This window comes from Streptomyces cyaneofuscatus, assembly GCF_033109485.1.
GTDB lineage: Bacteria > Actinomycetota > Actinomycetes > Streptomycetales > Streptomycetaceae > Streptomyces > Streptomyces cyaneofuscatus.
The window spans coordinates 5,310,089-5,540,774 of sequence record NZ_CP137002.1; the positions used below are offsets into that span (position 1 = coordinate 5,310,089).

Sequence of the window (230,686 nt, forward strand, 5' to 3'; positions counted from 1 at the left end):
CCCCGTACGACGGTTCATGTGAATGCCTCCTGGCCTGCAAGATCATTCGTCTTGCGGCCCGTGCATCCTCACACCGCCTGCCGGAAGAGGGGGAGCTCGAAGATGAGCGCCGTGCGGCTCGAAAGATCACTCTCCGCTAGGAGATTGACCATAAGTCAAAAATCATTTGAGGCTTTTACGACTGCAAGACTCTCACTCAAAGTGATCGCATCGCAGTCAATGTGGACCTGATGCATGGAGTGTGTGTATTCGGTGATGATATTCGATCGTTACGGAAGGCCGGAGAAAGCTCAGATCTTCCTCAAGCGCCGATGCCCTGGAACGTTCATCAAGCAGCCAGGACGCGATCGGTGCCCCGCTCTCTTCAGAACGGGGCACCGATCGCGCGTGAGCGTCAGACAGTGGGCGAGGCGGAGAAGTTGTAGCTGATGCGCCCCTTGCCGTCGTTCCTCCAGTCGATCTGCATGACGCTGTCGCCGAGGTAGCGGCTACCGGCGGCAGGCTTGTGCTTCACGGTCGGGCTCGTGTAGCTCGTGTTGCCGTAGGTGTCGAGGTTGTTCAGCTTGGAGCCCAGGCCGGTCCCGTACGCGTACTTGGACACGGGGTCGGTCCCGGAAACGGAGCGCTTGACCTGGATCAGTGCGCGTGCGTCGTTGACGGCGGACTGGCCGGCGTAGTTCCAGGGGCCGTCGACGGACACGTACGCCTTGGTGTAGATGTAGCCCCCTTCGCGCTTGGCGCAGGTCTTGACCGTGAAGTTGAAGTTGTCGTTGATCGTGCTGCCGGGGTGGTCGATGGACTTCTTCGAGGTCGTGCACTTGTAGCTGGCAGCGGACGCGGTGCCGGTGCCGACGACCGTAACCCCCGCGACCAGTGCCGCCGTCGCGGCGATAGCGGTCAGGCTGCGCGCCATTCTCATCAGCTCTCCTTGAGGTCGTGTTCAGCAGGATCATCACGCCCGGTGCGGTGTGCGGGGGCTCTCGGGCCCGAGGTGCAAAGGCACCCGGGGCGGCTCACGACTCAGCGCGTGCGCGAGGCAGCTGCGCGAGGACGATGTCCACCGCGTGTCTGAACATGGCAATTGCAACGCTCGACCATCCGGATCGCCCCCCTGGATGCAATGATCGTGCGGCCACCCTACGCAACACCCCTTTGCAGTCCGCAACCGGGTTACGTAGACCGCGTATCGGCGACATGAGGGACAGGGAGCGGCCGACCACTCGGCCGGCCCTGGCGCGTCAGGCCCCCGCCCTGGCGCGTCAGGCCCCCGCCCCGGTGCGTCAGGCCCCCGCCCCGGTGCGTCAGGCCCCCGCCCCGGCGCGTCAGGCCCCCGCCCCGGCGCGGCGGGCACCGCCCACCACGACGAGCGCCAGGAGCGTCAGTCCGGCGCCGATCCACAGCACGCTCGTGGTGCCGATGCCGTCGACGGCGAACCCGCCGAAGAGGGCCCCGAGCGCGATGGACAGGTTGAAGGCGGAGACGTACAGCGAGGTGGCCGCTTCGGTGGCGTCCGGTGCCGCGTCGAGGATCCAGGTCTGGAAGGTGACCGGCACGGCGCCGTAACCGAGCCCCCACAGCACGAGCAGGGCGCCCGCGGAGAGGACACCGGTGTCGACGACCGCGAGCAGGACCATGCCCGAGGTGAGGACCACGGAGATCCCCGTGACGCAGTGCCGGAGCCGCCGGGCGACCAGGGCTCCGGCGATGAAGTTGCCGCAGATGCCCGCGATTCCGAACGTCAGCAGCAGCACGCCGATCGAGCGGTCGCCGACCCCGTCGCCCTGGAGGACCGGCCGGACGAACGTGTAGGCCAGGAAGTGGCCGGTGATGACCAGGAAGGTGAGGGCGATCCCGATCCGGACACCCGCGTTGCGTACGAAGACCTTCGGCAAGGCCGAGAACGTGAGGGACTGCCCGGCCGGGATCTTCGGCATGAGGAAGAGCATGCAGGCCAGGGAGACGAGGCCGAGGACGCCCACGGCGCCGAACGCCGTACGCCAGCCGCTGAGATCGCCGAGGAACGTTCCGGTGGGCACGCCCAGGACGGACGCGGTCTCCACCCCGCCGAAGATGACGGCGGTGGCCCGGGCGACATGCCTGGCCGGCACCAGCCGCAGGGCGATGCCGCCGGCGATGGACCAGAAGCCGCCGACACTGACCCCGATCAGGAACCGCGCGACGAGCACGACGGTGAAGCTGGTGGCGAAGGCGGAGGCCAGATTGGCCGCGCCCATCAGGCCGATCAGGACCACCAGGACGATGCGGCGGTCGATGCGCCCGGTGGCCACGGTGACCACGGGCGCGGAGACGGCGGCGACCAGGCCGGGCACCGTCACCATGAGCCCCGCGGTGCCCTCGGAGACGTCGAGGGCGGTACCGACCGGGGTGAGCAGGCCCACGGGCAGCAGCTCGGAGGTCATCAGGGAGAAGATGCCCAGGGTCACCGCCATGACGGCGAGCCAGCCCTTGACGGGGGAGGGGCCGGGGGCGGCCGTGGTCGCCCCGGTCTCGACGGTGGTCACGGGGTACCGGGCGTCTTGCGCGTGGTGACGTTCATCCGGTTCCACGCGTTGGTGGTGAAGATGAGCGCGATGAGCTGAGCGAGCTCCTTCTCCTCGAAATGGAACGCGGCCTCCTCGTACACCGCGTCCGACACCCCCTCGGGCAGGAGGGTGACGGCCTCGGTCAGAGCCAGCGCGGCCCGCTCCTTCCCGGTGAACAGACTCGACTCCTTCCACGCGGCCAGCTGGTGGATCCGCTCCTCCGACTCCCCGGCCTTGCGGGCGTCGGAGACGTGGTAATCGATGCAGTACGCACAGCGGTTGACCTGCGAGGCGCGGATCTGCACCAGCTCCAGCAGGACAGGGTCGAGCCCTTCGCGGGCGGCGGCGTCGAGGGCGAGGACGGCCTTGAACACCTTGGGGGAGACGGCGGAGAAGTTCATGCGCTGAGGTACCTGGAACGTGGTCATGCAAGGACCGTAGGCGCGGAAGCGACCCGGGGTGGGGTGCATTTGTACGGGAGAAACGTGGGTCAATCGGCGGGCCTGCCGACCGTGCCCCGACCGGCCGGTGTCCCTCATGAAGGCCCCCCTCGCGGCGCGGCCGGCCGTCCCACCCATGCCGCGCCTGACCGAACGTCAGCTCCCGCACAGCGGGATCGACTTAATCCAAGCCGAAAGAAAAGTCGTGTCAGGATTCTTGACCGTGACCGATGCGGCGGGCAAGGTTCCGGGAGAGCGCTCTCCCATCGTAGTTCCATTTCGAGGAGCACCCGCATGCCCGCAGTCGGCATATCCCCAGCGGTCCCGGTGTCCCACGGCACCGGCCGCCGTACCCCCAGACCGAGACCGGTGACCCGCGGCATCGTCGCCGCGATGGCCACCGCTCTGGCCGCCACTCTTCTCGCCTTCGTCCCCGCCACGAAGGCCGAGGCCGCACCCGTACTGCTCTCCCAGGGCAAGCCGGTCACCGCGTCCAGCGAGGAGAACTACGGCACCCCGGCCACCGCGGCCGTCGACGGCAACGCCAACACCCGTTGGTCCAGCGCCGCTTCGGACCCGCAGTGGATCCGCGTCGACCTCGGCGCGACCACGCGGCTCAGCCAGGTGGTCCTGGACTGGGAGACGGCGTACGGCAAGGGCTACCGCATCGAGCTCTCGACCAACGGCTCCACCTGGTCGACCGCCTACCAGACCAGCACCGGCGACGGTGGCAGGGACACCCTGGACATCAGCGGTGAGGCCCGCTACGTCCGGGTGTACGGCACCGCGCGCGGCACCGGATACGGCTTCTCCCTCTGGGAGTTCAAGGTGTACGGCGAGTCCGGCGGCACCGGCGGCCCGCAGCTGCCCGGCGGCGGCGACCTCGGCCCGAACGTGCACGTCTTCGACCCCTCCACGCCCAACATCCAGGCCAAGCTGGACGAGGTGTTCGACCAGCAGGAGGCGTCGCACTTCGGCAACGGGCGGCACCAGTTCCTCTTCAAGCCCGGCACCTACAACAACCTCAACGCCGAGATCGGCTTCTACACCTCGATCTCCGGCCTCGGCCTCAAGCCCGACGACACCACCATCAACGGTGACGTGACCGTCGACGCCGGCTGGTTCAACGGCAACGCGACGCAGAACTTCTGGCGTTCGGCCGAGAACCTGGCCATCAACCCGGTCAGCGGCACCAACCGCTGGGCCGTCTCGCAGGCCGCCTCCTTCCGCCGCATGCACGTCAAGGGCGGCCTCAACCTGGCCCCGAACGGCTACGGTTGGGCCAGCGGCGGCTACATCGCCGACTCCAAGATCGACGGTCAGGTCGGCAACTACTCGCAGCAGCAGTGGTACACCCGCGAGAGCTCGATCGGCGGCTGGTCCAACTCCGTCTGGAACCAGACCTTCTCGGGCGTCGAGGGCGCACCCGCCACCTCGTTCCCGGAGCCCCGCTACACCACGCTCCAGACCACGCCGATCTCGCGCGAGAAGCCGTTCCTCTACCTGGACGGCAACACGTACAAGGTCTTCGTCCCGGCCAAGCGCACCGACGCGCGCGGCGTCTCCTGGAACGGCACTCCGCAGGGCACGTCGATCGACCTGAACCAGTTCTACGTCGTCAAGCCCGGCGCCACCGCCGCCACGATCAACCAGGCGCTGGCCCAGGGCCTCAACCTCCTCTTCACGCCCGGCATTTACCACGTCGACCAGACCATCAACGTGAACCGCGCGGACACGGTCGTCCTCGGCCTCGGCCTCGCGACGATCATCCCGGACAACGGCGTGACCGCGATGAAGGTCGCCGACGTCGACGGCGTCAAGCTCGCCGGCTTCCTGATCGACGCCGGTACGGTCAACTCCCCGACGCTGCTGGAGCTCGGCCCGCAGAACTCCTCGGCCGACCACTCCGCCAACCCCACCTCCATCCAGGACGTCTACGTCCGCATCGGCGGCGCGGGCGCGGGCAAGGCCACCACCTCCATCGTCGTCAACAGCGACGACGTGATCATCGACCACACGTGGGTGTGGCGCGCGGACCACGGTGAGGGCGTCGGCTGGGAGACCAACCGGGCCGACTACGGGGTCCGGGTCTACGGCGACGACGTGCTCGCCACCGGCCTCTTCGTGGAGCACTTCAACAAGTACGACGTCGAGTGGTACGGCGAGCGCGGCCGGACGATCTTCTACCAGAACGAGAAGGCGTACGACGCACCCAACCAGGCCGCCATCCAGAACGGCGACACGAAGGGCTTCGCCGCCTACCGGGTCGACGACTCGGTCGACGTCCACGAGGGCTGGGGGATGGGCAGCTACTGCAACTACAACGTCGATCCCACCATCCGCCAGGACCACGGCTTCAAGGCCCCGGTGAAGCCGGGCGTGAAGTTCCACAGCCTGCTGGTGGTGTCGCTCGGCGGAATGGGCCACTACAACCACGTCATCAACAACACCGGAGCCTCCACGGTCCCGGCCGGCACCTCCACCGTGCCGTCCACCCTGGTCTCCTTCCCCTGATCCGTCCCCCGCGGTGAACCACTGACCTGCGGTGAACCACTGACCCGCGGTGAACCACTGACCCGCGGGGGAGGACTCCCCGGGCCGGGCCGGGGAGTCGGCCCAGGAGGACACCCCGGGCCGGGCCTGACCCCGGCCCGGGGGCAGCTCCCCGCTCACTCCTCCCGGCTCTCTCTCCCACGGACGGCCGCCGTCCTCCCCGACGGCGGCCGTCCGCGTTCCCGCACCAGCCCACCCCTCTCATCACCCTCCACCGCTCTCACCCCCTTCAGGAGCCGCAATGCCTGCCCTGCCCCACCTCCGCAGACCCGCCCTGGCCTCCCTCCGCAGACCCTCCCTCCGCAGACCCGCGCTCACCCTGACCCTCGCCGCCCTGCTCGCCTCCTCCCTCACCGTCATCGCCGCGCCCACCGAGGCACGGGCCGCCGACCCCCTGATCTCGCAGGGCAAGCCCGCCACCGCCTCCTCGCAGGAGGGCGACGGCCTCTCCGCCGCACAGGCCGTCGACGGCGATCTGACCGGCACCCGCTGGGCCAGCCAGTGGTCCGACCCGCAGTGGATCCGGATCGACCTGGGCAAGCGGTCCGACCTGAGCCGGGCCGTCCTCACCTGGGAGGGCGCGTACGGCAAGGCGTACGAGATCCAGGTCAGCGACAACGGCACCGACTGGACCACGATCCGCCGGGTCACCGACGGCGACGGCGGCACCGACGACCTCGCCCTCACCGGCTCCGGCCGCTATGTCCGGATGCTCGGCACCGCCCGCCCCGGCGGTTACGGCTACTCCCTCTGGGAGTTCCAGGTGTACGGCACCCAGGGCGACACCCCGCCCCCGGCCGGCGGCGCCGTCAAGGTCACCGGCAGCCAGGGCGCGTGGCAGCTCACCGTCGGCGGCCAGCCATACACCGTCAAGGGCCTGACCTGGGGCCCGTCCATGGCGGACGCCCCGCGCTACATGCCCGACCTGAAGTCGATGGGCGTCAACACCGTCCGCACCTGGGGCACGGACGCCAGCACCAAGCCGCTCCTCGATGCGGCGGCCGCGAACGGCCTGCGCGTCATGAACGGCTTCTGGCTCCAGCCCGGCGGCGGCCCCGGCAGCGGCGGCTGCGTCAACTACGTCACCGACGCCGCGTACAAGTCGACGATGCTCACCGAGATCGCCAAGTGGGTCGAGACGTACAAGAACCACCCCGCGACCCTCATGTGGAACGTCGGCAACGAGTCGGTCCTCGGCCTCCAGAACTGCTACAGCGGCGCCGAGTTGGAGGCCCAGCGCAACGCGTACACGAGCTTCGTCAACGATGCCGCCAAGAGGATCCACGCCATCGACGCGGACCATCCGGTGACCTCGACCGACGCGTGGACGGGCGCCTGGCCGTACTACAAGCGCAACGCCCCGGACCTGGACCTGTACTCGATGAACGCGTACGGCGACATCTGCGGCGTCCGCCAGGACTGGGTGGAGGGCGGCTACACCAAGCCCTACATCATCACGGAGACCGGCCCGGCGGGTGAGTGGGAGGTGCCGGACGATGCCAACGGCGTACCCGACGAGCCCACCGACGTACAGAAGCGCGACGGCTACACCAAGGCCTGGGACTGCACCATCGGCCACCGGGGCGTGGCGCTGGGCGCGACCCTCTTCCACTACGGCCTGGAGCACGACTTCGGCGGGGTGTGGTTCAACCTGCTCCCCAGCGGCCTGAAGCGGCTGTCGTACTACTCGGTGAAGAAGGCGTTCACGGGCTCCAACGCCGGTGACAACCTGCCGCCGGTCATCAGCAACATGACGGTGACACCGGCCGGATCGGCCCCGGCGGGCCGGGAGTTCACGGTCCGGGCGGACATCCGCGACCCCGAAAACGACCCGGTGACAAACAAGATCTTCCTCAGCGGCAACTACGCCAACGGCGACAAGGGGCTGATCCCGGCGCAGTTCAGGTCGACGGGCAACGGCACGTTCGCGGTCACCGCGCCCGAGAAGCTCGGTGTGTGGAAGGTCTACATCCAGTCGGAGGACGGTAAGGGCAACGCGGGCATCGAGACGAAGTCCGTCAAGGTCGTCGCCCCGCCGATGACCGGCACCAACGTGGCCCTCGGCAAGCGCACCACGGCGTCCAGCTCGCAGGCCTCGTACGGCGACTGCCCCTGCCCGCCGGAGCGCGCCACGGACGGCCGGCTCGACACCCGCTGGGCCAGCGACTGGAGCGACCCGCAGTGGATAGCGGTCGACCTGGGCGCACGCCTGCCCGTCCGCAACCTCCAGCTGGTGTGGGACCCGGCGTACGCCAAGTCGTACGAGGTCCAGGTCTCGGACGACGGCACGTCCTGGCGTACGGTCCACACCACGACGACCGGCAACGGTGACGTGGACACCATCGCCCTGACCGAAACGGCCCGCCACGTACGGCTCCAGCTGACGGCACGGGGCACGGGCTGGGGCTACTCGCTGCACGAGTTCGGCGTCTACAGCTGATCAGGTCGAGCCCCTGATCAGGCCCACCCCAAGGGGCCGTTCCCACGCGGAGCGGCCCCCACAGCGCGTCCGTACACGCTCGGCGGCGGCCCTACATCGGCAGCGCCCGTACCCGCCCGTCGTCGTCACCGGAGCGCCCGAACGCGGAGAACGCCCGCTCCTCTCGCTGAGCAGCGGCGATCCGCACGCTGCTCCAGTCCAGCACCTGCCGTGCCTCGTCATGGGTCCGGTGGGCGGCGGTACGGGCCTCGGCCAGGGCGTCCCCGCGCTCCTGGACGAGAAGGTCGTATATCGGCGTGGTCGTTGATATCGCTGAAGTACTCACGACAGACCCTCCTGCCCGCTCTTCGCCGTTTCACCGGCTCGTAGGTACGGGTACGACACCTGGGGCAAGAATGCGGAAGCGGCCCGGTCGGCACGGCCGAGGCCAGAACCGGCCAGGCGTTGGCGAGCGACGACGGCGGGCCGCGCACCCCCGACTTCGGGAAGCTGAAGAACTACGCGCTCCCGGCTCACCTCAACCAGGCGTCGGCGTAGACGGCCATCGCGTCCCGCTGGCAGGCCGCCAGCCCGTCCGCGATCCGGTCGCAGGTGAGCCGGAAGCGGGGGTCTTCGAGGTAGCTCTGCCCAAGTCCCTTGTAGGCGACGGCGTTCGGGGTCCAGAACCGGCAGATGCTCGCGTAGTGGATGTCCAGCTCGGCCTGGACCTCGGGGGCGTCCACCGGCATGCCGGCCGTCATGTATCCCGCGAAGCGGATCATCCGGGCGGTCATCTCGTGCTGCCACCACTCCTGGTCCTCGGCGGTCATGGCCGCCTTGGCTTCACGGCAGGCCTCCTCGACCCCCACGAAGAGATTCTCCGACCTGTTGATCTTCACGGTCCGGTTCTCACTCAAGGCATTGTCTCCCTCCATTCCCCCCCAGTCGCCCCGACTGTCCGGGCCGTGGCCGCGACCCTAGGGGTTGACGCAGCGACAACCTCAAGCGCGAGCGGCACGACACAGGGGTAGGCGCAGAGGTACGCGCCGAACGCATGTGCGCGTGGTGGCGGAGGGTTAGGTCGGGATAGCGTGACAACGTCATCACCCTAAGTGCGCACCCGCGTGCAGAGGGCGGCCCCCGGAGGTGCGACAACACCCACCGAGGGCCTTACACCCCCAGTGGAACGGACCCACCAGAAATGCTGCGTCATGCTATCGCGCCCCCTTCGGGCTGGACCAAGGCTCCGCACACCGTCGTACGCTCGCGCCGGATGAACAGCGACGCCAAGATCCTCCTCCTGTACGTCCAGGGCCTCCCGGATTCCGCCACCGACCACCCGCTCGGCGAACTGGCCCGGAAGCTCGACATGAAGGGCCGCTCGTACCAGCAGGCCAAGAAGCAGCTGACCGAGCACGGCTACCTCCACGAGTGGCGGTCCCAGGGCGACGGCGGCCGCTGGATGACGGAACAACTCCTCAGCAGTACGCCGCTGACGCGGGACGAGGCCGGGTCGGTACGCGCCAAGCTGTCGCCGGAGGCTGGGCAGTTGGAGCGCCCCGAACAGCCGCCCTGCCCCCGGCCTCCGAGTGCGCAGTCCCCGACGGTCGGTGAACCGACTACTTGGCCGGTCGGTGGCTATGAACCCGAGGAAGAACACGATGAGGAGAACTCTCCCCCCAACCCACCCTCCGAACCGAAGCCGAAGCGGAAGCCGACCCCGGAACCGGAGGCCGCTCCGGCTCCGGCTCCGGCTCCAGCTCCAGCTCCGGAATCGGACGGCGGCCCGGATCCGGAAGCGACTCCCACCCCCAGGAGCCTGGCCCGGGCGGAGCGGGTATTGCTCTCCCTGCGCCACTCCCGCCGAGAGCTGCTGCTGGGGGTGGGCGAGGCGCGCGCCCTGGCGGGAAAGGCGGCCAGGTGGCTGGAGCGCGGCGTGACGGAGTCGGACCTGCGGCACGCCCTCCTGGCCGAGCCCCCGAAGGAGGGCGTGCGCTCGGCGTTCGGCTTCCTGGGTCACCGCCTGACCCACAAGTGCCCGGTGCCCGCCGCCCCCGCAGCGCCCCCGGAGCCGCCGCCCCCGCCGGTCCGAGCCCTGATCGTGTGCACGGGTACGGGTACGGGTACGGACGCGGAGGAGCACCTCTTCCGGCCGCTGGGCGACGAGACGGAGTGCGCGGAGTGCCGCCGGGCGACGGCGTACGCGAGCTGGATGGTCGACACGGACACGTACGACTTCCCGGCGGACATGACCTGGCGCCAACGCGTCGTGGCGGTGGCGAAGGCCGACGCGCTACGGGGCAAGCCGGCCTGAGGGCGGGAGCGGGTCCAGGGTGACACGGGCAGCGACGGGCAGGTGGTCGCTGCCGGTGGCGGGCAGCGTACGGATATGGCTGACGCCGGCCGAACGGGCCAGGACCTGATCGATGCGGGCCACCGGAAGAGCGGCGGGATAGCTGAAGGCGAACCCGCGCTCGGCCACGTTCAACTGCGAGGTCAAGGGACGCAGCCCGCGATCGTCGACGGTGCTGTTCAGATCCCCCATGAGGATCACGGCGCGGACCTTCTCGCCCCGGACGATATCCCCCAGTATCCGGGCGCTCTCATCCCGAGGCGAGGAGGCGAGCCCGCGAACCCCGACCCGTACGGAGGGCAGGTGGGCGACGTACGCGGCGACGTCCCCGTACGGCGTCCGCACGACTGCCCGCAGCCCGCGACTCCACCCCGCCTCGAACGCACGAGGTCGGATGTCCACCAACTGCTCTTCCATGATCGGGTACTTGGACCAGAGCCCGACGGTGCCATGGACGACATGATGCGGATAGTCGTCCCCGAGGACGTCCTCGTACACGCCCAACGCGGGCCCCACCAACTCCTCCAACGCCACGAGATCACCCCCGGCCGCGAGAAGCGCCCGGGCGGTCCCGGCCGGATCGGGGTTCTCATCACTGACGTTGTGCTGCACGACGACCAGCTGCCGCGCGCCAACGCCGGGCGCGGGCAGGAGCAACTCCCCAAAGCCCTGCACCCACACACCCACCGGCAGTAGCAGAGCCACCAGGCCGACCCCGGACCGCCGCACGAGGGCGACGACGAACAACAGGACGAGAACGACCCCGCTCCACGGCAGAAACGACTCGACGAGACTCCCCACCCGCCCAGGCGAGTTGGGGATCACCCCATGAAGCCCCACCACCCCGGCCAGACCGACGGCGACCCCGGCAACCACCACCCCTCGTCGCCCCTCACCGACGACCGGGCGCCGCCGCTTCGCCGCCCTCGCCGTCACACCACCGTCTGCCCGCTCCGTCATGTCTTCCCGTCCCTTGGCCTTGCCTCACAGGACGAGTGGCCGGGGAGATCAGTTTCCGATCGCTGACCTTCTCGTACAGTCTTGAAAAGTCGTCGCCGGGATCCGGACCGGCGTGCAGCCCGCGTCACCGAACGTACGTGGAAGGCTCTTCGTGCCCCCGGCCACCTCCTGTCCTGCCCGGATCTGGGTTCAGGTGGTGTACTCCTTCTCCGAGACGGCGGCTCGGTGGAGGGCCTGAGCGAAGGCGTCGACGTCGAGACCGGCCAGGTGATCGACAAGGGCCTGTCTGACGTCCCGTACGTGCTGCGAAAGCCGATGTCCTCCGAGGTCACCGGGAAGGATGACTCGCCGGAAGCCGTCCTCCTCGATCACCTGGCCGACGAGCTTCTCCGCCACCCAGACCGGCGTGCGAGCTCACAGCCGCTTGAGCCCGACGTACTGGAGAGCCGCGAAGCCGCCGACCGTCAGGCTCTGCAGCACGATCCAGACCGCGCCGACGCCGGTCGGAGACAGCACGCCGGAGATCAGCACCACCAGGCTGAGCGCAACCCACAGCGCGTTCGCCACGATGACCGCCGTCAGGCCCGTGCGGTTGATCTCCTTTCGCGTCCCGATGGCGAGCACTCCCAGCGCGTAGAGAAGCAGGAACGCCCCGACCGGGTACTGGACTGCCGTCGTGACACCGAAGAGAGAGTCGAGGACCGTGGCGAGTGCCAGGTACGCGATGCCGTTGAGTCCGGTGGCGACCGCGTCCAGCTTGAGCGCCATCCTCGCGAAGCCGTCGGATCCCGTCGCTCTCGCGTGTGAGGTAACCCCGTCGTACTGCGTCGAAGCCATGGTCGTCTTCCTCTCGTGCACCGGGGAGTTGCCCGAATACGAAGGCGGCCCCGCCGCGGGGCCGCCGAACAGTGCTGAAGGTAGGCGGCCTCCTCGGAGGGCTCAATTACCTCCGAGGTAATCAGCCCGCCGCATTTCAGCGGCTCTCACGGCTGCGTCGACGGTAGGGAATGACGCTCTCCCGCACGGGAATCCACCACGTTCTCGGATCCTTGGCGTGCACGAGGTCGTTACCCGTGATCCTCCACCGATGCAACAAAGCCGGCCCAGGCTGCACGGCCGACGGATATGTGCGGGCCGTGCGGCCTTGTCGAGTCGCGTACGCCCACAGCTGCGGCCAGATCGGCGACTTCCACGCACTCCGTGCCGCTGCCCCCGCTGTACGAGGACTTGAACCAGTGGCCGATCCCGTGATCCATCAAAGCTCCCTGCTCACTTGTCTCAGGAGCGCGGCAGACCGCTCGATGTCCAGGGCCTGCGCACGCAGGTACTCGAACGCCAACTTATAACGTGCCAGTTCTGCGGGCTTCTCCATGAAAAGTCCGCCACCGATGATGTCGACGTAGACCACGTCGAGTTCGGGGGCCGGGCCGCCGAGGATGACGAAGCTCCCGACCGCGGCCGCGTGGGCGCCCGCTGCGAAGGGGAGCACCTGCACGGTGACGTGCGGCCGGTCCGCCTGGTCGAGGAGGTGGCTCAGCTGGTCACGCATGACCTGGCGGCCTCCCACGGCCCGTCGGACGACCGCCTCGTCGATCACGGCCCAGAGGTGGGGTGGCTGCGCTCGCTCCAGGAGTTCCTGGCGCTTCATGCGGATGTCCACCATGTGCTCGATCTCCTGTTCCGAGCACCGCATCTCCGAGGCGCGATGTACGGCTTCGGCGTAGGCGCGGGTCTGCAACAGGCCCGGCACGTACATGCAGGCGTAGTGGTCCTCGCTGACCGATTCGTCCTCCAGCGTCAGCATGAGGTTCATCGACTCGGGGACGGGGTCGGCGAGGGAGCGCCACCAGCCCTGGATCCGGGCTCCCTTGGCCAGGGCGACGAGTGCGGCGCGTTCGGCGTCCGTGGCCCCGTACTCGCGGCAGAGCGCGTCCACCGCGGGCCACTTGACCCCGCCTTCCTTCCGCTCGTAGCGACTCAAGGTCGCCTTCGAGATGCCGACCAGGGCGCCTGCCTCCTCCAACGTGAGGCCTGTGCGCTCACGGAGGCGGCGTAGATCGGCGCCGAGTTGGCGCCTACGGGTGGTGGGTCCGACTGCCATGACGGTGATTCCTCACGTTGATCCTTCAGAGGGTGCACGGCGATGTCTTCTCCGAGCAAGGCGGCGTACGCCGGGGGCGTGTGGTGATGGGCATGCTCCCGAAGCTCGAAGATGAGAGTTCCAAAATGAGAGTTTCAGTGTCAGTCTTCTCCGCAGAGTGGTTGCGATAGGTGACCACGCGTGTGGCGAGAGTGGTGATCGGCGTGGGTGGCTGCCGCTTCGGTGTGGTTCGCCGAGCCTGGGACGTCTCGTTTCCGGCGGAGCCCAAGGAGCTCGCCGGTCTCAGACGAGTGATCAGGTCGCACCTTGCCCTGTGGGGCCTGGCGGACACCGTGCGGGACGCCCAGCTCTGCGCGACGGAGCTCGTGACGAACGTCATGCGACACGTCGGCGTGGGGACGCCGACTCGTCTGGCCGTCTCGATGAGCGGCAGCCGGCTTCGCCTCGAAGTCGGCGACCCGGAGATCCGGGCGCTGCCCACTCCCGGCCCGGTGGCGGAGGGGCACGAGCGGGGACGGGGCCTGATGCTCGTGGAGGGTGTGGCCGAGCGGTGGGGCGTCGTCCTCAGAGGTGATTCCAAGGTCACCTGGTGCGAGCTTGCCACCGGGCTGCGATCGTCGATCGACCACGTCGAAGGACCACAAGTCGCCAGGGCCGAGGCATTGCTGGGCCTGGCGGGGCTCGCCTCCCGGACCGAAGGGGCCCCGCAGGGTCCGCTGAGCGTGGCCCAGGCGGAGGAGGCCGCCATCGACGTGATCGCGGACCTCCTCCACTGGCTCCGGGCCCACGGCTGCGATCCGGACAGTGCCCTGGACCGTGCGCAGATGAGCTTCGAGGCCGAGCTGCCCGAAGCCGTATGACCGTGTGCTCAGAGGCTCAGAACGTCGCTGAAGAATCCGATCGACGGGTCCTCCGGGGTTCCGATGAGAAGAGCACGGTCGAGCAACCCGTTGTTGTGTTCGCAACTCGTCTCCGGCAGGAGCACGCAGGCATGGCAGGCCGCGAGGTTGATGCCGCCGACGCCACTCCCCTCGGACTCGACGCAGAGAGGGTCGGAGGAGCACCAACGAGCCCTGTCGAGGGCCGAGTCCAGCGACTCCCGGAGTCGACTGGGCTCGCCCTGGGCGACCAGGCCGCCGAGGCTTCCCGCGGAGTCGCTCGTCGCCGTGCAGATGAGCATGCCCGCCATGGTCTCGCCCGCGTACAGCCGTTCCCGGAGGGAGGCCGCCGGATAGCCGCCGTCCAGACTCCACTCGTTGATCAGTGCGTGAGCGAGGGTATGGAGGAGGATCATGCGGGGGGTCGCCGGCGATTCGGGGACGGAATCCGGGTCCTGGGACCGTTCGCGCATCATGCGGGTGTGGTTGTTCCGTACGGCTTCGGCCCGCGCGGCCACCGCCACGCTCCGGGCCCACGTGTCCACCCGCTCCTCCTCGAGCCGGAGGAAGACTCCCTCGCCCTGCACTTCCATCGCGGGTAGCCAGTCCATGTCCTTGAGGGACAGGGCGGCTTCGTGGACGTCCGTACGGGTCTCGGGGGTGTCGACCCGGGAGAAGGCCTTGAGGGCGCGGACTTCCCGCAGTCGCTTCACCAGCATGGGGCCCGTGACTCCGTACGGCGTCAGCACGGTCGGGGAGGACCGGGGCGGCTCGCAGACGAACTGGTCCTCGTGATCCGAGTCGCTCTCCGCCTGTCCCTCGATCAGCCGCTCGTACTCCTGCTTCCGGAGGGCGACGAAGGCGCTGTCGGCGGTGGCCGGCTCTTCGGCGCCCGCGTCCTCCTGGTTCTCCGCTTCGAGCAGCGCGATGACCTTGGCGGCCGAGAAGTCGTACTTTTCCGTCAGCGCGAGGGCCTTGAGGTAGATCTCGATCCCGCCGTCGTTCCCGGTCGCGTACAGCTCGCGGAGTTGATCCATGTGGCCCTGAAGCCGGGTGAAGTGGCCGTCGCTCCACGGGGGGATCGACAACGCGGTCCGCACGATCGGCTGCCAGGCCACGGACGAACCGCGCTGCAGGGTGCGTGGCCTTTCCGAGCAGTGATCGGCCGGTGCGTCCTTGAGCCAGGGGCGTCTGCCGCTGCAGAAGACCTTGAGGTCGGACAAGGCCGTGCCGCTGAAGGCGCCCTCCATGGACACCTCGGGAACACCGCAGGTGCAGGAGACCAGGATCGAGCGGAGGGAGGCCGTCTTGCCACTCGTGCGCAGCCGCATCTCCCCGCCGCAGAAACCGGCCTCGCCCTCCTGCCGATTCTTGCGGTGCGCCCACTTCCAGTACGGGAAGTCGTCGATGTGGCCCTTGGCGCAGGCCATGACGAAGCGGGAAGGGACGAGGTCCTCCTCGCAGTCACCGCATTCGTTCTTCCCCGGCGGGGAGTTGAACTGCTTCACGTGCTGGAGGACGGTGCACTTCGGGCACGAGTGCCACAGGGGGAAGCGGCGCACGTGCACGCCGTCCTTGCTCGTGTCGTCCGATGCCGGGGGCAGGCGGAACGACTTCACACCGAGGACCCGGGCCAACCGGTGCTCGAAGATGGTCGGCGCGTCGCTGATGTTCCACGAGTCGATCCCGTTGACCATGAACGATTCGTTGTCCACGGCGACGAGCGAGCCGACGCCGTAGGTCGTGATCATCTGGGCACGGCGTACGGATCCGCGACGGGGATAGCTGCGCTCCGGCGCTCCGGGCCTGCGGCGTCGGGCAGGGGGAGGAGTCATCGGGTTGCCTCCATGAAAAGGGCGGACTCGGCGTCGACATCGCGCAGGCTCCACAGGGTGGGCCAGGCGTCCTCGCCGATGTCTTCGAAGCCGCACAACAGTGACGGTGTCCTTCGGCCGCGCTTCGGCTCGTAGAGCAGACCGCCGTTGCTCTCGGCCTTCTCCGCCCACCAGTCGACGAACTCGTCGAACGCGTCTGCCGTCGCGGCGTACTCGTCCGGATCGACAGCCTCGACCCGGGCCAACAGAGCCTTTCGGACCTTCTGATCCAGTTCGTCGCGGAACTCCTCGATCCGTCCGGCGCCGTCGTTCGGGCGAGCCGCCGGGATCAGGATGCGAGCCAGCGCGACCACGACGGCATGAAGGCCGCGGTCGCGGGAGCGGGAGGAGAACGGTGTCACGCTGGTCGACTCGACCTCCCGGTACAGCGCCGAGTGGTAGTGCTGGAAGCTCTCGTAGTGCGATCGGTCCCGGGAACGGTTCGCGTTGAGCATCACTGCCACCAGACCGGGGTGGCGGCGGCCCACACGGCTGGTCGCCTGGATGTACTCGGCCGTGGTCTGGGGCTGACCCATGACGGCCATCAGACCCAGACGGTCCACATCGACGCCGACCGAGATCATGTTCGTGGCCAGCAGGACGTCCACGACATCGGGGTGCGGCAACCGTCGCTCCACCTGCTTCAGCCGCTTCGGCACCTCGCTGGAGTTCGCACGACTGGTCAACTCGGTCTGCTCCAGGACCCTTCGCCGCTCCCCACCGTCCCGGTCCGCCAGAAAGCCGAGCTGGGCGTCGACGTCGTCGTGGACCTGCAACTCGGCGGCGGCCAGAAGCCGAAGGCTGTTGAAGTAGCCGACGAGCGTCCAGTACGCGTCGCGCACCTCGTCCGTGTCCTCGCCCTGCGCGGCCCGGTGCAGGAGGTTGGCGTAGGTACGGATGAGCAGGGTGGACTGGCTCGTGCTCGGCGTGAGCAGCCCGACGTACTGCCGACTCGCCTTACGCTCCTTGGGCGTCTCCACGGCGAACCACGAATCCCTGGCGTCGATGCCCGCCGGCGGGAACTGGGCCACATCACGGGCGAACAGCTTCTTGCCCTGCTGCGAGGCCCGACGGATCGTCGCCGTGGACGCGATGATCTTCGGTTCGTTCGCGAGCAGGTCCACAGCCGTCTCGTACAGACCGGTGAGAGTGCCCAGCGGTCCCGAGATGAGGTGGAGCTCGTCCTGGACGATCAACTCCGGAGGCGGAGTGCCGTCCTCGCGGTCCCGGTTGAACAGCGCGGCGGTCTGCTCCCGCCACGGCATGGCGGCGAACTTGTCGACCGTGGCGATCACCAGCGTGGGGCGCGCGTCGTAGACGGCTTCGTCGACCAGGTGGACCGGCAGGCCGCCGTGGAAATCGCACCACGTGTCGGGGCACCGGACGTACATCCGCTTCGCCGCCTCGTCGACCTCGTACTGGTACGCGTCGATACGAGTGCCGCACCAGGGGCACGCGTGCAGTTGGACGGGGTTCTTCTCCTGGAGCTCCTTCTCCTTCCGCAGCTCCACCAGGCTCTCCTCGGCGACCGACAGCTTGTTGGGTGTGGCCGACTGCCCCACCCACATGCCGATGGAGATGGTCTCCGTCCCCAGTGTCCGTTCGTCGCCGAGGCGAATACGTTCCATGGCGCAGATCAGCGACGCCGCGCGCTCGAACTGCTGCAGGGTGAGCAGCCTCAGCGTGTAGCGCATCAGGACCGTCACACCACCGCCGTGCTCCTTGAGCCGCATGCGTCGTAGGAAGGTCGTGAAGGCGATCAGGCCGAGGTAGGCCTCGGTCTTGCCACCACCTGTCGGGAACCACAGGAGGTCGGCGGTACGGCGGTCGTCGTGGTTCGGGTCCACGATCCCTTCCAGGCAGAGAAGCATGAAGGAGATCTGGAACGGGCGCCACCGGCCCGCGGCCGTGTCGGGCGAGCCCTCACGTCCCTTCTTCACCCACTCGCTGCGGGCCCGCTGCTGAGCCATCGCACGGTTGGCGAGACGGAAGGCCCGCATCGCCTCGCTGTCCGTGCCGAGAACTTTGATACCGCGACGCATGCGGGCCAGAGCCGCGCGGCAGTGCTCGATCTGCGCCCGGGCGGGAGCCTCGTGCGGGGTCCCCCGGAATGCCAAGGCCTCCGCCTCCTTGTGGTCGATCCACTCCCCGTACCCGGCCATCAGGTCGTTGAGTGCCGACAACACCTCGGTCTCGGGCCTGCTCGCCAGGTCCTCCATGCTGAGGGCCGAGTCGTCGATCTCGGGGTTGGAGTCGGTGAGCAGCACATCGTGTGTCGGCACGAACTCCGTGCGTACGGTGGTGATCGCCGCGCGCCCGACGTTCGGGGCGCCGATGGGGGGCGGGGTCCAGTCCCAGTCCGCCGAGCAGCCGTGACCGACGGCGAAGGTGGGGGCGTGCCGGTGCAACAGCCGTCCCGTCGCGATCTCGAGGTCGGTCACCCTGCGCTCGGACGGGCGGTCGACCACGCCCGGTGCGCCGGACGCGGTGGTCACGGTCAGGCGGGGCTGGTAGAGACAGAAAGCGTCCTGGAAGGCGTGCTTGCCCACCAGGTTCGTGTTGATCAGCGTCACGGTCACGGTGACCGTTCCGCTCGACGGGGCCTTCGGCCGGACGACCACGTCCAACTCCGCGCCCTCGTGGAGATCGTCCACCCGGTAGCGGCGGGGAACCGTCACATCGACGGTCACCGGGCGCAGGGACAGCTCGCGCCGACGCCAGCGCTCCTTCTGCTCCTGGACGGTCCGCGCCTCCGCGCGCTCCGCGGTCACACGACGCCCGTCCCGGTCGACCGGATCGTAGGCCGCGGCCTCCGTGCGGACGACGATATGGGCGGCGATCTCGGGGTCCACGGCGAACGTCAGCCCCATGGACGAGGGACGCCGGTCACCGACATGAGCCGTACCGAGGTCGGGCAGCGCGTCCTCGACGTCCCGCCCCCTTCGTACGAGCGGAGCGTCGTCCAGCCCGTCGTTCTCGGCGGCGTCCTCCGCCAGCACCCGCTCCGACTCGCGATCGGCCGCCCTGGGGAACAACACCCCTACCGGGTACGTGGTGATCGGCGGATCCTGGGTCAGGATCTCGTCGGCGGATCGGGGACCGAGAAGATCCTTGCGGAGCTGCTCGACGAGCCCTTCCCGGAGTGCGTAGTGAGCGGCGTGAACGCTCGTGTCGTCCGTCATCCGACGATGCCTTCCTGCGTGGAACCTCTGACCCGCCTGTAGCGCCCGAGCCCTGACATGCGGGGCACCGTCCAGATGCCGTGGTCACCGAGCCCGGCGCGGGCCCCTGAGGCGCCGCTGCCCGCGACGCTCTCCAGGCAGTCGACCCGGAATCCGTTGATCTCCACCGGCCAGTTGATCTCCCACGTCTTGTTGATCTTCAGGGACGTATGGAGATCCTTGCGGAACCGCTCCGAGACGACGGAGATCGGCCTGTTCCCGTGAAAGATCGTGTACGGAGGACTCTGGTCGGCGGCCATGGGCATCTCGTGCTGCGGCCGGAGAACCAGCTCGTCACCGGGGGAGACCGACGCGGCCAAGTAGTCCTGCAAGGACGGGGCGTCGTCGGTGAAGCCGTCCGTACCGGGCGGATGCTCCCGACCCACGTCCTGTCCGGAGGCCACGATGCCGTCGCGGATGTACGGCTTCCAACCGCCCAGGTACCAGCGCTCGGTGACCTTGTCACGGCGTACGAGCGCGGTGTCGGGCGCCGCGATGCGGAACAGGTCGTCCCGGGCGCGGGTCATCGCCACGTACAACGAACGCGCCTCGGCCGCCGGGTCGACATGGGTGTGCTGCTTGCGCAGTTCCGCTGTCGTGGCCGGTTCCACCACGATCACCCGATCGAATTCGAGTCCCTTGGCGCGGTGCACGGTCGACACCACCAGGTTCGCGGGCTCCACGGCCGCCAGGTCGTCCGGGAAGCGCCCCTCGGCGACCAGACGTCGCACCGCCGCCACATCCATCAGCCCTCTGGGGGCCCGGGCCGCGCCGCGCAGGGAACGCCAGATCCGTGCACGGTCCCCGACGGGAGCGGTCGGTCCGGCGGAGAGCAGCTCCTGGAAGCGCTCCTCGGTCAAGGTGGTGGTACCGGTGCCGCGGAGGACCGAGGTGACCCAGGCGGGGACGGGGCGGTCCTGGAGGGCGCGCTGGACCCGATGCCCCACTCCGAGGGAGAACAGGGCCTCGGACAGCACCAGAGCTTGGCGGTTGTCCCGGCAGAGAATGGCGCAGGTGCCCGGGTAGGCCCGGAGCGACTCGAGGGTGAACGGGTCGTCCAGAGGGCCGAAGTCGGGGCACGAGCGGAGCAGGTCGGTCAACCGACGGTGGAACTTCTCGCCTGCCGCGTCGGATTCGGCGGGCTCCGACGGCAGCCTCTTGAGCTCGGCGCCGAGCTCAAGAGCGGTACGGGCCTCCTCCGTACGGGCCCGGAAGTTGGTGGTGAGGTGCAGTTCGATCAGGTCGTCGGGGTAGGAGGCCCGGAGCCAGTCGAAGAAGTAGTTCGTCTCCGCGGCACGGGCGTCCTGGTCGGAGACCTGGAAGCCGAAGATGGCCTGGGCCCCGTCCCCCACCACGGTGAATCCGCAGCTGTCCTGGAAGCGGTCCAGCAGCGTCTCCACCATGTCCCGGCGGTCGCCCACCAGGTCCTGGACCTCGTCGATCACCACGTGGGCCGGGGGCCCCTGCTCGCTCTCCTCGACGGCCCCCCGCAGGATCGCCTCGGTCGTCTCCCTGATCCGCTCGTCGAAGCGCAGCGCGCCCCAGTCCCGGTCGGGCTGCTCGCCGCGCAGCACCGAGTAGGCCCAGGAGTCGAAGGTCTGCACCCGGACCCGACGGGCCTGACGGGCGTGCAACGCGATCCGCTCGCGCAGCTCACGGACCGCCGCGCGGGAGAAGCTCAGCACCAGGATCTCGCCGGCTTCGAGAGCCTCCTCCTCGTGACCCATGAGGGCGTCGAGGCGGCGGACCAGGGTGTGCGTCTTTCCCGCGCCCGCGCCGGCCGTGACCAACAACCGGGCGTCCCAGGGCTGCTCGACCACAGCCCGCTGTTCCTCGGTGAGGGGCGGGCTGTCGTGGTACGCGTCGGTCACTTGGCCCTCCACAGGTGCTCGAACTGCGTGAAGGCGAGCGCCTTGCCGTAATTGGTGATGTTGTCACGCACGTTGAGGATCAGGCAGGTCTCCTTGCCCCCGTTGCCGGGACCGCGCAGACCGCGACCGATCATCTGTTGGTAGACGTTGGGGCTGTAGGTGGGGCGGGCGACGACGACGGCCCGGGTGGCCGGGGCGTCGAACCCCTGTGTCAGGACACCGTAGTTCGTGAGCACGCGCACGCGACCGCGGCGGAAGTCCTCGATGCTCTTGCGGCGCTCGCCCGTGGAGGTCGCCGAGTCCACCGAAGCGGCGGTGATGCCACGGTCCTTGAGTTTCGCGGCGAGAAACTTGGCGTGCGCCACGGACGTGGCGAAGACCAGGACCGGCCAGTCGGAGGGCATCTCGACGATCTCCTCCAGGATGCGCTTGTTGCGGTCGTGGTCGTCGGCGAGGCGTTGCTCGGCCGCCTTCGACAGCAGGCTCATCTGGTCGGCCCGCTCCTTCTCGTCGTTGGTCAACTCGATGGTGCCGCCCATGAGGACCCGATGATCGACCTTCGCCAGCATGCCGAGCTTCTGCAGTTCCCCGTACGCGTCGTCGGAGGGGAAGATCCCGTCGTCGAGACGCTGTGCCCCGAAGCGCTGGACGAGGCGCTTCGTCTCCTCGTCGTTCGTGTTGCGGAAGGGGGTCGCGGTGAGCCCCAACAGATGGCGCCGCGTCTCACGAGCGGTCAGGCCGAGTTGTTCGAGAATCTTCGTGTACTGGGGAGAGATGGCGACATGGGCTTCGTCGACGATGACCAGACTCGCCTTTCGGAGCCATGCGTATCCGTCGGTGCCGAGGCAGTTGCGGAGTTTCGCGTCCGTGGCGATCACCAGGTGCGGTCGGTCGCTCACCGGCCCCGCCTCGTTGGTCGTCCACAGCCTGCTGATGGTGAGAGAGCTCTCGGCGCCGACCTTCGACCACACGAAGCTCCAGCTCTGGACGGCCTGCTCACAGAGTTCCTCGGTCTGGGCGATCCAGAGGATGGGTCCGTCCAACTCCCCGACGGACTTGACCCAGCGGATCACCGCTTCCGCCGCCACCCGGGTCTTGCCCGCGCCCGTGGGCAGGGACAGCATTCCGCGTTGGGGCGCGAACCGGTCGAGCATCGCGAACACCTTGGTGGCGAGACGCTCCTGGTAGTCGTGCAGCCGCGGGAACTCGGTGGGGCCGGGGACATCCACCCTCGGCGGTAGCGAAGGCGCCCTGGTTCCGGCGAAGGAGTCGGGGAAACCGAACTCGGAGACGAACTTCACGGCGGGAGAGGAGCCGGTGAAGCCCGATGGCGCGTGGCTCGGGTAGGCGGCCAGCAGGTCGCGGGTGTGCATGTGCAGTACGCCATCGCCATGGGCGTTGTACGCCATCCGTGCGATCCGGCGGGCCGACGGATCGACACCTCCGAGTTCGGCTCGCTCGCTCTCCAGCAGGCCGGGCGGCAGGCCTGCGCGGAGCGCGGCCTCGCCGATGAGCAGTTCCAGCTTCTCCTCGACGCTCTCCGCCTCGCGGACCTTGCGTAGGGCCGCCTGGAGCTGCTGGTCGGCCTCCTGCCGCTCCTGGGCGTCGAGAACCGCTCGGCATCCCGCTTCCTTCAGCCCCCAGCGCAGCTCACGGTCGACCGCCACGAGAGCGGCAAGCCGATCCTTGGGCTCCAGGACGAGCACAGTGTTGCCCTGGAGGGCGCTCTTGAGGGGCGCGGACCGGGTGCCTTGGGGGGTACGGGTCACCTCCTCCAACTCTGAGCACGGCAGCAGTCGGTAGTTGTTGACCGCATTGCCCATCCGCTGACGGAGGGTGGGGAACTCGTCGTGCAGGGCGGCCGGTTCACCGATACCCACATGGCGGGTCTCCCTGCTGACGACGTCGGCGTAGCGCAACATCCCCCACGTCTTGACGAGTAGAGCCGCGTCCTCGGTGCTCCCTGCCAGCAACGCCGGAACCTGCTCCGCACGCAGTGTGCGGTACTCCGCCTCGGACGCCGCGACGGCGATCTTGTCGTCCTCCTGTGCGGACCACTGCGACCCGATCCGGCAACGGGTGAGCTCCCCCTCGGGGAAGTCGACCTCGAGCCGGGTCAGCATCACGTACGTACGACCGACGAAGGTGTCGTCGTCGCTGGTGCGGAGCCGTTCCAGCAGGCGATCCCACTGTTTCACCGGAACGTCGTCCACGACGGTCGGCAGATGGAGCTTGCGGGCCTTCTCGGCGCTGATGTCCGCCACCGGCAGGACGTCCGCGTACGCGTGCAGCTGGGGGCCCACCGCGTCGGAGACCGGGACGACGCCCTGCGAGGTGGGGACCCGCCCGTGGCGGGCGAGCATCCAACGCAGCGGGGAGTGAATGGACTTGCGCGTGCCCACCTGGACGCCGAACTGCATGGTCCAGGTGTCGATGACGCTCGCTTCGGGCAGCGCCTTCACGAAGGCCGCCCGGCCCTCGTCCGACAGTCGCTCCAAGAGATGCAGCGGTCCGCCGATGGGGGAGCCCTCAAGCTTGAGCCTGGCGAAGGCCGGACGGGAAGCGTTGCTGCTCAAGGTCCGGCAGTAGCTGTCGTAGATCGCCGTTGCGTATTCGGAGAACCACGCTTCGTCCGACGAAGGGCGGTGACCGGCGGTGGGCGTCGCGCGCAGGCCGAACTCGTGGAAGACCATCCGGTCGTCGGAGTGGAAGTCCAGGTCCACGGCCACCGAGCGATCCCGGTCGCCGTCGGCGGGCACCACAGCTCCGGGGAGAAGGCAGTCCCGCATGCGGTGGAAGCGGCCGTCCACGGTGCGCACGTACAGGGTTGCCATCGGGTCGGCCACGCGGGCGATCACCTCGCCGCTCACCTGACTGCCGCCCGCGCTGTGGAACAACTCCCAAAAGCGGGCCCAATCCTGAGGGCCGTAACCGACGAAGCCCTGCTCCAGGACGCCGATGAAGCGGCCTCGGGAGTCCGCCTCCCGAATACCGATGGTGTTGAGGTCGCGGATGAGTGACTCGTCCTCGGACAGAACGGGGTCCACATACGTCGTGCCGTCCCGCAGACCGTCCTGGACGGCCCGGCGGAAGACCTTGCCCACCACGGCGGGCACCAGGCCGCTCTCCTCGGTCAGCACGATGCGCGCGGTCCGGGCCTCGTCCGCGAAGGGCGAGCCATCGCGGATCATCGCGGCGACGATGCGGATCGCGACGGCCGAAGCCTCGGCCGTACCGTCGCTGACGAGCGCTTCCAACCACTCGCGGACGGTCGCCCGGCCCTGTCTCGTCTGTTCGAGAACGTGTGCCACCTTGCCGGCGCGGAACTCACCGGCTTCCACGGAGGGGTGCACCCAGTTCGAGGGACGCCCGGGGTACGCGTTCCACATGCGGAGCCAGTCGACCTTGAGCGGGTTCTTGCCCGTCGGCGCCGGGTGTACGCGCAGCTCCCTGGGGGCTCGCAGGACGCCGTCCTGGTCGGGAAGGGACGGGAGCTGCGCCGTCAGCTTCCAGATCTGCTCGGTCAGGTACCTGTCGGCCCAGTTGAGGGTCTCCGACTCCCTGGTCCGACCGGGCAGCAGCGGAAGGTATGCCCCAGGGTCCTCGGCGGGAGCCAATCGAGGCAGCGATTCGACCACCAGCCTTGCGGCGACCTGGATGATCTCCTCGTTGAAGGGGCTGGAATCCAGGAGGTTCTGGCGGTCCTCGTTCGTCTTCCAGGCGCCGTTGAGGATGCCTGCCAACGTCATCGGATACTTGGTCGGGAAGAACGACCAGAACTCGCCGCGTCCCTTGGGAATGGTGAGGACGGTGTCACCGGTGTACTCGGGAACGGCCCACGAGATGTCGATCGTTCCCCGGTCGTGCATCTCGCCCGCACTGGCCCGCGCCCGTTCGGTGGGCCGGTGGGCGTGGGTGAAGACCTTCCAGGTGGCATGGGACTCCGGCTTGCCCGTGCGTACCTCGTGGATCGTGTGCACGATGTCCTCGTGCTCGACCGTGATCTCCCGCCGGATATGCGGCATGGTCCGACGGTTCTCCAGGACCACCGTCCCCACATGGTGGGAGAAGAGCTGGAAACGCGAAGGGAACTCCCGCTGGATCTGCTGCCCGGTGACCGTGTGGATGTCGTGTCCCAGACGATCGGCCGCACCGGGCAGAAGAGGAAGCCGGACCACGGTGGTGGCCCAACCGAGCAGCTCATCCAGAACGGGATCCGCCGCACGTTCCGTCTCCGCCTCCAAGGGGCGGGCCATGCGCAGGACGGGGGCCTCGAAATCGCCGTCGACCGCCTGGCCGCCGGCCTTACGGATCTCTTCGAGAGACCATGCCCGGTCGAATCCGAAGGCCCCGGACGTGCTGAAGAACTGAGGAGCGTCGGTGACGGCCAGGACCGATTTCACCCCGACCCCGAAGCGACCGATCTGCCCACCGCGCTTCTTCGACACACTCATCCGAAGGATGGTCTCGGCTCCTTCCGCCGTGACCTCCTTTCCTTCGTTCGCGCAGTACAGGTGCGTGTTGGTGAGGACGACGTGCACCTTCCCGCCGGGAGAATGCGCGATCTCGTCCGCGGCATTCTGGACGAGTTCGAACAACTGGCGATCCCCGTAACCGCCCTGGGTGATCCGACGCTCACCATTGGCGTGTTCCAGAATCAACCCCGGGTCGACGCGATACGTCTCCAGAACGCGCGCCGACTGCTCGATGATCGTCTGGATGACGGACGTCTCGCCCGAACTGTCCGTCACATTGGGGTGGTTCAAAGTATTCCCATTCCGTGGCTGTGAGCTGAACGCGGGGGGAGTCGGCGGGCGGCCGCTGCGGGGGATGCGGCCGGCCGCCGACTCCACGATAGGAGCTGGGAGTCCGGCGAGGTGCCGGGATGGTCGAGCCCGAAGACCATGACGACGATTTACGGGCGCTCACGGTTCCGGCGGCGCCGGTTCCTCCGACTGATGCCACCGGTGTTGTTCGGCGGACGGGTGGTGACATCAGGGGTGCGGGAACGATTCGGCAAGGGCAAGGGGGGGACGGGCCGCTGAGAACCCTTCCTGCCGTCCGCTTCCGGAGCCACTTCTTCCGGCTCCGGCTCCGGGGCCGCCGCGATGCTGCGGGCCGCGGCCCTGTCACGCAGGAGCCGCAGGTGGTTGATACGCGAACGCGTCGTTCCGACGGCGTCGAGGAACTCGGACCGCAAGTACGGGTCCTCGATGGAGTCGTACTGTTCGACGAGTCCGAACGCGGCATCGTCGGGGTCGGGCGGGCTGGTTTCCATGCGGGCCCCCTGGGTCCTTGTGAATGTGTACCGGGCGGGACGGAAAATGGCGCACGTGCAGAAGGGCGGAAAGGGCACGGCAGGGTGAGCCCATTCGCCAGGAGGAAGTTTTACTCGGATGGATGGGTGAGTGGGAGGGAATGCGAACCGAACGTGGAAGAAGCCAAGCGCATGAGGTCGGTCGATGGCAACCCGGTTGGGAATTTTCTTTCGAAGAATTTTTCCCGACCGTCGTGTGAGTAATTCCGGGCATGCAAAACAAGGCCCTCCCGAAGGTAGGGCCGGTTGCGCCTGGTGAGGCGTTTCCCGATTTCACGCTACCTGCTCGAAACGTGTCGCCGCAAGCCTCCAAGGGGGATGAGGCGGGAGCTTTTTCGCCGCTCCTGGCGGGCGCGTTCGGGGCGAATGGGGTAAAGGGCGCCCGGGGCTCAATCCGGACCATTTGGCCTTTCGGGTCATTCTCGGGCAATTACTCAATGGGGCGAGTGAAGCAATCAGGGCTCCGCGATGCCGTGTCAAACGTTGTTGTCGGACGGAGTGTCAGTGTCAAACGGCGGGTGTATCGTGCAGTACATGGGCGACGCAGCGGCTGAGGAGTGATGACGTTGGACACCGGCATGGACTTTGGTCCCTGGCTGGCCCGGCAGCTGAAGCAGTCGGGCATGAGCCAGGCCGATCTGGCCCAGCGGATCGGCCTGACGCGAGCCGCGGTCTCGGCCTGGATCACCGGCCGGGCGACTCCCCGCGAGGAGACGATCAACAAGATCGCCGAGGCGCTCGGCACCGATCTGGGGACGATCCACACCCGGACCGCCGACACCTTGGCCGGCTTGCCGATCTCCTGGTATCACCGCCCGGGCCACGCCGACGGCGGTCGCGAGTTCGGGAACGCGGCAGCTTTCGCCTTCGAGGCCGACGTCGAGGTCCTGGCCCGGGAAGCGACCCAGAACAGCCTTGACGAACGACTCGACCTCGCCCAGCCGGTCCGGGTCCGCTACACCTTGCACGAACTCTCGGGTGAGGCCTTGGCCCGGTTCCGCGACGAGATTCGCTGGGACGACCTGCTGCCCCACTACGAGGCTGCCGCAGAGCAGGACCAGAAGGTCGGGCGCATGATCGCGGCCGGTCTGAGCGATATGTACGACCGGGACCGGCTGGTACTCCTCCGCATCGACGACTACAACGCCTCCGGCCTCACCGGCGACGATTACGAGACCGGCCGTTTCGCCGCAGTCGTGCGTCGCCAGCTCGACAGCCAGAAGTCGACGAGCGCTGCCGGTGGGTCCTACGGCCTGGGCAAGGCGACGCTCTGGGCGACCAGCCGTCTCGGCCTGGTCCTCATGAACTCGACCCTGTCGGTGCCGCACGAGGGACGGACCGAGCGTCGGCTCGTCGGACGCCTCGACCTTCCCTGGCGCAGGGTGGGGGACAAGACGTGGGCCGGTCCCGCCTGGTTCGGTCGGCCGGATCCGGATGCCGAGGATGTCAACGTCGCCCGCTCGTGGTGGGCCGACGAGGAGAGCGTCGAACGCCTCCACCTCACGCGGGAGAGCGCCGAGCCAGGAACGTCCTTCCTCATTGTCGGCGCGCACGATGTCGCGAGCCTCGTCGAAGGAACCGACGGTAACGCCGACGTCGAGGACGACGACAGCGTGCACCGCATGCACCACCGCCTCAAGGAGGCACTCGGCCGGAACTTCTGGGCGGCCATGACCGGCGGAGGCAAGCAGCGGCCTCTGCTGGAGGCCTCCGTGAGGACGTTCCGCAACGGAGTGGAGATCATTCCGGAGACGCGGGTCGACCCTCGGGAGACCCAGCCCTCGCGTACGCGGGCGCTGCAGGCCTTTCTGGACGGTACGACCGTCGACAGGCTGACGGAGACCGGGCAGGTGGCCATGGCGACCGTCCCGCTGATGGTGCCGGGGCGTGCCGGTCGTGGAAAGGGTGGGGAGCACCGGGCAGTCGTGCTGGTCACGGAGGCCGAGGACGGAAAGGAGGGGAAGCCGAACAGGGTGACGACGATGCGGGGCAACCGCATGACGGTCAAGGTCGGCTGGGTCCCCGGCCTTCCCGTGGGGACCAACCCCTTCCAAGCCGTGCTGCTCGCAGGCCGGGCGGCGGGCGACGATGCTCCTTGCGCGGACGAGGCCGAGGCGTTCCTGCGCGCCGCCGAACCACCCGAGCACGACAAGTGGGGGCAGACGGAGGAGCTGCGCATGCTGTACTCGCCCTCCGCGTACCGACGGATCGGTGCGCTCACGTACGAGACGAACAAGGCTGTGCGCGATCTGGTCGCCCTGCCGAAGAAGGGGCGCAAGGCCGGCTCGGAGCGTCTGCGTAAGCGTCTGACCGTGGGGGGACGCAAGACCTCCCGACCCACGCCGGTGGCAGGCCCGCCGACGCTGGAAGAGCTCGATGCGCGGATCGACGACAGCGGTGCGTGGTGTGTCACGGCCGAGATGAAGATCCCCGCAGGCGGGGATTCCTGGCGCCCCACACCCGTGGCCAAGCTCGACGTGCGCTCCGGCCCCAGGCCGGTGCTGGCCTGGTCCGAACTCGTCGCTGTGCACAACTGCGAGATTGTCGACGGCGCCGTCCGCTTCGTCCCCGGTTCGCGCACCGCGACCTTCCGGGGAACCACGGACGTGTCCACCCACCCTGTACGCGCCCAGTTCAGCGGCCTTGTCGTGGAACTCCGCACCGACAAGGGGGCCCAGGCATGAGGGCATACCCATACCCGCGTCTTCCCGGTGTGGTCTCGCTCCGGGTCGACTCCGTCGAGCTGCGAGGCCCGGACGACATCAGGGACCCTCTCGACACCAGCGCCTTCTCCGTCGTCGAGCAGGTCGTCGCGCCCGGCGTGACGGGCCGGGACGACTGGGAGTGGCTCCGTATGAAGGTCTCGGCCACCGTGCCGGGCAGGGCGACTGCTCCCGACAGCCCGTGGACCGACCTGGCGGTCGTCGTCGTGCTGAGCGAAGGGGCCACGAACACGCGGATCACCACGGCCCTCACCCCTGGCGCGGAAGGCGGCCGACAGTGGGTAGGACAGCTCGACCTGTGGCGTGCGGACCATCTGGACCGGGCCACCATGTCCGTGCATGTCGTCGCCACGGTGGACGGCGTGGCGGGACGTGAGATCGCCACCTCGACCAAGGACTGGATCGTCGACCTCAAAGCCGAAGCCCCGCTGCGTGGAAGGGAACTCGACGTCGTCGAGGTCGGCTTCCGTGAGGGCCCCCAGTGGCTCCGCCGCTTCCATGAGATTCCCTGGGCCGTGGACACGTCCGGTGACCTTCCCGTCGTGCATCTCAATACGGATTTCGAGGGAGTCTCCGACCTGATCGGCGGCAACGGCACCTCGGTCGACAACATGGTGCGAGATCTGCTCCTCGCCCAGATGTGCACGGATGTGTGGACGGCCGTCTTCCATACCGCCATCGGAGATCTGGAGATCGAGGACGACGGAACTCCGCTGTTCCCTCGCGACTGGAGAGGCGAGGTGTTGCGCGAGATGCTGCCCGACGTCGTACCCGACCTCCCGGCCGAGGACGCGCTGGGGGAGGTCCACCGCCGACGGACCGGAACGTCCGGGTGGACCGACCTCCAGCCACGTATCCATTACGCCGCCACCCGTAGGGCGGACGTGCCCAAGGTGCTGAGCACGAGCATCCGTGGCCTGGAAAGCATTCACCGGGGGACCGACGCATGACCGACAAGCCGAACCACCTCCCGGAGCGCCTGGCGCTGCTCGCGGACCTCAACGCGGCGCAGTACCTCACCGACGGTCTGCTCGCGGGCAAGGAGGACGTACCCGCCATAGCGCTCAACAAGACCACCGAGCCGCTGCCGTACGACGATGAGAGCCGAGCGGAACTGGAACCGGTGCGTGCCCTCGTCGAGGACGCGATGTATCAGTTTCGGGAGGACAGGCCGACGGCTGCCGACGGCTGGCTGGCACCTCGCCTGCACGCGACGCTCAGGCTCACCCGCCGGGAGGCGGCCGACCGGCGGATCTGGAACTACCTGGCTCTGGGGGTGGCTCCGGATTACGTGGTGTGGCGCCACTTGGTGGCCAAGTCGGAAGGTGAACCGGCGAAGGTCGCCGCCCGGCGGTTCCGTGGGCCGGCGAACGTCCAGGCGTTCGCGCGGCTGTGGTGGGCTGCCGAATTGTTCCGTGACGGCCCCGACTACGGATCGGTGGTGACGGTGTGCTCCAACCAGGACATGCTGAACACCGCCCTGCGGGTCGGCGTGATCGACCACCGACCGACGGCGCAGGCGATGGTCCGTCTGCTGGAGCGGGGCACCGTGCGGACCGGCCGTGAGGTGAACGCACTGGTGGCAGCCGTCAACGCATCCGCCGCGACCCTCATGTACGACGTCGTCGCGCCCGATACCGACCGGGACGGCAAGCCGCTACGCGATTGGATCGAGGCGGCGGAATTGGCTCCGGCCGTCCCACGCAGGGACCTGCCCATCGGGCCGTACGAGGAGAAGACTCCGGAGCGATCGGTGGACGTACTCGTCGATCACTTTGCGGAACTCTTCGCCGGGGCTCCGGTAAGGGGGCGGCGGGACGCCGACGAAGGGACCGGTGGTGGCGAGGTCTGAGGCGGTGCCGACCGCAGAGCGGCCACCGGTCCCTTCGTCGGCGTCTCCGGTCGCCACTCCTTCAACAGCTCGAACCACTTCTCCTGCGGCGGTTTGCGGAGCAGAGCCATGCTCAGGATGTGCAGCGACAGGCGCGGCGGGATGGCGTTGCCGATCTGCTGCGCCACGTCGGTGGAGCGCCAGGGGTACTCGGCGGGAAAGGACTGGAGGAGCCCGGCCTCCTCGAAAGAGAGACGGGGCAGTTCGTCTTCCTTCTTGATCACCAGCTCCCCCGCCCTGTCCCTCTTCAGGGGGTAGAGGCGATTGCGCCGTACCTTGCCGGTGATTGTCGGGGCGGGCTCTTCCGACTCCCGGCGCCCACGGTTCTTGGGATCGCCGCCGGACCCGTAGTTGGAGACCATGACGAATTCCTTCGCCCGCGTGGCACTGAGCGCGTCCCCCATGGAAACCCAAGGTTCGACATCACCCCCGCTGCGCGAGGCACGGAACAGCGATCCGTCCCGATGATCGTGAACCGGAGGAAGTCGTTCCGCGCCCTTTCGGTACCGCTGGTGTGTTGCCTGCGGGAACAGGACCTTCCGCTCCACGTTCTCCGGGTCGAACTGCGCGACAAGGACCGCCCTGCGTCGCGTCTGGGGGACGCCGAAATCCTCGGTGTGCAGCATGTGGGCCTCGGCGGCGTACCCCGTCCTGCGGAGGATCTGCACGAAGTGCTGCCACACCGGCATCACCGTTTGAACTTGCTCCAGTACGACCACTTCGTAAGGCCTGCCGCGCTTGAGCTTGGCCTCCATGATCCAACGGAGGGGTTGTAGAACGAACCCGGTCCGATCGTCCGACATCGCATCCGTCTCCGACTTGACCTCTCTCCAGGCCGCGTCGAACGATGCCTCGTCCTCGTGATCCGCAAGCCGAGTGGCCAGGCGCAGTACGTCGTCCAGAGCCTGATGGCCCTTGCGGCTGCCCGCCACGGAGAACGACTGGCAGGGCGGCCCGCCGGTGAGCACGGTGGCCTCAACGACCGAGGGGTCGCACGGGCCGAGCGCCGCGACATCCTTCACATCGGTGGTCAGGAGGCCGGCCGCCGCACGCGTGGCACGCGTGGCGTCGTCCCACTCGACGCCGATGCTCTCGACACCCTCGTCCTTCATGATCGTGGCGGCGATGTCGAGACCGCCGGGCCCTGCGAAAAGATCGACGATCCCGTATTTCGCAGGGGGAAGTGAAGGGGCAGAGGGGTGGGTCATGGTGTGCAAGTGTAGCCGGCGATCAAGATCACTCCTGCCGGTCCCGGCAGAGGCTCCCTCCTACCGTGGATCAACTGTTCAGGGCGGCGGCGACGGCCAGTCCGAGCGCCGTTCCGACCGGCGGCGGAGAGGCGTGCCCGATCTGCCGATAGCGAGCGGTCTTCTTCCCGGCGAACTGCCAATCCTCGGGGAACGACTGCAGAAGAGCGGTCTGCGCGTCGGTGAGTTTGATCAACCCCGACACGGGGTCGCCGGGCCCCGGGACATCGTCGCCCAGCGCTCCGCCGTTGACCCTCATTCGTTCCCACGCCTTCTTCGACCCGGTCGGACCCAGGTCCGCACCACCCCGGTTGTCCGAGCCGCCCACCAACGTCGGAGCCACGCTGATGGCCTGCGCCGCCCAGGCGTCCGCCCCGGGCCAACCGCGGGCTGCCATGGACCGGCCCAGCACCGTCCCGACCGTCACATGCTGGGCGACCGTCGGAACCGGTGGTTCGAACGCGTCGAAGTACTGCTTCTTCAGCGCGACGAGCACGCCCTGCTTGCGATCCTGGGGCACGCCGAAGTCGGCTGCGTTCAGGATGAACCAGCGGAAGCGGTAGTCGAGATGTTCGAGCTCCTTGCGGATGAATTCCCGCACGCCCTCGAACTTGGGGGAGTCCACGAGCCCCGGAACGTTCTCGATGATCAGTGCACGGGGCTGGATGGACGGGGCGAGCAGCACCGCGGCCTCCAGCAGCCGCAGCTCCTCCTCCGTCTCGGCTCTCGCCACGGTCGCGCTGGACTTCACCCGGGGCAGACCGGCGGAGAGAAGGTCCACGTCGTACGTGTGCTGGTGCTCGGTGGGGTCGAAGTCCAGGAGGTCCGTCTCCAGGACGTTCCAGGCCGGTCGGTTCAGGCGCAGGGTCTCGCAGGCCACCTGCTTCCTGTCGAGCAGCAGCGCGGGCTCGAACCCCGCCGCTTCGAGCCCCAACGCGAGTCCCCCGGCGCCCGCGCACACATCGACGAACCGCAGCTTGTTCATAGGCCCCCGCCTTCGTTCCGTGCCCGCCGTCGTTCGACGGCCGCCGCGACCAGCTCGGCGGCGCCGTCCGGCGCCTCGTGCTCCCAGAATCGCAGTACGGTCCATCCTGCCGCAGCCAGGTGTTCCGTCGTCTCCCGGTCCCTGGCCATGTTGCGGTCCAACTTCTCCCGCCACCACTGGGCGTTCGCCTTCGGTTGCGTGGCGTGCTCGGGGCAGCCGTGCCAGAAGCAGCCGTCGATCATCACGGCGACCTTGGCGCGGGTGAAGGCGATGTCCATCGTCCGGCGGGGCATGTCCGGCACCCGCGCGTTGACCCGGAACCGGTAGCCGGCCGCGTGGAGGAGCTTGCGCACCGCGACCTCGGGTGCGGTGTCGCGCCTGGCCTGGCGGCTCATACGGGCGGACACGCTCGGGGATGAAGGCTTGGCCGTGCTCATTACTTCCAGTGTCCTATGAACTGCCTCGGTGCCATCGGTGATCGAGGGGTCTGCGTGACGGCCCGGCCCGGAGTCCTTGCGCGGATCGGTCGGGCCGTCACGCCGGAGGCTCACCCCCCGTGGCACCCCCCATAAGCCTCCCCCGACCCGCACCAGCAGGCGGCCGTGCGGGACGGGGGCCAGGGGGTGGCGCGGCCTCGGGCGGCGAGGGTGGTGGCGTATTGGGGGAGGAGGCCCGGGTCGGAGGGGGAGGCGGCTTCGGAGGCGGCGAAGGCCTCGTACGAGGGGACCGTGCCCGTGACGATGCCCAGGTTCGGGGTGCCCGTCGCGTGGAGGTCGCGCAGGGACGCCTCCAGGCGGGACAGGTGGGTCGCGCGGTCCACGTACTCCTCGGTCAACTCCGGGTACGTCGAGAGGAGTTCGCCGAGTTCCTGGTCGGGCCAGTGCAGCACCGCCACCGGGAACGGGCGCGACAGCGCCGTACGGTACGTGCCCAGCTCCGCGCGCAGGCGGGTGATCTCCGCCTTCAGCTCCACCGGGTCCGACGAGCCCAGCGACCACACCCGCTTCGGGTCGTGGAGCTCGTCCAGCGGGACCGGGGCCGTGTGCAGGGCGCCGGCCAGCTCGTCCCAGGCGTCGTGGTCCAGGCCCATCAGCCGGCGCACCCGGTGGCGGCCGGTCAGGAGGGACTGCGTCGCGTACGGGACCTCCTCGCCCGGGGCCAGCAGCAGCGTCAGCGCGGTCGAGAAGAAGTCGTGCGCCGACTCCAGCTCGTCGTGCGCCTCCAGGGTCTCGGCGGCGACCTGCCAGGGCGCCGCGTCCAGCGGGCCCGCGGCGCGGATGCCCTCGATGATCGCGCGGGCCTCGGCCTCGTGCCCGTACTCCCAGAGGTTCGACGCCTTCAGCGCCTTGATCAGGTGCGGGTTCTCGACGGTGGACTCGGGGGCGGCCAGCAGGTCGTCGTAGAGCGTGCTCGCGCGGGAACGGTCACCGGCGAGTTCCAGATGGGCCGCGGCCTGGAGGACCAGCGGTTCCTGGTCCTCGGGGTACTGCGCCGCGGTGCGCAGCAGGCGCTCGGCTTCGGTGGTGTGGTCGGCAGGCGTGTCGGGGCGCATGGATCACACGGTACTGCCGGACAGCGGCCGTCGGGAGGAGAGGTCGGAAGCCGGACACGGAGTGGGGGCGGCAGCGGGATCCGACGAGGGGGGCGTCCGCAGGGGGAGTGGAATCTGGTGGTGGGTATGGAGAGTTCCGTACGTTGGTCCTATCGTGCCCGCCGTGCGGAAACGGGGACGGACACCCTTACATGGTGCGGTACGTAGTGCGGTACGTGGTGCCGTGCCGAGCAGGCCGGGCTCGCGGGCCAGTCGTCGACGGCGGAACCTTCTCGCGCGTGGGCTCTGGGGCTCCGCCGAGATCGTCGTCACCCTTGGCGTTGTCCTCCTGCTCCTTGTCGTCCATCAGTTGTGGTGGACCAACCGGGAGGCCCGCCAGGAGGCCGGGCGTACCGTCCAGGCCCTTCAGCGGGAGTGGGGGCCGCCACCATCCGTCGTAACGAGCGGAGACCCCGGCGGCAGCCCGAGCGGTGACCCGGCCGGCGATCCCGTGGTGCCCGAGCCCCTGCCCTCCGCCGCCGGTCCCGGCACCACCCGCGGGTCCGACCCGCCGGCCGCCCCCACCACCCCCCGCTGGGACCAGGCCTACGCCGTCCTCCGCATCCCCCGCATCGGCCTCACCGCCCCCGTCGCCGAGGGCACCAGCAAGGGCGGCGTCCTCGACCGCGGGTACGTCGGGCACTACACCCGCACCGCCCAGGCCGGGCGGGCCGGGAACTTCGCGCTCGCCGGGCACCGCAACACCCACGGCGAGCCCTTCCGGCGCCTCGACCGGCTGCGGCGCGGGGACCGGATCACCGTCGAGACCCGGGACGCCGTATACACGTACACCGTCGACAAGAGCCTCGCCCGGACCGCGCCCTCCGACAGCGGGGTCATCGCCCCCGTGCCCCGCTCCAACATCACGACCTCCGTCGGATACAGCGAGCCCGGCTACTACCTGACCCTCACCACCTGCACCCCCGAGTTCAGCTCCCGCTACCGGCTCGTCGTCTGGGGGAAGCTCACCGCCATGCGTCCCCGGTGACCGGAGACCGATGGCCGGAGACCGATGGTCGGACGCAACCGGGGCCGGCCGATCATCGTGTATAACGAAAGGAGTGCCAGGACCCGCCTGTACGGAAAACGGAAGGAGACGCCCCATGCGTGACGCCCACCGGCTGCGCGGCGCCTTCGCCCGGTTCCTCCGGCCCGTCGGCCTCCTGGTCCTCCTCCTCACCGAGGTCCTCCTCGCCGAGGGCGGCAGTCTCTCCGCCGCCGTCGCGCTCGCCGCCACCGCCGCGGCCGGCTCCGCGCTCCTCGCCTGCTCCGTCATCAGCGCCCGCTGCGCGCCCCCGGTGCCCCGCACCCGGGTCCGTACGGCGATCAGGGACCGGGAGAAGCGCACCGCCTTCCTGCCCCAGCGCGACCCCGATGCCCGCGGCCGGACCAGGCCCCGAGCACCCGGGCACGCCCTCCTGACGGCCATCGCGTAGGGCGCTCCCGCACCGCAGTCCCGTAGCGCCCCCGCGTGGGTCGTCATGCCGAGTACCGAGCACCACGTACTTCTCCCGGCACGACGAGACCCCCGGAGGGCTCATCCATGTCCGCCTTCATGTCCGCTTTCGCGAACCTGGTCGGCTCCCTCGCCGATCTGCTCCAGCCCCTGTTCCACGGCGCGTCCACCGCCGCCGCGATCATCCTCTTCACGGCACTTGTGCGGCTCGCCGTCCATCCCCTCTCGCGGGCCGCCGCGCGCGGGCAGAAGGCCCGTACCCGGCTCCAGCCGCAGATCGCCGAGTTGCGGAAGAAGCACGGGAAGAACCCCGAGCGGATGCAGAAGGCGATCATGGAGCTGCACGCCGCCGAGAAGGTCTCGCCGCTCTCCGGCTGCCTGCCGAGCCTGCTCCAGATGCCCGCGTTCTTCCTGCTCTACCACCTGTTCTCCAGCGGCTCCATCGGCGGCGAGCCCAACGCCCTCCTCAGCCACGACCTCCTCGGCGCCCCGCTCGGCGGGCGCTGGCACGACGCCCTCGCGCACGGCGGGATGTTCGGCGGGCACGGCTGGGTCTACCTGGGGCTCTTCGCGCTCGTCGCCGCCGTGGCCACCTTCAGCTACGGACGGACCAAGCGGCAGATGGCCGCCAACCCGGTGGTCCCCGCCACCGGTCCCGACGGGCAGGCCGTGCCCGGTATGGGCGCGATGATGAAGATGATGCCGCTGCTCTCGTTCGCCACCCTGATCACCGTCGCCGTCGTCCCGCTCGCCGCCGCCCTGTACGTCGTCACCACGACCACCTGGACCGCCCTGGAGCGGGCCTGGCTCTACCGGGACGTGCCCGTGCCCGGCGACGCCATGGCCAAAGCGGCGTAGTCGGGGCCGGCGAATGCGCCGGTCCAGTGTGTGAACGAGGTCTTGCGGAGTGGTCGCGACTCTTGGAGGATCAGCCAAGCCCTTCGTCGGCCGCAACCCGCCGGAGGGCCCCACCTCGAACAAGAGGAGTTGGACCGTTGAAGCTGCTTCGAGTCGGTACGGCGGGCGCCGAGCGCCCCGCGCTTCTCGACCGCGACGGGACTCTGCGTGATCTGTCGGGAATCGTCCCCGACATCGACGGCGATCTGCTCGCCGATGCCTCCGCTCTTGCGCGGGTACGTACGGCCGCCGATGCCTCCGGCGTACTGCCCGCCCTCGATCCGGCGGGGCTGCGCGTCGGGCCGCCGCTGGGGCGCATCGGCAAGATCGTGTGCATCGGGCTGAACTACCACGACCACGCCGCCGAGACCGGGGCGGCGATCCCGGAGGAGCCGATCCTGTTCTTCAAGGCCCCCGACACCGTCGTCGGGCCCGAGGACACCGTGCTCGTGCCGCGCGGCAGCCGGAAGACGGACTGGGAGGTCGAGCTCGCCGTCGTCATCGGGCGCACCGCCCGCTACCTGTCCTCCGCCGAGGAGGGGCTCGCCCATGTCGCCGGGTACGCGACGGCGCACGACGTCTCGGAGCGCGAGTTCCAGATCGAGCGCGGCGGCACCTGGGACAAGGGCAAGAACTGCGAGACGTTCAACCCGCTGGGCCCCTGGCTCGTCACCGCCGACGAGGTGCCCGACCCGCAGGCCCTGCCGCTGCGGCTCTGGGTCAACGGCGAGCTGAAGCAGAACGGCACCACCGCCGAGCAGATCTTCCCGGTGGGGGAGGTCGTGCGCTACCTCAGCCACTTCATGACGCTCTACCCGGGCGACGTGATCAACACCGGTACGCCCGCCGGGGTCGCCATGGGGCAGCCCGAGCCGAAGCCGTACCTCAAGGCGGGGGACGTGGTGGAGCTGGAGGTGGAGGGGCTCGGCCGGCAGCGGCAGGAGCTGAAGGGGGCGTAAGCCGGAGCGTACGGGGCCCCGGGGAGCTTCGACCGCGCCCCCGGGGCCTCGTACGGAACCTCAGTTCCCCAGCGTCGCCGTGAACTGCTCCAGCGCCTCGACCACCATCGCGTGGTCCTCCGCCTGCGGCAGCCCCGAGACGGTGACCGTGCCGATCACGCCCGCGCCCTCCACCGCGATCGGGAACGAACCGCCGTGCGCCGCGTACGCGTCCGGGTCCAGCCGGGACGACTCCTCGAACGTGGTCCCCTTCGAGCGGAACCGGGTGCCGACCAGGTACGAGCTCTCCCCGTACCGCTCGACCACCGCGCGCTTACGGTCGATCCACGCGTCGTTGTCCGCACTCGAACCCGGCAGCGCCGCGTGGAACAACTGCTGCGCCCCGCGCCGGATGTCGATCGCGACGGGCGCGTGCCGCTCCCGGGCGAGGGCGACCAGCAGGCTGCCGAGCGCGAACGCGTCGTCGTAGGAGAAGTGCGGGAGCGTGAGCCGGCGCTCCTGGGCGATCAGCTCGGAGATGGTGGGGGAGGTGGTCGTCATGCGCGCCGCTCCTCTGCGTCGTGGTGAGCCTCGTCGTGGTGGGGGAGGAGGGTGACGGAGACGCCCTCGCGCGCCGAGCGGCGGGCGGCCTCCAGCACCTCCAGCGCGGCGGCGGCCTGGAGCGCGGTGACCGGGTTCTCACCGGCGCCGCGCACGGCGGCGGCGATGGCGGCGTAGTACGCGGGGTAGTCGCCGGGCAGCGTACGGACCGGGGTGCCGCCGCCGGTCAGCGGGGACTCGCCGGAACCGATCCGGCCCCACACCTCCTCGACCTCCTCGCCCCACGGCTCGCCGGCCGTCCCCGGGCGCCTGCCCTCACGCAGGGCCGCCTCCTGGGGGTCCAGGCCGTACTTCACATAGCCCGCCGTCGAGCCGAGCACACGGAAGCGCGGGCCGAGCTGGGCCGTGGTGGCGCTGACGTACAGGTGCGAGCGGACCCCGTTCGCGTGCGTGATCGCGATGAACGTGTCGTCGTCCACCGCCGCGCCCGGACGCCGTACGTCGGACTCGGCGTACACCTGCACCGCCGGCCCGAACAGCACCAGCGCCTGGTCGACGACATGGCTGCCCAGGTCGTACAGCAGGCCGCCGATCTCCTCCGGGTCGCCCGACTCGCGCCAGCCGCCCTTCGGCTGCGGGCGCCAGCGCTCGAACCGGGACTCGAAGCGCTGCACCTCGCCCAGCTCACCCTCCGCGATCAGCGCGGCGAGGGTGCGGAAGTCGTTGTCCCAGCGGCGGTTCTGGAAGACCGACAGCAGCAGCCCGCGCTCCTCGGCGAGCGCCGCCAGCTCGCGCGCCTCGGCGGCGGTCCCGGCGATCGGCTTGTCCACGACCACCGGCAGACCGGCCTTGAGCGCGGCCGTCGCGAGGGCGACGTGCGTCTTGTTCGGGGAGGCGATCACGACCAGGTCCAGCTCGTCCGCGCGCTCCCACAGCTCGTCCGGCGAGGCGGCGAACCGGAGGTCCGGATACGCGGCGCGGGCCTCGGCCCGGCGCTCCTCGTTCGACGTGACGACCGTGTCGAGGACCAGGCCCTCGGTCGCGGCGATCAGCGGGGCGTGGAAGACGGAGCCGGCCAGGCCGTAGCCGACGAGGGCGACGCGGAGAGGGGCGCCGGAGGCGGAGGCTTTGGGGGTCATGCATTCCACTTAAGCAACGCTGTTGCCAAAGTGCAAGCGACCGGCACAATGGGGTGGTGACGGGGTGGCGAAGGGGAGTGAACCGTTGAACGCGAGCCGCGGTGTGGCCTTGCCGGCCCGGACGAAGAGCCAGGCCGGGGTGAACCTGCCGGCCCTGCGCCACCACAACGCGGCGCTGGTCCTGGACCTGCTGCGGGCGGCCGGGGCCGAGGGCATCAGCCGGCTGGAGCTCGCCGAGCGCACCGGCCTCACCCCGCAGGCCGTCAGCAAGATCACCGCCCGGCTGCGGGCGGAGGGCCTGGCCGTCGGCGCGGGCCTGCGCCCCTCGACCGGCGGCAAGCCGCGTACGGTGCTCCGGCTCGTCCCCGATGCCCAGTTCGCCGTCGGCCTCCACCTGGACCGCGACGGGCTCACCGCCGTCCTGGTCGACCTCGCCGGGCGTCCGGTCGCCGTCACCACCGCCCCGCTCGACTTCGGCGCCCCGGCGGAACAGGTCCTCGCCGACGCGGCCGACGCCGTACGCGACCTGAGCGCGGCCGAGCCGCACAAGCCGGTGCTGGGGCTGGGCGTCGCCGTCCCCGGCCCGCTCGACCACCGGGACGGCGTCCTGCACCGGGTCACCGGCTTCCCGCAGTGGGACGGCTTCCCCCTGCGCGACGCGCTCGCCGAGCGCACCGGCCTGCCGGTCACCGTCGACAAGGACACCAACGCCGCCGCCCTCGCCCTTTCCCTGAGCGGGCTGCCCGGCGATTTCGCCTACCTCCACCTCGGTACGGGGCTCGGCGCCGGGCTCGTCCTGGGTGGCGCGGTGCACCGGGGCGCGCGGACGGGGGCGGGCGAGTTCGGCCACCAGACCCTTCAGCTGGACGGGCCCCTGTGCGGGTGCGGCGGGCGCGGCTGCATCGAGGCGCTGTGCCTGGCCGCCGAGGCCCGCGGCGACCGGGCGGAGGCGGCCCGGGTCCTGGGCGCGGGCGCCGCGAACCTCGTCGGGCTCCTCGACATCGACCGGGTCGTGCTGGGCGGCCGGACGGTGGCGGCCGACGAGGACGCGTACGTACGGGGCGTCCGAGCCGTGATCGAGGAGCGGGCCGCCCGGGGCGGCGGCGGGGGCGGCGGCTCGGTGACCGTCACGGTGGCGGGAGGCGGCGACCGGCCCGTCGCGGAGGGCGCGGCCCAACTGGTGCTCGCGCCGGTGTTCGGGCGGGTGGGGGAGCGGGGATAGGGGGCGGGGGCCGGTCAGTCAGGCTGCGGAGGTGTCCGGAGCCGCCGGTCGTACGTCGGTGGCAGGCGGCCGTACGTCGGTGGCGGCGGCGCCCACCAGGAGTGCGGCGAGCGCGAGGGGAGCCACCACCAGGTACGCGACCCCTATCTCGCCCCCGGCCGTGCCGCCCTGCCACGCCACCACCAGGGCGACGGCGCTCGCCACCGCCCAGCCGATGTCGTAGCCGATCATCAGCCGCAGGCAGGTGGCCATCGAGCGGCGGCGGACGTAGACGACCTCGATCCCGCCGCCGATCAGCAGGGCCGCGCCCGCGATGAGTACGAGCCAGGCCTCCACCCCGAACAGGTCGGCCAGCCAGGCGCTGCCGACCGCGAAGGCGGCGCCGAGCACCACCTTGAACGCGCCGTCGGCGATGGCTCCCGCAAGCATGCGTGACATGCGTGACATGACTGCTCCTCCTTGGGTCTCACTCCGTGTCTCCGTGTGCGCTTCCGTAATCTGGTTACTAGAATAATGGAATTATGCGAATGACGAGAGCCGAAACCAAGGAACGCAACCGCCGCGCCCTCCTGGACGCCGCGTTCCACGTCGTCTCCCGGGACGGGCACCGCGCCCGGCTCGACGAGATCGCCGAGCGGGCCGGGCTGACCACCGGGGCCGTCTACTCGCTGTTCGGCAGCAAGAGCGGTCTGCTGGGGGCGCTGGTCACCGACTATCTCCAGCCGCACTACGAGGAGATCGAGCAGGCGATCCCGGCGGACGCGGATCTTGTGGGGGCGGTTGACGCCTTCGCCCGGTACTACCGACGGACCTATGATGCCGCCGACGCGTCGGCCGACCAGTCGTTGCAGTTCACCCTGCTGGACATGGCCCTGCACGATGCCGAGGTGGGCCCTCGGCTGGCCGCGTCGGTGCGGGCGGAGGAGAGCCGGCTGATCGCCCTGTTCGCCGGGCGGCGGCATGAGGGGGCCATGGTGACGGAGGGGCAGGCGCACCGCCTGGCCACCGCGTTGAGGGCCGTCCTCATCGGCCTCAGCCAGGGCGTCCTGCTCGGTCTCGCCCCGGGCGCCGACGAGCAGTTCTTCGCCGACACCGCCCGCGCCCTGGTGTCCGGCGCGACTCTCCTCGAAGGCCCGGAGCCGGTGTCGGCAGTCCGAGGGTCCGACAGACCGACAGTCGGGTGATCCTATGAGCGGTGTCGGCATGTCGACTCTCTGCGTCCGCGCGCGCGTGTTTGCCTCGGAGGCCACAACCGGCGGCCCCCGCCCCGGTCGTTCGCGAGCAGCGAAGGGTGTCCCCATGTCCCCCACCTCCGGCGCGCGGCTGCGTGACGCCCGTGTGCTCGCCGCCCTCGGGCTGGCTGCCGGGATCGCGGTGCCCGCCGCGCTCCTCGGCGGCCCGCAGGCCGTCGCCCACCCCACCCCCGCCTCCTTAGCGGCCGGGACCGCGGCCGACGCGGCAGCCGACGAGCAGCCCACCTGCGGTGATCCGGGCGCCGAGGAGTTCCCCATCGAGGCCCGGATCCAGGAGGCCCCGACGACGTACGCCTCCGGTGGCGGCTACGGCATCTGGTTCCTCGACCTCACCAACACCACCGACACCGCCTGCCGCGCCCTGCACCCGGTGCTCGTGCTCAACGACGAGGACCGCAAGCTGACCACCGAGCAGATCCAGCTGAAGTTCTCCGAGCCCGGCCGCCCGGGCACCGAACACCGGATCACCTGGGAGACCACCGACCGCCACGAACAGATCGGCGTCTTCGACGGCGACCCCGGATCCACCGCTGCCGACGACTTCCTCGGGTTCACCGTCCCCGCCGGTGCCACCGTCAGCGTCCGGGTCCGGATGGCCTTCACCTCCGACACCGCACCCGGCCGGGTCACCGCCCACGCCGCGGTCGTCCAGCGCCACCACCAGGACAAGGCCAAGGGCGGCGGCCGTGAGGACGGCGACTGGGTGGGGGAGTCGGGGGCGTACCGGTTCGTGATCGTCGACGGAGTCACCGGCGAGTACCCGAGGCCGGAGCCCACCGACGAGGACCGCGACGGCCGTACGGACGTGCCCGCCGAGCCCCGACCCCGTACGGAACCGACCTCGGCCGCCCCCACGCCGACCCGCACCCACACGTCCGCCCCCACCCCCACCCCCACCTACACCGGCCCCGGCAAGGACCCCAGCCCCTCTCTCAGCGCGGAGAGTTCGGCACCTCCCCGAGTCGGCGACGCGGAGCGGCCCCCGCGCCCGCCGCACTACGCGACCGGCCGCCCGCTCCCCGAACTCGCCCGCACCGGACCCGAGCTGCTGCCCTGGGCCGGAGCGATCGCCGCCGCGCTCGTCCTCTGCGGCGGCGCCCTCATGATGAAGGGCCGCCGGATGCGCCGGACCATGGCTTTCGGGGAGTATCCGACCGGAAATCAGCGGTAGCGGGGCGAACGTGATCCTGGTGCGGGGCAGTGCGGTGGAGCCCGGTGCCTCGCGGCGGTCACAGCCGGTACCCGGCAAGCGTGTGCGCGCCGATCACGCCCTCACCCGGTAGGCGAAGCGCTTCAGGAGAACGTGTACCCGGCGAAGTCGGCGACGTGGACATACCCGAGGCGCTGGTACAGGGCGTTACTGGTGGGGTTGTCCGGGTCCGTGAAGAGGACGACGTCCGTCGCGCCCGAGGCCAGTGCTGCCCGGCTCGCCTCCACCGTCACGGCCCCCGCGTAGCCGCGGCCCCGGAGGTGGGCCGGGGTGTAGACGGGGTCGATCCGGACCATGCCGCCGATGACCGAGGTCGCGGCCGCCATCGAGACGGGGGTGCCGTCCGGGGTCTCCCAGAACGTGAAGTGCCGGTCACCGAAACGCGAGTCGCCCCAGGAACCGGCGTCGATCAAGTCGATGGAGGACTGCTCCCCGACATCGACGCAGAACTCACGGCACCAGCGCACGACGTGTTCACGGTCCCTCCCGCCCGTAAGGCGGCCCCGGCCCTCCGGGCGCGGCCGCGGCGGAGTGAGTGTTCCGAGGCGGTAGAGATGTGTCCGCCAGAAGAGTGCTGGTGCCGCGCCGGTGTGCCGCTGCCAGGAATCGGCGAACGCGGTGGCGGTGCCGTGGTCCGCGATGACGCGGCCGGGCGAGTGCCCGAGCACGGCAAGTCGGGCGGCGAGGGCGTCGGTCTGCTCGACGGAGAGGGGGGTGAGGCCCAGGCGGCCGCTCGACATGAGGTAGAAGACCGCGTGGACCTCGCCTCCGGACTCCAGGCCGCCGAAGACGGCGGTGGCGGGGGCGCGCGCGTCCGGCCTGCGTATCCGCAGTTTCTCGATGTCCGTCAGCGGCGTGTTGTGCAGGGCGGGGCGCGAGCGCAGGAAGTCCCCGGCTCGGGCGAGGAAGTCGTCGACGTCTTGGGTGATGTGCCACTCATCCGGAAGCATGATCCCTGGTCCCCTGGTCCCTGATCCTTGATCTCTTATCCCTGGTTCGGCGCTCTACAGGCTGCGTCGGTTGACGCGTCGTACGTCGGCTAGGTACCTGTGAGGTCCATGGCAGAGGATGATGCCCGACGTGAACGTGTCCGTACCGCTCGCCGTGCCATCACGGTCCGACCGCGACCACTACCGGGCCGTTCACCCGCGCATGCCACCATCGGGCGGTGGACTACCCGAACGACCAGGCACCTGGCGCACCCATCCGCTCCGGCATCCCGGAGCACGGCCGCATCCCGAAGTACTACGCGGTCAAGGCCCGGATCTCGCTGCTCCTCGACGAGTTGGGCGAGGGCGGGCTGCTGCCCACCGAACGGGATCTCGCGCTGCGCCACGAGGTGTCGCGCGAGACCGTACGGCAGGCGCTGCGCGAGCTGCTGCTGGAAGGGCGGCTGCGGCGGCAGGGGCGCGGGACCGTGGTCGCCGGGCCCAAGCTGGAGCAGCCGCTCTCGCTCGCCAGCTACACCGAAGGGGTCCGCCGCCAGGGCCGGCGCCCCGGCCGGCACCTCATCGGCCTGGAGCGCTTCCCCTGCCCCGAGGCCCTCGCCGCCGAGATCGGGGTGGGCCGGGGTGAGCCCGTCTGGCACCTGGAGCGCGTGCTGCTCGCCGACGACGAGCGGGTCGGGCTGGAGAGCACGTACGTCACCGTCGCCCGACTTCCTTCGCTGGACGTGGAGTTCGACCCGGACTCCTCCTTCTACGCCTATCTCCGTGACCGGCTCGGCATCGCCTTCGGGGACGCCGACGAACGCATCGAGACCGTGCTCGCCACCCCTCGCGAGGCCCTCCTCATCGGGACCCCGCCCGCCCTGCCGATGCTGCTCCTCCACCGCCTCTCCCGGGACACGGAGGGCCGGCCGCTGGAGCGGGTGCGCACGCTGTTCCGAGGGGACCGGTTCTCCTTCACCACGCACCTGGGGGATCCCGCTCGACGTGAAGAGCCCTAGCCGAGCATGCCTCCGCCGGACGGCTTTTTCCTACATTAGACGCCGCACGCTCAAGAGTTCGTCGAGCAGTTGATTGCCCGGCCGCACCCGTCCCAAGGGTGTGCCTTTTTGTGCCTGCGTGGAGCCCCGGCGCGCGGTGGGACAATAATGTGCGCTCCGCGTACGCTGGTAAAAGAAGGGGTGGGTAGGGTAAATCCCCTTACTTCCTTTCGAGCGTGCACACCTTCGAGTGCATCAAGGGTCGTGAATCGTCTGGTTCCGGCCACCTGGCTGAATGGGCGAATGTGTCCATCGAGTCAATTCGATCGGGTTGTGCTTCCTCAACGCGGCCTCCGATGAATGCAGTTGGTCAGTGAAATCATCGCGCTGCCGATCGCTCCCTCGCTTTCCCCTAGCGGATTTATCGCGTGAATGTCGAGGGGCCAAGCCGGTGATTGCGTGGCTTGCGCAGGAGTGAATAACTTCTCGGTGACGCCACTTCTGCGCGACGGCCCACGGGCCGGTTTATGTTCCGCGCCTGACTGCAGGTCGCAGAGGGCAGTGTGAGGAGCTTCGCAAAAGCATGCGAAGTGGCGACCCCCACGATCCGCGGTCCCGCGTCATGCCGGATCGCATTTCCCTCAGGAGTGGTCCACTGATGACCATCACAGAGCAGCCCTTTCACGGCTGGTCCCCCGAAGCCGTCGTCTTCGACTGCGACGGCACTCTCATGGACACCGAACAGCATTGGCAGGATGCCCGAGGCCGGGCCTTCCGGGACTTCGGTCTGCGACCGGCGCCGGGGTTCGCCGAACGTGCCAAGGGAGTCCACTACCTCGACTGCGGCCGCATGATGGCCGAGGAGGCCGATAAGCCCGACCTGGCACCGGAGCTCACCGAGTCGCTGCTCGCCCACTTCATGGAGCGCGTCGCCGATGACCCGGTGACCATGCCCGGAGCGGCCGAGTTCGTCCGGAACCTGTCCGGCCGCCTTCCCCTGGCGGTCGCGAGCAACTGTCCCCTCGCGGTGGTCGAGAGGAGTCTGGAGCAGGCCGGCCTGCTGCCGCACTTCGGTCACATCGTCGTCCCCGGCGACCCGGAATCGGCCGGTGCGGCCACCAGGAGCCCGGACACCGGGGAACTCATCAGGCCCAAGCCATGGCCGGACGTCTACGCCACCGCCGCACGGCTGTGCGGCGCTCGGAGCGAACGGACGCTGGCCGTTGAGGACTCGTTCACGGGCATCGAGTCGGCCCGCCGGGCGGGGCTACGCGTCGTGGGGGTCGGCAAGCCGCCCGGCGACGGCCGGGAAAGCACGGTCGATCTCTGGGTGCCCACGCTCCACGCCCCCGAGCTGCTGGACCTGGACTGGGTGCGGGCCGGGTAGCGGCGGGCGCGCGCTGACTCAGCCGGTGGCGCGTACGGCGTCCAGGCGTGCGCCGAGGTCAGGAGCCCCGGCCTGGGCGCAGGACAGCAGGAGGGCGACGCCCACGGCCCCCGGGTCGGGAATCCCCTCTGTGCGTCCACCGAGGTAACTGGAGCGCCCCATACGAGCCCGGAGCCTCGCGGTCGCGGCGACCCCGTCCCACGCGGACTCGGCCGCGATCGCGAGCGCGTCGGCCGCGGGGGTGTTCGGGGCGGTCGAGCGCAGCACATCGGTGGCGGGGGCCAAGGCGTCGACGAGCGTCTTGTCCCCTGGCCGGGCGTCTCCGACGCGTTGGATCGCGGCGAGGCCGCCGGCGAAGCCGTCGGCCAGCGCGGTGGTGGTGAGCCCGCCCTCGGCGATCGCCGAGGCCAACGACTGCAACAGGAGGCCGAAGAGGGGGCCGCTCGTACCGCCGACCTCGTCGAGAAAGGCCTCGGCCGTGGCCAGAAGCGGTGCGGAGGGATCGGAGCCCGGGTCCGGGAGCCGGTCCCAGCGGGCCCGGGCGGCGTCCACCCCGGCGGTGAGGTTGGTTCCGAAGTCTCCGTCGCCGACCTGCTGGTCCAGAGCAGTGAGCAGGGGCTCACCCCGGTGGGCCGCTTCCGCGAAACGCCGCATCCAGTCGGCGGTGAAGTGGGCGTTGCTGGCAGGCTCGGTCATGGGGATCCTCCCGGTGTCGGCTGCGGTGGAACGGGGCCGCTCTTCACCAGCGCAGGGCCGGGGTGTGGACCGGTGCGTCGTACAGGCTGAGGGTCTGAGGGTCGACGGCCATCAGGGTGATGGAGAACCCGTGCATGTCCAGGGAGGTGATGTAGTTGCCGACCAGGCTTCGGGCGAGTGGCATCCCGGCGCCCCGCAACTCGTGGACGAGCTGCCCGTGTGCCGCGTACAGCTCCAGCAGAGTGGTGGCGCCGAGGCCGTTGACCAGCGATATCACCGGGGTGTCGGCGGGCAGCGCACCGAGCAGTTCCGTCGTCATCCGTTCGACCAGGTCGGGCAGCGGCCGGCGGGGCGCGGTCGAACTGGCGCGTTCACCGTGAATGCCCACCCCGTACTCCAGCCGGCCCGCGTCCAAGGTGAAGGCGGGTTCCCCGGTGGCGGGAGACGTGTGTGCGGAGGTGGCGATGGCGAGTGAACGGCAACGTGCCACGAGTCGTTCGCCCAGACTCTGGAGTTCGGCGAGTCCCATGCCGGTGTCCGCCGCGGCGCCGAGGATCTTCTCCACCAGAACGGTGCCACCCGTTCCACGCCGCCCGGCGGCGATGTCCGCCGCGTCGGAGGCGAGGTCGTCGTCGATGAGGACGCGGGCGCACGGTATGCCCTGGTGGGCCAGGCGCTCGGCGGCGATGCCGAAATTGATGCGGTCGCCGGTGTAGTTCTTCACCAGGTGGAGAACCCCTCCCGGACGGGCGACCGCGAGAGACGCCTCGTACACCTGCCGATTGTGCGGAGAAGCGAACACCCTTCCGGGAACAGCGGCGTCGAGCATGCCCCGCCCGACATACCCGCAGTGCAGAGGCTCGTGACCTGATCCCCCGCCGGAGAGCAGGCCTACGGCGCGGGTCTCGGAGGTGTCGCGGGCCGTGAGGAAGCCGAACCCGGGGTGGGCCGAGACCAGTTCCCCGTGGACATCGGCGAAGGAGCGCAGCGCTTCGGCGGCGAGGTCACCGGTGGCGGTCTCGAAGTACGCGGACATCTCACTCCTCGGATATCCAGGCGCACCAGCGGACCGACGGGCCGCAGGGCGGACACGGTTTCACCAGGTTGCGATGGCGGCAGGTGCCGCGCAAGTCCGAAGAGATACCGCATGTGAGTTCGCATACCGATGTGTCAGTCCTTTCTCCCCCCGGTCGGCCGCAGCAGGACGGGACGCAGCCGCTTGTAGCCGCGTACGGATACGGGGCGCAGTCTTCTCAGGGTGTAGTCGGCCAGATGTGCCAGCTCCGCGGCCAGCTCGGTGTCCACGAGCGTCGTACCGGGACGGGCCAGAGCCGTGAGGCGGGCCGCTGTGTTGACCGTGCTTCCGTACACGTCACCGAACCGGTTGAGTACGGCACCGTGCGCCAGACCGGTACGTAGGCGGGGCAGTGCGGGGTCCGCCTCGGTGCGGGAGGCGATCTCCAGGGCGATACCGGCGGCGTCGTCGGCCGTATCGGCCACGAAGAGGACCTCGTCCCCGATAGTCTTTACGACCCGGCCCCGCCCCTCGGCGATCGCGCTCGTCGTCAGCTCCTCGAACCGGTCGATCATCCGGGCCAGCTCCGGACCGTCCAGTCCCCGGGTCATGCGCGTGTACCCCACCATGTCGGTGAATCCCACCGCCCGACGCAGTACGGGAAACTCGCCTGCGGGCTTCACCCGGGACGACCTGCTGTCCTCCCGGCCGCTGTCGGGCGAGGTCTTCTCCTGCGGGAGCGTCCGCGCGGCGTGCGCGGCCAGATGGCGGCGCCACACATGCCGCTGCAGCAGTTCCAGTTCCGGCAGCAGGGTCAGGGCCGACTCCTCGACCCGATCACCACCGTCGGCGGTGATCTGTGCCGCCAGCGTGTGCACCTGCCACTCGGCCAGCCGGGACAGGTGGTGGGCCAGGGCTCGGGCCATCATCGTCTCGCTCTCGCGGGTGATGACCCCTGCTCGGATGAGTCGCTCCCCGGCGCGCAACGCCTCCACATCGGCATCGGTGAACGCGGGATCCTCGTCGGCGACGGCCGGGAATCCCAGAGCGCGCCATATCCGCGCCGTGTGTTCGGTCCCGACGCCGGCCAGGCGGGCGACCTCGGACCGGGTCCACGTACGCGGTCCCAGCAGCAGCGATTCGACGAACTCGTTTCCCGCTCGTCCGTTGCTCCCCGGCTCTTCGGGCGAGGCCGGGTCGGTGGCCGCCCCGCCACCCGACGGCGTGCTCATGTGGTGTGCACGATGAGTACGTCCACGCCCGCCTTGCGTGCGACATCCGCAGGCACCGACCCCAGGAGGCGGCCGGCCAGGGACCGCAGGCCGCGGTTGCCCACCACCAGGAGGTCGGCCGAACACTCCCGGGCCACCCGCATGAGCACCGCGACGGGTTCACCCTCCTCCGCCCGCAACCGCACGCTTGCCGCTCCCTGGGCTTCGGCGCGCACGCGTGCGACCCGCAGGCTCTCCTCCGCGGGGGCGGAACCCACCACCTGGTAGGCCTCCTCGCCCAGCTCGTGCTGCGCCTTGGCCAACTCCGGCCCGGACAAGGGCTGATAGGCGCAGACGACCACCAGGTCGGCGCGAGTGCCCGCGGCCAAGCGCGCCGCACCCTCCACCGCTGTGAACGAGGACGGCGAGCCGTCCGTGCCGACGAGAACTGTCCGATAGAGGTGCACAGTCAACTCCCCACCCGTGAGGTTTACTTACTCCAAAGTAAGTAAGTGGGCGCGGTCTGTCGAGACGGCATCACGCCTGGGGTGCGTTTAGATAACGAAAAATAACGGGTCTAGTCCAAACTTGCGGGGTCGTTCACCATCCCGTTGTCGACCGGATGCGTCCGGGACACCCGACCCCAGGAGCGTGGCCGCCGTGAGAGTCATCGTCGTAGGAGCCGGCGTGGTGGGAACCATGCACGCCTGGCACGCAGTCAGCCGCGGCCACGAGGTCGTACAGATCGAGCGTGAGAGCGAGGCGCGCGGGGCATCGCTCCGCAATTTCGGACAGATCTGGGTCAGTGGCCGGGCCGGGGGCGAGGAGCTGGAAACCGCCCTGCGGGCACGGGAGTTGTGGGAGGGGATCGGGCGGCGGGTGCCGGGGCTCGGGTTCCGGGCCTGTGGCTCGCTCACCCCGCTGCGGACCGGGGCCGAGGCCGCCGTCGCCGAGGCGGCGCTCGCCAGGCCCGACGCGGCGGCGCGCGGCTACAAGCTGCTCACCGCCGAGGAGGCCCGCGCCCTCAACCCCGCCCTGCGCGGCACGTTCACCGCCGCCCTGTGGTGCGAGCGGGACGCGGCGGTCGAGCCGCGCACCGCCCAACTCGCCCTGAAGGCGGAGCTGCTGGCCTCCGGGCGGTACACCTTCCTCGGCGGCCGCGAGGTCCGCGACGTCATCGGCACCGCCTCCGTGCGCGACGACCACGGTGACGTCCACACCGGCGACGCCGTGATCCTGGCGACCGGCGCCTGGCTCGGCGGGCTCGTCCGCGAACTTGCCGGGCCCGAACTGCCCGTCCGCCGCGTCCGGCTCCAGATGATGCAGACCGACCCGCTCGGCGAACCCCTCACCACCTCGGTCGCCGACGCCGACAGCTTCCGCTACTACCCCGCCTACCGCAGCGAGGCGCTCGACGCCCTCAACGCCCACCAGCCCCAGGACCCGGTCGCCGCCGAACACCGCATGCAGCTCCTCATGGTGCAGCGCAGCGACGGCGGGCTGACCATCGGGGACACCCACGAGTACGAGCACCCCTTCGCCTTCGACACCGTCGAGGAGCCGTACGAGCACCTCACCCGGGTCGTCGAGGCCTTCCTCGGCCGGCCGCTGCCGCGCATCAGGCACCGCTGGGCGGGCGTCTACGCGCAGTGCACCGACACCTCACGCGTCGTCCACCGCCAGCAGGTGGGCGACGGGGTCTGGCTCATCACCGGGCCCGGCGGGCGCGGCATGACGTGCTCGCCCGCCATCGCCGAAACGACCGCAGACCAACTGGGCTGGTGAACCACATGACTTCAGCGACACCCACGACCGACAACCGCTTCGACCTCGTCGTCCTCGACATGGCCGGGACCACCGTCGCCGACGGCGGACTCGTCGAACAGGCCTTCTCTGCCGCCGCCGAACGCCTCGGTGTGCGGCCGGGATCGGCCGAGCACGAGCGCCAACTCGCCTACGTACGCGCCACCATGGGCGAGTCCAAGATCTCCGTCTTCCGGCACCTCTTCGGGGACGAGGAGAAGGCCCGGTACGCCAACACCGCCTTCGAGGAGGCGTACGGGGACCTCGTCGACGGCGGCCGCATCGCCCCGGTCCCCGGGGCGCGGGAGGCGATCGAGCGGCTCACCGGTGAGGGCCGCACCACCGTCCTGACCACCGGGTTCGCCCGCACCACCCAGGACGCCATCCTCGCCGCCCTCGGCTGGCAGGACCTCGTCCCCCTCACCCTCTGCCCCGCCGACGCGGGCGGCCGGGGGCGCCCCTACCCGGACATGGTGCTGGCCGCCTTCCTGCGCACGGGTGCGGTGGACGACGTGCGGCGGATCGTGGTGGCGGGGGACACCTCGTACGACATGCTCAGCGGCGTACGCTCCGGCGCCGGGCTCGTCGCGGGCGTCCTCACCGGCGCCCACGACGCCGGTCAGCTGGACCGGAACGGCGCCACCCACGTCCTCGGGTCGGTCGCCGAGCTGCCGGACCTCATCGCGCGGGCCGAGGCATGAACCCCCAAAACGTGGCCATCGCGCCCAGCGGCATCCGCTTCGACGGGGTCAGCGTCGCGTACGGGGAGAACACCGTCCTGGACCGGCTCGACCTCACCGTCGAACCCGGCGAGGTCATGGCCCTCCTCGGCCCCTCCGGCTCCGGCAAGACCACCGCCCTGCGCGCGGTCGCAGGGTTCGTCCGGCCCGCCTCCGGGCGCGTGTTCATCGGCGGGCGGGATGTGACCCAACTGCCGCCGCACCAGCGGGGGATCGGGATGGTGGTCCAGCAGTACGCCCTCTTCCCGCACCTCAAGGTCAAGGACAACGTGGCCTTCGGCCTGAAGGCCCACCGCACCCCCAAGGCCGAGATCGCCGGGCGGGTGACCGAGGCCCTCGAACTCGTCGGCATGGCCGCGTACGCCACCCGCCACCCCCGCGAACTCTCCGGCGGCCAGCAACAACGCGTCGCCATCGCCCGCGCGCTGGCCATCCGTCCCGGCGTACTCCTCCTCGACGAACCCCTCTCCGCACTCGACGCCCGGCTCCGCTCCGGCATGCTCGCCGAACTCGCCCGGCTGCACCGCGAGTTGCCCGACGTCTCCATCCTGTACGTCACCCACGACCAGGTCGAGGCGCTCACCCTGGCCGACCGGATCGCCGTCATGGACCGCGCCCGGCTCCAGGACTGCGGCACCCCCGAGGAGCTCTACCGCCGGCCCCGTACGGAGTTCACCGCCTCGTTCGTCGGTAACGCCAACCTCCTCCCGGTCACCGTCACCGGACCGGGGCGCGTGGAACTGGCGGGCGCCGCCCTCGACGTCCCCACCGAAACCGCCACCCCCGGGGCCGCCGCCACCCTCTGCGTCCGGCCGCACCTCGTCGGCCTCGGCCCCGGGCCCAACGCGCTCACCGGCACGGTCACCGAGGTCCAGTGGCGCGGCTCCACCCACCGCGTCCACGCCGACACCGCCGGCCACCGCCTCATGGCCGACCTCCGCGAACTGCGCGACCCCCCGGCCCTCGGCGACCCGGTCACCCTCCACTTCGCGGCGGAGGACGCGGTGCTGCTCCCGGCGGGCGCGGCACGTGAGCGGGAGGTGGCCGGTGGCTAGCGCCGCTGTGGCCGTCCGCCGGAAGTCCGCAGGCCTCACCAGGACACCCACCTGGGCCTGGGCCCTCCCGCCCGTCCTGATCCTCGCGCTCGGCTTCCTCTACCCCCTGGCCCTGGTCGTCCGGCAGTCCTTCACCCCCGAATCCCTGGGCGAAACGACCACCGGCGCCTCCCTCGCCCCCTACGCCGAGGTCTTCGCCTCCACCGCCTTCCGCGAGGCGCTCACCACCACCGTCTGGCTCGCGGTCGGCGCCACCGTCGGGTGCCTGGTCCTCGGCTTCGTCCTCGCCCTGGTCATCGCCTTCGTCCCGTTCCCCGGCGGCAAGGCGGTCGCCCGGTTCATCGACGTCTTTCTCTCCTTCCCGTCCTTCCTCATCACGCTCGCTCTCCTCTTCATCTACGGGTCGGTCGGCATGGCCAACGGGGCCTGGACGGGCGTCACGGGAGCGGCCGAGGGGCCCTTCCACTTCCTGACCACCCCATGGGGCGTCCTGCTGGCGGAGATCACGTACTTCACACCGTTCGTGATGCGCCCGCTCCTCGCCGCCTTCTCCCAACTCGACACCGCCCAGCTGGAGGTGGCCTCCTCACTCGGCGCCGGGCCGCTGCGGATCGTGCGGCAGGTGATCCTGCCCGAGGCGCTCCCCGCGCTCGCGGCGGGCGGCAGCCTGGTCCTGGTGCTCTGCCTCAACGAGTTCGGGATCGTCCTGTTCACCGGGGCGAAAGGGGTCACCACACTCCCGATGCTCGTCTACAGCAAGGCGATCCTGGAGTCGGACTACCCGGCCGCCTGTGTCGTCGCCGTCGTCAACATCGTTCTCTCCGTGGGCCTTTACAGCCTGTACCGGGTGGTGAGCCGTCGTGCTGGTGCATAGCCGTACGGGAAAGTGGGCCACCTGGTCCGCGTTCGCCGTCCTCTTCCTCCCCCTCTTCGCCGTCCCCCTCCTCGTCATCCTCGCCGCCTCTCTCTCCACCAACTGGTCCGGTGCCCTCCCCTCCGGCCCCACCGCCACCCGCTACGCCGCCGCGACCAGCGGCGACTCCCTCCAGGCGCTGACCACCAGCCTGGTGACCGCCCTCTGCGCCAGCGTGCTCGCCCTGGTCCTCGGCGGCTGGGCGGCGCTCGCCGCGAGCGCCCTCGGCCGGCGCGGAAAACGGTTCCTGGACGCGCTGTTCATGCTTCCGGTCGCCGTGCCGTCCGTGGTCGTCGGCCTCGCCGTCCTCGTCGCCTTCAGTCAGCCACCCGTCCTCCTCAACGGCACCCGCTGGATCGTGATCATCGCCCATACGGTCCTGGTCACCGCCTTCGCCTACCAGTCCGTCTCGGCCGCCGCCCGGCGCCTGGACCCGATGTACGAGCAGGCGGCGGCCAGCCTCGGGGCGAGCCCCGGCCGCGTCCTGTGGCGGGTCAGGCTGCCGCTCCTGCTGCCCTCGCTCACAGCGGCGGCCGGGCTCTGCTTCGCCCTGTCCATGGGGGAGTTGAGCGCCACGATGATGCTCTACCCGCCGGACTGGACCCCGCTCCCGGTGCAGATCTTCGCCGCCACCGACCGCGGCTCGCTCTTCACCGGCGCCGCACTCGCCGTGGTCCTGATGGGCACGACGCTGCTCGTCCTGACGGCCGTCTCCCGCATCCGGACCCGCGCGTCCTACCGCTGAACCCCGCACCCACCCCGTATCAACCGCTCCAGGAGAAGACATCCCATGCGCACCCATGCCCTCAACCGGCCCCTCGCCGTCCTCGGCGCCCTCTCCCTCGCCGCTCTCACCCTCACCGCCTGCGGCGGCACCTCCGCCGCCTCCGACGAGAAGGTCGTCACCGTCTACAGCGCCGACGGCCTCAAGGGCGAGATGGGCGACGGCTGGTACGACAAGGTCTTCAAGGAGTTCGAGAAGGAGACCGGCATCAAGGTGAAGTACGTGGAGGGCGGCTCCGGCGAGATGGTGCAGCGCACCGTCCGCGAGAAGTCCAACACCCAGGCCGACGTGCTCGTCACCCTCCCGCCCTTCATCCAGCAGGCCGACGCCAAGGGGCTGTTGGCGGCGTACGAGCCGAAGGGCGCCGACCAGGTCGACGCGGCGGACAAGGCGCCCGACGCCAAGTGGACCTCCGTCGTCAACAACTACTTCGGCTTCATCTACAACAAGCAGCGGCTCACCACCCCGCCCCGCACCTGGGAGGAGCTGCTGGACGCCTCGTACAAGGAGAAGGTCCAGTATTCGACCCCCGGCGTCGCGGGCGACGGCACCGCCGTCCTCATCAAGGCGATGCACGACTTCGGCGGCAAGGAGCCGGCGATGGAGTACCTCAAGCGGCTCCAGACCAACAACGTCGGCCCGTCCGCCTCCACCGGCAAGCTCGCGCCCAAGGTCGACAAGGGTGAACTCCTCGTCGCCAACGGGGATGTCCAGATGAACTACGCCCAGTCCAAGGACATGCCCAACCTCGCCATCTGGTTCCCGGCGAAGGGCGACGGGAAGCCCACCAGCTTCGCCCTCCCGTACGCGGCAGGGCTCCTCGCCAAGGCCCCGCACAGCGAGAACGGCAAGAAGCTGCTCGACTTCCTCCTCTCCGAGAAGGCCCAGCGCGATGTCAGCGCGGTCGGCGGCGGGTTCGCCGCCCGCAAGGACATCAAGGCCACCGACGCCAACGCCCGCGAGCTCAACGGGCTGTTGGAGGGCGTCGAGATCTTCGAGCCGGACTGGTCGGACATCGGCACCAACCTGGACACGTACATCGACGCCTGGAAGACGGCCACCGGAAGCTGACCGGCCACCTTTCGGCCACGGTCTCCTGCGAAGGTCTGTTCCCGCACAGCTCTGGGACCCGGCCCCATTGTCTCGTCAACATAACGGGTCTGGCCCAGAAGGCAGTTCACGAAGTCTCGCCCCGCCATCCACCCCGTGTCACCGTCCCCCTCCGGAGGATCACGTGTCCCGATCCGTCTCCCGACGCTCCGTGCTCGCCACCACCGCCGCAGCGGCCTCCGCCGCCGCGGTCGGCACCTTCGCCACCGCCACCACCGCCCACGCCGCCCCGCCCACGCTCCCGGACGGCACCAGCAAGGACAAGGTGCTCGTCGTCGGCATCGACGGGCTCCGCCACGACGTCATCGCCGCCGCGAGCGCCCCGCACCTCAAGGGGATGATGGCGAACGGCACGTACGGCACCTCCCTGCTGTACGCCAACCCGATGGCCGCCACCTCCTCCGGCCCCGGCTGGTCGACCATCTCCACCGGTGTCTGGCCCGACAAGCACGGCGTGAAGGACAACTCCTTCGCCGGCAAGAACTACACGCGCTACCCCGGCTTCCTCGCCCGCCTCGCCCAGGTCCGGCCCCAGCTCTCCACGTACGCCGCCGTCGACTGGAAGCCCCTGGACGCCCAGGGCACGGTCACCGCGGGCGCCGACGCCAAGCTCGTCCTGGACGGCGACCGCGACGGCTACACCGGCCACGACGCCACCATCGCCGCCGACACCGAGTCGATCCTGCGCCACCAGAACCCGGACGTCGTCTTCGCCTACCTCGGCCAGGTCGACATCGTCGGCCACAACCTCGGCGCGGCCCACGCCCAGTACCGCGCCGCGATCGACGTCATCGACGGCTACCTGGGCCGCCTCCTCGCCGCGATCAAGGCCCGTCCGACGTACGCCACCGAGCGGTGGACGGTCATCGTCGCCACCGACCACGGCCACACCGACGCCGGCGGCCACGGCGGCAGCACCATCGAGGAGCGCCGCACCTTCGTCCTCGCCCAGGGCCCCGGCATCGCCGCCGGCGCCACACCCCGCGACACCCGGCTCGTCGATGTCGCCGCCACCGTCTTCAAGCAGCTCGGCATCGCCCCCGACCCCGCCTGGGGCCTGGACGGCAAGCCGATCCAGGAGCGCTCCACCGACCCCTTCGAGGCCCTCTACCCGGCGCTCGCCGGACGCGTCGACGAGACGGGCATCCCGGCCGGCGTCCTCGGCTGGACCCACACCGCGCCGAGCGGCTGGTCGGTCATCAACTCCGCGATGGGCACCGGGGGCGTCGCCGAGTGGCGCGGCTGGTCCTTCGCCACCGACGAGTTCTGGAGCCGCTCCCAGCGCGACCAGTCCCGAGAGCTGAACGTCCGCTCGCGCGGGATCTTCGCGGTGGCCGACTCCGACGAGTGGGACGACAAGGCCTCCTCCGGCCCGTTCGACTCGACGCTGGTCACCCCGGCGTACGCGGTCGGCGGCAAGTCCACCGTGACGCTCGACTTCACCACCCTGTACCGGCAGGAGGGCAGCCAGAGCGCCCGCGTCCTCGCCTCCTGGAACGGTGGCACCCCGACCCTCGTCCGTTCCTACACCTCGGACGTGATCTCCCAGCCGCAGTCGCTCGGCCTGAGCGTCCCGGCCGGGGCGACCAGCGTGAGCTTCCGGTTCCACTACACCGGAGCCAACAACTGGTACTGGGTGATCGACGGGGTCAAGATCACAGCGAGCTAATTATGCTGGGGGTGCCGGGACGGCGTGGTCCGGGCACCCCCAGCACGCAGTACGTACGGCAGGAGTCCCCGCACATGGCAGACCGCAAGCCGATCACTTCCTGGCTCACCGACATGGACGGCGTCCTCATCCACGAGGGCATCCCGATTCCGGGCGCCGACGCCTTCATCAAGCGGCTGCGGGATTCCGGGCTCCCCTTCCTCGTCCTCACCAACAACTCCATCTACACCGCGCGCGACCTGCACGCCCGCCTCAGCCGCATGGGCCTGGACGTGCCCGTGGAGAACATCTGGACCTCCGCCCTCGCCACCGCCCAGTTCCTGGACGACCAGCGCCCCGGCGGCACGGCGTACGTCATCGGCGAGGCCGGGCTCACCACCGCGCTGCACGACATCGGGTACGTGCTGACCGACCACGCCCCGGACTACGTGGTGCTCGGCGAGACCCGTACGTACAGCTTCGAGGCGCTCACCAAGGCGATCCGGCTGATCAACGCGGGCGCCCGCTTCATCTGCACCAACCCGGACGAGACCGGGCCGTCCGCCGAGGGCCCGCTGCCCGCCACCGGTTCGGTCGCCGCCCTGATCACCAAGGCCACCGGCAAGGAGCCGTACTTCGCGGGCAAGCCCAACCCGCTGATGATGCGGACCGGGCTGAACGCCATCGGCGCCCACTCCGAGACCAGCGCCATGATCGGCGACCGGATGGACACCGACGTGCTGGCCGGTCTGGAGGCGGGCATGCAGACGTTCCTCGTCCTCACCGGCCTGACCGGCGTCTCGGACATCGACCGCTACCCGTTCCGGCCATCCCACGTCGTGGACTCCATCGCGGACCTGGTCGACCTCATCGACCTGCCGGACCAGGCGGACCGCCCGTAACCAGCGGCACCACCCCTGACCTGCACGGACCGTATCCGTAGCCCCTCGCGCGTCGCTCGAATGGAGGACTACGGATGCGGGCCCCGGGCCCAGGCGTGAACCTTCCCCTAGGAGGTTCACGATGCGTTCCACGCCCATCACGTTCTGTGCCGCAGCGGCGGCCGCGCTCATAGCCCTGCCGGGGTCCGCCGCCCAGGCATCCCCGGCCGCCCGGGCCGGTGACGACGACCGGAGAACCGGTACCGTCTCGGTCACCCCGTCCACGATCGCCCCGGGCGGTCAGGTCGAACTCTGGGTCGACATCTGCGGCAAGGGCCGCCAGGCCAAGGGCAACTCCGACGCCTTCGCCTCGGTCGCCCACTTCCGCCCCGCCGACGACAAGGGCCTCTACGCCGAGGCCACCATCCGCTCCGACGCCGAACCCCGCTCCTACGACGTCTGGGTCACCTGCGAGGACGGCAAGGGCAAGGCGACCGGCACCCTCACCGTCATCCACCACTCCCGCCCCTCGCCCGTGGCCCCCGTCAAGGCGGGCGGCGGAGGCACCGCCGTCCTCGCCGAGCGGGGAGCCGAGTCCGAGGGCCCCGGCACGCGGCACGCGGTGATCGGCCTCGTCCTCGCCGCCGTCGCCTCCGTGGCCTTCGCCCTGCGCACCTCGCGCCGCCGCCGCGACCCGGCCGCGGACTGACATGTCCGCCCCGGACCGCCCGGCAGGCACCGGGCGACTGCTGACCGGTGTGGCCTGGGCCGTGCTGCTGCTCGGCCTCTGGCTCTGGGGGCGCGACGCGTCCGGCGGGATGTCCGCCCCGACCACGGGGGACGTCGCCGCGGTCGGCCGCCCGCTCGGGGCCCCGCTGCCCCCGGCGCACGAACCGGTCGAGGGCGCCGCCCCGCGCAGTGTGGAGATCCCCTCCGTCGGGATCGACGCCCCGGTCGTCCGGCGCGGCCTCGACCAGGACGGGGCCATCGACCCACCGCCGTACGACCTGCCGCAGACGGCCGGCTGGTACGGCAAGGGCACCGAGCCCGGCGCCGAGGGGGCGGCCCTGCTCGTCGGCCATGTCGACACCGAGACCAAGCCCGCCGTCTTCTACGGGCTCAGCGCGGTCCGGCCCGGCGAGAAGGTGAAAGTGACCCGGGAGGACGGCAGCGTCGCCGAGTTCACCGTCGACGACGTCCAGGTCGTCACCCGCGAACGCTTCGACGCCGAGAAGGCGTACGGGCCCCGCGTGGACGGCCGGGCGGAGCTGCGGCTGATCACCTGCGGCGGGAAGTACGACCAGAAGTCCCGCTCGTACACGGCGAACGTCGTGGTCTCGGCCTACCTCACGGGGGTGCGGGGCGCGTAGACGGGCAGGCGGGCATGCGTGTGAAGGACATCCGGCCCGGCCGGCCCGCCCCGCGAGGGGCGTCCCGGCCGGGCCGGCCTCGACCGTGTGCACCGGGCCGCGGGAGTTGCCCGGCGCGGTACGGGAGGACCGTGCGGTACGGGGTCGATCTCTGCCGCCACTGTAGGGGGACGGGTACCCCGCAGGAGCCGGTTTCGAACAGGATGTCCGGAACCCGGTGCCTCTGAGGGACGGCCCCGGCCCCTGTGCCAGGATGACCGGGACCGGCAGCACAGAAGCGCGACCCGTGACAGCGGTGCAGGCGAAGCGCACCCAAGGGGGAGTGGATGTACGGCAGTTACACGGGCTGCACCGGCTACACCGGCCTCAGGTCGGCCGGTACGGCGGCGGTGCTCTGCGCCGCCCTCCTCCTGGCCGGCTGCTCCGGCGACAGCGGCGGCGATGGTGACGGGGGCACGGACGGCGGCCCCGCGGTCATCGGCCAGCAGCCCGAGGCGAAGGACCCGTACTGGGTGAACCCGGACGGCACGGCCGCGCGGCAGGTCGCCACGTACGAGAAGGACGGCGACCAGGAGAAGGCCGACCTGATCCGGAAGATCGCCGAGCAGCCGGCCGGCGAGTGGGTCGGCCCGGACGACCCGGAGGGCGAGGCGCGGCGGGTCACCGAGGCGGCCACGAAGGCGGACCGGTACGCGCTGCTGGTCCTCTACAACATCCCGTACCGCGACTGCGGCCAGTTCTCCAGGGGCGGCGCCGCCGACGGCAACGCCTACCGGGCCTGGGTGGACGGCGTCGCCCAGGGCATCGGGGACCGTCGGGCCACCGTGATCCTGGAGCCGGACGCCCTCCTCCACCTGGTCGACGGCTGCACGCCCCAGGAGCACCACGACGAGCGGTACGCCCTGATCGAGTCCGCCGTCGAGCGGCTGAAGCGGCAGCCCGCCACCCAGGTCTACGTGGACGCGGGCAACGCGGGCTGGCAGTCGCCCGAGGCCCTGCAAGAGCCGCTGCGGCGGGCGGGCATCGAGAAGGCCGACGGCTTCTCGCTCAATGTCTCCAACTTCCGGACGACGGCCGTCAGTACGGAGTTCGGCAGGAAGCTGTCGGCGAAGGTCGGGGACAAGCCCTTCGTCATCGACACCAGCCGCAACGGCAACGGCCCCTACGAGGGCGGCGACCCGGCCGAGACCTGGTGCAACCCGCCCGGCCGCGCGCTGGGCGAGCCCCCCACCACGGCGACCGGCGACGACCTGGTCGACGCGTACCTGTGGATCAAGCGCCCCGGCGAGTCCGACGGCGACTGCAAGGGCGGCCCGAAGGCGGGCGCGTGGTGGCCGGAGTACGCGCTCGGCCTGGCCCGCGCCACGAAGTAGGCGGCCTTCCGCCGTCACGTAACGTGCGCCCCCTTGCCGCCGGTCAGTGACGCTCCGCACTTCAACTGTCGCTGTGCGTTGAAGATGAACCGGTGTCGGTGGTCCTGGGGCGGGGAATGATCAAGGCCCCCTCACGCTCGGTGAGGGGGCCTTGATGGTGCGTGCGCCGTCAGGGACTCGAACCCCGGACCCGCTGATTAAGAGTCAGCTGCTCTAACCAACTGAGCTAACGGCGCCTGCTGACCTGGAGAACTCTACCCGACTCCGGCGGGTGCTCCGGACCATTTACCCGCCGCCACGCCCTGTCAGATGGTCGTTTTTTCTCATTGGTCCGTCAAAATGCCTTATGTCGGGAGAGTTAAGACACTGACGCCCGTCGCGTTGCGCCCAAAGATCTTGACGAGTGACCAGTGACGAGTGACGAGTGATGAGTGCGGAGGGGAATCGCATGACTGTGCCGGTCTTCGAGGAGTACGAGCCCGCCATCGACTGCACCTGTGCGGGGTGCGCCCAGCAGCGGCGGGCCGCCGCGCGCGCGGTCCCGGTGCGGTACGGGGGCCACCCCGCCGCCCACGGCGCACGCCGCGCCCTGGTCCTGGCCACCGCCGCCGGGGTGGTCCTCTCCTGCGGGGCCGCCGGAGCCGCGGCCGCCGCCGGCCGGACCGCCGGAGCTCCCCGGGCCGACCAGGACCCCGAGCCACTGCCGGACACCCCGCAGGGCGAGAAGGGCCCGCTGAAGGGGTCCGGCGCCTCCGGGCCGCCGTCGGACAGCGCGGTGCTGCGCAAGACCACCCGGGCCGAGATCATCAACCGGGCCAAGCAGTGGGTCGACGCGAAGGTCCCGTACAGCATGGAGAAGTACTGGTCCGACGGGTACCGCCAGGACTGCTCCGGCTATGTGTCGATGGCCTGGAACCTCGGCACCAACGAATGGACCGGCAGCCTCGCGAGCTACGGGACCCGGATCGCCCGCGCCGACCTCCAGCCCGGCGACATGCTCCTCTTCCACAACCCCGCCGACCCCTCCAAGGGCTCCCACGTCACCATCTTCGGCGGCTGGACCGACTACACGCGCACCCACTACATCGCCTACGAGCAGGCACGCCCGAAGACGCGGAAGCAGTCGACGCCCATGGCGTACTGGAGCAACTCCGACCGGTACGTCGCCTACCGCTACAAGGGCGTCAGCGGCGGCTCACCCGGCTCGGGCTCCGACACGGCCTTCCCCGGCGCCGGCCAGTTCGGCCCCGGCGCGAACAACGCCCACGTCACCCGGCTCGGCGAGATGCTGATCGCACGCGGCGCCAAGCGGCTCTACGCGGTCGGACCCGGGCCCGTGTGGGGCGAGGCCGACCGGCGCGCCACGCAGGCGTTCCAGCAGGCCCAGGGGTGGAAGGGCGCGGAGGCGGACGGCCTCCCCGGCCCGGATACCTGGCGCCTGCTGGCGACGGGCACCGGCCGCGACATCCCGGCCGCCGCAACGGGAGGCAGCCCGAACACCTCGGTGGCCTTCCCCGGGCGCGGCTATTTCCAGCCGGGTCGGTCCAACGGCCATGTCGACCGGCTCGGCCGGCAGTTGGTGAAGAAGGGATACGGCAAGCACTACGTGTCGGGCCCCGACCCCCGCTGGACCGAGGCGGACCGCCGCAACGTCGAGGCGTTCCAGCGGGCCCAGGGCTGGCGCGGCGGCGCGGCGGACGGATACCCGGGGCCGGAGACCTGGCGCCGGCTCTTCGCCTGACGGCCCTGACGGACTTGATCGACCTGACGGACGACGGATGACGGAAAGGAACCGGGAACCGGTGAGCCCAGACCAGAACCCCCACCCCCTGACGGACCACGACGGCCGCACCTCCGGCGGCGAGACCCCGATGCCCCTGGTGGACGACGTGGCCCTGCACCGACCGGCCCTCCCCACCCCACCGCCCCTGTTCCGCCCGAAGGAGGAGGCGCAGTCGGTGGGGGAGAACCCGCTGGTGGGGGAGGGCCCGCTGCCGGTGGAGGACCCGCTGCCGGGGGAGGCGAGCCCGGAGGTTCCGGATGACCTCGCGGCCCCGGCCCAGGACTCAGACCCGGCCCCGGCCCCGGCCCGGCACTCCGCCTTGGACCCGGACCCGGACTCGGCCCCGGCGCCGGACCCGGCCTCCGCTCCCACCCCGGCCTCCGCCCCGAGGCCCCCTCTCAAGCCGATCCGCCTGGTCCATCCCGGCCGCAGCCTCCACCTGGACCAGTTCAAGCCCGCCCCGGCACCCTCCCAGCCCGCCCGGCCGGAGAGCCCGGAGAACCTGGCGCACCCCAAGCCCGCCTCGGCGCCCTTCCAGCCCGCCCGGCCGGAGAGCCCGGAGAACCTCGCTCGCCCCGAGCCCGACCTGCCGCCCTTCCAGCCCGTCCGGCGTTTGAGGACGGAACCCTCGGCGGAGTGGACCCCGCTCCCCGCTTACGGCGAAGAGGCAGGGCCCCGCCCGGCCCCCGACGCGCAGACGGACAAGGACAAGGAGAAGGAGACACCCCCCGGCCTCGGCGTCAACGGCGCCACCGGCACAGACACCGCCACCGACCTAGACCTCGTCCTCGACCTGGCCAACGGCCCCCGCGCCACCTCCGCCACCGTCTCCGTATCCGTCCCCGCCCCCCACCCCCCGCCCCACCCCCGCCGCCACTCCGTGATCGCCGGGGAGTCCACCGCCTCCATCCCCGTCCACCTCCTCTTCCGCGACGACCCGGAGCAGCCCGAACCCGCCGCCCTCCCCACGACGGTGGCCCGCCCCACCACAGGCCCCGGAACCCCCGCCGACCGCACCCCCCCCCCCCCCCCCCCCCCCCCGCGTCGAGCCCCCCACCCGCCCCGCCCCCCTCGCCGACCCGCGCCTCGTCGAGCGGCCCGGTCCCGCCCTCCCCGGGTACGCCGCCCTGCTCACCGGGGCCGCCGGACTCCTCGGCGTACTGGCTCTCCTGTGGTGGCGCGGCGCCCTCCCCGCCGCCGCGCAGAGTGCCGTCGGCCTCGCCCCCCGCCCGTACGAGGGCATGGGTGCCGGCGTCTGGGCCGGCCTCGCGCTCCTGGTCACCGTGGTCGTCCTCGCACTCGGCGGCCTCGGCCGCGGCCGCGTCGGGTACGCCTGGGTGCTCACGCTCTTCGGCGACTACCGGGGGAGCGTCCGCCGGACCGGCCTGGTCTGGGTCTCGCCCCTGCTGCTGCGCCGCCGCGTCGACGTACGCCTGCGGCACTGGCGCAGCGAACCGCTCCCCGCCGTCGACGCCAACGGCACCGCGCTGCGCGTCGTCGTCCTGGTGGTCTGGCGGATCAAGGACACCGTGCGCGCCGCCCTCGGGATCGAGGACCACGAGGCGTACCTGAGCGCGCAGGTCGAGTCCGCCATGGCCCGGGTCCTCTCGCAGCTGCCCGCCGACGCGTTCCACGAGGACGCCCCCACGCTCCGTAACGCGGAGGCCGTCGGCGACGCCCTGACCCGGATGCTGAAGGCGGACTGCGAGCCGGTCGGCGTGGAGGTGTACTCGGCGCAGCCGACCGGGATCGAGTACGCCCCCGAGGTCGCGGCGGCTATGCAGCGGCGGCGGATCGCCGCCATCGACGCCAAGCACCGGGACAGCGTGCTGACTTCGGTGGTGGACGCGGTGGACGACACCGTCAACCGGCTCACCACGCGCGGCATCGTCGATCTCGACGACTACGAACGTAAAGCGCTGGTCAAGGACTTGACGGTTGCCTTCTACACCGGCCGGACCGGCGGAGGCGACAGCGCCTGACGGACGATCAGTGCCGCTTCAACGGCCGCAGGGGCCCGGAGACTTCACTCCGGGCCCCTTTCGCCGCTCCGGAAGTCGCTCCGGAATCCGATGCCGATTGGTCTGGACATGTTCACGCGGCGTCAATAATCTAAGACTTGGTCTAGACCGCAGTACCCACCCACCACGCACCAAGCGCGCAGCATGTCGAGCAATGCTCATGGAACCTCCCCCACGTTCTAGAGGAGCGACAGCAATGCGGAAAAAGGCAAGCGCGGCCGTGATCGGCCTGGCGATAGCGGGCGTCTCTGTGCTCGCGACCACCAGCGCCAGCAGCCACGGCTACACGGACTCCCCCATCAGCCGCCAGAAACTCTGTGCCAACGGCACGGTCACCGGCTGCGGCAACATCCAGTGGGAGCCCCAGAGTGTCGAGGGGCCCAAGGGCTTCCCGGCCTCGGGTCCCGCCGACGGCAAGCTCTGCTCCGGCGGCAACGGGCAGTTCGCCCAGCTCGACGACCCGCGCGGCGGCAACTGGCCCGCCACCCAGGTCTCCGGCGGGCAGGGCTACAACTTCCGCTGGCAGTTCACCGCTCGTCACCGCACGAGCGACTTCCGCTACTACATCACCAAGAACGGCTGGGACTCCACCAAGCCGCTCACCCGGGCCTCGCTCGAATCGCAGCCCTTCATGACCGTGCCGTACGGGGGCCAGCAGCCGCCGGCCACCCTGACCCACCAGGGCACGATCCCCACCCAGAAGAGCGGCAAGCACGTCATCCTCGCCGTCTGGGACGTCGCGGACACCACCAACGCGTTCTACGCGTGCTCGGACATCAAGTTCTGATGTCCCGCGGGTAGCCCGTAGGGCGCCTGTGTATTTCCGCTGTGGCTCGACACGGCGGCCCTGAGCCGGGGCCGCCGTTGCGGTGGGCGGCTGCTGAACCGGGCCGGGAACAGCACTGTGGGCGGTCTCCGCGAGGGAGACCGCCCACAGGCATTGTCGTGCGCCGTCAGGGACTCGAACCCCGGACCCGCTGATTAAGAGTCAGCTGCTCTAACCAACTGAGCTAACGGCGCCTGCTGACTCGAAAATAATACCTGGTCCCGAGGGGTGCTGATGACACCCGCCTGCCGAGGCCGCGCTACCCGCTCCGGCGGGAGCTCACCACGTCCGGGATCAGCGGGCCGATCCAGGCGGCGAACGGCTCCCACAGCTCGTCCCCGGCGGCTCGGACGATCTCGTTGGGATCCTCGGCTCCATGGAGGCCGAGGCTCTCCCGCAGCCAGGCGCGGAACGCCGGGTTCTCCGGGCAGGGATCCCACCCGTCGTCCTCGCCGGACGGGAGCAGCTCGAAGCCGGAGGCGTAGAAGTCGTCGACGCCGCCGTCGAACTCCCTGAGCCGCTCCAGCAGCGGTATCGGTGGATGCATGGCGGTGACGCTACCGGTGGGACCCCGCTACGGGCCCCCGGCTCCTACAGCGCCAGCGACAGCAGCACCGGGGCCGCGCGCCGGTTCAGCGTGTCCGCCGCCTCGCGGAGCCGGTGGGCGTCCTCGATCGGCAGCGACAGGGCCAGGCATCCGGCGGTGGCCCCGGCCGTCAGCGGTACCGCCGCGCAGACGGTGCCCACCGCGTACTCCTGGAGATCCAGCACCGGGACCGTGGCGGGCTGGGCGTCCAGCTTGGAGAGGAGGACCTTCTCGCTGGTGATCGTCCGCGAGGTGAGCCGGGCGATCTTGTGCCGGGAGAGGTGGTCGCGGCGCGCCTCGTGGTCGAGCTGGCCCAGCAGGCACTTGCCGACCGCGCTCGCGTGCGCGGAGGAGCGGAAGTCCACCCACTCGTTGACCGCCGGGGTGAGCGGGCCGTCGGCGACCTGGGTGACGCTGATCTCGCCGTCCACGTACCGGCTGAGGTAGACGGCGGCGCCGACCGAGTCGCGCAGCTGGTCGAGCGCCTGCTGGAGCCGGCCCTCCAGGGCCTGGCGGCGGGCCGCCCCGGTGCCGAGGAGCAGCAGCGAGGCTCCTATGACGTACGCCCCGTCGCTGACCTGCTCGACGTACCCCTCGCGGCGCAGCGTCAGGAGGAGGGAGGCGAGGTGGCCGGGCGGCAGGCCCGTCTCGCGGGAGATCTGCGCGTCGGTCACACCGTCGCCGTGCTGCGAGACCGATTCGAGCACGCGCAGGGCGTACTGCACCGAGTGGAACGGTGCGGTCGGCTCGGGCTTCAACGCCACGGCGTCCCCCCAACAAGGTTGTGACCGCAAGCTTCGGCCCCACGATAGCCGCCGGGCCCCGCTTTCGGGGTGGCAGTTGACGAGTCAGTAGGGGCGCCCCACCCCTGTCAACTGGGACGCACCCGTCTGGCATATGCCAGCGTCATGGGCGATGGCTCAACACCGAGGTCACAGCACCGCGTTGAGGAACTCGCGCGTACGTTCGTGCGACGGATCGGAGAAGATTTTCTCCGGCGTTCCGGACTCCACGACCCGGCCCGCGTCGAACATCAGCACCTTCTCCGAGACGTCCCGGGCGAAGTTCATCTCGTGGGTCACACAGAGCATGGTGATGTCGGTGGTGCGGGCGATGTCGCCGAGCAGCTCCAGCACCCCCGCCACCAGCTCCGGGTCGAGCGCCGAGGTGACCTCGTCCAGCAGCAGGATCTCCGGCTCCATCGCCAGCGCCCGGGCGATGGCCACCCGCTGCTGCTGGCCGCCGGAGAGCTGGGAGGGGTGCGCGTCGACCTTGTCGGCGAGCCCCACCAGGTCCAGCAGCTCCCGGGCCCGGCTCTCCGCCTCCTCGCGCTCCTTGCCCAGGACGCTGATCGGGGCCTCGGTGATGTTCTGGAGCACCTTCATGTTGGGGAAGAGGTTGAACTGCTGGAAGACCATGCCGATCTTCTTCCGGGACTCCCGCAGCTGCTTCTCGCCCGCGGGCTTCAGTTCTCCGCCCGGGGCGCGGACGTGCGACAGCGGGGAGCCGTCGACCCAGATCACCCCGTCGCTGACCTTCTCCAGCGTCATCAGCAGCCGCAGGATCGTGGTCTTGCCCGAGCCGCTGGGCCCGATCAGGGTGACGTGCTCACCGCGGTCGACCGTGAAGTCGAGCTGGTCCAGGACCACATGGTCGCCGTAGCGCTTGACCACCTTGTCGAAGCGGACCAGCGGCTCGCCCGTGCTCCCGGTGGCCGGGACGGCGTCCTGGGGAGCCGGGGCCGCCGTCTTCTGCAGGGGGAGGGGTTCAGTGGCCAAGGCGCTTCTCCAGCTTTCTCATCAACAGCGACGTGGGGTAGCTCGCGACCAGGAAGATCAGGCCGGCGAGGGTGAAGACCTCGGTGTACGCGAAGTGGTCGGCGCCGTACTTCCGGGCCTCGAAGACCATCTCCTGCACCGTGATCACGGCGAGGAACGGGGTCTCCTTGAACATCGAGATCGCGTAGTTCCCGAGGGCGGGCAGCACGTTGCGTACCGCCTGCGGCAGGATCACGGCCTGCCAGGTGCGCCGGGGCGGCAGCGACAGCGCGCGGCAGGCCTCCCACTGGCCCTTCGGTACGCCGTCGATCCCGGCCCGGTAGACCTCGGAGGTGTACGCCGCGTAGTGGACGCCCAGCACCGTGATGCCGATGTACAGCGGCTCCACCGTGTTGAACAGGGCCGCCGCGCCGACCAGTTGGACCAGCAGCGGGGTGGAGCGGACGAACTCCGTGACGACCCGCACCGGCACTGTCACGAACCTGCTGGGCGCGCGTCCGGCCACCGCGACGGCCAGCCCCAGCACGGCCGCCACCAGGGTGCCGAGCACGGTGGCCAGCAGGGTGACTTTGAACCCCTCCAGGAGGAGCGGCAGGGACTCCCTGACGGCGTCCCAGTCGAAGCCGTCGTTCATCGGGTACCTCCCACGGCGGCGGTGGACGCGCTGCGGCTCTTGAACAGGCTGCTCGCGCCGGTGGCCAGGCCGAGCCGCCGCTTGGCGCTCCGCTCCAGCAGGTTCATCAGCATCGTCAGCGCGTAGGCCAGCACGAAGTAGACGGCCAGCAGGGTCAGATAGGCGGTGACGGTCTCACCGGTACGGTCGCGCAGCGTCTGCACCACCGTCATGAGGTCGGCCGCCGAGAGCAGCCACAGCAGCGGGGTGCACTTCAGCAGCTGGATCAGCAGATTGGTGAAGGAGGGGATCATCTGCACCCAGGCCTGCGGCAGGATCACCTTCCACAGCCGCCTGGACGGCGACAGGTTGAGGGCGATCGCCGCCTCGTACTGCGCGCGCGGCACGGAGTTGATCGCGCCGCGTACCACCTCGGCGCCGTACGCACCGTAGTTGAGGCCGAACGCGACCACCCCGCAGGCCACCGGCGCCAGTTCGTAGCCGGTCACCAGCGGCATCGCGTAGTAGAGCCAGAACAGCTGGATGTAGAGGGAGGTGCCCCGGAAGAACTCCACGACCACCCGGGAGACCCCGCGGGCCAGGAGCAGCCGGCTGTTCGCCATCAGGCCGAGCGCGAAGGCCAGCACCCCGGCCAGCAGGGCGCCCAGGACCGTGGCCTGGAGCGTCACCCACAGGCCCGAGCGGACCTGGGGGAACTCCTCGACGAGGAGGGAGAAGAAGTCACTCATGCGTGCGCGTCCGCCCCGTCAGCCCTTGCACAGATCCGCGGTCTTCAGGTCGGCGGGCGGGATCTCCGACTCCCCGAACCCGTACTCCTTCAGCAGCCCCACATAGCGGGAGCGGTCCGACACGATCTTCTTCAGTTCGCGGTTGAAGGAGTCCCGCAGGTCCTCGTTGCCCTTGCGGAACACCGCGCCGCCGGGCGAGAACTGCGCGTTGCCGTCGATCTGCGGCACGAACGCCTCGGTGACCTCGGTCTCCGGGTTGGTCTTCGCCAGCCAGCGCAGCGAGATGCCGGTGAGCAGGAACGCGTCGACCCGGCCGCCCTTGACGGCGTCGGCCCCGTCCTGCGGCTTCTGCAGCGTCTTGATCTTGCCCTCGGCTATGCCCGCGCCCTTGGCGTAACTCCCTTCCACCGCACCCGACATGACGCCGATGGTGATCCCGGCCTCCTTGGCGGACTCCAGGTCGGTGACCTTCTTCGGGTTGCCCTTCTTCACCATCAGCGCGGTCGGCGAGATGAACTCCGGCTCGGAGAAGATCGCGTTGCCGCAGCGCTCCGGGGTGATGGCCATACCCGCGCTGACCACGTCGTACTTCCCCGCCTGGAGCCCCGGGATCAGCCCGTCCCACTCGGAGAGCGTCGGCTTCAGCTCCTTGACGCCCAGCGCCTGGAAGATCTCCCGGTGCAGGGTCGGCGCCTCACCCTTGAGCTCCTTGCCCTCCATGTACCCGTACGGCGCCTCGTTGGCGTACGCGACCCGTACGAAGCCCTGCTCGCGGAGCTTTTCGAGGGCTCCCGCTCCGGTGGCGGCACCCGAGTCGGTCTTGCTGCAGGCGGTCAGGAGGCCGGGAACGACCAGGAGGCCACCCACGGCCGCCGATCGATTGAGGAAGCCCCGGCGGGAAAGGTGAGGAAAGTCAGCCATGGTTCGCGGTCTCCTGGAGGTCGAACAGTCCGGACAGGGTGAGCGCCTGCCCGATCCCGTACGTCTATGCAGGAAGCGGGTCCATGTAACCGAACGGTGGCCGGAGGGTGACCTTCCCGTGGCCTGCCACGGGCAGAGGGTGACGGAGTCACTCCGGTGAGGCGCCTTCTTCCTCTGCGGAGTTGTCGGCGGACGGGACGTAACCGCGTTGTTTGTCCACCACGTTGGGCAACGGGCCGCCATCCGCCCATAGTTCGTACATCGTCACGAACTGCTCACCCAGCCGGTCGCGCCAGCCGACCGTGTCCCCGCTCAGATGCGGCGAGACCAGCAGGCCCGGCACGTCCCACAACGGGCTGTCCTCGCCCAGCGGTTCGGCGTCGAACACGTCCAGCGCCGCCCCCGCCAGCCAGCGCCGCTCCAGCGCCGACACCAGGTCCGCCTCCACCACGCTCGCCCCGCGCCCCACGTTGATGAACCGGGCCGAGGGCTGGAGCAGCCCGAAGAAGCGGGTGTCGAACATGCCGTACGTCGACGGGGTCAGCGGCACCGCGGAGATCACCCAGTCCGCCCGGGCGGCCAGCGGCCCCAGGTCCTCGATGCCGTGGATCGTGCGCCGGGCGGTCCGCCCCACCAGCGCCACCTGGACCCCCAGGCCGTGCAGCAGCCGGGTGATCTCCCGCCCGATCGGCCCCGCGCCGACGACCACCGCCCGCGAACCGGCGACCTGCTGCCCCTCCCGGTGCTGCCAGCGCCGTTCCCGCTGGAGGGCGAGGGTGGTGGGCAGATCCTTGGCGAAGGCCAGCACCAGCCCGGCCACGTACTCCGCGATCGGCCGCTCGAAGATGCCCCGCGCATTGGTCACCACGGTGTCCGAGGCCACCAGCTCCGGGCAGAGCAGCCGGTCCACCCCCGCGCTCGCCGTGTGCACCCAGCCCGGCCGCGCTCCCGGGCCGGGCCAGGCCTCCCGTACCGCGTCGGAGGTGAAGTCCCACACCAGCAGCACATCGGCGTCCGGCAGCCGGTCGGCGAGTCCCGCCGCGCCCGTGCGCAGGACGCGGGCCCGGCCGGTCAGCCGGCCGAGGCGGGGGGACGGATCGGCATCGAGGACGAGAACGACGGGTTCCGGCATCGGGGGCTCATCACTCCGCAACGTCGCAGGTCGGCGTAGGTACCGGCAGGGCCATGATCTCCGTACCGCCCACGCTCGCAGCCGTCCCCGCCGCCGTCAACACGGCCCCCGGCGCGCCCCGCCCACCCGCCCTCGCCGCCCCGTCGGGGGAATACTTGACAGGGGCAGGGGCACCAGTGGCTTTCCGCGTCCGACGCGAAGGAAGGGTGAACATGACCACGACCGTAGGACTTCTCTACCCGGGCCACGCCGCCGAGGACGACTTCCCGCGGATCGAGATCACGCTGGACACGGACATCCGGCTGCCGCTGTTCTCCACCGAGGCGGCCGAGGACTCCTACCGGCGGGGCGCTCTGCTGGAGTCCGGGGCGCCGGACCGGCTCGCCGAGGGCGTCGAGGAGCTGCGGCTCGCGGGCGCGGAGGCACTCGTCTGGGCGAGCCCCGGCGGCAGCTTCGCCTACGGCTGGGCGGGCGCCCACAACCAGATCGCCACGCTGGCCCGGAGCGCGGGCCTGCCCGCCTCCAGCACCGCCTTCGGCTTCGTCCACGCGGTACGGGAGCTGGGCGCCGGCCGGGTCGCGGTCGCCGCTGCCTGGCCCGAGGACATCACCGCGCTCTTCGCCGAGTTCCTGGAGGCGGGCGGCGTGGAGACGGTGGCCTCGCACAGTGCCGGTCTCGCCACGGCCGCCGAGGTCGCGGCGTGGGAGCCGGACCAGGTCAAGGAGCTCGCCGTCGCCGCGGACCACCCGGACGCCGAGGTGCTGCTCCTCCCGGACGCGGCCCTGCACACGGCCGCGTCCATCCCCGAACTGGAGGAGGCGCTCGGCAAGCCCGTCCTCACGGCGAACCAGGTGACGGTCTGGGAGGGCCTGCGGCTCACCGACCGCCGGATCTGGGCCCCGACGCTCGGCACCCTCTTCGCCACCCGCCCGCCGGCCCCGGGCACGGTGGAGCCGAAGGGCATCGAGGTGCGGGAGTAGCGCGGCCGGGCACCTGGCGCCCCTTCCGGAACGCCTTCCGGAATAAACGGAGACCCCCTCCTGTTGTACGCCTTCGGTACGCAGACGTATACGCAGCCGCAGGACGAGCAGCACCGGGAGAGGGCCGACACGTGGACGAGATCCGAGGCGGGAACACGGGCGACGGAACGGACGGCGACGGCATCAGGGCCACGACGGCGGGCACGGCCCCCGTACCGCTCTCCGTGCTCGACCTGGTGACCGTGGGGCAGGGCCGCACCGCGACCCAGGCCCTGCGCACCGGAGTCGAGATCGCGAAGCTCACCGAGAGCCGCGGCTTCCACCGCTACTGGGTCGCCGAGCACCACTCCATGCCCGGCGTCGCCTCGTCCTCCCCGGCCGTGATCCTCGCGCACATCGCCGCCCACACCGACCGCATCCGGCTCGGCTCCGGCGGCGTCATGCTGCCCAACCACGCCCCGCTGGTGATCGCCGAGCAGTTCGGCACCCTGGAGGCGATGGCCCCCGGCCGCGTCGACCTCGGCCTCGGCCGGGCCCCCGGCACCGACGGCGCGACGGCCGCCGCCCTGCGCCGCAGCGACCGGCTCAACGAGGGGGCGGACGATTTCCCCCAGCAGCTGATGGAACTCATCCGGTTCCTGGACAACGACTTCCCCGACGGGCACCCGTACGCCCGCATCCACGCCGTACCGGGCCCGGTCCAGGCGACCGCCCCCGGCGGGGTGCAGTCCGCGCACCGGCCGCCCGTCTGGCTGCTCGGCTCCTCCGGCTTCAGCGCCCGGCTGGCGGGGACGCTCGGCCTGCCGTTCGCGTTCGCCCACCACTTCTCGGCGCAGAACACGATCCCGGCGCTCGACCTGTACCGGGACTCCTTCCGGCCCTCCGCCGTGCTGGACGCCCCGTACGCCCTGATCGGCGTCTCCGCGCTGGCCGCCGACGACGAGCGCGAGGCCCGCCGCCAGGTGTTGACCGGCGCGCTGTCCATGGTCCGGCTGCGCACCGGGCGCCCGGGGCTGATCCCGAGCCCGGAGGAGGCGGCCGCGTACGACTTCTCCCCGATGGAGCGGGAGTTCGTCGACGGCTGGCTCTCCAACGTCATCCACGGCACCTCCGACGAGGTCCGCACAGGCCTGGACGACCTGGCCAAGCGCACCGGCGCCGACGAGCTGATGATCACCGCCAACGCGCACGGCGGCGACGCCCGGCTGCGCAGCTACGAGCTGATCGCGGACGCGTACGGACTGCCGCGCGACGCCTGAGCCGTAGGCCGTACGGGCTGCCGCCCTAGGGCCTGTCGTCAAACTGCCGCCTGCCGGGCGACGCCTGGCACGCCCTCCCCCAAGCTCTCGGCTTCGCTCGAGCAGGGAGGGACCCCCTCCGGCGTTGCCGCAATGCCCTGGTAGCTCCGCTACAAGACCATTCCGGCGCCTTGCGATCGCACGCACCAGACGCCGCCCGGCCGCCCTCCGGGCGACGACGGCAGTTTGACGACAGGCCCTAGCCCTCTCCGGCCGCCGGCCGGGCCGTGATCAGCGCCGCGATCAGCTCCGGCGCCACGGCCCGCGAGTACAGCCACCCCTGCCCCGTGTCGCAGCCGATCCGGCGCAGCCGCTCCGCCTGCCCGGCCGTCTCCACGCACTCCGCGGTGACGGTCAGGCCCAGGCGGTGCGCCAGCTGCACCATCGCCTCCACGATCGTCTCGTCGGCGGGGCTGGGGTGCGTACCGTCCTCGTACCGGAAGCCCTTCACGAACGCCCCGTCCAGCTTCAGGACGGAGACGGGCAGCCGGCTGAGGTAGGCGAGGTTGGAGTACCCCGTGCCGAAGTCGTCGATGGCGATCCGTACGCCCATGTCGCTCAGCGCCTGGAGCGCGCGCAGCGGACGGCCGCCGGAGCCCATCACCGCCGACTCGGTCAGCTCCAGCTGGAGCAGCCCGGGGGCGAGCCCGGTCTCGTTGAGGATCTGCGCCACGTCCGCGACCAGGTCGGAGTCCCAGACCTGGCGTACGGCGACATTGACGCTGATGAAGAGCGCGGGCTCGTCCGGGTGGTCCAGCTGCCAGCGGCGCGCCTGGCGGCACGCGGTGCGCAGGATCCACTGGCCGAGCTGGACGATCGAGCCGTCCTCCTCGGCGATCCCGACGAACCGGTTCGGCGAGAGCACGCCGAACTGCGGGTGGTTCCAGCGCACCAGCGCCTCCACCCCGCGCACCACGCCGTCCGCCATGCCGACGAGCGGCTGGTACTCCAGCGTGAACTCGCCGCGCTCCACGGCCGGCCGGAGCGTGGAGGAGAGCGCCTGGCGGGTCATGCGGTGGGCGTTGCGCTCGGGGTCGAAGAGGGTCCAGCGGGCCCGGCCGTCGGCCTTCGCCCAGTAGAGCGTGGTGTCGGCGGCCTGCATCAGACCGGTGGGCGAGGTGCCCGCCACCGGCCGCTCCACCACCCCGATCGAGGCGGAGACGGAGAGCCGCTGCCCGGCCAGGTCGAAGGGGTGCTGAAGGGCTGCCAGGACCGAGCGGGCCAGCTCGGTCAGGGCCTCCGTACCGCCCGAGTCCTCCACCAGGATCGCGAACTCGTCGCCGCCCATGCGTGCCACCAGCCGGCTGCCGCCCGGGTTGCGGTCGGCGTCGTTCTCGGCGCAGTCGGTGAGCCGGCCTGCGACGGCGGCCAGCAGCCGGTCGCCGATCCGGTGGCCGAGGGTGTCGTTGATGGCCTTGAAGCCGTCCAGGTCCAGATAGCAGAGCCCGATCCGGCCGTGCCGGGGGAGCATCGAGTCGTCCTGGTACGGCGGGGTCTCCAGGGCCACCGAGAGCCGCTCGAAGAACAGCGTCCGGTTGGGCAGCCGGGTCACCGGATCGTGCATCTGGAGGTGGCGCAACCGGTCCTGGAGCTCACGCCGGTCGCTGATGTCCGCCACCGTCAGCAGGACCCGTGCGGGCTCCGCGGCCGATGTGCCCGTCATCGGTACGACGGTGACCTCGGCCCACAGGGTGCGCCCGTCGGGGTGTTTGAGGCGGCGGGTGCAGCGGAACCGGGAGCGGCGGCCCTGGAGCACCTCGCGGTAGGCGTGCCAGGTGCGGTCGTCGGAGGCCAGGTCGACCAGCTCGCACGCCTGCCGCTCGGCCAGCGCCGCGGGCGTCGTGCCCAGGAGCCCGCCGAGGGCGGCGTTGGCCCGCACGACGTGACCCCGGCCGTCCACGACGGCCATCGGGAGGGTGGCGGCGTTGAAGGCGGCCCGGTGGTCGCGCAGCTCGGTGGCGGCGGCGTCCGCCGCGCTCCGGATCGCGGCGGCGACCCGGGCTGCCGGGCGGGTCGTGCGTTGTCCGGCGGGCCCTGTCGTATGACGCTCCGTGACCGGTGGGTCCACGGCGTCCGGGGATGTGCCTGCCGGGGCCCGGGGCCCTTCGGAGGTTCCGCTCACCGCTCGCTCCCGCTGTGAAGGTTGTCGTGAACAGGTGGGGTCGGACAGGGCACCGGGTGGTGAACCCGTGAAGGGCCCGATCCACGCGGGAAAGCGTGGTGAAGCATAGAGGGTGGCGCGTCGGGCGTTCCAGCTCGCATCCGGCCATGGCTCGACCGAACGGCCGGTCTGCGCCGTTCCGCTTTGCCCGCTCCTGATGGTTTCTGCGCGGTTCTGTTGTATCCGTCCGCCAGCCCGGTGCATCCGTCCGCCGATCCGGCCGATGGTGACGTTCCGTAAAGGTATGGGGTGGGGTGCTGTCGGCGCATCCGCCCTGCGATCCGTGGGGCGCATGTGACCCGTGTGGGGCAGCACAACAGGACGCATCGCCAGGAAACTGCACAGGGTGGACGAGACGTACCGCGTTCCCACCCGGAGGTCGATGTGCAGCGTGAGCCCGGACCCGGGGGAGCGGAGCGGCTGAAGCTGCGCAGTCTCGCGGCCGCCCTGACCTCCCTCCTGGCGCTCGCCGCCACCTCACTCGTTGCCGGCCCCGCCGCGGCCGCCGTACGCGACGCGACCCCGTGCGCGCTCCCCAGGACGTCCGCCCATCACTCGCTGGGCCTGGACAGCTGGAACGGGGCCTACCCCCAGCCCGACCGGCGCCTAGACGCGGTGATGATCTTCCTGTCGTTCCCGGACTCGAAGCCCGTGCTCACCCCCGAACTGCTGACCGCCGACCACTTCCCCTCGACCACCCGCTTCTTCGAGCGCGCCAGCTACGGCAGATTCACCCTCCGCCCGCACCCGCAGCGGAGCTGGACGCAGATGCCGCGCCCCTCCACCTGGTACGGCATAGAGCGCGACTGGGATGCCAGGAAGCGCACCGCCTATCTGCGCGACGCGATCGCCGCCGCCGACGGGGACATCGACTTCTCGGCGTACGACATCGTCTACCTGGTCGCCGACCCGGACGCCCCGGGCGTGGACTCCGACGCCACGAAGGTCGTCAACTTCGACCGGCCGCTGCGCGCGGACGGGACCGACATCCGGCGCGTCGTCACCGTCTTCGAGCAGCACCCGCCCGACCGCAACGTCCTCGCCCACGAGACCGGGCACGTCTTCGACCTGGCCGATCTCTACCACCGGCCCACCGACGGCAAGGGCGACTGGGACACCTACGTCGGGGACTGGGACGTCATGGGCAGCCAGTTCGGCCTGGCGCCCGACCTCTTCGGCTGGCACAAGTGGAAGCTCGGCTGGCTGGGCGGGGCGCAGGTCGTCTGCGTCCGCGGCTCGGCCGACCTCACCCTGGAGCCGGTCGCCGCCGCCCCCGTGCCCGGCGGGTCGATCGGGACCCGGCTCGCCGTCGTCCGGACCGGCGAGGACAGCGTCCTGGCCATCGAGGCCCGCGGCGCCACCGGCAACGACCGGGGGACCTGCACCGAGGGCATCCTGATCTACCGGGTCCGCAGCGGCACGGCCTCCGGCGGCGGCCCGGTCGAGGTGATCGACACCCACCCGGAGACCGGTTCCTGCTGGGACCGCTCGGTCTACCCGCCGCTCGCCGACGCCCCGCTCACCGAGGGCGAGACCTACACCGTGCCGGGCGAGCGCACCCGCGTGGAGGTGGCCGACCGTACGCCGTCCGGCTCCTGGACGGTCCGGATCACGACCGGCGTCTGAGCCGCGTACGCCACGGAACACGAAGAAGCCCCCCGCTTCCGCGAGGGGCTTCTTCCGTCGGTGCGCCGTCAGGGACTCGAACCCCGGACCCGCTGATTAAGAGTCAGCTGCTCTAACCAACTGAGCTAACGGCGCCTGCTGACGTCGTAGACATTAGCACCCTGATCCGCCCGAGGAAAAATCGAATGCCCGGACCCCTGGGACACCGCCGACCGGCTCACCCGGACGCAGGCCCAGAGCAGCACATCGGGCCCGGGCAGCCAGGGGTTGCGAGTGTCGGGCGCCACCAGCCAGCGCGGCCCGGAACCACCGGACGGGCAGGTCAGGGGCGGTACGGTGACGGCGTCGCCGGTGCCGTGACAGAGCAGCGGGGGCACCTCGCCGCGCTGCGGCCGGGACGCCTTGTCGCCGCCGGATCCCCACTCCTCCCAGGCCAGCAGCGAAGGCAGCCGCTGGGCCGTTCCGGGGGCGGCGAAGAGCAGCATCCGGCCCCGGTGCACGGCCACGGGACCGGTGCCCGGGCCCTCGGCCCAGAGCCGCTCCAGCATCCGCCGCCCGAACAGCGCGGGCACGTTGACGACGTCGAACTGGGAGCCGCAGGGGAGCACCCCGGGCGAGGCCGGGCGCTCCTCCCACTGCGCGAGCGTGGAGCGCGGGTAGGCCGAGGCCCCCGCCAGCCAGGCGGCACCGGCGGCGGTCACCTGGGCGGCCTGCGCCCCGGTCTGGTCCCGCAGCAGGGCGAAGATGTCGACGGCGTGGGGCGCGGCGGCTCCGCCGGCCTGCAGGGTCGTTTCGTCTTTCAGCCAAGCGCTCATGGAGAAAAGGTCTACCGGGAGTGACGGAGACGATTCCGAGAGTTGCCAAAAACCGGGACAGGGCGGGAGGGGAAGGAGTATCTTGCCCGCCCGGAATATGCCACGGGACCTGACCTCCGGCCTGAGAGCCCTCCTGGGAGCGCCCGTCCACCCGGGGCTCAGGCGTTGGACGCGTCCAGCAGGGACCGCCCGAACTCGATCATCTTCTTCGCGTAGTCCTCGGTCCACTCCGCGCGCTCCGCGACGTCCGCCGCCGTCAGCCGGTCGAACCGGCGCGGATCGGCGAGCTGCGCCGCCGCCATCGCCTGGAACTCCACCGACCGGTCCGTCGCCGCGCGGAAGGCCTGCGTCAGCTCGGTCGCCCGGGCCAGCAGCTCGCGGGGATCGTCCATCGACTCCAGGTCGAAGAAGTGCTCCGGATCGGCCACCGCCTCCGACGGCTCGAAGAGCAGCGGCGCGGGGCGCAGCCGCTGCCGTTCGTTCCGCTCGGACTGTGTCATGTGCTGTTCCTCCCTCTGGCGGCCCCGGACGGCCACCCTCCATTGTCCAACCCCGCGCAAGAGGGCCGGAGGCCTTGTGGTGCCTGAGGTTCCGCTACGGCTTCCAGCGCACCCGGGCCTCGCTACGGCTTCCACCGCACCCGGTGCTCGGCGAGGTGGGCCAGCACCGCGTGGTTGGCCTCCCAGCCGTCCGGGAACTTCACCGTGACGCCGAGCTGGACCGGCTCCGTGGACGGGTGCTCGTCCAGCAGCTCCGCCACCCCTTCCCGGCACACCACGATGCAGGCGTGCCGGTGGCGCGAGGCCAGCACGCACAGGCGGCCCGTCTCCAGGTGGAAGGCCGTGGCGTCGGGGCGGCCCGACAGCGGGTGCAGGACCACCGTGACGTCGAACTCGCGGCCCTGGAGGCGGTTGGCCGTGTCCACCGCCACCCCCGTGACGCCCAGCTCGGCGAGGGCCGCCCGCACCGCCGCCGCCTGGTCGCGGTGGGCCGTGCCGACCGCCACCCGGTCCGCCGTCACCGGAACGGGCTGCTCCGCCCGCTCGCTGGTGGCGACACCGCCCCGGTCCAGCAGCCGCCGGACCACCAGCGCCACCGCCCGTACCGCCTCGGGGTCCGTACGCGGGGTGTGCCGGGCCGGCAGCTCCAGCAGCCCCCACCCGGCCTCCGCCGCCTCGTCCAGCACCCGGTCCGGGCCCGACCCGTCCGACGCCACCCCGAACGAGAGCTTCCGGTCCCCGTGGTCCGTACCGCTGCGGAACGGCGTGTACGGGTAGAACGCGTCCGACACCAGCGGCGCCGCCGACGCCGGGAGCCGCCAGGAGACCGGCAGCCGGTGCTGCGGCAGCTCCGGATTGTGCGCGAGCAGCGTGGAGACCGCGCTCGCCGACGGGTCGTAGCTCAGCCCCGCCCACTGGTCCGCGCCCACGATCGAGAACGGGTCCAGCTGCCCCGGGTCCCCGACGAACAGCGCCCGCTCGAACAGCCCGGCCACGGCCAGCAGAGCATCGGAGCGCATCTGGTACGCCTCGTCGACGATGGCGTGCCCCCAGGGCTCCACGTTCTTCACGTGCGCCCACTTGGCGGCCGTCGAGATCACGATGTCCAGCCCGGCCAGATCGGCCGCCTTCGCCGACTTGCGTACGTTGTCCAGCCCGTCCAGCACCTTGTCGTACGGGTCGGAGTCGCTGCTGTGCAGCCGGCCCACCGGAAGCTCCGGGTCCTTCTCGGCGAGCCGCACCACCAGGTCGTCGACCTGGGCGTTGGTCTGCGCGATCACCATCAGCGGGTGCCCGGCGGCGGCCAGCTCCAGGGCGGCCCGGACCACCAGGGTCGACTTCCCGGCGCCGGGCGGGGAGTCCACGACGATGCCGCGGGCGGAGCCGCGCAGGGTGTCGTCGAGGATCGCCCCGGTCGCCCGCGCCGCCTCCGCACCGGGGTCGAATCCGGTCCTCACAGCAGGCCCTCCGAGGTGACGGGGATCGAGACGGGGGGGCGAGGTCACAGCAGGTCCTCCGGGGTCACGGGGTCGGGGTGCTCGGCGCGGGTGGCGGCGTCCGCGCCCGGCGGGCCGCCGTGGGTCCACGGGGTCTCCTCCGGATCGGGCAGCTTCGGCCCGCCGCGCTGGTCGTGCTCGAACAGCGTCCAGGCGATCCGCTCACCCGGCTCCGGCAGCGAACCGGGCGCGGGCTCCTTGCCCCGCCCCATCCGGTCCATGATCCGCAGGACCAGCAGGATCTCGCCGTCCCGGTCCGCGTCCTCCTCGGACCGTACGAACTCCGCCGTCTGCGGCTTGCCGTCCAGCGAGCGGTACACCTTGGTCCGCTCGCCCAGGTGCGGCCGCTCGTCCGTGCGGAGGGTGACCAGCGGGCGCGGGGAGGGCCGCTTGGACTCGGTGTACGCCATCTCGACGCCGGTCACGTCCGCCAGGAACGCCTCACCGGCCAGCCGCCGCCCCGCCAGCACCAGCGGATCGTCCAGCGCCTCCTGCGCCTCCAGCTGGGCCTGCGCGGTCTCCCGGGAGGCCAGCTTCTGCGCGGCCGTCACCGCGTCGTCGCGGCGCGGCTGCGGCGGCTCGCCGGAGGTCACCCGGTCCCGGTGGGCGGTGAACGACCAGCGGTCGCGGGTCCAGCGGTCCTCGGCCCTTGCCCCCTCGGGCAGCTCGCGCAGCAGGTCGAGCCCCTGCCACACCTTGTCCCAGGTCGGCAGCATCACCTTCGCGAGGAGGGAGCGGATCTCGCGCTCGGCCTTGCTCAGCTCGCCGAGCCGCTCGTCCGCCGCCAGCCCGTCCTCGGCCGACGCGAGCGCCTGACGGGCCCGGTCGTACGTCTCGATGGCGGGGGCGAGGAGCCGGTTGTCGAAGGCCGGGTCGGTGGCGGGTCCGGCGGGCGGGCAGAGGAGCTGCCCGTCCTGGTCGCGGCCCAGCTCGGCGGCGAGGGCGGCCTCCGCGCCGCTCGCGTCCCCCGGCGGGTCGATCCAGGCGAGCAGCGCCCCCAGGTGCTGGTCCTCCAGGCTGCTCTGGCCGGTCGCCCAGTGCCGGTTCAGCAGGTCCGTGGCGGCGAGGAGCAGCGAGGAGCCGGGGACCCGGGCCCGCTCCCCGTAGTGCGTGAGCCAGCGGCCGAGCAGCGGGACACGGGCCGGGGCCGGGTACGGCGTCTCCGGGTCGTCCTCGGCGGTCCGGCGGAACCGCATGGACCGGCCGAGGAGGCGCACGAACTCGATGCCCGCCCGGCTCGGCACGATCAGCTGCGGCGCGTCCGTGCAGAGCTCGACCTCGACCTTGGTCTTCTTGCCGGTCGCCGGATCGGTCTCGTTGCGCTCGGCGGGCTCGACCACGTCCGCGTACGCCTCGATGTGCGGAAGCACCGCCTCCGCCAGCTCGGCCAGGAACGCGAACCGCAGGTCCCGGTCGCGCGGCTGGGCGACGGCCAGGAGGCGAGGCTGCTCGCGGTCCGTGCCGACCAGGGCGCCGAGCGGAGCCCCGGCCTCCCCGGCGGTGGTCAGCGGCACGATCACCAGGGGCCGGTCGGTGAGGTGGCGGTGGCGGACGGTGGCCAGCGGCTGGGCGCGGCCCGAGTCGACCGCTTCCAGCCGGGCGAGGGTGGTGATCAGCGACATGCGGCGCCCGCCTCTGCCGGAGCCTGTCCGCCCACGGCGGCGGCGCTCTCCCCGGCCTCGGCGCGCAGGGCGGCGGCGCTCTCCAGCGCCTCGGCCCGCAGCGCGGCGGCCCGGCGCAGGGCGGCCACGGTCGGGTCGGCGGGATCGCCCTCCTTGCCCGCGGCGGCGGCCAGCACCCCGGCGACCGTGGTCAGCCCGCCCAGCTCCCCGCGCACACTCCGCCCTAGTGTCTCCACGGCCCCCTCGGCCCGGGACCGCGCCCGGCAGTGGAAGGCCAGCTCGCAGGCGGCCAGGCACTCGGGGGCGTAGGCGGCGGTGACGGAGGAGACGGCGGACTCCAGCTCCTGCCGCGAGCACGCCGGATCGAAGGTCGTCCCCTCGGGCAGGGCGTCCGCGATGTCCTCGATACGCGTCAGCCGGGTCAGCTGGCGGCGGGTGACGGCGCGCTGCTTGCGTACGTCGACGACGGAGGCGGTCGGCAGGTTGGAGAAGTCCTTGGGGCAGACCAGCAGCACCTGGTGGCCGACCTCGGCCCCCTCGGTCACCGCCGCGACCCGCTCCAGCGCCAGCACGTACACCGCGGCCTGGCGGGCGGCGGCCCCGACCTTCGCGGCGTCGGCGGAGGCGTCGATCATCGGGAACGACTTGATCTCGACCACGGTCCAGCGGCCGTCGGGGTGCACCACCACCGCGTCCGGCTCCAGATAGGCGGGGGAGCCCGCCACCTCCAGGGCCAGCATCGGGTGGTCCAGCAGCGCCCAGCCGCCCGCCGCCGTCGCCTCGCGCAGCGCGAGCGCGGTCCGCGCGGCCCGGCCCTCGGGCCCTGCGGCGCTCAGATCGGGCGTGGCGGCGTCCGGGCCGGGAGCGGGGGAGGAGCCGCCGAGCCGCTCGTACAGCAGGCGCAGCAGCTCGGCCCCGCCGTCCGCCTTGACCTTCGCCTCGAACGCGTTCCCCCGCATGAAGGCGAACTGGGACTGCCCGAAGGGGGCGGGGGAGCCGAGCGCGGTGGCCAGCACCCCCTTGTCGACCCCGGCGCCGTCGAGCAGGGCGCGGCGCTTGCAGCCCGGGTTGGCGGCGAGAGCGGCGAGCGCGCGGGCGTCGAGCGGATGCGGGGCGACGGAGGGGCCGCGCAGCTCAGCGAGCCGCTGCCGGAGCGTCGTCGGCCGAGGCGCCGGTCGTTGCGCCCGGACCTGCGCCGGTCGCTCTGCCTGGACCCGCGCCGTCGGCTGCCGCGTCGGGGGAATCTGCGGAGGAGGTCCGCTGGCCGGGGATTCGCTCACCCGCGGAAGTCTTGCATCCGGCACTGACAATCGGGGACTTCACGGGCTCGGAGGCCGTACGCACGGTGGCGAAGGCGGTCCCCAGCCGCCCCTTCACCCGGTCGGCCAGCCGCGTGACCGGCCTGGTCAGCAGGGCTCCGAGCCCCATCACGGCCGCGCCGGCGACCGCGTCCAGGAAATAGTGGTTGGCGGTGCCCATGACGATGACCGTGGTGATCAGGGGGTACGCGATGCCGGCGGCCCGCAGCAGGGGGTGCCGGGCGTGGCGCCACAGGAGGATGCCGCACCACAGGGACCAGCCGACGTGCAGGCTCGGCATGGCCGCGTACTGGTTGGTCATCCCGCTCAGTCCGCGCGGGGCGCTCGCGCCGGCGCCCCACCAGCCGTACGCGCTGTACTGCGCCATCGTGTCGACGAAGCCGTGGCTCGCGTCCAGCAGCCGGGGCGGACAGGTCGGCACCAGGGTGAAGCCGATCAGACCGAGCAGGGTCGAGTTCATCAGCCAGACCCGGGCCGCCCGGTACGCGGCCGATCTGCGCCGGAACATCCAGATCAGGATCGCCGGGGTGACCAGGTAGTGCAGGGAGGCGTACGCGAAGTCGGCGGGTATGCCTATGGAGGGGGTGCTGGTGAAGAGACGGTTCAGCGGGTGCTCGGCATTGAGATACAACGCCTGCTCGAACCGGAGGATCGCCAGGCCGTTGTCGACCGCCATCGACACATCGCCGCGCACCAGGAGGCGGCCCACCGAGTACAGGCCGTACACCACCGCGATCAGTGGGAGTTCCGTCCACCAGCGGGGCCGGTGACCGGTCGCGGGCAGGGCGGTGGCGTGCGGCATCCGGTGGCTCCCCCATGTTCATGCGGCCGACGGCGGGCGTTCAACCGTAAGGCGGAGGTAAGCCGCCGACGCCCCCGGGGGTCCCCTTCCGGACGTCCCGTACGCAACCTGCCCCGTCATGGCTCCGGTACCGCGGCGGACGGTCGCGCAGAGAGGGACGCCGCCACCGCCCCGGAGGTTGCCTCGGGAGGCGGTACGGGATGATGGAAGGCCCAGCACCACCGTTCCAGGGAGAGCCTTCATGGCACCGCGCATCCTGCTCGCTCGGCATGGCCAGACCCAGTGGTCGGTCCAGGGCAACCACACCGGCAGGACGGACATCCCGCTCCTGGACACCGGCCGCGAGGGCGCGAAGCTGCTCGGCGAACGGCTGCACCGGGCACCGTGGGGCGGTCTGCCCGGCGTCGAGGTCCGCACCAGCCCGCTCGTCCGGGCGTCCGAGACCTGCGAGCTCGCCGGGTTCGGGGAGCGGGCGGAGCCGTGGGACGCGCTGATGGAGTGGGACTACGGGGCGTACGAGGGGCTGACCCCGGCGCAGATCAAGGCGGACCGGCCGGACTGGCTGATCTGGCGCGACGGGGTCCCGGAGGGGGAGTCCCTCGCGGAGATCACCGCCCGGGCGGACGAGGTGGTGGAGTGGGCGCGCTCGGCCGACCGGGACGTGCTGGTCTTCGCCCACGGCCACATCCTGCGCGTGCTCGCCGCGCGCTGGCTGGGCGAGGACATCTCCTTCGGCGCCCGCCTGCGCCTGGAGCCGACGTCGCTGTCGGTCCTGGCCTGGGCGTACGGCCTCCCGGCCCTGGAACGCTGGAACGACACGGGCCACCTGGACCGCTAGGGCCCGCCCGGCGCCTTCCTTTCAGCCCGTCCGACGCCTTTCCGGACCGTGCGGCACCCCTTTCAGCCCGTCCGGCGTTTGAGGACGGACCCCCGGGCCCGCCCGAACCCGCCGCTGGACGGAACCCTTGCCCACTCCAGCCCGTCCGGCGTTTGAGGACGGAATCGTCGAGCACGTTCCGGGTGCACGCATGGATCTCCCGCGCCACGGGATCCGCAGGGGTGCCCGCCCACCCAGGCAAGGGTTCCGTCCTCAAACGCCGGACGGGCTGAAGATGTCCCCGGAACGGGTTGAAGATGGCCCGGAACGAGCTGAGGATGCCCCGGAACGGGCTGGGGGGGCAGCCCTCAAACGCCGGACGGGCTTGATTTGGTCGACTCCCGGTGGCGGGTCAGGAAAGACGTGGCCGCCGACACCCCACCCCCCCGCCCCTCCAGCACCCGTACCGCCCCCGCCACCATCCCCCGGATCCGCGAGGACTGGACCCGGTCCAGCAGGTCCAGCACCTGGTGGCCCGTCGCCGCCGCCTCCTCCACCCGCCCCGCCCGCGCCAGGTCCCCCGTCAGCTGCGCCCGGTACAGCGCCAGGTTCCGGGTGAAGTGCGCGTCCTGGAGCGCCGCCGCCCGCCGCCCGTGCCGCGCCGCCCGGGACCAGTCGCCCAGCGCCGACCAGCACTGCGCCTCCAGCAGCTCCAGCTCCGCCTCCCGGAAGAAGCTCATCCACTCCGGGTCACCCCCGGCGGCCCCCCGCTCGAACGCCGCTCGGGCCCGCCCGATCGCCCGGTCGCACCCCGTACGGTCCCCGAGCCCCGCCCGGCCCCCCGCCTCCCGCAGCGCGAGCAGCGCCAGCAGCCGGGGCGAGCCCAGCGTGCGGGCCGCCCGCTGCCCGGCCTCGGCCGCCCGTACCGCCTCCCGGGGCCGTCCCGCGTCCCGCGCCAGGAACGACGTGTTGCAGAACGCGTGCGCCTCAAGCCCCGCGTCCCCCGCCAGCCGCGCCGTCGCCAGCGCCTCCGCGTAGTGCGAGCGCGCGTCGTCGAACCGCCCCGAGTCGTGCGCCAGCCACCCCACCGAGATGGCCAGCTCGCCCGCCCCCGCGTGCAGCCGGTCCGCGGTCGCCCGCCGCGTGGTGGTCCCGGCGTCCAGCAGCTCGTACGCCGCCTTCAACGGACGCGAGGCCTGCCGGTAGAGCCCGTCCGCCCCGTGCCGGTCATCCAGCACCCGGATCCGCCGTACCGCCTGCTCCACGGCGTCCACCTCGCTCTCACCGACCCGGCGCTGTGCGGGCAGGGAGATCCTGGCGGCGGTGGCGGGCGCCCCGCCGAGCCCCAGGGAAGCGGCGGCCACGGTGGCCGTGCCGCTCATCATGAACACGCGACGCAGCACGTCGCTCTCCTCGTCGGTGTGATGGGACCCGCCGGGTCCGGGAGGCGCGGCGGGCTCGGGCGGCGGCGGCTCGGAGACGACCCGCGCCCCCCGCCCCCGTACGCTCTCGCGGGCCGAGAACCCCAGGTCGGCCAGGGAGGCGCCGGGGAACATGTGCAGGAAGACCCGTTCGTACGCGTAGTTGGGACAGCGGATCTCCCCGGACTCCACGCGTCCGATGTACCGGGCATCGCACGCGACCTGCTCGCCGATCTCCCGCGCCGCTCTGCGGACGGCGGCCGCGAACTCTCCTGCGGAGCGCTGTCCGCGCAGCTGGCGGAAGACGAGGTTGGGAACTGCCCCTGTCGACACCATGGCCGGCCCCTCTCTGGTGCAAGCGGTGCAAGCCGGGTTCTGCTTTCCGGTGTCCCGGCGGAGCAAGAACGTACCTGCTGTGACCGGGAACACACCCTGGCGATTCTGTATATATAAGGGCATCCCGCCCACGATCCGCCATGAACTGCCACCCTTTGCGGCGGTGTGGCCCCGTAGCCCTTGACGCTCCGCCGCCGTTGGTCCATGTGGAGACGGAGTGTGGCTCCGTTCGGCGATGAGAGGAGGGGTTCCCTTGCTGCACATCGGCATGGAGACCGGCTCACGGACGACCGCGACGAACCCGACGACGACCACGACCACCCCGACCACGGGCCCCGCCCCCGAGGACCAGCCCTGCGACCTCGTCACCGTCCCCGCCCGCCAAGGGCTGGAGGCCGTCGACATCCTCCGCCGCGGCCGGGACCACGAGGCCGTCGGCCCGGTCCTGCACAACGGCGCCTGCGACACCCTCGGCTTCCTCGTCCCGCCCGGCACCGCCGACGCCTGGGACGTACCGGGCAGCGCCTGTACGCGCACCGACGGCCGCGGCCTGCGCCTCCCCACCACCCCGCCCGCCGCCGGCTCCGGCTGGCTGCTCCCGCCCGCCGAGGACGCCCCGGTCACCGACCCCGCCGTCCTCCGCGCCGCCCTCGACCAGGCGGCCCGCCTGCTGGAGGCGGCCGACGGCTGCAACTGAGCGGGCGCCCTCCACCGGAGCCCATAATGGCGGCACGGGCGGAACCTCCGCCGCTGCCGGTATCCCGGGCCCCCGACCAGCAAGGACCAGCGCACGTGGCACGTCGAGGAGCGCAGGCCGGGGGCAGGAAGCAGCAGGACCGCAGAGGCGGCCGGGCCGAGCGTGAGCCCTTCTCCGGCCCCGTCGACAGCGGTCGCGCCGAGCTCATACCCGACCGGGAGCGCCCGGACGGGTGGACGCTGCTGCTGGACGGCGCCCCGCAGTCCCACGTGGACCTCGGCGACCCCGCCCACCTCTCCTTCGCCTACCAGCGCCGGCTCGGCCACATCATCGACCTCGCCGCGCCCCCGCTCCAGCCCCTGAACGTCCTGCACCTCGGCGGCGGCGCCTTCACCCTCGCCCGGTACACCGCCGCCACCCGCCCCCGCTCCACCCAGCAGGTCGTGGAGGTCGACGCGGCCCTCGTCCAGCTCGTCCGCGACCGGCTCCCGCTGGACCCGCAGGCCCGGGTACGGGTCCGGGCGCTGGACGCCCGCGAAGGGCTCGGCAAGTTCCCGGACGACTGGGCGGACCTGGTCATCGCGGACGTCTTCAGCGGCGCCCGGACCCCGGCCCATCTGACCTCCGCCGAATTCCTCACCGACGTACGCCGGGTGCTGAAGCCTTCGGGCCAGTACGCCGCGAACCTGGCCGACGGGCCCCCGCTCGCCCACCTGCGCGGCCAGGTGGCCACGGCCGCCGCCGTCTTCCCCGAACTGGCGCTCGCCGCCGACCCCGTGGTCTGGCGCGGCCGCCGCTTCGGCAACGCGGTCCTCCTCGCCTCCGCCCTGCCCCTGGCCGTCGCCGAGTTCACCCGCCGGGTGGCGAGCGACCCGCACCCCGGCCGGGTCGAACACGGGCGGGCGCTCATGGACTTCACCGGGGGCGCGGCTGTCGTCACGGACGCGGCGGCCAAGCCGTCACCGGCGCCGCCGCCGTCCGTCTTCGAGAATCCCTGAGCGAACGGCTTACGGTTCGACGACCTGCACCGTCGGCGGCGTCCCGTTCCAGGTGCAGAACACGGAGTACGTCTTCCCGTCCACGCCGCCTCCGTCGCTGAAGTCCACCCGGATCCAGGCGTCGTTCGTCCACACCTGCATCGACCAGCCCGGCTCCGGCGTCGCCGAGACCAGCTTCGCCGAGCTCTTCCCCAGCTCGAACACGACCCGGCCGCCGTCGGTGCGGTACCCCTTCACCTCACCGGAGTTCGCAGCGGGCTTGGGGGAGGCCGGAGGGGGAGCGGGGGCGCTCGACGGCGTACGGGAGGGGCGTGCGGCCGACGGTGACGGGCTCGCACTGCCGCTGTCCGCCGAGGGGGAGCGGGAGGGCGAGGGCGACGGCGAGGAGCGGTGCGTCGAGGAGACGAGCGGGTCCTCGGTGGACTGCCCGATCCGCTGAGGGGCCCCCGCGCCCACAGAGATGGGCACGGCCCGGGGCGGGTCGTACGCCGTCCCCGTCATGACCGTGTGCACACCCCACCACGACAGCGTGACCGCCGCGCCGGTGGCGAGCGACCACGCGAGCGCGTGTACGAGTCCTCGTTGCATCGGGCACATCCTGCACCACGCGCACCCGGACTGTCCCCTCCGGCTTCCGTTCCGGCCTTTGCGGAGGATTCCGGCGAGGTGGGACGGGGCAGGGACCCGGCCCGTCCGGATGGCGTACGGTGCCGCCCATGGCAAGTGTGCTCGTGGTCGAGGACGACCAGTTCGTACGTTCCGCCCTCATCCGGCACCTCAGTGAGGCCTCCCACACGGTACGGAGTGTGGGCACCGCGCTCGAAGCGCTGCGCGAGGTCGCGCACTTCCGCTTCGACGTGGTCATCCTCGATCTCGGACTGCCCGACCTGGACGGCGCCGAGGCGCTCAAGATGCTGCGGTCCATCACCGACGTCCCGGTCATCATCGCCACCGCCCGGGACGACGAGAGCGAGATCGTCCGGCTGCTCAACGACGGCGCCGACGACTACCTGACCAAACCTTTCTCCGTGGAGCACCTCTCCGCCCGGATGGCCGCCGTCCTGCGCCGCTCCCGCGCGGCGGGCGGGGAGGCGCCGCCGCCCCGGGTCATCCGCGTCGGCGGGCTCGCCATCGATCCGCTGCGCCGCCGCGCCGAACTGGACGGTGCCGAACTCGACCTGACCCGGCGCGAGTTCGACCTGCTGACCTTCCTCGCCGGGCGCCCCGGGGTGGTCGTCGCCCGCAAGGAGCTGCTGGCCGAGGTCTGGCAGCAGTCGTACGGCGACGACCAGACCATCGACGTCCACCTCTCCTGGCTCCGCCGCAAGCTCGGTGAGACCGCCGCCCGGCCGCGCTATCTGCACACCCTGCGCGGCGTCGGCGTGAAGCTCCAGCCGCCCGCCGAAGCCCCGGCCGCGGAGCCGCCCGCATGAGGTGGGCGCTGGTCAAGGTGTGTCTGGCGGTCACCGCGATGGTCGTCATCGCCTTCGCCGTACCGCTCGGCCTGGTCATCCGGGAGATGGCCAGCGACCGGGCCTTCTCCGACGCCGAACGCCAGGCCGCGATGATCGCCCCGGCGCTCTCCATCACCACCGACCGCGAGGAGCTGACCCGGGCCGTCCTCTCCACCGAACCCGGCGACCGGGGCCGGCTCGCCGTCCACGTCCCCGCCCCCGAGAAGGCGGCGGACGGAACCGAGGGCGAGGCGCTGGACATCGGCACCCGGCGGGCGAGCCCCAAGGACGTCGCGACCGTACGGAAGGCGGGCCGCGCCTCCATCACCGCGGTCACCGACGGATTCGCCCTGCTCCAGCCCACCGCGCTCTCCACCGGAGACATCGCCGTGGTCGAGGTCTTCGTCCCCGAGGGCGAGGTCTCCAACGGGGTCGCCACCGCCTGGCTGATCCTGGCCGGGGTCGGCGCCGCCCTGATCGTCGGCTCGGTGGCGGTCGCGGACCGGCTCGGCGTACGGATGGTCCAGCCCGCCCAGCGCCTCGCGGGCGCCGCCCACGACCTGGGGGAGGGGCGGCTCGGCACCCGGGTCCCCGAGGAGGGCCCCACCGAACTCCGGTCCGCCGCCGTCGCGTTCAACTCCATGGCCGACCAGGTCGTCCAGCTCCTGGCCAACGAGCGCGAGCTGGCCGCCGACCTCTCGCACCGGCTCCGCACCCCGCTCACCGTCCTCCGGCTGAACGCCGCATCGCTCGGCGAGGGCCCGGCGGCCGACCAGACCCGGGCGGCGGTCGAGCAGCTGGAGCACGAGGTCGACACGATCATCCGCACCGCCCGCGAACAGCGCCCCCAGACCACGGGCGTCCAGACGGCCGCCGGGGCGGGGTGCGACGCCTCCGAGGTGATCCGGGAGCGCATGGGCTTCTGGTCGGCGCTGGCGGAGGACGAGGGCCGCGAGGTGCGGCTCGCGGGAGTGGACCGTACGGTACGCATCCCCGTCGCCCGCCCCGAACTGGCCGCCGCCCTCGACGCGTTGCTCGGCAACGTCTTCCGCCACACCCCCGAGGGCACCGCCTTCGCCGTCGACGTCCACCACAGCGGCGACGCGGTCATCGTCCTCGTCTCCGACGCGGGCCCCGGCATCGCCGACCCGAAGGCGGCCCTGGCCCGAGGCGCCACCAAGCCGGGCACGGTCGGCTCCACCGGCCTCGGCCTGGACATCGTGCGCCGGGTCGCCGAGTCCACCGGCGGCGACCTGCGCATCGGCCGCTCCGTGCTCGGCGGCACGGAGGTCCGCATCTGGATCGGCCTGCACGGCACCAGCCCCGACCGCGGCCGCCGGGGCCACGGCCGCCGGGTAGCCCGCCGCTTCGGCCGCCCGCGCCGCAAGGAGCCCCGCACCACAGCCGACGCCGCCACCTCAGGGCCCTCTTAGCCGCACCTTAAGCGCACCCTAAGAACATCAACTCCGGTCCGTAACGCCCGCTTTGCCCGTTCCGCTGCCGCTAGCGTGCTCCTCGCAACCCCGAAAGGGATCCGCAGTACAAGATCCGCAGCGACACAGAGGCAGGCAGGGCACGTTGATGGGTTCCCGCACACACCGCCGCACGGCGAGCGCGCGCACCAAGACGGTCGGCGCGATCGTCGCGGCGGCGGTCATCGGCGGAACGGTCTTCGCCCTGACCGGTACGGCGCAGGCGGCGGCGGTCGGGGCCGCGTACACCCGGACCAGTGACTGGACCAGCGGCTACACGGGCCAGTACGTCGTCACCAACGAGACCGACAAGACACTCACCGACTGGACGCTCCAGTTCGAGCTTCCGGCCGGCACGAAGATCGGGTCCCTCTGGAACGGCGAGCACACGGTGCAGGGCAACCGCGTCACCGTGAAGCCCGCGAGCTGGGACAAGGAGCTGGCCCCCGGCAAGTCCGTGACCGTCGGCTTCGTCACCTCCGCCACCGGCACGGCGGGCGACCCGGCGTCCTGCCTCATCAACGACGCCACCTGCTCCGCCGGCGGCCCGGCCCCCACCCCCAGCGGCCGCCCCACGGACACCCCCACGACCGGACCCACGGACACCCCCACGACCGCACCAACCGCGTCCGCGTCCCCCAGCGCGAGCGCTTCGACCCCCACGCCGGCCCCCACCGCCACCGGTCGCCCCGGTGGCGGCGGGGAAACCGGCTCCCGGTTCGCCCCCTACATCGACACCTCGCTCTACCCGGCCTACGACCTCCTCGACACCGCCACCAGGACCGGGGTGGACGAGTTCCACCTCGCCTTCATCACCTCCGGCGGCAGCTGCGCCCCGCTTTGGGGCGGCGTCACCGGACTCGCTGACGATCAAGTCGCGAAGCAGATCAGCGCGCTCCGGGCCAAGGGCGGTGACGTCCGGGTCTCCTTCGGTGGCGCGGCCGGGGCCGAGCTGGCCCTGAACTGCTCCTCCGCCGCCGACCTCGCCGCCGCGTACGGAAAGGTCGTCGACGCCTACCAGCTCACCAAGGTCGACTTCGACATCGAGGGCGCCGCGCTCCCCGACGCGGCCGCCAACACCCGCCGCGCCCAGGCGATCGCCCAGCTCCAGAAGAAGTACCCGGACCTGGATGTCGCCTTCACCCTCCCCGTCATGCCCGAGGGGCTGACCCGGCCCGGCGTCGACCTGCTCGCCGACGCGAAGAAGAACGGCGTCCGGGTCGACGCGGTCAACATCATGGCGATGGACTACGGGCCCGCCTACAGCGACGACATGGGCACCTACGCCATCCAGGCGGCGACCGCTACCCAGGCCCAGATCAAGGGTGTCCTCGGGCTCTCCGAGGCCGCCGCGTGGAAGGCCGTCGCCATCACCCCGATGATCGGCGTGAACGATGTCGTCACCGAGATCTTTACGGTGGAGGACGCCACGCAGGTCGTGAAGTTCGCCCAGGAGAAGGGCATCGGCCGCCTGGCCATGTGGTCCGGCACCCGGGACAAGGCGTGCCCGGGCGGGCCCAAGCCGGCCGCCGACGCCACGTGCAGTTCGATCGAGCAGGAGCCGCTGGCCTTCACGAAGGCCTTCGCCGCCTTCGGATAGCCCCCCCAGACCACCCCGTACCCCCCACACGCGCGCCCCGGCCTGGTCACCCCACCACCGGCCGGGGCGTGCCCCTTTCCGTGCCGAAAAGATGTCCTCAAACGCCGGACGGGCTGGAGGCGCCACCCGCCCGCCACTCCTCCGCGTACTCGTCGAAGATCGCCCGCAGATGGTGGCCGATCTTCAGGTAGTCCAGATCGTCCAGGTTGGCCAGCGACACCCGTACCGACCACTCAGGACCGTCGAAGCCGCCGCCGTTCAGCAGGACCACCGACGTCTGCTCGGCCAGCCGGAACAGCGGGTCCACCGGCTCGTAGTTCGCCTCCAGGAACGCGGCGAACGGCTTGCCGTGGACGCGTTCCGCCTCCGCCAGCAGGTCCAGCTCGATGTAGTACGCCGCCCGCTTCGGGTCCTCCGATACCTTCATGTGCACGCCCTCCAGCAGGAGTTCGAGCCGCTGCTGCACGATGGCCCGGATGCGGTGCTTGTACGCCTGGCCCTCGTCCAGCATGTCGAAGAGCGAGAACAGCGCCATCATCACCTGCTGCGGGAGTGAGAGTCCCGCCGTGTGGTTGAGCGCCACCTGCCGGGAGTCCGCCACCATGCGGTCGATGAACTTCATTTTCTCCGGCTCCAACGACAGCGATCCGTAACGCTTGTTGAGCCGTTCCTTCTCCTCAGCGCTCTGCTCCTTCAGCATCGCGTCGATCACGTTGTCGTCGTGCAGCGCGATCACCCCGAGCCGCCAGCCGGTCGCCCCGTAGTGCTTGGAGTAGGAGTAGACGAGCAGCGTGTTGCGGGGCAGGTCGGCGGCGAGTGAGCGGAAGCCCTCGACGAACGTCCCGTACACATCGTCGGTCACGATGATCAGGTTCGGGTTCTGCTCGCCGACGATGGAGACGATCTGCTCGGCGACCCGGGTGGAGAGCGCCAGCGAGGGCGGGTTGCTCGGGTTGACACAGCAGACCATCTTGATCGACGGGTCCGCCAGCTTGGCGATCTCCTCCGTCGGGTAGCGCCACTGCCGCACCCCGGTCTCGGTGAACAGGTTCGCCTCCACATGGACCACGTCGAAGCCGTACGTGTCCAGCTCGGGGATCTCCAGGTACGGGGTGAACACCGGGACCATCAGGGCGATCCGGTCGCCCTTCGCCAGGATCCCGTTCTTCATCAGCGAGTCGAAGATGTAGCACATCGCCGCCGTGCCGCCCTCGGTGGCGAACAGGCTCAGCGTCTGCCCCTCCGGCGGCCGGTGGTCGAACATCTCGTCCGCGAGGTAGCCGCGCACGATCTCCTCGGTGTGGCGCAGGATCCGGTCCGGCACCGGGTAGTTGTCCCCGATCGAGGAGTCCGCCAGCTCGTGCACGAACGCGTCCCGGTCGAAGCCGAACCGCTTCACCGCCAGGTCCACGCTCGCCTTCAGCAGCTCGATGCCGGGCAGCTCCGGATGCGTACGGACGAAGTGCTCGAACCGCTCCGCGCACCCCGCCTCCTCCGGCATCCCGCCCAGGTTGTCCGCCGTCCAGACCCGGCGGGACTCCGAGATCGCGAAGTAGCCGAGCGCGTGGTACGCCTCGCGGGGGCCGGTCGCGGTCCAATTGGGGTTGCCCCGGCCCGCGTTGAGCATGGCCCGGGTCGTCTTCCCCTTCTGGCCCGGCTTGTCGCTCTGCGCTTCCGTCGCGATCTGGATGAACTTGTCCTTCAGCTCGAAGGGCGAGAGCTGGGCGAAGGACCGGATCTCTTCCCGGCTGAGCTTGGTCTTGGGCATGGTGGTGTCCGCTCCCGTGCAGGGTCAGTGGTTGAGGATGACGATCACGGCGCCCCACACCGTCAGCAGGACGTTGCCGACGGCGTACGGAATCGTGTAACCGAGGGTGGGGATCTGCGACTTGGAGGTCTCGTTGACGGCACCGATCGCCGCCGTGGTGGTCTGGCCGCCCGCCAGGACGCCCATCAGCACCGGGAACCGGATCTTCTGGACGTAATGGCCGACCAGGAACCCCACGATCAGCGGGACCACGGTGGCGACCGCCCCGAAGACCAGCAGGCCCCAGCCGGCCGTGGAGAGGCCGCTGGTGAAGCTCGGGCCCGCGTTGATGCCGACGACGGCGACGAAGAGGCAGAGGCCGAGGGTGTCCATGAACCACTGGGCGCCCGGCGGCACGTTCCCGTACGTCGGGTACTTCCCGCGGATCCACCCGAAGACCAGGCCCATGATCAGCCCGCCGCCCGAGGTGGAGAGCGAGATCGGCACCCCGCCCGCCGTCAGCGCCGGGATGCCGATGCAGCCGCCGAGGAAGATGCCGAGCCCCACCCAGATCATGTCGGTGGCGAAGCTGGTCGGCACCGGTTTGCCGAGGGCCTTGGCCGCCGGGCCGACCAGGCGTTCCGGGCCGGTGAGGATCAGGGTGTCGCCGCGCTCCAGCGGGGTGGAGAGCCGGTAGGGGAACGCGGCACCCGCCCGGTACAGCTTGTCGATGTAGACGCCGACCATGAACGGTTCCCGGCGCACCTCCGCGACCGTCCGCCCGAGGTGCGCCTTCTCCGAGGCGACGACGTGCAGCGTCTCGGTGCGGTAGCCGAGCAGTTCGACGTCGTCGGCCTCGGCGCCGATGTGCGTGACGGGGTCGAAGTCGACCAGGTCGCCCCGGATCGCGCTGACCGCGACGGTGTCGCCGAGGCGGAGCGTACGGGACTGGTCGTGCTCCAGGACCGTCCCGTCCCGGCGGACGCCGGTGAGGTAGACGCGGCGGCCCAGCGCCTTCTGCTGGTCCTCGAAGTCGGTCACCGAGCGGCCCACCAGGTCGGGGCGGTCCACGCGGTACGCGCGCAGCACCACCTCGTAGTAGCCCGCCCCCTCGTCCGGGCTCTCGTCCGGCGCGTCCAGCTCGGCGGCGAGCTCGGCGCTCTCCTTCGCCAGGTCCCTGCGGTACAGCTTGGGCAGCACGTTGGCCAGGAGCATCGCGCAGAGGATCGTGCCCAGCGGGTACGTCACCGCGTATCCGACGGCCACCAGGTTCTCCTGGGTCTTCGCCTCGTCGGCCGAGAGCCCCGGCAGCGTACCGATGGCGTCCTGGGCGACCCCGATCGCGGCCGACTGGGTGAGGGCCCCGCTCATCAGGCCGGCGCCGAGCCCGGGGCCGTAACCGAGCAGGCTCGCGAAGAGCCAGGAGACCAGCAGCCCGGTCACACAGACCACGACGGCGTTGACGACCTGCGGCAGGCCGTCCTTCTTCAGCCCCCGGAAGAACTGCGGGCCGACCCGGTAGCCGAGGGCGAACAGGAACATGATGAAGAACAGGTTCTTCACCGTGTCGTCGATGTCGACCTTGAACTGGGCCCCCAGCACCAGCCCCGCCACCAGACAGCCCGTCACCGCCCCCAGCGCGATCGCCCGGTAGCGGATCTTGCCCAGCAGGAAGCCGAGCGCGATGACGAGGAAGACGAGCAGTTCGGGGTGGGGCTGGAAGATGTTCCGGTTCAGGAAGTCGATCATGTTCCCACCCCTCTCAGGCCCCCAGTACGCCGACGAGGATCGGACCGGTCAGCGGCAGCAGGAAGTTGGAGAGCGTGTACGTGATCGTGTAGCCGAGCAGCGGTACGGAGCTCTGGGCCACCTGGGTGATGGAGGTGATCGCCGGGGTCGAACACTGCTGTCCGGCGATGGCGCCGATCAGCAGCGGCTTCTCGATCTTCAGCAGCTTCCGCCCGACGATCAGGGAGATCGTCGCGGGCACCAGCACCATGGCGATCCCGGCGAACGGCAGCAGCGCCCCGTACTCCTTGAGCAGCGGCCAGGCCTGCGGGCCCGCCGCCAGTCCCGTACAGGCGATGAAGACGGCCAGGCCCATGTCCTTGAGCGTGGTCGCGGCCTGCGGCGGGAAGGCGCCGAAGGTCTGCTTGCGGGAGCGGAACCAGCCGAAGATCAGGCCGGAGATCAGGCAGCCGCCGCCCGTGCCGAGGGACATCGGGACGTCCCCGAGCTTGACCACGATCTGGCCGAGCAGGGAGCCGGCGACGATACCGAAGCCGATGTAGACGAAGTCGGTGGAGTCGTTCTTGACCACCGCGCCGATCTTGGCGACCAGCCTGTTCAGCCCGCCGCGCGCGCCCACCAGGGTGAGGACGTCACCGCGCTGGAGGACGGTCTCCCCGCTGGCGGGGAGGTGCTGGTCGTTGCGGAGGACGTCGGTGATGTAGACACCGTCCTTGCGGAACTCCGGGTGGTTCTTCTCCAGCCGGTCGATGGTCGAACCGGCGGTCGCCTTCTCGGTGACGGCGACCTGGCTGGTGGCCAGCGGGGTGTCGAGCCCCGGGATGGCCGGGGTCTCCGGGCCGATCTCCCGGCCCGCCTCGATGATCGCCGAGCGCCGGCCGACGACCTGGACCAGGTCGCTGAGGGTCAGCTCCAGGCCGGGGGAGGGCGTCAGCAGCTTGCTGCCGCGCTTGATCCCCTCGACGGTGATGTGGCCGCCGAGCCCGGACTCCAGGTCCCCGACGGTACGTCCGTCGGCGAGCGTCACCAGGTAGGTGCGGCCGACCATGCCGGGCAGCGCCTCGCGCTCGTCGGCCTCCAGACCTGCCTGGCCGCCGCGCATCTTCTCCCACAGCTCGCGGGAGGCGTCGGCCAGGTTGATGCGGAGCAGCATCGGCATGATCTGGCTGGTGAACAGGACGATGGTGATCAGGCCGAACAGGTAGCAGACCGTGTAGGCGGTCGCCACGTGCCCCTGGTACTGGGTGATCTGCTCGGAGGTCAGATCGCTGAGCTTGCCGATCGCCTCGGTGGCCGTCCCCACGACGGCGGACTCGGTGGCCGCCCCCGCCAGGATTCCGGCCGCCGTGCCGACGTCCAGGTCGAAGGCCTTGGCGAGCCCGTAGGCGATCCCGAGGACGCAGACCAGTTCGATGAAGCAGAGCGCGAAGAACCGCAGGCTGGAGCGGTTGAGGTTGGCGAAGAACTGCGGCCCGGCCATATAGCCGAGCGAGAAGATGAACAGCGCGAAGAAGACGGTCTTCACATCGTCGTCGACGCTGACGTGCCGGGTGCCGATCAGCAGCGACACGATCAGCGTGCCGCAGATGCCGCCGAGCGTGATCGGGCCGACGCGGAGCTTGCCGACCAGGTAGCCGGCGGCGAGACAGAAGAAGAGGGCCAGTTCGGGATGGTCGCGCAGTACGCCCATCCCGCCTCACTCACCCGGTCTGATGTCGGGGACCAGCATGATCAAAGGGGACATAAGGGCGAAATTAACAGGGGTGGGGTCACCCGGCACTTCGTCCGGCTTCGGCCGGCCCTCCGGCCGCCCCTCCGGCCACCCCTCCTGCCGCCCCTCCGGTCACCCCTCGTTCACCTCTCGACGGGTGGCCGGGCCCGACGCCCCCGCGTGACGCGGTGGACATCCTTCGGCAACGGAATCGTCTTCAACTCTTGACACCCACCCCCTTGAGGCAGGAACCTTCCGGCATCGGCGCATGGGAGCGCTCCCACAACCAGGGGAGGGGATCCCGCGCGCTTCCTTTCGGCTGGGCTTCGCGGCCTTCCGTAAGGCCTCCCCGTCCTTCCGCAGGACTTCCCGCAACACTCGCCGCACCAAGGAGCAGTGGAATGCGCATCACCCGCAGCGTTGCCGGTCGACGCCGGAGAACCGCGATCGTGGCCACCACGGGCCTGACGGTCACCGCCCTGCTGCTCACCGGCTGCGGCGGCTCGTCCGACTCGGGCAGCAAGGGAGCCGACGCCGACGGCAACATCACGCTGACCGTCGCCGACTTCGGCCAGTTCGGGTACAAGGAGGCCGGGCTCTTCGAGAAATACCACGAGCTGAACCCGAAGATCACGGTCAAGGAGGACACCACCGCCGAGGAGAAGAACTACTACCCCAAGCTGCTCCAGCAGCTGAACTCGGGCAGCGGCCTCGCCGACGTCCAGGGCATCGAGGTCGGCCGGATCAAGGAGATCGTCGACACCAAGGCGGAATCCTTCGCCGACCTCTCCAAGGTGATCGACGTCAACGAGTGGGTCTCCTGGAAGGCCAAGCAGGCCACCGCCCCCGGCGGCGCGGTGATCGGCGCGGGCACCGACATCGGCCCCATGTCCCTCTGCTACAACCGCGAGCTGTTCGAGAAGGCCGGACTGCCCACCGACCGCACCGAGGTCGCCGAGCGGACCGCCGGCGGCTGGGAGGACTTCCTGGCGCTCGGCGAGGAGTACAAGAAGAAGGCGCCCCAGGGCACGTACTTCATGGACTCCGCCAGCGCCATGTTCAACGCGGTCGTCAGCTCCAGCCCCGAGCAGTACTACGACGCGAGCGGCAAGCCGGTCTACAAGGAGAGCGCCGGCGTCAAGAAGGGCTGGGACCTGGCCGCCGAGGCCGCGTCCAAGAAGCTGACGCAGGGCCTCGCCCAGTTCGAGGACCAGTGGCAGGCGGCCCTGCGCAAGAGCACCGTCGCCACCGTCGTCTGCCCCGCCTGGATGGCCGGCCAGATCTCCACGTACGCCGGTGACGCCAACAAGGGCAAGTGGGACATCACCAGCGCCCCCGGCGGAGTCTCGGCCAACTGGGGCGGCTCCTTCCTCGCCGTACCGAAGTCCGGGAAGAACGTGGACGAGGCCACCAAGCTCGTGAAGTGGCTGACCGCCCCCGAGCAGCAGGCCGCCGTCTTCAAGGCGATCGGGGTCTTCCCGTCCAACCAGGGCGCCTACGAGCTGCCCGACGTGAAGAGCGCGACCCTGCCGTACTTCAACAACGCCCCCATCGGCCAGATCTACGCGGACGGCGCGAAGTCCATCCCCGAGGCGGTGCTCGGCCCGAAGGACGGCGTGATCAAGGACTCGATCTCCACGCAGATCAACAACATGGAGCAGCGCGGTACGAAGCCGGACGCGGCCTGGGACGTCGCGGTCCGCACGATCGACAAGGCGATCGGCTGACCTGACCCGGCGCCGCGCGGCCCGACCTGACCCGGCGCCGCACGGACCCGGCGCCGGGGTGGGCGGGCGACTCCTGCCACGCCCGCCCGCCCCGGCCGCCCGGCCCCGCTCCTCCATACATTCCGCCCGCCCGTCCACCTCCGGCGGAGCGCCCCCAGGGAAGGACTCCCGCCCGTGGCAACCTCGACCCCCACCCGGGACGCACACACCACCCCGCCCCGCGAACCGCAGAAGGAACCACCGTCCGAGCGGCGGCAGTTGTGGCGCAGCCGGCTGTGGCGGTTCGACGACAAGGCGTCCCCGTACGCGTACATCGCGCCGTTCTTCCTGATCTTCGGGGCCTTCGGCCTCTACCCGCTCCTCTACACCGGCTGGATCGCCCTGCACCGGGTCTCGATGACCGGCCTGGACAGTATGGAATGGGTGGGCTGGGAGAACTTCGACAAGATCCTGCACGACCCGGAGTTCTGGACCTCGGTCAGCAACACCTTCCTCATCGGTGTCATCTCGACCGTCCCGCAACTCCTGATCGCCCTCGGCCTCGCGCATCTGCTCAACTACCGCCTGCGCGCCAGCACGTTCTGGCGGACGATCATCCTCACGCCGTACGCGACCTCCGTCGCCTCGGCCGCCCTCGTCTTCGCGCTGGTCTTCCGGGCGGACGGCGGACTGCTCAACTGGGCCCTCGGCCTCGTCGGCTTCGACCCGGTCAACTGGGCCAACGGGCACTGGACTTCGAAGCTCGCCATCTCGATCATCGTGATCTGGCGCTGGACCGGCTACAACGCGCTGATCTACCTGGCGGCGATGCAGGCGGTGCCCAACGACCTCTACGAGGCAGCCTCGTTGGACGGTGCTTCGCGCTGGCAGCAGTTCCTCAAGGTCACCATCCCCTCGCTGCGGCCGACGATCCTGTTCACGATCGTCATCTCGACGATCGGCTCCATGCAGCTGTTCGGTGAGCCGCTGCTGCTGGAGGGCGGCGCGATGGGCGCCACCGGCGGCAACGAGAACCAGTACGAGACGCTCAGCATCTACCTCTACAACTACGGCTGGAACCTCGGCCATCTCGGTCCGGCCGCCGCCGTGGCCTGGGCGATGCTCGCGCTCCTGCTCCTCATCGCGGCCGTCAACTGGCTCATCGGCCGCTACGTCGTCCGCACGTCCGACTCCGCGGTCCGAACGGGAGCGACCCGATGACCATGACCAGCCCCACCCCCACCGCCCCGGTGAAGCTCGCGCCGCCTCCGAAGGGCAGTGCCCCGCACCGTCCCCGCCGCTTCAGGATGGGCGCCGGCCAGCAGATGAAGGGCGGCCCGTTCGCGTACATCGCGCTCGCCGTCGTCGGCTTCGGCTCGCTGCTGCCGCTGTACTGGACCCTGGTGGCGGCCTCCCGCACCCAGGACGAGGTCCTCGCCTCCACCCCGCCGTTCCTGCCGGGCGGAAAGCTGCTGGAGAACGTCCAGACGGCCTGGGAGCAGGCCAACCTAGGCAAGGCGATCGTCAACAGCATCATCGTCTCGTCGTCCATCACGGTCGCGACGCTGTTCTTCTGCACGCTCGCCGGATACGCGTTCGCCAAGATGCGCTTCCGGGGTCGCGGTTGGCTGATGACCGCCGTCATCGCCACGCTCACGATCCCGCCGCAGCTCAGCGTGGTCCCGCTCTTCATGATGATGTCCGGCCTCGGCTGGGGCGGGCAGCTCGAATCGGTGATCTTCCCGACGCTGGTGAGCGCGTTCGGCGTGTTCTTCATGCGTCAGTACCTGATCGAGGCGCTGCCGTACGAGCTCATCGAGGCGGCCAAGATCGACGGGGCCAACAACTTCCGCATCGTGGTGAGCGTGGTGCTGCCGGTGGCCCGACCCGCGATGATGGTGCTCGGGATGCTCACCTTCGTCCAGGCGTGGAACGACTTCTTCTGGCCCTACCTCGCCCTGAATCAGCAGAACCCGACCCTCCAGGTGGCCCTCGGCCAGCTCAGCGCCTCGTACACCCCCGACCAGTCCATCGTCATGGCGGGCGCGCTGATCAGCACGCTGCCGCTGCTGGCGGTGTTCGTGCTCTTCGGCAAGAAGATCGTGGGCGGGATCATGTCGGGCGCGGTCAAGGGCTGACGCCACTACGGGAGGTGCGGTAAGCCTCTGACGCCACCTTGTGGTGCGGTCACCCCCGACCGCACCACCCCACCCCCTCTCCACCTCACTCCTCCCCCTCTACTCCTCTGGGAGCGCTCCCACATGACAGTCGTACGATCCGACACTGCCCCGCGCCAGGCCTCTGCGGCCCCCGCCCCCTTCCCGACCGGCTTCATCTGGGGCGCCGCCACCGCCGCGTACCAGGTGGAAGGGGCGGCCGCCGAGAACGGCCGCACCCCCTCCATCTGGGACACCTTCAGCCACACCCCCGGCAAGGTCCAGAACGGCGACACCGGGGATGTGGCCGCCGACCACTTCCACCGCTACCGCGACGATGTGGCGCTGATGAAGCGGCTCGGCCTCAAGGCGTACCGCTTCTCCGTCTCCTGGTCCCGGGTCCAGCCCACCGGCCGGGGCCCCGCCGTCGAACGCGGCCTGGACTTCTACCGCGCGCTCGTCGACGAGCTGCTGGCCGCCGGCATCACGCCCGTCGCCACGCTCTACCACTGGGACCTGCCCCAGGAGCTGGAGGACGCGGGCGGCTGGCCCGAGCGCGCGACGGCCGAACGGTTCGCGGAGTACGCGGCCATCATGGCCCGCGCGCTCGGCGACCGGGTCGGGATGTGGACGACGCTCAACGAGCCCTGGTGCACGGCCTTCCTCGGTTACGGCTCCGGGGTCCACGCCCCCGGCCGCACCGAGCCGGCCGCAGCCCTGCGGGCCGCCCACCATCTCAACCTGGCCCACGGCCGGGCGACCGAGGCGCTGCGCACCCACCTCCCCGCTGCCGCGCAGACCTCGGTCACCCTCAACCTCCACCAGGTTCGCCCGCTCACCGGCAGTGAAGCGGACGCGGACGCGGCGCGCCGGATCGACGCCGTGGGCAACCGGATCTTCACGGGCCCGATGCTGCACGGCGCGTACCCGGAGGACCTCCTGACCGACACCGAACGCATCGTGAACTGGCCGGAGTTGATCCACGACGGCGACCTCGCCGCCATCGCCGCCCCCATCGACGTGCTCGGGGTCAACTACTACACGCCCACCATCGTCTCCACGCCCGCCGACGGCGCCGGGGACACCCGCAACGACGGCCACGGCAGCAGCGACCACTCCCCGTGGCCGGGCTCGGAGCACGTGGCGTTCCACCTCGCCGAGGGCAAGCCGCGTACGGCCATGAACTGGTCGGTCGACCCGAACGGCCTCCACGCCCTCCTCATGGACGTGGCCCGCGAGAACCCGGGCCTGCCGCTGATGGTCACCGAGAACGGCGCGGCCTTCGAGGACACCGTGGACGCGAACGGCCAGGTCCACGACCCGGAGCGGATTGCCTATCTGCACGGCCATCTCGCCGCCGTACAGCGGGCGGTGGCCGACGGGGCCGACGTACGCGGCTACTTCCTCTGGTCGCTGATGGACAACTTCGAGTGGGGGTACGGCTACGCGAAGCGGTTCGGCGCGGTCCACATCGACTACGCGACCCAGCGCCGCACCCCCAAGGCGAGCGCGCACTGGTACAGCGAGGTGATCGCCCGCCACGGACTGCCGCCGGAGGCGTGACGCCCTGAGCGCTGTTGGCCCCGGTGGTGACAGACCGGGGCCCACACCTCCACCCGGTCTTGGGAGCGCTCCCAATACACTGTCCGTACGCTCGTCGGAGTGATCGATCCAGGACTTGGATTGACTGTACGGCTGTGAGAAATTGACCGGGAACGGGGAGGCAGCCATGGCGGCAGCGCGAGTACGGAACGGCGGGCGGCCCACGCTCGAAGAGGTGGCGGCCAGAGCCGGCGTCGGCCGCGGCACCGCCTCCCGCGTCATCAACGGCTCGCCCCGGGTCAGCGAAGCGACCCGCGAGGCGGTCGAGGCGGCCGTCGCCGAGCTGGGTTACGTCCCCAACCGCGCGGCCCGCGCCCTCGCCGGCAACCGCACCGACGCCATCGCGCTGGTGGTGCCGGAGCCGGAGACCCGCTTCTTCGCCGAGCCGTACTTCTCCGCCATAGTGCGCGGCGTAGGCGCGGCCCTCGCCGACACCGACATGCAGCTGCTCCTCACCCTCGCGGGCAACGACCGCGAGCGCCGCCGGCTGGCCCAGTACCTCACCGCGCACCGGGTCGACGGGGTCCTCCTGGTCGCGGTCCACGCCGACGACCCGCTGCCCGAACTGCTGGAACAGCTCGGCATGCCGTGCGTGATCAGCGGCGCGAGGCACGCGAACGAGCCTCTCGCCTCGGTCGACTCGGACAACTTCGACGGGGCGCGGGCGGCCGTCGAGCACCTGATCACCCGCGGCCGCCGCTCGGTCGCCACGATCACCGGCCGCCTGGAGGTCTACGGAGCCCAGCGCCGCCTGGACGGCTACCGCGCCGCCCTCGCCGCCGCGGGCCTGCCCCCGGACGAACGCCTCATCGCCCCCGCCGACTTCACCGAGGAGGGCGGCGCCCGGGCGATGCGCGAACTCCTGGCCCGCCGCCCCCACCTGGACGCGGTCTTCGCCGCCTCCGACGTGATGGCGGCCGGCGCCCGCCAGGTCCTCCGCGAGGCGGACCGCCGGATCCCCGAGGACGTGGCCCTGATCGGCTTCGACGACTCGGTGGTCGCCCGCCACATGCACCCGGCCCTCACCAGCGTCCGCCAGCCCATCGAGGAGATGGGCCGCCGGATGGCCCAGCTTTTGCTTGAGGAGATCGCGGGGCGCGTGGGGGAGGAGCGGCCGACGGTGGTGCTGCCCACGGAGCTGGTGGTCCGCGACTCCTCGTGACGGCTTCGGAGCGGTCTGCCTGACCGTCGTTCTTGCTGAGGTTCAGGTCTGAAAGCATGTGCTCATGAGCGTCAGGGAGTCCCCCTGGCACTAGTCTTCCCTGCGCGAGCGGGGGTGGTCCGTCGACGGCGATCCGGCGGGACCGCTCCACGATGTCTTCCCTGCGCGAGCGGGGGTGTTCCGGACGGCGGCTGGGCCCGCAAGGACAGCGAGCAGTCTTCCCCACGCGGGTGGGGTAGTTCGCCATGAGCTTGGCGGCCATCAATGACCGAACTCCGCTGCACGCGGCGCGGAGTTCGGTCGTGGTCCGCGAAAGCGAACGCGCGGGTACCGTTCTGCTGTCGAAGCAGAACAGGAGACAGGTATGCACGCTCTGCCTCAAGACCGCGCCGGAGTGCGAATCGCACGTCTACGGCGAGAACGCCACCTCACTCAAACCGCCCTGGCCGACCTCGCCGGAGTTCCCTACAACACGCTGACCAAGATCGAGCAGGGCAGGCTGGAGGCCACCCCGCATGCCGTTGCCTGTCTTGCCCGCGCCATGCGTGTGGAGGTTGCCACGATCATGGGGCAGCCGTACAAGGATGACTTGCGCGCCGATGAGCTCGATGTCCTGATAGCGCCGATTCGAGAGGCGCTGGACGTCTACGACCTGGGCGCCGACCCTGACATCTCGGCACGTCCGCTCCAGACTCTGCGGGAGGAGTCCGAGGGGTTGTGCGCGGCCGTTCGCGCAGGAGAGATCAAGCGGGCGGCCAGCGACGTTGCTGGTCTGATCGAGGAGACAACCACAGCAGCGCACACGCTCGGTGGCAGTGACGGGTGGTTGGTCCTCGCTTCCCTCTACCGAACCTCGTACGACGTGGCCACCAAGTTGGGATACGCCGACCTGGCGCAGCTTTCGCTCGCGCGGTTGGACTGGGCTGCCCAGCGCGCGAGCGATGCGGTATTCGGAGGTGCGTACCAGTACTTCCGTGCCCTGGCCTATCTGCGAGAGGGGAAGCTTCGGACCGGCCAGCGGCTCATCGACCTGGGGCTGCGGACGATCGGGCAGGCGGACCCTTCGCGAGCGCGGGAAGTCGTGGCCGGTCAGCTTCACCTCGGTGGTTCGGTGATGGCCGGCCGGGCTCACGACGAGGACCAGGCCATGGGACACCTCGCTGAGGCCGAGAGCATTGCCGCCCGCATCGGTGAGTCGCCGAAGGTGCTGTGGATGGCCTTCGGCGGGACGAACGTCGGTGTCCATCGGGTGTCGGTCCTCGCCGAACTCGATAAGTATGACAAGGCCGTCGAGGCGGCAGACACACTCGCCATCCCCCACGACTGGCCGAAATCGCGGACCAGCCATCACTGGGCCGAGGTGGCCCGCTCGCAGATGTGGATGGGGAAGCTCGAAGCCTCGTTCGCCAGTCTGCTCAAAGCGCGCAGGACCGCTCCGCAGCAAGCGAAGTACCACCCTGCGGTGAGGGAGACGTACGCGAGTCTGGAAGCGGCACATCGTCGCTTGCCCGACACATTCCTCTCGTACGGAAGCTGGCTGACCTCGCAAGCTTGACCGTGGGTCAGGCCTTGGCCCCAACTAGCCTGAACTCAGGCCAGTTGGGGCCTAGTTGTCGGTCCAACATGTCGTCACTGGCCATTTCGACATGGGGCTCGGACGCGGATTCATGGCTCTCCCGGCGTTGCCGCGTACCCCCACGAGCTGGAGGACCTGGCAATGTCATTCACCGCCCTTGGCCGAGCGGTACCGAAGCCGCCGTTCGACGGCGCGAGAAGTGCCCCCGTCGTCCGGCTGTGTGCCGTCAGTCTGGAACGTACGACCCCGCCCGGTCAGCCGCTGACCGACGCTGATCGGCGTAGGCCTGAGCAATTGCGGCGTTTGAGCTGCGCCCTGCTCGATCTGTGGGACCTGGGTTCGTACGTCGACGACGTAGAACTGCTTGTCTCCGAACTCGTGACGAACGCGTTGCAGCATGGGACGGGCCTGGCGGTCCATGTCCGGATCTGTGCCGACGACGACCACCTGCACCTCTACGTCGAGGACGGCTCCTCGAACAGGCCGGTCCCGCGCCCGATGGATATCGAGGCGGAGAACGGGCGGGGCCTGCACATGGTCGCTGCCATCGCTGACCACCTGGATACCAGCGAGGACGGCACCACGGTCCATTGCGCGATGGCCTTATCGGAGCGTGCGGCGTGAGCGTAGCCGAGCCCGCCCAGGTGGCTTCCTGGCCCTCCAGCACGCTGACGCAGTTCTCCCTCCAAACACCTACGGATGAAGGAAGTTCATGGCGAACACGACCGTCGGCCCCGACGAGGCGACCCGCCTGCGCAACAAGGTGGTGGATGAACTGTGCGCGGACGGCACTATCTCCTCTCCGGAGATCGAGGCTGTCATGCGGAAGCTGCCCCGTCACGAGTTCACGCCCGGCGCCCCGCTGGACAAGGCGTACGACACGTATGCCGCCGTGATCACCAAGACGGACGAGCAGGGAGTGCAGCTCAGCTCCGTCTCCGCCCCGCAGATCCAGGCCATGATGCTGGAGCAGGCCCAGGTGCGCCCCGGAATGCGGGTGCTGGAGATCGGATCGGGCGGGCTGAACGCTGCCTACCTCGCCGAACTCGTCGGCGGGGACGGTGAAGTCGTCACCGTGGACATCGACCCCGTTGTCACCGACCGCGCCAGGCGACTCCTGAACGAGCACGGCTACGGCCGGGTGCGCGTCGTCACCGCCGATGCAGCCGAGCCCATTCCGGACCTCGGTGACGTGGACGTCGTCATGGTGACCGCCGGAGCGTGGGACATCTCCCCGGCATGGACCGCGCAGCTCAGACAGGGCGGCCGGCTCGTCGTACCGCTGCGGATGCGAGGCCTGACCCGGTCGGTCGCCTTCATCCAGGTCGCAGGCGAGCGCGGAACTCACCTGGAGAGCGAATCGGCGCGGATCTGCGGCTTCGTTCCGATGCAGGGCTCTACCGCCCACCGGGAAGAGCTCCTCCTCGTCAATGGCACCCCGGAAATCGGGCTGCGGTTCGACGACGGCCTCCCGGCCGACCCGCATCGGCTGGACAACGCCGTCACCACACCACGCCACGAGCTGTGGACCGGCGTCACCATCGGACTTCAGGAACTCCTCGACACCCTCCAGATGGCGCTGGCGATCAGCCTGCCTGGCTTCTGCACCATGGCCGTGGACGAAGACCTGGACACGGGTCTGGTCGCTCCCACGAACAGGCGGTTCGCCCTCGCTGCCGTGGAGGACGACACCTTCGCCTATCTCGTCACCCGACGTACCGAGGACAACAAGCACGTCGAGTACGGCGTTCACGCCCTGGGGCCGAACGCGGAAAGGTTCGCCGACACCTTCGCCGACGTGCTCCGCGACTGGAAAGCCCACCGGCGCGGCGGCCCCAGCCCGCTCATCCGCGTCCATCCGGCCGACACCCCCGATGACCGGATCACGGCCGACCGGGTCATCGACAAGGTGCACAGCCGCATCTCGCTCTCCTGGCCCTCGGCGTAACGCCGGGAGCCAGGTCGTCCCGCACCACTCGAAGAAGAGAAAGGGCTCCATCATGACGAGCGCCACCCTGGCCCCGCCCGCCCCGTCGGCGGAACTGGATGACGAGGACTTCGCGCCCTTGGACGTGAAGGTCGTCATCGCCGAGCACGCGTACGGCAAGCTCATGTGCTCCACCGGCGACGGCTGCGGCAGCACCTGCGCGACCGGCTCCTCCGCCTGCAACTCCTTCGTGGAGGACCCGGCCTGATCCAGGCCACCGCTCGCTGGGGGGCCGGATGCGGCGCTGCGTCCGGCCCCCCAGCCACCTCTCCCTACCGCTCGCTTGAAGAAGGGCCTCATGGGTTCCCGAGCAGCCGCCGACTACCAGTGGCAGGGCGCCGCGATGTTGCGCGCCACCACCAGCCGCAGCCCGGCAGACATCCCCCGCACTCTCGACCTGGACAACGTGGCCGCCACTCGTGGATGGCTGAACCGCATCTGGCAGCGCGAGGACTTCCGCAGCGCGCTGGAGCTGGCCACACCCGCCCTGTCCGACGCCATCGAGGCCGTCGTCCGGGGCCGGCAGGCCGAGCCCCGGCACGTCCGTCGCACCGCGCTGTCGACGGTTTCCTACCTGTTGCGGTGGCAGCACCGCCCGACCCCGCTGGGCCTGTTCGCCGGGACCGCCTCTGTATCCGTGGGGCCCCGGGTGAGCGTGCGCTGGCGGGACAAGCACCGCGCTACGATCCGGCCGGATGCCGAGTGGGTCACCGACATGGTTCTCCGACTCCAGCGCAGCCCCGGGTTACTGAAGCGGTTACCGCTCGTCGCCAACAACGTCGCTTGTACTCGCGGCGACCGGCTCGTGGCGCCGGGGCCGCCCTCCGACGGACACGCCCTTCTTCTGGCCCCGGTCGAGGTATCCGTCCGAAATACCCGGCCGGTGGCTGCCGCGATGGACGTGGCCCGCGCACCCATTCCCTTCAGCGACCTCCACGGCCGCCTGCGCGACGACTTCCCGCAGGCCACGCCCGAGAAGATCGACGCTCTCCTCATGAGCCTGGTCGAGCAGCAGTTCCTCATCACCAGCCTGTGGGCGCCCATGACCACCGTGGACGCCTTCCAGCACCTGTGCCACGAATTGGACCGGCACCAGGCGGACAGCGTCCCGGAGGTACGGGACCTGGTCCACGCGTTGTACGCGGTGCGCGAGGACGTATCCGCACACCAGCCGACGTTCTCCCATACCGGAGTGAGCGCCCTCGCCGCACGGATGCGCGCCCTGACCCCCGTCACTCCGACACCGCTGCTCATCGACACCGCGCTCGACTGCGAGACCCAGCTCCCGCAGCCCGTGATCGCGGAAGTGCAAGCAGCCCTGTCGGCCCTGTACAGGACCACCCCACAGCCCTACGGCTACCAGCACTGGCGCGACTACCACCGTCGGTTCCGGGCTCGGTACGGTGTCGGCGCTCTGGTGCCGGTGATGGAACTGGTCTCCGACAGCGGCCTGGGCCTGCCTGCCGGTTACGTCGGATCCGAGCGCGGCACCGCGCCGAAACTGCTCACCGATCGCGACGAACTGCTGCTCGCCATGGTGCAGCAAGTTCTTCTGGACGGCCGCGATGAACTCCGTCTCACGGACGAGACGGTCGCCGCCTTGGAGAAGGCCGCGGGAAGTGACGAGCGGCTGTTCGTGCCCCGGGTCGAGGCCGCCTTCGAAGTCCACGCCCCCAGCACCACGGCTCTGACGCGAGGCTCCTTCGACGTGCTGCTGACCGCGGTGCCGCGGCCCGGCAGCAGCATGGCCGGCCGCTTCGCGCATGTGCTGCGGCCCGAGGAACAGGAAGCACTCGCCGCCACGTATCACGGGGTCCCGGGGGCTCTCCCCACACAGCTCGTGTTCACCCCACGACGCCGTCGCAACGAGAACGTCACCCGTACACCACGCCTGCTGCCGAACGTCCTCGAACTGTCCGGTCACCGAGGGAGGAACGAGAGGGCCATGCAACTCGCCGACATCGCCGTCACCGCGGACTCACGCACCTTCTCCCTCGTGCAGCTCTCCACCGGCCGGTGCATCGACATGCGGGTCCTGCACGCCTTGGAAGGGGGGACCCAGACCCCGCCGCTGGCCCGCTTCCTCGCCGAGGTGGCCGGCGCGCGGTGCGCCGCCTACAAGCCGTTCGACTTCGGAGCCGGCTCCCGGCTCCCGTTCCTGCCACGGGTGCGCTACCGCCGCACCCTCCTCGCTCAGGCCCGATGGCTGCTGATGGCCGACGACCTGCCGGGCCGCAAGGCTCCGACTCCGGAGTGGGAGCACGCCTTCGATGCCTGGCGGGGCCGGATGCGGGTCCCGGTGCAGGTCGCCATGATCGAGTACGACCAGCGCCTTCCCCTCGACCTGTCCCACCCTGTCCACCGCCGGCTGCTGCGTACGCACCTCGACAGCACCCGGCGCCTGGAGCTGCGCGAGGTCCCGGACGGCGACGCCCACGGCTGGATCGGGCGGGCACACGAGATCTGGCTCTCCCTCGGCCGGTCCCAGCCCGAGACCACTGATGTGTCCCGGCCGCACCCCACCCCACCGGCTACCCTCGGCCGACACCTTCCCGGTGCCGACGAGGTCCTCCTCGCGCAGCTCCACACCCACCCGCGCCGCTATGAAGAGATCCTCGGTCGCCACCTGCCCCGCCTTCTCGCCGCGTTCGGTGAGCCCCCTCCGACCTGGTGGTTCACCCGCTACCGGGAGATGGCCCGCCCGGACGCCGACCAGCACCTCGACCTCATGCTGCACCTGCTGCCGGGCACATACGGGGCGGCAGCTGATCACCTCCGTATCTGGGCGGACAGTCTGCACGGGCTCGGTCTGGCGTCCGGTCTCGTCCTGGCTCCCTACCGTCCGCAGACCGGGCGCTTCGGCGGCGGGCCGGCCATGGATGCCGCGCACCAGGTGTTCGCAGCGGACTCCGCCGCAGCCGTCGCGCAGATCCAGCTCACCGAGCGCGCGGACACCTTCGCCCCTCAGGCACTCGCCGCGACGAGCGCCCTGCACCTCGTGACCCACCTAGCGCCGAGCATTGCCGCAGCCGAGGAATGGTTGGTGCGGAACCTCCCTCAGGGCAAGGGGCGGTTGGACCGGACCCTGCGAAATCAGGTGCTCGAGCTCGCCGCTCCGGAAGGTGCCGCCGCTCTCGCGACTCTTCCCGGCGGCTCCCTCGTCACCGAGACGTGGCAGGCGCGCGCTGCTGCCCTGGACGCCTACAGGCACGCCCTGGCCGGGGAGCGCGACCCGCTCGCCGTAGCCCGGTCCTTGTTGCACCAGCACCACGTCCGGGCACTGGGCGTCAGCCCGAGCGCCGAGGCGACCACGCTACGGCTCGTACGGACTGCGGCGCTTCAGCACCGGATGGCGAGCCGATGACCGCGCCGACCGTCATTGCCGCAGGGATCCTGGAGCAGTACACAACCCAGCTGGCAGAACCCGCTTCCCCACCCCCGGACGAGCCTTGGGTGGTGCAGTCCCTCGCTGACGGCGCCGCCGGGATCAGCCTGCTGCACGTCGAGATGGCCGGACACTACGGCAGCTCCTGGCAGCCCGCTCACCGGTGGATCAACGCCGCAGCCGCCGGACCGATCAGCGCGGCCGACACCACAGGCCTGTTCCTCGGCGCCCCCGCCGTCGGCTTCCTCCTCGCCACTGTTCCGCCGCCCTTCCAGCACCTGTACGACCCGGCGCGCAGGACCCTCCACCGCCACATCACCGACCTCGCCCACCGCCGCGTGGATGTCGCACTCACACGCATCAAGAGCCGCGGGCTGCCCTCCTTCGCCGAGTACGACGTCTTCTACGGACTCACCGGCATCGGGGCCTACCTCCTGCGCACCGACCCCGAAGGCGCTGCCTTGGAACGGGTCCTTCGGTATCTTGTCGCCCTGACCCGCCCGCTCGCTCCCGGTGGCCGTGGCCTGCCCGGCTGGTGGGTCCGCCACGACCCCGCCCGCGGCGAATCCCCTCACTTCCCCGGCGGCCACGGCAACTTCGGTGCCGCGCACGGCATCACCGGCCCGCTCCTCCTCTTGGCTCAAGCCCTGCGACGAGGTATCACGGTCGGCGGCCACGAAGATGCCATGTGGACCATCTGTGAACACCTTGACGCCTGGTGCCAGCAAGGGCCGTTCGGCCCGTGGTGGCCCGAACACCTTTCGCGGAGCGACTTCGACCGGGGGCGCCCTCACCACGACGCTCCCGCCCGGCCCAGCTGGTGCTACGGAACGACGGGCATCGCACGGGCCGGGCAACTTGCCGGGCTCGCCCTGCGGGCCCCCGCGCTCCAGGCGTTCTACGAGGATGCCCTGTACCGGGCCCTGACCGACCCCGAGCAGCTCGCTCATGTTGCTGACGCCGGTCTGTGCCACGGCTGGGCAGGCATTTACCAGACCGCCGTCCGAGCTGCCGCCGATGCCCTCGACCCCCGCTTGCAGAACCTCGTGGGGAGCCTCGGAGCCACCCTCGCCTCGCAGGCCCGGCCCGGTGGGCTCCCGGTGGCCGGGCTGATCAACGGCGACGCCGGCACCGCCCTCGCCCTCACCACTCTCGTCGCGCAGCAGACTCCGATCACCGGATGGGACGCATGTCTCTTGATCAACTGACTCAGGCGGAGCCGGACCCGGTGCAGATGGCGGTCCACGCTGTACTCATCGGCGTGCCGCTCGCCGAAGCGGCAGCCCAGTACCGGATGGACCCCGTGGTGCTGTCCGATGCGGTCGCGGTCTACGACCGGGCAGGCCGGGAGGCCCTGGACCGTCACACCTCCGCCACCGGCTGGTGGCAGGTGTACCTCCACTTCACCGACTGGCCGAACGCCGACACCACCTTCACCACCCACGTGCTGCCCATGCTGCGAGAGGCGGAAGACGCCCGGATCATCGACGGCTGGTGGTACACCCGGAAGCACCCCTGTTGGCGCCTGCGCCTTCGCGTACGGCCGGAACCAGGAGCTGGAGTGCCCATCGCCGAAGGCTTCGACCGCCTTGTCTCCGACGGGCGCCTGCAACGGTGGTGGCCCGGCATCTACGAGCCGGAGACCGCAGCGTTCGGGGGGACGGCCGGCATGGCGGGCGCACACGCCCTTTTCATCACCGACAGCCGGGAGGCGCAGCAGCTGCGGCACCGTGGCGACCTGGGCGTGGGACCGCGGGAACTGTCCGTCCTCCTCTGCACGATCATGATGCGCGCTGCCGGGCTGGAGTGGTACGAGCAAGGGGACGTCTGGCACCGCGTGATCACGCGCGAGCACCGATCGGCCATCAGCGATGTTCCGACGGGCCGCCTCAACGCCCATGCTCAGGAGATCCGCCCCCTGCTTCTGGCCGACAGCGATGCCCTAGTGCGCCCCGGTGGGCCGCTTGAGCCCATCGCCGAGTGGGCCGATGCCTTCCGCGACATGGGGGAGGCACTCGGTAGCGCCGTCAGGGAAGGGACGCTCGACCGTGGATTGCGGCAGGTGCTCAGTTACCACGTGATCTTCCATTGGAACCGGCTCGGCCTGTCCATGCGAGGACAGAGCATCCTGGCATGGGCCGCCAGGGCGGCGATACTCCACACGGAGAACAGGGCGTGAACAAGGTGGTATGGACATGACCAAAAGGCAGGACTAGCCTCCATCTTGGTCTAGACCAAGTGTGGCGAGCCGCCGCACCGGCCCGGCCGGGGATCTGCCGATCCATTCGGATCCGCAGATCCCCCGATCCATCTGTCCGCAAGCTCCACCCCTCACCTCAGGAGCACCACATGCGCAGAAAGATCACCGCCTTACTTCTCGGCCTCGGCGTCGCCGGGGTCTCCCTGCTGGCCACCTCCGGCAGTGCGCAAGGTCACGGCTACACCGATTCGCCCGTCAGTCGGCAGCAGCTCTGCGGCAATGGGACCCTCCGCAACTGCGGGCAGATCCAGTGGGAGCCGCCGAGCGTCGAGGGCCTCAAGGGGTTCCCGGCCGGCGGTCCCCGTGACGGGCTGATCTGCGCCGGAGGCAACCAGCGGTTCGCCGAGCTGGACGACCCGCGCGGTGGGGGCTGGCCCGCCTCCGCCGTACGGGCCGGTCAGAGCCACACGTTCCAGTGGCGGATCACCGCCCGGCACGCCACCACCGACTTCCGGTACTACGTCACCAAGGACGGGTACAACCCGGCGAAGCCGCTCACGCGCGCCGACCTGGAGCCGCAGCCCTTCCTGACCGTGCCGTTCGGCGGCCGGCAGCCGGGTGCCACGGTCACGCACGCGGGCGCGCTGCCGCAGAAATCGGGCAAGCACCTGATCCTCGGCGTCTGGACCATCGCGGACACCGGCAACGCCTTCTACGCCTGCTCCGACGTCACGTTCTGACCTGACCGGAAGAGCGCACACGAAGAAGAGCACACACGAAGAAGGGCCCCGGTCCAAAGACCAGGGCCCTTCCCTCAGGGTGAGTAACGGGACTTGAACCCGCGACATCCTGGACCACAACCAGGTGCTCTGCCAGCTGAGCTATACCCACCATGTCGTCCGGTCGTTTCCGACCGGCCGAGAAAAAGTGTACAGGGTCCGGGAGGGTGCTCGCGCCCCCGTTTCCCGGGGCCGGTCCGCGGCCGCTCGCACGCCCGTGACCAGCGGTTTTCTACGGTGTGGTGCGGATGCTCCGCTACGGTGTGGCGCGGACCACGTGGCGCGCCGCGATCTCCTTGGCGCGCTCCGAGTCCGGGCCGGGCTGCGGGACGAAGACCGCCTCCCGGTAGTAGCGGAGCTCCGTGATGGAGTCGCGGATGTCCGCCAGGGCCCGGTGGTTGCCGTTCTTCTCCGGGCTGTTGAAATACGCCCGGGGATACCAGCGGCGGGCCAGCTCCTTGACCGAGGACACGTCCACGATCCGGTAGTGGAGGTAGCCCTCCAGCTCCCGCATGTCCCGCGCCAGGAAGCCGCGGTCGGTGGAGACCGAGTTTCCGCAGAGCGGGGCCTTGCCCGGCTCCTTCACATGCTCGCGGATGTAGGCCAGGACCTGCTCCTCGGCGTCGGCCAGGGTGGTGCCCCCGGCCAGCTCGTCGAGGAGGCCCGAGGTGGTGTGCATCTGCCGCACCACCTCGGGCATGGTCTCCAGGGCCGCGTCCGGCGGGCGGATCACGATGTCCACCCCGTCGCCGAGCACGTTCAACTCCGAGTCGGTGACCAGGGCGGCCACCTCGATGAGTGCGTCGTCCGTCAACGAGAGCCCGGTCATCTCGCAGTCGATCCACACCATGCGGTCGTTCATGCGCCCCACCCTACGGGGCGCTCCGCTGTCCCGGCAGGGCCGGGCGCCCGGGAACGTACGCGTCGGGGACCGGCAGCGAGTGCTCCGAGGAGCCCGCCGACGCCGCCATGGAGACCGGGGCCCCGGACGGCACCGGAGCGCCCCTGCGTCCCGACGGCGAGCCCTGGCTGGGCACGACCGTCTCCAGCACCGTCGCGGCGCTCTCCGCCACCCCCTGCGGACGACGGGCCCGGTAGGCGGCCCGGTACGCGGCGGGGGAGGAGCCGAGCTGGCGGCGGAAGTGCCCGCGCAGCGCGACCGGTGAGCGGAAGCCGCAGCGGCCGGCGACCTCGTCGACCGAGTAGTCGGAGGTCTCCAGCAGCCTCTGTGCCTGAAGCACCCGCTGGGTGATCAGCCACTGGAGCGGTGCGCTCCCCGTGAGCGAGCGGAACCTGCGGTCGAAGGTCCGCCTGCTCATGTAGGCGCGCGCCGCGAGCGTCTCCACGTCGAACTGCTCGTGCAGATGCTCCAGCGCCCAGGCCACGACCTCGGCGAGCGGGTCGGAGCCGATCTCTTCGGGCAGAGACCTGTCCAGGTAGCGCTCCTGTCCGCCACTGCGCCGCGGCGGTACGACGAGCCTGCGGGCGAGTGCGCCCGCCGCCTCGGTGCCGTGGTCGGTGCGGACTATATGGAGGCAGAGGTCGATACCCGCCGCCGTACCCGCGGAGGTCAGCACATCGCCGTCATCCACGAAGAGTTCGCGCGGATCGACGTGCACCGACGGATAGCGCTTGGCCAGCGTCGGCGCGTACATCCAGTGCGTGGTGGCCGGCCGGCCGTCCAGCAGTCCGGCCGCCGCGAGCACGAAGGCTCCCGTGCACAGGCCGACGATGCGGGCGCCCTCCTCATGGGCGCGCCGCAGCGCGTCCAGTGCCTCGGCGGGCGGTGGCGAGGTGATCGACCGCCAGGCGGGCACCACCACGGTGCCTGCCCTGCTGATGGCCTCCAGGCCGTACGGCGTGGTCAGTTCGAGTCCACCCGTGGTGCGCAGCGGTCCGTCCTCGCCGCCGCAGACCAGCAGGCGGTAGCGGGGAACTCCCGCGTCCTGCCGGTCGATTCCGAAAACCGAGAGCGGGATGGAGCTCTCGAAGATAGGGCCGCCGCTGAAGAGCAGCACGGCAACGACTTCCCGGCGTCGCCGCCCGGTCAGCTTGCGTGCGGCCTCCGTCGCGGTGGCGGAGTCCTGGCTCATGACGCTAAGCCCCCCTCGGTGTTCGCGTCTCCCTGGTCCTTACGGGCCTGCCGCTCCTGCACGTTTCCCCTCGGTTTCGCACGGTTCCCCAGCCCCCCGATTTTCAAGATCGAATCTACTGCGTCGCGTGGCCCCGCCGGGACACCTTCCCCCACCGGCGTTAAGTCGATAAGGACACGTGGCGTGAAGCGTTCGATCACGAAGCGTTCCACCCGTGAAGTGCACAGGGAAGTGCCCTTCACGAAGGTGGCCCGTCCGCGTCGGGTGAAAGCGTACCGCGCGGTCCGTTCCTGCCTGGTGGGCGGTGGGCTCTCCGGCCATTCCGTGAAAGGTTCGGTCCGGACAGGAAGTTGGCTCAAAACAGATGGTTGTGTGCGCGGGTTCCAGTCACGCCGGGCGCACAACTTCCGCCTGACGGCCGCCCCGGTGCGCTCCCTCGGCCCGGCGGGACGTGGCGTGTTCGGGGTCCCGCGGCCGAACGCGGCGGGCTGCCGGGGTGTGACCGGCCTCCGGGGCGACGGCGGCCGGATTACCGACCGATGGGCGGCGGGCGCACAGAATCGGCGGTACGGGCCGACGGCCGGCGCCGCCCGCCGGCGCGGCGGCCGCCAGGTCCGCGCGACCGCCGGACGCCCCGGAAAACAGGGCGGTCACCCTCGTCCGGAGCCCCCGAGGCCCGTGTACGACACAACCGGCATTGCCATACCGGACCGCCTCGGGCATGCTCCCTCCAACGTCACGCGTGCTTTTGCGGGGGTCTGGGCAGCTGAGGAGTGACGCCGTACCCTTGGGGGTATGGGGTTGGGAAGATGATTCCCGGACAGAGCCACACCATCAGCTGACGCACCTCTCGAAACCGCTCCCTCCTCACGAGGACTCTCTTCGCCGAGACACCGATGGCCGGTCACGAAATCCCTGAACCCAAAGACCGCAAGCAGGTAGCCGACCCCCGGTCGGAGCCGCGGACGGTCGAAGAAGCACGCCATGCGTGCGATCCCGCCTTCCGGCACGGAGTCGTGGTCGGTTTCGACGGCTCCACGTCCAGCGAGCGGGCCCTCGCCTATGCGATCGGCATGGCCGGCAGGTCGGGCTCGGGTCTGATCATCGTCCACGTGGCCAACCGGCTCCCGACGACGGTCTGGGCGGGCTGCGAGCCCCCCGTCTTCGTCGACGTCCCCGACCACCGCACCGAGGTCCTCGGCCTGGAGCTGGCCTGCGCCGACTACCTCTCCGACGTGCCCTGGGTGCTGGTGGAGCGCGGCGGCGACATCTGCCACGAGCTGGAGGAGGTCGGCCGCGAGTATTCCGCCGACGCCATCGTCGTCGGCTCCACGCACGGCATCGTCGGCCGCATCTTCGGCTCGGTGGCGGGCCGCCTCGCCCGCCGCGCCCAGCGCCCTGTCGTCGTCATCCCCTGAGGCCTTCCAGCAGCTCTGAGGGGCCGCCAGAAGCCCCCGCCACGCAACGAGTTGGGCCCCGCACCGTCTCGACACGACGGTGCGGGGCCCAACTCACGTACGAAGTACCGACCGACTACTCGACCGTGACCGACTTCGCCAGGTTGCGCGGCTTGTCGATGTCCCGGCCCATCGCCAGGGCCGTGTGGTACGCGAAGAGCTGGAGCGGGATGCCCATCAGGATCGGGTCCAGCTCGTTCTCGTTCTTCGGTACGACGATGGTGTGGTCCGCCTTCTCCTGGACCTGGTGCGCCACGGCGAGGATCCGGCCGCTGCGCGCCTTGATCTCCTCCATCGCGGCCCGGTTCTTCTCCAGCAGGTCGTCGTCCGGCACGATCGCCACGGTCGGCATCGCGGGCTCGATCAGCGCGAGCGGGCCGTGCTTCAGCTCGGAGGCGGGGTAGGCCTCGGCGTGGATGTACGAGACCTCCTTCAGCTTCAGCGACGCCTCACGGGCCACCGGGTAGCCCCGCACCCGGCCGATGAACATCATCGACTTGGCCTCGGCGTACTCCGCCGCCAGCCGCTTGATCTCGTCCTCGCCCGCCAGGATCTCGCTGATCTGCTCCGGCAGCCGGCGCAGCCCGTCGATGATCCGCTTGCCGTCGGCGACCGAGAGGTCCCGGATGCGGCCCAGGTGCAGCGCGAGCAGCGCGAAGGCGACCACGGTGTTGGTGAAGCACTTGGTGGAGACCACGCAGACCTCGGGGCCCGCGTGGACGTACGTACCGCCGTCGGCCTCCCGGGCGATCGCGGAGCCCACCACGTTGACCACGCCCAGCACCCGCGCGCCCTTGCGCTTCAGCTCCTGGACGGCGGCCAGCACGTCGTACGTCTCGCCCGACTGGGAGACCGCCACGTACAGGGTGTCGGGGTCCACGACCGGGTTGCGGTAGCGGAACTCGGAGGCCGGCTCGGCGTCGGCGGGGATGCGGGCCAGCTCCTCGATGAGCTGGGCGCCGATCTGGCCCGCGTGGTACGAGGTGCCGCAGCCGAGGATCTTGATCCGGCGCACCCCGCGCGCCTCACGGGCGTCCAGGTTGAGGCCGCCCAGGTGCACGGTGGAGAACCGGTCGTCGATCCGGCCGCGCAGGACGCGGTCCACGGCGTCGGCCTGCTCGAAGATCTCCTTGTGCATGTACGTGTCGTGGCCGCCCATGTCGTACGACTCGGCCTCCCACTCCACGGTGGTCGGCGTGGCCGTCGTGGTCGAGCCCTCCGTCGTGTACGTACGGAAGTCGTCGGCCTTCAGGGTGGCCATCTCGCCGTCGTCCAGCGTGACGACCTGGCGGGTGTGGGCGACCAGGGCGGCGACGTCGGAGGCGACGAACATCTCCTTCTCGCCGATGCCGAGGACGACGGGGGAGCCGTTGCGGGCGACCACGATGCGGTCGTTGAAGTCGGCGTGCATCACGGCGATGCCGTAGGTGCCCTCGACGTGGCGGAGCGCCTCGCGGACCTTCTCCTCCAGGGTGTCGGCCTGGGCGCGGGCGATCAGGTGGACCAGCACCTCGGTGTCGGTCTCGGAGAGGAAGACGATGCCGTCGGCGGTGAGCTTGGCGCGCAGCTCGGAGGCGTTGTCGATGATCCCGTTGTGGACGACGGCGACCTTGTTGTCCGCGTCCAGGTGCGGGTGGGCGTTCTCGTCGCTGGGGGCGCCGTGGGTGGCCCAGCGGGTGTGCGCGATGCCGGTGGTGCCGGCGAACCGCTTGGGGACCTTGGCCTCCAGCTCGCGGACCCGGCCCTTGGCCTTGACCATCTTCAGCGTGCCCGGCTTGCCCGCCGCCGTCTTGCTGGTGATGACGATGCCCGCGGAGTCGTACCCCCGGTACTCCAGCCGCTGCAGGCCTTCCAGCAGCAGCGGTGCCACGTCACGCTTCCCGATGTATCCGACGATCCCGCACATGAGATTCTCTGCCCCTCCTCGACGTACACGTACATGCATGCGCTCGGCGCCCCGCACGGGCGCCCCGGCCGACCTGCCGCGGCCGGTCAGCCGTAGACGATGCGGCGCAGCTGGCGGAGCGAGAGCTCCGGCGGCGCCACGGCGCGGTGCGGCAGCTCGGCCGCGATCCGCTCGAAGATCTCCGTGTTGACCAGGCCGCCGGACTGCAGTTCGCGGTGGCGGCGGCGGACGAAGTCGTCGGTGCTCTCGTCGAAGTACGCCAGCACGTCGAGGATCACCCGGGCCGCCTCACCGCGCTGGAGCGCGGTGGAGCGGACGAGGTGGTCGATGAGGTCGTCGTGCGACGAGCGGCGTTCAAGCACCCGTCGATATTGCGTGCCGGGGCGCTCTTACGCAAGAAATCTGCCCGATATCGGGCAGGAGGGCCCGGAAAAGGAGTGCTGCGAGGTCACGCAACGGTCACATACGGCTCAGGATCGCCTGCTTCGCCGTGCTGAACTCCTCGTCCGTGAGGACCCCGGCCCGGTGCAGCTCGCCCAGCTCCCGCAGCCGCCGCAGCAGCACGTCGTGGTCGTCGGCGGCCGGTACGGCGGCGGGCGCGGGCACCGGTGCCTTGGTGAGGGCCGGGGCCCCGGCGGGCGCGTCCACGGCCGTACGGGCCTGCGGCAGCCGGGCCAGCACCGCCGCCGCGACCGCGACCGCCGTGTACTCCTTCTTGGACAGCCCCCACAGCTCCAGGGAGTACGGGTCGTACTTCGGCGGGGCCGAGACCGGCCCGTCCACCGGCTCGAACCGCAGGTAGCCGTTCTCCAGGCCCATCGACGGCATCCAGCGAACCCCCGCGATCCGCGCCAGCGGGAAGGTGGCCGGGCCGCTCGCGGTCTTGGACTCCTCGGCCTTCCAGTTCCAGGTCAGCCGCACGGTCTCGCCGTCGAAGGACGCCGTACCGTCGCTGCCCCCGCCGGAGACCGGCAGCGAGGGCCCCGGCAGCAGGAAGCGGTCCACCGGCCCCTCGGGGACCTGCTCGATCAGCAACGCGTTGCGGACCTCGTCGACGAAGTACTCCGCCACCCCCGTACGGTCCTTCTCCACGGCCAGGGCGTACGGGTCGGCGCCGTCCTTCAGGCGCCCGTCGGCGGCCCGCAGCACCGGGCAGGCGCCCCCGCGCAGCCGGAGCCGCAGCCGGCCGCCCTTGCGGTCCGGCTCGAACGAGATACCGGCCAAGGCCTCCACGGGGACGGCGAGTTCACCCAGCGCCAGCCGGAGCGGATGCGCTTTGCCCCCCGGCACGATGCGTACCGTCTCCCCGTCGAACGTCCACGTTCCGTCGCGCTGGATGATTTCTGCCATGCCCGCGATTCTGCCAGCCGGCCACCGGGGGCGGGCCGTGGTCCTTGACCCGTCCACGGCCGCGCGATAGGCATGACGGGCGTTCGTTCGGCCCCGAGCTCCACCGGCCAGAGATCCACAGGTAGGACCCGTCGAAGGGACAAGCTTGTGCGACAGCGACAGCGACAGCGACGGCAACGTAGGAGCTGGAAAGCCCGGCCCGGCCCCCTCCCCAGGCTCCTCGCCACCCTGCTGATCGTCGTGGCGGCCGCCTTCTCCTCCACCGCCGCGACCTCCTCCGTCGCCGCCGCCTCCGCACCCCGCCCCCTCGGGCAGCTCGTGCCCGTCCCCGCGCGGGTGGTGCCGGGCGGCTCCCCGTACGCCATCACCTCCACGACCCCGATCAGGGTGCCCGGCCACTCCGCCGAGGTGCGGCGGATCGGGACCTACCTGGCGGAGCTGCTGCGCCCCGCCACCGGCTACGCACTGCCCGTCACCGACCGGCCGGGCCCCGGCGGCATCCGGCTGGAGCTGGGCTCCCGGGACCGGAGCCTGGGCGAGGAGGGGTACCGGCTGCGCTCCACGCCCGGCGCGCTCACCATCACCGCCCGCGCCCCGGCCGGGCTCTTCCACGGCGTCCAGACGCTGCGCCAGCTCCTCCCGGACCGGATCGAGGCCGACAGCCGGCAGAAGGGGCCCTGGAAGGTCGCGGGGGGCACCGTCACGGACGCGCCGCGCTACGGCTACCGGGGCGCGATGCTGGACGTCTCGCGCCACTTCTTCTCCGTCGCCGAGGTCAAGCGCTACATCGACCAGCTCGCCCTCTACAAGGTCAACAAGCTGCACCTGCACCTCTCCGACGACCAGGGCTGGCGGATCGCCATCGACTCCTGGCCCCGGCTCGCCACGTACGGCGGCTCCACCGAGGTCGGAGGCGGGCCCGGCGGGTACTACACCAAGGCGCAGTACCGCGAGATCGTCCGCTACGCCGCCTCCCGCTACCTGGAGGTCGTCCCGGAGATCGACCTGCCCGGCCACACCAACGCCGCCCTCGCCTCCTACGCCGAGCTGAACTGCGACGGGGTCGCCCCGCCGCTCTACACCGGCACCACGGTCGGCTTCAGCTCGCTCTGCGTGCCCAAGCCGGTGACGTACGACTTCGTGGACGACGTGCTGCGCGAGGTGGCGGCGCTCACTCCGGGGAAGTACCTCCACATCGGCGGCGACGAGGCGCACGCCACCAGCCATGAGGACTACGTCGCGTTCATGGCGAAGGCCCAGGCGGTGGTCGGCAGGTACGGCAAGACGGTGATGGGCTGGCACCAGCTGACCGGCGCGGTGCCGGTGAAGGGGGCGGTGGCGCAGTACTGGGGGTACGACCGCACGGGCGCCGCCGAGCGCAAGCAGGTGGCCGACGCGGCGAAGGGCGGCACCAAGCTGGTGCTCTCGCCCGCCGACCGGGTCTACCTCGACATGAAGTACACCAAGAACACGCCGTTGGGCCTGAGTTGGGCCGGTCTGGTCGAGGTGCGGAGGTCGTACGACTGGGATCCCGGGACCTACCTGGAAGGGGCTCCGCAGGAGGCCGTCCTCGGGGTCGAGGCGCCGATCTGGACCGAGACGCTCACCGACAGCACGGAGATCGAGGCGATGGCCTTCCCGCGGCTGCTGGGCGCCGCCGAGATCGGCTGGTCACCCGCGGCGGCCCGGGACTGGGAGACGTACAAGGTGCGGCTCGCCGCCCAGGGGCCGCGGCTGACCGAGCTGGGGATCGGCTTCTACCGCTCCCCCCAGGTGGACTGGGGACCGTGAGGAAAGAGGTGAGCGCCCGGGGGACCGTCCCCGGGCGCTCACCGGTCTGTGGGGACCGCTCAGAACTTCGCGATCGGGTTCTTCAGGCGGCCGACCAACTGGAGCGCGCCCGCAGGGTCGTTGAGGTCGACCATCTGCTGGTTGTTGCGCAGCTGGAGGCGGTTGAGGCAGGAGAGCGCGAACTCCGGCTCGAACAAGTCGTACTGCGCGAACTTCTCCGCGAGATACGGCACCGTCTTCTGGTAGTCGCGTACACACTCCGCGACCGTCCGCCAGAAGGTGTCCTCGTCCAGGACCCCCTCGGTGGCCAGGCCCGCGGCCAGGAAGCGGAAGAAGCAGTCGAAGACGTCGGTGAAGACCGACAGCAGCTTCATGTCCTCGGGGACCTCGGCCCGGATCCGGTCGACCTTCGGCGGCAGCACCGCGTCCGGGTCCATGACCGCGATCTCCTCGGCGATGTCCTTGAAGATCGTCCGGGTGACGATCCCGTCCTCGACGACCAGGATCACGTTCTCGCCGTGCGGCATGTAGACCAGGTCGTAGGCGTAGAAGCTGTGCAGCACCGGCACCAGGTAGGCGTCCAGGTAGTGCCGCAGCCACACCTGCGGGTCGAGCCCGGACTCCTCGATGAGCGCCCCGGCCACCGAGCGGCCCTCGTGGTCGGTGTGGACCAGGGAGGCCATGGTCGCGACCCGCTCGCCCGGCTCCAGACCGGCGACGGGGCTCTCGCGCCAGAGCGCGGCCAGCATCTTCAGATACGGGGAGCCCTTGGCGGTGGCCGCCTCGTAGTTCCGGTGGTGGTAGCCGATCGCGGCCCGCTCCCGGATGATCGAGAACCGGGCGGCGGTCAGCACGCTGTCGCGCTCGATGAGCCCGGCCAGCCAGTCGTTGATGGCGGGCGTGGCCTCCATGTAGGCGGCGGAGAGGCCGCGCATGAAGCCCATGTTCAGGACGGACAGGGCCGTTTTGACGTAGTGCTTCTCGGGGTGGTCGGTGTTGAAGAACGTACGGATCGACTGCTGGGCCAGGTAGGCGTCCTCGCCCTCCCCGAGCACCACCAGGTGGCGCTCGGCCAGCTCTCCGGCGAAGGTGACGGCGAGCTTGTTCCACCACTGCCAGGGGTGGACGGGCAGCAGGAAGTACGCCTCCGGGTCCAGGCCGAGGGAGCGCAGGGTGGCGGCGAACCGCTCCCGGGTCGCCTCGCTCAGCTCACCCTCGACCAGCGTGTCGTAGTCCAGCCCGGCGCCCGCCGTGAAGGTGGCCCGGTCGCGGCGCGCGGCCAGCCAGACCAGCCGGATCGGGGACGCGGCCTCGGGGGCGTACGCGCGGTACTCGTCGACCCCGAAGCCGAGCCGGCCGTTGTTGGCCACGAAGCAGGGGTGACCCTCGGTCATCCCGGTCTCGATGGCCTGGAAGCCGGCGGCGGCGAGCTGGCCGGAGGTGGCCGGTTCCTTGGTGAGTTTGTAGGCGGTTCCAGCCAGAGTGGAGGAGACCTCCTCCAGATAGACCGGGAGGATCTCCTCGGTCAGCCCGAGCGCCACCCGCAGTTCGATGAAGAACTCCAGTGCGTCGAGCGGAACTTCGGCCCCGTGCCGGTGGCGCGTGATCGACTCGGCCTCGACCTGCCAGTGGTCCAGGGCGAAGAGGCGTGCGGTGAAACGGTACTCCGTCCCCGCGTCGTCGCTACGGAGGGTGTAGCGGTCCTCGCCGAGCGGAACGGGGGTCAGCAGCCGTTCGTGGCTGAATTCCGCCAGTGCTTTGCGGACCAGCAGTCGGTTTGCGGTGGTCCAGCGGCCCGGGGAGAGGTGGGCGACGCTGTCGGTGAGGGCGGTCGTCATCGGTCGGTTCCTCCGGTTGCTGCTTCGAACTGCTCGCGGGTGCAGGCGCTGAGCAGTGCGTCCTTCTCCGGTTTGGCGATCTCCCGCAGGACCTCGAAGCCGACGGCCTTGTTGAGGGCCTGGACGGCGCTGTTGGTCACATCGGGCTCGACGACGACCCGGCGTACCGACGGGTCGGCGAAGAGGAACTCCATCACGGCGGTGATCACGGCCCGGGTGAAGCCGTGCACCGGGGTGTCGGTCGGCGCGACCAGGAAGTGCATCCCGGCATCGCCGGGCTCCGCCTCGTACAGCCCCTTCAGCTCGACCTCGGTGGGGTCGTACCGCTCGATCAGGAACGCGGGCTCGCCGTCGTGCAGGCCGATGAACGCGTCGTGGTGCGGGTGGGCGGCGATCGCCATGTACTCCCGCTCCACGTCTTCGAGTTTCGCCTCGCCCATCAGCCAGAAGGCGGCTTTGGGGTGGGTCACCCAGCCGTGCACCAGCTCGGCGTCACAGGCCGGGTCGAGCGGGCGGACGGTGAGCGTGCCGAGTTTGCCGGGGGGGTTGCTGTGCGGGTGGTTCATATCGCGAACTCCTGGAAGGCGATGGACTTCTCGACCGGGTAGTACTCACGGCCGAGCAGTTCGCCGATGATGTACGCGTTGCGGTAGGCACCCATGCCCAGGTCGGGCGAGGTGATCGAGTGGGTGTGCACCCCGGCGTTCTGCAGGAAGATCCCGCGGCCGGTGGTGTCGATGCTGTAGTTGCGGGCCACGTCGAAGCGGCCCCGGCTGTCGTGGCGCAGCCGGCCCTGGACGGGCGCCAGGAAGGCGGGCGCCTCGTAGCGGTAGCCGGTGGCGAGGATGAGGCCCTCGGTGGTGAGCTCGTACTCCTTGCCCTGCTCCTCCTGGCGCAGCCCCAGGCTGTACGCGCCGCCCTCCTCGTCGTAACGCGCGCTGAGCAGCGCCGAGTTGGTGAGCAGCCGGGTCGGGACCGGGCCGGGCAGGTTCTTCTGGTAGAGCAGGTCGAAGATCGCGTCGATCAGCTCCCCGTCGATGCCCTTGAACAGCCCCTTCTGCCCGGTCTCCAGCCGATAGCGGGTCTCCTCGGGCAGCGCGTGGAAGTAGTCGATGTACTCCGGGGAGGTCATCTCCAGCGTGAGCTTGGTGTACTCCAGCGGGAAGAACCGCGGGGAGCGCGTCACCCAGTTGAGCCGGTAGCCGTAGGTGTCGATCTCGGAGAGCAGGTCGTAGTAGATCTCCGCCGCGCTCTGCCCGCTGCCGACCAGGGTGATCGACTTCTTCTTCTGGAGCTCGGCTTTCCCCTCCAGGTAGCGGGAGTTGTGCAGGAAGTCCCCGCCGAGACCGTGGCAGGCCTCGGGGATGTACGGCGGGGTCCCGGTGCCGAGGACGAGGTGGCGGGAGCGCAGGACGGTCCCGGCGGCGGTGGTGACGGTGTAGAGCTCACTGCCCTCGTCGTACGTCACCGCCTCCACGGTCTCGTTGAAGCGGATGCTGCTCAGTTTGGCGGCGGCCCAGCGGCAGTAGTCGTTGTACTCGGTCCGCAGCGGGTAGAAGTTCTCCCGGATGTAGAACGAGTAGAGCCTGCCGCGCTCCTTCAGGTAGTTGAGGAACGAGTACGGCGAGGTCGGGTCGGCCATGGTGACCAGGTCCGACATGAACGGCGTCTGGAGATGGGCTCCTTCGAGGAACATCCCGGAGTGCCACTCGAAGTCCGGCTTGGACTCCAGGAAGACACCGTTCAGTTCGTCGATCGGCTCGGTCAGGCAGGCAAGGCCGAGATTGAACGGGCCGAGCCCGATCCCGATGAAGTCGTGGGGGTCAGGAAGCGCGGACAAGGGAGTCTCCCAGGTACTGCTCGGCGTGGCCGGAGATCAGGTCGAGGACCGCGGCGATGTCGGCCACGGTCGTTTCGGGGTTGAGGAGGGTGAACTTGAGGTACTGGCGGTCGCCGACCTTGGTGCCCGCGACGATCGCCTCGCCGGAGGCGAACAGGGCCTTGCGGGCGTGGAGGTTGGCACGGTCGATGCCGTCCGGGGAGGTGACGCCGGAGGGGATGTAGCGGAAGACGAGCGTGGAGAGCTGCGGCTGGACCACCACGTCGAAGCGCGGGTCGGCGGCGAGCAGCTTCCAGCCCTCGGCGGCCAGGTCGCAGACCTCGTCGAACAGCTCGCCGATACCGTCGGCGCCCATGACGCGCAGCGTCATCCACAGCTTGAGCGCGTCGAACCGGCGGGTCGTCTGGAGGGACTTGTCGACCTGGTTGGGTATCCGCTCCTCGGCCATCCGGCGCGGGTTCAGATACTCCGCGTGGTACGTCGCGTGGCGCAGGGTCGCCCGGTCGCGGACCAGGATGGCGGAGGAACTCACGGGCTGGAAGAAGGACTTGTGGTAGTCGACGGTCACCGAGTCGGCGTGCGCGATGCCTTCGAGGAGACCGCGCCGCTCGCGGGAGGCCAGCAGGCCGCAGCCGTACGCGGCGTCCACATGCATCCAGGTGGCGAACTGCTCACACAGGGCGGCGATCTCGGGCAGCGGGTCGATGGAGCCGAAGTCGGTGGTGCCGGCGGTCGCGACGACGGCCATGGGCACGGCACCTTCGGCGATGCACTGCTCCAGGGCGTGGGCGAGGGCGACGGCCTGCATGCGCTTGTTGCTGTCGACCGGGATCGGGACGACCGCGTCCGGCCCGAGGCCGAGCAGCTTCGCGGACTTCTGCACGCTGAAGTGGCTGCACTCGGAGGTGAAGATGCGCAGCCGGGTGTAGTGCTCGGGTCGGATCTTCGCCTCTTCGCGGGCCAGCAGCAGGGCCTGGAGGTTGGACTGCGTGCCGCCGCTGGTGAAGATCCCGTCGGCGGCCGGTCCGAGGCCGATCCGCTCGGTGGTCCAGTCGATCAGCCGGCGCTCGATGAGGGTGCCGCCCGCGCTCTGGTCCCAGGTGTCCAGGGAGGAGTTGACCGCGGAGAGCACCGCCTCGCCGAGGACGGCGGGGATGACGACTGGGCAGTTGAGGTGGCCCAGGTAGCGCGGGTGGTGGAAGTAGACGGCGTCGCGGAGGTAGACCTCGCCGAGCTCGTCGAGGGCGGCGGTGGCGTCGCCCAGCGGCCGGTCGAGGTCGATCGCGTCGACGACGGGGGAGAGCTCGTCGACACCGACCCCGCTGAAGGGACGCTCGGTGGCGGCGATTTTGGCCGCGACCCGATCCACTCCTGCGGTGACGGTACGCCGGTAGTGCTCCGCAGTCGTGTTGTTGAGCAGGTGCGAACGCATGAAGGGGTCCTCCCGGGTGAGGGGAACTTCATCGCGACCCTCCGGGCAGGAAAAGAGGGGGGACGAGGGACGCGATGTCGAAGTGAGGTTAGCCTAACCTAAGTCGATCACGGGTCGTCCCTCGCCCCTGATGGGTGCGGGAGTTGTCCGGATTGGTTCCGGTTCGGCTACTCCGTCTCCCCGGCCCGCGCGATAGTCTCCCCCCGCAGCTGCTCCTCGCTGAGCCCGCGCCGCCAGTACCCGACGAAGGTGACCCGTTTGCGGTCGAAGCCGCGCTCCTGGACCAGGTGGCGGCGGAGCGCCCGCACCTCGGACGACTCGCCCGCGATCCAGACGTACGGGGTGCCCTCCGGCAGCTCGGCGGCGCGCACGGCCTCCACGGCGGGCACGGCGCCCTCGCTCCGGACGAGCCAGCTGATCCGGGCCTTGGCGGCGGTGTTGAGCGCCTGCCGGTCCTCGGTCTTCGGCACCTCCAGCCAGGCCCGCGTGGGCATTCCGGCGGGCAGCCACTCCAGGGCGGCGGAGGCGGCGGGCAGGGCCGTCTCGTCGGCCCAGATGAGCACCCAGTCGGTGTCCTCCGGGGGCCGGAAACGCACGGAGGTGTTGTCCCGGACCGCCGGGCCGAGCATCTTGAGCGGGTGGCCCGCCGTGGCCATGAGCGCCCAGCGGGAGGCCGGGCCGCCGTCACCGTGGAGCGCGAAGTCGATGTCCACCTCGGTGGAGCCGTCGGCCTTCACGCGCTGGGCCCGCACGGTGTACGACCGCATCACCGCCCGTACGTCCTCCGGCAGTGCCCGCCACTTCGCGTACCAGGCCCCGTCCTCACCCTCCGGCACCACGGCCTCGCTCTGCCCGGGGTGCGGCAGGAAGATCGACAGGCTCTGGTCGCGGCCCCCGGCGCTGAACCCGTCGGCCCCGGGCCCGCCCAGCGTGATCCGGAGCATGGAGGGGCCGAGCCGCCTGACCCGCAGGACGGTGAGGTCGAAGAACCGGAACGGGGCTACTTGGGGAACGGCGGTAGTCGTCGTCAACGAGGGCTCCTCCGGGACAGGCCAGGAGCGGCGGACGGACGGGCCAGCTCCGGCGAGGGCAGTCCGAAGGAAGGTTAGCCTAACCTTGCTAGGCGGTCACGGTGTCGGGCGGGTCCGGGGGTGTGGGTGTCGGCCCTGAGGGCGCGCCTGGGCCGGGGTGTCGGCCCCGAGGAGGCCCCCGAGGGCGCGCCAGGGGCGGGCGCCCGACCGCACGGCACCCGCCCCTGTCCCACTCGCCGCCACTCCGGCGGACCTGTCCCCGCCGCTACTCCGGCAGGTCGGACCCGAGGACCCGCAGGGTCGACGAACCGGTCCCCGTCACCCCGCCCTTCGCCCCCGGCAGGATGCGTACGCTGTCCTCGCCCGGCACCGAGATCGCCAGGTCGGCGCGCCCGTCCCGGTTCAGGTCCCGCAGCCGCAGGTCGTAGCCGAGGAGGTCGTGGTCCGCCGTGGCCCCCGCCACCCCCGGGAGTGACTTGCCGATCCCGGCCGAGCGCGCCCCCGTGAGCCCGCCCTTGCCGCCGCGGAACAGATAGGCGCCGCCCGCGTTGGCCTTGGTTCCGACCTTCTCGCCCGGGACGCCGACCGCCAGGTCCGCGTACCCGTCGCCGTCGGCGTCCCCCGCCGTCAGCGACGAACCGAACTGGTCCCACGCCTCCGAGGCGCCGGCCACCCCGGCCGTCGACTGGCTGAGCGTGATGCTCCGCTTGCCCGGCCCGGCGGAGGTGCCGTACCAGACGGTGACCCTGCCTCGGCCGTCGTTGGCCACCGGGTTGCCGACGGCGATGTCCCCGTAACCGTCCCGGTCGAAGTCGCCGACGGCCGCGTCCAGCCACTCCTGCTGCCTCTTGCCGTCGATGACCTTGGCCGGACCGGAGACCAGGCCGGCGGCCGTGCCCTTCAGGAACCAGGCCTCGGTGCGGAACGTGAGGCCGACGCCGCGCACGCCCGTGACGATCAGGTCGGTCTTCCCGTCACCGTTGACCTTGCCGGCGGCGATGGTGTCGCTGTTCCAGCTCTCCCCCTCCCGGTCGTACCCGCTGACCTTGCCCAGGCCGCCGGACTTGGTGAAGCCGCCGCGGTACAGCTGGACGTCGTCGCCGTTGACCGTCGCGATGTCGGGGCGGCCGTCCCCGTTGAAGTCACCGGTGGCGATGTCGCTGCCGAAGGTTGGGTGGCCGTTGCCGGCCGCCTTGCGAGGCAGGGACGTTCCCCCCTTGAGCCCCTTGGCCGAACCCCACACGAGGGTGACCGAGCCGACGCGGGTCCGCCCCGCCGCCTCGCTCGGGTTGCCGACGACGAGGTCCGCGTACCCGTCGCGGTTCAGGTCGGCACTGGCCAGCACCGTGCCGAAAAGGTCGCCGGACTCACTGGCACCGGGGATCCCCGGTGAGTTCTGGTGGATGACCTGCTTCTTGGTGGTGAGCCCCTTCGGTCCGCCGTAGGTGACGAGCACCGCGCGGTCATTGAAGGCGAAGATTCCGTCGTGCGTGTGCGAGACGGCCAGGTCCCGGTACCCGTCCCCGTTGAAATCGTCGTAGTGCTTCGCCGGCTTCGCGGCGGCGGCCGAGGCGGGCGCGGCGGCGAGGAACGGCACCGGTCCGGCGGCGAGCGCCACGCCTACGGCGATCGACGTCGTACGGAGACGGAAGCGGCGCGCACGGGAGGCGCGAGGGAGGTTCATGAAGGCTGGAGCTCCTGCGGTTCAGGGCCCGCGTCCCGATGGAAGGGGGACGGGGCTGCCGACGACACACCCAAGACGTACACCGGGGGCGAAGGGTTGTACGGAATGCGGAACTCCATTCCGTACAGCGCTTCGCCCCCTGAGGGTCCCGATACGGGGCTAGACCCCGAAGTCGGCCCGGCAGGCGTCGAGTCCCTCCACGGTGACGTCCACGCTCCGGTGCTTCTCCCACCCGGCCCGGTCCAGCCGCACCCGCCGCAAGGTGACGGCCTCCCCGCGGATCACCTCGATCTGGAGGCCGTCGGGCTCGTACCCGAGCCGCCGCGAGACGCCGAGCGAGCCGGCGTTGTCCGTCCTGGCGTCCGATACGGCGTACCGGGCGCCGAGCCCCTCGAAGGCCAGGTGGAGGGCGGCGGCCCGCATCTCCGTGCCGATGCCCTGCCCCTGATGGGGGAGGCCGAGCCACGACCCGGTCATCACCTCACGCCGTACGCCGAACTCCCGGCCCATCACGTCCTGCCGCCCCACGACCTCGCCCCCGTGGAGGACGGATAGGGAGAGGTGCCAGTCCTGGGCCGTCCACCCGGCGATCGTGCCCAGGACGTGCTGGTAGGTGGCCCGGCCGACCTCGTCGGGCTCGCCGTCGGTCCACGGCACGATGAACGGCATCCGGTCCGGGGCGTGCACTCCGTCGGCGCCGACCGAGGCCAGCTCGTCGAGGAGCGCCTCGTCGGGCAGGCGCAGTTCGAGGCGGGGGGTACGGATCCGGAGGCCGTGGAGGGGCCAGTGTCGGTGGCTCATGCAGGGACTTTGCCGGACGGCAGGTCGGCTTGTCGAACGGATTCCGGGGCGGGGGCGGAGGTGCCGTCGGACGAGGGTCCGGACGGAGAGCCGGACGGGGACCCGGACCGTCCCCGCAGGCCGAAGGCGCTGACGGCGGTCGCGATCAGGGCGGCGGCGAGCGGGACGAGGAGCGCCGCCCGGTAGCCGTCGAGCAGAGCCCCCGCCGAAGTGCCGTCCGTCGCCGCGATGTTGACGGCGGCGACCGAGGACAGGCCGAGCGCGGCACCGAACTGGAAGGAGGTGTAGAGCAGCCCGCCCGCGACGCCCTGCTCCTCCTCCGCGATGCCGTCGGTGGCCGTGATCGTCAGCGGACCGTACGCCAGGGAGAAGGACACACCGATCATGACCAGGCTCGGGAGCATCGCGAGATAGGTCCAGTCCGCGGTGAGCGGCAGGAACAGCGCGTACGCCAGGGAGGCGAGGAGCAGCCCGCCGAAGATGACGCGCGCGTTGCCGAACCGGGCCACCAGCTTCGGGGTGAGGAGCGGGGACAGGACCGCGTCCACGCCGATGACGATCAGGGCGAAGCTCGTCTGGAGGGACGACCAGCCCCGCAGCTCCTGGAGATAGAGCACGGCGATGAACTGGAACCCGAAGAAGCCCGCGGCGAAGAGCAGCCCCGACACATTGGCGCGGACCAGCGACCCGCTGCGGAAGAGGCCCAGGCGCACCAGCGGCGAGGCCGAGCGGCGCTCGATGAGGACGAACGCGAGGAAGAGGAGGAGCGCGGTGCCGATCGTGCCGGTCGTCCAGGCGGCCGAGGCGTGCGTGACCCGCTCGACGCCGAAGACGAGAAGCAGGATGCCTGCGGTGACGGTGACCGCTCCGGCCAGGTCGACGCCCCGCCCGGTGCGGTCCGGGCGCGGAGACTTCGGGACGAGCCGCAGCGCGGCGACCAGGATGAGCGAGGAGAGAATGACCGGGGCGAAGAACACCCAGCGCCAGTCGATAGCGGAGAGCAGGCCACCGACGACCAGGCCGATGGAGAAGCCGCCCGCCGCGGTGCCGGAGTAGACGAGCAGGGCCTTGTTGCGCTGCGGCCCCTCCGGAAAGCCGGTGGTGATGATGGACAGGCCGGCCGGGGTCATGAAGGCGGCGGAGACCCCCGTCACGAACCGGGCGAGGATCAGCATCCACCCTTCGGTGGCCAGTCCGCCGAGACCGGAGAAGAGCAGGAAGACCACGAGCCAGCCGATGAACATCCGCCGGCGCCCGAACAGGTCGGCCGCCCGGCCGCCCAGCAGCATGAAGCCGCCGTAGCCGAGGACGTACGCGCTCATCACCCACTGGAGGGTGCCGGTGGAGAGCCCGAGGTCGGCGCGGATCGCGGGCATGGCCACGTTCAGCATGGCCACGTCGATGCCTTCGAGGAAGATCGCACCGCAGAGCACGAACAGCACGCCCCACGCGCGCCCGGTCATCCGGACGGAGGTGCTACTGCTCGACAGAGGTGGTGATGTGGACACGGGACTTCTCCTGGGGGAGGGATGCGGAAGCGGGCATGACGAACCGCCGCAACAGCGGTCCGTAGAAGGGAATGCGAGGGCGGCCGACCCTCAACACGCGCGAGAGGAACAAGAGTTACCGAAGTGCCGGTCGGTTCTCTCTTGTAACCACTCGAAGCATGCGGCACGCTGGGGAACCATGGAAGAAGGCACTTTGAAGTCACCGAGTAACTGCGGCCATACCGGCGTTGAGCAGGACTTCGACATCAGTAACTGGGATGTCCGCGAGGGCTGCGAGGTGCGGCAGATCCTCGACCGCGTCGCGGACAAGTGGTCGCTGCTCGCCATAGCGCACCTGGAGCGCCGGACGCTGCGCTTCTCCGAGCTGCGCCGGCTGATCGACGGCATCAGCCAGCGCATGCTGACGGTGACCCTGCGCCAGCTCGAACGCGACGGCCTGGTGCGGCGCACGGTCTACCCGGTCGTCCCGCCGCGCGTGGAGTACGCGCTCACGCCGATGGGCGCGACCCTGCACACGACGATCCGGTCCCTGGTCGACTGGACCGAGGGCCACCAGCAGGAGATCGCCCGGGCGCGAGCGGAGTACGACAGCCGCCAGAGCGAGGAGGAGGCGGAGGCCGCCAACTCCGGGTGACGTCTGCGGGACGGGCGTTGTTGGCCAGGTCTTCCCATCGGGGCCCTCTGCGGGAAAACTGTGCCGAGCACTGTGGTGCCCGCGCCCGAACGGGGGTTGGACAACGTTGTCAGGCGTTGGGTTCGACCCCTGCCCCGGGCCGGCGATCCACGCCATCTCGCCCCGTCCTGCCTGCCTTCCACGCCTTCCCCGCCTTCCACGCCTTCCACGTCTTCCCCGAGAGGACCGCCCATGCGGGAACCCACCGCCCCCGCCTCCGCCGGACGCCCGGCGCCGCGCAGCAGACGGTCCCGGCTGCGTGCCGTGGCCCTGGCCGCGCTCACGTCCGGCGCGCTGGTCGCCGGCCTGACCCCGGCCACGGCTGCCGCCACCGCCACCGCCACCGCCGCCGATGTCACCCCGCGCGCCTCCGCCATCAGCGCGTACGACGCCGTCGACCCGTTCATCGGCACCCAGCTGGACCCGACCCAGAACAAGGGCAACAGCGCCTACGGCAACACCTGGCCGGGCGCCACGACCCCGTTCGGCATGGTCCAGTCGAGCCCGACGACGTACCGCTCCTCGGACGGTGACCAGAAGGGCGGCTACGAGTACAGCGCCGACAAGATCCGTGGCTTCGGGATGACCCGGCTCTCCGGCACCGGCTGCGAGGGCCGGTTCAGCGCCTTCGACTTCCCGGTCCTCTCGTACACCGGACCGCTCGACGGGGGCGCGCTGCCGACCAGCCCCGGCACGAAGATCGACCCGTACTACCTGGACTTCGACCACCGCGACGAGACGGCCGCGCCCGGTCACTACACGGTCGGCCTCGGCAACGGGGTGGAGACCGAGCTGACCGCGACCACCCGGACCGCCGTCAACCGGTACGAGTTCCCCGCACGCAAGGACTCCTCGACGCTGATCCTGGACGTGGCGGGCTCCAACAACCGCGTCTTCGACAGCGAGGTCACCGTCGAGGGCCGCACGGTCAGCGGCTGGGTCGAGACGGCGTCGGTGTGCGACGAGGGCGGCCGGTACCGCGCCTACTTCTCCTCGACCTTCGACCGCGCGTTCACTTCGTACGGCACCTGGCAGGGCGGCCAGATCACCCCGGGCGCGGCGACCGCGCGCGGGGGTGCGGCCAAGCACGGTTCGGGGGCGTATCTGGTCTTCCCGAAGGGCGCGACGGTCACCGCGCGGACCGGCCTCAGCTACGTGAGCGTGGCGAACGCGGCCCGCAACGCGGAGGAGGAGACCGGCGGCCGGAGCTTCGACCAGGTGCGCAAGGCGACGGCGAAGGTCTGGAAGGACACGCTGGGCACGGTCGGCGCCACCGGAGGGACGAAGTCGGAGCGGGTGAAGTTCTACACGGCGCTTTACCACTCCCTCCTCCACCCCAACATCGCCGATGACGTGAACGGCCAGTACCCGGGCCACGACGGCAAGGTCCGTAAGGTCTCTGCCGGGCGGCACCACTACGTCACGTACGCGGGCTGGGACATGTACCGGGGCCAGGCGCAGCTCATCGCGCTGCTCCTCCCGAAGGTCGGCGACGACATCAACCAGTCGCTGGTGGACCTGGTGAAGCAGACGGGCGCGTGGCCCAACTGGCCGCATCTGAACCAGTCGCAGCAGAAGATGAGCGGGGACTCGCTCCAGGTGGTGCTGTCGTCGATCGACGCGTTCGGCAGCGTCAACTACGACCGCAAGGCGGCGCTGGCGTCGATGCGGAAGACGCAGTCGCTCCCCGCCGACACGACCAAGCGGGCGCACGCGCAGCAGTATTTCAGCGCCGGTTTCATCGACAACGGCAAGGGCGACTCGGCCACCTCCAAGACCCTTGAGTACGCGATCGACGACTTCGCCATCGCCCAACTGGCAAGCAGGCTGGGCGAGAAGGCCACCCACGACCAGTTCATGGTGCGGGCGCAGAACTGGCAGAACCTGCTGGACCCGGAGACGGACCGCATCCGCCCGCGTGGCCGCAACGGCTTCGACCGCTCCTTCAACCTCGGTGAGCGGGGCAACCAGTTCGAGCAGGCGACGGGCTACCAGTACGGCTGGATGGTCCCGCAGAACATCGGCACGCTGATCGAGAAGCGAGGCGGCGTCGAGCCGGTGACCCGCGACCTCGACGAGCACACCAAGGCGCTGGACGCGGGCGTCTACAACACCACGGGCGCCTACCTCTCCAACCAGCCGAGCTTCTCGATGCCGTACGTCTACAACTGGCTTCGGCAGCCGCACCGTACGTCGGAAGTGCTGCGCCGGGCGACGGACGAGATGTACGGCACGACCCCCTCGGGCCTGCCGGGCAACGACGACCTGGGCTCGCTGAGCGCCTGGTACGTGTGGGCGAACCTGGGGATGAACCCCACGGTCTACGGCACGGCGAACCTGGTGCTCAGCTCGCCGATGTTCGATCGGATCACCATCGACAGCGCGGACAGCGACCGCCGGATCACGATCAAGGCGGACGGCGCGGCGTCGGACAAGCCGTACGTGACGGGGCTGAAGGTCAACGGCCGCGCCACGTCGAAGTCTTGGCTGGACGAGGACTTCGCGCGGGCGGGCGGCGTGCTGACGTACACGATGGGCGAGGCGCCGGGAACCTGGGGCACGGGTGCGGCCGACGTGCCGCCGTCGTACACGGAGGGCTCCGGCGCCCGCAACAACATCGGCTCGACCCCGGACGGCCAGGGCAGGCTGGGCTCGCTCGACCTCAGCGACAACTCCCTCTCCCGCGAGAAGCTGGCGGCGGCGGGCGCGGCACCGGGCGCGAAGCTGCCGCTCGGCGACACGGGTGTGACCTTCACCTGGCCGAAGGCGAAGCAGGGGCAGCCGGACAACTGGATCCCGCACGGCCAGCGCGTGAACCTCGCCGGCGGGAGCGGCAAGGGCGTCAAGGCGACGGGCATCTCCTTCCTCGGCCTGGCGACGAACGGTCCTTCGCAGGGCTTGGCGAGCGTGGAGTACGAGGACGGCTCGACGCAGAACGTGGCGGTGCAGTTCACCGACTGGACGCCCGGCACCAACTACCTCTACGGCAACGCCCCGTTGGTGGCCACGGAGGGCCGCAACAAGGTGAACGGCACGTCGGACACGACGCGCACGGTGGTCTTCGGCACGGTCCCGCAGGTGCTGGACGGCAAGAAGCGGGTGAAGTCGGTGGTCCTGCCGCAGGGCACGGACCGTGGCATCATGCACATCTTCGACGTGGCCCTGACGACCAACCCGGACCTGGAGGCGCCGGGCGTCACCCCGGAGCGCATCGTCCTCACGCCGACCGCCACACCCGCCACCTCCCAGGCGGTGACTTGGCGGACGGGCAGCGGCACGACACAGGGCGAGGCGCAGTTCCGTCCGGAGGGCTCCAACTCGGCCTGGCGGAAGGCGAAGGCGACGACGAACGAGGAGCTCCTGAGCAGCGGCGTTCCGACGCGCACGCACTCGGCGGTGATGGAGGGCCTGAAGCCGGGGACGGCGTACGAGTACCGGGTGGGCACGGGCGGCAAGCTGAGCGAGCGGTACGTGTTCACCTCGGCCGGCAAACCGGGTGACGAGTTCACGTTCCTCTACTTCGGCGACGCCCAGAACGACCTGAAGGCGAAGTGGGCCCCGGTCGTCGACCAGGCGTACAAGCGCTTCCCGAAGGCCATCGGCAGCGTCAACGCGGGTGACCTGGTGGACTCGGGCGGCAACGCGGGCCAGTGGGACGAGTGGTTCGGCGCGATGAACGGCCGCAGCCAGACGACGAACGTGATCGCGGCGCCGGGCAACCACGAGTACAACGCGGACCTGTTCCTGAAGACGTGGAAGTCCACGTTCGCGTACCCGGCCAACGGCCCGACGCCCGCCCCGGCGAAGGACGACACCTCGGCCGAACGCCAACGGGCGGCGTACGAAACGCACATGGCGAAGTCCCTGGCGGAGACGGCGTACTACACGGACTACCAGAACGTCCGCTTCATCACCCTCAACGCGAGCACGCACGACGCGCGCGAGCTGATGACCCCGCCCGACCTGCCGCCCTGCTCGACCGGTTGCCCGGACCCGCAGAAGCTCTGGCTGGACCTCCAGGCCCGCTGGCTCGACCAGATCCTCGCGGACAACCCCAACAAGTGGTCGGTGGCCACCTTCCACCAGCCGGTCTTCTCGGCAGCGGTCGGCCGCGACGAGAAGCCGATCCGCGACGCGTGGCTCCCGGTCTTCCAGCGCAACGACATCGACCTGGTCCTGATGGGCCACGACCACGTGTACGCCCGTGGCTACGTGAACGCCGACGCGACGGACACGCCGGGCGTGACGACCGGCACGGTCTACGCGGTCGCGATGGCGGGCCCGAAGTACTACGAGCTCTCCCCGGCCGGTGACAACGTCTGGACCCGCAACGGCGCGACCCAGGTGGCCCGCGAGGCGCACACGTCGACGTTCCAGGGCATCACGGTCACCAAGGACACGATTCGCTACGAGGCGGTGGTGGCGGCCAAGTGGGACGACAAGTCGACGACGGACAAGGCGGTGGGGGAGACCCTGGACGCGTTCACGATCACGAAGAGCGACGACGGCGTGAAGTACGTGACGGAGGACGGGGTGGCGGTGCCGGGGACCCGGTAGGCCCTCGCCAGGGGTGCGCCTGCCGCCGGCGGGCGCACCCCTTCTCCCGGCCGCGGGGAAGCCGGCCCTGCGGGTTCGGCCGGCTCGTAACCCCGGTCCCCGGTCGGTGAATTGCCCGTGGGTGATGAGTACGCGTACTCAAGCGGGCCGCATCGGGCCGACGGAGACTCGGCGCATGACACATATCCGATGCTCTATCAGCGCGTTCACCTCCGGCCGACGCGTTCTCGCGGCTGTCGCTCTCGCCGCCGTCACCGCTCTGGCACTCACCGGCTGCGGAAGCGAGGTGAGTGGCGGCGGGCAACAGGGCGACCAGGGCGGGAACGCCGGCGCCGCGACGAGTTCCCAACGGCCCTCCGTCGAGCAGGCGAAGTTCACGGCGCTGTTCGACACGTTCGCGCAGGCGTGCCCTTCGCCCGGAGTGATCGCGCCGAGACCCACCGGCGGGAGCACTCCCGATGCGGAGGAGCCCGAGAGTCTCGCCCCCGGGGAAATGCCCCCGACCGACCCGATTGAGCCCGGCCCCCTCACCGGGCCTGCGGCGGAGTTGGACGACCGAGACTTGTGCGTCAGCGGCCACCACGAACAGCGCATCATCGAGGCACTGCAGAAGGTCGCGGAACCGACCCCCGCCAAGGTCCGCGCGACCTTGAACAGCCTCGGCTACGCCGACGAACGCATCCACCACCTCAAGCAGGACGGCAAGAACACCCGCTTCCACCTCGACCTGCGCGAGGACGGCGGCCGGCTCTGCGAGTCGGGCCTGGCGGCGGGCGCGGTATCGGATGTCGTCCCGTGCGTGGCCGTCGCCGAGGGACCGTTCACGATCACGATGGAGGAACGCGTTACGTCGCCGTAGGCGCCGCGAATTTTCCGGTGAAGTAGAGCCCCGCAAGGTTGGCTTTGATCGCTTCCTTGTAGCTCTTGGAAAACTTGTTGCCTGATTTCTCGCCGTAGCGGGCGGCGTTCTCCTCGCTGTCCAGTGCCGCCGTGATCTCCTGCAGCAGCCGCTTCTCGTTGTCGTTCGCCTGTTCAGCCACATGCTGCTGCATGAGGTCCCAGATCTTGGGGATGGGGGCCCAGCCGGCCGCCGTCATGTTGGCCCTGGTCTCCGTGGAGAGGGAGGAGTCGCCCCGTCCCGAATAGAAGAAGCGGGGCTTCGCCTGCTCGTCCTCCGCGTGGGTCAGGACATTCTCGTTGACGATGATGTTGTGATACTCGACCAGCGCCTTGCTGTTTCTCTGCTGGTTGATGTCGATGCCCCCCTCCTGCTGCTTCTGGTGGCCGAGCTCGTGCATGATCGTCTGCTTCTTCGTGTAGTCGCCCGTCACCTCATGGTTGACCAGAAGGATCCGGTGCTCTTCCATGTAGGCGCCCCCGCCGGCCGAGGAAACGATCTGCACGGCATCGTCGCCGGCCATGCCGGTCACCGTATTCACGTTCAAGGCCAAGGCCTCGGCGGTGAGGTTCACGCGGCTCTCCGCCGGATACTCGGAGAACGGAGTCGCCGCGGACATGCCCGCGGGCACCTCGACCACCATGGGCGCGCTCGCCAGCCCCAGCCGCTCCCTCCACCGGTCGATGTCCTCCGTCACCAGAGCGCGTTGGACCGCCCCTTCCCCGGCCGTCGCCGACTGCGGACCGGGGGCCGGCTCCGGGGCCCGCCCGGCGGACGGGACGGGCGCGGACATGACGCGGTTCGCGGTCGCCTCCGCCTCCCGCTCGAACCGGTCGGAGGGGTCGCTGACGCGCAGCCCGTCACCCCGGGCGGTCCCGGCGACCGGCCCCTGGCGCTGCTGGATGACGTGGGTGAGTTCGTGGGCCAGGGTGTGCTTGTCGGCGCCGCCGTCGCCGACGACGATGTTGCTGCCCGAGGTGTAGGCGCGGGCGCCGATCTCACCGGCCGAGCGCCGGGCGGTCGTGCCGGTGTGCAGACGTACATCGGAGAAGTCCGCGCCGAGGCGCGCCTCCATCTCCTGCCGCAGCGGCGCCGCCATCGGCTGACCCGAGCCGCGCAGGACGTCGTGGACGGCGGAGCGCTGTACGGGCGCGGATTCCTGCTGGTGGCCGCAGTCCGCGCCATGCTGGTGCCGCGCCTCCCCGATCAGGCGGCTGACGGCGGCGTTGCCGATGGCGCGCTGGAGGGCCGCGAGCGGGGCCCCGGACACGCCTCCCTGCGGCGCGGAGCCCGCACCCGTACGGCGGGCCTTCGCCGGCCCGGCAGTCCTGTCCGAGTCCTGAGCGCGCATCAAAGGCCTTTCTGTTCGGTGCGGTTGATCAAGGCTTCTCTCCTGCCTACCTCACCGGAACGCGTCCATGGAAGTGCCGAAAGGGCAGCACCGCCCGACCGTCCGGGCAGACTTGTGCGGGGACTCCGTGGCGTACGACCGCCGCTCCTCGTACGGCTTGCTGACCAGCAGTACGGAGTCCACATCCACCCCGGCCTCTTCGAGGAGGGCCCGCTCCCGGTAGTGCACAGCCTCGCCGCGCGGCATGCGCTCGCGGGTGGTGCGGCGGCAGCTCGGCGCCGACGCTGCCGGAGAGATCCCGAGACCGTCAACTGCTCAGAGGCACCCCGTCACGCAGCACCAAACGCTCCACTTCCTGCTTCGGCCGGCGAAGTTCGTCCTCGATGAGGGCTCGGTCGGACTCGTCGAGCGTGATCGTGGCGGAGTGCGGCAGCGCTGCGGTCAGACGTGCGATGCGCTGCGCGACGACATCGTGGGAGGCGGGGTCGGGCAGGCCGGCCCGAGGGGATGGTACGAGGGGCCGGGAAGTCTCTCGCTGGTCGCGTAGAGCTGCCGCGTGCCGGCCGATGTTCTCCCAGAGATCGTCCTGTGGCTCCCCGGAGGCGTTGGCCTTGACGAGCGTCCTCTTCTCAACGGCCAGCCGATGCATCTCCAGGTAGGTCGCGCGCGCCAGGTCACGGTCGCGCAGCGCGGCGAGAGCCGCCGGCGAGGAGGCCGTACGGGCCGCTGCGTCGTCCGCCTCGAACTGCGCACGCCTTACGGCCGGCCGCGTGCACCGCAGGAGCAGGCGGGACGTCGCGGCGGCTGTCACGCGCGGAATCCACAGGACCCATTCACTCCTCCGTGACCGGGCGTTGAAGCGCCGGGATGCCGCTGCGATCTCGCCCGCGTGCCGAGAATGGGCGTCCACGCTCGGCGTGGCGGCGGCAGCATCGCTTGGCCGCAGGGTGTGCGCCCCGGCTGTCACCGACCTGAGGGCCGAGCCGACGAACAGGCCGGACCGAAGATTGCGCGGACCACCCTCGCCGAACGCCTGCGTCACGGCGGCAATGCGCTGCTGAGGCGAGTAGGCGGACCAGAGCGGCAGGCCCAGGACGAGGCAGCGCCTGCGGCGGACTCCGTAAGAGGTGACGCGCATGTCGAATTCCGCCGTGAGCTGGACCGTGTCGACGCGCCGCACACCGGCGCTGTCCGCCGTGCGGTGCAGCAGTGCGAACAAGGCCGGTGCGTCGGCCTCCCGCAGTACGGGAAGGCCGGGGTCCAGCCGCCCGAGGCGTGGCCGCAGCGCCAGGGCGAGGCCCAGCGGAATCAGGCCCAGCAATGGCTGAATGAACGTGTCGAACCTGAGGACGATCATCATCAGGCTGCCGATGAACAGTCCCGCTGTCAGCAGATGGACTGCTCCCGCTACGGCGTAAGCGGCTGCTGTCGCGAATCTGTCGCTGACAGCGCTTTCGGGTCTGCCGAGATGGCCGGACTCCACGATTCCCCCCGGACGAAAGTCGATACGTCCCGAACGCACGCCGATCCGATCGGCGTCGTCGAGCGAGACAGGCTGTTCGGTGTTCCTACCCATCCACAGTGCGCCGACGCAACAGCAGGCGGCAGGCTCAGCCGCGTGACGGCGTCTGCTGGACGAAGCGGTGATGTCGATCCACTCCGACGAAGGAACCGCTCCCGCCCCGCTCGGCCGGAGGACGGTCGCCCGAGGAGGGATGATCCCCAGCTGACACCACCGCCCGGCCACCGTGAGCGTATCCACGGTGGCCGGGCGGCGGTCGCAGGGGCGGTCAGTCCATCCAAGGGGTCAGCCCGGCAGCCCCAACTCCCGCGCGATCAGCATCCGCTGGACCTCGCTCGTGCCCTCGCCGATCTCCAGGATCTTCGAGTCGCGCCACATCCGCGCCACCGGGTACTCGTTCATGAAGCCGTACCCGCCGTGGATCTGCGTCGCCTCACGGGCGTTGTCCACCGCGACCGTCGAGGAGTACAGCTTCGCGATCGCCGCCTCCTTCTTGAAGGGTTCGCCCGCCACCAGACGGGAGGCCGCGTCGCGCCAGCCCACGCGGGCCATGTGGGCGCGCATCTCCATGTCGGCGATCTTGAACTGGATCGCCTGGTTGGCGCCGATCGGCCTGCCGAAGGCGTGGCGTTCGGCCGCGTACTTCACCGACTCGTCCACGCAGCCCTGCGCCAGACCCGTCGCCAGGGCCGAGATCGCCACCCGGCCCTCGTCCAGGATCCGGAGGAACTGGGCGTAGCCCCGGCCCTGTTCGCCCAGGAGATTCGCCGCCGGGACGCGGACGTCCGTGAAGGACAGCTCGCGGGTGTCCGAGGCGTTCCAGCCGACCTTTGAGTACGGGGCCGCGACCGTGAAGCCGGGAGTGCCGGAGGGGACGATGATCGCGGAGATCAGCGGGCGGCCGTCCTCCTTGCGACCGGTCACCGCCGTCACCGTCACCAACTCGGTGATGTCCGTACCGGAGTTGGTGATGAAGCACTTCGAGCCGTTGATGACCCACTCATTCGTCGCCTCGTCCAGCACCGCCGTCGTCCGCGTGCCGCCCGCGTCCGACCCGCCGTCCGGCTCGGTCAGGCCGAACGCGCCCAGCGCCTCGCCCGCGCAGAGCTTCGGCAGCCACTGCCGCTTCTGCTCCTCCGTGCCGAACAGGTGCAGCGGCATCGCGCCCAGCGAGACCCCGGCCTCCAGGGTGATCGCCACCGACGAGTCGACCCGGGCCAGCTCCTCCAGGGCGATCCCGAGCGCGAGGTAGTCGCCGCCCATGCCGCCGTACTCCTCCGGGAACGGCAGCCCGAACAGGCCCATCCGGCCCATCTCGCGCACGATCTCGTACGGGAATTCATGGCGCTCGTAGAAGTCGCCGATCTTCGGCGCGACCACATCGTGCGCGAACGCCTCGACCGTGCGGCGCAGTTCCTCGTGCTCGGCGGTCAGCCGGTGGTCCAGGGACATGGGGTCACTCACTCCTTGTGGGAGGTGGAAGAAGGGGGAGGGGTCAGGGCGCGGACCGTGCGGGATGGGCTCGGCCGGCCCAGGTGTTCGGCCAGCCAGACGCTGGTGGCGGTCAGTTCGGCCAGGTTGACGCCGGTCTCGATGCCGAGTCCTTCGAGCATCCAGACCAGGTCCTCGGTGGCGAGATTGCCCGTGGCGCTCTTCGCGTACGGGCAGCCGCCCAGGCCGCCCGCCGAGGCGTCGACCGTGGTCACCCCGTGCTGGAGCGCGGCCAGGGTGTTGGACAGGGCCTGGCCGTACGTGTCGTGGAAGTGCACGCCGATCGACGGGGTCGGGACTCCGGAATCGTTCAGCGCTGACAGCAGCGCCGTCACGTGGCCCGGCGTCGCCACCCCGATCGTGTCACCCAGCGACAGCTCGTCGCAGCCCAGGTCCATCAGCGCCTTCGCGACCCTGACCACCTGCGCGATCTCCACCGCGCCTTCCCACGGGTCGCCGAAGCACATCGACAGATACCCGCGCACGTGGACCTTGTCGGCCTTGGCGCGGGCCACCACCGGCGCGAACATCGCCAGCGACTCGTCGACCGTACGGTTCAGATTGCGCGCCGCGAACGTCTCCGTCGCCGAGCCGAACACCGCGATAGACCGGGCCCCGAGCGCCAGCGCCCGGTCCAGTCCGCGTTCGTTCGGCACGAGGACGGGGAGCGAGACGTCGCCCACGTCCGCGATGTCCCCGAGGAGGGGGAACAGGGCTTCGGCGTCGGCAAGTTGGGGCACCCACTTCGGGTGCACGAAGCTCGTCGCCTCGATGGTCGTCAGACCCGCCACGGCCAGGCGGCGGATGAACTCCGCCTTCACCTCGGTCGGGACGGTCTCCTTCTCGTTCTGCAGGCCGTCCCGGGCCCCCACTTCGTGGATGCGGACCCGGGCCGGCAGACCAGGGGCCGGGATCTTCATGGGGAGTGGACGCGTGGTCATGAGTCCTCCCGGGGGGCCACGACCGCCAGGATCTGGTCCATCGCCACCGTCGCGCCCGCCGCGACGTCCAGCTCGGTGACCGTCCCCGCGTGCGGGGCCGAGATCACGTGCTCCATCTTCATCGCCTCCACCACGAGCAGGCTCTGTCCCGCCTCGACCTCGTCGCCCACGGCCACCTTCACCACCGTGACCGTGCCCGGCATCGGCGCCGCCAGCGTGTCCGCCCCGCTCCGGCCCGCCCCGCTCAGGGACGCCTCCACCGGGTCGTGGTCCTGGACGTGCCAGGTGTCGCCGTCCCGGCCGAGCCAGTCGCCGGAGCGGTGGAAGTGGCCCACCGCGCCGTCGAGTTCGACCGTGACCCGGTCGGCCGTGACCGTCGCGGAGACCGGAGCCTCGTACGTCACCGGGTCCGCGCCCGACACCCGCAGTGGGAACGCCAACGGCGCCCGCACACCACCCGTACGCCACCCGCTCGGCACCGAGAACGGGTCCGTCCAACCCCCCGCGTCCGGCCGGGGCGCCAGCGCCTCACGCCGCACGGCCGCAGCCGCCGCGTACACCTCGTCCGGAACCCCGTCCGGCACCAGGCCCTCCGCCTCGCGCTCCACCAGCCCCGTGTCCAGGTTGCCGGAGACCACGTCCGGGTGGGCCAGCAGGCGGCGCAGGAAGCCCGCGTTGGTCGGGACGCCCAGGATCACCGTGTCCGCGAGGGCCGCCCGCAGCTTGCGGATGGCGGTCGCGCGGTCGGGGCCGTACGCGATGACCTTCGACAGCATCGGGTCGTACAGGCTGCCCACCGGTACGCCCTCGCTGAGCCCCGAGTCCGTGCGCACCCCGCCGCCCTGCGGCTCGCGCAGCGCCAGCACCGTACCGCCGGAGGGCAGAAAGCCGCGGGACGGGTCCTCGGCGCAGACGCGGGCCTCGATCGCCCAGCCCTTCAGGCTGATGTCCGCTTGCCCGTACGGGAGTTGCTCGCCCGACGCCACCCGCAGCTGCCACTCCACCAGGTCCAGGCCGGTGATGAGCTCGGTGACCGGGTGCTCGACCTGGAGGCGGGTGTTCATCTCCATGAAGTAGTACGAGGACGGGTCGTTGCCCGGGACGATGAACTCCACCGTCCCCGCCCCGACATAGCCGCAGCTGCGCGCCGCCTGCACGGCCGCCTCGCCCATCGCCGCCCGGGTGGCCGCATCCAGCAGGACGCTCGGCGCCTCCTCGATGATCTTCTGGTGGCGGCGCTGGAGCGAGCACTCGCGCTCGCCGAGGTGGATCACGTTGCCGTGGGCGTCGGCCAGCACCTGGATCTCGATGTGGCGCGGGCGGTCGATCCACCGCTCGACGAGCAGCGTGTCGTCGCCGAAGGAGGCGCGGGCCTCCCGTCGCGCCGCCGCGATCTCCTCGCCCAGCACCGCCGCGTCCCGGACCAGGCGCATGCCCTTGCCGCCGCCGCCCGCAGAGGGCTTGAGGAGGACCGGGGTGCCGATCTCCCGTGCCGCCGACTCCAGTTGGGCGTCGGTCAGGCCGCTGCCGGAGGAGCCGGGAACCACCGGGACTCCGTACGCCGCGACCGTCTCCTTCGCCCGGATCTTGTCGCCCATGAGCGAGATCGCGGAGGCGGGCGGGCCGATGAAGACCAGCCCCGCGTCCGTACAGGCGGCGGCGAACTCGGCGTTCTCCGCCAGGAAGCCGTAGCCGGGGTGGACGGCCTGCGCGCCCGTGCGGCGGGCCGCCTCAAGCAGCGCCGGCACGTTCAAGTAGCTCTCGGCGGCGGGCGGCGGGCCGATCCGTACCGCCGTATCCGCCTCCCGTACATGCCGGGCGTCCGCGTCCGCGTCGCTGAAGACCGCGACCGAGCGCACCCCCAGCTCGCGCAGGGTCCGGATCACCCGGACGGCGATCTCGCCGCGGTTGGCGACCAGCACGGTGTCGAACATCGTCGTCATCTGTTCCTCACATCCGGAAGACGCCGAAGCCGGGACCGGCCGGGTCCTTCTGCGGCAGCGGGGCGTTGGCGCAGGCCGTGAGGGCGAGGCCCAGCACCTGGCGGGTGTCCACGGGGTCGATCACGCCGTCGTCCCAGAGCCGGGCGGAGGCGTAGTACGCGTTGCCCTGGGTCTCGTACTGGGCGCGGATCGGGGCCTTGAACGTTTCTTCGTCCTCGGCGCTCCAGTCGTCGCCGAGCTGGTCGCGCTTGACGGTGGCCAGCACGGAGGCCGCCTGCTCGCCGCCCATGACGGAGATCTTGGCGTTGGGCCACATCCACAGGAAGCGCGGCGAGTACGCCCGGCCGCACATCGAGTAGTTGCCCGCCCCGTACGAACCGCCGACGACGACCGTCAGCTTCGGCACGCGGGTGGTGGCGACGGCGGTGACCATCTTGGCGCCGTGCTTGGCGATACCGCCGTGCTCGTAGTCCTTGCCGACCATGAAGCCGGAGATGTTCTGGAGGAAGACGAGCGGGATGCCGCGCTGGTCGCACAGCTCGATGAAGTGGGCGCCCTTCTGGGCCGACTCGGCGAACAGGATCCCGTTGTTCGCGACGATCCCGACCGGGTGGCCGTGGATGCGGGCGAAGCCGGTGATCAGCGTCTGCCCGTACTCCGCCTTGAACTCCTGGAAGCGGGAGCCGTCCACCACTCGGGCGATGACCTCGCGTACGTCGTACGGCGTGCGGGAGTCCACCGGGACCGCCCCGTACAGCCCCGCCGGGTCCACCTTCGGCTCCTCGGCCGGCTCGACCGACCAGGGGAGCGGCGCCCGGTCCGGGAGGGTCGCGACGATGTTGCGGACGATGCGGAGAGCGTGCGCGTCGTCCTCCGCGAGGTGGTCGGTGACGCCGGAGATCCGGGAGTGGACCTCGCCGCCGCCCAGCTCCTCCGCCGTGACGACCTCACCGGTCGCGGCCTTCACCAGCGGCGGGCCGCCGAGGAAGATCGTGCCCTGGTTGCGCACGATGACGGCCTCGTCGCTCATCGCCGGGACGTACGCCCCGCCCGCCGTGCAGGAGCCCAGCACCGCCGCGATCTGCGGAATACCGGCCGCCGACATCCGGGCCTGGTTGTAGAAGATCCGCCCGAAGTGGTCCCGGTCGGGGAACACCTCGTCCTGCATCGGCAGGAACGCGCCGCCCGAGTCGACCAGGTAGAGGCAGGGGAGACGGTTCTCCAGGGCCACTTCCTGGGCGCGCAGGTGCTTCTTCACGGTCAGCGGGTAGTACGTGCCGCCCTTGACGGTCGCGTCATTGGCGACGATCACGCACTCGCGGCCGGAGACCCGCCCGATGCCCGCGATGACGCCGGCGGCGGGGGCCTGGTCCCCGTACATCCCGTTCGCCGCCAGGGGGGCCAGCTCCAGGAACGGCGAACCCGGGTCGAGGAGGGTGTCCACCCGGTCCCGGGGGAGCAGCTTGCCGCGCGCCTCATGGCGGGCCCGCGCCTTCTCACCCCCGCCCAGCCGTGCCGTGGCGAGCCGTGCCGCCAGCTCGTCGGCGAGCGCGTGATGCGCCGCCTCGTTGGCCTGCCAGGCCTCCGAGGCGGGATCGGCCGCGCTCGCCAGGACCGGTGCCTGCTGCATCGTGTCGAGCCCCCTTGCCCGTACCGCGATCATGTGCGTGATGTCCGTCTGCTGTTAATGAGCGTTAACGCGTTTCCCTCAGGTTAACGACCGCTAACGACCCTGTCTAGAATGAATCCTCATGAGCACCCATGCCGCCGCCCGCGTCGCGGCCCCCACCCGCCGCGAGCAGATCCTGCGGGAGGCCGCACGCCTCTTCGCCGAGCGCGGCTTCCACGGTGTCGGCGTCGACGAGATAGGCGCCGCGGTCGGTATCAGCGGCCCCGGCCTCTACCGCCATTTCCCCGGCAAGGACGCGATGCTCGCCGAACTGCTGGTCGGCATCAGCGAGCGGCTGCTGGACGGCGGCCGCCTGCGGGTGTCGGAGGACGCGTCGCGGGGCGACGGCTCCCCGGAGGCACTTTTGGACGCGCTCATCGAGGGCCACATCGACTTCGCCCTCGACGACCGCCCCCTCATCACCCTCCACGACCGCGAGCTGGACCGGCTGCGCGACACGGACCGCAAGCGGGTGCGGCGGCTCCAGCGCGAGTACGTCGAGGTCTGGGTGGGCGTCGTCCGCGCCCTCTACCCCGGCCTGCCCGAGAACGAGGCCCGCGTCACCGTGCACGCCGTCTTCGGCCTGCTGAACTCCACCCCGCACCTGGCCCGCCCGGAGGCCCGCCCCGGCCGCGAGGCCACCGCCGCGCTGCTGCACCGGCTGGCGCGCGGGGCGTTCGCGGCGGCGGCCGCACAGCCTGTCTGAGCAGGAGTTTTCGTCGTTGGGCAACCCCGGCCGCGTTCTTCACGTCTGTCCGGTCAGGCAGGACGAAGAGACCGATCGGGACGAAGAGAGCACGGGGGCCCCTGACCATGGCCGTCTCACTGGGCGAAGAGATCATGCTGCTGTCGCTGGACGACACGACGGGCGCGGCGAAGGGGGAGTCGGCGGCGCGCTGGGGCGTGGCCGCGGGCATGCTCCTGGAGCTGGTCATGGCCGGCCGCGTCACGGTGAAGGGCGGTCGCGTCGAGGTCTTCGACCCGACCCCGACCGGCGACGCCCTCCTCGACGGACGGCTCGACCGGCTGGTGCGCTGGGTCCACGGGGCCTCCAGCAGCCGCAAGGTGGTCGAGTGGCTGACCCGGGAGCACGCGAAGGGCTCGCAGGACGTCGTGGACAGCCTCTGCGCCCGCGGCCTGGTGACCGAGGAGCGGCACCGGGCCCTCGGCGTCTTCCCGGTGCGCCGCTACCCGGAGGCCGACGGCTCCGTCGAGCGCGAGCTGCGGGACCGGCTGGCCGCGGTGGTGCTGTACGGGGCCGAGCCGGACGCCCGTACGAGCGCCCTGGTCGCCCTGGTGCACGCCACCGGGATGCACCCGCAGGCCTTCCCCGGCCTGCCGAAGAAGCAGGTGACCCCGCGCATGGCGGAGATCGCCGACGGGCACTGGGCGGGCGTGAGCGTCCGGGAGGCGATCCGCAACCTCCAGGCCGCGATCTCCACGGTGACCGTGGTGACGGTGCTCTCCGTGGTGCCGTGAAGCGCCCGGAGGCCATCGGGCCCACAGCGGCGATCGAGCCCGCCGCCGTAAGGCCGAGGCCCCACCGCATCGTCGAGGTCGACGCGCTGCGCGGGTTCGCGCTCTGCGGCATCTTCCTCGCCAACGTCCTGGTGATGTCCGGCCTCGACGGGCTGAGCGGGGGCGGGGGCAGTGCCGGGCCGACCGCCAGTGGTCTGGACCAGGTGGCGCACTGGCTCGTCATGGCGCTCGTGCAGACCAAGTTCTACCTGCTGTTCTCCTTTCTCTTCGGCTACAGCTTCACCCTCCAGATGGACGCGGCCGAACGCGACGGCGCCCCCTTCGCGCCGAGGATGCTGCGCCGCCTGCTCGGCCTGTTCGTGCTCGGCGCGCTGCACGCGGTCCTGCTGTACCCGGGCGACATCCTCACCACGTACGCGCTCCTCGGCCTGATCCTCCTCGCCGCCCGTGCCGTCGACCCGGCCAGGATGTGGCGTGCCGCGCTCCGGGTGTACGGGGTCGTGGCCGGGCTCTACCTGCTCCTCGGGGCGGCCGTCGCCCTGGTGGACACGGGTGAGGGCGACGAGGGCCTGGCGGCGTCCGCGGCCTCCGCGGCCTCCGCGGCCGAGCTGACCGCCGCGTACCGGGGCGGCCCGGCGGACGTGGTCCGCGCCAACACGGACGCCTGGAGCGACATTCTTGTCGGGCTCCTCATGATGGGCGGCATGGTCGTCGCCGCGTTCCTCGCCGGGTTCGTCGCGGGCAGGCGCCGCCTCCTGGCGGACACCGGCACCCCGGAACGCACGGCCCGGCTGCGGCGCATCTGCCTCTGGGGCCTGGCCGTCGGGCTGCCCGGCGGGGTGCTCATGGCGGCGGGCACGGTGGGGCCGCTGGGCGCCCGCTGGGAGATCCCGGCGTTCATCCTCGGCATGCTGACCGCACCGGCGCTCAGCGCCGCGTACGCGAGCGGCCTGCTCCTCTGGTTCACCACCCCGCGTGGCGCCCGCCTGGCCGCCCGGCTGGCCCCGGCCGGACGCATGGCCCTCACCAACTACCTGGCGCAGTCACTGGTGATGGCGCTCGTCTTCACCGGCTACGGGGCCGCCCTGTACGGCCGCGTCGGCGCGGCGGCGGTGCTGGGCGGGACACTTCTCTTCTACGGGTTCCAACTCGCGGCGTCCGCCTGGCTGATGAGCCGCCACCGTCTCGGCCCGGTCGAACGGCTGCTGCGCGCGGTCACGTTGTGGGGCCGGCCCGCCCCTCGCGGCTGAACCGGCGGCTCCCCGGCCGGAATCCACCCGGAAAAGCGTTCGCCCCCTCCCCGGGCGGAAGGCGATACTTCCGGTGCCCGGAGAGGGCCGCACCGCACGGCGGTGCGGCTCCGGGCCCCGGCCGACCGTGTCGTACGACCGTACGACTGGTCGGCCCGCACGACGGCTCGCGCGGGTCCCCAAGTAACGGGGGAGGGACTCGCGCGTGGCCGGTGCTGCGTACGGCGTACGGCGTAGGGTCCGGCGGCCGTGGCTGTCCGTTCCTCAGGCTCCTCCCTCAGGCTCCTCGGGCCGCCGTCAGGTGGTTCTGCGCCCAGACGGCGAACGTGGTCACCGGAATCCCGAGCTCCAGGGCGAGTTCGGGGCGGGCGGGCTGGAGGATGGCGTTGCTCCAGACGTGCCCGGCGCCCCATGCGGGCATGTCGGCCGCGAGGGCCTCGTCGAGGCTCATGGTGGGCGCCTCCACCGGAACGCCCCATGCGGTGGACAGTGTCCGGGCGATCTCCGTCATGGTGAGCACCTCGCCGGCGAGCTCCAGCTCCACCTCGTGGAAGCGGTCGGGCTCCTGGATGGCGTGGGCGGCGGCCGCGCCGATGTCCTCCGTCGCCACCAGCGCCAGGGGCGTGTCCGGCAGCAGGACCGTCGCCAGACCGCCCTCGGGCCCGTGGGGCGCCAGTTGGGGCAGGTTGTCCATGAAGAACGCGGGCTTGATCACGGTCCAGCGGGCGAAGCCCGCCCCGCGCACCTTCTCCATGATCGCCTGCTTGGTGGCGAAGTACCCCTCCATGGCCGCCCAGCGGCCCTCCGCCCAGCCCGGGGTCTCCGTGTGCCGCCCGACCCCGCTGGTCGAGGACTGGACGAACTGGGGAACGCCCGCGGCCCGCGCCGCCTCGATCAGGTGGGTCGCCTGCGCCAGCTCCGCGTCGAAGTCGGCCCCGCTCTCGTCCATCGGCGGCATCTGCACCGAGAACACGGCACGGACGCCCGCGCAGGCGGGATCCAGCGAGGGCCGGTCGGAGAGGTCCCCGGTGACCAGCTCGACGCCCAGCGCCTCGACGGCCTTCGCGCGTGGGGCGTGCGGGTCGCGCACCAGCGCGCGCACCGGCACGCCGGCGGCCAGCAGTGCTCGGGTGACCGCCCCTCCCTGGCGTCCGGTGGCGCCGGTGACCAGTGCGGGGGCAGAGGGTGATGCCATGGCCGTGTCTCCTCGGGGAAGCGTCGACGGGACCGCGAACGGACGAAACGGCGGGGTCCGCCGTTTCGCCCTCGCTACGATATGGCGGGGCCCACCACTTAGCAAGAAGAGCAAGAAGAGCAAGAAGAGCAAGCGGAGAATGGAGAGCACGTGACCGGTCAGCGCTCGGACGCCCGACGTAACTACAGCCGCATCCTGGCCGTGGCCGAGGCGGAGGTCGCCCGGCACGGTGCCGCCGCCTCCCTGGAGCAGGTCGCCCGTACCGCCGGCGTCGGCTCCGCCACCGTGCGCCGCCACTTCCCCACCCGCCAGGCCCTCCTCGAAGCGGTCTTCCAGGAACGCATCCAGGTCCTCTGCGAGCGCGCCGACGAGCTGACCCGCGCCGACGACAGCCGGGCCGCCCTGCTGGACTGGCTCCACGACCTCGTGCGGTACGCCGTCTCCGCCCGGGGGCTCGCGGACGCCCTCACCTACGAGCCCCCCACCGACGCCCCCGCCGACCCCTCCGGGGGCCACTCCTGCGGCGCGGTGCTCGAAGCCGCGGCCACCCCGCTGCTCCGCCGCGCCCTGCGCGACGAGGTGGTCAGGCCGGGCGTCACCTTCCACGACCTGCTCACCCTCGCCGTCGGCATCGCCCTGGCCACCGAGCACCACACCGAACCGGCCGTCCAGGCCGACCGCCTCTTCACCCTCACCGTCGAGGGCCTCAGCCCGAGCCGCTGACCGGCCCCGAGCCGCCGCCCCTGACCGGACCGGAGTCCGAGCCCCTGGCCTTCACCGTGACCTGATCGACCCGCATCGGATGCCCCGGCTCGGTGCCCGGCCCCGCCGTCGCGCCGTCCGCGGCCGGGAGCTTGCCGCCGATCGCCACGTTCAGGATCAGGAACACCCCGTGGTCCACCGCCCGCTTCCACGTCCCGGCGTCCATCTGCCCGGCGCGCACCCGGTGGTACACCCGGCCGTCCAGATACCAGCGCACCTCACCCACGCCGAGGTCGACCTCCACGGCGTACGCGTGGAACTCCGTACGGCAGGTCGCGCACGCCTGCGGACCCGACGTCAGCCCCACCGGCTCCTTGCACGGCCCGCCCTCCAGCACCCCGCAGTGCATCGAACCGAACACGGTGTCCCGGCCGTTGACGGACTCCATGACGTCCAGCTCGCCGACGCCCGGCCACCCCGTGTACCCGTCGCGCAGCTCGGCGCCCAACGTCCAGAACGCGGGCCAGTACCCCGCCGCCTTCGGCCCGGTCACGTCCGGCAGCGCGATCGACGCCTCGATCCGCAGCACTCCGCCGGGCGGCGGTGCAAAGTCGGAACGTACGGTGGTGATCCGCCCGGAACTCCACGCGTCGCCCTTCCTGGTGGGCACGATCTCCAGCGCGCCCTTCCCGTCCAGGCGGACGTTCTCCGTCGAGTCGGTCATGGTCTCGATCTCGCCGGTGCCCCACTGCGGGGCCGGGCAGCCGGGGTAGCAGGTCCCGAGGTCGTAACTCCAGTTCGCGGGGGAGGGGCGGCTGCCCGCCGGGCCCTCGAAGTCGTCCCGCAGCAGCTCGGTCCAGCCGTCGGCTCCGGGGGCCGCAGGGGATACGGCCGCCGGCAGCGCCCCCGCGTCCGTCAGCAGCCGCTCCAGCCTCGGGGTCAGCACGACGGCCGCCACATTGCTGAGGTGGGCGTCGTCCCGGTAGAGCAGGATGCGGTCCCGTACGGCCGGGCAGGTCGGGCCGTCGCCCGGGCAGAGGACCGGGTTCACGCCGATACCCCGTACGCCCGGCACCGCCCCCGCCGCGATCCGCCGGGCCAGCGGATCGGCCGGAAGCGCCTCCGCCCGCTGGAACGCGCAGCCGGCCGCATCGCCCGGAGCGCCCGAGACGCACGCCGGGATGTCCTTACCGGGTACGGGGGTGTCCTCGACGTACACGATCGGGGCGTCGATCGCCCGCAGCGGCTTCAGCGTCTTCTCCCAGGCGGCGGCGAGGAGTTCGGGGTCGGTGGTGTACCGGTTGAGCGAGGCGATCACGATGAGCCGGGGCTTCGGCCCCGTACGGAGACGCTCCAAGGCGTCCGCACGCCAGGTGTCGCACTCCCGGTACGCGCGCCCCAGTTGCGGGCTGTCCACCGCCAACTCCGGCAGCGGGCAACCCTGCTTGACGAACTCCTGAAGTGCCCAGCCGCGTTGGGACGCGATCGCCAGCATCGGTGAGAACCACTGCCCCGCGTGCGAGTCGCCCAGCAGCACGATCCGGTCCGGGCTGTCCACCGCCCCGAACAGGCACTCCGGGCTGCGGGTCACCTCCGGCGCGACCTGGCAGTTCCGGTCCGGCGGGAAGTCCTTGCGGGCCTGCACCGGGTTCGGCACCACCGGCCCGCCCGCAGCGGAGGCCGTGAGCAGCGACGGCCCGGAGGCGGCCCCCGGCGGCAGCCCCTTGACGTCGACCGGAGTGGCGGGGCCCATCAGGTGCAGCGTGGCCGTGCCCACCACCAGGGCCAGCGCGACCGGCAGCACGATGGCCGAGACGCCCAAAGCGAGCCCGCGCCGGGGGAGTTCGGAGACCGTACGGCTGCGGCGCAGCGGCTGTTCCACCCAGCGCATCGTGGCGAGCGCGGGCAGGACGGCGGCCAGCGTCAGCGCGGTCCTCGCGGGCCAGCCGAGCGTGCCGAGCCGGGCCTCCGCGAGGACGAGCACCGGCCAGTGCCACAGGTACAGGTTGTACGAGAGCCGCCCGACGGCCCGGGGCGCGCGCCCGGCCAGCAGCCGCCCGACCCCGTACGCACCCTGGACGTTACGCTCGCCCCGCCCCGGAATCGCCGCGAGGATCACGGCGGCGGTGGCCAGGGTCGGGACGAGCGCCGCGTATCCGGGGTACGGCGTCGAGGCGTCGTACGCCACCACGCACCAGCCGATCGCCGCCGCCCCGCCCCACCCGCACAGCAGCCGCAGTGGACGCGGCCCGCGCAGCAGATGCCAGGGCAGCAGCGCGAGCAGCGCCCCCACGCCGAACTGCCAGACACGCGAAGGCGTTCCGAGGTACGCGAGCGAGACCGAGTGCTCCGTCCAGTGCAGGGACAGCGCGAACGAGCCGAGGACCAGCACCCCGGTGACCAGCGCCACCACCGCCCGTACGGCCCGCCCCCGCCGCATCGCACGGGCGGCGAACAGCACCACCACCGCGAGGAGCGGGGCCCAGAACAGGTAGAACTGCTCCTCCACGGCGAGCGACCAGAAGTGCAGCAGCGGGCTCTGGTCGTGTCCGGCGGCGAGGTAGTCGGTCCGCTGGGAGACGAACCGCCAGTTGGCGACGGAGAGCGCCGCCGCGAGGACGTCGTACTCCAGGTCGGTGCGGCGCAGCGGTACGGTCAGCCAGGCGCCGGCCACCGCGACCGCCGCGAGCACCACGGCGGCCGAGGGCAGCAGGCGGCGGGCCCGCCGGGAGAAGAAGTCGCCGAGCCGGATCCGGCCGGTGCTGATGGCCTCGCGGACCAGGAGCCCGGTGATCAGGTAGCCGGAGATGACGAAGAAGACGTCCACCCCGACGAACCCGCCTGCCAGGCCCGGTATTTCGGCGTGGAAGGCGAGGACCGCGAGGACGGCGACGGCCCGCAGCCCCTCGATGTCCGGCCGGAACGTGGAGCGGTGCGGGCTGGGCCCGGACTCGCCGCCGGAACGCCGGGCGGGCGGCGCGGGCGGTGGCGTGGACGCTGGTGCGGAGCGCTTTCGGTGCGGCCCGGGAGTCTTCCGGCGCGGCCCGGGAGCGAGGAGGAAGGGCATGGTGGTTCGGCCTTTCAGCACGGCTCGGCTCGGCTCAGCTCGACCAGGGGAGCATCGGGTTGACCCACCCCGAGGCGAGCAGACCGGTGAGCAGGAGGACGGCGGAGGCGGCGAGGGTCTCGGGCCAGCGGCGGGGCAGCATCCCGGCCGGGGAGCGCAGGCTCACCAGGAAGGCCCTGGCCCCCGCACCACGTGACGGCTTCGGGACGTCCTCGTCCCGTGCCCCCGGACGCAGCTCGGTCAACAGGTCACGTATCAACGGCACATTGATCTGGAGCTGCACCAAGAGATAGAGCAGCAGACCCCAGTTGGGCTCCCAGCCGTTACGGGCCACGGCCAGCGCGATCCCGGCCGCCGCCGCCCCGTTGGACAGGACGAGCCAGACCAGCGAGACGCCCACCACCCGGCGGGCCATCGAGCCCGAACTCCCCTTGCTCCGCGTCCCCGTGGGCACCCAGGCGGCGCTGCGGCCCCGCAGGGTGTGCCAGAACGCGGTGGCGGCGGCCACGCTGGTGAGGACGTTGGCCCGGATCACCTCCACCCGCCAGCGGGTGCGGCTGATCCGGGGCAGCAGCACGTGCCAGAGCCAGAGCGGGGCGAGCAGCGGCAGCACGTGCCAGGGCCGGATGTGGTCCGGGTACCAGAACATCATCACCAGCGGCGGCAGCGGCGCGGCGAAGGTGTTCACGGCCGTCGTGAGGTAGCCGACGACGCCCTCGTAGAAGCAGAGCCGCATCCGCCAGGGCGCCCGCATCCGCTTCAGTACGGGCGTTCCGAGCAGGTGGAGGTTGCCCATCGCCCAGCGGTACTGCTGGTTGACGAAGGAGGTGACCTCGTCGGGCGAGGTGCCCTTGGCGACGAGGACGGGGACGTACTGGGTGCGGAACCCCTGTTCGTGCAGGGCGAGCCCGGTGTACAGGTCCTCGCTGTGGTCGAGCCGCGCGAAGCCGCCCGCCAGGTCGATCGCGCTGCGCCGGTAGACGGCGTTGGAGCCGCAGCAGATGGCGGCGTCGCTGGCGTCCCGGGAGGGCTGGATCCAGCGGAAGAACCACTCCTGCGCCGCACCGGCGGCGCGCTGGATCCACTGCATCGACTCGTCGGTGTCGAAGCACTGGGGGCTCTGCACGATGCCGACGGCGGGGTCGGCGAGATACGGCACGAGGTGGCGCAGGAAGTCCGGGCGGGGCGCGAAGTCCGCGTCCAGGATCGCGATGAACTCCGAACTGCTGAGCGTGAGCGCGTGGTTGAGGTTGCCCGCCTTCTTCAGATGCCCCCGGTCGGGCCGGACGACGTACGCGTAGCCGTAACGGGCGGCCAGCGCCGCGACCTCGGGCCGGTCGCCGTCGTCCAGGACCCAGACGGTCAGGGCGCCGGGCCAGTCCACGGCGGCGACGGCGCGGTAGGCGTTGTCGAGGACGGGGAGGGGTTCGCCGCAGGTCGGCAAGTACAGGTCCACGGTGGGCAGTTCGGCGGGCTGCCAGACGTGGACGAGCACCTCGTGCGACGGCCGGGTCAGCCGGCGCTGGCGCAGGCTGTTGACCGAGGAGAGCCCCAGCGCCACGACGTTGAGCCCGAGGATCGCGAGGAACGCCCACAGGGCGGGAGTCCGTAACGCGAAGGCGAACATGGTGGCCGCCGTGAAGACGAACGCCAGCGAACTGCTCACCAGGACCCAGCGCCGCTGCGGCCCGAAGTACCAGTAGAGCTCGTCGTCGGACGGTGGTTGCGGAAGGTGATGCACGGTCATAAAGCCCCCCACGGCTGTGTATGTACCCGTTTCAGGTGGCCCACCCTAGTGCCAAAGGTATAGACCACTTGCGCGAGAACGGGGCCTCGGGCGGAAATGAGACAGCGGATTGGCGTGACTCAATTGGTCCAGACCTCTGGGTGTTTCCATTCGACCGACCGCACCCGTCGGGCCGGGGAAGGCGCAGGTCACGCGAGGGTGAACAGTCCAGGAAGACTTACGGGCCCGGGTCGGATCCGTCCGGCGTACTGTCAGGCGCACCGTCCTGCGTACCGCCCGACGTGCCGTCCGCCGTACGGGACACCGGGCACGCCCCGCACCCCGGGCGGCACAATGGGTGCATGCCGATACCCAGCCGCGCCGCCCTCGTCGACCACCTCGTCCGTTCGCGTATCGCGGGGGACGTCGCCACACCTCGCGACAACAACCTCTCCCACTACCGCAAGCTCGCCAACGGTGACCGCCACTACTGGCTCGGCCTGGAGCTCGGCGACCGCTGGACCGACGAGCAGGACGTGCTCGCGGTGATGGCCGAGCGCTGCGGAGTGAACGACGACCCCGCGCACCGGATGGGCCAGGACACCATCGACCCCGAGCTGACGGTCGACGCCCTGGAGCGGATGGCGGCCCGCCTGCGCAAGGCGGCCGACGGCCACGAGCGGGTCCTCTTCGCCACCGGCCACCCCGGCGGCCTGCTGGACGTGCACCGGCATACGGCGGACGCCCTGCGCCGGGCCGGCTGCGAGATCGTCCGCATCCCCTCCGGGCTGATCGCGGACGAGGGGCTGGTCGTCCAGTTCGCCGATGTCGCGATGCTGGAACGCGGGGCGACCCTCTGGCACACCCACTCCCCGGCCCCGATGGCGGCCATCCTGGACGCCATGGCGCACCTGGGCCGCCCGCTGCCCGACCTCGTTGTCGCGGACCACGGCTGGGCGGGCTGCGCGGGCGGGCGCGGGCTGGACGCCATCGGCTACGCGGACTGCAACGACCCGGCGCTCTTCCTCGGCGAGGCGGAGGGCACCCTCCAGGTCACCGTCCCCCTGGACGACCACGTCACCGACCCGCGCTTCTACGACCCGATGACGGACTACCTGCTGCACGCGGCGGGGCTGCTGGAGGACGAGCGCGAGCCCGACGCCGCAACGGGAGCCGGCGGCGTAGGGGATCCGGTGGCGTAGGGGATCCGGCGGACTCCTGGGGGCGGCCGGCGGCGCCGGAGCCGGCGCCGTAAGGCCTCAAGGCCCCCGGCGCCGCTCCCGCTGCTCCCGCCCCGGCGTCGGGTCCAGATACACCCGCCGGACCGACGGGAACCGTTCCCGCAGCTGCGCCTCCGCCTCCTCGCAAGCCCACTCGACCTCCTCGGCCGTCGCCATGTCCCGGAAGTCGACCTTCGCGGCGATCATGATCTCGGCCGGCCCCTGGATGAGCGTGGTCAGCTCCAGTACGTCGACGATGTGCGGTACGGATTTCAGCTCCTCCCGCACCCCCGCCCGCACCGCCGGAGGCAGCGGCCGCCCGATGAGCAGCTGCGCGTTGGACCGGCCGAGCACCCAGGCCACGTACACGAGCAGCAGGCCGATCAGGCAGGACGCGATCCCGTCCCAGACCCCCGACCCCGTGAGCTGCCCGCCGAGCAGCCCGCCCGCCGCCAGCAGCAGCCCGATCAGGGCCGCCGAGTCCTCCATGACGACGGCCTTCACGGCGGTGTCGGGGGTGTGGCGGAGGTAGTACGTGTCCGGCACCCGCAGCCGCGACGCCTCGCGCCGCACCTGCTTGACCCCGGTGCGCAGGGAGTAGCCCTCCAGCAGGAAGGCGACGCCGAGGACGATGTACGAGACGAGGGGGTCGCCCAGCTCCTCGCCCGCGATCAGGGTGTGGACCCCGTCGTAGATGGAGAAGACCGCACCGCCGACGAAGGTGGCGATAGAGGCGAGCATGGCCCAGATGTACCGCTCGGGGCCGTAACCGAGGGGGTGGTCCTCGTCGGCCGGCTTCTCGCTCCGCTTGAGCGCGGTGAGGAGCATGACCTCGGTGACGGTGTCCGCGACCGAGTGGGCCGCCTCGGAGAGCATCGCGCTGGACCCGCTGATCAGCCCGGCGACGGCTTTCGCGACGGCGATGCCGAGGTTGGCGAGGGCCGCCACGATCACGGTGAAGGTGGACTCCCCGCCGCCTTCCCCGTCGTCGGCTTCGCTCTCGGCTTTCGCGTCACTCATGGAGCTCATGGAGGGGAGTATGTCCGAAATGGCACCTCAGACGGGGCTCATCCCGCCGCCGGTCAACGGGGAACCCGGACGACACCCTCCTGGATGACGGTGATCGCGAGGCGCCCGTCGGCGGTGTAGATCCGGGCCTGGCCCAGGCCCCGCCCGCCGGAGGCCGAGGGCGACTCCTGGTCGTACAGCAGCCACTCGTCCGCCCGGAACGGCCGGTGGAACCACATCGCGTGGTCCAGGCTCGCCCCGACCACGTCCCCGACCGCCCAGCCGCCCCGCCCGTGGGCCAGGAGCACCGAGTCCAGCAGCGTCATGTCGGAGACGTACGTGGCCATGCAGACATGCAGCAGCGGGTCGTCCGCGAGCTTGCCGTTGGTGCGGAACCAGACCTGCGAACGCGGCTCACGCGCCTCGCCCACCGTGCCGAACGGCGGCGCGTCCACATACCGCAGGTCGACGGCGGCCCGCGCCTCGATCAGCCGGTCCACCATCCCCGGGTCGCTGAAGCGGTCCGCGTACCGGGGCAGCATCTCGGCGGCCGTGGGCAGGGTCTCCGGATCGGGGGAGGAGGGCATGTCGGCCTGGTGCTCCAGCCCGTCCTCGTACGTCTGGAAGGAGGCGGAGAGGTGGAAGATCGGCTGCCCGTGCTGCACGGCGACGACCCGGCGGGTGGTGAAGGACTTCCCGTCGCGGATGCGGTCGACGCTGTAGACGATGGGCGCGCCCGGGTCGCCTGCCCGCAGGAAGTACGCGTGCAGGGAGTGGGCGGCCCGCTCGGCGGGGACCGTCCGGCCCGCAGCGACCAGCGCCTGGGCCGCGACCTGCCCGCCGAACACCCGGGGCACGACCGCGCTGCGGCTCGTGCCCCGGAAGATGTCCCGCTCGATCTGCTCCAGGTCGAGCAGATCGAGCAGGGAATCGAGTGCTGCGCTCATGAAGAGAACGTAGTCCTTACAGCTTTTGCAGAGGGGCTGAGTCCGCCTACAGGCCCATGGACTTGGCGATGATCGACTTCATGACCTCGCTGGTGCCGCCGTAGATGCGGTTGACGCGGTTGTCGGCGTAGAGGCGGGCGATCGGGTACTCGTTCATGAAGCCGTATCCGCCGTGCAGCTGGAGGCAGCGGTCGATCACGCGGTGCGCGACCTCGGTGCAGAACAGCTTGGCGGAGGCCGCCTCTGCCGCTGTCAGCTCACCGGCGTCCAGGGCCTCCAGCGCGCGGTCGGCGACGGCCTGGGCCGCGTCCACCTCGGCCTGGCAGGCGGCCAGCTCGAACTTGGTGTTCTGGAACGAGGCGACGGTCTTGCCGAAGACGGTGCGCTCCTGGACGTACTCCTTGGCGAACCGGACGGCGGCCGCGGCCTGCGCGTACGCACCGAAGGCGATGCCCCAGCGCTCGGAGGCCAGGTTGGTGCCGAGGTAGCCGAAGCCCTTGTTCTCCTCGCCGAGGAGGTCCTCGGTCGGAACCTTGACGTCGACGAACGCCAGCTCGGCGGTGTCGGAGGTCTTCAGGCCGAGCTTGTCGAGCTTGCGGCCGACCGAGTAGCCCGCGGACTTGGTGTCGACGGCGAAGAGGGAGATGCCGAAGCGGCGGTCGTCCTCGCGCGGGGCGGCGGTACGGGCGCAGACGATCACGCGGTCGGCGTGGACGCCACCGGTGATGAAGGTCTTGGCGCCGTTGAGGACGTAGTGCGTGCCGTCCTCGGAGAGCTTGGCGGTGGTCTTCATGCCCGCGACGTCGGAGCCGGTGCCCGGCTCGGTCATCGCGAGGGCCCACATCTCCTCGCCGGTCGCGAACTTCGGCAGCCAGCGCTTCTTCTGCTCGTCGGTGGCGAGCATCTTGACGTACGGGAGGCCGAGCAGCGTGTGCACGCCGGAGCCGCCGAAGGAGACACCCGCACGGGCGGTCTCCTCGTAGATGACGGCCTCGTACTTGTGCGAGTCGATGCCCGCGCCGCCGTACTCCTCGTCGACCTCGATGCCGAAGATGCCCAGCTCACCGAGCTTGAGGTAGAACTCGCGCGGCACGACGCCGGCGGCGAACCACTCGTCGTACACCGGCACGACCTCGGCGGCGATGAAGGCGCGGATGGTCTCCCGGAACGCCTCGTGGTCCTCGTTGAATACCGTACGGCGCACGGGGTGCCTCCTTGATCGGCCTTGATCGGCTGGTGTATTCGCTCACCGGACAGGGCTAAGCGCTTGCTCATTCCCCCTCGAAGTTACCGGTCGGTCACGGAGCTGTCCAGGGTGATGCTGAGCACGCGGTAGAGCGGCTGTACCGGGGCGTTGCCGGTGGCGTTGTCAGTGGCGTGGTGCACGATCGACGGGAGCGCACCGGCAAGGGCGGAGGGGCCATCGTGACGATCACGAACCAGCAGGTGGCGGAGCACGCGTTCCTGCTCCCGCTGTACGAGGACGACTACTACCCGGACCACGTCCTGGACCGGGGCCGGGCGGTGCTGCTGCGCCTGTGCGAGCGGATCGAGGCGGAGCGGCCGGCGGACCTGGCGGCGCTGTACCGGCTGACCGAGGGGGCGACGGAGGAGTTCAACGCCCTGGAGGCGGAGTTCGAGGCGGCGGGCAGCGAGATCGAGACGGTGGCGCGCGAGGAGATAGGCGAGGCGTTCTGGTTCATCGCGCAGGCGTACGGCTTCGAGGACGCGGACGGGGAGGAGCTGATCGCGGCCCGGGAGTGGTGAGGGCAGGGGCGCGGTGGCGGCCGGGCGCGGTAGGGAGTCTCGCCGCCCCGCCGCGCGCCGTTCACCCTGTACGCCCCCGCGCCGGTCACCCCGTACGCCCCCGCGCCGGTTATTCCGCACGCTGCTCCGCACCGGTCACCCCGTACGCCGCTCCGCCCCGTCCCCGGGCGGCCGCTGCACCCCCGTGTCCGGCGGATCGGCCGACTTGGCCGACTCCGTCGGCTCGGCCCGTACGGCGGCGGTGAGCGCGACGCGGATGGTCTCCACCGCCTCCATGAGCCGGGCCCGCGAGGCCGGTGACGCCCGCGCCAGAGCGGCCGCCAGCCGCTCCTCCCGCCGCGCCCGCAGCCGGTCGAGGTGCGCCCGCCCCTGAGCGGTCAGCCGCAGCTCGACCTCGCGCCGACTGGCCGTGCTGGAGGACCGCCGTACGAAGCCGATGGCCTCCAGCCGGTCGCACAGCCGGCTCGCCGACGACGGCGCCGCGTCCAGCTCCTCACCCAGCTGCCGCAGATTGATGCCCTCCCGGCGCTCGATCACGTACATGACCCGAAGCTGAGGCGCGGACACGGTGACGGGCGAGAACCCTTCGGGAACCCGCGTCCAGTAGACCTCCAGCAGTTCGATGACCCCGCGCATCGCCCGTGCCACATCGCGGAGCCTCTGATCAGGGCCGGAACGCTCTACGCCCATGCTGGAACACCCTCGGTCGAGCTGCGGCCCTGTCCGCGCCTGCGGGCAAGTCCTCCTTAGCGTTGACGCCCCAGCCATTCCGAAACCCATGATTCTCATCCGGGTCGCGCGGGGGCGGTGCGCGGGTGCATCGAATTCCCGCGAAATGGATCGAAAAACGCACGAGTTCGCAGACATGGTGCCGACGGTGCCGGGCACGAGGCTGTCAGCGGTTGCTCAGGAAGTGGGCACGGCGGAAAGAGCACCTCCATTACGGGGTGCAGGGTCCGCCGAACGCAATTCATTCAGGTGCGATCGAAGGAGTCTTTTATGTCTGAGAACCTGTGGGGCTACCAGCCGACCGTCGGCCACACCGTCGGCACCGACCTGATCGGCTACAAGGTCGAGGCGACCGACGGCAGCATCGGCAAGGTCGACAAGCACTCCGACGACGTCACGTCCTCGTACCTGGTGGTCGACACCGGCGTATGGATCTTCGGCAAGCACGTCCTCCTCCCGGCGGGCACGGTGAGCCGGATCGACACCGACGACCAGAAGGTCTACATCGACCTCACGAAGGACCAGATCAAGGACGCCCCGGAGTTCGACAAGGACAAGCACGTCGGCGACGCGGACTTCCACCGCACGACGGGTGAGTACTACGGCCGCCACCGTCGGGTCTGATCCGACGGTGTGATGCCGGCGAACGAACAGCGGGCGGGGCGGAACGCGGATCATCGCGTTCCGCCCCGCCCGCTGTTGCGAACGACTGAGGTCATCGCCGCAACGATGAGGCAACCAAGAGGCACCGAAGGGTTTCTTACGTCCCGCGTTCCCTGAACGATCGGAGACACGAGATGAACCCCCAGGCGGCGACGAACCTTCATGCTGCGAGGTTCCCGGCCCGCCCGTCCCGCGGGGTCCCGGCTGTGGCACTCCTCCTGGCCATGACGACCTCCTGCACCGGCTCCATACCGGGGAAGGACGCGGCTGCGGCCTCGAAGCACGGCGCGGCCGGGGTGGGCGACCGGCTGTTCCCGGCGCTCGGCAACGGCGGCTACGACGTGACGCACTACGGCCTGACCCTGCACTACGTGCCCGAGACCAACCGCCTGAAGGGCACGGCTGTCATCACCGCACGCGCCACCCAGGACCTGAGCCGCTTCAACCTCGACCTGTCAGGGCTACGGGTACGCGGGGCCACGGTGCAGGGCGCGAAGGCCCGGTACACGCGCGAGAAGGACGAGCTGCTGGTCACACCGGCGAAGCCACTCAAGCACGGCGACGCCTTCAAGACGGTCGTCACCTACGACGGCACACCCCGCACGATCGAGGACGACGACGGAAGCGTCGAAGGCTGGATCGAGACCGACGACGGATCGACGGCCCTCGGCCAGCCCTCCGGCTCCATGACCTGGTTCCCGGGCAACCACCACCCCTCGGACAAGGCCACTTACGACATCACGGTCACCGTGCCCAAGGACGAGGACGGCGACCCCTACGACGTGGTCGGCAACGGCGAACTGATCGAGGAGGTCGCGGAGGAGGACAAGGGCGGCGCGGTGACCCGGCACTGGCGCACCGAGGAGCCCATGGCCACCTACCTCGCCAACATCTCCGTAGGCCACTTCGAGGTCGCCAAGGGCCGGACCGCCGACGGTCTGCCCGTCTGCATCGCCACCGACCCCGACGAGTCCGAGAACGCCGCCGACGTCAAGAAGCTGGTCCCCGAGGTCGTCGGCTGGGCGGGCGAACGCTTCGGCCCCTACCCCTTCTCCTCCACCGGCGCCATCGTCGACCACCTGCCCGATCTCGGCTACGCCCTGGAGACCCAGACCAAGCCCTACTTCGACGAGGCCCCGGACGAAGCGCTGCTCGTGCACGAGCTGGCGCACCAGTGGTTCGGCAACTCCGTCACCCCGCGCGAGTGGAAGGACATCTGGCTCAACGAGGGCCTGGCCACCTACGCGGAGTGGCTGTGGGAGGAGGCACAGGGAGACCGCACCGCCGACGAGATCTTCGAGGCCTTCTACGACGGTACAGACCCCGAGAGCGAGGGAATCTGGGCCTTCCCGCCGGCCGCCCCGCCCAGCGCGGGACGCGTCTCCGGCCCACCGGTCTACGGACGCGGCGCGATGGCCGTACACAAGGTCCGCGAGGCTGTCGGCGACAAGACCTTCTTCGGCATCCTGCGCACCTGGACCCGGCAGCACCGGCACGGCAACGCCGACACCGGCCAGTTCATCGCCCTGTGCGAGGACAGGTCCGGCAAGGACCTCACGGCCCTCTTCGACACCTGGCTCTTCGAGAAGAGGAAGCCGCCCCGGACACGCTGAGACCACCCCGGGGCGACACCTCTCCCCCTTCCGGAGGAGACCCCTACGCGGGCGGGTACACGAGCGTGATCTCGCGGTTCAGGCCGGTCTCCGGCACGTACCCCGTGACATTCACGCTGCGCCACAAGGACGCCGACTGCGTCACGGAGAAGGACCGCGACCACGTGTGCGACTACCCCTCGATCGCCTTGCGCGGAGAGGTGAAGGTCCCGGCCCCGGACGAGTCCCCGGCATCGGACGACGGCCCGGGCTTCGGCGCCGGCCTGGCGCTCGGCGTCGCGTCAGGCGCCGTAGGGGCGCTAGCGGCGGCCGGGCTACTGCTGAGGCTCCGACGCCGCAGGGCTACAGGGACCCGTCCCGTACGGCGGTGACGAAGGCGGACCACCCGGCGGCGGGGACGAGGAGCGCCGGCCCGCCGGGGACGCTCCAGGGCGGCGTGCACGCTTCCCCCGCGCTGCCGCAGGACCGTACGGCGGATGGACTCGCCCAGTGCCAGCGTGGCCAGGGCGTCGGCGGCGGTGGCGCGTCCGGTGGAGCGGGCGGAGGGCGGCAGGTACCGGCCGGTGAGGCGCCGCTCGGCCTCTCCGCACTTCTCCACCTGCCAGGTCAGCGGGGTCGTGGTCGTCACGTCGTCGGGCCGGCGGACCGCCTTGGCCTTCCAGTGCTGGTAGGCGTCGATGTCGATGCTCATGAGGAAGAAGCCTTTCGTTCTCCGCGGCCCCACATCACCACGGCGCAGAGGGCGACGAGTGACACCAGATGCGCACCGGCCCCGGCGAGCAGGAACCGCCAGGGGGAGTCGCAGCGGCCTCGGCGTCGAGGCCCAGGCCGACGGCGGCCACGACTGCCCCGATCAGGCCCGCCCACGGCAGGGCGTACATCGTCAGCGTGCCCGCCGTGGTGCAGCGGAACGGGGTGGGCGTGGTGGTGCCGCAGTCGTCGGTGGCGAAGATGGACACGTACAGCGCGCCGAGATTCACGAGCAGACCGAAACCGGCCAGGACGGCCACCGCGCACAGGTAGAGCATCGGCCACTGATCCGGCGTACAGGGAAGGGCGCTCGCGTACGGCGTGCCTGTGTTCATGGGCTCACGGTAGGAGGCGGACCGAAGCCGGACATGGGCGTCCGTACTCGCTCCGGCATGGCTGATTCACCCCTCGTACGGTGACGATCCCGACCGGGTCGTGCGCGGGCGCGATCCGGTGTCCGGCACAAACCACTCACCGGATCGTGCCCGGCCGCGACGTGGTGGCGAACGACATCAACTACTTAAAGAACTAAGAGAAATAACCCAACCCCACCCACCCCGTCCTGGACCTGACGGATCCCGGGGACGCGTCACCCACACGGGTGAGGTTTGCCAACTGAGCTGGATTTCGCACCGGTTGGCAGGCATATGCTCACGCCACCAGACATCAGTCATCACTCATCAGACATACGTCGGCCCCCGGCCGGGACTGCAATCCCGATCGAGGGCCTGACCACCAAGGAAGAGAACGCTTCCCGATGGATACCCCGCAGAATACTGCGCTCACGCGCGCCCTGACAGAGCTTCCCGGCCCTCTCCCGGTCCGAGGCGTGATCCATATCGTGATCCCGCACACCGACCGGTTCACCGTCGTCGGCAACCACCTCGCCCAGCATGCCAGCCTCAGCACCACCGCCGTGGGCCTCGCCGTCCGCATCCAGTCGCTGCCCCAAGGCACCGAGATCGGCATCAAGGCGCTGGCCGCACGCCTCTCCGAAGGCGAGAAGCTCATCGCCGCCGCCCTGCGCGAACTGGAAGCCCACGGCTACCTGCGACGAGCCCGTACTCGTCTGCCCAACGGCCGCATCGTCACCCGCACGGTCTTCTGTAACCAACCAACGGCCCTGCTGCGCCCCCGGGTTGTCGCGCAGCGCCCCGCCCCACCGCAGCCCCCGCCACCGGTCCAGGATCCCACCCCCGAGCCCCCCGCACCGGAAGGGGCGGCGGCACCGCAGGCACCCGCACTCCCCGACGTACAACACGAAGAAGAACACGCACCGCAGGACATCGCACCGCCGCACAACGCACCCTTCGTCCCCCTCGTCCCACCCCCGACCGCCCCCAAGCCGCCGCGCCCGCCCCTGCCACAACCCGGCGAGCTCACAACCGAGTTGGAACGCGCGGCCACCGCGCTTCTCAGCGATCTCCGCCGCCACGCGCACCAACTCGTCCTCTCCGAGAACGACATCCGCCACCTCGCCCCCGCCGTCGCCGCCTGGCTGGAACGCGACACCCACCCCGACACCATCCGCCACACCCTCACCAACGACCTGCCCCAACCCCTCCGCCACCCCGCCAAACTCCTCAAACACCGCCTCACCGTGCTCCTCCCCCCACCCCTCCCCGGCGCCGACGACCTCGCCGCGCCCGCCCGCCCACGCATCGCCGTGACCCCGTTCCAGACCTGCGACGGCTGCGAACGCGCCTTCCGTGCCCCCACCCCCGGCCACTGCCGTGACTGCCGCGACTACCGAAACCAGCACGGGCCCGCCCAGGCCGCCGCCTGACGACGGACCCGGCCACGCGTGCCCTCTTGTTGATCGTCTCCGCGTGACCTACATAATGTGAAGATCACATGCCTCGCCGGAATCGGGGCGGGGGCATCTTCACGAGAGTCCCGGTCCTCATGCTGTCTGCCGTTTTCCGAGGGCATGAACTCTTCATCGCCCTGGCCGTCATCCTTTCGTTGGCCGCAGGGGCGGGAACCTACGCCGCAGTTCGCGGAAAGCGTGAACGCCCCTTCATCTGGGGCCTGTGGGGAGCCTGTACGGCAGCCACACTCGCGCTGACGATGTGGAGTACGGGAGACGGGGCGGCTCCGCGATATGCACGGTGAACCGGGACGTATTCGAGCCGTTCCGCCATACGCAGGGGCAGTGGAACTTCTGCCTGCTGGTCCCGTTCGGCCTGCTGGGTGTGCTGGCCACGCGGCGGCCGGGGCTGGTGGCCGGCTTCAGTCTCCTCCTTCCGGCCGCGATCGAGACGACACAGGCCCTGGCCCCGATCGGCAGGGCGTGCGACACGAGTGACTTCGTGGCCAACGGGGCAGGCGGTCTAGCCGGTACGGCGCTCGGCGCGCTGGTCATCGTGTTCCTGCGGGGGACCCCTCTGCCGCGTGGGACGGCGAGGAAGGGGCTCATCGCCACGGGGATCGCGACGGCCCTGATGGGGCCGTTCTGTATGCCTCCGCCGATCTCGTCGTCATGAACCACACGGTGGCGCCCCCGGCGACGTCCGCGCAGAAGGCCGCCATCGACCAGCGGCTCCGGGACGCCTTCGGGGGCGCGTACCGGGTCACCGACTACTCCGTCACGACGACCGGTTTCGAGGATGCGGCCACCGTGACCGCCTACTTCGGGAACGGCATGGCCGAACTGAGCTGGCCGGGCCAGTGGGACTTCACCGTCCAGATCATGTCGGCCACCGACGAGCCGAGCGGAGCGTTCTCCGTACCCGGCGCCGCTGCCGGTGCCGCCGCCGCGAAGCGCCCCGTCGGCGACAAGGAGGCGGTGCTCATCGCCCGGGCGTATGCGGACCGGTTCGCTCCCTGGGGGACCAGGAACGCGAAGGTCAAGGTCGCGCGCCCCGACGACGGCGGACGGCCCGGGTGGGTCGTGAGCTGGCGCAGGTACGAGGGAGAGGTCGTGCTCCCTCACCGGTTCGACGTGCGCATCGACGAGGAGGGGCGTGTGAGCGAGCTGACCGAACGCAAGGTCGCCGACCCCCAACTCCCGCCCGTGCGCGTGACGGAGGGCGAGGCGTGGAAGACCTTCGCGAAGAGTTTCCCGGAGAGGGCCGACGCCATCGAGGAGAAGCCGGACCCGACACTCTCGGCCCGGTTCCGGGACGGCGAATGGCGGGTGGACTGGCTGCTCATGGCCACGATGCCGACGGGTTCCCTGGAGGCGGCCGTCGACGCCACGGACGGCAGCATCCATGACCCTGCGGAGATCCCCCTGGCCCGGAACTCCGAGGTGCCGTGACCCGCTGTGCAGGGACCCCTCTCATCGAGGGCGAACCCAGTCCCGGTTCTCGCCCACGACGGTGAACCCGGCCGATCGATAGAGCGCCACCGCCGCCTCGTTCGCGGCCGGTGTCAGGACGGCGACCGCACTCGCGCCCCGGTGGACGAGTGCCGCGCAAGCGCCCAGCACGGCATCGCGCCCGTAGCCGTGCCCACGATGGTCCGGATGGGTGCCGACCGGTTCGAGCAGCCCGCACCTGCCCTCGCCGGCGAACCATCCGGTCGCGGCGGCTGCGGGCTCCCCGGCAGGCGTGCGGACGAGTGCCTCCACGGCCAGCCCGCCCGCCGGTGACCGCATCATCGTGCGGTGCCGCTCGACCGTGAAGGTGGATCCGGCGAAGGCGGCCCGATGCACCAGCACCCGGTCGGACGTCATGGCCCCACCGACCACCGTCTCGGCACGGCTCGAAACCGGCCGCGGGGCCCACGACAGGACGAGCCAGGACTCCTTCTGATCAGGCTCCCACCCAGGTATGGGCAGACCGTCGGACCAGTCGTTGCCGGATACGAGCACCTCCTCGGCATCGGCCGCGAGCGCCCCGAGATCGGCGCCGGGCGCTGCGGTCACGCGCAGCACGGGGCCGTCCAGGAAGCCGACGGCCACCGGGATCCCGCCGTCGGTCCAGAGAAGGACGGCCGCGTCGTGAAACCGCAGGAGCCAGCCCACGTCCCCGGGGTGGAGGCCGCCGCCGGGGACGGCGGCCGACGTCCACTCGCCCAGTGCGCGTAGTGCGGGACCGGTTTCGGCGGGGGACAGGCGGTGGCGCGCGAGCGAGGTCATGGGCGGCAGGTTAGTGAGCGCGGTGACGGTGGGGCGAACGCTTTCTCCGCACGGCTTCGGCTCCGGCTCCGGCTCTGACTCCTGCTCCGGGTCTGGCCCCCGGCTACCCCTTGATGGTGAACGTGCAACCCTTCGGGTTCTTACCGGCGTCGTTGTCCGCGACCTTCTTGCCGTCGACCTTGATGACGCAGGGGGCTTGCTGCAATGAGCCGTCGGCGGCGGTGATCGTGCCCGGCACGGCCGTCACGAGGTATCCCACGCGCTGTTCGGCGGCGGTGAGTTCGACGGTCTCCGTCAGCGTCCAGGGGAGGGACTGCTCCTCGAAGCCACTGCTGGCCGCGTTGTACATGACCGCGACCTTTCCCGTGCCCCCGACTTCCAGTGTCACCTCGTGCGCCCCCTTCTTTGGGGCCGCCTCCGGTGAAGCGCTCTGCGACGAAGGAGCCTTGTCGCCCGCACGGTCGGCCGCGCTCCCGCCGGCCTTCGCGTCATCGTCGCTTCCGCAACCTGTGAGCAGCATCGCCGCAGCCGCTGCCAGAGCTATCCCCGTAACCGTCTTCCGCATGGCTTCTGTTCCCCGTCTCTCTTGCTCCGTGTGGTGCTCGGTCGGTCCCTCTTCCCGTTGGCGAAGGGAGGAGGAAACAGGAAAGATCTCACCACACCGGCGGAGGGCTTTTGACCGGGCACCGCACCATGGCGTCGCAGGTGAGTGAACCGAACTACTCGATGACCGCGGTGGCTTCCACCTCGACCGGGAGACGTCGCCGGGAGCGGAGCTCCACCTAGCATCGTCTGCCATGACGACTCTGATCGTGACCGTCGCTCTGGCACTCGCCGGCTACTTGGCGACGTACCTCAACGGTGTGCGACTGGCGCAGCGACAAGCTCGTCTGGCGCGCGTCAACCTTCAGTTGAGCGACTTCTACGGACCCTTGTTCGCGCTGATGGAGGCCAACAGCAGGACCTACGACACCTTCTCCGCGAGGCACGCCCGGCCCGACGGCCGCGATCCCTTCGATCACGACATACCCCCCACGGAGCAGGAGCTTGCCGAGTGGCGCACCTGGGCCGGCACGGTCTTCATCCCCAACATCCAGGCGATGCGCGACGTGGTGGTCACCAAGGCGGATCTCCTCATCGAACAGGAGATGCCACCGGCCCTGCTCCAGCTCTGCGCCCACGTGTCCGGTTACGAGATCACCGCTGCACGATGGGCACAGGGCCGCTACGAAGAGCACCTGTCGGTCATACCCTTCCCCGCCGGAGAGCTGATGGAGTACACCCGGGACCGGTTCACGCGGCTGAAGAGGGAGCAGGCGGTTCTCCTCGGCCACACCGCGGCAGAGGGCCGGCGGCCTCGGCTGTTCGGCCGCATGCGATAGGAGCCGGAAGGAGGTGAGGACGACCGTGCCGATGCTTTCAACACCCGCTGAAGTGGACGCGTGGCTCACCGAAGCCGGATGGTATCCAGGGCGCGACGTCGGAAACGATGCCATTGGTGCTATCGCTGCCGTTGTCGAACGATACCGCGCCTATGGCGTCGAGATCGATCCTTCGGCCGCAGCGCTGGCCTTCATCCGCGAGCACGCATTCCTTCGGGCTGTCATCGATACAACACCGAAGAACTTTGCAATTTTCGCTCCACGCCTCGTATTCAAAGGAGATGCCGAAGAAACAGCTGAACTGGCAGGGAAACTCGGCGCCGAGCTGTTCCCTGTCGGATATGACACCTACGACGGATCTACGCTGCTCCTGGATAATTCCGGTCGGTTCTTCTTCTCGCATCACACGGGTGCTTACTACCTGGGAAGTGAAAAATATGGGGCGCTCATGAGTCTCATGAGCAGCGAAATGGTCGACGCAGAGGAGTACTTTGTCTGAGCTCACCAGGTGAGTCGGGTTGAGACGCCGCGCGTGGCAGGGAGTGGTGGGAAGCCGGTGCTCTGCTTCTCCATCAATGTGGACACCGGGTACGGGTATGTCATCCACGCGAGCGAGTAGGCCGCTTCTTAGAGGCGGTCGTGAACCTGCTGTGCCAAGGCTCTGAGTCCGGTCGCATCTTCCTGGGGCATCAGATACTGACCCCGCCTCATATGAGTGAGGAATTCCCTCGGCAGTCGGATGTGGTAGGCCCGCACATAGAACCAGAGGTCACCCCGCCAGATCCATATGCCGTCACTGAAGATCGAGTCGCCGCCGAGCACGGTCTTTCCCGACCCCAGGACGTCTGCGGAAGACCCTATCACGCTGAAGAGATCATGCCCTGAAAGGAGATACTCAACTATTTCACTCTCGTCCTCATACCGGTTCGATGAGACGTAATCTCTCGCCTTGCCGATCGGGGCACCGAACGATGGTGGCCAGAGCTCTTCGAAAAATCCTGCGATCTTCATTTGCATACTCCCTGTCGCACGTGGCCGATTCAGGCGGAGCAACTGCCCTGCTGCGGCGGAGTCCATGAGCGTGACCGGCCCGTCCGACACCCACGTGCCACATTCCTCCCAGCGGGTGGCCGGGTCTGCCAGGACAGCTCTGGCCGCAACTTGCAGCTCGGTCTCGGAGTCGGCGGCGAGCCATCGCAGGAAGGCTCGGTGCTCGGGCAGATAGCAGCTGGTGGCCGACTCGTCCGCCAGCACCAGTGCCTGTGTACCGTCCTCGCCCACGGCGATCACGCCTGCCAGATCGTCCACCGCGCACGCCCGGTCGTAGTCGTCCGGAGAGGTGGCGTCTCCCACGATGACCCCGGTCTCCGTACACCCGCTCCATGACGCCAGCGCGGAGACGGGGATGGCGACCAAAGGCCCACCCATCGACTCCACCCAGACAGGCGAGCTCTGGGATGTGTCGGCTGCAGGGGACGAGGAGACACTCATACGGGCAGTGTGCCCGCGCCCACTGACAACGCCAGCGGCGCCCCATCGGGGCACAGGGCATGCGACGATCGGGCAGTCCGTTCCGAACGTCCATGGGAACGGTCGCAGTGCTGCTCGAATCCCCTGGGCTGCCGACCGCACCGGATTCCTTTCGCATGCCCGGTACGCCCGTCAACTGCGGGCGGGGTCAGGTGGGGAATTCGCCGATCCAGGTGCGCTGGAGCAGGTGCTTGGGGAGGTAGTCGGATTCGATGTCGAGGGGGAATTCGGCGTCGTAGGCGAGGCAGGCGATGGCGAGGGGGCCCAGGGCGATGCTGCCGTCGATGTCCTTGGCGCGGTCCTGGTTGAGGGTCCAGTACGTCTTGTGGAGTTTCAGGGCGTCGGTGAGGGCGGGGGCGAACCCGTCGCGGTCGTTGCGGATGTAGTGGTAGAAGAGGTTGATCGGCGGGTAGAGCACGGCCTGGAGGAGGTCTTGTGGTGCGATGCGTGCCACGTTGGGGTCGGAGGCTTCGATGGTGGCGATGAGCTTGTCCGCGAGGTCCGGGCGCCGTAGCCACCAGCTCTGGAGGGTGTCCACCCAGTGGTAGATGTACTCGTCGTAGGAGCCCTCCGGTGAGCGCAGCCGCTCCAGGGGGATTTCGCTGAGCTGCGTCATTCGTTCCTGGTCACGGCAGATGACGGCCAGCCAGAAGGCGGAGAGCCACGTGCCGGCGTCAGCAGTGGACATCGGTCCGGTCGCCGGGATGGTCCGCAACTTTCGGTTGATCCGGCATTCGACCGCTCCCTCGGCCGCACCGAGCAGGGCGAAGATCGCCGACCCCAGTTGCATCGAATTGACTGTCGACTCCCATGTCTCCACTGCTGCCGCCCGGGGGTCGGCCACACAATGGGCCCGCATGGCCAAGTTGGCAGTGCTGAAGGCGTAATCGATCATTTCCGCAGAGTCTTCGAGCCTATCGATGCGTCGGGCGACGCGCTTACTCAAGCGTTCCGCGAACTGATCGGCATCTGGTCCGGGCGATAGATCATGTCGGATGATGACCTCATTCACGGAAGAGCCCCCTCGATGAATGCAGCCGCCTCGATCTCGGTGATGCGCACGTGGTCGATGTCGTTGTGCCCGAGGTCGTACAGCTTGAGGTACTCGGTCGGTTCCCAGCGTAGATTGCGAGTGAACGCTTCATCGTGGGTCCGGCCGTCGTCTTTGACGCGCCGCCGGACGATGCCGCGTGGGCTGTGCCGGGGATAGCCGTCGCTGATCTTCGCGAAGTACGTCATCTCGCCCTCCGCGTCGAGAGCGTCGAGGGTGGTCGGGGCGAGCGTGACGAAGGGAGCGGCGGAGACGTTGCTCTCCATGTCCCCCAGCGGGATCATCACGCCGTTGAGGTCGAGGTACTCCCCGAGGTGGTAGCCGCCGCCACGCTCGTACATGAGGAGCAGCGGTTCGTACGGATCCGGCAGCTCGGCCAGCAGGCCACGGTGGGCGGTCAGCAGCGCCGGCCACCGAACGGCTCCACGGCAGGTGGTGCGGAGGGAGGCTGGAGCGAGGCTCCGGAGTAGTTGCTCCAGTTCGGCGGCGACATCGGGCGAAGTCGTTATGGCGGCGTCCACGTGCGCGGCGATGTCGAAGAATGGCCAGGACTCTTCGGCCCCGTACGCCTTGGCCCACAGGGCCGCTCGTCGCAGGTACTCCCGCATGAGGAGGGCGCGTGAGTGGGCGTGGCGGAAGGCGGCGCCGTCGTCGTCCCAGTCGATCGCTCCCAGGCGGTCCGACACGGCACGTGAAGGCTGGCCGCTCACTTGCTCATCTCCTTTCGGCCCGACGCCATCACGTGTCGAACTCGCCCGCCCAGGAGCGGTCCAGGAGGCGAATGGGCAGGTAGTCGGACTCGACTTCGATCGGGAATCCGGCATCGTAGGCAAGGCACGCGACGGCAAGCGGACCGAGAGCAAGAAAGCCGGCGATGTCCCCGGCGCGCTCCGGTGCGTTCCAGTATGTCTTGTGCAGTTCCAAAGCTTCCACGAGCGCTTCATTGAAGCCATCGTGGTCTTTCCGGAAAAACTTGTAGAACAGGTTGATCGGCGGGTACAGCACATCCTGAAGAAGGTCGCGCGGCGCGACGGTGGCGATGTCGGGGTGAGACTGCTCGATCGCAGCCGTCAGTTTCTCCGGCAGCCCTGGCCGCTCCTGCCAGTATGTTTGCAGAGCGTCTACCCAGTGGAAGATATATTCATCACCTTCGGTGCCGGATGCTCGAAGGAGATCGAGTGGAACCTGGCACATCTGGTCCATACGTTGCTGATCCCGGCAGACGAGGACAAGCCACAGTGAGGTGAGCCAGTTACCCGCATTCGCGTAGAACTGAGGGCCTGTAGCGTTGATGGTCCGCATCTCGTGGTCGATGCGTGTCTCGATCCGGCCTTCGGTGATGCTGGCGGCGGCAAAGGCTGCCGTACCAACCTGCATGGCCGAGACGGTGGCGTCCCACGTGGCGAAACGATTACCTCTAGGGTTGAGGGCTTGGCGTACCCGCATCTGCAGGACTGCTTCGTTCAATGCCATGCCAAAAACCGCAGGAGAGGCGTCAATCTTTTGGATGCTTCTTTCCAGCTCTTCTTTGAGGCGCTCGGCTATCTGCTCGTCGACCTGCGGGACCGCGTGCCAGCCTACCGTTGCGGTCATGAGTCACTCCTGTTGATATTTCGAAGGGGAAATCTTCCTCAGATTACTATAGAGAAGGAGTTCAGTCCGTCTGCGTGACAGGGTGGGGAACTTGACCGAAGCGCGAAGTTCGGTAGGGTCCGCCATATCGCCTGGAAGGTAACTCAGGAGCTCTGCATCTGTCCCAAGGGCGAAGGGAAGTCACTGAAATCTGAGCGAGTTGGGTTCACTCGTTCGATTTCTCTGTGGATCACTGACGGGTGTAAAGAGGTGAATAAATTCTTGGCGAGTCATGGCTAACACCCAGGACTCCCAGGTCTCCAGCATCACGGCCTCAGGATCTGGAACGCACCTGAGGCGTGCGACGTTCAGCGAGCTGCGGAGTACCGACGTCCTTGCCTTGTCCGAGGTCTCGATCGCCTTCAGTGAATCGTTCAAAGACCCTTCCAACACGCCGACCACTGCAGACATCGCGGCAACCGGGTACTCCGGGCGCGGCACACTTGTGACCATAGATGGCCTCCTCAGCAGACGTCGAAATGCTCGGTGACCGCACGGCGCATCATGGCCTCTGGCAGCCTTCACCGTCGCGTACCCCAGACTCGGCGGAGGGGGCGCGCTATTTTCTGCTCACCGGGGGAGCGGGCCGCCGGTCCCTCCTTGCTACGTCCTCGCCCAGCCGGCCGTGAGAGAACGCGGCCACTCCGGATCTCGATGATCGGTGCACGGTCGATTTCATTGTGCCCGATGTCGTACGGACTGAGATGAGTGGTCGGCCAGGTCTTGGTCAGCCGTTCCGGCGACGGCGTCCCTCGTGCCTGACGTGTGGCGATCGAGTGCCTGTCTGCCCTGAAACGGTGCAGGCACGGCGCGGCACATCTGGCGGGAACGACGAGATCCTGCCGAACCGGGCGACGATCGCTGTCGGTCCGAACGCCCCGGACGAGGTGAGGCCGAGCAGGGCGCCACGGTCATGGCCCTCTACGGGAAGAGACGGCTCCCCTGTACCAAGAAGTGGGACGATGAGTGGTCCGAGGTGATGTGAATGCGGGTACACGAAAGTGGGAGCGGCATCGTGCGAGTGGAGCGCCACAGGGTTGGGGAGGCTGCGGTATTTGAGGCCCGTGCGGACTTTCCGCGCCACATCGGTGCGCGGGTGCGGACCATGTCCAGGGCAGATCGGATGACGAACCGCGAATGGTGGGAGCTGTCCGAGGAATTCCTCAGGTACCTGGGTGCGTTGTCGGTGGAATATCCAGGACTGGAAACTCCGGAAGCGAAGTTCGTCCTGGACAACGCGGCCGAGGCCGCCGCGGGTGCCGTGTCGTACGCCGCCTACTACCCGTATGAGTCCTTCAATGTTTTTCTGAACTACGTGAACTTCGGAATGAGTTACGAAGCCGGGGCGTCCGGTGAGCCGGCGCGCATCGGTGCGGACGAATGGCTCGGTGCCTTCTGCCTGATGGTCCTCGCCGGAACTGCTGAACGGCACCGCGAAGCCTTGAACTTCGCTCGGCAGTCACCGCAGGCTGACCGGACGGGCTGTCCCACCGCGGAGCTCATCAACGGTCTGATGGCTTATGTTCTCGGTGACATGGGGGATGACGATGCGGACTATCCGCCCTCGACCGAACAGAAGCTCGCCGCGGTTGATGCCGCTTTGGCTCGTGTCCACGCCTCAGCTGACGAAACCGGGCAGAGCCGGCCGGTCCGTGGAGACTTCACCGCGCTCCTTGCCGTACGTGCCCTGGCCGCCGGTGACCGGGCACGCTTCGAGGAGACCTTGACGACGCTGCTGCTCCAGCACCGGGAGACCTCGCAGGGAGTTGGGCAGCCCGGCTCGCTGCTGCCACTCCTTCCGCTTGCCTTGGCTGCTCTTGCCTGTCGCCGTGAGGGCTGGCTGCCGGCGGTCGACACCGACTACCTGCCGTATGCGTTGGTCACCGGTTTCGTGGCTCCGGAGCTGTCGGGTTCGGAGTCCGGAGCCGTGAGCCGCGCTGACATGATCGCTGATCTTGCTTCCGGAGCAGTCCTGCGCGAACGGCCGGAGGGGCGGGGGTAGTCGGGTCAACCTGTCTGCGGGCGGGGTCAGGTGGGGAATTCGCCGATCCAGGTGCGCTGGAGCAGGTGCTTGGGGAGGTAGTCGGATTCGATGTCGAGGGGGAATTCGGCGTCGTAGGCGAGGCAGGCGATGGCGAGGGGGCCCAGGGCGATGCTGCCGTCGATGTCCTTGGCGCGGTCCTGGTTGAGGGTCCAGTACGTCTTGTGGAGTTTCAGGGCGTCCGCGAGGGCGGGGGCGAACCCGTCCCGGTCGTTGCGGATGTAGTGGTAGAAGAGGTTGATCGGCGGGTAGAGCACGGCCTGGAGGAGGTCTTGTGGTGCGATGCGTGCCACGTTGGGGTCGGAGGCTTCGATGGTGGCGATGAGCTTGTCCGCGAGGTCCGGGCGCCGTAGCCACCAGCTCTGGAGGGTGTCCACCCAGTGGTAGATGTACTCGTCGTAGGAGCCCTCCGGTGAGCGCAGCCGCTCCAGGGGGATTTCGCTGAGCTGCGTCATTCGTTCCTGGTCACGGCAGATGACGGCCAGCCAGAAGGCGGAGAGCCACGTGCCGGCGTCAGCAGTGGACATCGGTCCGGTCGCCGGGATGGTCCGCAACTTTCGGTTGATCCGGCATTCGACCGAGCCGTCCTGCACACCTGTCACCGCGAACAGTGCCGAACCGAGCTGGAGGGCATTGACTGTGGACTCCCACGTCTCGATCGCCGAGGCTCGCGGGTCTGCCACGCACCTGGCACTCAAGGACAGACGGGCGGAGCTGAAGGCCGAGTCGATGAGCACCGCAGTCGTCTCAAGGTCATCGATTTCCTCGATCAGGTCTTCGTCAAGACCGTCCGCGAGGCGTTCGGCATCGGGGCCTGCCGACAGATCATGGCGGGCGATAGTCGTGGTCACGGAAGAGTCCCCTTGCTGATGTCGAACCGCCGGTACTGGTAGCCAGTATACGTTCCAGCATTCTTTTCGCCCTTGACGACGACGTAGTCCAGTTTTCCGGCCTTGAGGGCTTTTTGCAGATCGCGAACGGTATCGCGTTCACCGCGCTTTTTCATCTCTGCGATGATGTCCAGGAAGTACTCTCTGCTGCCTTGGGAGACCTGCCTACCGTTGGGGAGCTTTCGCCTGCCCAGCTCTGTATCGACGCTGCTTTTCGCTTCGATGACGACAACTCGGCCATCATCGTGTTTCCAGACTTGGTCGAACTGATCATTGCCGCTCTTCGGGCCGAGGAGCGACTGCTTCTCGAAGTCTGGGTATCGTTCTGCGATGAAGTGATGCTCTGCCGCCTTCTCGCCGAATTCTTCGGCGGCTTTCCCCATGTGGGTGTGAGATTCCTTGTAGGTTCCCCGAGCTTCAGCCCATTGCGCAGCCGATTGGGGCGTGCCCAACGCTTCGTGAGCGAGCCCTGTCTCACCCTTCCATTTTGCTACGAGATTGTCCCACTGAATAGCGAAATAGCGCTTCTGTGCAGCTGTGTCAAGAATCTTGAGCCTGGCTTGGCTCTTTACGGTATCCGCCCCCACCGAAATGTAGTTCGAGTCGAGGAAGTGAGGTTTGGGAGGTGCGGGCGCATCCTTGGCGCGGCCCCAGGGAGCGTCCTTCGATAGTTGAGCGAGCTGTGGGGGAGTGAATCCGCTCTCGTCATGGACCTCGACTCGCTTGCGAGTCCCGTCACTTCGGTAGTAACGCTCGAAGTAGCCCGGCTCCTCGTTCGCCCTGTACACCTGGATGTCCTCGATCTGCTCCAGGGTCAGGGAACCGGGCCTCCCGTACGGGTTGGGGCCGTCAAGCATGAAGGTGGGGCGCGGTACGGGCTGGTGTGCCGCGCCCGGCGGCGTAGAAGTGCCGTCGCTGCCACGGGCCGCATCGTCGACCCCGCCGAGGCCGGCACTGTCAGGGTTCCGGGGGCCGGGAACACCGCCACTGTCGGCGCCACCACTGGGTATCCCGCTGTCGGCGGCTGATCCGCCGGGTAGGTCGCGGCTTCCTGTGCCCGTGGGGCCGCCTCCGTCGAGATGGTTCGCCGGAAGATGGTCGCCCGGGCCGCCGCGCGGGGTGCCGTTGTCCAGGCTGTTGGTCGGCAAGTTGTCCGGGGCCGAGCCGCCCGGAAGGTTGTTCGCGGTGCCGCCCGGTGTCCTGTCGGGGGCCGTCACGTTGTCGCCCGTACGGGCCGCGTCGTCGCCGAGCCGTCCCGTGTCGCCGAAGTCCGAGCCCAGGCGGATGCTGTCGCCGCCGCCGGTGCGGGCGCCCGCACCGACCAGGGCCGATTCCTCGGCGGGGGTGCGGGGCAGCGGGGTGTCCGCGTCGGTCCTGATGGGGGCGCCGTCGGCCGGGTTGCCGTCGGGGGCGGCGGAGTGGTGTTGCTTGAGGGTGCCGTCCTCCTTGAGGATGTTGCCCTCGCGGTCGAGGTGGACGATGTTGCCGTCCTTGTCGGTGCCTCGGACGGTGCCTTCGGGAAGGGCGGTGGTGCCCTCCGGGAGTTTGAGGGCGCCCTCCGGGATCGGCAGGGAGCCCGCGGGCGGGGTCATTCCTTCGGGGAGGCGGACCACGCCGTCGCCGAGGTCGACCGCTCCGGCGGGGATGTCCATGCCGTCGGGAAGTTTGACCGCGCCCTTCGGGACCTCGAACGCGCCGTCCGGGACCGCCGCGCCCTCGGGCAGGTGCAGAGTGCCGTCGGCCAGCTTGAACCCGCCGTCCGGGAGCGTGATCGAGCCTGGCGGAAGGGTGGGGATCTCGATGTTGCCCATGCCCTTGAGGCCGGCCATCACATCGCTGATCTTCGTCAGGCCCGCGCCCGCCCCCTTGAAGAGGTACGTCATCGGGTCGATGGCCCGGCCCGCCTTGCCGGCGAAGGAGAGGGCCTTCGCCGCGAGGGCCGCCTTGCCGCCGCCCGCGACAGCGCCGCCGGTGCCGCCGGTGAAGACGGTGGTCACCACGTTGAAGGTGACCGCGCCCGCCGCGCGTGCGGGGTTCTCGCTCCACTGGTCCCAGGCCAGCAGCGCCTTGCCGGTCTCCTTCATCGCGGTGCGCGAGTCCCGCAGCCACGAGGGGAGCTTGTCCTCGGGCGTCAGCCAGAACGCGGCTGCCAGCGGGGTGGTGGAGATGATGACGCCCGTGGTCAGCTTGGCCAGGCCCGTCCAGGCCTGCTTCATGGACTCCCAGCCGTCGGTGCCGACCAGGGTGCCCAGGCCCTTGATCGTGCCCCAGACACCGTCGACGACGACGCCCTTGCCGAAGTCCCACGCGTGCTCCCACACCTGGAACCAGCGCGTCGACTCCTTCACCGGGTCGCCCCAGGGCAGGCCCTTCGCGTGCTTGAGGGCTTCGGCGTCGTAGCCGTACATCCCCTTGCCGCCGGAGCCGTCGTCCACCTTGAGCTGCGTGCCGCCCGGCACCAAGGAGATGATCTTGTTGTGACAGGCGCGCTCGACCGCCTGGAACGCCGCCCAGGTCTCGGAGATCTCGCGGTGCCGACGGTTGTTCTCCTCGACCAGGTCGCCGTCCTCGCGCCACTTGTCGTCGGCGTTGGCCTTGTCCAGGAACGTGGAGGCCTCCTCCCGCAGCCGCTTCAGCTTCGCCACCAGCGGCTGCGCGTCGTCCGCGTAGGTGCCCAGGGCGCCGGTGATGACCGCGACGTCCGACTTCAGGCCCTGCGCGGTGTTCGTGACCGGTTTCGTCGTCGCGAACAACTGGTCCGCCTCGGGGGCCTGGTAGAAGGCCCGCAGACCGCCGAAGCTGCCGTGGACGTCACCGGCAGCCGTCGCGATCTTCTCGCCGTCCTTGGCCAGGGAGGTCACCTTCTGGTCGAGCACCGTCAGGTCACCGGTGAAGACCGGTATGCCGTACGGGTCCACCGGGTCGTTCTCGCTCACTTGCGGCCCCCCAGTTCCTTGAGCAGGTCCAGGCGGACGGACTTGGCGGCGTCCTGCGCCTGCTTGGCCGTGTCGAGGTCGCCCTCCACATACTCGTTCGTCGCCGTGGCAGCCCCCAGCACCGCGGCCTGGATCCGCTCCGCCATCGACTTCAGCTTCGGCTTGCGGGCCTGTACGTATTCACCCAGCGCCGCCGCAACCGGTCCCGTCGCCGCCGGAGCGACGATGCTTCCCGCCACCGGGCCCAGCTGCCTGCCCGGAGCCACCGGACCCACCGGCCGGCCGGCTTCCGTGCCGCCGGGGATCGCCGTTCCGGCCGCCTGCGCAGCCTCCGCCACATTGGTCAGCCAAGAGCTCAGAGCCTTCTCCAGATCACCGGCATGCGTACCGACGACCTTCAACTGCCCCTGCACACCCTGCGGCTTGATATCCCACGCCGTCACCGACGACCCACCCCCGTGCCACCTTGAACAGATCTACGACAACCCATCACCGGCTCACGCCGGCTGCCGCGTCAGCCGATGCCGTCGACCGCGGCCTTCGCGCGCGCCAGTGTCTGCGAAGCGGTGCCGTCGTTCTTCTCCAGCGTCGTACGCAGCAGCTGGATGATGTTCTTGACCTCCTGCGAGGTCGCGTTCCACCGCAGTTCCTTGCCGTGGTACTCATCCGCCACGCCGTCGGCCGCGAAGTCGTTCATCGCCGCCTTCACCTGCGTGTCCCGCGCCCTGATCACCTGCTCCAGCTGGGCGATCACCAGCTGGATGTTGCCCTGGACCTCTGTCGAGGCGCCCGTGTCGTACGAACGCCGGTCCGTGCTGCCCGCCATCAACCATCACTCCCCGTGGTGAAACCGAAAACCCCGAATTACTTGAGAACCTTGTGGTCCGGCAGGCTCAGCGGCCGCCGAAACGTGCCGCGTCGAAATTGGCCGACGCCATCTGCGTCTTCGCGTTCTCGCCCTGCTCCTGGTCGCCCGAACCGAACGCCGCGTCCATCCCGGACTGGCCGCCCAGGATCCCGGACAGCGAGGCGTTGAGTGCGGCGGTGATCTCGTCGGAGCGGTTCTTGAAGTCGTCGAAGGCGACCTTCCCCGCTCCGTTGAACTTGCCCTCCAGCGGCTCGGCCGCCGCGATGAGCTGGCGGATCAGCGTCCCCAGGTCCGTACTCGCACCCTGCGAATGCGAGATCAGCGTCGAAAGGACCGAGGCCCCCATGTCGAACTTCATCGTCTTCCCCCAGCACCTCGAACGAACGCATGAGTGTTCGGATTCATGTCTATCAACTCTTGCGTCACGACTGCAATCTGCAATCGGACAGATTGGCCTTGTGACCAACCCATGACATCGGGCATCGAGAGGGCACCCCCTAGGCCCCCTCCCAAGCCCCCTTCTAGGCCCCCTTCAAATGGCGCATCAGCTGTTCGAAGTCCTGCCAGCCCGACAGGTCCGAAGGGTCGCCCGGCAGCGGGTAGTACAGCGCGGGCCGGGTTCTCGGGCCGAGTGTCACCGGCTGTTCGGCCAGCGGTGTGCGGCGGGCCCGGTCTCCCGGCATCGCGCGGACCTCCTCCGCGCCCAGCACGAAGGCCAGCGGGACCCCGGGGCCCTCGAAGCGCGGCGGCACGGCCACATCGCGCCGTGCTTTGCGAAGTTGTACGAGCATCGACTGCAGGTGGTGGCGGGTGGCGAGCGCCTCGGCGGCGGCGGGCAGGGCGTCGAGGGGCGGCTCCTCGGAGCTGTCGTAGCCGAGCGCGAGCGTGACGTGCTCCTCCACCCCCGCCTCCGTACGCGTGATCCGTACGGTGGCGATGGCCGGCCGGTCCCGGTTGCCGACCACGACGAACCAGGTCGGTTCCGGTGCCCGCTCGTGCGCCACGTCCGTCAGCCGCCGGGGCGACCACGGCAAGGTGGCCGGTTCCGATGTGCCCCAGCCGGCCGGCGGTGCGCCCGTCAGCTCCCGCCACACCGTCTCCAGCCCGCCGCCCAGCACCAGCCGGTCGTCCGCCGGGTGCACCATGCGGAAGGTCAGGGCCAGTTGGCGCTCACCTGTGTCCCGGACCTCCTGGAAGGTGGCCGCTACCGGGGTGCGCGGGTCGTCCTCCGTCGCGTCGGGGGAGGCGACCGGGGCGAACATGCCGTCCTGCCAGCGCAGTACGGCACCCGTCAGCCCGTCGTAGTAGCCGTCCCGCTCGTCCTGCACGATCCAGCGGGACGGCCAGCCGCCCAGGGCGTCCCGTACGGCGGGGGAGAGCGTGGTACCCGCCGGGCTGACGATCTGGAGCCCGAGGCCCGCCTCGGCCGCCGCCCGGAAGGCGTCGGAGAGCCACGCCGTCATCGCCACCACCGGGCGGTCCTGGATGACGACCGCGACCCGCTCGGTGAGGACGTCGATCGCGGGCTGCGCGGCGGCCGGTTCCGGTGCGACGCTCACACCGTCGGTCTTCACCACGGCGAGTGAGCCGGCCGCGTCCGGGGGCCAGGCGGATCCGCCCAGCAGCGAGGTGAGCCGGGTCGCGAAGGTGCCCGCGAGCTGTTCCGCCTCCGCGACACCCGTGGTGGCGCGTGCTTCCGTCCACCAGTACGGGACCGGGGGCGCCGTGGCCCCGAGCAGCCGCTCGGCCTCGCCCTCGACGGAGACCAGCAGCGGCGCCTCCACGGAGACGAGCGGCCGGCCCTCGGGGTCGCAGAGCTGGATCACCGCGCCCTCCCCGCGCGTGCCCACCAGCTTGTCCGGGCCGCCGGAGAGCAGGCCCGCCAGTACGGCCCACGGGTCGGGCATCTTGGAGGTGAGGGCGATGACGTCCTTGGTCATGGGGTGGTCGTCCGGTCCTTCGTCGTTCGGCGGCGGGGGGCGGTTACGGAGGCGGTCATGGACCCGGCGGCGGTGTACGTCATCTCGGCGCGTACACCGTCTGGATCAGGCGGTTCAGCTGGCCTCTGCGGATGAACACGCCACGGCCCGGAGCCTGTTGGGAGGCGTACACGCCGGGGAACAGCTGCCCCTCGCTGCGGTCGCCCGCCATCAGCAGCGCCGATGCCCCGGATTCCCGCAGGCCCTGCACCAGCGGCTCGTACATGCCGCGCGAAGCGCCGGCGACCCGGCGCGTCAGGACGAAGTGGAGGCCGATGTCGACCGCCGACGGGATGTACGGGAGGAACGCGGCCAGCGGGGACTGTCCGGCGGTCGTGAGGACGTCGTAGTCGTCGACGAGCACGACGATCCGCGGGCCCTTGCCCCAGTTGCCGGGCTCCAGGTCCTCCAGGCGGGCGTTCTCGTCGGGCAGCCGCTTCTCCAGTTCGGTGGCGATGCCCATCGAAAGGCCCGTGCACAGCTTGGGGTTGTAGGCGTAGCCCCCGTTGAACTCCTCCGGCACCGCGCCGCGCAGCGAGCGCCGCGGATCCATCACCGCGAACACCAACTCGTCCTCGCCGTAACGGTCGATGAGGCCGTGCGCCACCGTCCGCAGCAGGTTCGTCTTGCCGCACTCGCTGTCTCCCAGCACCAGGAGGTGCTGGTCGTGCTGGAACAGGTCGAGCAGCACGGGCGCGAGCGCCGACTGGTCGAGCCCGATCGGTACGCGGGTGGGCTCGGCCGCCGGTCCCGGCAGTGAGTGCGGCTCCAGGATGTGCGGCAACACCCGCACGGGCTGCGCCACTTCGCCGCTCCAGGTGGCCCGCACCGAGCGGGCCGTACGCTCCAGGACCGCCCCGAGGTCCGCCGTGTCGGCGACCCCGTCGGTGCGGGGGAGTGCCACCTGGGCGAAGAGCTTGCCGTCGGTGAGGACGCGGCCGGGCTCGTCGGGCGACAGGGTCTCGGCGAGCTTGCGGTCGATGCTGGACTCGCTGGGGTCGTTCAGCCGGAGCTCGACGCGGGTGCCGAAGTTCGACTGGGTGGCGATCCGTACGTCGTTCCAGCGCAGCATGGCCGCGACGACGTGGATGCCGTAACCGCCGCCGCGCTTGAGGATGTCGGCGATCGCGTCGTCCAGCTCGTCGAAGTCGTCGCGCAGCGCGCCGAATCCGTCGATGACGAGCAGGATCTCGGCCGAGGCGAGCTCGGGCAGCCGACCGGCCGCGTGCAGGGTGCGCAGCTGCTCGACCGAGTCGATGCCGTGCTCGCGGAAGAGGTCCTCGCGCACCGCGAGCATGGTGCGGACCTCCTCGACGGTGCGCGCCGCCCGTTCCCGGTCGGCGCGGCCGGCGATGCCGCCGACGTGCGGGAGTCCGGAGAGCGCCTGGAGGCCGCCGCCGACGAGGTCGAGACCGTAGACGCCGACCTCGCGCGGCGTGTGGGTCAGGGCGAGGGAGAGGACCAGGGAGCGCAGGAGCGTCGTCTTGCCGGACTGCGGTCCGCCGATCACGGCCGCGTGGCCGCCCGCCACCGTGAGGTCCAGGAACCACTGGCCCTGCCACTGCCTGGCCGGGTCGTCGAGCAGCCCGACCGGGACGCGCAGGGGCCTGCCCGCCGGTCCGGCCCCGGCGAGCCGCATGCCGCGCGGGCCGATGTCCAGCGGTCCCGCGACGGTGTCCAGGGCGGTGGCGGTCGGCAGCGGGGGCAGCCAGATGCTCCGTACGGGCGGTGCGACACCGGTCAACTGGTCGACCATCACGCCGAGTTCCGTCGGACCCGTCTCGCGGCGGCGCGAGGCCGGTTCCGCGGTCTGCGGCCCCTCGTCCGGCCCGGCCAGGGTGTTGAACGCCTCGTACGGGAGCGCGAGCGGGCCGGTCTCCTCCTCGTCGGCGCGGCGGACGGGGCCGCGGTAACCCCCTGACACGTAACCGGCCTTGAAGCGGGCGTAGTGGCTCGTGTCGACCTTCAGATAGCCGAAGCCGGGCAGCGGCGGCAGGTGGAACGCGTCCGTGGTGTCCAGGACCGTACGGGACTCGTCGGCGGAGAAGGTCCGCAGCCCGAGCCGGTACGAGAGGTAGGTGTCCAGGCCCTTGAGCTTGCCGCCCTCGATGCGCTGGCTGGAGAGCAGGAGGTGGACGCCGATGGACCGGCCGATGCGGCCGATGGAGAGGAACAGGTCGATGAAGTCGGGCTTGGCGGTGAGCAGTTCACCGAACTCGTCGATCACCACGAACAGGTGCGGCAACGGGTCGAGGTCCGGCCGCTTCTCGGCGCGCAGGGCCGCGTAGTCCCCGATGTCGGCGACGTTCCCCGCGTCCTTGAGCGCCTGCTGGCGTCGCTTGACCTCACCGGCCAGGGAGGAGTGGACGCGTTCGACGAGTCCCGCCTGGTTCTCCAGGTTGGTGATGACCCCTGCCACGTGCGGCAGCTCCGCGAACGGCGCGAACGTCGCCCCGCCCTTGTAGTCGACCAGCACCAGCGCCAGGTCCTCCGGCGGATGCGTGGCCACCAGAGCGAGAACCAGGGTGCGCAGCAGCTCCGACTTCCCGGAACCGGTCGCGCCGACGCAGAGACCGTGCGGGCCCATCCCCAGCTCCGAGGACTCCTTGAGGTCCAGGAGCACCGGCTCGTGGGAGTCGCTGATGCCGATCGGGACGCGCAGGAAGGCACGTTCACCGCGCGGCGCCCACAGCCGGTCCAGATCGAGGCGGGCCACGTCGTCGATGCCGAGCATCGCCGCGAACTCCACCGGCCCGGAGAGCGGGGCGTCGGCCAGGGACTCCGCGGACAGGCGCAGCGGCGCGAGCATCCGGGCCAGCCCCTCGGCGAACGGGATCCCCGCCTCGTCCACCGTGCCGTGCGCCTCCAGCGGTTCCGGGGCTCTGAGGTCCTCGATGGCCACGTCGGTGCCGTCGACGGTGATCCGTACGCTGACCTGCCCCGGCTCCTGCACCCGCTGCTCCAGCAGGTGCAGCACGGTGACGCCCATCTCGCTCAGGCCGACGGCGTCGTCCGGGCGCGGCAGGTCCACGGCGTCCTCCCCGTGCCCGTCGGTGACGACCAGCAGCCGGGAGTTCATGGACAGCGCGTCCCGCCCGGCCAGACCGCGGCGGACCTCGGCCGCGTACGACGCGCGGCGGCGCAGCTCCGGGCCGAGCTGCCGGGCGAGCTGAGGGGCGGAGGGGGCCACGCGGCGGGCGGCGACCGGGCCGTCGAACTGCTCGGTGTCGAGCAGATGCGGCAGCCACTTGGCCCACTCCCAGTCGGCCATCCGGTCACCGGGCGCGGCGAGGGCGATGGCCACGTCGTCGGGGGCGTGCAGCGCGGCGGTCTGGACGAGCAGCGCGCGGGCCACCCGCAGGCAGTCCTCGCGGGGCCCGATCACGCTGACGTTGCCGATCCGGTCCAGCGGGACGGTGAGCGGCAGTTCGGTGCCGTTGCGGAACCGCTTCACCAGCGCCGAGGCCTCGTTGAGCATGAACAGGTCCGGCGGCGTGAGCACCGACGACCCCGGCTCGGCTATCTGCAGATCCCGTACGGGCATCTCGCCGGTGCCGACCCGCACCCGCAGGAAGTCGTCGTCGACCCGCCGCCGCTCCCAGAGGCGGGCCGGGTCGCGCACGATGTCGTACAGGGCGTACGGCGGCGGGTTCAGCACGTCCGCCCGCTCGCGTCGCTCGCGCTCCTCGGCCGACAACTCCTCGCGCAGGTCCTCCACATAGGCGAGATAGGCCTCGCGCTGCGTACGCCGGGTGCGCTGGGCCTTGCCCCGCTGCGAGAAGAGCAGCGCGACGGAACCGATGACGGTGACCACGAGGATGATCGCGCCCAGCGCGGCGAACTGGCTGTTGCGGACGACGGTCATCATCACGACGGACGACATGACCCCGGCGACCGGCAGCAGCGACATCGCGATGTTGCCCGCCTTTCCCTCGGGGAGGTTCGGCGGGGCCTCGATGGTGCGGGGCGCGGGCGCCGCCGGTGGGCGGGTGGTCCGGGCGGGGCGGTGGATCAGTCGGGTGCTCATCGGCTTCGTCCGGCGTTCGCGGTCGGCTCGTGGTTCAGGGAGGACGGCATCGGGGTCACCGGCGCTTCTGGGAGAGCTGGAAGACCTCGGCGGCGAGCCGGGTGGCGGCCAGGCGCGTCGGTCGTCCGAGCAGTTCGGTACGCAGCACACCACCGGCGGCCAAGTGCCGGTCGTACGGCAGGACATGGACGCCCGCGCCGGTGGACCGGAGCTTTTCGGCGGCCGCCTCGACGTCGATCCCGGGGCGGGCGACCGTGCTGGAGAGCACGACGACGGTGCCGTCGATCATGTGGCGGGGGAGTCCCTGCATCCACTGCAGCACGGCGTACGTGCTCGTGACGCCGTCCAGGGTCGCCGGGGCGGCCAGCACCCGGGCCTGGGAGGCGGAGAGCGCGACCCGGGCGACCTCGGCGGGCAGCGTCTCGCAGTCCACGACCGTCACCCCGAAGTAGCGGCGCAGCGCCACCATGACCCGTTCGTACGCCGACGTGTCCAGCATCGCCCCGATCTGCCCCTGGCTCCCCGGCAGCAGCCACGCGTTCTCGGGGAGCTGGACCAGGTAGCCGGTGACGTCGAGCAGCGACATCTGCGGCTCCACGATGTCCGCCAGGTCGGCCGTGGTCCAGCGCAGCGTCTCGGCGCCCAGCCGCAGCGGGAGGGAGCCGAGCGCCGGATCGGCCTCGACCAGGAGGACCGGGTCCTGGCGGTAGTGCGCGTACGCCGTGCCGAGCAGGGCCGCCACCGTCGTCTTGCCCGCGCCGCCCCGGATGGAGGTGACGGCGATCTGCCGCCCGGTCGTGACCGGTTGCTGGAGCGCCTCGGCGGTACGGGTGAGCTCGGCGACCTCGCGCGCCGCCGAGGAGGAAACGATCCGGCGCACCGCCCGGGTGACCCGTACGGCGACCGGCTCACCCCGCTGCGGGCGGCGGGCCGTGCCGCTCAGCACGCTGTCCACCACGGCTCGCGAATCGGGGGCGGAGGGCCGGCGGGGGCGAGGCGGCGCGGGTGTCTGCTGGGGCGTGGGTGCCTGCTGGAGTGCAGGTGCCTGCTGGGGCGCAGGCGCGGGCGCGGGGGTCGGTGCGGGGGAGGGCGGCTGCGTCGGCGCGGGTATGCGTTCCGTTCCGGAGGCCTGCGCCGCGCTGGGTGGAGCGGGCGGTACGGAAGCCGGCGGCCCGCCGGTGCCCGCCGCGGGCGCCCCGGACGCGCCCCTCAGATCACGCAGCACATCGCCCTGCCAGTTGTCCCCGTTCGGCATGTCTGCCCTTCTCCTCCGCCGCGATGCCCCGACCGGAGCTCGCGCGCACCCATGTCAGAACTTGTTGAGCAACTGGCCGTACATGCCGAACACACCGATCGCGAGCGGGAACAGCCCCACCATGCCGATGGACTCGACCAGATCGGCGGTGCGCCGCAGCCGCACCCGTACATGCTCGGGAGGCTCCACCGACAGGGCCAGCAGAGGCAGCAGCGCCGCCACTGCGAGCAGGAGCACGGGACCCGAGCCCCCGGACGCCTGCTCCATCCACAGCATGACGAGCCGCACGACGAGGACCGCAGCAGCCGCGAACAGGGCCACCACCTCGGCCACCAGCGGGAACGCGCGGGCCCTCGACAGAAGGACCACCGCGACCACCGAGGGCAGCAGCACCGTCCACACGGTCGGCCGCGCGGACAGGGTGAGCAGCCAGCCCGCCGCCGTCGCCGAGACCGCGGTGACCACCGTCGCGAGGGCGAGACCGCGATGGGTGGCGGCCAGTGCGTTGGATACGTCGTGGCGGCTGACCGACACCCCGCCCGACCGCCGGTCGTCGAGCGCGGTGAGCCCCGACGCCATCAGCGCGAGCCGGGGCAGCATGCCCAGCAGCACCACGGAGAACACCGCCATCACGGCGCCCAGCCGGGCCGGGTCCGACTCCACCGCGGCGACGGCCTCCCACACCGCGGTGACGGCGGCCGTGGCCCCGGCTCCGATGAGGCCGCCACGGCCCAGCGGGGAGAAGAACCCGAGCAGCAACAGGGCCAGGATCACCGCTGCCGCCACCGCCGCCAGCCGGGCCGGGCCCGACCAGTCGTAGGCGTCGGCGGCGGTCCACGCCGTGAGAACGCCGAGGCCACCCGAGACGAACAGCAGCGCGGTCGCCAGCCCGCGGTTGCCCGCCCCGATCCGGGCGCAGAGCGCGCCCCCCACGAGGAGGACGGCGGTGACGGCGGCCAGCGCCCCGGCCAGGGTGTCCAGCGGGAATTCGCGCCGGGCCAGCAGCGCGGCGACCACCGAGAACGCCACGGTCGACGCCCCCGCGGCGACCCTGCGCGCGGCCGGACGCCAGCGCCAGGCCTGCAGATCGAGGGTGTCGGCCACCTGGTCGGTGACGTCGTGCACCACCGGGGCGGGCGGAGCGGCGTGGATCCTGACGAGCCGGAGTACGGCACCGTCGCTGATGCCGGCCGAGGCCAGGGTGCTGTCGTGCGGAAGGGCCGAGCCGTCGGAGGTGAGCAACTGCCTGGTCAGTGGCCGCGAGGCTGCCCGGTCGTCCAGCAACTGCAGGATGTCCGGGAGTAGTTGGCCTATAGGTGTGTCGGACGGCAGCACGATGTCGGCCCGGCGCCGCTCGCCGACCAGGGTCACCCGGCTCAGTTCCGAGCGGGACGTCATTGCTGTGCTCACCACTTACGGAAACCTATCATCGTGATTTTCCGAGCTTTCGGGCCAATTGACCAATAAGGAACTGTGCGCTCTTTCCTATCTTCTCCTCGATAGGGAATGCGGAGCGGTGCTCACCACTAATGCGGCGGCTGCTCGTACTGCTGAGCCTGCCGCTGCTGTTGCTTCTGCTGCTCGGCCTTCTGCTTGTCCAGGGTGTGCTGGAGGAAGGACCACCCCACGCACCCCGCACACAGCACGGCCGTGATCGCGATCCCCGCGAAAACCTTGCCGAGCCGCTCGTCCGCCGTCCGCCGTGCGCGCTCCACGCCGAACAGCAGGGCGTCCCGCATCCGGCGCCGGCGTACCCCCACGGACTCCAGCAGCTGGCTGTCGTAATCCCTTGCCATGCGATCCCCCTTTGCCACTGCAACATAAGGCATGGCCGGGCGGGCCGTACACCTCAGGGCCCCTTCTCCGCGCCGGGCCGCTATTCCCGCCGCAGCGCGAACCACAACTCCGTCCGTACGTCCATGTCGTTCAGGTCCACGTCCAGCAACTCCGCGCACCTGCCGATGCGTTGGCGGACGGTGTTGCGGTGCACGGACAGGGCCACCGCCGTGCGGTCCCAGCTGCCGTGCAGGGAGAGCCAGCAGCGCAGGGTGTCGGCCAGGGGCGGGGTGAGCGGGGCGAGGAGGGTGCGGGCGTGGACGGCCGCCTGGTCGGGGGGGATCAGGGCGGCCAGGCCGGTGACCGGGGCGTCCACCTTGAGCGGGGTGCGGGTGGCCTCTGCGTGGGCCAGGGCGCGGGCCGCCTGGGTGTCGGCGGCGGCCAGGGCCGCGAGGGGGGTGGGGGCGGAGACGCCCAGGGTCCAGCCGGGGTGCGGGGGCGCCTCGCTCGCGGTCGCCGGGAGCAGGACTCGTACCGTCTCGTCGTCGTCCTCCCGGCCCACGTCCACCAGCGCCGAGCCCAGCGACGCCCCCAGCGCCCCCGCCGTCAGGGCGTCCGGCGCCGTGCCGTCGCTGCGGCGGGCGTGGATCACCGTCCAGGGGCCGTCGGGGCCCAGCAGCGGGGCCACCTCGGCGGGCATCGCGCCGAGCAGCAGCCGTACCAGGGCCGCCGAGCGGTCCGCCGCGTCCGCGCCCTGGTGGGGGGCGGCCAGGAGGGAGAGCAGGACCACCGCGATCCCGGCCACCGTGTGGTCGCCCGGCTCCCGGCGGTGGGTCGCCAGGGAGAGGACGAGGCCCTCGCCGCCGCCCAGCGCGTACGCCGCCAGGTGCGTGTCGCCGTGGGTGTCCGTAGCCGAGGCAGGGGAGCCGGGGCGTTCGCGGGCCACCACACGGGCCAGCCGCGTCAGCGCTGCCGCCGCCTCCGGATGCGGGCGGCGGCCCGCCGCGTGGACCTCCTCGCCGCGCGCCGTCAGCAGCACCGCCCGGCCGCTCAGCTGCGTGGCGAGCTGGTGGAGGACCGCCGGTACGGGGTCGGGGCGGGCCGCCGCCGTCGCCAGGGCCTGCTGGGCCCGGGTCACCCGGCGCAGCTCCCGGTGGCGGGCCTCCGCCATCAGCCGCCACACCGCCCGCGCGATCGTCGTGAACGGCGTCTCCGGCGGCACCTCCAGCAGCGGCAGCCCGTACCGGTCGCACGCCTCGACGAGGGCCTCCGGGACCGCCTCGTACACCGGCCGGACGCCGAAACCCAGCGCCGCCGCGCCCGCCTCCACCAGCCGCGCCACATAGTGGTCCGGGTCCGTCAGCAGCACCCCGGCGCTCAGCAGCAGCTCACCGCCGAGGAGGTACGGGTAGGGGTCGGCCATCTCCGACGTGTGCACCCAGAGGAGGTCGGCGTCGGCCGGGCCCGCGATCCGGCGCAGGCCCAGGTCCTCCCGGGCCAGGAGTTCGGTGAGCGGGATGGGCGGGGCGGGAGGCTGCGGTGCGGTCGCAGGCGGTGTCGGCATGGAGGGTTCGTCCATTCGCGGCGGTGAGAGTGGAGGAAACGTACACTTCAACGCCGCCTTTCGGCCACCTACCGTCTTCCTCGCACCTGCACCACCTGCACCACCGCACCACCCGCACTGCACCTGTTGCGCGAGACGGAGGGAAGCCCATGGCTGTCGACTACGCCGTGATCGTCGTCTACCTGGCCGGCATGCTCGCCATGGGCTGGTGGGGCATGCGCCGCGCCAAGTCCAAGAGTGAGTTCCTGGTCGCCGGGCGCCGCCTCGGGCCCTGGATGTACTCCGGCACCATGGCCGCCATCGTCCTCGGCGGCGCGTCCACCATCGGCGGCGTCGGGCTCGGCTACAAATACGGGCTCTCCGGGGCCTGGATGGTTCTCACCATCGGCCTCGGGCTCCTCGCGCTCTCCATCTTCTTCTCCGCGCGGATCGCCCGGCTGAAGGTCTACACCGTCTCCGAGATGCTCGACCTGCGCTACGGCGGACGGGCCGGGATCATCTCCGGCGTCGTCATGTGGGCGTACACCCTGATGCTCGCCGTCACCTCGACCATCGCGTACGCCACCATCTTCGACGTCCTCTTCGACGTGAACCGCACCGTCGCCATCGTCCTCGGCGGCACCATCGTCGTCGCGTACTCGACGCTCGGCGGCATGTGGTCGATCACGTTGACGGACATGGTCCAGTTCGTCGTCAAGACCATCGGCGTGCTGCTGCTCCTGCTGCCCATCGCCGTCGTCAAGGCGGGCGGCTTCAGCGAGATGAAGGCGCAGCTGCCGACCGAGTACTTCGACCCGCTCGGCATCGGCGGCGAGACGATCTTCACGTACGTCCTGATCTACACCTTCGGCATGCTCATCGGGCAGGACATCTGGCAGCGCGTGTTCACCGCGCGCAGCGACAGCACGGCGCGGTGGGGCGGGACGGTGGCGGGGACGTACTGCCTCGTGTACGCCATCGCCGGAGCCGTCATCGGGACCGCGGCCAAGGTGATGTACCCGAACCTGGCGAGCGCGGATGCCGCGTTCGCGACGATCGTGAAGGACGAGCTGCCGATGGGGGTGCGGGGGCTGGTGCTCGCCGCGGCCCTGGCCGCCGTGATGTCGACCTCGTCGGGCGCGCTGATCGCCTGCGCGACCGTTGCCAACAACGACATCTGGTCGCGGTTGCGGGGGGCCGTGGTGCGGGACGGCGGGAGTGGCGAGCCGCATGACGAGGTCAAGGGGAACCGGGCGTTCATCCTCATCATGGGGATCGCGGTCATCCTGATCGCCATCGCGCTGAACGATGTGGTCGAGGCGTTGACCGTCGCGTACAACCTGCTGGTCGGCGGGCTGCTCGTGCCGATCCTGGGCGGGCTGCTGTGGCGGCGCGGGACGGCGGCGGGGGCGCTGGCTGCGGTGTGCGTGGGGGGTGTCGCGGTGATCGGGCTGATGGCGGTGTACGGGATCCTCGCCAACCAGCCGATCTACTACGGGCTGCTGTCGTCGCTGGCCGTGTACGTGGTGGTGTCGCTGGCCACGCCGCCTACGGATGCGGCCGTGCTGGCCGCTTGGCGCGAGCGCCTGGCGGGCAACCCAGCCCGTCCGGCGTTTGAGGACGGAACCCTCGCGCCGGATCCGGCCGAGACCACCGATGTCGTCAATCGCCGGACCGGCTGAGATCGGCCGAGCTCAAAGATGTCCTCAATCGCCGGACGGGCTGGGTTTGGCCGGACGGGCTGGATTGCCCGCACACTTGACACCGTACGAAACCCGTACGAATCCTGAAAACGAAAGGCACTGCACCCCCATGAGCAGCAACGAATCGCCGCGCGGCCCCGTCGACTCCTCCCGCGTCCCGCGGTACGCCGGGCCCGCGACGTTCGCCCGGCTGCCCCGGCTCGACGAGGTCGGGCGGGCCGACGTCGCCGTCGTCGGCGTCCCCTTCGACAGCGGGGTCTCCTACCGCCCCGGCGCCCGCTTCGGCGGCAACGCCATCCGTGAGGCCTCCCGGCTGCTGCGCCCCTACAACCCGGCCCAGGACGCATCCCCGTTCGCCCTCGCCCAGGTCGCGGACGCCGGGGACATCGCGGCGAACCCGTTCAACATCAACGAGGCCGTGGAGACCGTCGAGGCGGCCGCCGACGACCTGCTGGACACCGGCGCCCGCCTGATGACCCTCGGCGGCGACCACACCATCGCCCTGCCCCTCCTGCGCTCCGTCGCCAAGAAGCACGGGCCCGTCGCCCTGCTCCACTTCGACGCGCACCTGGACACCTGGGACACCTACTTCGGCGCCGAGTACACCCACGGCACCCCCTTCCGCCGGGCTGTCGAGGAAGGCATCCTCGACACCTCCGCCCTCTCCCACGTCGGCACCCGCGGCCCCCTCTACGGCAAGCAGGACCTCACCGACGACGAGAAGATGGGCTTCGGCATCGTCACCTCCGCCGACGTCATGCGGCGCGGCGTCGACGAGATCGCCGACCAGCTGCGCCAGCGCATCGGGGACCGCCCGCTCTACATCTCCATCGACATCGACGTCCTGGACCCGGCGCACGCCCCCGGCACCGGCACCCCCGAGGCCGGCGGGCTCACCTCGCGCGAGCTGCTGGAGATCCTGCGCGGGCTCTCCTCCTGCCACCTGGTCTCCGCCGACCTGGTCGAGGTGGCGCCCGCGTACGACCACGCCGAGATCACCTCCGTGGCCGCCTCCCACACCGCGTACGAGCTGACAACGATCATGTCCCGTCAGATCGCCGCCCAGAGGGACGCCAAGGACACCGGGGAAGCCAAGTGAGCCACGACCACGACGACCGGCCGCAGCTCACCGCAGCCCAGGCCGCCGCCGTCCTGACCCCGCCGCCCGGCCGCAACGGCGGTGACCTCGTCGTCGAGTCCCTCCAGGGGCTCGGCGCGACCACCGTCTTCGGGCTGCCCGGCCAGCACGCGCTCGGCATGTTCGACGCGCTGCGCCGGTCCTCCCTCCGGTACGTCGGACTCCGCGTCGAGAACAACGCCGGGTTCGCCGCCGACGCGTACGGCCGGATCACGGGTGAGGTGGCGCCGCTCCTCCTCTCCACCGGGCCCGGCGCATTGACCTCGCTCGCCGCGCTCCAGGAGGCGGCCGCCGCCTCCGCGCCCGTCCTCGCGATCTCCAGCCAGATCCCGACGGCGGGGCTCGACGGCGGGCGCCACGGGTATCTGCACGAGCTGCGCGACCAGCAGGCCTCCGTCCGCGACATCGTGAAGTCCGTGCACACCGTGCGGGCCGCCTCGCAGATCCCGTCCGCGATCGCCGCCGCCTGGGAGTCCGCGCTGACCGCCCCCCACGGGCCGGTCTGGGTGGAGATCCCGCAGGACGTGCTGCTGGCCGAGACCACGCTCCCGGTCGTCAGCGCCATGGACGCCACCCCGCGCGAGCTCTACCCGCGCCCCGAGCTGACCATCGCCGCCGCCCACCTGCTGTCGAACGCCGAGCGGCCCGTGATCATCGCGGGCGGCGGAGTCGTACGCTCCGACGCCTCCGGCAAGCTGCGCGCGCTGGCGGAGCGGATCGACGCCCCCGTCGTCACCACCTTCGGCGGCAAGGGCGCCTTCCCCTGGGAGCACCCGCTCTCGCTCCGCTCCTGGCTGGAGGACCGGCACACCACCGACTTCCTGGAGGACGCGGACGTCCTGCTCGTCGTCGGCTCCGGGCTCGGCGAGCTCTCCTCGAACTACCACACCTTCCGCCCGCGCGGCCGGGTGATCCAGATCGAGGCGGACGCCGGAAAGCTGGAGTCCAACCACCCCGCCCTCGGCATCCACTCCGACGCCCGCGAGGCGCTGGCCGAGCTGCTGGAGACCGTGGAGCGGCGCGAGGACGCGGGGGCGGCGGAGCGCGTACGTACGGTGCTGGAGAAGGTACGGGTCCGGATCGACGCCCAGGAGCTCACCCTGGAGCAGCAGGTCCTCGACGCCGTACGCCAGGCGCTGCCGGACGCGTCACCCAGCTTCTGGGACATGACGATCCTGGCCTACTGGGCCTGGTCCGCGTTCGACGCGCGGCGCCCCAACACCATGCACTCCGCCCAGGGTGCGGGTGGCCTCGGCTACGGCTTCCCGGCGGCCATCGGCGCCGCCTCCGCCGACCCGACCACCCCGGTGCTCGCGGTCTCCGGCGACGGCGGGGCGATGTACTCCATCGCGGAGCTGGCCACCGCGCGCCAGTACGACCTGCCGCTGACGTGGCTGATCGTGGACGACGGGGGCTACGGCATCCTGCGCGAGTACATGACGGGCGCCTTCGGCGAGGCCACGGGCACCGAGCTGTCCCGCCCGGACTTCGTCGCGCTGGCCGAGTCCTTCGGCGTGCCCGCCGTCCGTACGACTCCGGAGTCGCTCGCCGCGGACCTGGGCAAGGCCCTGGCCGAGCCCGGACCGTCCGTGGTCGTGCTCCCGGCCCTGCTGCGGATGTTCGAGCCGACGCATCTGTAGGCCGGGCTGGGGAGGGACCGCCCGGCTGCGGGTTCAGCTCCCTCAGCCCGTGGCCACTCCCTCAGCCCGTGGCCGCCGTCCTCTCCGCCGCCCTCTCCGCGCTCGCGTCCGCCTCCGCCTCGGGGGCGGACGCGTGTTCCGTGGCGGTCTCCTCCGGTGTGGTTCCGTCCAGGTCGGTGAACGTCACGCGGATACTGCTCCCGAACAGCTCCATTCGGAACACCGCCTCCATGGCACGGGCGAGCCGTGCCAGCAGGGGCACGGTGGGGACCGTGCCGCCGAGCTCCAGCTTCGAGACCTGCGGCTGCGTCATACCGGCGCGCCGGGCCAGCTCGCTCTGCGAGAGGCCGAGGGCGACCCGCCGGTCGTACACGGCCTGTCCGAGGTCGAACGCGAGAGAGATTTCCTCGCGGCGCCGCTCCACCTCGGGGTCCTCGGCGATCCCCTGGGCGACCTTCTCGTCGCGGGCGAGCTTCCAGCGTGCGTGGCTGACCATTACCGCTTCTCCTTCTCCTCGTCGGCTGTGCGCGTGTACACATCGTGAGCCGGTGGGTGCTCGGTCTGGCAGAGCACCTTTGCGCGCTTGGCGCGGGCGACCTCGGCCGTCTCCCGCCGCCGGGTCTTGCGGAAGACGGTAAGCAGAACGATCCGGCGATCCGGCGCGAGCCAATAGGGAATCCGGGTCGCGACCCCTTGCCGGCCAAGGCTGAACCGCAGCTCGCGGACGCCGTCGCCGAGGTGCCGGGAGTACGGCTCTCCGAGCGTCGTGCGGCGCTCCCGCAGCAGCTCGGCTACGTGCTCGACCACCAGGAAGTCGTTGTACGGCAGGTTCATCAGCCATAGCCGGACCTCGGGTTCGATCTCGATCACATAAGGCGTATCCATATATCAAAACGTATAGATGCTCCAGTGTATGCCGCCCGGCTTCGCTGCGCAGTCACTCGAAGGGGTGATCCCCTCTCGGTGGTTGTCGTGGTCTCGGTGCGCCCCCCCTGTCTCGGTGCGCCTCCCTTTGTTGCGGAGGGATGAAATCCGCTCCCTGCCGTGTTGGTGCCTTCCGGAAGATCGGATCGGACGGCTCGGAAGCAGGAGGCAACGCGTGACGGGCGCAGAGCAACAGGGGTGGGGCCGACGGCTGACCGGGTACGCGTGGCGGTACCGGCGCAACGTCGTGCTCGCGCTCGGCTCCTCGCTCGCCGGGATGGCCGTCATGGCGCTCGTCCCGCTGATCACCAAGGTGATCATCGACGACGTCGTCACCGACCACACCCGCTCGCTCGCGCTCTGGACCGGCCTCCTCATCGGCGCCGCCGTCCTCGTCTACATCGCCACCTACATCCGCCGCTACTACGGCGGCCGACTCGCCCTGGACGTCCAGCACGATCTCCGTACGGACATGTACACGACGATCACAAAGCTGGACGGCAAGCGGCAGGACGAGCTCTCCACCGGGCAGGTCGTCGGCCGGGCCACCAGCGACCTCCAGCTCATCCAGGGGCTGCTGTTCATGCTCCCGATGACCATCGGGAACGTCCTGCTCTTCCTCATGTCCCTGGTGATCATGGCGTGGCTCTCCCTGCCGCTCACCCTCGTCGCCCTCGCCGTCGCCCCCGCCCTCTGGGCCATCGCCCGCCGCTCCCGTAAGCGCCTCTTCCCCGCCACCTGGTACGCCCAGGGCCAGGCCGCCGCCGTCGCCGGGGTCGTCGACGGGGCCGTCTCCGGGGTCCGGGTCGTCAAGGGGTTCGGCCAGGAGGAGCAGGAGACCGGCAAGCTCCGCGAGGTCAGCCGGCGGCTCTTCGCCGGGCGGCTGCGCACCATCCGGCTGAACTCCCGCTACACCCCCGCCCTCCAGGCCGTGCCCGCGCTCGGCCAGGTCGCCATGCTCGCCCTCGGCGGCTGGCTGGCCACCCGGGGCGAGATCACCCTCGGCACGTTCGTCGCCTTCTCCACGTACCTCGCCCAGCTCGTCGGCCCGGTCCGGATGCTCGCCATGGTCCTCACCGTCGGCCAGCAGGCCCGCGCCGGCGTCGAACGTGTCCTGGAGCTGATCGACACCGAGCCCTCCATGACGGACGGTACGAAGGAGCTGCCCGCCGACGCCCCGGCAGGCATCGAGTTCGATGATGTGCGGTTCGGATACGACGAGGAGCGGCCCGTCCTCGACGGGTTCTCGCTCACCGTCGAACCCGGCGAGACCCTCGCCATCGTCGGCGCCTCCGGCAGCGGCAAGTCCACCGTCTCGCTCCTGCTGCCCCGCTTCTACGACGTCTCCCACGGCGCCGTCCTCATCGGCGGCCACGACGTCCGCGAGCTGACCCAGGCGTCCCTGCGCGCCGCCATCGGGCTCGTCCCCGAGGACAGCTTCCTCTTCTCCGACACCGTCCGCTCCAACATCGCCTACGGCTTCCCCGACGCCACCCAGGAGCAGATCGAGCAGGCCGCCCGCGCCGCCCAGGCCCACGGCTTCATCTCCGCGCTGCCCGACGGGTACGACACCACCGTCGGCGAGCACGGCCTGACCCTCTCCGGCGGCCAGCGCCAGCGCGTCGCCCTCGCCCGCGCCATCCTCACCGACCCCCGCCTCCTCCTCCTGGACGACGCCACGTCCGCCGTCGACGCCCGCGTCGAGCACGAGATCCATGAGGCGCTGAAACAGGTCATGGAGGGCCGCACCACCCTCCTCATCGCCCACCGCCGCTCCACCCTCCAGCTCGCCGACCGCATCGCCGTCCTCGACGGCGGCAAGCTCGCCGCGATCGGCACCCACGCGGAGCTGGAGCGCACCTCCCCGCTCTACCGCCGCCTGCTCACCGACCCCGACGAGCTCGGCGGTACGTCCCCGGGCCACCGGCCGGTGCACGCCGAAGCGGACCCCGACGGCGACCGCTCCCTCCAGAAGGAGCTGGACGCCGAGTTCGACGCCGAGCGCGGCATCACGCCCGAGCTGTGGATCCGCAAGGAGGAGGACCGGGACGCCTCGGTCGCCGGCATGCCCGCGAGCCCCGAGCTGCTCGCCCAGGTCGAGGCCCTGCCGCCCGCCACGGACACCCCGCAGGTCGACGAGGCGAACGCCGTACGTCCCGAGGAGTCCTACGGGCTGCGCCGGCTGCTGCGCGGATTCGGTGGGGCTCTCCTCCTCGCCCTCTCGCTCGTCGCCGTCGACGCCGGGATGGGCCTGCTGCTGCCGGTCCTGATCCGGTACGGCATCGACGAGGGCGTCAGCCAGGTGGCGATGGGCGCGGTGTGGGCGGCCTCCGCGATCGGCCTGGCCGTCGTGCTCGTCCAGTGGGCGGCCCAGACCGGCGAGATCCGGATGACCGGCCGGACCGGCGAGCGGGTCCTGTACTCGCTCCGCCTCAAGATCTTCGCCCAGCTCCAGCGGCTCGGCCTCGACTACTACGAGCGCGAGCTGACCGGCCGGATCATGACCCGGATGACCACGGACGTGGACGCGCTCTCCACGTTCCTCCAGACCGGCCTGGTCACCGCGTTCGTCTCGGTCGTCACCTTCTTCGGCATCATGGTCGCCCTGCTGGTCCTGGACATCCAGCTCGCCCTGGTCGTCTTCGCGACGCTGCCCGTGCTGATCATCGGCACGTTCTTCTTCCGCCGCAGCAGCGTCAAGGCGTACGAACTGGCCCGCGAGCGCATCAGCGGGGTCAACGCCGACCTCCAGGAGTCCGTCTCGGGTCTCCGTATCGTCCAGGCCTTCGGCCGCGAGCACGACGGCGCCGCCCGCTACGCCGAGCGCAGCGACAGCTACCGCCAGGCCCGGGTCCGCGGCCAGTGGCTGATCTCCATCTACTTCCCGTTCGTCCAGCTCCTCGCCTCGGTCGCCGCGGCCGCCGTGATCATCGTCGGCGCGGGCCGGGTCGACAACGGCACGCTGACCGTCGGCGCCCTGGTCGCCTACCTCCTCTACATCGAGCTGTTCTTCGCCCCCGTCCAGCAGCTCTCCCAGGTCTTCGACGGCTACCAGCAGGCCACCGTCTCCCTCGGCCGCATCCAGGAGCTGCTGCGCGAGCCCACCTCCACCGCCGACCCGGACGAACCGCTGGACGTGCTCTCCCTGCGCGGCGAGATCGCGTTCGAGGACGTCTCCTTCGCGTACGGAGACGAGGAGGAGGCCCTCACCGGCGTCGACCTGCGCATCCCGGCCGGACAGACGGTCGCCTTCGTCGGCGAGACCGGCGCGGGCAAGTCGACCCTGGTCAAGCTGGTCGCCCGGTTCTACGACCCCACCGGCGGGCGCGTCACCGCCGACGGCACCGATCTGCGCCGGCTCGACATGACCGCCTACCGCCACCGCCTCGGCGTCGTCCCCCAGGAGGCGTACCTCTTCCCCGGCACGGTCCGCGACGCCATCGCCTACGGGCTGCCCGACGCCACCGACGCCCGGGTGGAGGCCGCCGCCCGCGCGGTCGGCGCGCACGACATGATCGCCACCCTGGAGGACGGCTACCTCCACGAGGTCGCCGAGCGCGGCCGTAACCTCTCCGCCGGGCAGCGCCAGCTCATCGCACTCGCCCGCGCCGAGCTCGTCGACCCGGACATCCTGCTCCTGGACGAGGCCACCGCCGCCCTGGACCTCGCCAGCGAGGCCCTGGTCAACCAGGCCACCGACCGGCTCACCGGCCGCCGCACCACCCTGGTGGTCGCGCACCGCCTGACCACCGCCGCCCGCGCCGACCGGGTCGTGGTGATGGACCAGGGCCGCGTCGCCGAGGACGGCACGCACGACGAGCTGCTGGCCCGGGACGGGCGGTACGCCCGGCTGTGGCGCACGTTCATAGGGGAGGACGAGCCGGCGGGCGTCTGAACCGGCCTTCGGACCCGCCCGTGCAACCTCCCGGCGGTCTGCTGCGTCGTAGCCAGGGACGCTCAGGTGCGTACGGATGTCAGGTGGGGGCGAAAGTGTTCGACAGGGCGGCGGAAACCAGGGGACCGCGGCGACGGCCCCGGCGCGAGGTCGCACGCGAAGGGGTGGCGGCGCGCCTCCTCGTCGTGCCGCTGCTGGCCGGCCTCGTCCTCCTCATCGGTGCCCCGACGACGGCGGCCCAGGCCGCACCCGGCTGCTCCGGCCGCCCCGCGAAGACCATCACGTTCGCGACGGGGGAGCTGCGCGTCTACAAGAGCCGGGCCCACGCGTGTGCCGTCACCGTCGCCAAGAAGCCGGGCAAGCGGCGGACGATGAGCGTCACGCTCCAGCCGCGCGGCGGACGCGTGGTCAAGGACAGCGGCTCGTTCACGCAGATGGCCGGTCCGGTGACGGTGAACGCCCTCAACCGCTGCGTCCGGGCCACCGGGGCGGTCGCCGGGCGGTCGGCTGCCACCGGCTGGATCCTGTGCTGAGCGTCCGGTAGGAGCCCGCAGACCCCTGTCGTCGGGCCCCGTAGGGCCCCCGTAGGCCCCTGTCGGTCCCCGTCGGACTCCGCGTAAGGGAAACGTGTGGGAGCAAGACACACCCAACCGGGTCTGGCGCCGGGTGCGTTGACCTCGCTAGGTTCACGGCGACTGTTGTGAATCAAGGGGAGGGTGCATGCGCAAGGCGCTCACAGGGGTTCTGTCGCTCGCGGTGCTCATCGGCACGGTGGGAGCGGCGGGGGCCTCTGCCGGTGCGGCCACCGCCGCGGAACCGGACGCGAAGCAGAACGGTTTCGCTGCCGTACAGGGCGGCGAGGCGAGCAACGAGGACATCAAGGACCGCATCCTGGCGATCCCGGGCATGAGCCTGATCGAGGAGAAGCCGTACGCGGGTTACCGCTACTTCGTCCTCAACTACACCCAGCCGGTCGACCACCGGCGCCCGTCCAAGGGAACGTTCCAGCAGCGGATCACCGTGCTGCACAAGGACACCGCCCGTCCGACGGTCTTCGCCACCAGCGGCTACAACGTCTCGACCAACCCGAGCCGCAGCGAGCCGACGCAGATCATCGACGGGAACCAGGTCTCCCTGGAGTATCGCTTCTTCACCCCGTCCCGCCCGGCGCCCGCCGACTGGTCCAAGCTCGACATCTGGCAGGCGGCCAGCGACCAGCACCGGGTGTTCACGGCGCTGAAGAAGATCTACGCGAAGAAGTGGCTGTCCACCGGCGGCTCCAAGGGCGGTATGACCGCAACGTACTTCGAGCGGTTCTACCCGAAGGACATGGACGGCGTCGTCGCGTACGTCGCGCCCAACGACGTCGTGGACCACGAGGACTCCGCGTACGACCGGTTCTTCCGGAACGTCGGGACCAAGGAGTGCCGCGACAAGCTGCAGGGGGTGCAGCGCGAGGCGCTGATCCGCCGGGCCCCGCTCCAGAAGAAGTTCAAGGAGTACGCCGCCGCCAACGGCCTCACCTTCAACACCCTCGGCTCGCTCGACCGGGCCTACGAGGCCGCCGTCATGGACTACGTCTGGGCGTTCTGGCAGTACAGCCTGCTCGCCGACTGCGCCGAGGTCCCGGCCGACGCCAAGAACGCCACCGACGAGACGATCTGGGACGCCGTCGACTCGATCTCCGGCTTCTCCTTCTACTCCGACCAGGACCTGGAGACGTACACCCCGTACTACTACCAGGCCGGCACCCAGCTCGGATCGCCGGACATCAAGCAGCCCTGGCTCGGCAACCTGAGCCGCTACGGCTACCAGGCGCCGCGCAACTTCGTGCCGCGTTCCATCCCCATGAAGTTCGACCGGGGTGCGATGCGGGACGTGGACAGCTGGGTCCGGAACAACGCCCACCAGATGCTGTACGTGTACGGCGAGAACGACCCGTGGGGCGCGGAGCCGTTCCACCTCAATCGCGGTGCCAAGGACAGTTACGTCTACACCGTGCCGGGCGGCAACCACGGCGCCCGGGTCTCCGGCCTGACGGAGGACCAGAGGGCGAAGGCCACCGCCGCGATCCAGCGCTGGGCGGGCGTCGCCCCGGCGGCCGTCCAGGCGGACCCGGCGAAGGCGAAGCCGCTGGCGAAGTTCGACACGAGGCTGGACCAGCTGAACGGCGAGATCGAGCGCGAAGAGGTCGTGCTGCGCCCGTAAGCAACACCCGTAACCGCTCGTGCCCGCCGGCTCCCCCTGCGTACGACGGGGGCCGGCGGGCACAGCCGTGGTGGTGCGGCTAGTACGACAACCCGTGGCCCACCGGGTACAGCACCCGCGCCGGGTCGTCCGCCCGCTGGACCGGGACCGGGAGCCGGCCCTCCGGGCGGGCGCGGCCCGCGATCACCCGGGCGGCGGCGCGGAGTTCGACGTCCGTCCAGGAGTAGGTCGCCAGGACCGCGGCGACCCCCCGGCCGGTGAGGTGGGCGGCGTCGTACGGGTTGCGGATCGCGACGGCGACCACCGGGACGCCGGTCGCCACGAGGGCGTCGACGAGGGCGCGCTGGGTGCTGCTCGCCGTGATGTTGTACGTGGCCACGACCACCGCGTCCCTGCCCTGTGCGGCGGCGACGGCTTCGGCGGTCTTCGCCTGGTTCGGGGCCGTGCCGGTGGACAACGCCGTTGCGGTGAAGCCCAGTTCGGTGAAGGCGCCCGCCAGGGTGGTGGTCGGCGGGCCGGTGGTGCCGGACGGAGACGCCGGGTCGGCGCCCACCACGAGCAGCCGGCGGTGGGTACGGCGGGAGAGCGGGAGCAGGGCGCCGGGGTCGGCGAGCAGGGTCGTGGTGCGCTCGGCGATCCGATCGGCGTCGAGGAGGTGCTTGCGGATGCCGACCGTACGGTCCACCCCCCGGCCGCTGACGAACGGGTCGCGGAACAGCCCCAGCCGGGTCTTGAGGCGCAGGATGCGCAGGATCGATTCATCGACCCGCGCCTCACTGATCTCGCCCCCTCGGACCGCTTCCAGCACCGCGTTCCACGCGACCGACAGATCCGGCGGGTTGAGCAGCTGGTCCACGCCCGCCAGCAGCGCGAGGACCGGCACGCGGTCGTCGCCGTACTTGGTCCGCACACCCTCCATGCCGAGCGAGTCCGTGACCACCACCCCGTCGTAGCCCAGCTCCTCGCGGAGGATGCCGGTGAGGATGGGGCGGGAGAGCGTGGCCGGGTCCTCGGACGGGTCGAGGGCCGGGACCACGATGTGCGCGGTCATGATGGAGTCGATACGGGCCCGGATCGCGGCCCGGAACGGCGGCGCGTCCAGCTCCTCCCACTGCGCACGGGTGTGGTTGATGACGGGCAGCCCGGTGTGGCTGTCGGTGTTGGTGTCGCCGTGGCCCGGGAAGTGCTTGGCGGTGGCCGCGACCCCGGCGCCCTGATACCCCTTCACCTGCGCCGCGACCAGCTCGGCCACCGCCTGCGGGTCGGAGCCGAAGGAGCGGACGCCGATGACCGGGTTGGCCGGGTTGACGTTCACGTCGGCGTCGGGCGCGTAGTTCTGGTTGATGCCGAGCGCGGCCAGCTCGGCGCCCGCGATCCAGGCCGCCCGCCGCGTGTCGGACCGCGAACCGCCCGCGCCCAGCGCCATCGCGCCCGGCAGCAGCGTCGCGGGCTCACCGACCCGGCAGACGATGCCGTGTTCCTGGTCGGTGGAGATGAGCAGCGGCACCCGGGAGCGCTCGCCGAGGGCGGCCTGCTGGATGCCGTTGGAGAGGGCGGCGATCTGGTGCGGGTCGCGGGTGTTGTGCGCCCAGGCGAAGTAGATGATCCCGCCGACGTGGTACGTCGAGACCAGCTCGGCTGCGGTACGGACCCCGATCTCCTTGAGGTTCGCGTCGATGTCGGCCTGGTCGGGGTCGGTGGCGGAGTGCCCGTACACCCGCATCACGAAGAGCTGGCCGACCTTCTCCTCCAGGCTCATCCCGGCGATGATCCGCCGCAGCCGACGGTCGGTGGAGGCGTTCGTGGAGGCATCGGCGGGGTGCGCGGATGCGGTGCCGGCGAGGGGGAGGACGCCGGTGGCCGCGGCTGCCGTGGCGGCAGCGGTGGCGGTGAGGAGGGTGCGTCGTGAGGTGCGGTGGGGCACGTGAGCTCCTTCCCTGGCTGAAAGAAACTTCCAAGATGATACGGATATAGGGAAAGTAACTTTCGGTCAAGGGGGCGGGAGCGGAACGGCAGCGACACGCGCGCGATGGGGTGGTCCGCCATAGGCGCCCCCCTGGCGCTCACTCCAGGCCCGTCGCCGCGCAGTCCGCCTGGCGCACCGAAAAGTGCCCAGACCAACGCCCCGCCTGCCTAAGGTCCACCTGGCATCCACCCTCGTCGTTGACCACTGGGGCTACTTCGGCACCGGCTGCACCGTCAGTGCGTATCTGACGTACAGCCTCAACGGCGTCGCGGTCCAGCAGGGACGGGAGAACTCCCGCACCCGCTACGCCGCCTGCGTTCGCCTCCACCTCATCCCCGGACTCGGGCCCAAGTGGCTCGCCCGGCCCACCGCTCGCGACGTCCGTGCCTTCCTCGACGGATTCCGGGCCACCTGCCAGTGCCGCGCCCAAGGGCTGGACATGGGTCGGCGGCAGTGCTGGCAGGGCAGTCAATGCTGCAACAAGCGGTTCCGCGCTGACCGTGACTTATGTGCCCTCGGCTCTCGAGTTCACCTGGAAACACGCGGTCGCGAAAGCCATCTGCGCCGCAACGTCAAGCCCTCGGCGCTTCGAACCCTTCCCTGTGCGGAGCTTCGCGACTGCTCCATGCAGCCAGCAGCGACCGGCTTCACGCCTCTGTACAAACTCGCCCTGCGCACCGGACTCCGCAAGGGCGAACTCCTCGGCCTCGACAGCAGCACCGCCACCATCCACCGCTCCTTCCAACGCACCCGCAGCCAGGGCCTGACCGTCCTGCATGCCAAGACACCGGCCTCCGAGCGGCGCATTGCCCCCACCGAACGCCTGAGCTCCCTCAAGATCCACCAGGAACAGCAGCAAAAAGAGCGCCGGGCGGCCGGAACGAACTGGACAGACAACGGACTCCTCTTCACCACCCCGAAAGGCAGGCCGCTCGACCCTGGCAACCTGACCCTCCGCTTCCGCCTCCTCCACGGCGCAGAAACTCCGGGCGATCCGCTTCCACGACCTCCGACACTCGACCGCCACCCCCTCCTAGAACAAGGTGTCGACCTCGTCGTCATCAAGGAATTCCTCGACCACGCCCACATCGGGCGTCTGCGCCCACGTCCGACTCCGCCTCCAGTGCCAGGCCATCGCCATCCTCGGCAACGCCCTCGACTCCCGACGACGCCCCCGACCACCCATCCGACGCAGCGGCTGTCCGTTGACGTTGCCGTCACGAGACGCCAGGCCCCGCCGGAGATCATTCCGGCGGGGCCTGTTTAATCTATTTTCCCGAGCAATGTAAATGCTCTGGCTATTGAGTGTACCGCACCAGGCGCTTGCCGAACGTTGACTCGGTTTAACCTATCCGCGCGAAGAAGTATCACTTGCGGGGATTGTATAGGAAGCTGCGAGACTCTCGTCGAAGAGCACGATCAGTTCGTCAGGCATATACGTAAACCCCTCTCCCTCAGCCGAACCTAGAGCAATAACCAGGCTTGACTTATTGGAGAATCCAAGGCGATATGCCCACGGCATTTCAGGACACCCGTCATTGGGAACGTGCCAGGCAGGGCTGATCTCCACAATATCCGCCCCAAGGAACTTCTCCCAATCGACATGGTCGCTCACGTCGACAGTGTCCCCGGACAATTCGACGTCCGACTCTCCAGGTTCCCTAAGCTCGATTGCCATCCCTTCGTTGAGGCCGTCCATCGCCCAGGACAGGGACAGTGCGGCCCCGGTGCTCATGATCAGATCAACGGCCATGTCGACTTCATGAGCACGATCCTCCCTGTGCCCTTCGGGCCAGGATTGCCCCTGCGGAACTACGTAGCGGACCGCACTCACAGACGCCCCCGCGATCGCACCCCGAAGGCCAGCGAGGCTGGCGTCGCCCCGCGCCTTTGCATCCCACGGCTCGATTACCAACATTCCTAGTACCGCCCGAAGTATTGAAACTGTCCATTTGCGTCGAAGGTCGCACCGATCCCGCGCCCACCAGCGGGGTCCGGCATGATATACCGCGTTCCGCCCGCGAAGTTGCCGGAATTTACAGAGGATTTAGCAGTTTGCGGATTAGTCAGAATGTCGTCCAACAAATCCTGCCCGGCGGTCTTCAATCCCTTGCCGGGAACCACAGGAAGATCGCCGCGGTTCATGTGCTTCTGGTATTCGCGGCCTGCATGAGTCGTCTTCCCCTTTGCTGGACGCATTCCACTCTGCGAAAGCGCATCCAGATCAGGGCAGCCTCCGGAGTTATGCACGAGCACGGGAGTCTCCCCCGCAAGCACATAGTACGTGTGCAGGTCCGCGATGGTGAGGTTGTGGATGTTGGCCTGCTGCTTCGTCTGCCTGACGCTCGTAATCTGGAAGGTCTTGCCGCTGATGGTCCTGAGCGATTGCCCTGCGGTCAGGTTGGCGGCGGTGATCCAGGAGTTGAGGGCGGGTACCCAGAACGGATGGCCGTCGGTCGCGGTGATGCTCACTTCCTTGCCTTCGATGGCGAGGGTGATCGTCACCAGATTCTTCAGTTCGGTGCCGGTGATCTCCGCTGTGACCGTCTTGACCGAGGTCTCGCCGGTCTGGGGATCAGTGGCCAGAACCTTGTCGCCGATACGGACGTCCTCGATGGGCTTCGTCGTGCCGTCGGCCATGAGGACTTCGGTACCCGGAACGAAGCTGTTGCAGCTCTTCGCGGCCTTCAGGACCTTGACGCCCTTCAGGGCGCGCGCCCAGGGCAGGTCAAGAGCGGCAGTTCCGCATGCGATAGCGCTCTGGCCTGAGAGGCAGCTCTTCCAGGCGTCGACGTCGGGGACGATGAGCGCAGACATGAACTGATCGAAGCGGTTGGGGGTGTAATCGATGATTCCCAGCGCCTGGGCAGCTCCGCAGAACGCCCGGGTGCTGTGGTGCTCGGCTTCGCACTTACCTTCCGCCCAGGCTTCGATGCGCTCTTCCTCGGCGTACTGGGGGTACATGCCCTCCAATTCGCGCGCCGCGGGAATAATGATGCCCTCGATCTTGGTCTGCCCGTTCTTCTGGCTGACGTTGATCACCACTGCCGGGCCGACTTGCGAATTCTTGCCCCTACCTGAACCTCCGCCGCTCCCCGATGATTTGGGCTTGCCCTGAGGCTTGCTGCAGCCGTAAGTGCTGCAGCCCGGTCCGTTGCCCTTGTCAGGAGCCCAGGCGGAGTCGGGGTTGCCGTGGCTGCACCCGTCGCAGTAGAGGCCCGTGGGGTCGGAGAAGGTGAGGGGGTTGTTGTTGGCGTAGGCGTAGCCGTTGATCTGCTGCGGGTCGGTCAGATCCATGATCGGGTCGACCGAGAGGAAGCGTCCGATTGCCGAGTCGTAGGAGCGGGCGCCGACTTGAGTCAGGCCGGTGGACTTTTCGATGGTGCCGCCGACGAAGCCCTTGGTGCCGGGCCAGGTGGCCGGTTTCGAGCCGCGGGTTCCGCCGAAGGGCAGGCTTCGGCGCTGGCTGAGCTGCTGGGTGGCGGCGTCGATGGAGAGCAGTGCGGTGCCGTGGTGGTCGGCCGTGGTGAAGGAGACCTTGCCGTTGTCTTCCTGGACGGCCTGGTGGCCACCGCCGAGGTCGATGTACCGGGTGCCCTTGGGCGTGGTGGTGCCCTTGGCGACGGTGATCTCGGTGCTGCCGAGGTAGAGCGTGGACTCGGTCGGGGTGCGGGCGATCAGACGGTTGCCGTCGGCGTCGTAGAGGTAATCGGTGACCTTCGGCGAGCCGCCCTCGACGGGTTCGGTGACCTTGACGAGCTTGCCCTCGGCGTCCCACTTGAGCGTTTGGCTGGTGCCACCGCCCAAGGTGCGGGTTTCGGTGTTGCCGGTGGCGTCGTAGGTGTAGAAGTCGCCTTGGGTGAGGCCGGGGCCCTTGCGGGTGACCGATGTCAGGCCGTGCGGACGGACCGTGGTGGCTCCGGGGGTCGGGTAGTCGTAGGTGCTGGTGACGTTCTTCGTGGTGTCACCGGCGGTGTTGTGCTCCGTCTCGGCGGTGCGGTTGCCGGTCTTGTCATAGCCGTAGGAGGACCAGTACGGGGCGGGGCCGCCGATGACGGCGGCACTCGGTGCGTCCGCGCAGGTCTTGGTGGGCTGGGTCCACGCCTTCGTCAGGCGGCGAAGGTGGTCGTAGGTGAAGCACTGGTTGTCGGTACCGGCGCGTGAGGTGTCCGAGACGGAGAGGACGTTGCCGGCCTCGTCGTAGCGGAAGGAGGACGCCTGATCGACGCCCGCGACGTCCTCGCGGTCGACCCGGGTGAACGAAAGCCGCTGGGTTCCGGCCTCGTACTCATTGGTCACCCAGGTCTTCTTGCCTCCCGCGTTGGAGAGTTCGTGCTGCAGGGGCTTGCCGGTCAGGCTGTAGGAGGTCGTGGCCTTGATACCCTCGCGGCCGTCCACGGCGATCGGCCGCAACGTCCCGTCCTCGTGGACGAATACGACGGACGAGGCGGCCAGGCTCCCCGCCTTGGGCAGGCCGACCCCGCTGACCAGTCCGGAAGGCTTGTAGGTCAGGCTCGACAGGTGAGTGCCGGAGAGTCCGGCGTTGGCGGGGGTGTCCGGGATCGTCACGGAGGTACGCAGCGGCCGGTAGAGCCTGTCGTAGGCGACCACCTTGTTGACATAGGCCTTGCCGTCGTCCGCGTACCGTGTGGATTCGGCGATATGGCCCTTGGCGCCGCTGATGGTGTCGTACGTCCACGTGGCCCGCAGGGAGCCGCTCGACGAGCCGGACCGGATCTCGGTTCGGCGGCCGAGTCCGTCGTAGCCGTAGGCGAGCTTGGTCTCACGGGCGTCCTCGGTGGAGGTGAGGCGCCCCCGGTCGTCGTAGAAGGACTTGAAAATACCCTTGTCGGGGTCTGTGGTCTCCTCGACCTGCCCGAGAAGGTCGTACTTGTAAGTCCACTGGTTGCCTGCGGGGTCGGTGGCCTTGGCCAGGGCCCCTGTTGGGGTGAAGTCGTACTTCGTGGCGTCGAACGAGGCGTCGACCGTGCGCTGGTGGTGCTGGCGCAGTTCCGTGGTCTGGCCGCGAGCATCGGTCAGGGTGGTGGTGGCGGTTCCGCCGACGGGCGGGATGACGGTGACACGGTCGCCGCCGTAGATGTTCCGGGTGATGCCGAGGACCTGGCCGTCGTCGCCGTTGCCGAAGATCTGCCGGTGTTCCGTCTGTCGGCCGAGTCCGTCGTGGGTGTAGCGGTTCTGAGTCGCCACGCCGAGGGCGTTGTCCGGCTTGAGGAGGGTGGTGGAGGGCTTGCCGGTGGCGTAATAGGGCAGGAACTCCTTCGTCGCCAGGCCGCGTTCGTCGTAGAAGACGTCGGTGAGCAGCTTTCCGCCCTCCGGGCCGGGAGCCTGCGTCTGGCGCGGGCGGAGGAAGCCGTCGTAGAAGACGTAGGAGGTGTCCTGGGCGCTGTTGTTGCCGAGAGTCTTGGTACCGACGGCGATCGCCTGGTTCTCCGCGACGGTGTAGCTGTACTCGTACGTGGGGGTCTCGCCGGTCAGGCGGTCGGCGAGCCAGACCTTGGTCTTCCGCCCGAGTGCGTCGTAGGCGAAGTCGGTGACCTTGTCGTTGGTGTCCGTGATGCTCAGCTGCATGCCGCGCAGCGGGTCACGGACGGTGGTGGTCGTATGAGCGGTGGCGCTGTCCGTACCCTTGACCGGCGGAGTGGTGACCTTGGCCGAGGCCGGGAAGCCGGAGCTCGGTGTGTAGGCCGTGGTGGTGACGAGGCCGTCGCTGCGCGGGGTCCGGGTCACTGTGCCGCTCTTGACGGTGACGGTGCCGCTCAGGTCGTTGGTGGTGAGCTTGCGGCCGTAGCTGTCGTAGGTGGCTGCTGTCTCGGTGTAGGTGGCCGTGGTGCCGTCGTGCGTCTTGAGCATCGCCGTTGCCGTGGCGGTGCCCTTGGTGGGCGCAGCCCCGTAGCCGAGGCCGTCGTAGGCGGTGCGGATGTCGGATATGACGTCGCCGGGGCGTGCGGCGGCAGTGGTGCATCCCTTGGAGACCGCCTCCGCCCGGGAGGGAAGGGCGAGGATCGTGCCCGCCGTCGGGTAGGAGGTGCGGGTGCACTTGTCGTCGGCGGTCGTGGAGTCGTCGCCGCGGTCGTCGATATGGGTGATGCGTCCAGCGACGGTGTCGAACGTGTTGGAGGTCGTGGTGGTCCGCCACCGGCTGCCGGCGCCGTCATCGAGCGAGGTCCAGGACCGGGTCTGTGCGGTGCCGGTGAAGTTGGCCGTCACCGTGCCCCAGGAGCGGACCTTGCTCGCGGTCTGGTGGTGCCAGGGCCGGCTCACGGTCTTGCCCAGGACGTGGCCCTGGGGGCCGGAGTACTGCACGGACTTGTACTCGAAGCCCGCGGCCGACTCGTGGTCGGTGAGCGCGGCACCCTCTCCGGTGCCGAGGGCGACGGTGACGGATTTGGTGCCGCCGGTCAGCTCCTTGCGGTCGCCGTCCATGCCGCGCAGGAAGTAGCTGTCGGTCTGGGACCTCATCGCGGCGGCACCACCGTGCCCGCCTGTCCTGACGCGGACGTGCCCGTAGCCGCGCCACTGCGACCAGGTCTTGGTCTCCTCCTTGGTCAGCCCGTCATCGTCGTCGTAGTGCCAGGCCGCGCCGCCGAGGTAGTCGTACATCGTGACCTGGTCGGGCGAGCCGCCGGTCCGGTCGGTCAGCGTGACGGTGGAGGTGACGTACTTGTTGAACCAGTGCAGTTCACCCTTTTGCGTGCTGGTGGCGCCGATGGTCTGGGGGAAGCACCGGGTGGTGTTGGTCTGAGGGGTCGGCAGCGCTTCCGCGTTGCACGCGGCAGCGGAGTAGTTGGCGACGATCTGGCCGCCGGCCTCGTCCGAGACAGCGTTGAGGCGTTCCTTCACGAAGGGGGCGTAGCCGTCATCGGGCAAGTCGAGGCGGTTGACGTGCTGGGTGTATCCGAGGGTTGTTTTCGGCAGGGTGATGGCCGGTGTGGCGCTTCTGCCCGTGCGCTGGATGGACTCCAGCAGCAGTTGGTAATCGGTGTCGGCCATACCCCAGCGGTGGCCGAGCGTCCACGAGTCGACGTCCGCGTAGGTGCCGTTCCGCAGGACTTGGGTGGCGACGGAAGCGAGCCGCTTGGTGGTGAAGAAGACGGGTGCGAGTCGGCCCCGATCACAGGTCGCACCGGTGTCGCAGTTCAGGTCCCACGGGGTGTCCTTCCAGTGGAAGGCGTCCGTCTCCACCTCGGGGCAGGTGGTACTGCCCGAGGGCAGGCATCGTTTGCCGTTGGTGAAGTCGACCTTTGCCAGGGCCTTGGCCGAGTACATGCTGTCGGAGCGCAGCCCGTACTCGATGCGGTCGAGGGAGCCGCCGCGGACATAGCGGGTGTTGGCCTTCTCGTCCAGGTTGCGGCCGTAGGAGTTCGACTCCTTGTCGTAGTAGTAGGCGATCGCGTTGCCGTGCGGGTCGACCACATAGTCCAAGTTCCAGCGCCAGCCCTGCTGACACCAGGAGTTGGCGAACGTGGAGGCGTGGCAGGGCTCGTTCGCGTCGTCCCCGAAGACCGGAGCGGTCCAGGTGGAGTCGGTGGTCTCCTTGCCGGTTGCCCAGCCGGGCAGACGGTTGTACCCGAAGAAGTACCGCACCCCGTCAGGTGTGGTGACCTGCCAGTACTCGTCGTCAAGGGCGCCGTTTGCCCGTACGTCCGTGCTTGTTCCTTGCTTGCGCTGGATCTTTGTGCCGTCGTCCTCACGCAACCGAAAGGTGTCGGTGCCGGTCGGTACGAGTTCGCCGCCCTTACCGTTGAAGGAGATGAACGCGTTGTCGTAGGCCCAGCACAGGTCCGCCGGCTTTCCTCCGTCGGGGCGCTCGACCCCGTCATCGGCGCATGATTTGTAGCGGCGCTCGATGGATCCGGGCCAGAGGTCGAACCCGTCCCCGGCCCATGACGCCTGGTTGTTGCTGTTGCCGGTACGTCCGTCGATGGACCCTGAGGAATAGGACAGGCCGACGCTGGGCGCCAGCCCACCGGGGACCTCTGGCACGTTCATGGCGTACGACCAGGTGAAGTCGCCGGTGTTCAGGCTCGTGCTCCACTGAGCAGAAGGTGAGAGCGGGGTCGCCTTGTAGTCGCCGCCCATACCGGCGTCGCCGGCGACTGCGGCCAGGACCGTGGCGCCGGAGGACGGGAGGGAGACACGCGGGGCGGTGAGGGTCTGCTTCTCGGTGTCGTTGACGGTATCGACGGGCTTGGCGGAACGGCACTCGGTCTTTTCCGGCGTGGACAGTGCGCAAGCCGGCAGCTCGACCAGCTTCAGTCGGTCGGCATAGCCGCCACCGAACGCTCCGAAGAAGGAGGAGTAGTCGAGACGGGCACGGACGGATGTCTTCGACGTGGTCGTCCCGGCGGCCTCCAGACTGAACACAGGCCCGTTCGACCCAGCCAGCCGGGCCGTCTGGCGGTCGAACATCCGGGTTCGTACGGACCCGGATGCCTGGGAGTTGCCCAGAGCAAGGGGCAGCTTCCCCGCGCTGACGACGGACGAACCGCTCTTCGGCACGTCCACGGTCACCGTGCCCGCCTGCGGCCACACGGCTCTGGGGACCTTCACGGGAGAGCTGGGCTGTGTGGCATCGCGGGGAACGAAGGGGACCGGTGTGACCGCGACCGGCTTCTCTGCGGCGGGGAGGTCGGGGCGACCTGTATCGGAATCGGCCGCCGAGGCGACAGGCTGAGTTGCTGCCTGGAGCAGGGTGCCCAGCATGACTACGGCCGAGGCCAGTGCTATCCGGCGGCGCAGGGAACGGACCCGGGTCCGTTGTCTACCGTTCATCCTCATCCTTCATCGTGCACATCTGGCATAAATGGCGTGGGGAAACAGGTGGCCGTACGAGATCCGTACCGCATGAGTGGGACAGGGCGCGGGGGCCCGACGACGTGGCCGAACCCCCACACGGTCAGTCGTTGCCCGGGAGGGTGGTGTCGGTGCCGGGGACACCCTGGGACAGGTGGGCGATGGCGGTCTCGCTCAGCGCCCCCTGGAAGGTCCACAGGTCCGACACCGCACCCGGCCAGTACTCGCCCCACGTGCTCGTGCCGGTCTTGGTCCGGCCGATGTGGAACCCCTGCGTGGCCTTGAACGTGATCACGTTCTCGGCGCTGGAGATCCTTTCCTCACAGGTCGGCTCGTCCGCCTCGCCATCGCCGTCGGCGTCGGTGCACGCCGTCTCCTCCAGCGACCCATCGACGTAGAGCCGCAGCTCCCGGGCGAATCCGTCGTAGACCAGGGCGACGTGATGCCACTCGTCCACACCGGAGAACGGTCCGTACGTCGCGTTGCTGCTGGGTTCTGATGTGGGGTCGGCCTGATTGGTGGTGATGCGCCAGCGGCCCCCTTCGGTCTGCGGCGTGGCGCTCGGGACGTACCGCACTTCGAAGACGTTCTTGTCGGTCCCGGGGGCGCTGATCAGAACGGCCGGTTTGGTCGGCACGGCCGCAGCCTGTGCGAAGGCGCTGACGGTGAAGCTTCTGGAGGTGTCGACGGGGGGCGTGGCGCTCACCGTTGCGGCGTAGTCGTTGACACCGTCCAGCTCCAGCCCGCCGTCGACCCAGCCTGATCCCAGCTTGGCACCGTTGTGCAGGCTCAGGTCGGCGCCGGTCGGGGAAGCGTCCGGTGTGGTGGGCGGAGTTGTCGCGCTGGCCGTCTCGAACTTCCACCTGCTCTTGACGATGGGCCGCTGCCGGAACATCTGCTGGACCTCCTCGCCGGAGACAGGCCGCGAGAACATCCGCACGTCATCGATCGCGCCGGGGAAGAAGCTCCTGATCCTCTGTCCGGAGGCGCTCGCTCCGATCAGCATGGACTGGTCGGCGTAGAAGGCGTCGGCCAAGGTCACGGAACCTGCCTTCGCGCCGTTGACGTACAGCGTCAGGGTCTTCGCGACCGTGTCGTGCACGCCGACGAGGTGGGCCCACTCACCGGCGCGGGCCGTCGTTCCGTCCGGCTGCATGGCCCGTACGGGCGTGGCGTCGGGCGTGTCGGCGGAGTACTGGCTGAACGCCCACCGGTCATAGGTTGCCGAGTAGTACAGCTCGAATCCCGGAGCGAAGCTGCCGTTCTGGGACGTGATGACGGCCCCGGCCTTCGGCTTGGCCGTGTCCATCTTCGCCCAGGCGCTGACGGTGAAGCTGCGCGAGGTGTTCACATGCGGGCCGCTGGTCTGGCCGATCTTCGCGTACCCGGTGGTCCCGTTGAACTGCGCTGCCTTTCCGGTCACGCCCGGGACGCCGGTGGTGACGCCGCCGTTGTACTTCGCCGGCAGTACGTCGCCGTGTCCCCGGATCTCCGTGGAACCCGCCTCCTCGTCGAGCGGGAATAGGGCGATGGCCGGACGCCCGGGGTCACCGACAGCATGCATGGCGTACAGCTTGTCGACCTCTCCCTGGGTGATCACCTTGTCGAAGATCTGCACCTCGTCGATGGCCCCGGGAAAGAACGCCTTCGTGACGCCGCTGTAGGAGCCGGCACCGATCTGAAGACCGCGACGTGCGTTCCACGCGTTCGGCAGCGCCGTCTCACCGACGAGCTGACGGTTGACATAGAGCCGCAGCTTCTCGGCGCCGCTGTCGTACGAACCGGTCAGGTGCGTCCACGCGTTCGCGCTCACACCGCCCGGCTGTGCCGCCATTGCACGGATGACGTTCGCACCCGGTGTGTCCGTCTCGTACTGGTTGAACACCCACCGGTCCAGTGCTGCCGAGTAGTACAGCTCGAAACTCGGGCTGTGGTTGCCCGGCTGGGCCGCGATGATCGCCGCGCTGGTGGGCATCTTCGACAGCTTCACCCATGCGGAGACCGTGAAGTCCAGTGTGGTGTCGACCACCGAGAGGTCTGAGGATGCGTAGCCGTCGGTGCCGTTGAGTTCGAGGGCGGCGCCCTTCGTCCCGGCGGCGCCGGTGGTCGCACCTCCGTGCAGTGCGAGTGTGCGGGGTGGTGTGGAGCCTTGTGCCTCGGTGGCTCCCGACTCCTCGTCGAGCTGCCAGGTGGCACGTTCGGGCTCTCCGGCCTTGACCCGGAACTGGTATGTGCGGATCTCCGAACCGTTCCCGGCCGCGTCGAAGGCCTGGGCGGTGATGAAGTTCAGCCCGGGCTTCGAGGGCAGGAACGGGATGCTCTTGGGCGCGCCTGCGCTCGTGGTCAGCTGACGGGCCGATGACGGGTCGCTGTTGATGCCGTACCAGTAGCGCGTCACATCACTCGATGCCGTGTCGAGGGTGAACGTGCCGTATTGGCCCACCCCGTCCAGCCACGGGTCGTTCGGATCCTCCGGCTGGGACTCCGGGTACTGACCGGAGACGATCGACGGTGCCGCCGGAATGGTCCTGTCGTACACGAAGTAGCACGCCGTGGGATCACCGGCCGAGGACCACGGGGAGTACTGGGCAGTGTCGTAGGAACGGACGTGCCAGGCCACGGTCCTGTTCTGCGGGATCGACGTGGGCAGGCTCAGAGTCCAGCTGGCGCGACCCGACTTCTTGTATGAGGTCAGCGGCGGCTTCCACCGGACGATCGACCCCTTGCCGTCGCCCGCGTCCCACGTCGCCTGGACCTGGATCGCGATGTTGTCACCGTCGGGGTCGGTGACATCGTTGATGTTGATCGTGCCCAGCGTACGCACCCGCGGAGCGCTGTTGGGGCCCTTGCACACACCGCCGTACTGCATCGACAGCTGCGACATCTTCAGCTGCGGGGGCGGCCGGTTGTACTCCACGCGCAGGAACGCCTTGTCCGAGAACCGCTTCCAGCCCAGCCCGTCCGACTCACTCGACGCCCGCAGACCGAACGTCATCGTGGACCACTTGCCGTTCGCCGCCTCCTGGACCGCCGACTTCACGTCGAACTCGGCGTCCTTCGCCGTGCAACCCGTGTAGCCGTACGCGAACGACTTCGAGGCGAGCTGCTTGATCCAGAAACCGGACGCGTTCTGCGAGTTCCACGTCGTCGAGGACGAGATGCCCTTCGTACGCCACAGCTCCACACCCCTGGCCGTGCACGAGGCGGACCAGGTGGTGGGCACCACGAACTCCGCCGACAGTACCGACTTTCCCGCGAACGCGGCGGTCGAGATACGGTAGAACAACCGCTTGGTGTCGTTCGGCTGGCAGTAGTTCCAGTTGCAGAAGCCCATGCCGGCCGTCGACTCGCCGTTGAACTTCCACTGCGGGGAGGACGCCCAGTACTTCGACGCCATCGTCCACGCCGTAGCATCCGGCGAATACCACTGCGGATCGATGAAGACGGGATACGTGGTGTCCGTGCCCCGCAGCACGTCCATGTCCGGGGTCAGCACCAGCTCCTTGCCTCCGGCCGGGAGCGTCACACCGACCGGAGCGAGCTTCCCCGACTCCGTCGGCGCAGGCTCAGCGGAACCGTCCGGGCCCGACGCTTCCGAGCCCGTGCCCGCTAGGGCCACCGTGGCCTTGGCACCCGCGGCCGATGTGCCTTCGGCCGGCGCGCTGGAATCCCACATCATGGGCCGTGGCGCCTCGAACACGGCCCCTTGGGCGCCCTTGTCGACCGCTTCCAGACCACCGCCGGATATCTCGCGCACGTCCATGCCGTCCGCGGCCAGCTTCAGGCGCAGCTCCGACAGCTTCTCGTTCTCCGCTGCCTCAGCCGACTTGACCACCAGCAGCTGCGTGAAGCCGTCCTCCTGTGCCTCCATCCTCAGGTCCACATCCGGAAGCACCTCCCGGTACGTGGCCCTGGAACCTTCCAGCACGGGGGCCGGCAACTTCTCCGGCCACGACAGGGCCAGCTCACGACCGGCCTTCCGCATCCGTACGAGCGGTGTGGTGCCGCCCCCGGAGAACGCGAGGCCCACCGTGGTCACCTTCGGCGCGACACTGCCGTCGGCCGAGCGGGTCAGGCCGGTATCGATGGGCTGCCATGCGCCCTTCACCCGCGCCCGCACCGGACGCAGATACTCCCGCGCCTCCAAATTGCCCTCAGGCGTCGCGAAGACTTCGCTGCGCTCACCGCGCATCGAGGCGATCTCAACGGACCGTCCGGTTCGTTTCGCCTCGGTCAACGCGGCGTCGGCGCCGGTGCGCGACTCTCCGGACTCCCCGGCCTCTCCCACCGAAGCGACCGGCGGGGCCGTCGGTGCGGCGGCCGCCTGCGGTGCGAGGGTGGCCAGCACGGCAAGTCCCACACCCCCCGCGAGCAGCCCAGTTGTCCTACGGCTACGCAGCCGCCACCACACAATCCCCACCCCGCCCACCCGTGATGCTCCCCTCACGTGTGAGGAGCTGTGCGGACTCTATGAAGATCCTGTGTGAATGACCAGAGACTTATGTGGCTACCAAGCAGCCAAAACCGGGCATCCGGTCTGTGGGCTATGTCACTCCTCCTGCTTCGAAGGGGACTGCTAGCCCTTCGGCGCCCCCAGCCGCAGCAGATGCTCCCGCCCCGCGCTGAGCAGCCCCGGGAGGTCCGCCGCGTCCGGGTGCCAGCGCTTCTCGTACTCCCAGCAGACCCACCCGTCCGGGTCCAGCGGCTCCAGGCAGGCGGCCAGCGGGAGGGTGCCCGCGCCCAGGGGGAGCGGAGTGAGGTCGTCCGCCGATGCGACGTCCTTCACCTGTACGTAGCCGAGGTGCGGGGCCAGCACCGCGTGGCTGGCGGCCGGGTCCTCGTCGGCCAGCCAGGTGTGCAGGACGTCCCAGATGGCCCCGATCCTGGGGTGGCCGACGGTGCCCACGACCCGGGCCACGTCGGCGCCGGCGCGGTGGGAGTCGTGGGTCTCCAGCAGGATGGAGACGCCCATGTCGGCGGCGGCCGGGGCGGCCGAGCCCAGGCGGCGGGCGGCCGTCGCGTCCGCGTCCGCCGGGTCCTGGTCGCCGCCGCCGGGGAAGACCCGGACGTAGCGGGCGCCCAGGTCCCGGGCGAGCTTCACCAGGTCGGCCAGGTCGGCGGAGACCGCCTCGTCGTCGCCCTCGGCCGCCACCTGGACGTACCCGGCCACGGTCAGGATCTCCACCCCGGCCGCCTTGAACGCCTCGACCACATCGGCCCGTTCGAGGGAGGAGAGGCCCGGGTGTACCGGCTCCTCGGCGTGGGCGCGCAGTTCCACGCCCTCGTAACCGTGCTCGGCGGCGAGCCGGGCGACCTCGGCCACCGGCATTCCCGGCACCCCGAGAGTGGAGAAAGCGAGCTTCACGTGCGTGTCCTTCCCATCGTGACCGCGCGGGAACGTGTCCGGCGCCTGCCCCCGGCTCCTGCCCGCAGCCCGGTGCCGTACGCGTACGGACCCCGGGCCCGTACGCGTACGGCAGGCGTCCGGGCCGGTGACCCGTACGCGTACGGCAAGCGTCTCAGCCGGTGCCCCGGAGCACCTGCTCCAGGCTACCGAGCAGCCGCAGCGCGTCCTCGCGCTCCGCGCCCTCCAGTGCCCGCCCGGCGGAGGCCGGAGCCACCGGCTCCGGGGTGATCACCCGCAGGGCGGCCGCCGCCTGCCGGGCGAACATCGCCAGCAGGTCCAGCTCCCGCACGCTGGAGCGGGCCTGCGGGGACGCGTCCAGCACCTCCAGGACGCCGAGCACACGGGAGTCGCTGATCAGCGGGGCCGCCATCAGGGAGTCGGGGACGTACTCGGTGGACTCGGCCAGCGACCGGTCGAAGGACGGGTCGGTCGACAGGTCGTCCACCACCATCGGCTCGCCCGAGGCCGCCACCCAGCCGGCGATCCCCCGCCCGGCCGGGAACCGGCGCCCCACCAGGAACTCCTGGCCCTCCCCGGAGACCGCCCCGAAGACCAGTTCGTCCGTCTCCTCGTCGAGCAGGAGGACCGAGCTCGCGGCCGCGCCGAAGATGGCCCGGGCCACCTCGACGACCGACTGGAGCAGCTCGTTGCGGGGGGTGTCGGAGGTGGCGGGGGAGAGCGGGGAGGAGGCGGGGGCGGATTCAGTCTTCGGAGTCATCGCGGGTATCTCCTGCCGCTGTTGAGGGATGCGGGGGGCGCTGGGCGCTCGGCTCGTGGCGCACATTGGCCGCCGACAGATAAAGGGCGTTCTTGAGCTGGAAGGCCGTCATCCGGGGATGCGCCGACAGGAGGCGCGCGCAGAGCCCGGCGACGTACGGCGTGGCGAAGCTGTTCCCGGTGGTGCGGATCGTCCGACCGCCCAGCCACGGCACGGTGACGTTCTGGCCCGGCCCGAAGAACTCCACGGGCGGCTGAGGGTTGTAGAGGTGGAGGGCCGGGTCGTCCTCCTGGTGGCTGCCGACGGAGATCACCGACGCGAACCGCCAGGGGAAGCTCTCCACCGGGGTGTTGTGGGCCGAGGCGACGATCACCGTACGGGCGAAGTAGGCGCTGTCCGCGAGGGAGTGGAGCTCCTGCGCGAACCGGGTCCGGGTGGTCGACAGGCTCAGGTTCACCACGTCGAAGCGCTGCTCCACCGCCCAGCGCAGCCCCGCCATCAGGATGTCCCCGGTGCCGGAGAACCGCTCGCCCAGCACCCGGACGCTGTGGATCTCGCACTCCGGCGCGGTCCGGCGGATGATGCCCGCGCACGCGGTGCCGTGCCCGCAGGTGTCGCCGGTGGTCGTCGGCTCGACCGTGATCTCCCCGCTCTCCGCGTCCTTGACCACCACCCAGGAGGCGGCCGGTTCGCCGACCAGCGGATGGTCGCGTTCCACGCCGGAGTCCACCACGCAGACGCGTACGCCGCGTCCGGTGGCGGGGCCGGTGGGATGGCCGCCCGGTGGTCCCGGGTCGCCCAGGACGGGTACGTCCTCGGGGCCGCGCCCGCGCAGGCTCCAGGTCAGGCCCTGCCCCGGCCCTGTAGCTGTGGTTTCTCCTATGGCGCCCATCGGTCAGCTCCCTTCCCTCGTCGTGCTCGTCGTGGCCATGGCCGCGGGGCCCGCGTGTGCCGCGAGGAAGGCCGCCACCCGGCGGGTCCCCGGCAGGTGCCCCTTGCCCGCGAAGTGCGCCCCGGCGCTCCGGGCCGCCGCCTCGGCGGCAGCGGTGCGGTCCAGCGCGGCGAGCGTGCGGGCCCGGTCCAGTTCGGCGGCGGCCTGCACCAGCGGTGAGTCGGTGAGGAGCGATGCGCGTACGGCCCTCTCGGCGTGGTGCAGCGCCTCGTCCGGGCGGGTCCGGGCCGCCAGCCGGGCCCGTAGCCCCTCCAGGTCGACGGCGTCCGCGCGGCTCAGCTCCGACGCGTCGCCGATGCTCGCCAGCCACCCCGCCGCCCGGTTCCGGTGCCCCGCGTCCAGCTCCAGCCGGGCCGCGTCCAGCGCCACGGCCGTCCGCATCCCCGCCGCCCCCATCCGCCGGGCCGCCGCGTCCGCCCGGGCCAGCAGGGCCAGGGCCTCCGCGCCCCGGCCGAGCAGCGCCTCCACGGTCGCCCGGAACACCGGCAGGAACACCTTCGCCTCCGCGAATCCGAGCTTCCCCGCCAGCCGTTCCGCCTCCGCCAGGCACGCGTACGCGTCGCCGGCCCGGTCCTGGAGCCCGTACAGCACGGCCAGCGGGCAGTTGAGCGTGACCCGGACCGTCGGCCGGCCCGACCCGTGGGCCGCCAGCAGGGCGCGGCACCGCTCCACCGCGTCCGGCACCGGGACGGGCCCGCGCCAGAGCGAGATCCCGATCGCGCCCAGGGCCCCGGCCCGCTCCGGCTCGGCCCCGGCCGCCACCGCGTGCTCCAGGGCCCGCGCGTGGTCGCGCTCCGCCTCCTCGTGGCGGCCCGACTGCTGGAGCTGCTGGGCGAGGCGGAGGTGGGCGCGGGCCCGGCCGGCCGCGTCCCCCGCCGCCTCGAAGACCGGCAGCACCGCGCGGGCGGTGGCGGCGGGGCCGGGGCGCGCCGCCGGGTCCAGCACCGCCAGCGCGAGGCGGGCGTGCGCGGCCTCCACCGGCGCGTGGGTCAAGTCCCGTACATGGCGCAGCAGTTCGGCGCCCTGCTCGACCCGGCCGAGCGCCACCCGTACCTCGCCGAGCCCCAGCAGTGCCCCCGCCGCGTCGGGCCGCAGCTCCACCGCCCGCTCCAGCAGCCCGTGCGCCCAGTGCAGGTCGGAGCGGGCGGCGGCCTGGGCCCCGGCCCGGCCCAGCGCGGCGGCGGCCCGGTCCCGCAGCAGCCGGGCCCGGTCGTCCAGCAGCCCCAGCTCGGTGCGGTAGCGGTAGGCGCGCTCCAGATGGCCCCCGACCGCGCCGTCCCCGGTCCGCAGCACGCTCGGCAGCTCGGCCGCCCACACGTGGCGCTCCGCCTTGGCCCGCTTGGAGAGCGAGGCGTAGGCGACCTCGTGGACCAGCCCGCTGCTGAACCGGTACGCCGACGGCTCCCCGGCCCCGGACGGCGCGGGCTCCACCAGGCGCCGCAGGGCCAGCGCGGCGAGCGCCTCGTCGACACGGCGCCGGTCCCCGGGCCCCCGCCCGGTGACGGCCCCGGGCTGCTCGGCCGTCCGTACGGACAGCTCCAGCCGCACCAGCTCCGCCGCCGCGAACTCCCGGCCGATCACGGCCGCCAGGTCCACCACCCCGCGCTCGGCCCGGGCCAGCGCCCCGATCCGGGCGCCCAGCAAGGCCTGGAGGGTGGGCGGCAGCTCCCCTTCCGAGGTCGAGGCGGTGGCGGTCCCGTCGTCGACGAGGAGCTGCTCCAGATAGAGCGGGTTGCCCTCGGCACGGGCCAGGAGCCGGTCGTCGGCCGGGGCGGGGCGGCCGTCCAGCCGGGCCAGACCGGCGGCCAGCCGGGCCGCCTCCTCCCGGGGGAGGCCGGTGAGCTGGAGGTGGCCCCGCCTCCCGTCGGCCGCCCCCGTGCCCGGTGCCTCTTCCGGGCGGCCCGCGCAGATCACCAGGACCCGCGCGGGCCCGGCGTCGCCCGTCAGCCGGTCCACCGTCCGGGCCAGCAGGGGCGCCGCCGCATGCCAGTCGTCGAACACCAGGACCACCGGCCGGTCCCGGGCGGTCCGCTTCAGGACCACGGTCAGCGCGGCGCACATGTCCTCGAAGGGGGCGTTCGGCGTGCCGTCGCGCAGAAGGCCCCCGGAGAGCAGGGCCATCGCGTCGTCGGTCGCCTCATCCCCAGGGGCCTGGACGTGCGGGAGCAGGGAGCGTACGGCGTCGGCGAGCGGCGCCAGCGTGCCGTGGTCCCCGTAGGTGCGGCAGCGGCCCGCCCCGTACGCGAAGGCGCCCGCGCCGCTCCGGCGCGTCAGCCACTCCCGTACCAGCCGGGTCTTGCCGATGCCCGCCTCGCCGGTCACCCGCAGCAGACCGGGCCGGTCCTCCCGTACGGTCTCGTCCAACGACCGCCCCAGAGCGTCCAGTTCGGCGGTGCGGCCGACGAACGGCGCGTCGAAGCGGCGCAGCAGCTCCGGGTCGTCCGCCCCCAGCGCCAGCAGCCGGTACGCCTCCACGCTGTCGCGCTTGCCCTTGAGCTGGAGGGGGCCGGTGGGCTCGGCCGTCACCGTGGGGCCGGCGGCGAGGAGGGTCTGCGGACCGATGAGGATCTCGCCCGGGCCCGCGTTCTGCTCAAGGCGCGCGGCGATGTTGACGACCTCGCCGGAGACCAGGGCCTGGCGGGCCGTGGCATCCGAACCCGCGACCACCTGACCGGTGTTGACCCCGACCCGGGTCGTCAGTCGGATGCCGAGCGAGGCGTACAGCTCCTCGTTGAGGGCGTCCAGCGCCCGGCGCATCCCGAGCGCCGCCGCCAGGGCCCGCCGGGCGTCGTCCTCCCGGACCACCGGCACGCCGAACACCGCCATGACCGCGTCCCCGATGAACTTCTCCGGGGTGCCGCCGCGCGCCACGATCTGCGCGCTCATCGCCTCGAAGTACCGCAGGGTCACCGCCCGAAGGGTCTCCGGGTCCAGCACCCCCGACAGGGCGGTCGAGCCCACGAGATCGCAGAACAGTACGGTGACCGGCTTGCGTTCGTCCTCGGCGGGCGGCGCGACGGGGGCGGGGGCGGGGGCTGCCGCCGGACCGGCGCACGGCGTCCCGCAGGACGAGCAGAACCGGGCCGTGGAGGGAAGCTCCTGTCGGCACGAGGGGCAGGTCATGGCGGGTCCTCAACTCTCCTGGTCCAACTCGCCCCGGAAGGAGGGCTCTCCTCGAACGGAGGGGCGGTGGCTGATCGGTCCCGGGAGCGCACGCGCCGGACCCCCGTCCTGGCGCGGGCGCTCCCGGGGGTGCCCGGGAAGCCCCTAGAACAGCGCGCCGCCCGCGATCTCGCCGTGGGCCTGGACCTCGGGGCCCACCGCGTCCAGCCGGTTCTTGACGTCGAGCAGCAGGGTGAGCTCCTGCGGTGTCAGCTCGCTCAGCACCACGCGCTGCTCCTCGGTGAGCAGGTCCACGGGGAAGCCCGCTTCGTGCAACACCGTTTCCACTGGCAGCTGTTCGGGCTGATCGGAGGAGTGTGCAGGTGGTCCGGTCATCGGGTGACTCCCGTCGGTGGGGTGGGTCCGGCTCCCCGCAGCGACGGCGCCGGTGCGGAGCGCCCGAGCCGGACGAACAGCCGGGTGAGCGCGTCGAGGGAGTGCAGCGCGCTGACCGCGACGGCCGCTTCCTGGTCCCGGGTCAGCGGCAGCCGGTCCAGCAGCGCGTGCAACTCGTCCAGATGGCCCGTGTCGAGCGCCGCGTGTTCGCGTACGGTCCGCAGGGCGGCGTCGGGAAGCCCGGTCAGTCGGCTGATGCGGTCGGTCAGCCCGGGGGCGGGCGCGTACCCCTCCAGCACCGCGATGTAGCCGAGCAGGGCCACCGGGTGGTGGTGCTCGATCCAGTAGTAGGCGGGGCCGACGAGGGTTGCCACGTCCGGCGGCGGCTGGGGGCCGAGCGCGTCCTCGGGGGTGGCGCCCGCCGCGAGCAGATCCTCCAGCAGCCAGGCGTCGTGCCCGGCCTCCTCCTGGATGTGCTCGGCCAGATAGGCGGCCAGCGGCTCCGACAACGGGTCGCCGGGCCTCTCCGCCGTCCGCCGCAGGGCGAGTTCCATCAGCGGGACGGAGGCCCGGATCACGGCATGCATGGTGCACAGGTACGTCCGGTAGCGCGGCAACAGCCCCTCCGGGCGCCACATATGGGTGGTGGCGCCCCGGAACTCCGGCTCCAGCAGCCGCAGTTTGGTGCGCAGGCGCGTCGAAGCCGATTCGCGGGTGGTGGCGTTCGGGGCTTCGCTGCTCGTCCACGTGATGCTCACCGCGCGCCCCCGGCGCCCACCAGCGGCGCGTACGCCGAGCAGCCGTGCCGCCGGACGACGCCTTCCGGCCCGCCGCTCGCACCGCGCTGCGCGGCGGCCAGGTCGAGCAGCGCACCCGCCGGACCCGCCGCCACCGCCTGCGCTCCGGCCGCCACCGCCTCGTCGCCGCCCAGCGCCCGGCACCCGTCGCAGTACGAGCCCGGGTGGGGCGCGGCGCCGGAGCGGGCGGCGAGATGGGTGGGCCCGACCGTACGGATCATCCGCAACACCGGGGATTCCAGGGCCCGTCGGCGTACGGTCTCCCAGTCGTCGGAGCCGATGTGCCCGAGGTCCAGATGGGCCGGGGCGGGCCTCCGGTCCACGGTGTCCTGGTTGCAGCAGGCCAGCACCGTGCCGTCGAACGCGACCACCGGCCAGGCGGCCATCGAGCACGGTGCCGCCGCCGACGGGTCGGGGCCGGTGCGCGCGGGCCGGGCCCAGGAGGCGGCCCGGCCGAACGGCCGCACCTCGTTGACCAGGGACGGCACCCGGCCGCCGAACTCCTTGTCGATGGCCCGGGTGATGTCGGCCAAATACGGGTCGGCGGCGCCGGTCCCGGTGAGGTGGAAGCTGACGGAGACCCCCGAATCGCGGATGCGGTGCAGGGCCCGGAACACCTCCGCGCGCGCCACCTCCCGCTCGTGGTGGACGTCCAGGCTCGCGGAGAAGTGGTCGACCTGGGCGATCGCGCGCAGGATCGCGGGCGGGATCTCCTTCGAGCGGGCGAAGAACATCCCGCTCAGCACCGCCGTACGCGATCCGGCGCGCCGGGCCAGGAAGGCCAGCTCGCCGGCGAGCGTGGGCAGGAGCAGCGGCTCCCCGCCCGTCAGCAGGACGACGTCCGGACGGTTCTCGGCGGTGAACGAGCCCACGAAGCGCAGTAGTTGACCGGCGTCCGGCTCCTCCCGCACGGTCAGGTCCGACCCGGTCGAGCAGTGCCCGCACCGCAGGGGGCAGCGGCGGGTGAGGCCGAGCAGCAGACCGGCGGCCGGGAAGGGCCGGAGTCCGACGAGTTCGGCGAGTTCCATACGGGCCGCCTCCTTCGGGGGCTGGGGGCGCGCCCGGACTTCGGGGGCCGGTGCGCACCCGCCCAGGCTCCGCCGTACCGGTTCACCGGCGGTCTGGCATCGCTTCAGGACCGGTATACGCCCAGGTCAGCGAGGCCAGGAAGCCGCCGGGCCGCTCGGTGCGGCAGCCACCAACCCCCGCCGTACTGGCCCCATACCGGCCCCATACCGGAGCCGAAGCGTCTCCCAGGCCGGCGCTCCTAACTTTCTCGGCAACGGCAGGCAACGGGCCGCGGCACACGCCACGAGAACCGGGCCGGCACACACGAGTGGACGGAGACCACCATGTCCGAGAACACCAAGCCCGCGGCCGGCGACACCAACGAGACCGAGACCCCCGAGGTCGAGGCGCACTCCGTGCTGGACCTCCAGGAGACCCCGGGTGTCATCGACCGCGAGATCGTGCCCGGCAACTGCGTCAGCACCGTGAGCCTCGTCCTGGGCTGATCGACCGGAGTCGGGGCGGCCTCCGCGCACCGCGGAGGCCGCCCCGCCCTGCGTCCGGCGAGCACGACGAACAAGCCGAACAAGCCGAACAACACGAACGACGGGAGCCCCCGATGGCAACGCCGCTCCGCTCCAACCGGGATTTCCGGCTGCTCTGGTTGAGCGGCCTCTTCGCCGTGCTGGGCGGCCAGATGAGCGCCCTCGCCCTGCCCCTGCTGATCCTCAGGACGACCGGCTCCGCCGTACAGGCCGGCGCCGTGGGGACGGTCTCCGTCTGCGCCCTGCTGGTGACGATGCTGCCGGGCGGGGTCATGGCCGACCGCGTCGAGCGCCGCCGCCTGATGCGGCTGTGCGACGCGGGCAGCCTCGCCGCCGTCACCGCCCTGACCATCGCGGTCTGGTACGGGCACGCCCCCATGGTGCTCGTCCTGCTGGTCGCGACCTCGGGAGCCGTACTGAGCAGCGTCTACGCCCCCGCCGCCTTCGGGCTGATGCGCGCGGTCGTACCGCCGGACCAGATGGGCACGGCCACCGCACGGCTCCAGGCGCGCACCGCCACGGTCAAGATGGCCGGACCGCTCGTCGGCGGCGCGCTCTTCGGCATCCACGAAGCGCTGCCCTTCGCGGCCCAGTTCCTCGGACTGCTGCTGTCGACGCTCTGCATCGCCCTCGTCCGCACCCGCTCCGCGGCCCAGACCCGGGCAGGCTCGGTGTTCAGCCGCCGGGAACTCACCGCCGGACTCACCTTCCTCTGGCAACTCCCTTACCTCCGTACGGTGTTGCTCGTCTTCGGCCTCGGCATGAACTTCGCGTTCGGCGCCCTCACCTTCACCGCGCTCGCCGTCTTCTCCGACAACGGGACCTCCGGCCTCGGCAGCGGCTTCGTCATCACCTGCGTCTCGGCCGGCTCACTCGCCGGCGCGCTGCTCGCCCCCAAGATCGCACCGGACCGCCATGCCCGCGCCCTCATCATCGCCACCTGCTGGAGCTGCGTCCTGACGGCCGCCGTCCTGGCCTGGTTCAGCAGCGCGGTGCTGGCCGGAGTCCTCTGCGCGCTCTGCATGGCCCTGTCGACGATCGCCAGCATCGGCTTCCTCTCGACCCTGCTGATCGTCACCCCGGAGGACCGGATCGGGAGGGTGCAGAGCGCCGCCGGGTTCCTGTCCTCGATCGTCCAGCCGTTCGGGCCGCTCGCGGGCGGTCTCCTGCTGGCCACCCTGGGCACCCGCTCCGCCTTCGGTGTCATCGGCTGCGTGCTGGCCGTGTCGGCGGCCGTGGTGACGCTGTCCTCCGCCGTACGGGCCGGGGCCTCCCCGCCACCGGAGAGGCCGGAGCGGCCGGAGAGGCCGGAGACGACCGAAGAGCCCCCGGCCCGTACCGCCGCCGCAGCAGCCCCGCCCGCCCACGACGCCGCCGCCGGTCCCGGCGCACTCTGAGGAGGCACACCGTGTCCGTCTCCGGTATCCAGCAGACCCAGCTCTACTGCC

185 protein-coding genes, 4 tRNA genes and 1 pseudogene (1 of these 190 only partly in view) are annotated in these 230,686 nt (G+C 70.6%); 81 read left to right on the forward strand and 109 right to left on the reverse strand.

Annotation, left to right across the window (positions count from 1 at the left end; genetic code table 11):
* Positions 1-394: 394 nt before the first annotated feature.
* From R2B67_RS23415 to R2B67_RS23425, 3 genes are all read right to left on the reverse strand, one after another.
* On the reverse strand, positions 395-913 hold the full coding sequence (locus tag R2B67_RS23415; protein WP_018512413.1) for a hypothetical protein: 519 nt from the start codon (positions 911-913) through the stop codon (positions 395-397).
* A gap of 409 nt (positions 914-1,322) precedes the next feature.
* The gene (locus R2B67_RS23420) at positions 1,323-2,522 is read right to left on the reverse strand and encodes an MFS transporter (protein ID WP_317820782.1); all 1,200 of its coding nucleotides are present in this window, start codon (positions 2,520-2,522) and stop codon (positions 1,323-1,325) included.
* Positions 2,519-2,971, reverse strand: a complete 453-nt coding sequence (locus R2B67_RS23425; RefSeq protein ID WP_317820784.1) for a carboxymuconolactone decarboxylase family protein — start codon at positions 2,969-2,971, stop codon at positions 2,519-2,521. The genes R2B67_RS23420 and R2B67_RS23425 overlap by 4 nt, the downstream gene beginning before the upstream one ends.
* Before the next feature lie 306 nt (positions 2,972-3,277).
* On the opposite strand from R2B67_RS23425, the gene R2B67_RS23430 reads away from it, so the two are divergent.
* A complete protein-coding gene (locus R2B67_RS23430; RefSeq protein ID WP_381073985.1) occupies positions 3,278-5,497 on the forward strand; it encodes a pectate lyase-like domain-containing protein in 2,220 nt (739 codons plus the stop codon).
* A gap of 280 nt (positions 5,498-5,777) precedes the next feature.
* Positions 5,778-7,976 (forward strand): discoidin domain-containing protein, encoded by a 2,199-nt coding sequence (locus tag R2B67_RS23435; protein ID WP_317820785.1) that lies wholly within the window; start codon positions 5,778-5,780, stop codon positions 7,974-7,976.
* 91 nt (positions 7,977-8,067) lie between these two features.
* Here R2B67_RS23435 and R2B67_RS23440 read toward each other — a convergent pair whose 3' ends face one another.
* Together R2B67_RS23440 and R2B67_RS23445 are read right to left on the reverse strand one after the other, a co-directional pair.
* Complete coding sequence (locus R2B67_RS23440; protein WP_237326097.1) at positions 8,068-8,301, reverse strand: hypothetical protein; 234 nt, start codon at positions 8,299-8,301, stop codon at positions 8,068-8,070.
* A gap of 187 nt (positions 8,302-8,488) precedes the next feature.
* A complete protein-coding gene (locus R2B67_RS23445) occupies positions 8,489-8,872 on the reverse strand; it encodes a TipAS antibiotic-recognition domain-containing protein (RefSeq protein ID WP_317820787.1) in 384 nt (127 codons plus the stop codon).
* Between the two features lie 356 nt (positions 8,873-9,228).
* On the opposite strand from R2B67_RS23445, the gene R2B67_RS23450 reads away from it, so the two are divergent.
* Positions 9,229-10,269 (forward strand): hypothetical protein, encoded by a 1,041-nt coding sequence (locus R2B67_RS23450; RefSeq protein WP_317820789.1) that lies wholly within the window; start codon positions 9,229-9,231, stop codon positions 10,267-10,269.
* On the opposite strand, the gene R2B67_RS23455 is transcribed toward R2B67_RS23450, so the two are convergent.
* The 5 genes from R2B67_RS23455 to R2B67_RS23475 all read right to left on the reverse strand — a co-directional run bounded on the left by R2B67_RS23455 (position 10,249) and on the right by R2B67_RS23475 (position 13,369).
* Positions 10,249-11,268: an endonuclease/exonuclease/phosphatase family protein gene (locus tag R2B67_RS23455; protein ID WP_317820791.1), complete on the reverse strand. Its 1,020-nt coding sequence runs from the start codon at positions 11,266-11,268 to the stop codon at positions 10,249-10,251. The genes R2B67_RS23450 and R2B67_RS23455 overlap by 21 nt on opposite strands.
* 189 nt (positions 11,269-11,457) lie before the next feature.
* The gene (locus tag R2B67_RS23460; RefSeq protein WP_317820793.1) at positions 11,458-11,664 is read right to left on the reverse strand and encodes a hypothetical protein; all 207 of its coding nucleotides are present in this window, start codon (positions 11,662-11,664) and stop codon (positions 11,458-11,460) included.
* 18 nt (positions 11,665-11,682) lie between these two features.
* Positions 11,683-12,105: a hypothetical protein gene (locus R2B67_RS23465; RefSeq protein ID WP_109977907.1), complete on the reverse strand. Its 423-nt coding sequence runs from the start codon at positions 12,103-12,105 to the stop codon at positions 11,683-11,685.
* Positions 12,106-12,335: 230 nt separating this feature from the next.
* Positions 12,336-12,524 (reverse strand): DUF397 domain-containing protein, encoded by a 189-nt coding sequence (locus R2B67_RS23470; RefSeq protein ID WP_317820796.1) that lies wholly within the window; start codon positions 12,522-12,524, stop codon positions 12,336-12,338.
* Positions 12,524-13,369, reverse strand: a complete 846-nt coding sequence (locus tag R2B67_RS23475; RefSeq protein ID WP_317820798.1) for a helix-turn-helix domain-containing protein — start codon at positions 13,367-13,369, stop codon at positions 12,524-12,526. Before R2B67_RS23475 ends, R2B67_RS23470 begins: the two co-directional genes overlap by 1 nt.
* Before the next feature lie 170 nt (positions 13,370-13,539).
* Here R2B67_RS23475 and R2B67_RS23480 point away from each other — a divergent pair, with 170 nt between their 5' ends.
* A complete protein-coding gene (locus R2B67_RS23480; protein ID WP_317820800.1) occupies positions 13,540-14,229 on the forward strand; it encodes an ATP-binding protein in 690 nt (229 codons plus the stop codon).
* Between the two features lie 8 nt (positions 14,230-14,237).
* Here the strand turns inward: R2B67_RS23480 and R2B67_RS23485 are convergent, their stop codons facing one another.
* From R2B67_RS23485 to R2B67_RS23510, 5 genes are all read right to left on the reverse strand, one after another.
* Positions 14,238-16,082 (reverse strand): DrmB family protein, encoded by a 1,845-nt coding sequence (locus tag R2B67_RS23485; protein WP_317820801.1) that lies wholly within the window; start codon positions 16,080-16,082, stop codon positions 14,238-14,240.
* The gene (locus R2B67_RS23490; RefSeq protein ID WP_317820802.1) at positions 16,079-19,303 is read right to left on the reverse strand and encodes a helicase-related protein; all 3,225 of its coding nucleotides are present in this window, start codon (positions 19,301-19,303) and stop codon (positions 16,079-16,081) included. The genes R2B67_RS23485 and R2B67_RS23490 overlap by 4 nt, the downstream gene beginning before the upstream one ends.
* Complete coding sequence (locus R2B67_RS23495) at positions 19,300-21,213, reverse strand: UvrD-helicase domain-containing protein (RefSeq protein ID WP_317820803.1); 1,914 nt, start codon at positions 21,211-21,213, stop codon at positions 19,300-19,302. The genes R2B67_RS23490 and R2B67_RS23495 overlap by 4 nt, the downstream gene beginning before the upstream one ends.
* Positions 21,210-25,979: a DEAD/DEAH box helicase gene (locus R2B67_RS23500; protein WP_381073978.1), complete on the reverse strand. Its 4,770-nt coding sequence runs from the start codon at positions 25,977-25,979 to the stop codon at positions 21,210-21,212. The genes R2B67_RS23495 and R2B67_RS23500 overlap by 4 nt, the downstream gene beginning before the upstream one ends.
* Positions 25,980-26,128: 149 nt before the next feature.
* Positions 26,129-26,491, reverse strand: a complete 363-nt coding sequence (locus R2B67_RS23510) for a hypothetical protein (protein ID WP_317820809.1) — start codon at positions 26,489-26,491, stop codon at positions 26,129-26,131.
* 599 nt (positions 26,492-27,090) lie between these two features.
* On the opposite strand from R2B67_RS23510, the gene R2B67_RS23515 reads away from it, so the two are divergent.
* The 3 genes from R2B67_RS23515 to R2B67_RS23525 are packed head-to-tail and all read left to right on the forward strand — an operon-like array spanning position 27,091 to position 31,105.
* Complete coding sequence (locus R2B67_RS23515) at positions 27,091-29,214, forward strand: helix-turn-helix domain-containing protein (protein WP_317820811.1); 2,124 nt, start codon at positions 27,091-27,093, stop codon at positions 29,212-29,214.
* Positions 29,211-30,203, forward strand: a complete 993-nt coding sequence (locus R2B67_RS23520; RefSeq protein ID WP_317820812.1) for a hypothetical protein — start codon at positions 29,211-29,213, stop codon at positions 30,201-30,203. The genes R2B67_RS23515 and R2B67_RS23520 overlap by 4 nt, the downstream gene beginning before the upstream one ends.
* Positions 30,200-31,105, forward strand: a complete 906-nt coding sequence (locus R2B67_RS23525) for a DUF6339 family protein (RefSeq protein ID WP_317820814.1) — start codon at positions 30,200-30,202, stop codon at positions 31,103-31,105. The genes R2B67_RS23520 and R2B67_RS23525 overlap by 4 nt, the downstream gene beginning before the upstream one ends.
* Here R2B67_RS23525 and R2B67_RS23530 read toward each other — a convergent pair.
* The 4 genes from R2B67_RS23530 to R2B67_RS23545 all read right to left on the reverse strand — a co-directional run bounded on the left by R2B67_RS23530 (position 31,024) and on the right by R2B67_RS23545 (position 34,928).
* Positions 31,024-32,352, reverse strand: a complete 1,329-nt coding sequence (locus R2B67_RS23530) for a DNA cytosine methyltransferase (protein WP_317820815.1) — start codon at positions 32,350-32,352, stop codon at positions 31,024-31,026. The genes R2B67_RS23525 and R2B67_RS23530 overlap by 82 nt on opposite strands.
* Positions 32,353-32,422: 70 nt before the next feature.
* Positions 32,423-33,376 carry a DNA cytosine methyltransferase gene (locus tag R2B67_RS23535; protein ID WP_317820817.1) on the reverse strand — a complete coding sequence of 318 codons (954 nt, stop codon included), beginning with the start codon at positions 33,374-33,376 and terminating at the stop codon, positions 32,423-32,425.
* Complete coding sequence (locus tag R2B67_RS23540; RefSeq protein WP_109977895.1) at positions 33,373-33,813, reverse strand: very short patch repair endonuclease; 441 nt, start codon at positions 33,811-33,813, stop codon at positions 33,373-33,375. Before R2B67_RS23540 ends, R2B67_RS23535 begins: the two co-directional genes overlap by 4 nt.
* Positions 33,814-33,923: 110 nt before the next feature.
* Positions 33,924-34,928 carry an SEC-C metal-binding domain-containing protein gene (locus R2B67_RS23545; RefSeq protein ID WP_317820819.1) on the reverse strand — a complete coding sequence of 335 codons (1,005 nt, stop codon included), beginning with the start codon at positions 34,926-34,928 and terminating at the stop codon, positions 33,924-33,926.
* Between the two features lie 223 nt (positions 34,929-35,151).
* On the opposite strand from R2B67_RS23545, the gene R2B67_RS23550 reads away from it, so the two are divergent.
* From R2B67_RS23550 to R2B67_RS23565, 4 genes are all read left to right on the forward strand, one after another.
* Positions 35,152-35,955 (forward strand): class E sortase, encoded by an 804-nt coding sequence (locus R2B67_RS23550; RefSeq protein ID WP_317820820.1) that lies wholly within the window; start codon positions 35,152-35,154, stop codon positions 35,953-35,955.
* A 115-nt stretch (positions 35,956-36,070) separates the two neighbouring features.
* Positions 36,071-36,403, forward strand: a complete 333-nt coding sequence (locus R2B67_RS23555) for a DUF6412 domain-containing protein (protein ID WP_317820821.1) — start codon at positions 36,071-36,073, stop codon at positions 36,401-36,403.
* Positions 36,404-36,510: 107 nt separating this feature from the next.
* On the forward strand, positions 36,511-37,281 hold the full coding sequence (locus tag R2B67_RS23560) for a YidC/Oxa1 family membrane protein insertase (protein ID WP_317820823.1): 771 nt from the start codon (positions 36,511-36,513) through the stop codon (positions 37,279-37,281).
* Between the two features lie 137 nt (positions 37,282-37,418).
* The gene (locus R2B67_RS23565) at positions 37,419-38,279 is read left to right on the forward strand and encodes a fumarylacetoacetate hydrolase family protein (RefSeq protein WP_317820825.1); all 861 of its coding nucleotides are present in this window, start codon (positions 37,419-37,421) and stop codon (positions 38,277-38,279) included.
* A 60-nt stretch (positions 38,280-38,339) separates the two neighbouring features.
* On the opposite strand, the gene R2B67_RS23570 is transcribed toward R2B67_RS23565, so the two are convergent.
* A complete protein-coding gene (locus tag R2B67_RS23570) occupies positions 38,340-38,819 on the reverse strand; it encodes a heme-degrading domain-containing protein (RefSeq protein WP_018512440.1) in 480 nt (159 codons plus the stop codon).
* Positions 38,816-39,958: a Gfo/Idh/MocA family oxidoreductase gene (locus R2B67_RS23575; protein ID WP_317820827.1), complete on the reverse strand. Its 1,143-nt coding sequence runs from the start codon at positions 39,956-39,958 to the stop codon at positions 38,816-38,818. Before R2B67_RS23575 ends, R2B67_RS23570 begins: the two co-directional genes overlap by 4 nt.
* 85 nt (positions 39,959-40,043) lie before the next feature.
* On the opposite strand from R2B67_RS23575, the gene R2B67_RS23580 reads away from it, so the two are divergent.
* Positions 40,044-41,180 carry an ROK family transcriptional regulator gene (locus R2B67_RS23580; RefSeq protein WP_317820828.1) on the forward strand — a complete coding sequence of 379 codons (1,137 nt, stop codon included), beginning with the start codon at positions 40,044-40,046 and terminating at the stop codon, positions 41,178-41,180.
* An 18-nt stretch (positions 41,181-41,198) separates the two neighbouring features.
* On the opposite strand, the gene R2B67_RS23585 is transcribed toward R2B67_RS23580, so the two are convergent.
* Complete coding sequence (locus R2B67_RS23585; RefSeq protein WP_317820829.1) at positions 41,199-41,618, reverse strand: hypothetical protein; 420 nt, start codon at positions 41,616-41,618, stop codon at positions 41,199-41,201.
* 89 nt (positions 41,619-41,707) lie between these two features.
* Between R2B67_RS23585 and R2B67_RS23590 the strand changes: the two genes are divergently transcribed.
* On the forward strand, positions 41,708-42,364 hold the full coding sequence (locus R2B67_RS23590; protein ID WP_317820833.1) for a TetR/AcrR family transcriptional regulator: 657 nt from the start codon (positions 41,708-41,710) through the stop codon (positions 42,362-42,364).
* 115 nt (positions 42,365-42,479) lie between these two features.
* Positions 42,480-43,604: an LAVTG motif-containing sortase-dependent surface protein gene (locus R2B67_RS23595; protein WP_317820835.1), complete on the forward strand. Its 1,125-nt coding sequence runs from the start codon at positions 42,480-42,482 to the stop codon at positions 43,602-43,604.
* Positions 43,605-43,726: 122 nt separating this feature from the next.
* Here R2B67_RS23595 and R2B67_RS23600 read toward each other — a convergent pair whose 3' ends face one another.
* Positions 43,727-44,593 (reverse strand): GNAT family N-acetyltransferase, encoded by an 867-nt coding sequence (locus R2B67_RS23600; protein ID WP_317820836.1) that lies wholly within the window; start codon positions 44,591-44,593, stop codon positions 43,727-43,729.
* A 218-nt stretch (positions 44,594-44,811) separates the two neighbouring features.
* On the opposite strand from R2B67_RS23600, the gene R2B67_RS23605 reads away from it, so the two are divergent.
* Together R2B67_RS23605 and R2B67_RS23610 are read left to right on the forward strand one after the other, a co-directional pair.
* Positions 44,812-45,591 (forward strand): GntR family transcriptional regulator, encoded by a 780-nt coding sequence (locus tag R2B67_RS23605; RefSeq protein WP_317820837.1) that lies wholly within the window; start codon positions 44,812-44,814, stop codon positions 45,589-45,591.
* A 637-nt stretch (positions 45,592-46,228) separates the two neighbouring features.
* Positions 46,229-46,957 carry an HAD family hydrolase gene (locus R2B67_RS23610; protein WP_018512448.1) on the forward strand — a complete coding sequence of 243 codons (729 nt, stop codon included), beginning with the start codon at positions 46,229-46,231 and terminating at the stop codon, positions 46,955-46,957.
* 18 nt (positions 46,958-46,975) lie between these two features.
* Here R2B67_RS23610 and R2B67_RS23615 read toward each other — a convergent pair whose 3' ends face one another.
* The 4 genes from R2B67_RS23615 to R2B67_RS23630 form a co-directional block, all read right to left on the reverse strand.
* Positions 46,976-47,653 (reverse strand): DAK2 domain-containing protein, encoded by a 678-nt coding sequence (locus R2B67_RS23615; protein WP_317820840.1) that lies wholly within the window; start codon positions 47,651-47,653, stop codon positions 46,976-46,978.
* A 43-nt stretch (positions 47,654-47,696) separates the two neighbouring features.
* Positions 47,697-48,689 carry a dihydroxyacetone kinase subunit DhaK gene (locus tag R2B67_RS23620; protein WP_317820842.1) on the reverse strand — a complete coding sequence of 331 codons (993 nt, stop codon included), beginning with the start codon at positions 48,687-48,689 and terminating at the stop codon, positions 47,697-47,699.
* A 134-nt stretch (positions 48,690-48,823) separates the two neighbouring features.
* Entirely contained in the window at positions 48,824-49,900 is a 1,077-nt protein-coding gene (locus R2B67_RS23625; RefSeq protein WP_317820844.1) for an adenylate/guanylate cyclase domain-containing protein, read from the reverse strand.
* Entirely contained in the window at positions 49,897-50,346 is a 450-nt protein-coding gene (locus R2B67_RS23630) for a universal stress protein (protein WP_161265826.1), read from the reverse strand. Before R2B67_RS23630 ends, R2B67_RS23625 begins: the two co-directional genes overlap by 4 nt.
* A gap of 193 nt (positions 50,347-50,539) precedes the next feature.
* Between R2B67_RS23630 and R2B67_RS23635 the strand changes: the two genes are divergently transcribed.
* The 11 genes from R2B67_RS23635 (at position 50,540) to R2B67_RS23685 (ending at position 61,556) form a co-directional block, all read left to right on the forward strand.
* On the forward strand, positions 50,540-51,664 hold the full coding sequence (locus R2B67_RS23635; protein ID WP_317820848.1) for a TIGR03364 family FAD-dependent oxidoreductase: 1,125 nt from the start codon (positions 50,540-50,542) through the stop codon (positions 51,662-51,664).
* A 5-nt stretch (positions 51,665-51,669) separates the two neighbouring features.
* The gene (locus R2B67_RS23640) at positions 51,670-52,383 is read left to right on the forward strand and encodes a phosphonatase-like hydrolase (protein ID WP_317820850.1); all 714 of its coding nucleotides are present in this window, start codon (positions 51,670-51,672) and stop codon (positions 52,381-52,383) included.
* Positions 52,380-53,477 carry an ABC transporter ATP-binding protein gene (locus tag R2B67_RS23645; protein WP_317820851.1) on the forward strand — a complete coding sequence of 366 codons (1,098 nt, stop codon included), beginning with the start codon at positions 52,380-52,382 and terminating at the stop codon, positions 53,475-53,477. Before R2B67_RS23640 ends, R2B67_RS23645 begins: the two co-directional genes overlap by 4 nt.
* Positions 53,470-54,351: a 2-aminoethylphosphonate ABC transporter permease subunit gene (locus R2B67_RS23650; RefSeq protein WP_317820853.1), complete on the forward strand. Its 882-nt coding sequence runs from the start codon at positions 53,470-53,472 to the stop codon at positions 54,349-54,351. The genes R2B67_RS23645 and R2B67_RS23650 overlap by 8 nt, the downstream gene beginning before the upstream one ends.
* Positions 54,338-55,135 (forward strand): ABC transporter permease, encoded by a 798-nt coding sequence (locus R2B67_RS23655; RefSeq protein WP_317820854.1) that lies wholly within the window; start codon positions 54,338-54,340, stop codon positions 55,133-55,135. The genes R2B67_RS23650 and R2B67_RS23655 overlap by 14 nt, the downstream gene beginning before the upstream one ends.
* A 45-nt stretch (positions 55,136-55,180) precedes the next feature.
* Complete coding sequence (locus R2B67_RS23660; protein WP_317820855.1) at positions 55,181-56,245, forward strand: 2-aminoethylphosphonate ABC transporter substrate-binding protein; 1,065 nt, start codon at positions 55,181-55,183, stop codon at positions 56,243-56,245.
* A 163-nt stretch (positions 56,246-56,408) separates the two neighbouring features.
* Positions 56,409-57,953 carry an alkaline phosphatase family protein gene (locus R2B67_RS23665; RefSeq protein WP_317820857.1) on the forward strand — a complete coding sequence of 515 codons (1,545 nt, stop codon included), beginning with the start codon at positions 56,409-56,411 and terminating at the stop codon, positions 57,951-57,953.
* 74 nt (positions 57,954-58,027) lie between these two features.
* Positions 58,028-58,834 (forward strand): HAD-IIA family hydrolase, encoded by an 807-nt coding sequence (locus tag R2B67_RS23670; protein ID WP_109977875.1) that lies wholly within the window; start codon positions 58,028-58,030, stop codon positions 58,832-58,834.
* Positions 58,835-58,955: 121 nt separating this feature from the next.
* On the forward strand, positions 58,956-59,522 hold the full coding sequence (locus R2B67_RS23675; protein ID WP_317820860.1) for a hypothetical protein: 567 nt from the start codon (positions 58,956-58,958) through the stop codon (positions 59,520-59,522).
* Position 59,523: 1 nt separating this feature from the next.
* On the forward strand, positions 59,524-60,183 hold the full coding sequence (locus R2B67_RS23680) for a class F sortase (protein ID WP_317820862.1): 660 nt from the start codon (positions 59,524-59,526) through the stop codon (positions 60,181-60,183).
* A 326-nt stretch (positions 60,184-60,509) separates the two neighbouring features.
* The gene (locus tag R2B67_RS23685) at positions 60,510-61,556 is read left to right on the forward strand and encodes a glycoside hydrolase family 6 protein (protein ID WP_317820864.1); all 1,047 of its coding nucleotides are present in this window, start codon (positions 60,510-60,512) and stop codon (positions 61,554-61,556) included.
* Between the two features lie 162 nt (positions 61,557-61,718).
* Here the strand turns inward: R2B67_RS23685 and R2B67_RS23690 are convergent.
* Positions 61,719-61,792 (reverse strand) — tRNA-Lys (locus R2B67_RS23690).
* 212 nt (positions 61,793-62,004) lie between these two features.
* Here R2B67_RS23690 and R2B67_RS23695 point away from each other — a divergent pair.
* From R2B67_RS23695 to R2B67_RS23705, 3 genes are all read left to right on the forward strand, one after another.
* Positions 62,005-63,297 carry a peptidoglycan-binding protein gene (locus R2B67_RS23695; RefSeq protein WP_317820866.1) on the forward strand — a complete coding sequence of 431 codons (1,293 nt, stop codon included), beginning with the start codon at positions 62,005-62,007 and terminating at the stop codon, positions 63,295-63,297.
* Between the two features lie 1,283 nt (positions 63,298-64,580).
* Entirely contained in the window at positions 64,581-65,321 is a 741-nt protein-coding gene (locus tag R2B67_RS36185) for an SPFH domain-containing protein (protein WP_455679979.1), read from the forward strand.
* A 235-nt stretch (positions 65,322-65,556) separates the two neighbouring features.
* The gene (locus R2B67_RS23705; RefSeq protein ID WP_317820868.1) at positions 65,557-66,147 is read left to right on the forward strand and encodes a lytic polysaccharide monooxygenase auxiliary activity family 9 protein; all 591 of its coding nucleotides are present in this window, start codon (positions 65,557-65,559) and stop codon (positions 66,145-66,147) included.
* Between the two features lie 159 nt (positions 66,148-66,306).
* On the opposite strand, the gene R2B67_RS23710 is transcribed toward R2B67_RS23705, so the two are convergent.
* From R2B67_RS23710 to R2B67_RS23745, 8 genes are all read right to left on the reverse strand, one after another.
* A tRNA-Lys gene (locus tag R2B67_RS23710) sits at positions 66,307-66,380 on the reverse strand.
* A gap of 65 nt (positions 66,381-66,445) precedes the next feature.
* Positions 66,446-66,733 carry a hypothetical protein gene (locus R2B67_RS23715; protein WP_317820870.1) on the reverse strand — a complete coding sequence of 96 codons (288 nt, stop codon included), beginning with the start codon at positions 66,731-66,733 and terminating at the stop codon, positions 66,446-66,448.
* Positions 66,734-66,777: 44 nt separating this feature from the next.
* Positions 66,778-67,536 (reverse strand): IclR family transcriptional regulator, encoded by a 759-nt coding sequence (locus R2B67_RS23720; protein ID WP_317820871.1) that lies wholly within the window; start codon positions 67,534-67,536, stop codon positions 66,778-66,780.
* 168 nt (positions 67,537-67,704) lie between these two features.
* The gene (gene ehuA, locus R2B67_RS23725; protein WP_317820872.1) at positions 67,705-68,550 is read right to left on the reverse strand and encodes an ectoine/hydroxyectoine ABC transporter ATP-binding protein EhuA; all 846 of its coding nucleotides are present in this window, start codon (positions 68,548-68,550) and stop codon (positions 67,705-67,707) included.
* Positions 68,540-69,184 carry an ectoine/hydroxyectoine ABC transporter permease subunit EhuD gene (gene ehuD / locus R2B67_RS23730; RefSeq protein ID WP_317820874.1) on the reverse strand — a complete coding sequence of 215 codons (645 nt, stop codon included), beginning with the start codon at positions 69,182-69,184 and terminating at the stop codon, positions 68,540-68,542. Before ehuD ends, ehuA begins: the two co-directional genes overlap by 11 nt.
* Complete coding sequence (ehuC, locus tag R2B67_RS23735; RefSeq protein WP_317820875.1) at positions 69,181-69,912, reverse strand: ectoine/hydroxyectoine ABC transporter permease subunit EhuC; 732 nt, start codon at positions 69,910-69,912, stop codon at positions 69,181-69,183. Before ehuC ends, ehuD begins: the two co-directional genes overlap by 4 nt.
* Positions 69,913-69,930: 18 nt before the next feature.
* The gene (gene ehuB / locus R2B67_RS23740; protein WP_237326054.1) at positions 69,931-70,833 is read right to left on the reverse strand and encodes an ectoine/hydroxyectoine ABC transporter substrate-binding protein EhuB; all 903 of its coding nucleotides are present in this window, start codon (positions 70,831-70,833) and stop codon (positions 69,931-69,933) included.
* Between the two features lie 148 nt (positions 70,834-70,981).
* On the reverse strand, positions 70,982-71,965 hold the full coding sequence (locus R2B67_RS23745) for a D-2-hydroxyacid dehydrogenase (protein WP_317820878.1): 984 nt from the start codon (positions 71,963-71,965) through the stop codon (positions 70,982-70,984).
* 212 nt (positions 71,966-72,177) lie between these two features.
* Here R2B67_RS23745 and R2B67_RS23750 point away from each other — a divergent pair, with 212 nt between their 5' ends.
* Together R2B67_RS23750 and R2B67_RS23755 are read left to right on the forward strand one after the other, a co-directional pair.
* A complete protein-coding gene (locus R2B67_RS23750) occupies positions 72,178-72,945 on the forward strand; it encodes a maleate cis-trans isomerase family protein (protein ID WP_237326052.1) in 768 nt (255 codons plus the stop codon).
* Between the two features lie 131 nt (positions 72,946-73,076).
* Complete coding sequence (locus R2B67_RS23755; protein WP_317820880.1) at positions 73,077-74,204, forward strand: LLM class flavin-dependent oxidoreductase; 1,128 nt, start codon at positions 73,077-73,079, stop codon at positions 74,202-74,204.
* Between the two features lie 238 nt (positions 74,205-74,442).
* Here R2B67_RS23755 and R2B67_RS23760 read toward each other — a convergent pair whose 3' ends face one another.
* Positions 74,443-76,365, reverse strand: a complete 1,923-nt coding sequence (locus R2B67_RS23760; RefSeq protein WP_317820882.1) for a putative bifunctional diguanylate cyclase/phosphodiesterase — start codon at positions 76,363-76,365, stop codon at positions 74,443-74,445.
* Between the two features lie 423 nt (positions 76,366-76,788).
* Here R2B67_RS23760 and R2B67_RS23765 point away from each other — a divergent pair, with 423 nt between their 5' ends.
* Positions 76,789-78,030 carry a M6 family metalloprotease domain-containing protein gene (locus tag R2B67_RS23765; RefSeq protein WP_317820883.1) on the forward strand — a complete coding sequence of 414 codons (1,242 nt, stop codon included), beginning with the start codon at positions 76,789-76,791 and terminating at the stop codon, positions 78,028-78,030.
* 61 nt (positions 78,031-78,091) lie between these two features.
* Here the strand turns inward: R2B67_RS23765 and R2B67_RS23770 are convergent.
* The 7 genes from R2B67_RS23770 to R2B67_RS23800 form a co-directional block, all read right to left on the reverse strand.
* A tRNA-Lys gene (locus R2B67_RS23770) sits at positions 78,092-78,165 on the reverse strand.
* Positions 78,156-78,845, reverse strand: coding sequence for a bifunctional DNA primase/polymerase (locus R2B67_RS23775; protein WP_164235910.1), 690 nt, complete (start codon positions 78,843-78,845; stop codon positions 78,156-78,158). The genes R2B67_RS23770 and R2B67_RS23775 overlap by 10 nt, the downstream gene beginning before the upstream one ends.
* Positions 78,846-79,003: 158 nt before the next feature.
* Positions 79,004-79,345 carry a DUF8844 domain-containing protein gene (locus R2B67_RS23780; RefSeq protein ID WP_018511200.1) on the reverse strand — a complete coding sequence of 114 codons (342 nt, stop codon included), beginning with the start codon at positions 79,343-79,345 and terminating at the stop codon, positions 79,004-79,006.
* 122 nt (positions 79,346-79,467) lie between these two features.
* Complete coding sequence (locus tag R2B67_RS23785) at positions 79,468-80,802, reverse strand: AAA domain-containing protein (protein ID WP_317820886.1); 1,335 nt, start codon at positions 80,800-80,802, stop codon at positions 79,468-79,470.
* A gap of 44 nt (positions 80,803-80,846) precedes the next feature.
* Positions 80,847-82,463 (reverse strand): hypothetical protein, encoded by a 1,617-nt coding sequence (locus tag R2B67_RS23790; protein ID WP_317820888.1) that lies wholly within the window; start codon positions 82,461-82,463, stop codon positions 80,847-80,849.
* A complete protein-coding gene (locus R2B67_RS23795) occupies positions 82,454-83,509 on the reverse strand; it encodes a hypothetical protein (RefSeq protein ID WP_317824946.1) in 1,056 nt (351 codons plus the stop codon). Before R2B67_RS23795 ends, R2B67_RS23790 begins: the two co-directional genes overlap by 10 nt.
* An 88-nt stretch (positions 83,510-83,597) precedes the next feature.
* Complete coding sequence (locus R2B67_RS23800) at positions 83,598-84,584, reverse strand: phosphatase PAP2 family protein (protein WP_317820890.1); 987 nt, start codon at positions 84,582-84,584, stop codon at positions 83,598-83,600.
* Between the two features lie 241 nt (positions 84,585-84,825).
* Here R2B67_RS23800 and R2B67_RS23805 point away from each other — a divergent pair, with 241 nt between their 5' ends.
* A complete protein-coding gene (locus R2B67_RS23805) occupies positions 84,826-85,422 on the forward strand; it encodes a histidine phosphatase family protein (RefSeq protein ID WP_317820892.1) in 597 nt (198 codons plus the stop codon).
* Positions 85,423-85,769: 347 nt separating this feature from the next.
* Here R2B67_RS23805 and R2B67_RS23810 read toward each other — a convergent pair whose 3' ends face one another.
* Positions 85,770-87,158 (reverse strand): NsdA family TPR-like regulatory protein, encoded by a 1,389-nt coding sequence (locus R2B67_RS23810; protein ID WP_317820894.1) that lies wholly within the window; start codon positions 87,156-87,158, stop codon positions 85,770-85,772.
* Positions 87,159-87,411: 253 nt separating this feature from the next.
* Between R2B67_RS23810 and R2B67_RS23815 the strand changes: the two genes are divergently transcribed.
* Together R2B67_RS23815 and R2B67_RS23820 are read left to right on the forward strand one after the other, a co-directional pair.
* The gene (locus R2B67_RS23815) at positions 87,412-87,855 is read left to right on the forward strand and encodes a hypothetical protein (RefSeq protein ID WP_018511207.1); all 444 of its coding nucleotides are present in this window, start codon (positions 87,412-87,414) and stop codon (positions 87,853-87,855) included.
* A 95-nt stretch (positions 87,856-87,950) separates the two neighbouring features.
* Positions 87,951-88,853: a spermidine synthase gene (locus R2B67_RS23820; protein ID WP_317820897.1), complete on the forward strand. Its 903-nt coding sequence runs from the start codon at positions 87,951-87,953 to the stop codon at positions 88,851-88,853.
* Positions 88,854-88,862: 9 nt separating this feature from the next.
* Here the strand turns inward: R2B67_RS23820 and R2B67_RS23825 are convergent, their stop codons facing one another.
* Positions 88,863-89,441, reverse strand: a complete 579-nt coding sequence (locus tag R2B67_RS23825; protein ID WP_317820898.1) for a hypothetical protein — start codon at positions 89,439-89,441, stop codon at positions 88,863-88,865.
* Positions 89,442-89,569: 128 nt separating this feature from the next.
* Here R2B67_RS23825 and R2B67_RS23830 point away from each other — a divergent pair, with 128 nt between their 5' ends.
* The 3 genes from R2B67_RS23830 to R2B67_RS23840 all read left to right on the forward strand — a co-directional run bounded on the left by R2B67_RS23830 (position 89,570) and on the right by R2B67_RS23840 (position 93,379).
* Positions 89,570-90,286, forward strand: coding sequence for a response regulator transcription factor (locus R2B67_RS23830; protein WP_317820900.1), 717 nt, complete (start codon positions 89,570-89,572; stop codon positions 90,284-90,286).
* Positions 90,283-91,740, forward strand: a complete 1,458-nt coding sequence (locus tag R2B67_RS23835; protein ID WP_317820901.1) for a sensor histidine kinase — start codon at positions 90,283-90,285, stop codon at positions 91,738-91,740. The genes R2B67_RS23830 and R2B67_RS23835 overlap by 4 nt, the downstream gene beginning before the upstream one ends.
* A 148-nt stretch (positions 91,741-91,888) precedes the next feature.
* Entirely contained in the window at positions 91,889-93,379 is a 1,491-nt protein-coding gene (locus tag R2B67_RS23840) for a cellulose binding domain-containing protein (protein ID WP_317820903.1), read from the forward strand.
* Between the two features lie 97 nt (positions 93,380-93,476).
* Here R2B67_RS23840 and R2B67_RS23845 read toward each other — a convergent pair whose 3' ends face one another.
* Genes R2B67_RS23845 through aspT (R2B67_RS23855) form a run of 3 tightly spaced genes read right to left on the reverse strand, consistent with a single transcriptional unit; the run spans position 93,477 to position 98,565 of the window.
* Positions 93,477-95,147, reverse strand: coding sequence for a bifunctional aspartate transaminase/aspartate 4-decarboxylase (locus R2B67_RS23845; protein WP_317820904.1), 1,671 nt, complete (start codon positions 95,145-95,147; stop codon positions 93,477-93,479).
* A 24-nt stretch (positions 95,148-95,171) separates the two neighbouring features.
* A complete protein-coding gene (gene aspT / locus R2B67_RS23850) occupies positions 95,172-96,875 on the reverse strand; it encodes an aspartate-alanine antiporter (RefSeq protein WP_317820905.1) in 1,704 nt (567 codons plus the stop codon).
* 13 nt (positions 96,876-96,888) lie between these two features.
* Entirely contained in the window at positions 96,889-98,565 is a 1,677-nt protein-coding gene (aspT, locus tag R2B67_RS23855) for an aspartate-alanine antiporter (protein WP_237326034.1), read from the reverse strand.
* A gap of 422 nt (positions 98,566-98,987) precedes the next feature.
* On the opposite strand from aspT (R2B67_RS23855), the gene R2B67_RS23860 reads away from it, so the two are divergent.
* The 13 genes from R2B67_RS23860 to R2B67_RS23920 all read left to right on the forward strand — a co-directional run bounded on the left by R2B67_RS23860 (position 98,988) and on the right by R2B67_RS23920 (position 115,100).
* Positions 98,988-100,313: an ABC transporter substrate-binding protein gene (locus R2B67_RS23860; RefSeq protein ID WP_317820906.1), complete on the forward strand. Its 1,326-nt coding sequence runs from the start codon at positions 98,988-98,990 to the stop codon at positions 100,311-100,313.
* Between the two features lie 174 nt (positions 100,314-100,487).
* Positions 100,488-101,513: a carbohydrate ABC transporter permease gene (locus R2B67_RS23865; protein WP_317820907.1), complete on the forward strand. Its 1,026-nt coding sequence runs from the start codon at positions 100,488-100,490 to the stop codon at positions 101,511-101,513.
* Positions 101,510-102,430, forward strand: a complete 921-nt coding sequence (locus R2B67_RS23870; protein WP_317820909.1) for a carbohydrate ABC transporter permease — start codon at positions 101,510-101,512, stop codon at positions 102,428-102,430. Before R2B67_RS23865 ends, R2B67_RS23870 begins: the two co-directional genes overlap by 4 nt.
* 123 nt (positions 102,431-102,553) lie before the next feature.
* On the forward strand, positions 102,554-104,011 hold the full coding sequence (locus tag R2B67_RS23875; protein WP_317820911.1) for a GH1 family beta-glucosidase: 1,458 nt from the start codon (positions 102,554-102,556) through the stop codon (positions 104,009-104,011).
* A 166-nt stretch (positions 104,012-104,177) separates the two neighbouring features.
* The gene (locus tag R2B67_RS23880; RefSeq protein WP_026241329.1) at positions 104,178-105,212 is read left to right on the forward strand and encodes a LacI family DNA-binding transcriptional regulator; all 1,035 of its coding nucleotides are present in this window, start codon (positions 104,178-104,180) and stop codon (positions 105,210-105,212) included.
* A gap of 364 nt (positions 105,213-105,576) precedes the next feature.
* On the forward strand, positions 105,577-106,767 hold the full coding sequence (locus tag R2B67_RS23885; protein ID WP_317820913.1) for a helix-turn-helix domain-containing protein: 1,191 nt from the start codon (positions 105,577-105,579) through the stop codon (positions 106,765-106,767).
* 162 nt (positions 106,768-106,929) lie between these two features.
* Positions 106,930-107,412, forward strand: coding sequence for an ATP-binding protein (locus tag R2B67_RS23890; protein ID WP_317820915.1), 483 nt, complete (start codon positions 106,930-106,932; stop codon positions 107,410-107,412).
* 88 nt (positions 107,413-107,500) lie between these two features.
* On the forward strand, positions 107,501-108,736 hold the full coding sequence (gene fxlM, locus R2B67_RS23895; protein WP_317820917.1) for a methyltransferase, FxLD system: 1,236 nt from the start codon (positions 107,501-107,503) through the stop codon (positions 108,734-108,736).
* A 52-nt stretch (positions 108,737-108,788) separates the two neighbouring features.
* The gene (locus R2B67_RS23900) at positions 108,789-108,983 is read left to right on the forward strand and encodes an FxLD family lanthipeptide (protein ID WP_317820918.1); all 195 of its coding nucleotides are present in this window, start codon (positions 108,789-108,791) and stop codon (positions 108,981-108,983) included.
* Between the two features lie 90 nt (positions 108,984-109,073).
* Positions 109,074-112,139: a lantibiotic dehydratase gene (locus R2B67_RS23905; protein ID WP_317820920.1), complete on the forward strand. Its 3,066-nt coding sequence runs from the start codon at positions 109,074-109,076 to the stop codon at positions 112,137-112,139.
* A complete protein-coding gene (locus tag R2B67_RS23910; RefSeq protein ID WP_317820922.1) occupies positions 112,136-113,368 on the forward strand; it encodes a lanthionine synthetase C family protein in 1,233 nt (410 codons plus the stop codon). Before R2B67_RS23905 ends, R2B67_RS23910 begins: the two co-directional genes overlap by 4 nt.
* Positions 113,350-114,339, forward strand: a complete 990-nt coding sequence (locus tag R2B67_RS23915) for a thiopeptide-type bacteriocin biosynthesis protein (protein ID WP_317820924.1) — start codon at positions 113,350-113,352, stop codon at positions 114,337-114,339. The genes R2B67_RS23910 and R2B67_RS23915 overlap by 19 nt, the downstream gene beginning before the upstream one ends.
* A gap of 170 nt (positions 114,340-114,509) precedes the next feature.
* The gene (locus R2B67_RS23920) at positions 114,510-115,100 is read left to right on the forward strand and encodes a lytic polysaccharide monooxygenase auxiliary activity family 9 protein (RefSeq protein WP_317820926.1); all 591 of its coding nucleotides are present in this window, start codon (positions 114,510-114,512) and stop codon (positions 115,098-115,100) included.
* Positions 115,101-115,178: 78 nt separating this feature from the next.
* Here R2B67_RS23920 and R2B67_RS23925 read toward each other — a convergent pair.
* The 3 genes from R2B67_RS23925 to R2B67_RS23935 all read right to left on the reverse strand — a co-directional run bounded on the left by R2B67_RS23925 (position 115,179) and on the right by R2B67_RS23935 (position 117,232).
* Positions 115,179-115,251: transfer RNA gene (locus R2B67_RS23925), tRNA-His, on the reverse strand.
* A 144-nt stretch (positions 115,252-115,395) separates the two neighbouring features.
* Positions 115,396-116,001, reverse strand: coding sequence for an oligoribonuclease (gene orn / locus R2B67_RS23930; protein WP_317820927.1), 606 nt, complete (start codon positions 115,999-116,001; stop codon positions 115,396-115,398).
* 10 nt (positions 116,002-116,011) lie between these two features.
* Positions 116,012-117,232 carry a helix-turn-helix domain-containing protein gene (locus tag R2B67_RS23935; protein WP_109977840.1) on the reverse strand — a complete coding sequence of 407 codons (1,221 nt, stop codon included), beginning with the start codon at positions 117,230-117,232 and terminating at the stop codon, positions 116,012-116,014.
* 896 nt (positions 117,233-118,128) lie between these two features.
* Here R2B67_RS23935 and R2B67_RS23940 point away from each other — a divergent pair.
* Positions 118,129-118,650: a universal stress protein gene (locus tag R2B67_RS23940; protein WP_026241330.1), complete on the forward strand. Its 522-nt coding sequence runs from the start codon at positions 118,129-118,131 to the stop codon at positions 118,648-118,650.
* A 115-nt stretch (positions 118,651-118,765) separates the two neighbouring features.
* On the opposite strand, the gene glmS is transcribed toward R2B67_RS23940, so the two are convergent.
* The 3 genes from glmS to R2B67_RS23955 all read right to left on the reverse strand — a co-directional run bounded on the left by glmS (position 118,766) and on the right by R2B67_RS23955 (position 121,945).
* Positions 118,766-120,595: a glutamine--fructose-6-phosphate transaminase (isomerizing) gene (gene glmS / locus R2B67_RS23945; RefSeq protein ID WP_317820930.1), complete on the reverse strand. Its 1,830-nt coding sequence runs from the start codon at positions 120,593-120,595 to the stop codon at positions 118,766-118,768.
* 86 nt (positions 120,596-120,681) lie between these two features.
* Complete coding sequence (locus R2B67_RS23950; RefSeq protein WP_003968990.1) at positions 120,682-120,957, reverse strand: hypothetical protein; 276 nt, start codon at positions 120,955-120,957, stop codon at positions 120,682-120,684.
* Between the two features lie 97 nt (positions 120,958-121,054).
* A complete protein-coding gene (locus R2B67_RS23955; RefSeq protein ID WP_317820937.1) occupies positions 121,055-121,945 on the reverse strand; it encodes a DUF4429 domain-containing protein in 891 nt (296 codons plus the stop codon).
* Positions 121,946-122,263: 318 nt separating this feature from the next.
* On the opposite strand from R2B67_RS23955, the gene R2B67_RS23960 reads away from it, so the two are divergent.
* Positions 122,264-123,736 (forward strand): beta-N-acetylhexosaminidase, encoded by a 1,473-nt coding sequence (locus R2B67_RS23960; RefSeq protein ID WP_381074054.1) that lies wholly within the window; start codon positions 122,264-122,266, stop codon positions 123,734-123,736.
* Positions 123,737-123,795: 59 nt separating this feature from the next.
* Here the strand turns inward: R2B67_RS23960 and R2B67_RS23965 are convergent, their stop codons facing one another.
* From R2B67_RS23965 to R2B67_RS24000, 8 genes are all read right to left on the reverse strand, one after another.
* Positions 123,796-125,574 (reverse strand): IucA/IucC family protein, encoded by a 1,779-nt coding sequence (locus R2B67_RS23965; RefSeq protein WP_317820938.1) that lies wholly within the window; start codon positions 125,572-125,574, stop codon positions 123,796-123,798.
* Entirely contained in the window at positions 125,571-126,140 is a 570-nt protein-coding gene (locus tag R2B67_RS23970; RefSeq protein ID WP_317820940.1) for a GNAT family N-acetyltransferase, read from the reverse strand. Before R2B67_RS23970 ends, R2B67_RS23965 begins: the two co-directional genes overlap by 4 nt.
* Positions 126,137-127,414, reverse strand: coding sequence for a lysine N(6)-hydroxylase/L-ornithine N(5)-oxygenase family protein (locus tag R2B67_RS23975; RefSeq protein ID WP_109977836.1), 1,278 nt, complete (start codon positions 127,412-127,414; stop codon positions 126,137-126,139). The genes R2B67_RS23970 and R2B67_RS23975 overlap by 4 nt, the downstream gene beginning before the upstream one ends.
* On the reverse strand, positions 127,398-128,846 hold the full coding sequence (locus R2B67_RS23980) for a pyridoxal phosphate-dependent decarboxylase family protein (RefSeq protein ID WP_317820942.1): 1,449 nt from the start codon (positions 128,844-128,846) through the stop codon (positions 127,398-127,400). The genes R2B67_RS23975 and R2B67_RS23980 overlap by 17 nt, the downstream gene beginning before the upstream one ends.
* 167 nt (positions 128,847-129,013) lie before the next feature.
* A complete protein-coding gene (locus R2B67_RS23985; RefSeq protein WP_317820943.1) occupies positions 129,014-129,877 on the reverse strand; it encodes a siderophore-interacting protein in 864 nt (287 codons plus the stop codon).
* 265 nt (positions 129,878-130,142) lie between these two features.
* Positions 130,143-131,561 (reverse strand): FG-GAP and VCBS repeat-containing protein, encoded by a 1,419-nt coding sequence (locus R2B67_RS23990; RefSeq protein ID WP_317820945.1) that lies wholly within the window; start codon positions 131,559-131,561, stop codon positions 130,143-130,145.
* 159 nt (positions 131,562-131,720) lie between these two features.
* Positions 131,721-132,362, reverse strand: coding sequence for a GNAT family N-acetyltransferase (locus R2B67_RS23995; RefSeq protein WP_317820947.1), 642 nt, complete (start codon positions 132,360-132,362; stop codon positions 131,721-131,723).
* The gene (locus R2B67_RS24000; protein WP_317824948.1) at positions 132,359-133,825 is read right to left on the reverse strand and encodes an MFS transporter; all 1,467 of its coding nucleotides are present in this window, start codon (positions 133,823-133,825) and stop codon (positions 132,359-132,361) included. The genes R2B67_RS23995 and R2B67_RS24000 overlap by 4 nt, the downstream gene beginning before the upstream one ends.
* A 223-nt stretch (positions 133,826-134,048) precedes the next feature.
* Between R2B67_RS24000 and R2B67_RS24005 the strand changes: the two genes are divergently transcribed.
* The 3 genes from R2B67_RS24005 (at position 134,049) to R2B67_RS24015 (ending at position 139,959) form a co-directional block, all read left to right on the forward strand.
* A complete protein-coding gene (locus R2B67_RS24005) occupies positions 134,049-134,504 on the forward strand; it encodes a winged helix-turn-helix transcriptional regulator (protein ID WP_317820949.1) in 456 nt (151 codons plus the stop codon).
* 231 nt (positions 134,505-134,735) lie between these two features.
* Positions 134,736-139,100: a GH92 family glycosyl hydrolase gene (locus R2B67_RS24010; RefSeq protein ID WP_317820950.1), complete on the forward strand. Its 4,365-nt coding sequence runs from the start codon at positions 134,736-134,738 to the stop codon at positions 139,098-139,100.
* Positions 139,101-139,275: 175 nt separating this feature from the next.
* The gene (locus R2B67_RS24015) at positions 139,276-139,959 is read left to right on the forward strand and encodes a hypothetical protein (RefSeq protein WP_317820953.1); all 684 of its coding nucleotides are present in this window, start codon (positions 139,276-139,278) and stop codon (positions 139,957-139,959) included.
* Here the strand turns inward: R2B67_RS24015 and R2B67_RS24020 are convergent.
* The 7 genes and pseudogenes from R2B67_RS24020 to R2B67_RS24050 form a co-directional block, all read right to left on the reverse strand.
* A complete protein-coding gene (locus R2B67_RS24020) occupies positions 139,946-141,349 on the reverse strand; it encodes an eCIS core domain-containing protein (RefSeq protein ID WP_317820954.1) in 1,404 nt (467 codons plus the stop codon). The genes R2B67_RS24015 and R2B67_RS24020 overlap by 14 nt on opposite strands.
* Positions 141,350-141,475: 126 nt before the next feature.
* Positions 141,476-141,610: pseudogene (locus R2B67_RS36065) on the reverse strand (YdcF family protein); the annotation flags it as partial.
* Positions 141,611-141,656: 46 nt separating this feature from the next.
* Positions 141,657-142,925: a M48 family metallopeptidase gene (locus tag R2B67_RS24030; RefSeq protein WP_317820957.1), complete on the reverse strand. Its 1,269-nt coding sequence runs from the start codon at positions 142,923-142,925 to the stop codon at positions 141,657-141,659.
* A gap of 231 nt (positions 142,926-143,156) precedes the next feature.
* Entirely contained in the window at positions 143,157-144,323 is a 1,167-nt protein-coding gene (locus R2B67_RS24035) for an acyl-CoA dehydrogenase family protein (RefSeq protein ID WP_109977825.1), read from the reverse strand.
* Positions 144,324-144,331: 8 nt separating this feature from the next.
* On the reverse strand, positions 144,332-145,303 hold the full coding sequence (locus R2B67_RS24040; RefSeq protein WP_317820959.1) for a hydroxymethylglutaryl-CoA lyase: 972 nt from the start codon (positions 145,301-145,303) through the stop codon (positions 144,332-144,334).
* On the reverse strand, positions 145,300-147,246 hold the full coding sequence (locus R2B67_RS24045; RefSeq protein WP_317820960.1) for an acetyl-CoA carboxylase biotin carboxylase subunit: 1,947 nt from the start codon (positions 147,244-147,246) through the stop codon (positions 145,300-145,302). Before R2B67_RS24045 ends, R2B67_RS24040 begins: the two co-directional genes overlap by 4 nt.
* Before the next feature lie 7 nt (positions 147,247-147,253).
* Entirely contained in the window at positions 147,254-148,876 is a 1,623-nt protein-coding gene (locus tag R2B67_RS24050; protein ID WP_317820962.1) for a carboxyl transferase domain-containing protein, read from the reverse strand.
* 121 nt (positions 148,877-148,997) lie between these two features.
* On the opposite strand from R2B67_RS24050, the gene R2B67_RS24055 reads away from it, so the two are divergent.
* The 3 genes from R2B67_RS24055 (at position 148,998) to R2B67_RS24065 (ending at position 151,644) form a co-directional block, all read left to right on the forward strand.
* The gene (locus R2B67_RS24055; protein ID WP_237325999.1) at positions 148,998-149,621 is read left to right on the forward strand and encodes an SACE_7040 family transcriptional regulator; all 624 of its coding nucleotides are present in this window, start codon (positions 148,998-149,000) and stop codon (positions 149,619-149,621) included.
* A gap of 107 nt (positions 149,622-149,728) precedes the next feature.
* The gene (locus tag R2B67_RS24060; RefSeq protein WP_237325998.1) at positions 149,729-150,394 is read left to right on the forward strand and encodes a GOLPH3/VPS74 family protein; all 666 of its coding nucleotides are present in this window, start codon (positions 149,729-149,731) and stop codon (positions 150,392-150,394) included.
* Positions 150,391-151,644 (forward strand): DUF418 domain-containing protein, encoded by a 1,254-nt coding sequence (locus R2B67_RS24065; RefSeq protein WP_317820963.1) that lies wholly within the window; start codon positions 150,391-150,393, stop codon positions 151,642-151,644. The genes R2B67_RS24060 and R2B67_RS24065 overlap by 4 nt, the downstream gene beginning before the upstream one ends.
* A gap of 277 nt (positions 151,645-151,921) precedes the next feature.
* On the opposite strand, the gene R2B67_RS24070 is transcribed toward R2B67_RS24065, so the two are convergent.
* Complete coding sequence (locus R2B67_RS24070; RefSeq protein WP_317820966.1) at positions 151,922-152,839, reverse strand: NmrA family NAD(P)-binding protein; 918 nt, start codon at positions 152,837-152,839, stop codon at positions 151,922-151,924.
* Between the two features lie 150 nt (positions 152,840-152,989).
* Between R2B67_RS24070 and R2B67_RS24075 the strand changes: the two genes are divergently transcribed.
* Positions 152,990-153,562 (forward strand): TetR/AcrR family transcriptional regulator, encoded by a 573-nt coding sequence (locus tag R2B67_RS24075; RefSeq protein ID WP_317820968.1) that lies wholly within the window; start codon positions 152,990-152,992, stop codon positions 153,560-153,562.
* Here the strand turns inward: R2B67_RS24075 and R2B67_RS24080 are convergent.
* Entirely contained in the window at positions 153,546-156,608 is a 3,063-nt protein-coding gene (locus tag R2B67_RS24080) for an acyltransferase family protein (RefSeq protein ID WP_317820969.1), read from the reverse strand. The genes R2B67_RS24075 and R2B67_RS24080 overlap by 17 nt on opposite strands.
* A 34-nt stretch (positions 156,609-156,642) precedes the next feature.
* Positions 156,643-158,355 (reverse strand): glycosyltransferase family 2 protein, encoded by a 1,713-nt coding sequence (locus R2B67_RS24085; RefSeq protein ID WP_317820970.1) that lies wholly within the window; start codon positions 158,353-158,355, stop codon positions 156,643-156,645.
* 341 nt (positions 158,356-158,696) lie between these two features.
* On the opposite strand from R2B67_RS24085, the gene R2B67_RS24090 reads away from it, so the two are divergent.
* Entirely contained in the window at positions 158,697-159,536 is an 840-nt protein-coding gene (locus tag R2B67_RS24090) for a phosphatase (protein ID WP_317820972.1), read from the forward strand.
* 57 nt (positions 159,537-159,593) lie between these two features.
* Here the strand turns inward: R2B67_RS24090 and R2B67_RS24095 are convergent, their stop codons facing one another.
* The 3 genes from R2B67_RS24095 to R2B67_RS24105 form a co-directional block, all read right to left on the reverse strand.
* Positions 159,594-160,574 carry a cation diffusion facilitator family transporter gene (locus tag R2B67_RS24095; protein ID WP_237329427.1) on the reverse strand — a complete coding sequence of 327 codons (981 nt, stop codon included), beginning with the start codon at positions 160,572-160,574 and terminating at the stop codon, positions 159,594-159,596.
* A gap of 62 nt (positions 160,575-160,636) precedes the next feature.
* Positions 160,637-161,509, reverse strand: a complete 873-nt coding sequence (locus R2B67_RS24100) for an acyl-CoA thioesterase (protein WP_018511262.1) — start codon at positions 161,507-161,509, stop codon at positions 160,637-160,639.
* 46 nt (positions 161,510-161,555) lie between these two features.
* A complete protein-coding gene (locus R2B67_RS24105) occupies positions 161,556-162,713 on the reverse strand; it encodes an acyl-CoA dehydrogenase family protein (RefSeq protein ID WP_018511263.1) in 1,158 nt (385 codons plus the stop codon).
* 221 nt (positions 162,714-162,934) lie between these two features.
* On the opposite strand from R2B67_RS24105, the gene R2B67_RS24110 reads away from it, so the two are divergent.
* Positions 162,935-163,276 (forward strand): DUF5713 family protein, encoded by a 342-nt coding sequence (locus R2B67_RS24110; RefSeq protein WP_018511264.1) that lies wholly within the window; start codon positions 162,935-162,937, stop codon positions 163,274-163,276.
* A gap of 135 nt (positions 163,277-163,411) precedes the next feature.
* On the opposite strand, the gene R2B67_RS24115 is transcribed toward R2B67_RS24110, so the two are convergent.
* Positions 163,412-163,966, reverse strand: coding sequence for a MarR family winged helix-turn-helix transcriptional regulator (locus R2B67_RS24115; RefSeq protein WP_317820974.1), 555 nt, complete (start codon positions 163,964-163,966; stop codon positions 163,412-163,414).
* 309 nt (positions 163,967-164,275) lie between these two features.
* Between R2B67_RS24115 and R2B67_RS24120 the strand changes: the two genes are divergently transcribed.
* Together R2B67_RS24120 and R2B67_RS24125 are read left to right on the forward strand one after the other, a co-directional pair.
* Positions 164,276-164,629 (forward strand): PRC-barrel domain-containing protein, encoded by a 354-nt coding sequence (locus R2B67_RS24120; protein WP_128844473.1) that lies wholly within the window; start codon positions 164,276-164,278, stop codon positions 164,627-164,629.
* A gap of 263 nt (positions 164,630-164,892) precedes the next feature.
* Complete coding sequence (locus tag R2B67_RS24125; protein WP_381074050.1) at positions 164,893-166,281, forward strand: M1 family metallopeptidase; 1,389 nt, start codon at positions 164,893-164,895, stop codon at positions 166,279-166,281.
* Between the two features lie 172 nt (positions 166,282-166,453).
* Here the strand turns inward: R2B67_RS24125 and R2B67_RS24130 are convergent, their stop codons facing one another.
* Together R2B67_RS24130 and R2B67_RS24135 are read right to left on the reverse strand one after the other, a co-directional pair.
* Complete coding sequence (locus R2B67_RS24130; RefSeq protein WP_317820977.1) at positions 166,454-166,972, reverse strand: hypothetical protein; 519 nt, start codon at positions 166,970-166,972, stop codon at positions 166,454-166,456.
* A gap of 34 nt (positions 166,973-167,006) precedes the next feature.
* Entirely contained in the window at positions 167,007-167,366 is a 360-nt protein-coding gene (locus R2B67_RS24135; RefSeq protein ID WP_317820978.1) for a hypothetical protein, read from the reverse strand.
* Positions 167,367-167,788: 422 nt separating this feature from the next.
* Here R2B67_RS24135 and R2B67_RS24140 point away from each other — a divergent pair, with 422 nt between their 5' ends.
* The 3 genes from R2B67_RS24140 to R2B67_RS24150 all read left to right on the forward strand — a co-directional run bounded on the left by R2B67_RS24140 (position 167,789) and on the right by R2B67_RS24150 (position 170,293).
* Complete coding sequence (locus R2B67_RS24140) at positions 167,789-168,817, forward strand: hypothetical protein (RefSeq protein WP_317820979.1); 1,029 nt, start codon at positions 167,789-167,791, stop codon at positions 168,815-168,817.
* A gap of 325 nt (positions 168,818-169,142) precedes the next feature.
* Positions 169,143-169,517, forward strand: a complete 375-nt coding sequence (locus tag R2B67_RS24145) for a VanZ family protein (protein WP_317820981.1) — start codon at positions 169,143-169,145, stop codon at positions 169,515-169,517.
* Positions 169,514-170,293: a hypothetical protein gene (locus R2B67_RS24150; protein ID WP_317820983.1), complete on the forward strand. Its 780-nt coding sequence runs from the start codon at positions 169,514-169,516 to the stop codon at positions 170,291-170,293. The genes R2B67_RS24145 and R2B67_RS24150 overlap by 4 nt, the downstream gene beginning before the upstream one ends.
* Positions 170,294-170,314: 21 nt before the next feature.
* Here R2B67_RS24150 and R2B67_RS24155 read toward each other — a convergent pair whose 3' ends face one another.
* Positions 170,315-171,115, reverse strand: coding sequence for a GNAT family N-acetyltransferase (locus R2B67_RS24155; protein WP_317820986.1), 801 nt, complete (start codon positions 171,113-171,115; stop codon positions 170,315-170,317).
* Between the two features lie 103 nt (positions 171,116-171,218).
* A complete protein-coding gene (locus R2B67_RS24160; RefSeq protein WP_317820988.1) occupies positions 171,219-171,503 on the reverse strand; it encodes a hypothetical protein in 285 nt (94 codons plus the stop codon).
* 409 nt (positions 171,504-171,912) lie between these two features.
* Between R2B67_RS24160 and R2B67_RS24165 the strand changes: the two genes are divergently transcribed.
* Positions 171,913-172,497: a hypothetical protein gene (locus tag R2B67_RS24165; protein ID WP_317820989.1), complete on the forward strand. Its 585-nt coding sequence runs from the start codon at positions 171,913-171,915 to the stop codon at positions 172,495-172,497.
* 13 nt (positions 172,498-172,510) lie between these two features.
* Positions 172,511-172,996 (forward strand): SUKH-3 domain-containing protein, encoded by a 486-nt coding sequence (locus R2B67_RS24170; RefSeq protein WP_317820991.1) that lies wholly within the window; start codon positions 172,511-172,513, stop codon positions 172,994-172,996.
* Between the two features lie 128 nt (positions 172,997-173,124).
* Here R2B67_RS24170 and R2B67_RS24175 read toward each other — a convergent pair whose 3' ends face one another.
* The 4 genes from R2B67_RS24175 to R2B67_RS24190 all read right to left on the reverse strand — a co-directional run bounded on the left by R2B67_RS24175 (position 173,125) and on the right by R2B67_RS24190 (position 176,671).
* Positions 173,125-173,988 (reverse strand): Imm21 family immunity protein, encoded by an 864-nt coding sequence (locus R2B67_RS24175; protein WP_317820992.1) that lies wholly within the window; start codon positions 173,986-173,988, stop codon positions 173,125-173,127.
* Positions 173,989-174,175: 187 nt separating this feature from the next.
* The gene (locus R2B67_RS24180) at positions 174,176-174,922 is read right to left on the reverse strand and encodes an immunity 49 family protein (protein ID WP_317820994.1); all 747 of its coding nucleotides are present in this window, start codon (positions 174,920-174,922) and stop codon (positions 174,176-174,178) included.
* 113 nt (positions 174,923-175,035) lie between these two features.
* Positions 175,036-175,788, reverse strand: coding sequence for a hypothetical protein (locus R2B67_RS24185; RefSeq protein ID WP_317820995.1), 753 nt, complete (start codon positions 175,786-175,788; stop codon positions 175,036-175,038).
* Positions 175,789-175,816: 28 nt separating this feature from the next.
* Positions 175,817-176,671 (reverse strand): immunity 49 family protein, encoded by an 855-nt coding sequence (locus tag R2B67_RS24190; RefSeq protein WP_317820997.1) that lies wholly within the window; start codon positions 176,669-176,671, stop codon positions 175,817-175,819.
* Positions 176,672-177,833: 1,162 nt separating this feature from the next.
* On the opposite strand from R2B67_RS24190, the gene R2B67_RS24195 reads away from it, so the two are divergent.
* A complete protein-coding gene (locus tag R2B67_RS24195; protein WP_317820998.1) occupies positions 177,834-178,712 on the forward strand; it encodes an Imm49 family immunity protein in 879 nt (292 codons plus the stop codon).
* A gap of 26 nt (positions 178,713-178,738) precedes the next feature.
* Here the strand turns inward: R2B67_RS24195 and R2B67_RS24200 are convergent, their stop codons facing one another.
* The 11 genes from R2B67_RS24200 to R2B67_RS24250 all read right to left on the reverse strand — a co-directional run bounded on the left by R2B67_RS24200 (position 178,739) and on the right by R2B67_RS24250 (position 194,046).
* A complete protein-coding gene (locus tag R2B67_RS24200) occupies positions 178,739-179,602 on the reverse strand; it encodes an immunity 49 family protein (protein WP_317820999.1) in 864 nt (287 codons plus the stop codon).
* Positions 179,599-182,577 (reverse strand): hypothetical protein, encoded by a 2,979-nt coding sequence (locus tag R2B67_RS24205; protein ID WP_317821001.1) that lies wholly within the window; start codon positions 182,575-182,577, stop codon positions 179,599-179,601. The genes R2B67_RS24200 and R2B67_RS24205 overlap by 4 nt, the downstream gene beginning before the upstream one ends.
* Entirely contained in the window at positions 182,574-183,020 is a 447-nt protein-coding gene (locus R2B67_RS24210; RefSeq protein ID WP_317821003.1) for a DUF6507 family protein, read from the reverse strand. The genes R2B67_RS24205 and R2B67_RS24210 overlap by 4 nt, the downstream gene beginning before the upstream one ends.
* 71 nt (positions 183,021-183,091) lie before the next feature.
* Complete coding sequence (locus R2B67_RS24215) at positions 183,092-183,403, reverse strand: pore-forming ESAT-6 family protein (RefSeq protein ID WP_317821005.1); 312 nt, start codon at positions 183,401-183,403, stop codon at positions 183,092-183,094.
* Between the two features lie 67 nt (positions 183,404-183,470).
* Positions 183,471-183,803: a hypothetical protein gene (locus R2B67_RS24220; RefSeq protein ID WP_093688477.1), complete on the reverse strand. Its 333-nt coding sequence runs from the start codon at positions 183,801-183,803 to the stop codon at positions 183,471-183,473.
* A 163-nt stretch (positions 183,804-183,966) separates the two neighbouring features.
* Positions 183,967-185,385 carry a DUF6177 family protein gene (locus R2B67_RS24225; RefSeq protein ID WP_317821007.1) on the reverse strand — a complete coding sequence of 473 codons (1,419 nt, stop codon included), beginning with the start codon at positions 185,383-185,385 and terminating at the stop codon, positions 183,967-183,969.
* 79 nt (positions 185,386-185,464) lie between these two features.
* Entirely contained in the window at positions 185,465-189,451 is a 3,987-nt protein-coding gene (gene eccCa / locus R2B67_RS24230) for a type VII secretion protein EccCa (protein WP_317821008.1), read from the reverse strand.
* Between the two features lie 55 nt (positions 189,452-189,506).
* On the reverse strand, positions 189,507-190,706 hold the full coding sequence (locus tag R2B67_RS24235) for a MinD/ParA family ATP-binding protein (RefSeq protein WP_317821010.1): 1,200 nt from the start codon (positions 190,704-190,706) through the stop codon (positions 189,507-189,509).
* A 54-nt stretch (positions 190,707-190,760) separates the two neighbouring features.
* Positions 190,761-192,104, reverse strand: coding sequence for a type VII secretion integral membrane protein EccD (eccD, locus tag R2B67_RS24240; protein WP_317824949.1), 1,344 nt, complete (start codon positions 192,102-192,104; stop codon positions 190,761-190,763).
* Positions 192,105-192,232: 128 nt separating this feature from the next.
* Entirely contained in the window at positions 192,233-192,502 is a 270-nt protein-coding gene (locus R2B67_RS24245; RefSeq protein ID WP_018511286.1) for a hypothetical protein, read from the reverse strand.
* A gap of 80 nt (positions 192,503-192,582) precedes the next feature.
* Positions 192,583-194,046: a PucR family transcriptional regulator gene (locus tag R2B67_RS24250; protein ID WP_381074230.1), complete on the reverse strand. Its 1,464-nt coding sequence runs from the start codon at positions 194,044-194,046 to the stop codon at positions 192,583-192,585.
* A 149-nt stretch (positions 194,047-194,195) separates the two neighbouring features.
* Between R2B67_RS24250 and R2B67_RS24255 the strand changes: the two genes are divergently transcribed.
* From R2B67_RS24255 to R2B67_RS24265, 3 genes are all read left to right on the forward strand, one after another.
* Complete coding sequence (locus R2B67_RS24255) at positions 194,196-195,707, forward strand: sodium:solute symporter family protein (RefSeq protein WP_317821014.1); 1,512 nt, start codon at positions 194,196-194,198, stop codon at positions 195,705-195,707.
* Positions 195,708-195,837: 130 nt separating this feature from the next.
* Positions 195,838-196,827: an agmatinase gene (speB, locus tag R2B67_RS24260; RefSeq protein ID WP_317821016.1), complete on the forward strand. Its 990-nt coding sequence runs from the start codon at positions 195,838-195,840 to the stop codon at positions 196,825-196,827.
* Positions 196,824-198,506 (forward strand): thiamine pyrophosphate-binding protein, encoded by a 1,683-nt coding sequence (locus R2B67_RS24265; protein ID WP_317821018.1) that lies wholly within the window; start codon positions 196,824-196,826, stop codon positions 198,504-198,506. Before speB ends, R2B67_RS24265 begins: the two co-directional genes overlap by 4 nt.
* A gap of 61 nt (positions 198,507-198,567) precedes the next feature.
* Here the strand turns inward: R2B67_RS24265 and R2B67_RS24270 are convergent, their stop codons facing one another.
* Both R2B67_RS24270 and R2B67_RS24275 read right to left on the reverse strand, forming a co-directional pair.
* Complete coding sequence (locus R2B67_RS24270; RefSeq protein WP_317821019.1) at positions 198,568-199,002, reverse strand: type II toxin-antitoxin system RelB family anti-toxin; 435 nt, start codon at positions 199,000-199,002, stop codon at positions 198,568-198,570.
* Entirely contained in the window at positions 199,002-199,391 is a 390-nt protein-coding gene (locus tag R2B67_RS24275) for a type II toxin-antitoxin system RelE/ParE family toxin (RefSeq protein WP_317821021.1), read from the reverse strand. Before R2B67_RS24275 ends, R2B67_RS24270 begins: the two co-directional genes overlap by 1 nt.
* Before the next feature lie 214 nt (positions 199,392-199,605).
* On the opposite strand from R2B67_RS24275, the gene R2B67_RS24280 reads away from it, so the two are divergent.
* The 3 genes from R2B67_RS24280 (at position 199,606) to R2B67_RS24290 (ending at position 205,533) form a co-directional block, all read left to right on the forward strand.
* Positions 199,606-203,325: an ABC transporter ATP-binding protein gene (locus R2B67_RS24280; protein ID WP_317821023.1), complete on the forward strand. Its 3,720-nt coding sequence runs from the start codon at positions 199,606-199,608 to the stop codon at positions 203,323-203,325.
* Between the two features lie 164 nt (positions 203,326-203,489).
* Positions 203,490-203,858, forward strand: a complete 369-nt coding sequence (locus R2B67_RS24285) for a hypothetical protein (protein ID WP_030563933.1) — start codon at positions 203,490-203,492, stop codon at positions 203,856-203,858.
* A 187-nt stretch (positions 203,859-204,045) separates the two neighbouring features.
* The gene (locus tag R2B67_RS24290) at positions 204,046-205,533 is read left to right on the forward strand and encodes a S28 family serine protease (RefSeq protein ID WP_317821025.1); all 1,488 of its coding nucleotides are present in this window, start codon (positions 204,046-204,048) and stop codon (positions 205,531-205,533) included.
* Between the two features lie 79 nt (positions 205,534-205,612).
* Here R2B67_RS24290 and R2B67_RS24295 read toward each other — a convergent pair whose 3' ends face one another.
* The gene (locus R2B67_RS24295; RefSeq protein ID WP_317821026.1) at positions 205,613-207,457 is read right to left on the reverse strand and encodes a glycoside hydrolase family 3 protein; all 1,845 of its coding nucleotides are present in this window, start codon (positions 207,455-207,457) and stop codon (positions 205,613-205,615) included.
* A 184-nt stretch (positions 207,458-207,641) separates the two neighbouring features.
* Between R2B67_RS24295 and R2B67_RS24300 the strand changes: the two genes are divergently transcribed.
* A complete protein-coding gene (locus R2B67_RS24300; protein WP_317821027.1) occupies positions 207,642-208,766 on the forward strand; it encodes a site-specific integrase in 1,125 nt (374 codons plus the stop codon).
* 81 nt (positions 208,767-208,847) lie between these two features.
* Here the strand turns inward: R2B67_RS24300 and R2B67_RS24305 are convergent, their stop codons facing one another.
* The 10 genes from R2B67_RS24305 to R2B67_RS24350 all read right to left on the reverse strand — a co-directional run bounded on the left by R2B67_RS24305 (position 208,848) and on the right by R2B67_RS24350 (position 228,713).
* Positions 208,848-209,252, reverse strand: coding sequence for a hypothetical protein (locus tag R2B67_RS24305; RefSeq protein WP_317821028.1), 405 nt, complete (start codon positions 209,250-209,252; stop codon positions 208,848-208,850).
* Positions 209,253-209,419: 167 nt separating this feature from the next.
* Positions 209,420-215,929, reverse strand: a complete 6,510-nt coding sequence (locus tag R2B67_RS24310) for a polymorphic toxin-type HINT domain-containing protein (protein ID WP_317824950.1) — start codon at positions 215,927-215,929, stop codon at positions 209,420-209,422.
* Between the two features lie 487 nt (positions 215,930-216,416).
* Positions 216,417-220,505 carry a LamG-like jellyroll fold domain-containing protein gene (locus tag R2B67_RS24315; RefSeq protein ID WP_317824951.1) on the reverse strand — a complete coding sequence of 1,363 codons (4,089 nt, stop codon included), beginning with the start codon at positions 220,503-220,505 and terminating at the stop codon, positions 216,417-216,419.
* A 384-nt stretch (positions 220,506-220,889) separates the two neighbouring features.
* The gene (locus R2B67_RS24320; protein WP_317821030.1) at positions 220,890-221,678 is read right to left on the reverse strand and encodes a sugar phosphate isomerase/epimerase family protein; all 789 of its coding nucleotides are present in this window, start codon (positions 221,676-221,678) and stop codon (positions 220,890-220,892) included.
* Between the two features lie 154 nt (positions 221,679-221,832).
* Positions 221,833-222,438 carry a GAF domain-containing protein gene (locus R2B67_RS24325; protein ID WP_317821032.1) on the reverse strand — a complete coding sequence of 202 codons (606 nt, stop codon included), beginning with the start codon at positions 222,436-222,438 and terminating at the stop codon, positions 221,833-221,835.
* On the reverse strand, positions 222,422-223,330 hold the full coding sequence (locus tag R2B67_RS24330) for a S8 family peptidase (protein ID WP_317821033.1): 909 nt from the start codon (positions 223,328-223,330) through the stop codon (positions 222,422-222,424). The genes R2B67_RS24325 and R2B67_RS24330 overlap by 17 nt, the downstream gene beginning before the upstream one ends.
* Before the next feature lie 3 nt (positions 223,331-223,333).
* A complete protein-coding gene (locus R2B67_RS24335; RefSeq protein WP_317821035.1) occupies positions 223,334-226,513 on the reverse strand; it encodes an adenylate/guanylate cyclase domain-containing protein in 3,180 nt (1,059 codons plus the stop codon).
* Between the two features lie 144 nt (positions 226,514-226,657).
* Entirely contained in the window at positions 226,658-226,888 is a 231-nt protein-coding gene (locus tag R2B67_RS24340; RefSeq protein ID WP_317821036.1) for an aroma-sacti cluster domain-containing protein, read from the reverse strand.
* On the reverse strand, positions 226,885-227,646 hold the full coding sequence (locus R2B67_RS24345; RefSeq protein WP_317821037.1) for an iron-containing redox enzyme family protein: 762 nt from the start codon (positions 227,644-227,646) through the stop codon (positions 226,885-226,887). Before R2B67_RS24345 ends, R2B67_RS24340 begins: the two co-directional genes overlap by 4 nt.
* Positions 227,643-228,713, reverse strand: a complete 1,071-nt coding sequence (locus tag R2B67_RS24350) for a radical SAM protein (RefSeq protein ID WP_317821038.1) — start codon at positions 228,711-228,713, stop codon at positions 227,643-227,645. Before R2B67_RS24350 ends, R2B67_RS24345 begins: the two co-directional genes overlap by 4 nt.
* A 324-nt stretch (positions 228,714-229,037) precedes the next feature.
* On the opposite strand from R2B67_RS24350, the gene R2B67_RS24355 reads away from it, so the two are divergent.
* The 3 genes from R2B67_RS24355 to lanKC form a co-directional block, all read left to right on the forward strand.
* Positions 229,038-229,199 carry a hypothetical protein gene (locus R2B67_RS24355; protein WP_237325954.1) on the forward strand — a complete coding sequence of 54 codons (162 nt, stop codon included), beginning with the start codon at positions 229,038-229,040 and terminating at the stop codon, positions 229,197-229,199.
* 113 nt (positions 229,200-229,312) lie between these two features.
* A complete protein-coding gene (locus tag R2B67_RS24360; RefSeq protein ID WP_317821039.1) occupies positions 229,313-230,635 on the forward strand; it encodes an MFS transporter in 1,323 nt (440 codons plus the stop codon).
* 11 nt (positions 230,636-230,646) lie between these two features.
* Positions 230,647-230,686, forward strand: partial view of a class III lanthionine synthetase LanKC gene (gene lanKC, locus R2B67_RS24365; RefSeq protein WP_317821043.1) — the 5' portion only. The gene runs 2,555 nt beyond the window's last position; 40 of the gene's 2,595 nt are visible here — the first part of the coding sequence; its start codon is at positions 230,647-230,649; its stop codon lies beyond the right edge, outside the window.

Coding starts and splice junctions, on each gene's coding strand:
- R2B67_RS23415 (WP_018512413.1), bottom strand. CDS start 913: ATGGCGCGCAGCCTGACCGCTATCGCCGCGACGGCGGCACTGGTCGCG.
- R2B67_RS23425 (WP_317820784.1), bottom strand. CDS start 2,971: ATGACCACGTTCCAGGTACCTCAGCGCATGAACTTCTCCGCCGTCTCC.
- R2B67_RS23430 (WP_381073985.1), top strand. CDS start 3,278: ATGCCCGCAGTCGGCATATCCCCAGCGGTCCCGGTGTCCCACGGCACC.
- R2B67_RS23435 (WP_317820785.1), top strand. CDS start 5,778: ATGCCTGCCCTGCCCCACCTCCGCAGACCCGCCCTGGCCTCCCTCCGC.
- R2B67_RS23450 (WP_317820789.1), top strand. CDS start 9,229: ATGAACAGCGACGCCAAGATCCTCCTCCTGTACGTCCAGGGCCTCCCG.
- R2B67_RS23455 (WP_317820791.1), bottom strand. CDS start 11,268: ATGACGGAGCGGGCAGACGGTGGTGTGACGGCGAGGGCGGCGAAGCGG.
- R2B67_RS23465 (WP_109977907.1), bottom strand. CDS start 12,105: ATGGCTTCGACGCAGTACGACGGGGTTACCTCACACGCGAGAGCGACG.
- R2B67_RS23470 (WP_317820796.1), bottom strand. CDS start 12,524: ATGGATCACGGGATCGGCCACTGGTTCAAGTCCTCGTACAGCGGGGGC.
- R2B67_RS23475 (WP_317820798.1), bottom strand. CDS start 13,369: ATGGCAGTCGGACCCACCACCCGTAGGCGCCAACTCGGCGCCGATCTA.
- R2B67_RS23485 (WP_317820801.1), bottom strand. CDS start 16,082: ATGACTCCTCCCCCTGCCCGACGCCGCAGGCCCGGAGCGCCGGAGCGC.
- R2B67_RS23490 (WP_317820802.1), bottom strand. CDS start 19,303: ATGACGGACGACACGAGCGTTCACGCCGCTCACTACGCACTCCGGGAA.
- R2B67_RS23510 (WP_317820809.1), bottom strand. CDS start 26,491: ATGGAAACCAGCCCGCCCGACCCCGACGATGCCGCGTTCGGACTCGTC.
- R2B67_RS23515 (WP_317820811.1), top strand. CDS start 27,091: ATGACGTTGGACACCGGCATGGACTTTGGTCCCTGGCTGGCCCGGCAG.
- R2B67_RS23520 (WP_317820812.1), top strand. CDS start 29,211: ATGAGGGCATACCCATACCCGCGTCTTCCCGGTGTGGTCTCGCTCCGG.
- R2B67_RS23525 (WP_317820814.1), top strand. CDS start 30,200: ATGACCGACAAGCCGAACCACCTCCCGGAGCGCCTGGCGCTGCTCGCG.
- R2B67_RS23530 (WP_317820815.1), bottom strand. CDS start 32,352: ATGACCCACCCCTCTGCCCCTTCACTTCCCCCTGCGAAATACGGGATC.
- R2B67_RS23535 (WP_317820817.1), bottom strand. CDS start 33,376: ATGAACAAGCTGCGGTTCGTCGATGTGTGCGCGGGCGCCGGGGGACTC.
- R2B67_RS23540 (WP_109977895.1), bottom strand. CDS start 33,813: ATGAGCACGGCCAAGCCTTCATCCCCGAGCGTGTCCGCCCGTATGAGC.
- R2B67_RS23545 (WP_317820819.1), bottom strand. CDS start 34,928: ATGCGCCCCGACACGCCTGCCGACCACACCACCGAAGCCGAGCGCCTG.
- R2B67_RS23555 (WP_317820821.1), top strand. CDS start 36,071: ATGCGTGACGCCCACCGGCTGCGCGGCGCCTTCGCCCGGTTCCTCCGG.
- R2B67_RS23560 (WP_317820823.1), top strand. CDS start 36,511: ATGTCCGCCTTCATGTCCGCTTTCGCGAACCTGGTCGGCTCCCTCGCC.
- R2B67_RS23570 (WP_018512440.1), bottom strand. CDS start 38,819: ATGACGACCACCTCCCCCACCATCTCCGAGCTGATCGCCCAGGAGCGC.
- R2B67_RS23575 (WP_317820827.1), bottom strand. CDS start 39,958: ATGACCCCCAAAGCCTCCGCCTCCGGCGCCCCTCTCCGCGTCGCCCTC.
- R2B67_RS23585 (WP_317820829.1), bottom strand. CDS start 41,618: ATGTCACGCATGCTTGCGGGAGCCATCGCCGACGGCGCGTTCAAGGTG.
- R2B67_RS23590 (WP_317820833.1), top strand. CDS start 41,708: ATGACGAGAGCCGAAACCAAGGAACGCAACCGCCGCGCCCTCCTGGAC.
- R2B67_RS23595 (WP_317820835.1), top strand. CDS start 42,480: ATGTCCCCCACCTCCGGCGCGCGGCTGCGTGACGCCCGTGTGCTCGCC.
- R2B67_RS23600 (WP_317820836.1), bottom strand. CDS start 44,593: ATGCTTCCGGATGAGTGGCACATCACCCAAGACGTCGACGACTTCCTC.
- R2B67_RS23610 (WP_018512448.1), top strand. CDS start 46,229: ATGACCATCACAGAGCAGCCCTTTCACGGCTGGTCCCCCGAAGCCGTC.
- R2B67_RS23615 (WP_317820840.1), bottom strand. CDS start 47,653: ATGACCGAGCCTGCCAGCAACGCCCACTTCACCGCCGACTGGATGCGG.
- R2B67_RS23620 (WP_317820842.1), bottom strand. CDS start 48,689: ATGTCCGCGTACTTCGAGACCGCCACCGGTGACCTCGCCGCCGAAGCG.
- R2B67_RS23625 (WP_317820844.1), bottom strand. CDS start 49,900: ATGAGCACGCCGTCGGGTGGCGGGGCGGCCACCGACCCGGCCTCGCCC.
- R2B67_RS23640 (WP_317820850.1), top strand. CDS start 51,670: ATGACTTCAGCGACACCCACGACCGACAACCGCTTCGACCTCGTCGTC.
- R2B67_RS23645 (WP_317820851.1), top strand. CDS start 52,380: ATGAACCCCCAAAACGTGGCCATCGCGCCCAGCGGCATCCGCTTCGAC.
- R2B67_RS23660 (WP_317820855.1), top strand. CDS start 55,181: ATGCGCACCCATGCCCTCAACCGGCCCCTCGCCGTCCTCGGCGCCCTC.
- R2B67_RS23670 (WP_109977875.1), top strand. CDS start 58,028: ATGGCAGACCGCAAGCCGATCACTTCCTGGCTCACCGACATGGACGGC.
- R2B67_RS23675 (WP_317820860.1), top strand. CDS start 58,956: ATGCGTTCCACGCCCATCACGTTCTGTGCCGCAGCGGCGGCCGCGCTC.
- R2B67_RS23680 (WP_317820862.1), top strand. CDS start 59,524: ATGTCCGCCCCGGACCGCCCGGCAGGCACCGGGCGACTGCTGACCGGT.
- R2B67_RS23685 (WP_317820864.1), top strand. CDS start 60,510: ATGTACGGCAGTTACACGGGCTGCACCGGCTACACCGGCCTCAGGTCG.
- R2B67_RS23695 (WP_317820866.1), top strand. CDS start 62,005: ATGACTGTGCCGGTCTTCGAGGAGTACGAGCCCGCCATCGACTGCACC.
- R2B67_RS36185 (WP_455679979.1), top strand. CDS start 64,581: ATGGGTGCCGGCGTCTGGGCCGGCCTCGCGCTCCTGGTCACCGTGGTC.
- R2B67_RS23705 (WP_317820868.1), top strand. CDS start 65,557: ATGCGGAAAAAGGCAAGCGCGGCCGTGATCGGCCTGGCGATAGCGGGC.
- R2B67_RS23715 (WP_317820870.1), bottom strand. CDS start 66,733: ATGCATCCACCGATACCGCTGCTGGAGCGGCTCAGGGAGTTCGACGGC.
- ehuD (WP_317820874.1), bottom strand. CDS start 69,184: ATGAACGACGGCTTCGACTGGGACGCCGTCAGGGAGTCCCTGCCGCTC.
- ehuC (WP_317820875.1), bottom strand. CDS start 69,912: ATGAGTGACTTCTTCTCCCTCCTCGTCGAGGAGTTCCCCCAGGTCCGC.
- ehuB (WP_237326054.1), bottom strand. CDS start 70,833: ATGGCTGACTTTCCTCACCTTTCCCGCCGGGGCTTCCTCAATCGATCG.
- R2B67_RS23745 (WP_317820878.1), bottom strand. CDS start 71,965: ATGCCGGAACCCGTCGTTCTCGTCCTCGATGCCGATCCGTCCCCCCGC.
- R2B67_RS23750 (WP_237326052.1), top strand. CDS start 72,178: ATGACCACGACCGTAGGACTTCTCTACCCGGGCCACGCCGCCGAGGAC.
- R2B67_RS23775 (WP_164235910.1), bottom strand. CDS start 78,845: ATGAGCGCTTGGCTGAAAGACGAAACGACCCTGCAGGCCGGCGGAGCC.
- R2B67_RS23780 (WP_018511200.1), bottom strand. CDS start 79,345: ATGACACAGTCCGAGCGGAACGAACGGCAGCGGCTGCGCCCCGCGCCG.
- R2B67_RS23790 (WP_317820888.1), bottom strand. CDS start 82,463: ATGTCGCTGATCACCACCCTCGCCCGGCTGGAAGCGGTCGACTCGGGC.
- R2B67_RS23800 (WP_317820890.1), bottom strand. CDS start 84,584: ATGCCGCACGCCACCGCCCTGCCCGCGACCGGTCACCGGCCCCGCTGG.
- R2B67_RS23805 (WP_317820892.1), top strand. CDS start 84,826: ATGGCACCGCGCATCCTGCTCGCTCGGCATGGCCAGACCCAGTGGTCG.
- R2B67_RS23810 (WP_317820894.1), bottom strand. CDS start 87,158: ATGGTGTCGACAGGGGCAGTTCCCAACCTCGTCTTCCGCCAGCTGCGC.
- R2B67_RS23825 (WP_317820898.1), bottom strand. CDS start 89,441: ATGCAACGAGGACTCGTACACGCGCTCGCGTGGTCGCTCGCCACCGGC.
- R2B67_RS23830 (WP_317820900.1), top strand. CDS start 89,570: ATGGCAAGTGTGCTCGTGGTCGAGGACGACCAGTTCGTACGTTCCGCC.
- R2B67_RS23835 (WP_317820901.1), top strand. CDS start 90,283: ATGAGGTGGGCGCTGGTCAAGGTGTGTCTGGCGGTCACCGCGATGGTC.
- R2B67_RS23840 (WP_317820903.1), top strand. CDS start 91,889: ATGGGTTCCCGCACACACCGCCGCACGGCGAGCGCGCGCACCAAGACG.
- R2B67_RS23845 (WP_317820904.1), bottom strand. CDS start 95,147: ATGCCCAAGACCAAGCTCAGCCGGGAAGAGATCCGGTCCTTCGCCCAG.
- aspT (WP_317820905.1), bottom strand. CDS start 96,875: ATGATCGACTTCCTGAACCGGAACATCTTCCAGCCCCACCCCGAACTG.
- aspT (WP_237326034.1), bottom strand. CDS start 98,565: ATGGGCGTACTGCGCGACCATCCCGAACTGGCCCTCTTCTTCTGTCTC.
- R2B67_RS23860 (WP_317820906.1), top strand. CDS start 98,988: ATGCGCATCACCCGCAGCGTTGCCGGTCGACGCCGGAGAACCGCGATC.
- R2B67_RS23870 (WP_317820909.1), top strand. CDS start 101,510: ATGACCATGACCAGCCCCACCCCCACCGCCCCGGTGAAGCTCGCGCCG.
- R2B67_RS23875 (WP_317820911.1), top strand. CDS start 102,554: ATGACAGTCGTACGATCCGACACTGCCCCGCGCCAGGCCTCTGCGGCC.
- R2B67_RS23880 (WP_026241329.1), top strand. CDS start 104,178: ATGGCGGCAGCGCGAGTACGGAACGGCGGGCGGCCCACGCTCGAAGAG.
- R2B67_RS23885 (WP_317820913.1), top strand. CDS start 105,577: ATGCACGCTCTGCCTCAAGACCGCGCCGGAGTGCGAATCGCACGTCTA.
- R2B67_RS23890 (WP_317820915.1), top strand. CDS start 106,930: ATGTCATTCACCGCCCTTGGCCGAGCGGTACCGAAGCCGCCGTTCGAC.
- fxlM (WP_317820917.1), top strand. CDS start 107,501: ATGGCGAACACGACCGTCGGCCCCGACGAGGCGACCCGCCTGCGCAAC.
- R2B67_RS23900 (WP_317820918.1), top strand. CDS start 108,789: ATGACGAGCGCCACCCTGGCCCCGCCCGCCCCGTCGGCGGAACTGGAT.
- R2B67_RS23905 (WP_317820920.1), top strand. CDS start 109,074: ATGGGTTCCCGAGCAGCCGCCGACTACCAGTGGCAGGGCGCCGCGATG.
- R2B67_RS23910 (WP_317820922.1), top strand. CDS start 112,136: ATGACCGCGCCGACCGTCATTGCCGCAGGGATCCTGGAGCAGTACACA.
- R2B67_RS23915 (WP_317820924.1), top strand. CDS start 113,350: ATGTCTCTTGATCAACTGACTCAGGCGGAGCCGGACCCGGTGCAGATG.
- R2B67_RS23920 (WP_317820926.1), top strand. CDS start 114,510: ATGCGCAGAAAGATCACCGCCTTACTTCTCGGCCTCGGCGTCGCCGGG.
- orn (WP_317820927.1), bottom strand. CDS start 116,001: ATGAACGACCGCATGGTGTGGATCGACTGCGAGATGACCGGGCTCTCG.
- R2B67_RS23935 (WP_109977840.1), bottom strand. CDS start 117,232: ATGAGCCAGGACTCCGCCACCGCGACGGAGGCCGCACGCAAGCTGACC.
- R2B67_RS23940 (WP_026241330.1), top strand. CDS start 118,129: ATGGCCGGTCACGAAATCCCTGAACCCAAAGACCGCAAGCAGGTAGCC.
- glmS (WP_317820930.1), bottom strand. CDS start 120,595: ATGTGCGGGATCGTCGGATACATCGGGAAGCGTGACGTGGCACCGCTG.
- R2B67_RS23955 (WP_317820937.1), bottom strand. CDS start 121,945: ATGGCAGAAATCATCCAGCGCGACGGAACGTGGACGTTCGACGGGGAG.
- R2B67_RS23965 (WP_317820938.1), bottom strand. CDS start 125,574: ATGACGACCGCCCTCACCGACAGCGTCGCCCACCTCTCCCCGGGCCGC.
- R2B67_RS23970 (WP_317820940.1), bottom strand. CDS start 126,140: ATGAACCACCCGCACAGCAACCCCCCCGGCAAACTCGGCACGCTCACC.
- R2B67_RS23980 (WP_317820942.1), bottom strand. CDS start 128,846: ATGCGTTCGCACCTGCTCAACAACACGACTGCGGAGCACTACCGGCGT.
- R2B67_RS23990 (WP_317820945.1), bottom strand. CDS start 131,561: ATGAACCTCCCTCGCGCCTCCCGTGCGCGCCGCTTCCGTCTCCGTACG.
- R2B67_RS23995 (WP_317820947.1), bottom strand. CDS start 132,362: ATGAGCCACCGACACTGGCCCCTCCACGGCCTCCGGATCCGTACCCCC.
- R2B67_RS24000 (WP_317824948.1), bottom strand. CDS start 133,825: ATGACCGGGCGCGCGTGGGGCGTGCTGTTCGTGCTCTGCGGTGCGATC.
- R2B67_RS24005 (WP_317820949.1), top strand. CDS start 134,049: ATGGAAGAAGGCACTTTGAAGTCACCGAGTAACTGCGGCCATACCGGC.
- R2B67_RS24010 (WP_317820950.1), top strand. CDS start 134,736: ATGCGGGAACCCACCGCCCCCGCCTCCGCCGGACGCCCGGCGCCGCGC.
- R2B67_RS24015 (WP_317820953.1), top strand. CDS start 139,276: ATGACACATATCCGATGCTCTATCAGCGCGTTCACCTCCGGCCGACGC.
- R2B67_RS24020 (WP_317820954.1), bottom strand. CDS start 141,349: ATGCGCGCTCAGGACTCGGACAGGACTGCCGGGCCGGCGAAGGCCCGC.
- R2B67_RS24030 (WP_317820957.1), bottom strand. CDS start 142,925: ATGGGTAGGAACACCGAACAGCCTGTCTCGCTCGACGACGCCGATCGG.
- R2B67_RS24035 (WP_109977825.1), bottom strand. CDS start 144,323: ATGTCCCTGGACCACCGGCTGACCGCCGAGCACGAGGAACTGCGCCGC.
- R2B67_RS24040 (WP_317820959.1), bottom strand. CDS start 145,303: ATGACCACGCGTCCACTCCCCATGAAGATCCCGGCCCCTGGTCTGCCG.
- R2B67_RS24045 (WP_317820960.1), bottom strand. CDS start 147,246: ATGACGACGATGTTCGACACCGTGCTGGTCGCCAACCGCGGCGAGATC.
- R2B67_RS24050 (WP_317820962.1), bottom strand. CDS start 148,876: ATGCAGCAGGCACCGGTCCTGGCGAGCGCGGCCGATCCCGCCTCGGAG.
- R2B67_RS24055 (WP_237325999.1), top strand. CDS start 148,998: ATGAGCACCCATGCCGCCGCCCGCGTCGCGGCCCCCACCCGCCGCGAG.
- R2B67_RS24060 (WP_237325998.1), top strand. CDS start 149,729: ATGGCCGTCTCACTGGGCGAAGAGATCATGCTGCTGTCGCTGGACGAC.
- R2B67_RS24070 (WP_317820966.1), bottom strand. CDS start 152,839: ATGGCATCACCCTCTGCCCCCGCACTGGTCACCGGCGCCACCGGACGC.
- R2B67_RS24080 (WP_317820969.1), bottom strand. CDS start 156,608: ATGCCCTTCCTCCTCGCTCCCGGGCCGCGCCGGAAGACTCCCGGGCCG.
- R2B67_RS24085 (WP_317820970.1), bottom strand. CDS start 158,355: ATGACCGTGCATCACCTTCCGCAACCACCGTCCGACGACGAGCTCTAC.
- R2B67_RS24090 (WP_317820972.1), top strand. CDS start 158,697: ATGCCGATACCCAGCCGCGCCGCCCTCGTCGACCACCTCGTCCGTTCG.
- R2B67_RS24095 (WP_237329427.1), bottom strand. CDS start 160,574: ATGAGTGACGCGAAAGCCGAGAGCGAAGCCGACGACGGGGAAGGCGGC.
- R2B67_RS24100 (WP_018511262.1), bottom strand. CDS start 161,509: ATGAGCGCAGCACTCGATTCCCTGCTCGATCTGCTCGACCTGGAGCAG.
- R2B67_RS24115 (WP_317820974.1), bottom strand. CDS start 163,966: ATGGGCGTAGAGCGTTCCGGCCCTGATCAGAGGCTCCGCGATGTGGCA.
- R2B67_RS24120 (WP_128844473.1), top strand. CDS start 164,276: ATGTCTGAGAACCTGTGGGGCTACCAGCCGACCGTCGGCCACACCGTC.
- R2B67_RS24125 (WP_381074050.1), top strand. CDS start 164,893: ATGACGACCTCCTGCACCGGCTCCATACCGGGGAAGGACGCGGCTGCG.
- R2B67_RS24130 (WP_317820977.1), bottom strand. CDS start 166,972: ATGAGCATCGACATCGACGCCTACCAGCACTGGAAGGCCAAGGCGGTC.
- R2B67_RS24135 (WP_317820978.1), bottom strand. CDS start 167,366: ATGAACACAGGCACGCCGTACGCGAGCGCCCTTCCCTGTACGCCGGAT.
- R2B67_RS24140 (WP_317820979.1), top strand. CDS start 167,789: ATGGATACCCCGCAGAATACTGCGCTCACGCGCGCCCTGACAGAGCTT.
- R2B67_RS24150 (WP_317820983.1), top strand. CDS start 169,514: ATGAACCACACGGTGGCGCCCCCGGCGACGTCCGCGCAGAAGGCCGCC.
- R2B67_RS24155 (WP_317820986.1), bottom strand. CDS start 171,115: ATGACCTCGCTCGCGCGCCACCGCCTGTCCCCCGCCGAAACCGGTCCC.
- R2B67_RS24165 (WP_317820989.1), top strand. CDS start 171,913: ATGACGACTCTGATCGTGACCGTCGCTCTGGCACTCGCCGGCTACTTG.
- R2B67_RS24175 (WP_317820992.1), bottom strand. CDS start 173,988: ATGAGTGTCTCCTCGTCCCCTGCAGCCGACACATCCCAGAGCTCGCCT.
- R2B67_RS24180 (WP_317820994.1), bottom strand. CDS start 174,922: ATGATCGATTACGCCTTCAGCACTGCCAACTTGGCCATGCGGGCCCAT.
- R2B67_RS24190 (WP_317820997.1), bottom strand. CDS start 176,671: ATGACCGCAACGGTAGGCTGGCACGCGGTCCCGCAGGTCGACGAGCAG.
- R2B67_RS24195 (WP_317820998.1), top strand. CDS start 177,834: ATGACGAACCGCGAATGGTGGGAGCTGTCCGAGGAATTCCTCAGGTAC.
- R2B67_RS24215 (WP_317821005.1), bottom strand. CDS start 183,403: ATGGCGGGCAGCACGGACCGGCGTTCGTACGACACGGGCGCCTCGACA.
- R2B67_RS24220 (WP_093688477.1), bottom strand. CDS start 183,803: ATGAAGTTCGACATGGGGGCCTCGGTCCTTTCGACGCTGATCTCGCAT.
- R2B67_RS24225 (WP_317821007.1), bottom strand. CDS start 185,385: ATGACCAAGGACGTCATCGCCCTCACCTCCAAGATGCCCGACCCGTGG.
- eccCa (WP_317821008.1), bottom strand. CDS start 189,451: ATGAGCACCCGACTGATCCACCGCCCCGCCCGGACCACCCGCCCACCG.
- R2B67_RS24235 (WP_317821010.1), bottom strand. CDS start 190,706: ATGCCGAACGGGGACAACTGGCAGGGCGATGTGCTGCGTGATCTGAGG.
- eccD (WP_317824949.1), bottom strand. CDS start 192,104: ATGACGTCCCGCTCGGAACTGAGCCGGGTGACCCTGGTCGGCGAGCGG.
- R2B67_RS24245 (WP_018511286.1), bottom strand. CDS start 192,502: ATGGCAAGGGATTACGACAGCCAGCTGCTGGAGTCCGTGGGGGTACGC.
- R2B67_RS24250 (WP_381074230.1), bottom strand. CDS start 194,046: ATGCCGACACCGCCTGCGACCGCACCGCAGCCTCCCGCCCCGCCCATC.
- R2B67_RS24255 (WP_317821014.1), top strand. CDS start 194,196: ATGGCTGTCGACTACGCCGTGATCGTCGTCTACCTGGCCGGCATGCTC.
- speB (WP_317821016.1), top strand. CDS start 195,838: ATGAGCAGCAACGAATCGCCGCGCGGCCCCGTCGACTCCTCCCGCGTC.
- R2B67_RS24270 (WP_317821019.1), bottom strand. CDS start 199,002: ATGGTCAGCCACGCACGCTGGAAGCTCGCCCGCGACGAGAAGGTCGCC.
- R2B67_RS24275 (WP_317821021.1), bottom strand. CDS start 199,391: ATGGATACGCCTTATGTGATCGAGATCGAACCCGAGGTCCGGCTATGG.
- R2B67_RS24290 (WP_317821025.1), top strand. CDS start 204,046: ATGCGCAAGGCGCTCACAGGGGTTCTGTCGCTCGCGGTGCTCATCGGC.
- R2B67_RS24305 (WP_317821028.1), bottom strand. CDS start 209,252: ATGGCCGTTGATCTGATCATGAGCACCGGGGCCGCACTGTCCCTGTCC.
- R2B67_RS24310 (WP_317824950.1), bottom strand. CDS start 215,929: ATGTTCGACCGCCAGACGGCCCGGCTGGCTGGGTCGAACGGGCCTGTG.
- R2B67_RS24315 (WP_317824951.1), bottom strand. CDS start 220,505: ATGCGCGGTGAGCGCAGCGAAGTCTTCGCGACGCCTGAGGGCAATTTG.
- R2B67_RS24325 (WP_317821032.1), bottom strand. CDS start 222,438: ATGACTCCGAAGACTGAATCCGCCCCCGCCTCCTCCCCGCTCTCCCCC.
- R2B67_RS24330 (WP_317821033.1), bottom strand. CDS start 223,330: ATGGGCGCCATAGGAGAAACCACAGCTACAGGGCCGGGGCAGGGCCTG.
- R2B67_RS24335 (WP_317821035.1), bottom strand. CDS start 226,513: ATGACCTGCCCCTCGTGCCGACAGGAGCTTCCCTCCACGGCCCGGTTC.
- R2B67_RS24340 (WP_317821036.1), bottom strand. CDS start 226,888: ATGACCGGACCACCTGCACACTCCTCCGATCAGCCCGAACAGCTGCCA.
- R2B67_RS24350 (WP_317821038.1), bottom strand. CDS start 228,713: ATGGAACTCGCCGAACTCGTCGGACTCCGGCCCTTCCCGGCCGCCGGT.
- R2B67_RS24355 (WP_237325954.1), top strand. CDS start 229,038: ATGTCCGAGAACACCAAGCCCGCGGCCGGCGACACCAACGAGACCGAG.
- R2B67_RS24360 (WP_317821039.1), top strand. CDS start 229,313: ATGGCAACGCCGCTCCGCTCCAACCGGGATTTCCGGCTGCTCTGGTTG.